Source organism: Kluyvera chengduensis, assembly GCF_044197065.1.
In the GTDB taxonomy this organism is placed as follows: domain Bacteria; phylum Pseudomonadota; class Gammaproteobacteria; order Enterobacterales; family Enterobacteriaceae; genus Kluyvera; species Kluyvera ascorbata_C.
On the sequence record NZ_JBIQOI010000001.1, the window covers coordinates 401,804 to 631,093 of the forward strand.

Genomic DNA, 229,290 nt, shown 5'->3' on the forward strand with positions numbered 1-229,290 from the left:
GCTGGTGGTACGCCAATCATCCCGAGTACCCGAATCGCAGCCTGTAATGGGCGCGGTGAAAAGTTAAGGAGAATAATAATGACCTCGGACGTAAAACACGATCGCCAGCAGTTCTACCAGCACATTTCCGGGCAAAACCTGACGCCGCTGTGGGAATCGTTGCATCACCTGGTGCCAAAAACACCAAACGCCAACTGCGCCCCGGCTTACTGGAACTACCAGGAAATTCGCCCGCTGCTGCTGGAAAGCGGCACGCTGATTGGCGCGAAAGAGGCGGTTCGCCGCGTGCTGGTGCTGGAAAACCCCGGCCTGCGCGGACAGTCATCGATTACCTCGTCGCTGTACGCGGGCCTGCAGCTCATCATGCCGGGCGAAGTGGCGCCAAGTCATCGCCATAATCAGTCGGCGCTGCGCTTTGTGGTGGAAGGCCACGGCGCGTTCACCGCCGTCGACGGCGAGCGCACTCAGATGAGCCCCGGCGACTTTATCCTCACCCCGCAGTGGCGCTGGCACGACCACGGTAACCCGGGCGATGAACCGGTTATCTGGCTCGACGGCCTTGACCTGCCGCTGGTGAACTACCTCGGCTGCGGCTTCGCGGAAGATTACCCGGAAGAACAACAGCCGGTCACCCGTAAAGAGGGCGACTACCTGCCGCGCTACGTCGCCAACATGCTGCCGCTGCGCCATCAGGTGGGTAACTCATCACCAATTTTCAACTACCGCTACGACCGCAGCTGCGAAGCGCTGCATGACCTGATGCGTATGGGCGATGCCGACGAGTGGGATGGCTACAAGATGCGCTACGTCAACCCGGTGACCGGGGGCTACCCGATGCCGTCAATGGGGGCGTTCCTGCAACTGTTGCCGAAAGGCTTCCAGTCGCGTCAGGCGCGCACCACCGACAGCACCATCTACCACGTGGTGGAAGGCTGCGGTGAGGTGACCATCGGCGAGCAGACCTTCAGCTTTAAAGCGAAAGATATTTTTGTCGTGCCAACCTGGCACCGCGTGTCCTTTAACACGCCAGAAGAGACCGTGCTATTCAGTTTCTCGGATAGACCCGTCCAGGAAACCCTGGGTCTGTTCCGCGAAGCGCGCTATTAATCAGGAGAAGAAAGATGAGCAAATACGTATTCGAACCTCAGGCGCCGGTTGCCGTACCGGTTGTTGGCAGCGATGAGCAGTTCCCGGTGCGCCGCGTTTACTGCGTGGGACGTAACTATGCCGCCCACGCCCGTGAAATGGGCTTTGACCCGGATCGCGAGCCGCCATTCTTCTTCTGCAAACCGGCGGATGCCGTGGTACCCGTGGCCGCAGGCGAAACCCTGAACCTGGCCTACCCGGCGCAGACTGACAATTATCACTATGAAATTGAGCTGGTGGTCGCCATCGGTAAAAAAGGCAGCGATATCCCGCTGGAGAAAGCCGAAGAGTATATCTGGGGCTATGCCACCGGGCTGGACATGACCCGTCGCGACCGCCAGATGGAGATGCGTCAGATGGGCCGCCCGTGGGAAATCGGCAAAGCTTTTGACCTGTCTGCGCCGATTGCGCCGCTGCACAAAGTGGCCGATGCACCGTCACTCGACAAAGCGCCAATCTGGCTGCAGGTTGACGGTAAAGACCGCCAGCGCAGTGATATTCAGCACCTGATCTGGGATGTGAAAGAGACCATCAGCTACCTGTCTGGCTTCTTCGAACTGCAGCCGGGCGACCTGATCTTCACCGGCACGCCGGAAGGCGTTGGCGCGGTGGTGAAGGGCGAAACCATCACCGGTAACGTGGAAGGATTAACGCCCATCGCGGTCAAAATTGTTTGAGGTGAATGATGAAGCTGTACAGTTTTTTTAATAGTTCGGCCTCTTACCGCGTACGCATTGCGATGGCGCTGAAGGGCATTGACTACCAGACCGTCGGGGTCAACATCCGTATCGGCCAGCAGAACGCGCTGGAGTACCGACGCCTGAACCCGGTTGGGCTGGTCCCTGCGCTTATCACCGACGAGGGTGAATCGCTGGGGCAGTCGCTGGCGATTATTGACTGGCTGGACAGACATTTCCCGCAGACGCCGCTGCTACCGGCGAACGATCCCCAGCGCATGCGCGTGCTGGAAGTGGTGTACGCCATCAGTTGCGACATCCACCCCATCAACAATATGCGCGTATTGCGCTACCTCAGCGACGAGCTGAAGGTGAGTGAAGAAGAGAAAAAACGCTGGTATGCCCACTGGGTCCAGCAGGGGCTGAGCGCGGTAGAGCAACTGCTGCGCCGTAGCCAATCAGGGGCATTTTGCTTCGGTGATACGCCGACGCTTGCCGACTGCTGCCTGGTGCCGCAGTGGGCCAACGCCGAGCGGATGGGCTGCGATTTAAGCGGCTTCCCGCGTTGCAAAGCCGTGGTTGACGCCTGCACGGCGCTGCCCGCGTTTATCGCCGCGGCCCCTGAAAACCAGCAGGACAAGATCCCGGCGTAGTCGAAAAAGGAGAAGAATCATGGCTAAAGTTACGCGTGCGATTATTGTCGGCGGCGGTATTGGTGGCGCAGCCACCGCGCTGTCGCTGGCGCGTCAGGGCATCCAGGTGATGCTGCTGGAACAGGCGCACGACATTGGCGAAATTGGCGCCGGGATCCAGCTTGGGCCGAACGCCTTTTCCGCGCTCGACAGCCTTGGCGTGGGCGAAGTCGCCCGTCAGCGTGCGGTCTTTACCGATCACATCACCATGATGGATGCGGTTAACGGCGAAGAGGTGATTCACATCGAAACGGGGCAGGCGTTCCGTGACCACTTCGGCGGCCCGTATGCGGTTATCCACCGCGTCGATATTCATGCCACCGTCTGGGAAGCGGCGTTGCAGCACCCGGGCGTGAAGTACCGTACCTCTACCCACGTGGTGGATATTCGTCAGACCGACGACGATGTCACCGTGTTTGACGACAAAGGCAACAGCTGGACGGCGGATATTCTGATTGGCTGTGACGGCGTGAAATCCGTGGTGCGCCAGAGTCTGCTCGGCGATACGCCGCGCGTGACGGGTCACGTGGTGTATCGCGCGGTGGTGGAACGCGACGATATGCCGGAAGACCTGCGCATCAACGCGCCGGTGCTGTGGGCTGGCCCACACTGCCACCTGGTGCACTATCCGCTGCGCGGCGGTAAACAGTACAACCTGGTGGTGACTTTCCACAGCCGGGAAACCGAGCAGTGGGGCGTGCGTGACGGCAGTAAAGAGGAGGTGATGTCGTACTTCAAAGGCATTCACCCGCGTCCGCGCCAGATGCTGGACAAACCGACCTCCTGGCGTCGCTGGTCGACCGCCGACCGCGAGCCGGTAGAGAAGTGGGGCAACGACAGAATGACGCTGGTGGGCGACTCTGCGCACCCGGTGGCACAGTATATGGCCCAGGGCGCGTGCATGGCGCTGGAAGATGCGGTGACGCTTGGCAAAGCGTTGACCCAGTGCGACGGCGATGCCGCCAGCGCATTTGCGCTGTATGAGTCGGTGCGTATTCCGCGTACCGCGCGCATCGTCTGGTCCACCCGCGAAATGGGCCGCCTGTATCATGCGGCGGGGGTCGAGCGTCAGGTGCGTAACCTGCTGTGGAAAGGCAAAACCCAGGAAGAGTTCTATCGCGGTATCGAGTGGCTGTACGGCTGGAAAGAAGATAACTGCCTGCAACCGCGATAATAGCGGTTGGCACGATGTGCCCCCTCGCCCCAGTGGGGAGAGGGGGCCGAATGGAGCAGACTTTGTAGCCCGGCCAAGCGAAGCGCCGCCGGGAATCCCCCAAACTACCCCACCAGCGCCTTATCTTTGGCCAGCATAAACGGCCGCAAATACCCCACGGCGTTCGACAACGGCAACACGTCATCGCTCAACGCAATATTCAACGTCTCGCGAATATACGCCCGTCGCGCCTCAATGCGCGCCCACAGCGCCGGATACTCTCTTGCGATCTGCTGTTGCAGCGCCGCATCCGCCAGCGCCACGCTCTCTTCCGCGCTGGTTCCGGTATATCCCGGCACCGACGGAATAATATCAATCTGCATCACCATGCCGCTTTTCAGCGTTTCGACAGAGCCTGAATAGACCGGCGATGACATCCACTCTTCATCGGCGCTCAAATGCCCCGGATTGAGATGCCAGCCGTACTGCGCTTTTGGCAGTACGCGCTCCACTAAATCGTACAGCTCACCGCCCGGCATCCCGACCTTAATATTCTCAAGCCACGTCGCCACCGCGCCGAAATAGGGCTTCACCACGCGGTCGAGATAATCTCGCTGGTTCTCCGGCAGCTCGCTCTCCTCGGCAATCACAAACCCGGTGCGGCTGGAGAGCCCGCCCTTAAAACCGGTGGTCATCGACAGCGGCTGGCCGCGTTTGACCTTTTTCCACGAAGGGTAGAGGTTGGCCTTCTCAAAACGCTGTCCGCTTGCGGCGATGGTGACCACAGACGGTGCCTGGCCTTCGGCAGCCAGCAGCGCGCCCAGTTCCACCTCACGAATGCCCGGTTCGACGGCATCCAGCGCCGCCAGCATGCAGCGGGAGGCGAGGTTGGCACCGTATTCGTAATGGGCAATTTCGTTGGCGTTATTGACCGTTCTCGCCCCTTTATCACCGCGAATAAACAGGTGCGCGGCGTTGACCAGATCGGCATGGGTGCTCTGCTTTATCGCCTCGACGATAAACCACGGCAGGTCAAACAGCTTCGCGTTATCGCTCCCGGCGGCGGTAAACATCTTCCAGCCCACCAGCCCGACCTTGGACATCGCGCTCAGCCCGGTTTCGCTGAACAGCTGCGCCAGCGGCTTCTCGTTGTCCATCGGCTGATTCGGCAGCGAGAACAGCGGGCAGTGCTTGAGCGTCACCGGAATGCGCGAATGGGCCGCCATCTTCAGGTTTTCGTTGCCGAGAATGGCGGTAGCGTGCCCGGACTTATGCAGCACCAGCAGCCCCTCTTCAAAGCGCGGAATAAACCCGGTGAGGTACTCAAAATTACCACCGTGCTCTTTGTCGGCGTAAATCACCAGCGCATCAAAGCGTTCTTCCTGCATCCGTTCGAGCAGCGTAGTTTTACGCTCGAGCAGGGTGGTGTCGGTCAGCGTGACCGGCGGCACATCGCTGAATCCATGCGGCGGCTGGACGACCTTAAGCTTAATATCCCTTGAATTCATCATTCACCTCCTGATGTGTTGACTGGCAGTGGAAAGCGGCATACTAAGACGTTACCATAGCGCCTCTTTTTTTTCCGGATAACGATATGCGTGTTTTACTGGCACCGATGGAAGGCGTGCTCGACTCGCTCGTGCGCGAGCTGCTGACCGAAGTGAATGATTATGATCTGTGCATCACCGAATTTCTGCGCGTGGTGGATCAACTGCTGCCGGTAAAATCGTTCCAGAAACTTTGTCCGGAGCTGCATAACGACAGCCGCACGCCTTCCGGTACCCGCGTGCGCATTCAGCTTCTGGGGCAATATCCCGAGTGGCTGGCGGAAAACGCTGCCCGTGCGGTGGAGCTCGGATCCTGGGGCGTCGACCTCAACTGCGGCTGCCCGTCGAAAACGGTGAACGGCAGCGGCGGCGGGGCGACGTTGCTGAAAGATCCCGAACTCATCTACCAGGGCGCGAAAGCGATGCGCGAAGCGGTACCTGCGCACCTGCCGGTTACGGTAAAAGTGCGTCTGGGATGGGACAGCGGGGCGCGTCAGTTTGAAATCGCCGATGCGGTGCAGCAGGCGGGGGCGACCGAGCTTGCCGTTCACGGGCGCACCAAAGAAGATGGCTACAAGGCCGAGCGCATCAACTGGCAGGCCATTGCCGAGATTCGCCAGCGGCTCTCCATTCCGGTTATCGCTAACGGCGAAATCTGGGACTATGACAGTGCACAGGCCTGTATGGCCGTCACCGGCTGCGACGCGGTGATGATTGGTCGCGGGGCGCTGAACGTGCCGAACCTCAGCCGGGTTATCAAATATAACGAACCTCGTTTGCCGTGGCCGCAGGTGGTGGATCTGCTGAAGAAATATACCCACCTGGAAAAGCAGGGCGACACCGGACTGTATCATGTGGCGCGTATCAAGCAGTGGTTGGGCTATCTGCGCAAAGAGTACGCTGAAGCCACCGAACTGTTCACCGCCGTGCGCGCGCTGCAGGAATCAAAGCTGATTGCTCGGGCGATTAACGACTGGCAGGCATAAAGTATCCGATCTGCATCACAATTTTTCGTCTGCTCCATTGAGCAGACGGCAGTGAAAATGAAATACTTCGTCTCGATTGTTACTGCTTCGGCAGGCAAAACCTGATGTTCTGGCTCCTGTCAGAAGTCAGGTTTTTTTGTTTCTGGGGTTCATAAATGCAGATCGCCAAAGTACTTAATAATAATGTGGTGGTGGTTCTGGATGAACACCGGCGTGAGCAGGTGGTGATGGGGCGAGGGCTAGCCTTTCAGAAACGCGTCGGCGACTCATTGGATGAGACGAAAATCGAGAAAATTTTTGCCCTGCAAAGCGATGAGCTGGTAGGGCGTTTAAGTGAATTACTCAGTCAGATCCCGCTTGAGGTGATGACCACCTGTGACCGGATTATTGAACGGGCACGCGAGCGGCTCGGCAAGCTGCAGGAGAGCGTTTATATCACGCTAACTGACCACTGCCACTTCGCCATTGAGCGGCAGAAAAACGGTGTGGCGCTGCGCAATGTGCTGCTGTGGGACATTAAACGGCTCTATCCGAAAGAGTTTGCGTTGGGGCAAGAGGCGCGAGCGCTGATTGAAAAGCGCCTCGGCGTGGCGCTGGCGGAAGACGAAGCCGGGTTTATCGCCCTGCATCTGGTGACGGCGCAGCTCAACAGTGAAATGCCGGAGGTGATGCACGTCACCCGGGTAATGCAGGAAATCCTGCAACTGGTGAAGTATCAACTGCGGCTGGAGTATAACGAAGAGTCGTTAAGCTACCAGCGCTTCGTCACCCACCTGAAATTTTTCGCCCAGCGCATGCTGACGCGAACGGTGGTGGAAGATGACGATGCTGAACTGCACAGCGCGGTGAAAGACAACTACGCGAAAGCGTGGAAGTGTGCGGAAACCGTGGCGGCGCATTTGCAAAAAAGTTATCAGCGGTCGCTGACGACGGAAGAGATCATGTTTCTCGCCATTCATATTGAACGGGTGAGAAAAGAGGGGAAATAACCCCTAACCACAATGGGATTGTTACTGCATTATGCAGGCAAAACCCGAGCGCGGTGCCATCTGGCGTCGTTCTCGGGTTTTTTTGTTTTTATACTCAGTCAAGGAATTTGGTATGAAATATCAGGAACTTGCGCAGGATATTCTCCGCCACGTCGGCGGCAAAGAGAATATAGTGAGTCTGGTTCACTGCGCGACACGGCTGCGTTTTAAGCTCAAAGATAGCGGCAAGGCCGACGCCGAAGTGCTGAAGGCGAACCCCGGCGTCATTATGGTGGTCGAAAGCGGCGGCCAGTTTCAGGTGGTTATCGGTAATCACGTTCACGATGTCTGGCTGGCGATACGCGAGGCGGCAGGCATCACCGACGATAGTGAACCGGTTGTGGTAAAAGGCGAAAAAACCTCGGTGCTGGGCCAGGTTATCGACGTGGTATCCGGTATTTTTGCCCCGTTTATCGGCGTGATGGCGGCCACCGGTCTACTGAAAGGGCTGCTGGCGCTGGCGGTGGCATGCGGCTGGCTGAACACCGAACAGGCAACCTACAAAATCTGGTTTGCGGCAAGCGACTCGCTGTTCTTCTTTTTCCCGCTGTTCCTCGGCTATACCGCCGGGAAAAAGTTTGGCGGCAATCCGTTTATTTCCATGGTTATCGGCGGTGCGTTGACCCATCCGTTGATGATTCAGGCCTTTGAGGCGGCGCAGGCGCCAGGGGCAAGTGCAGAATATTTCCTCGGTATACCGGTCACCTTTATCAATTACAGCTCGTCGGTCATTCCCATTATTCTTGCCTCATGGGTCAGTTGCTGGATTGAACGACACAGTAATGCACTGCTGCCGTCGGCGATGAAGAACTTTTTTACCCCGGCTATCTGTCTTGCCATCGTCGTGCCGCTGACGTTTCTGGTTATCGGGCCGGTTGCCACCTGGCTTAGCGTGATGCTGGCGAACGGCTACCAGGCCATTTATGTCGTCGCGCCGTGGCTGGCGGGGGCTGCGCTGGGCGGGTTATGGCAGGTCTGCGTGATCTTCGGCCTGCACTGGGGATTGGTGCCGCTGATGATCAATAACCTGAACGTGTTGGGCCACGATTCGATGCTGCCGATTATCCTGCCAGCGGTGCTGGCGCAAGTAGGGGCAGTGCTGGGGATTTTCCTCGCCACCCGCGATGTGCGCCAGAAGGTGCTGGCGGGCTCTGCGTTTTCAGCCGGGCTTTTTGGTATCACTGAACCGGCCATTTATGGCCTGACGCTGCCGCTGCGGCGTCCGTTTATCTTTGGCTGTGTCTCGGGTGCTCTCGGTGGTGCGATTACCGCCTTCAGCAACAGCGCGACGTACTCTTTTGGCCTGCCAAATATCTTCTTCCCGGCACAAATGATCCCGGCAGGCGGCATTGATGCCAGCGTGTGGGGTGGGCTAATCGGTACGGCGGTGGCCTTTATTCTTTCCGGCACGCTGACCTTCTTCTTCGGCATGCCGCGCCAGGCCGCTGAGCCCGCTGCGGTGGCGAAAGCCTCGGAAAACGACGTTCTGGCACCGATGACCGGCAGCGTGCTGGCGCTGGAAAATGTCCCGGATACTACCTTCGCCAGCGGATTACTCGGCAAAGGCGTGGCGATTATTCCGGCGGAAGGGAAGGTGATTGCGCCCTTTAACGGCGAAGTGGCGTCGATTTTTCAAACGAAGCACGCCATTGGGCTGGAGAGTGACAGCGGCATTGAACTGCTGATCCACGTAGGCATTGATACCGTCAAGCTGGACGGCGTGCCGTTCACCGCTCATGTCAAAGAGGGCGACAAGGTGCAGGCGGGCGATCTGCTGCTTACTTTCGACCGTCAGGCCATTCTGGACGCCGGTTACGACCTGGCGACTCCGATTATTATCAGCAACAGCGACGAGTATCCGGAAGTGGAAATCGTTGCCGCCAGCGCGGTCAGCGCCGGTCAGCCGCTGTTGACTGTCACGCGTTAATCACAGGAGAGAGAGATGAAGACATTCCCGCAGACGTTTTATTGGGGCGGCGCGACCGCCGCAAACCAGATTGAAGGCGCCTATCTTGAAGATGGTAAAGGACTATCCACTTCCGATGTGCAGCCACAGGGCGTTTTTGGCGAGGTGGTTGAACGCGTCCCGGGCGATTCTGGCTTAAAAGATATCGCTATCGATTTTTATCATCGCTATCCAGAAGATATTTCTCTGTTCGCCGAGATGGGCTTTAACTGTCTACGCGTATCCATTGCCTGGACGCGTATTTTCCCGAACGGCGACGACGCTGAGCCAAACGAAGCGGGGCTGGCTTTTTATGACAAGCTGTTTGATGAAATGGCCAAACACAACATCACGCCGCTGGTCACGCTCTCCCACTATGAAATGCCGTGGGCGCTGGTGAAAAACTACGGCGGCTGGGGTAATCGCAAGGTGATTGGCTTCTTCGAGCGCTATGCCCGCACGGTGTTTGAGCGCTACAAAGGCAAGGTCAAGCTGTGGCTGACCTTTAACGAAATCAACATGTCGCTGCACGCGCCGATGACCGGCGTGGGCCTGCCGGGCGACAGCAGCAAAGCTGAGGTTTATCAGGCTATTCACCATCAGCTGGTGGCGAGCGCGTTGGCGGTGAAAGCCTGCCATGAGATTGTGCCAGAAGGGAAAATCGGCAATATGCTGCTGGGCGGCCTGATGTACCCGCTAAGCTGCAAGCCGGACGACGTGTTCAAAACTTTGCAAGAGAACCGCGGCTGGCAGTTCTTCGGTGACGTGCAGGCGCGCGGGGCGTATCCGGGTTATATGCTGCGCTATTTCCGCGACAACGGTTTTGCGCTGGAGATAACCGATGCCGACCGTGAAGCGTTGAAGTCGACCGTCGATTTTATTTCGTTTAGTTACTATATGACCGGCTGTGTGACTGCTGACGAAGCGCTGAACCAGAAAGCGCGTGGCAACATTCTTAATATGGTGCCGAACCCGCATCTGGAAAGCTCGGAGTGGGGCTGGCAGATTGACCCGCTGGGGCTGCGTACGCTGCTGAACGTGCTGTGGGATCGCTATCAGAAGCCGCTGTTTATTGTGGAAAATGGCCTGGGCGCGAAAGACAAAGTCGAAGCGGACGGCAGCATCAACGATGATTACCGTATCAGCTATCTGAACGACCATCTGGTGCAGGCGCGAGAAGCAATTGAGGACGGCGTTGAACTAATGGGCTTCACCAGTTGGGGGCCAATTGATCTGGTCAGCGCTTCGAAGGCGGAGCTCTCCAAGCGCTACGGGTTTATCTACGTTGACCGCCACGACGACGGCACCGGTACGCTGGCGCGCAGCAAGAAGAAGAGCTTTGACTGGTATAAAGAGGTGATTGCGACTCGCGGCGCCAGCCTGAAAGCGTAAGCCTCGGTGAATTGCCGGATGGCGCTTTGCTTATCCGGCCTACAAACATCGTCGCTCACTTGAATGCCGGATGGCGCTTTGCTTATCCGGCCTACAGACACCACCGTTCACCTGTAGGCCGGATAAGGCGCAGCCGCCATCCGGCAATTCCCCACTCACGTCGGTTTACGCGCGCGCAGAATAAAAATCATCGGCCGTTCTTTCTCTTCATCCAGCGCCGGATTGGCGGCAATCTGCTCCGCCGTTGGCCCCCATTCGTTCAGGCACTCAATGACAAACCCGGCGGCCACCAGCGCGTTAATCCAACTGCCCAGCGTCCGGTGCTGCTTCTTAACACCGTTGGCAAACCAATTGCTGATACGCTCGCCTTCCTGCTGATAATGGCTAACCGGCCAGCTTTTCTGCCCCTGTTCATCCTCTTGCCAACCCTGCCTGATCGGGGCGGTATAAATCGGATGCTCGACGGAAAATAACAGCGTACCGCCTGGCGTCAGGGCCTGATAAACGCAGGCGAGCAGCGGGGCGATATCGGGTAGATAGTGCAGCGCCAGCGAGCTGTACGCGACGTCGTAGCTATCGGCGGCAAGCGTGAGGGTTTGCAAATCCTCGCAGCGGTATTCAATCTCCGCGCTGTCGGTCATTTCCTGTGCGCGTTCCAGCATCCGACTGGAGAGATCCAGACCCGTAATCTGTGCCGCACCCTGGTCGCGCGCCCACCGGCAAAACCAGCCGTAGCCGCAGCCAAGATCCACCACCCGCTGGCCTGCCAGCGCGGGCATCATTTGCACAATGGTGGCCCATTCAGGCGCACCGTCGAGCCCTTTAACCGAACGGTCGAGCGTGGCATAACCGGCGAAGAAATCAGGGTTGTCATAGATGTTCTGACTCATTTCTACTCCATGAAATTTAATGATTTTTAACTGTCACTAAGTATGTCAAATTATGTTCCCACACGCTTTACTAAAAGGATTTAATTCATTTAAATTAATATGACCCTCCTACTTTTGTAACCTGACCTCTCAAATGAACTTAACTCTGAAAAAAAGCGTGCTGTCTGGTTTACCCCTGCTCATCGCGCTGGCTGGCTGTGCACCTTCGCATGATATTGGTAGTCCTGTTAAACAGCAGGTTCCGGCCTCAAATGTTTCAACGGAACTCCCTGCGGCGTTGCAAAACGGCTGGCCGCAGAGTAACTGGTGGCAGGATTACCACGACGCGCAGCTCAATAGCTTAATTAGCCGTGCGCTGGCGAACGCGCCGGATATGCAGATTGCTGACCAGCGCATCAAACTTGCCGAAGCGCAGGCGCGGATGTCGCAGTCTTCGCTGGGCCCGGAAGTCGATTTCGGCGGCAATCTTGAGCGTCAGAAAATGTCCTCAGAAGGCCTGATGGGGCCCTTTGCGACCGATACGGACGGCAACACCGGCCCTTGGTATACCAACGGAACCTTTGGCCTGACAGCCGGATGGGATCTCGACCTGTGGGGTAAAAACCGGGCGCAGGTGAAGGCGCGTATTGGTGAAGTGAAGGCGCAGGTCGCCGAGCGGGCGCAAACTCAGGAACTGCTCTCCAGCAGCGTGGCGCGCCTGTACTGGCAGTGGCAAACCGAAGCGGCGATTCACAGCGTGTTAGAGCAGGTGAAAAGCGAACAGAATAATATCGTGACCGTGGATACCGAGCTTTATCAGCACGGGCTGACTGACTCCGCCGAAGGGGCAGAAAACGATATTAACGTCAGCAAAACCGACCAGCAGCTGGCCGACGTTGCGGGCAACATGAAAGAGATTGAAGCGCGTCTGATGGCGCTGACCAACAGCCAGAGTCAGTCGTTGAATTTACGTAAAGTGGATTTGCCTGCCGTCGCCACTCAAATGCCGGCTCGCTTAGGCTATGACCTGCTGGCGCGTCGCCCGGATCTACAGGAAGCGCACTGGTACATTGAAGCGTCGCTGAGTGAAATCGACGCCGCGAAAGCGGCGTTTTATCCGGACATTAACCTGATGGCTTTCCTGCAACAGGATGCGCTGCACTTAAGCGACTTGTTCCGTAGTTCCGCCAACCAGATGGGCGTGACCGCGGGGCTGACGCTGCCTATCTTCGACAGTGGCCGTCTGAACGCCAACCTGGATATCGCCAACGCGCAGAACAATCTTTCCATCGCAAAATATAACAAAGCGGTGGTGGATGCGGTAAACCAGGTGGCTAAAACCGCAAGCCAGGTTGAAACGTTGATGGAGAAAAACCAGCAGCAACAGCAGGTTGAGAAGGACGCGCAGCGTGTGGTCACGCTGGCGCAGGCGCGGATGAATGCCGGAATCATTCCAGGCTTTAAAGTTAGCCTCGCGAAGCTGCCTGCTCTGCAGGAGCGCGCGAACGCGTTACGCCTGCACGGCCAGTGGCTGGATGCCAGCATTCAGCTGACCTCGGCGCTGGGCGGCGGTTATCACATCAGCGAAGAGAAATAACTGGCCTCGATACACCTTTCTCCCTGTATTATTCATACAGGGAGAATTGAAAAATAAATCCTCAGATAAAATAATATCACCTGCTAATATATATTCTCGATATTTGATTTTTGTTTTTATTAAAAACCTCTGTGATTATTTCAATAAAATATGTTTGTGATCACGTATTGCTAATTAAATGAATGACGACGAATTTCTCCGCCGCTAACATCGCCCTCCGAAGAAAGAATATTTTTTATTGATAATAAATACCCTACACCTTTTTATATTCATATTTTAAATATTAAAGCCAGTTCCTCACCGCTTTGGAGTCAACGATAACAACAGAGGACGATTGCGTGAAAAAATTAATAACCTTTGGGATGCTGGCTTTCGCCAGCGCGTCCGCACATGCGGTAACCGTCGACCTGCGCCATGAGTATACGGACGACAGTAAGGCGCAAAAGGACAGGGTGCTGGTATCACACCGCTTTGCTAACGGCTTTGGCTTCTCGGTTGAGGCAAAAAGCAAATCGGGCGGTGAACACTCGCGGAAAGCCTTTAATGACGTTGTTGATAATGGTAGCGAATATGTGGTGAGCTATCAGTTTAATGCGACGCCAGAAATAGCGATTCAACCCGGCCTGGCATTAGAAACTTCGTCATCGAAGTCAATTTATAAACCGTATATTCGTGGGCAATATAATTTTAGCAATGGTATTTATTTTGCGGCGCGATATCGCTACGAATATGTTCGCGATACTTCGGTGGATAAGGACGATGAACATATTAACCGTGGTGACGTATGGCTGGGCTATAAAACCGGGCCTTGGGCATTTGAAGGTAACTACCTTTATAAAAAGAGCGAAGATGTTAATCGCTATGATAACGGTAAAGATGACTACGAGCTGAACTTCAAAACGGCCTACAGTATCGATAAAAACTGGAAGCCGTACGTGGAAATCGGCAATGTCTCGGTGCGAAATACTACCGATGAGCGTCAGACACGTTATCGTGTGGGCGTGCAGTATTCGTTTTAAGTCTTGCGTAATGCCCGGCGTCGCGTTGCTTGGCTGGGCTACCTATAACCCGGCCTACGCCGGGTTTATTCCTGCGGTTTTTTGGCTTCCCGATGTTTCATCCACCAGCGAACGGCAACTACGAGCACCACGACCAGCGCCAGCCAGATGAGATGCTTCAGATGCTTATCCAGATGGTGCAGCCATGGGCCAATGGCTTCTCCGCCCAGGTACCCGAGCGTGGTGAACAGCAGCGCCCAGATTAACGCTCCCAGAATATTCAGCGGCAGGAAGATCTTCGGCGGCAGCCCGCTGGCGCCAATCAACAACGGCCCAATGACCCTGAAGCCATACATAAAACGGGTGCCAATCACGAACAGATAGGGACGGCTTTTAATCAGCCGCTGCGCCTTACGAATGCGCGCCTGATGGCGTGAAAAGCGCTTAAGCAGCCGCCCACCAAACCGCCGACCAAGCAGGTAAAGCAACTGGTCGCCAATCATGCCGCCCAGCGCCACAGAAATAACCACCAGCGGAAATTTTAACAGACCCTGATGTGCCACCACCCCGCCGAGCAGGGTAATGGTCTCGCCCTCCGCCATACTGCCGATGATCAATGCGGCGTAACCATAGTGGGAAATCAGGTTATTGATATCCATGCAAACACTCACTCCTTACTGCATCAATCCTTTAATCATACACCCTCACGCAAGAAGTGCGGCTGCGTCTATTTTTTGCGTTGTACATAAAACAATCTATTCATGTGAATTATACTTAGTACAACGTGGTACGAAGCCGTGCTGAGGAGGCGTTATGAACCATGTATGGGGACTCTTCTCCCACCCTGATAAAGAGATGCATGTTATTCGCAGTGAGAATGAAACTGTCTCTCACCACTATATGCATCATGTGCTGGTGATGGCGGCCATTCCGGTGGTGTGCGCGTTTATCGGTACCACCCAGCTTGGCTGGAATTTTGGTGAAGGCACCGTGGTCCGGCTATCGCTGATGACCGGTCTTGGGCTTGCCGTGCTCTTTTATGCGCTGATGCTGGCGGGCGTCGCGGTGATGGGGCGGGTTATCTGGTGGATGGCGCGCCACTATCCACAGCGTCCTTCACTCAAGCGCTGTATGGTGTTTGCCGGTTACGTGGCGACGCCTATCTTCCTGAGCGGTATTGTGGCGCTCTATCCGCTGGTGTGGCTGTGCGCGCTGGTAGGGACGGTGGCGTTGTTCTACACCGGGTACCTGCTCTACGTCGGCATTCCTACCTTCCTCAATATTAACCGGGAAGAGGGGCTGAGTTTCGCCAGTTCCACTCTGGCGATTGGGGTGCTGGTGCTGGAAGTGCTGCTGGCGTTAACCGTGGTGCTATGGGGCTACGGGTACAGGCTGTTTTAACCCGCTGAATGCATTGCTGATGTGAATGTGGATTGCGTCAGCAATGCAGCATTTATTCACTATTCTTTTCTGGTAGATGCCGCGTACTCCGCGCTATGATGGGCTATTCCGCTTCGTACCCCTTAGGTACGAGGCGGTTGTCTATCATAATGTGCATAAATAACCGCCAGAATACTCACCATGCAGAAATTTCGCGTTTCCCTGCTCAGCCTTGCCCTTGTGCTGGCTGTGCCTTTTGCGCCTCAGGCGAGTGCAAAAACGGCCGTGACCGCCGTAGCCTCGCAGCCGGAAATTGCTTCCGGTAGCGCGATGATTGTCGATCTTGAAACGAACAAAGTTATTTACGCCAACCAGCCGGATCTGGTGCGCCCGATGGCCTCTATCACCAAGCTGATGACGGCGATGGTGGTGCTGGACGCGCATTTACCGCTGGATGAGATCCTGACTGTGGATATCAGCCACACGCCAGAGATGAAAGGGATTTACTCCCGCGTACGCCTGAACAGCCAGATTAGCCGTAAAAATATGTTGCTACTGGCGCTGATGTCTTCAGAAAACCGCGCGGCGGCGAGCCTGGCTCACCACTATCCGGGCGGCTATGACGCGTTTATCCGTGCGATGAACGCCAAGGCAAAATCGCTGGGGATGACCAACACCCGCTACGTTGAGCCAACCGGGCTGTCGATTCATAACGTCTCGACCGCGCGCGACCTGACGAAGCTGCTGATTGCTACCAAACAGTACCCGCTGATTGGCCAGCTCAGCACCACCAAAGAAGATACCGCGACTTTCGCCCATCCGGCCTATACGCTGCCGTTCCGCAATACTAACCATCTGGTGTATCGCGATAACTGGAGCATTCAGTTGACCAAAACCGGCTTTACCAACGCCGCGGGTCACTGCCTGGTGATGCGCACCGTGATGAACAAACGTCCGGTGTCGATGGTGGTGATGGATGCATTCGGCAAATATACCCACTTTGCCGACGCCAGCCGTCTGCGTACGTGGGTTGAAACCGGGAAGGTGATGCCGGTGCCTGCGGCAGCGCTGAGCTATAAAAAGCAGAAGGAAGCCCAGGTGGAAGGCGATATCGCCAGAGCCCAGAGAAGCGGGCAAACCACCCAGGACGATTAATTATTCCGGCAGCGTCCAGTCACCGTCGTTGAGTGGACGCTGCATGATTACCGTATCCCGCCAGTCACCCATCTTGTAGCCCACGCTACGCAGTTGACCCACCACCTCGAAACCGTGCTTTTTATGCAGGCGCAGCGACCCGGTATTGTTATTGCCGTCGCCAATCACCGCCAGCAGTTGCCGCCACGGCCCTTGCTCGCAAATGGCAATCAACGCCGATAACAGTTTGCTGCCGATACCGTGCGCCGTCATGGTGGTGTCGACGTAGATAGACTCTTCGAGGGTATAACGATAGGCCGGGCGAGGGCGATAGTGATTCGCATAGCAGTAGCCAACGACTTCACCGCGATAGAGCGCCACTAGCCACGGCAGGCCTTTCTCCTGAATATTGCGCATCCGCTGCTGCATTTCATCAATAGATGGCGGCACCTCTTCAAACGAGGCGCGGCCATTAAGAACGTGCCAGGCATACAGCGCGGCAATGGCTTGTACATCGTCAGCCTGCGCGTTACGGATTTCAACATCGCCGTCGCGGGTGACATCAAGCGTAGACATCATTGTATTCCTTATGGTTTCCATCGTGAATCTGGCTCTTTGTAGGCCTGATAAGCGCAGCGCCATCAGGCATGGTGCGGCACGTTGCGGGATGGCGGCGTATCCGCCTTATCCGGCCTACAATGAGCCTGCCGACGTTGTATTACACGTCGGTTTTTTCGCCCCAATACTTGAGCTTGCTGGTTTTTCCGATCCCCGGGTTCATGCTGTTGGTCGGATCGTTTTCGCGATAATGGCGCTTCAGGTTCTCATCCGCTTCATACAGGTGCCCGACGTTATGCTCTGCCGGGTACTGTGCGCCGCGTTCACGCAGCAGGGCCAGCATCTGCTCTTTGACGTCGTGCGGATCGACCCCTTTCTTCACGATATAATCCTGGTGGAAAACGTAACACATAAAGTGCCCGTAATAGAGCTTATGCACCAGCTTGCTGTCGATCTCCGCCGGCAGATGCTCGAACCACTCGGTATCGTTACGACGCAGCGCGATATCCAACGCCAGAATATCCTCCACCTCATCGGCGTGAACCGCCTGATAGCGGATAGCCGCACCCGCCGCCGCGAAGCGGTGCAGGAACGCTTTGCTGCCTTCTTCCGGCGTACAGACGAAGAAGTCACCTTCCGCGTCTTTAAAGTATTCACTTAGCCACGCCTGCGCTTCATCGATGCCGTCGCCGGCCATTTTCAACAGCAGGTGATGCTCGTATTTATCGCGCCAGGTTTTCATGCGTTCCGGCAGATGCGCCGGGAAAGCGTGCCCCAGCTTTTGCATAAAGCGGTCGGTGAAGTGCGGCTTGAACAGCGACACTTTTTCCAGCATGGCGTCGGCACGGCCCTTCAGGGTGAAGAAGAACGGCATTTTGTCGGTGCCGAGCTTGTCGATCATCAGAAAGGTGTCTTTGCCGTACTGCTCGGCAATATCGTAGATATCGCGGTGCATATACTCGCCCGCTACCGGCAGGTTTTTGAACTCGGCCAGGATATGGCGGCGAATTTCGGTCAGCACGTCAGGCTGGTTGGTGCCAATGTAGAACACCTGCTGGCGTTTTTCCGCCGGGAAGGTGTCGAGGCGTACCGCAAACACCGCCAGTTTTCCCGCGCAGCCGGAAGATTCAAACAGACGTTCCGGGTCGGCGTTGTAGCGCGCTGGCGTATCGGCATTCACGTCGCGCACGCGATTCACGTAGTCATAGTCATGGGCGTGGCGACCATCGTGTCGCACGTCGCTGTCTTTGACGCGCTCGTCGTCGAGCTTGCTGAGGATCTGCTCCGGGCTCTCGCCAAGGTCAATGCCCAGATGGTTAACCAGCGTCAGCTTGCCCTGTTCATCAATGCGCGCAAACAGCGACATTTCGGTATAGGCCGGGCCGCGCTGCACCAGCGAGCCGCCGGAGTTGTTGCAGATACCGCCAATCACCGAGGCACCGATACAGGAAGAACCAATCACCGAGTGCGGCTCGCGGCCAAAGGGCTTCAGCGCTTTTTCCAATGAATAAAGCGTGGTGCCCGGCCATGCCAGTACCTGCTCGCCGTTATCCAGCAGGTGCAGCTTATCGAGACGCAGGGTGCTGATAATGACGATATCGCGGTCGTAGTCGTTACCGCTTGGGGTTGAACCTTCGGTCAGACCGGTGTTAGCGGCCTGCATCAGAATAATTTTATCGGCGTTGACGCAGGCGTTCAGCACGCGCCACAGCTCAAGCAGGGAGCCGGGGAAGACCACGGCCAGCGCGTCGCCGTGGCCAGAACGGAAGCCTTTGCGATAGCGAGCGGTTTTAGCGGGGTCGGTCAGCAGGTGGGCGTGACCAACCAGGCGGGAGAGTTCGTTAATCAGCGCATTATTATCAGTTGTGGTTTGAGAAGACATTCTCCACTCCTTGTGGCGAGACAATTTTGTCGTTTCTAAGAATAGCGCTTTGTATGATCATTTGGTGAGTGAATGTTTCTAAAAATCAGAGAATAACCTTGGCTTTCTTTACCGCCGTCCTTTAAGTTTATGGCAAACTGCGTTTTTTCATCGACTCTCGCCGCGCTACCCGGCATGGAATAAAGAGATTACAAGAATATGAAATGGCTACTTTCTGTTGGCGTCGCCGTGAGCCTGGCGCTGCAACCCGCTCTGGCGGAGGATCTGTTCGGCAATCACCCCCTCACACCTCAGGCGCGTGACGCTTTTGTGACCGGTCTGCTCAAGAAGATGACGGTCGATGAAAAAATCGGTCAGCTCCGTCTGATTAGCGTCGGGCCGGATAACCCGAAAGAAGCCATCCGCGACATGATCAAAGAAGGGCAGGTGGGGGCGATTTTTAACACCGTTACCCGCCAGGATATCCGCGCCATGCAGGATCAGGTGATGTCGCTGAGCCGCCTGAAAATTCCACTGTTCTTCGCCTACGATGTGGTGCACGGTCAGCGTACCGTCTTCCCGATTAGCTTAGGGCTGGCCTCCACCTTCAACCTCGACGCGGTGAAAACCGTGGGCCGCGTTTCGGCCTATGAAGCGGCGGACGACGGTCTGAACATGACCTGGGCGCCGATGGTCGACGTATCCCGCGACCCGCGCTGGGGCCGTGCCTCCGAAGGCTTTGGCGAAGATACCTGGTTAACTTCTATTATGGGTGAAACCATGGTTGAAGCGATGCAGGGCAAAAGCCCGGCGGATCGCTACTCGGTGATGACCAGCGTTAAGCACTTTGCCGCCTACGGCGCGGTTGAAGGCGGAAAAGAGTACAACACTGTCGACATGAGCCCGCAGCGCCTGTTCAACGATTATATGCCGCCGTACAAAGCGGGGCTGGATGCCGGTAGCGGCGCGGTGATGATCGGCCTGAACTCGCTGAACGGCACCCCGGCTACCGCCGATGCCTGGCTGATGAAAGACGTGCTGCGTAAGCAGTGGGGCTTTAAAGGTATCACCGTTTCCGACCACGGGGCCATCAAAGAGCTGATTAAACACGGCGTGGCTTCTGACCCGGAAGATGCGGTGCGCGTGGCGCTGAAAGCCGGCATCGACATGAGTATGAGCGACGAGTTCTACAGCAAATACCTGCCGGGGCTGATCAAGTCTGGCAAGGTGACGATGGCGGAACTCGACGATGCCACCCGTCACGTGCTGAATGTCAAATATGACATGGGGCTGTTTAACGACCCGTATAGCCACTTAGGGCCGAAAGATTCTGATCCGCAGGACACCAACGCTGAAAGCCGTCTGCACCGCGCCGAAGCGCGTGACGTCGCTCGTCAGAGCCTGGTACTGCTGAAAAACCGTCTGGAAACCCTGCCGCTGAAGAAAAATGCCACCGTTGCCGTCGTCGGCCCGCTGGCGGACAGCCAACGCGATGTGATGGGCAGTTGGTCTGCCGCAGGCGTTGCCGCGCAGTCAGTCACCGTACTGACCGGCATTAAGAACGTGATGGGCAACGAAGGCAAAGTGGTTTATGCCAAAGGCGCTAACGTCACGAATGACAAAGGCATCGTCGACTTCCTGAACCTGTACGAAGAGGCGGTGAAGGTTGATCCGCGCTCGCCGCAGGCGATGATTGATGAAGCGGTCACCGCGGCGAAACAGTCCGATGTGGTCGTTGCCGTGGTCGGCGAAGCGCAGGGCATGGCGCACGAAGCCTCCAGCCGTACCGAGCTTTCCATTCCAAAAAGCCAGCAGGATCTGATTGCCGCGCTGAAAGCCACCGGTAAGCCGCTGGTCTTAGTGCTGATGAACGGCCGTCCGCTGACGCTGGTGAAAGAAGATCAGCAGGCTGACGCCATTCTGGAAACCTGGTTTGCCGGTACCGAAGGCGGTAACGCCATCGCCGACGTGCTGTTTGGCGACTACAACCCGTCCGGTAAGCTGCCGATGTCCTTCCCGCGCTCCGTGGGGCAGATTCCGCAGTACTACAGCCACCTGAATACCGGTCGCCCGTACAATGCCGACAAGCCGAACAAATACACCTCGCGCTACTTCGATGAAGCGAATGGCCCGCTGTATCCGTTTGGCTATGGCCTGAGTTACACCACCTTCTCGGTTTCGGACGTGAAGCTGTCTGCGCCAACCATGAAAGCGGACGGCAGCGTGACCGCCAGCGTGCAGGTGACCAACACCGGCAAGCGTGAAGGCGCAACGGTTATCCAGATGTATTTGCAGGATGTGACCGCTTCGACGAGCCGTCCGGTTAAGCAGCTGAAAGGATTTGAGAAAGTGACCCTCAAGCCGGGTGAAACCCAAACCGTCAGCTTCCCGATTGACGTTAACGCGCTGAAGTTCTGGAACCAGCAGATGAAATACGCGGCGGAGCCGGGCAAGTTTAACGTCTTTATCGGCGTGGATTCGGCGCGCGTGAAGCAGGGCGAATTCGAGCTGCTGTAACAATTAGCCTCACCCCGACCCTCTCCCTAAAAGGGAGAGGGAGTGTGCAAACTTCCCGACCGCACTCCACGGTTCCCTCTCCCCCCGGGGAGAGGGTTAGGGTGAGGGGGCAATCCCCGCCACCGAACTCCCGCACCGCTTTGTGACCCTCATCCCAATTTATCCACCACCCGCCCGCTATCTGCGCCAAACCACCGCTTTTCTCCCGCCAAACGCCACCAATATGTGACCCTCATCACCCATCAAACCCCACCGCCTCGCCATTTTGTGCGCTTGCTCAAAAGCGATGACCGGGGGCCATAACAGGCGTGATGCCATTCACTAATACGTAAAAAAGCCCGTATCTGCCCGGCGAGAGAATCGGCGCAAGCGCGTTAAATGCAGCTATCTCAACATTCGCAGGTAGCCACATGAAGATTTCATTGCATAACACCGCTCTCGACCGCAGCGGCAACGTCCCGCTTACCGTGCAGCTTCAGCAGTTGATTGATGAAATCGACCGCGCCGGTGGCGGCACGCTGGTGGTCTCTCCAGGCGACTGGATGACCGGCACGCTGGTCCTGCCGTCAAACTTTACCCTGCACCTTGAAGCGGGTGCGCGCCTGCTGGCAAGCCCAAACGCCGAAGACTATCCGGCTGAACTGACGCAAACCGTCGCCGAACTGTCCCGCATGGCGCTGATTTATGCGCGCAACGCTCACCACATCACGCTCAGCGGCGAAGGCTGCCTGGTGGGCGGGGCCAGCGCCTGGTTCTCACAGCGCGCCGATGCCCAAGGCTACCGCCAGCCGAAAACCATGCGCCCGCGTATGCTGGTGCTGGAAGGTTGTCAGCAGGTGCGCGTTCGCGATATCACCATTAGCGACTCGCCAATGTGGACGGCACATCTGGTGAGCTGCAACCAGGTGTTTATCCAGAACTTAACCATTGATAACGATCTGGCGCTCTCCAACACCGATGCGCTGGATATTGATAGCTGCCAGTACGTGCACATCAGCGACAGCTACTTTAGCGCCGCCGATGACGGTATCTGCGTGAAAACCACCCGCAAGCCGGAAGGGCTCCAGCAGCCAACGCGCCACGTGGTGGTGAGCAACTGCCTGATCCGCTCAAAAAGCTGCGCCATCAAAATTGGCACCGAAACCTTCGCCGACATCAGCCATATCGCGGTGCATAACTGCTCAATCTTCGAGTCCAACCGCGGCATTGGCCTGGTCTCTCGCGACGGCGGCCAGTTCAGCCAGATGATCTTCAGCAACATCCTGTTCGACTGCCGTCACGGGCACCCATGCCACTGGGGTAAAGCTGACCCAGTGTTTATCTCCGTGCGCCACCGCGACCCGCAGGTGCAGCCGGGAAGGGTTGAGGACATTATCTTCAGCCAGCTTTCTGGGGTGAGCGAAGGGGCCATCAACCTGCACGCGGAAACGCCGGGTGATATCCGCCATATCACCTTCAATGGGCTCTCATTGCAGCAGCTTTCCGGCCCGTCCGATGAGCAGGGCTGCTACGACATTCGCCCGCCGTGTAACCCGGCAAGCCCAACCGGGATGGGGCTCGACAACGCCTACCGTGTGAACCCACAAACCGGCCGCGCCTGGGGCGTAGATGCCTATCCGGGCGGCCTGCCTGGGCTGTACGCCAACGGGGTGCGAGATCTGACCCTCAACGACCTGCGTATTCGCCGCCCACAGCCGCTGCCGCAGGGCTGGAGTGAGCACGCCATCGTGCAGGAAAACGCCGACGCCTGATGCTTTTTGACGACGGCGCGGCTTGCGGCCTCGCCGTCCCGTTATGTTCAAGGGGATGGAAAATGATAAAAAAAGTGCGGGAGATAAAACTCCACAACTATATCTGTTACGGCCTGGCCGATGTTATCGGTTCCGGTGCTTTTACTCTGGTAAGCGCCTGGCTGCTGTTCTTCCTGACCACCTTCTGCGGCCTGACGCCGATTGAAGCGGGGTCGCTGTTCGCCGTGGCGCGTATTGTCGATGTGATCATGTGTCCGTGCATGGGCTACATCTCCGATAACTTCCACAAAACGCGCCTCGGTCGCCGCTTTGGCCGTCGCCGTTTCTTCCTGCTGCTGAGTATTCCACTGGTGGCGGTCTACAGCCTGCTGTGGGTACAGGGCTTCAACTATTGGATGTACCTGCTGGTCTATATCCTGTTTGAAATCGTCTACTCGATGATCTTGATCCCGTACGACACGCTGTCGGCCGAGATGACCAATGACTTTACCAAACGCTCTAAGCTGACCAGCGCCCGTATGTACATCGCCCAGTTCGCGGGCTTCACCGCCGCGTTCCTGCCGGGTCGCCTGCTGGCCTACTTTGGATCCGATTCCGCTATTTCCTTCTTCTACGCCGGGGCGATTTTCACCGTTGCCTTTATGGTGGTGCTGTTCTTCGTGTACTTCGGTACCTGGGAACGTTCGCTGGAAGAGATTGAGCAGAGCGAGCGCAGCGTTGAGACCGAAGAGAAGCTGCCGCTGAGCAAGCGCCTGTTTGATATCTATTATGATTTTATCTCCACCCTGAAAATCAAAACCTTCCGTTCGCACCTGGGGATGTACCTGGGCGGTTCAGTGGCACAGGATATCTTCAACTCCGTCTTTACCTATTTCGTGGTCTTTGCGCTGGCGACCTCTTCCGTCGTAGCCAGTAACCTGCTGAGCGTCATCAATGGGTTGCAGTTCTTCGGCGTCGGTGTCGCCACCTGGCTGACCCTGCGTTACTCGCCGTCTCGCGCGTTTGCGACTCAGGCGCTGATGGCGCTGGTGGCGTTTGCCCTGTTCGCGGTGACCTATCTCTACGGCTCGACCAGTATGGCGATGCTCTATCTGGCGGCGGGCGTTGCTGGTCTGGCGCGTGGCGGCATCTATTCCATTCCATGGAATAACTACACCTTCGTGGCGGATGTGGATGAGATTCTGACCTGTAACCGTCGTGAGGGGATCTTCGCGGGCTTTATGAGCCTGCTGCGTAAAGCCTCACAGGCGTTCTCTATCTTCCTCGTTGGCGTGGCGCTGCAAATGTCCGGCTTTATCACCGGCCACTCCAGCCAACCGCAGTCGGCTATCAACATGATCCTCGCCATCATGATTATTCTGCCGGTTCTGCTGACCCTGTGGGGCATCTGGTCTGCCTTCCAATTCAAAGTGAACAGCCGCACCCATGCGGTACTGAACGACGAAGTGGCGCGCCTGAAACAAGGTGGCAGCAAAGCGACCGTCACGGCAGAAACCAAAGAGGTTATCGAAAGCCTGACCGGGATGCCGTACGACCACTGCTGGGGGGATAACACCGTCGGCCACGTTAACCGCAGCCTGCTGAAAGCCAAACAGCATCAGTTAGCGCAGTTGAAAAACGCATAGGTGCCAATCCCGGCGGCGCTTCGCTTGGCCGGGCTACAAACCAACACCTGTAGCCCGGGCGAGCGCAGCGACCCCGGGATTTTTTTGGATAACAGAAATGACCGAACAAAGTTTATATATTCAACAGGGTATCTGGGCGCGCCTCGGCCTGCCGCGCGAGCTGGCGTGGGGATTCGTCGGCGTCTTCCTGTTTATTACCGGGGCAACTATCGAACAGAGCTGGCTGGCCTCGCTGCTGCAACAGCGCGGGCTTGATGCGGTACATATCAGCCTGCTGTCATCGGTCTTTGGCCTGTGCGTGGCGGCCATCTCGTGGTTCTCCGGGATTGGCGCGGGCGTACTCGGCATTCGTCGCCTGATGTGGCTGGCGACGCTGCTCTATTTTATCGGCTCGGTACCGTTTATTTTCGTCGCGCTGCCGGAGGGCAACTATCCGCTGATGATGGTGAGCTACGCGGTGCGCGGCATGGCCTACCCGCTGTTTGCCTACTCGTTTCTGGTGTGGATCAACCAGCGCTGCGAAAGCCGAATTCTTGGCCGCGCCGTCTCCTGGTTCTGGATTGCCTTCGGCGTCGGCATGACCATCGTCGGGCCGTGGTTCTCCGGCTTTATGATCCCACGTCTGGGTGAAACCACCACCTTGCTCTCAGGCTTTATTTTCGTGCTGGCGGGCTGCGGCTGCGCGCTCATTCTCAATCGCGACAAACCGCAGTGGCAGCAGGACGGCGCGGTAGCGCAGGCGCTGGCGGAAGGGATAATCGTGCTGGTACGCGAACCGAAAATGCGCCTGGCGGTAGTGGTCAAAACCATCAACGACATCGGCAAATTTTCGCTGGTTATCCTGATGCCGGTTTACCTGCCGCGCTTTGGCTTCAGCATTGAAGAGTGGCTGACCATCTGGGGCCTGGTGAACGTGGTGAATATCTTCGCCAACTACTTCTTCGGCTGGCTGGGCGATACCATCGGCTGGCGTAATACCGTGGTCTGGTTTGCCGGTACGCTGTGCGGCGCGTCGGCGCTGGCGGTGTGCTATGCACCAGTACTGTTTGGTCATAGCAGCGTGGCGATGGTAATCGCGCTGGCGATTTATGCCATTGGCCTGGGCGCGTTCGGGCCGCTGAGCGCGTTGATCCCTTCGCTGCTGCCGGAAAATAAAGGCGCGGCGATCTCTTGTCTGAATCTCGGCTCGGGTCTGAGTAACTTTGTCGGGCCGTTTATCGTGACGCTGTGCGTAAATCCGCTGGGCGTCGAGGGAACGCTGTGGGTGATTGCGCTGCTGTACTTCGCCGCCAGTTTGCTGACAATTCCGTTAACTCTCCCCAAAAAGGGGTGATTGCTGAAATTTCGTCTACGCTTTTTGCTTAAGCGCCTGTTTTATCTCGCGCAAAAATAAGAGGAAAGCGTATGACGATTTCAAGTGGATGGACGGCATCACTGGTACTGGCGGCGGCGGTTGCGCTGCCGTTGCAGGCGGCTGAACCGGTTAAAGTCGGGTCAAAAATTGATACGGAAGGGGCGCTGCTCGGCAACATTATCCTGCAGGTGCTGGAAAGCCACGGCGTCAAAACGGTGAATAAGGTTCAGCTCGGTACGACGCCCGTCGTGCGCGGGGCGATAACCTCCGGCGCGCTGGATATCTACCCGGAGTACACCGGCAACGGCGCGTTCTTCTTCAAAGATGAAACCGACTCGGCATGGAAAAATGCGGCGGCGGGCTACGAGAAGGTGAAAAAGCTCGATGCTGAGAAAAATCATCTGATCTGGCTGACCCCCGCACCGGCGAATAACACCTGGACCCTTGCGGTGCGCAAAGATCTGGCGGAACAAAACAAACTCACTTCGCTTACCGACCTGAGCGGCTATCTGAAAAAAGGCGGCACGTTTAAGCTGGCGGCCTCTGCTGAATTTATCGAACGCCCGGATGCGCTGCCGGCATTTGAAAAAGCCTATGACTTTAAGCTCAATCAGGACCAACTGCTGTCGCTGGCGGGCGGTGATACCGCCGTCACCATTAAAGCGGCGGCGCAGCAAACCTCCGGCGTGAACGCGGCGATGGCCTATGGCACTGACGGCCCGGTAGCGGCGCTGGGGCTACAGACGCTGAGCGACCCGAAAGGCGTGCAGCCGATTTACGCGCCGACCCCGGTCGTGCGTGAAGCGGTGCTGAAAGCCTATCCGCAGTTGGACGACTGGTTGAAGCCGGTGTTCGCGAGCCTTGATGAAAAGACCCTGCAAACGCTGAACGCGAAGATTGCGGTCGAAGGGCTGGACGCCAAAACCGTGGCGGCGGAATACCTGAAGCAAAAAGGGTGGGCGAAGTAATCGGTTAATCGCATGCCTCGTTGTACTCATCGCGTGGTGGCGCTGCTGGCGGTGCTTATGCTGGCCGCCGCCGCGCTGCCGTTCGTCAATTTCGCCCCGAACCGTCTGGTCTCGGGCGAAGGCCTTTGGTTATGGCAAATCTGGGCCTTTCCTCCGCTTATTCTGCTGCTCATTCCCGCGCTGTTTTTACTGCTTTGCTGGCTGCCTGGTCGGCTGCCGAGCCTGTTGATTCTGCTGCTTGCCGAAGCCAGCTTTGCGCTTGTGCTGTGGACGAGCGGCGAGGCCGCGCAGCAGTTGGCGCAGAACAGTAGCCCACTGGCGCGCACCTCGCCGGGAAGCGGGCTATGGCTAGGCTTACTGCTGATGCTGCTGATATGCAGCGAGGCCATCCGTCGTCTGACTTCGCGGGCATTATGGCGCTGGCTGCTGAACGTTCAACTTTGGTTGCTCCCCTGCTGGCTGCTGTGGAGCGGGGCGCTGGATGGTCTGTCGTTGATGAAGGAGTACGCCAATCGGCAAGAGACCTTTAACGACGCGCTCAGCCAGCATTTGCTGCTGCTGTGGGGCACGCTGGTACCGTCGCTGCTGATCGGGGTGCCTATTGGCATGTGGTGCTGGCGGCGGCCCGGGCGGCAGTCGAGCGTGTTTACCGTCCTCAATATTATTCAGACCATCCCCTCGGTGGCGCTGTTTGGCCTGCTGATTGCGCCACTTGCCGGGCTGGTGCAGCGTTTCCCGTGGCTGGCGAATTTCGGCGTGGCGGGAACCGGGCTGGCTCCGGCGCTGATTGCGCTGGTGCTCTACGCGCTGCTGCCTATCGTTCGTGGCGTGGTGGCGGGGATGCAGCAGGTTTCCACCCAGGTGCTGGAAAGCGCGGCGGCGATGGGGATGAGCCGCGCTCAAACGTTTTTGCGCGTGCAGCTACCGCTGGCGCTGCCGGTGCTGCTGCGCAGCCTGCGGGTGGTGACGGTACAAACGGTCGGCATGGCGGTAGTCGCGGCGCTGATAGGCGCGGGCGGCTTTGGCGCGCTGGTATTCCAGGGGCTGCTCAGCAGCGCGCTGGATCTGGTGCTGCTTGGCGTGATCCCGGTGATCGCACTGGCGGTCATTGCGGATGCGCTGTTTAGCCTGGTGGGCACCTTACTGAAAGGAGAGACCGATGATTGAGTTTTCCGCGGTCAATAAATCGTTCGGCCAGCATCCGGCGGTGAAAAATCTCACGCTGCGGCTGGAAGAAGGGGCGTTTTCGGTGCTGATTGGCACCTCCGGTTCGGGGAAATCAACCACGCTCAAAATGATTAACCGGCTGGTGGAGCCCGATAGCGGGAGCATCCGTTTTGCCGGGCAGGATATTCGCGAGCAGCCGCTGCTCGCCCTGCGTCGACGCATGGGCTATGCCATTCAGTCCATTGGCCTGTTCCCACACTGGACGGTGGCACAAAACATCGCCACCGTGCCGCAGCTGTTGAAATGGCCGCAGGCGAAGGTGGATGCGCGAATTGACGAGCTGATGGCGTTACTGGGTCTGGAACCGGCGCTGCGGGCGCGTTTCCCGCATCAGCTCTCCGGCGGCCAGCAGCAGCGCGTTGGCGTGGCGCGGGCGCTGGCGGGCGACCCGGAAGTGTTGCTGATGGATGAACCCTTCGGCGCGCTGGACCCGGTTACCCGCGGGGCGCTGCAACAAGAGATGCGCCGTATTCATCAGCTGCTGGGGCGAACCATCGTGCTGGTGACTCATGATATCGACGAAGCACTGCGCCTGGCGGATAACCTGATTCTGATGGACGGCGGCGAGGTGGTACAGCAGGGCACGCCGCTGCAAATGCTCAGCCAGCCGGGCAGCGAATTTGTCCGTACCTTTTTCGGCCGTAGTGAACTCGGCGTGCGGCTGCTGTCGCTGCGTCAGGTGGCGGACTATATGCGCCATGGTGAGCGCGCCGAAGGGGAGGCGATTACCGCCGCCGCGTCGTTGCGCGATGCGCTTTCCGGTTTTATGGCGCAGCGGCGCACCGTGTTACCGGTGGCGGATGCCGCAGGGCGGGTCTGCGGTACGCTGCATTTTGCCGACCTGCTGCGCGAGGAGTTGAGCGATGCGCCTGCTTCGTGATCCGCTGCTGTGGCTGCTGGCGCTGTTTGTCGGTCTGCTCGTCGGCATGCCTTACAGCGAGCCGCTGTTTCATGTTCTGTTTCCCGAACAGCCTCGTCCGCTCTATCAGCAGGCCGGGTTTCTCTCGCTGACGCTGGCGCATGGCTGGCTGGTGGGCGTTTCGAGCCTGACGGCGATAGTGATTGGCGTCAGCGCCGGTGTACTGGTGACGCGCCCGGCGGGCAGCGAGTTTCGGCCATTGGTCGAGACGTTAGCCGCGATGGGGCAAACTTTTCCCCCGGTCGCTGTGCTGGCGATGGCCGTTCCGGTGATGGGGTTTGGCGAAAAACCGGCAATTATTGCGCTGATACTGTACGGCATTCTGCCGGTATTACAGGGGACGTTAGCCGGGCTGGCGGCGGTTTCTGAGAGCGCATTAAGCGTGGCGCAAGGGATGGGGATGTCAGGCTGGCAGCGGTTGCGTCAGGTTGAGCTACCGTTAGCGGCACCGGTTATCGTCGCGGGGATTCGGACGTCGGTTATCGTTAATATCGGCACAGCGACGATTGCCTCAACGGTCGGGGCAAATACGCTTGGCACGCCAATTATCATTGGCCTGAGCGGATTTAATACGGCTTATGTGGTGCAGGGGGCCATTCTGGTGGCGCTGGCGGCGATTATCGTCGACCGCGCCTTTGAGCGGCTGAGTTTACGGCTCAGCCGACACCGCCGCGCACAATAAACGAATATCCCGCGAGCATGACACCGCCAATACCGCTGATAGCCATCAGCCCAAAAATGATGATTGCGGCGAGTTTGCTTGACTTCATGGTGTACTCCTTTTGTTAACCAAAAGATTATACCGCGAAGCTTGTCTGTTAACGAACGATTAATTTACGGGGAGCGGGAAGGCGATCCCTTCTTCCTGCCAGTAGGTGAGCTGGTGTCGCTGCTCGGCACTTGGTGACACACCGCACCAGACAAGCAGCGTTTGACCGGGGAACAGCTCCGGCTGAACGTGGGTGAGTGAATGGGCCATCACGTCGACGCGCCAGCCCTGCTCGCAGGCAACCCATCCCTCAAGCCACAGGCGCGTCATGTCGGTGACGTTCCAGCCGATGACCAGTGCGTGCGGCCCTGACTTGCGGCGGCCGGAGGCTAAATTGAGCGCGATGTCGTTAATCAATACCCCGTCAAGCAGGCCCAACAGCGTTTGTAACGCAAACTGCGCGCTTTGCAAACGCTGGCGCAGCGGATTAAACAGGCAGTCGACCAGCGTGCGGGCGCTGTAGCTGCGGCGCAGCTCTTTCACCCACAGGCGCAGCGGGTGCAGGTGACCGCTACGCAGATAGTTCAGCACTTTTTCTTGCTGTTCGTGCCAGCCGTCCCGCTGCTCACTGAGCAGGCCTTTGACTTTGCTTACCTGCACGCCGTTTTCTATCCAGCGCTGAATTTCGCGGATGCGATCGATATCGTCATCATTAAACAGGCGGTGGCCGCCGTCGGTACGCTGCGGCTTCAGGAGGGCATATCGCCGCTGCCAGGCGCGAAGCGTTACCGGGTTAATATCACAGAGCTGTGCGACTTCGCCAATCGTGTAAAGCGCCATCTTTTCCTCCGGCATGCGATATCCCCTTTAACTTTAGACGGGGATTGCTGCCTCGGCCTGTTCTGGTTGTTTTTTATCCACTCACGCGCCGAATGAGAGGGATAAAATGTGATCGGTAGCATTTTTTGCACTTTTATTGCCAGGTTTCAAAGAAAGTTATGCCGACTATGTGTATGTTACGCAGTTTTATTTCTGTTGTGGTGACGTGGTATGTACGAGTTTAATCTGGTGTTGCTGCTGCTTCAGCAGATGTGTGTTTTCCTGGTTATTGCCTGGTTAATGAGCAAGACGCGTCTCTTCATTCCGCTGATGCAGGTCACCGTGCGTCTGCCGCACAAGCTGCTATGCTACGTCACGTTTTCTATTTTCTGTATTCTCGGCACCTATTTTGGTCTGCATATTGAAGACTCCATTGCCAACACGCGCGCGATTGGCGCGGTGATGGGCGGGCTGCTGGGCGGCCCGGTGGTGGGAGGACTGGTCGGGCTGACCGGCGGTCTGCACCGTTATTCGATGGGCGGCATGACCGCGTTGAGCTGCATGATTTCAACCATCGTTGAGGGGCTGCTCGGCGGGCTGGTGCACAGCCTGCTGATTCGTCGCGGTCGCCCGGATAAAGTCTTCAGCCCGTGGACGGCAGGGGTCATCACCCTGGTGGCGGAACTGGTGCAGATGCTGATTATTCTGCTGATCGCCCGCCCGTTTGAAGACGCGCTGCATCTGGTGCAGAGCATCGCAGCGCCGATGATGGTGACCAATACCGTGGGTGCGGCGCTGTTTATGCGTATTCTGCTCGATAAGCGGGCGATGTTTGAAAAGTACACCTCGGCATTCTCCGCCACCGCCCTGAAGCTGGCGGCGTCGACGGAAGGTATTCTGCGTCAGGGCTTTAACGAAGAGAACAGCATGAAGGTGGCGCAGGTCCTGATTCAGGAGCTGGATATCGGCGCGGTCGCCATCACCGACCGCGAGAAGCTGCTGGCATTTACCGGCATCGGTGAAGACCACCATCTGCCCGGCAAGCCCATCTCCTCTCGCTACACGCAAAAAACCATTGAGAGCGGCGAAGTGGTCTACGCTGACGGCAACGAAGTGCCGTACCGCTGCTCAATTCACCCCAACTGCAAGCTTGGCTCGACGCTGGTTATCCCGCTGCGCGGTGAAAACCAGCGGGTGATTGGCACCATCAAGCTGTACGAAGCTAAAAACCGCCTGTTCAGTTCGATCAACCGTACGTTAGGCGAGGGGATTGCCCAACTGCTGTCGGCGCAGATCCTTGCCGGGCAGTACGAGCGGCAGAAGGCGCTGCTGACCCAGTCGGAGATTAAACTGCTGCACGCCCAGGTAAACCCACACTTCCTGTTTAATGCGCTTAATACCCTGAAAGCGGTGATTCGCCGCGACAGCGAACAGGCGAGCCAACTGGTGCAGTATCTGTCGACCTTTTTCCGTAAAAACCTCAAACGCCCGTCGGAGATTGTGACCCTGGCAGACGAGATTGAGCACGTGAACGCCTATCTGCAAATTGAGAAGGCGCGCTTTCAGTCGCGGCTACAGGTGCATCTGGATATTCCGGACGCGCTGGCGCACCAGCAGCTTCCGGCGTTTACCCTCCAGCCGATTGTCGAAAACGCCATTAAGCACGGTACTTCGCAGTTGATGGAGGTTGGCGAGATCACGCTGCGCGCTAGCCAGCAGGACCGGCATCTGGTGCTGGATATTGAAGATAACGCCGGGCTGTATCAGCCTGGCGCCCAGTCCAGCGGCCTGGGCATGAGCCTGGTGGATAAGCGTCTGCGGATGCGTTTTGGCGACGAATGCGGGATTGCCGTCGCCTGTGAACCGGACCGTTTTACCCGCGTCACTCTGCGGTTACCTCTGGAGGAAAGTGCATGATTAACGTGTTGATTGTCGATGATGAGCCGCTGGCGCGGGAGAACCTGCGCGTTCTGCTGCAAACGCACGAGGATGTGAACATCGTCGGCGAGTGCGCTAACGCGGTGGAAGCCATTGGCGCGGTGCATAAGCTGCGCCCGGATGTGCTGTTTCTGGATATCCAGATGCCGCGCATCAGCGGGCTTGAGATGGTGGGCATGCTTGACCCGGAGCATCGCCCCTACATCGTCTTTCTGACCGCTTTCGACGAGTACGCGGTCAAAGCGTTTGAGGAGCACGCGTTTGACTATCTGCTCAAGCCGATCGAAGAAAAAAGGCTGGAAAAGACGCTGATGCGCCTGCGTCAGGAGCGGGCGGCGCAGGATATGTCGGTGCTGAGCGAAAACCAGCAGGCGCTGAAATTTATTCCCTGTACCGGGCACAGCCGAATCTATCTGTTGCAGATGGACGACGTGGCCTTTGTCAGCAGCCGGATGAGCGGTGTTTACGTTACCAGCGGAGAGGGCAAAGAGGGCTTTACCGAGCTGACGCTGCGTACGTTGGAAAGCCGCACGCCGCTGATTCGCTGTCATCGCCAGTATCTGGTGAACATGGCGCACCTGAAGGAAATTCGTCTGGAGGATAATGGCCAGGCGGAGTTGCTGCTGCGTAACGGGCTGACCGTGCCGGTCAGCCGACGCTATTTGAAGACGCTGAAAGAGGCGTTGGGGCTTTAATTCGTGTAGAATCAGCCATCATTTTTTCATTACCACCGTCGAAGGCACTATGGTCAGTAACGATATTTTACGCAGCGTCCGCTACATCCTGAAAATGAACAATAACGATCTGGTGCGTGTTTTCGCGCTGGGCGAAGCCGAAGTCAGCGTTGAACAGCTGGCGCCGTGGCTGCGCAAAGAGGATGAGGAAGGCTTCGTGCGTTGCCCGGACATTATGCTGTCGTGCTTCCTGAACGGCCTGATTTACGAAAAGCGCGGTCGCGACGAGTCTGCTCCGGCGCTGGCGGTTGAACGTCGTATCAACAACAACATCATGCTGAAAAAGCTGCGTATCGCGTTTGCGCTGAAAACCGACGATATTCTGGCTATCCTGACTCAGCAGCAGTTCCGCGTCTCTATGCCGGAAATCACCGCCATGATGCGTGCGCCTGACCATAAAAACTTCCGCGAATGTGGCGACCAGTTCCTGCGTTATTTCCTGCGCGGCCTGGCGATTCGCGAGCACGCGGCGAAGTAATTATCTGCTGTTCCCCGGCGGCGCTGCGCTTGGCCGGGCTACCCATATGCGCGAAATGTTGTCGCCGGGAATGCACGAACTACCAATAAAAAAACGCTGCCGAAGCAGCGTTTTTTTATGCAGATTATTTCACCTGCTGGCCTGGTTTCGCACCGTCATCCGGGCTTAACAGGAAGATATCTTTCCCGCCAGGGCCTGCCGCCATCACCATCCCTTCCGAGATGCCGAAGCGCATTTTACGCGGAGCCAGGTTCGCCACCATCACGGTCAGGCGGCCAATCAGCGGCTGCGGGTCCGGGTAGGCGGAACGGATGCCGGAGAAGACGTTACGTTTCTCGCCACCCAGATCCAGCGTCAGGCGCAGCAGCTTGTCAGAGCCTTCCACGAACTCGGCGTTTTCAATCAGCGCCACGCGCAGGTCAATTTTGGCGAAATCGTCAAAGGTGATGGTTTCCTGGATTGGGTCATCCGCCAGCGGGCCGGTAACCGGAGCAGCGGCTGCTTTCACTTCTTCTTTAGAGGCTTCCACCAGCGCTTCCACCTGTTTCATTTCAATACGGTTATACAGCGCCTTGAAGGTGTTGATCTTATGACCCACCAGCGGCGCGTTGATAGCATCCCAGCTCAGCTCGGTGTTGAGGAACGCTTCGGTACGTGCAGCCAGCTCCGGCAGAACCGGCTTCAGCCAGGTCATCAGCACGCGGAACATGTTCAGACCCATGGTGCAGATAGCCTGCAGGTCGGCGTCGCGGCCTTCCTGTTTCGCCACAACCCACGGTGCCTGCTCGTCAACGTAGCGGTTAGCGACGTCGGCCAGCGCCATGATTTCACGAATAGCTTTGCCGAACTCACGGCTTTCCCACGCTTCGCCAATACTGGCGGCAGCGTCGGTGAAGGTTTTATACAGCTCAGGGTCAGCCAGTTCAGCGGACAGCACGCCGTCGAAACGCTTAGCGATAAAGCCGGCGTTACGGGAAGCCAGGTTCACCACTTTGTTCACGATGTCGGCGTTGACGCGCTGGATGAAATCTTCCAGGTTCAGGTCGATATCGTCGATACGGGAAGAGAGCTTCGCGGTGTAGTAGTAACGCAGGCTGTCGGCATCGAAGTGCTTGAGCCAGGTGCTGGCTTTAATAAAGGTGCCGCGAGATTTGGACATCTTCGCGCCGTTCACCGTCACGTAGCCGTGTACGAACAGGTTGGTCGGCTTGCGGAAGTTGCTACCTTCCAGCATCGCAGGCCAGAACAGGCTGTGGAAGTAGACGATATCTTTACCGATAAAGTGATACAGCTCGGCGGTAGAGTCTTTCTTCCAGTATTCATCGAAACTGGTGGTGTCGCCGCGTTTGTCGCACAGGTTCTTGAAGGAGCCCATGTAGCCGATTGGCGCATCCAGCCAGACGTAGAAGTATTTGCCCGGCGCGTTCGGGATTTCAAAGCCGAAGTACGGCGCATCGCGGGAGATATCCCACTGCTGCAGGCCGGATTCAAACCATTCCTGCATTTTGTTCGCGACCTGCTCCTGCAGCGCGCCGCTGCGGGTCCACGCCTGCAGCATTTCGCTGAAGGACGGGAGGTCAAAGAAGAAGTGCTCAGACTCGCGCATCACCGGGGTCGCGCCAGATACCACGGATTTCGGCTCGATAAGCTCGGTTGGGCTGTAGGTCGCGCCGCACACTTCGCAGTTATCGCCGTACTGATCCGGTGATTTACATTTCGGGCAGGTGCCTTTCACGAAACGGTCCGGCAGGAACATGCCTTTTTCCGGATCGTACAGCTGAGAGATGGTGCGGTTTTTAATAAAACCGTTCTCTTTCAGGCGACCATAAATCAGCTCGGACAGCTCGCGGTTCTCGTCGCTGTGTGTCGAGTGATAGTTGTCGTAGCTGATGTTAAAGCCCGCAAAGTCAGTCTGATGCTCCTGACTCATTTCGGCAATCATCTGCTCTGGGGTAATGCCCAACTGCTGCGCTTTCAGCATGATTGGCGTGCCGTGGGCATCGTCCGCGCAGATGAAGTTAACCTCGTGGCCGCGCATTCGCTGGTAACGGACCCAGACATCAGCCTGGATGTGCTCCAGCATATGGCCGAGGTGGATGGAGCCGTTGGCGTACGGCAGTGCGCACGTTACCAGAATTTTCTTCGCGACTTGAGTCATAGTGGGTATTACTTCTTCTGTTTGAAAAAAGGGGTTTTGATATTACCAAAAGGGTAGAGGGTGTGCCATACATGCTTGAGCGTACCTGTGGTAGACTTAGGCGTACTGAAAGCATGTTAAAACAACAAAGGAGTCGGGATGAACTCAGAATCCCAGGCCAAATCACCTGAACGTCTACGTGCGATGGTGGCCGGCACGCTGGCAAACTTCCAGCACCCCACCCTGAAGCACAACTTAACGACGCTAAAAGCGCTGCACCACGTCGCCTGGCTTGACGACACCGTGCACATCGAACTGCAGATGCCGTTTGTCTGGCATAGCGCCTTTGAAGAATTAAAAGAGCAAACCAGCGCTGAACTGCTGCGGGTGACCGGTGCGAAAGCTATCGACTGGAAGCTGTCGCACAGCATCGCCACGCTGAAACGCGTGAAAAACCAGCCGGGCGTGACCGGCGTGAAGAATATTATTGCCGTCAGCTCCGGCAAAGGCGGGGTGGGTAAATCGTCCACCGCCGTGAACCTGGCGCTGGCGCTGGCCGCGGAAGGGGCGAAAGTGGGCATCCTCGATGCCGACATCTACGGCCCGTCCATCCCGAATATGCTGGGCGCGGAAAACCAGCGTCCAACCTCGCCAGACGGCACCCACATGGCGCCGATCATGGCGCACGGCCTGGCAACCAACTCCATCGGCTATCTGGTCACTGACGACAACGCCATGGTGTGGCGTGGTCCGATGGCCAGCAAGGCATTGATGCAGATGCTGCAGGAAACCATGTGGCCGGATCTCGACTACCTCGTGCTGGACATGCCGCCGGGTACCGGTGATATCCAGCTGACGCTGGCGCAAAACATTCCGGTGACCGGGGCCGTTGTGGTTACCACGCCGCAGGACATCGCGCTGATCGATGCCAAAAAAGGCATCGTGATGTTCGAAAAAGTGGAAGTGCCGGTGCTGGGTATCGTGGAGAACATGAGCATGCACATCTGCAGCAACTGCGGTCATCACGAGCCAATTTTTGGCACCGGTGGCGCAGAGAAGCTGGCAGAGAAGTACCATACTCAGCTGCTGGGCCAGATGCCGCTGCACATCAATCTGCGTGAAGACCTGGATAACGGCACGCCGACGGTGGTGGCTCGTCCGGAGAGTGAATTCACCGAGATTTATCGTCGACTGGCGGGGCGCGTTGCGGCACAGCTCTACTGGCAGGGTGAAGTGATTCCAGGCGACATCGCGTTCCGCGCGGTGTAACACAGGTAAAAAGAGGCCGGGCGCATCAGTGATGCGCCCGGCCTTTATTCATTAACGGTGATAGAAAATTTCGCCGTCGTAGATTTTGCTGATGGTGCCGTCGGTCTCGCTAATCTGTACATAGTTACCGCCCATGTACGTCCAGCGCGTTCCCGCGTCCGGCGCTGGCAGGTTACGTAGCTGCCACTGCTTGATGTTGTACTCTGGCGTCAGGTACATGGCTGGCGCTTTATCGCCAGGCTTGAATTGCGTGAAGTCAGCAGTGAACTCTTTCAGCTCATACTGCTTAATACCGGTAGCCGGAGCAGCCCACGCCGCGCCCGCCGTTGCCAACAGTACGCCCAGAAGCATCATTTTTGTTTTACGCATACTATCCCCATATTATCCTGGATATAAAATTGCAGCTCCGTATGATTCCTGATGCGCGCCCTCAATGGCAAGCGCTGCTTTCTTAAAAAGTGTAAGCAAACCCCGACAACCTCGCATTTGAGGATAATTCTGGCGCTCGCCCCTAAGGACCCCTTATGTTCAGGCTGGAAGACTTATCACTGTTTGTGCGCGCCGCCGCGTTGAACAGCTTTAGCGATGCGGCGCGCGAAGCGGGCATTCCCCCGGCGCAGGTCAGTTCGGCGATTAAACGGCTGGAGACGGCGTTAAACGTGCGTCTGTTTGCGCGCTCCACGCGCAGCCTGCGTCTGACGGCAGAAGGCGAGGCCTGGCTGCCGTATGCCTTACAGATGCTGGACGCACTGCAAAATGGGCTACAAAAAATCCAGACGCCGGATGATGAGGTGCGCGGTACGCTGCAAATCGCCGTGCCGTCAGACCTTGGGCGTAACCTGCTGCTGAACGTGTTTCGTCGCTTCCGCGAGCGTCACCCGGCGCTGCGGCTGCGCATTCTGTTTTCCGATCATCTCACCGATGTCTTCAAAGACCCGGTAGACGTGGCGTTTCGCTACGGCGAAAACCACGATGCCTCGTTTGTGTCGCTCCCCGTCGCGCCGGATAACCGCCGCGTGGTGGTGGCCTCCCCCGACTGGATTGCGCGCCACGGTGAACCGCAGACGCTCGCCGACCTCGAAAAATGCAATGCGTTGACTTACGTGCTGCGCGGCAGAGCGTTTGACCGCTGGCCGCTCAGCCAGGATGGCGTAGAGTACAGTGTCCAGGTCAGCGGCAGTATTACCAGCGATGATGCCGAAGTGATCCGTCGGCTGGCGGTGGCGGGAGAGGGCGTCGCGTTTAAATCGATGCTGGATGCCTGCGACGACCTGCGCGAAGGGCGGCTCAAGGTGCTGCTGCCGCAGTATCAAGGCGATCTGGTGCCGCTCAATATGATCTGCCCACACCGCAAGCAGCTCTCTGCCGCGGTGCGGTTGCTGTATGAAGCGGTGAAAGCGGAATGTGCGACAAAGCAGCGTTAACCGCCTTGACGCCAGGCTGGACCGACGCAGGGCGCTATTGCGCCGTCGGTTTCAGTAACCCGCCCGTTGACTTGTTATGTTCTAAATACTGGTGCTGGAAAATACACATCCGTATCGTGTTGCGGTATTCACCGTTAACGAAGAACTCATGGATTAATTCGCCCTCCTGGATAAAGCCAAGCTTACGATAAATATGAATCGCTTTGGCGTTCTCTTTATCCACGATGAGATAGAGCTTATAGAGATTCAGTACCGTAAAGCCGTAATCCATTGCCAGCTTAGCGGCGCGTGTCGCCAGGCCTTTGCCCTGATATTCCGGCGAGATGATAATCTGAAATTCGGCTCGGCGGTGAATATGGTTTATTTCAACCAGCTCCACCAGGCCTGCGTTATTGCCATTAAACGAAATGACAAAACGGCGTTCGCTCTGATCGTGGATATGTTTATCGTAAAGATCGCTCAGCTCAACGAAGGCTTCATAGGGTTCTTCAAACCAATAGCGCATCACGCTCGCGTTATTATCGAGTTGATGAACAAAGCGCAAATCTTCGCGTTCAAGGGGTCTAAGTTTAATGTCTGATGATTCTGGCATAATATTTTCAGCCTCTTTGGAAACCGGAAATATATTATCTGCTGGCGGTGGGCGTCATCAAGATTTGAAAACAATTACAATTAATTCAACATGCTCAGAGTGTCCATCAGGTGGAGGCGTCCACCTGATGGGCAGAGGTCTTAGTGCTTCACCAGCGTCGCGAAGTAGTACACCAACGGAATCGCCAGCACCCACAGACCAATCGGGATTTCACGCCATTTTCCGGCGATGGTCTTAATCACGATAAAGAACAGCAGACCACCGGCAATCCCGGTACCGAAGCTGTTGGCAATCAGGGTTATCATCACCATCATCAGCACCGGTAGGCCGTCGGTGAAGTTACCGAGGTCAACCTTGCGCAGGCCGCTGAACATATTCAGCCCAATCAGCATCAGCGCGGGCGCGGTGGCTTCTTTCGGGATCATCAGCGCGACCGGAGTGAACAGCAACATCAGCAGGAACATCACCGCCGCTGCCAGCGCTGTCAGGCCGGTTTTACCCCCGGCTTCCGCCGCCGCCGAGGATTCAATCAGTGCGGTGGCCGCCGGAATGCCGAGCCACGGGCCGATAGCGGCGGCAATAGAATCGACCATAAACGGACGATTGATGTGCGGCATATTGCCTTCTTTATCCAGCAGCCCGGCTTCGCCGCCTACGGCAAGCGTGGTGCCCATCGTAGAGAAAAACTCAGAGGCAAAAAAGACGAACAGGAACGGCAGGAAGGCGATATTGAGCGCGCCCAGCATATCGACGTGACCGAGCACCGGCGTCAGCGAGTGCGGCATATCGATAAAGCGGGTGGGCAGATGCGTCACACCGGCGGGAATGCCGACCAGGGTAGCGAATAAAATCGCCCATAAAATAGCGCCGGGAATGCGGCGAGCCTGTAGCGCTATCGCCAGGAACAGACCGCACAGTGCGACCAGCGCGCCGGGCGCCATAAAGTCGCCCAGCATCAGCGAGTTGGTTTTGGCGTTGGCCAGCACCAGCCCGGCGTTACGAAAACCTAATATCGCCACGAACAGACCGATAGATGCGGTTAACCCGAGCTTGATGGACTGCGGCACCGAGCGGGTCACCACTTCGCGCAGGCCGAATTTGGTCAGCAGAAAGAAGAGAATGCCCGACCAGCAGGCGATGCCGAGACCAATCTGCCAGCCTATACCTTCGCTGCCCGCAAGCGTAACGCCCACCAGCACTGAACCACCGATGCCAGGGCCGACGATAAATGGCAGGTTAGCGTAGAACGCCATCAGCAGCGTACCGCCCACGAACACCAAAATAGTGCCGGTTGTCGCCGCGCCTTTATCCATACCGCCGACGGCCAGCAGCCCTGGGATAACGACCAGTAGATAGGCGGCGGCGAGAAAACCGGTGACCCCTGCAAGGCATTCGGTGCGCAGCGAACTGCCGCGGGAAGACAACGAAAAACGTCGCTCAAGCCAACTTCCAGCGGTTGGCGTTTGAAGGGTATTATCGGCCATTGTGTGGCGCTCCCATGATTATTGTTGTGTTGTGTGTTCCGGGGTTTCCCGGCAGTCCAGTATTGGGTCGACTATCTGGCGCGTGGTGCCGTCGGTCAGCCCTAAATCGGTTAAATGTGGCCCGGCGTTACAGGCAAGACAGGTGCCTTCAATCGCTTTAAAGACGCGATACGGCGGCTCCCAGTCGGCTACCTTAGCGCTCAGGTCGCGCAGGTTACGAAACTCAGCGGCCAGCGTCTCGGCCGGTTTGTCGGAGAGCATCCCGGCAATTGGCATGGCAACGTGTGCCAGAATGCCGCCATTTTGCGCCAGCGCCATGCCGCCACCGGAGGCGATAAGCTGATTTGCCGCCAGCGCCATATCTTCAGCGTTGCGGCCCAGCACCACCAGGTTGTGAGAGTCGTGCGAGTAGCTGGTGGCAATCGCGCCGCGCAGCTCACCCCAGCCTTCCAGCAGGGCAATTTGCGGTGTGGCTTCGTGACGGCCGTGGCGGTGCTTCACCCAGATAAGGCTGAAGCCTGCGGGGATCTCAACCTGCCCATGGAGAATCGTGACGTCGACTTCGCCCCATTGGGTAAAGCGCGCGCCGCGGATATGGCGCAGGCGGGCGGTACCGTGCTGAATATTGTTGACGCGGAGCGCAAAATTACTGGCCTGAAGCGGGGCGAGTTGCAGGGTATTGCGCGGCGGTGTTACCCCAACGGCGGCGGTGAGCGCGTTCAGCAGTTTACCGTCGCGCGCAATCTGCCGTCCGGCAACATACACCGCGCGTGCTTCTAATTTTTCCAGCGAGTCGAATACCACCAGGTCAGCGCGACGCCCGGCGGCAATCAGCCCAAGGTCTTGACGCTGCAGGCGAATAGCGGCGTTCAGGGTGGCGAAACGCAGGGCATCGGTCGCGGGGAGGCCATGTTCAATCAGCAGGTTCAGCAGGGCAATAATGCCGCCTTTTTCCAGCAGCATGTCCGGCGGCACATCGTCGGTGCAGACGGTAATTTGCGAAGAGAGATGCGGCAGGGATTTCAGCGCCTTGACGATGTCCGGCAGCAGGTAAGGGTGCGAGCCGCGAATCTCCAGCGTTAGCCCGGCGCGCAGCTTTTCCAGCGCATCGTCGGCCGAGGTCAGTTCATGGTCGGAGGTAACGCCAGCGGCCAGATACGCTTGCAGAGCGCTACCGCTCAGCCCGCGAGCGTGGCCTTCAATCAGCTTGCCGCTGTTGAGCCCCGCCTGCACGATTTCCTGCATCCGGCAACTGCCGTGCAGCACGCCGTGCATATCCATCACTTCCGCCACGCCGCGCACTTCCGGCCAGCCAAGCATGGTTTCCATTTCGGCACCGGCAAAATCGGCCCCGGACATCTCCAGTCCTGGCGTAGACGGCACGCTTGATGGAGCGGCAACCATCACCTGCAGGGGCAGATGGCGGCTGGCTTCTACGGCGTAGCGCACGCCCGCCACGCCCAGCACGTTTGCCAGCTCATGCGGGTCCCAGAATACGGCGGTGGTGCCCTGCGCCAGCACGATTTCAGCGTAGCGTTCCGGCGGCAGATGCGAACTTTCGAGGTGAACGTGGGTGTCCATCAGGCCGGGTGAGAGGTAAACGCCGGGCAGAGAGTGACGTTCCAGCGCGTCGCTGCGGCTGCCACGTGGGTGCACGCTGGCAATCATATCGCCAACGATACCGACATCAGCTTCGCGCACTTCGCCGGTAGCCATATCAACAATAGCGGCATCGGTGAGTAAAAGATCAAACGGGGACTCGCCTCGTGCGGCCTGAACGGCGCGGCGACGGATTTCAGCATTGCTGGACATAACAACTCCGGCACAGGGATAATGCGTGCTACTTTAGGGGCAGAGCAAACGGTTGCCCAGATGATTAAATTTATCACCTGATAACTTCAGCTTATCCTGCGTGATAGCCACGAGTGAAGCACATCATGACCGATCCCTGGCAGCGATTGCCTGCGCTCTCGCTTAAACAGTTGCAGTATTTTGTCACGCTGGCGCAGCTGCGTCACTTTACCGATACCGCGAACCGGCTGGCGATTAGCCAACCGGCGCTGAGCAGCGCCCTGCGCCAGATTGAAACGGTGCTGGGCGGTAAGCTGGTTAACCGTACCGCCTCGTCGGTCACGCTCACCGATCTTGGGGCGGCCATATTGCCTCACGCCCAGCGCGTGCTGAGCGTCGCGCAGATGGCGTTTCACGATATGCAGCAAATTGTTGAAGCGGGCGGTGACGGCACGGTGCGTATCGGGCTGGTGCCGTCGGTGAGTTCGCTGCTGTTTCCACTGCTGCCTGAGGCACTGTCTCAGGCGTTTCCGCGTCTGCGAGTGGAGTTTCTTGATAGCACCAACGATGCGCTGGCGCGTGACTTGCAAAGCGGGCAGATTGATTTTGGCGTTGGCGCTATCGACAGTTCGTTGCCAGCGGAGCTCCAGATCTTTCCGCTGCGCGAAGACCCGCTGGTGGCCGTGCTGCATGCAGACGACCCGCTGGCAGGCCAGACACATCTGCCGTGGAAGCAGCTGGCTGGGCGCGATATCGCGGTGTTTTCTAAAGGTAACATTCAGCGTCTGGTGGGCGCATTAGTTGAGAGCCAGCGTCTGACGCTCAATACCCGCTATCAGGTCGACTATATTGAAACCCTGTACGGGCTGGTGCGCTCACGGTTGGCGGTGGGGCTCCTCCCGCAGCTGTACACCACGCATTTACAGGATGCGGCGCTGCGGGTTGCGCAGCTTCAGCAACCGGCGTTAACCCGCACCGTTGCGCTGATGCGTGGCCCACAGACGCTACCGCCCCTTATCGAAGCCTGTTTCACATTGTTGCTAAAAGAACTCCGCGAAAATCAGACGCTGTGATGGTAGGCCGGATAAGCGAAGCGCCATCCGGCAATATACGCGGGTTCTGCCGGATGGCGCTTCGCTTATCCGGCCTACGATATTATTTCTGCGAGACGGTCAACATACCGTTATCGCGACCATGGGTTTTATTCCAGGATGCGCTTTCAATACCGTTGGCATTCATGCTGACGGAAATAACGTATCCTGCACCATGAATTTCAAAGAAATTGGCGTTAATACGTTTAACCACCGCTTTCTTACCGTTTACCGTCGCCGAGAAGAAGCCGTTTGACAGGGTGGCTTTCAGCACGTTGGAGGAGAGGGTGGCTTCACGCATAGGGTCCGCGACGTGCGCGGCCTGCGCATGTTGCTCAACGTCCTTACTGCGAGTCGCGTTCGCCGCGTTGGCGTAGGCCGCCGTCATCGCTGCATTATTAATACTTTGCTGGCGATTCTGTTCGGATAAATAGCAGGTATCTTTAGATACGCCCTGTGCTTCACATGCCGCCATCCGCTGCGCCGGTGAACTGCAACCAGCCAGAGCAGCGGAACCAACGAGAACGGCCAATACCATCATTTTTGCTTTCATCATTAACCTTTTTCTTTTTTATAAACACACAAGACAAACCGGAAGGATTATTTAATCACCTCCGTTATTACCAGTGAAACGTTAGGAATATAAGTGAAGTCTGAATTACTCGTGGTTACAGTCAACGCTTATTGTTGATAGAGTATTATTAATAACCGTACCAAGAAGCACGCCCGTTGCCACCAATGCCATAGAGGCAATGGCGTAAGCAAGAATGAGTTTTATCATCGATTATTTATTTTTATATAACGGCTATCATCATTATTGTTTACGTTGTACCAAAAAAGAAAACTGATGCTGCAATGACACGGACATACGATTCTCTTCTTTCGTAACGCAAATCAACTATCAACCAAGATGACAATATAAATATTGATTTAGATCATGCATAGAATGGGAAGTCGAGTGGTCTATTTTAGTAATGATTTTTATTGTTATTTTTCTTTTAAAACAATTAGATGCAATGGTTGTTGCTTTGCTGTTGTGAATGATAATTAATCTTGCTAATAAACCATTCTGATAGTTAGTGTATGGAATCTGATGATTTTAATAGTTTTTATTTTGGATGCGCATTATTTCGTCATAAGACAGTGAGCGAAAATGGCTTTCAAACGAAACCATTACGCTAACGTACAGATTATTCTCAAATCATCATTGTTAATTAGTTTTTAAATATTGGTTTGATAATATCATTTACAGCAAGGCGTGCGAAATGTTGAGGAATTAAAATAATAACGATACAAAAAAGAAGCGCAGTCGCTTCACGTTGCTATTATCGCTACTCCCATAAAACAAATAATTACATGCAGTTATTGTGTGGTTTTTGGGGGCGGTAGCCAGTAAGTTGTCGTGTTTTCTTGCCAATGAGCAATTCAATTTTAGGGCGTATCTTATCTCCCCACTATATCCCTTGTCGTGATGGTTGCGAACTGCCTTTTTTAGCACGGTGACGGGGCGCTTTTTGATTGTATAGTGAACTGTGGCTGTACTATATTTAAGCTTTGGTGCAGCGCTAATGGGCGACGATCCTCGAGAGAAGTCGCACTCACTCCTATATTCAGGCCCGACTTTCTCTATGGAATCGAATTCTCACGCACCGTTGAGCAGTTTTATCGATCTCATGATGGACGCGGTTTTTGCCGTCGATGCCCATGCTAATATCATTTTTGCCAGCGCATCCTGCGAACGTATTTTTGGCTATACGCCGAAAGAGCTGGTCGGCAAAAACATGTTTGACCTGATGCTGCCAGAGGACCGGGAATTGACCCGAGACTCCATCGTCGACGTCATGGCGGGCCGTCCTCAATTTCATTTTGAAAACCGCTACGTTCACAAAAATGGGCAGACCGTGAATATCATGTGGTCTGCGCGCTGGTCGCCTGCCGATCAGCTGCGTATTGGTGTTGCCCGCGATATCACCGAGCGTAAACGCTCAGAACGGCTGCAATCTGTGTTGTATGCTATTTCTGAAGCTGCACATACCGCTGAGGATCTGCTCAAGCTATTCCAGCGCATTCATGAGATTGTCGGTACGCTGCTTCCCGCCGATAACTTTTCGGTCACGCTCTACGATGATGAAACGGGACAACTGAGTTTTCCATATCACGTCGATGAGCATCAGGACACCCCTGCGCCGTTTACCCTGATCCCGGCGACGTTTTATGCGGAGGTGATTCACACCGGCCAACCGCTGCTGCTCACGCCTGAGACAATGGCGGGCCGTATGGAAGAGCTGCGTTTTTCTTTTGGTATCAATCCATTTTGTTGGCTGGGAGTGCCGCTAAAATCGCATAAAGGCACTATTGGCGCATTGGTACTCAAGAGCTACCCGGGCGGCGTGTGCTACAACGAACGGGATCAGGAGCTGCTGCAATTTGTGTCGACGCAAATTGCGACGGTGATTGAACGCCAGCAGATGCAGGCCCGATTGCAGCATATGGCACAGTACGATCAGCTTACCGACCTGCCGAACCGCGGCCTATTGTACGATCGCCTGAAAGCGGCGCTGGCGTCTGCACGACGTGAACAGAGACAACTGGCGCTGCTGTTTATCGATCTCGATAAATTTAAACAGGTTAACGACACCCTGGGTCATGGGATGGGCGATCTCCTTCTACAAGAGACCGCGTCGCGTCTGACGCGCTGTATACGTGAATCAGATACCGTCGCCCGTATTGGCGGCGATGAGTTTGTGATTTTGCTTCAGGAGCCGTTATTGCCTGAACTGGCGGAGTTAGTCGCCAAAAAGATTGATAATGCGTTCCGTCTGCCTTTTAGCCTGGATGGCTATGCGGTGACGGTTGTCCCTAGTATCGGAATTGCTTGTTATCCTGAACATGGTAGTACTGAGCAACAGCTTCTCGATTACGCCGACAAGGCGATGTATGTCGCCAAACAGGGTAAAGCGCGGCGGCAGAATTACGGATAAGCCATTGTCCGATCGATGGGGGCGAATTATTGCGGGCAGCGATTTTCCATTCGTCATAGTGTTTACTCTTCAGCAATGGCTGGTTGGGTAAAAACCTTCTGCACTTACAGCAGACCGTGGGCTGCGAGAAAAGCGAAGGGATCATAAAATGCTATTTGCATACGTTTCCCTTATCTTCAGTAGCATATGTCTTTGGTGGGAATGATTGGCCTTGAATAAGATAACCAAGCATAAAACTTGGTTATCTTATTGCCGTTAAATGAATGATGGTAAATAGAAAACTGCTAACATCATGAATAGGAAAATAAGGCCAGCGATGGAAAATCGCACTTTTACACGTAACCAATCGGTGTACTGATTAGGAAGTTCTTTAATGAAACGTATTTGTTCATTATCCATTCCTCGCGTATGGAAAGAGTTTTCCTTAAAGTACAATGCTTTAATAAAGAATGCGTCACGCATTAATGAGAAAAATACCCCCGCATCCTGATAAATTAAAATCTCTACTGGTCTTACTCCAAACTTTTCAACAAACAGCGAGCATAGAGTTATGAATTTTCTCTTGGCTAATTTGTCAAAAATCACATAAAAAATATAATTAATGATTCCGAGAATCAAAAAAAATCCAGCGATTTCAAATCGATGGATCGTCAGAAAATTAATTGCCGAAAACGTCATACAACTTTTCTCCACCTAATTCCCCAATAGCACTTCCCACTGTGCTACCTGCGTACCCTAAACCAATACCTGCAATAACGGTACAAACAAGCCCGCCAACACCAGCAGTACCAACGCCGATTGCGACGCATAATGTTATAGCCCCGCCGCTAGCGAGAACACCGCCACCTGTACCCAAAGCAAAGCTACCAATCTCAGTATACTTTTTCTTAGTACATTCAGCTTCGCGGCCAACAGAACACGCCTCATGAATTTCGTTAAGAGAATGGAGCCCGCTAAAACCAATGCCTAAATAACCAGTATAACGCATTGCTTTTACGTATTTAGCTGCCCGTTCAATGTGAGTAGCATAGCCTTCAATGTCACCGATCCCCGTTTCATTCCATTTGTGGGTAATAGAACTGCTGGAAAGTCCGAGTGCATTTCTTATTTTGGTATACTCTCCGAATTTCATAGCCTTATTAAGGAAACTGACTTTGAGTATGGATTCAAGTTCTTTAAATAAATGGCTACGTTTGACATAGAATTGTTCGCCAATCAACGAGCCTCTTGTTATATAGGTATTCTTATACGTTTCTTGAATCTCGCGGAGTATTTTTTCGATACTCTCAAAGTATTTTCCAACAGGATCAGCAGAAAGGCCAATTCCAGTATCAGCGTAGCTGGTGAAATTTGCTATGGTAGCGTAGTGTTTGTGGAGTAAATTAGCTTCCTCATGCGTCAATGGGGCCAATGCTGCATCGATTCGCGCTTTAGCTTGCTGCATGTGTGCAATCTGTTCGTCCTCCTGCTTATCAGGATCGACCAAAAGCAGAATAGAACCGGCCTTGTATTCTTTACCTGCATCATTCAATGAGCGGTAAAGTTCGCGTGTCCCTTCTGGCTGACCGCCAGCAAACAGGATGTTTTCGAATAGTTCGGTTGTCGATTGTTCAGGAACTATGCAGAAACCAGCATCAACACCAGTGCGTTTCTTTTTAGCTGCTTGTGCGTGTTGTTCGGGTTCTTGTTCTCCCGTGCTGAACAGCGTATTTCCCCCTTCACGGAGAAAGTCGGAGACTTCTTCATGGGAAACCGTGACCCCCACAGCGCTATCATCATAACCAATAAACTCAAAAGCATCAGGAGAAGCAATGAGGCGGTTAGTGCCAATTGGGCAACCGCATTCAACAACATCATTTTCAAGGCAAACTTGTTTATTTTCAGCGAAAACGTTGAAGCGGTTGGTTTTCCGTATTACGCCGAGAGTTTTACATTGAGGGCAAAAGGATTCAGAGCCAATAAGGGCAACGAGTCGGCTTTGGCAAAATACGGTCAATGCGCCATTTTCTACGGTTCCACCTGTGGTTGTTTTATCACCGACGGTAATAACTTTTAGTTTTACAAGCATAAGTCCATTTACTTGTTGTGGAAATAATTTGAGTGGCTATTTTACAACCAATAATCGGATGCACAATAAGTATTAGGCCTAAGTAACACTCTGTTTCGTAACAACCAGTAAAGGCGATTACTCCTCCTCGACGTTACCTTTATCAAAGGTGCTTCTCTCTTACTGATGCACTTCAGTGCAGAGATAAATCTCTCTATTTTTGTTTCTGGGGGGGAGCAAAAAGGAGTCAGGCGTGTTTTAAGATGAAGAAGCTATACCCGGGAGGCCGGGCTTGCAACCGCGAGCAACTTCCCCTAATCTGGCAAAAAGTATAGAGATTCTATCTTCATGACTCGGGGTGCCCCATCGCTGATGGGCTGAGAAAAACCCGTACCACCTGATCTGGATAATGCCAGCGTAGGGAAGTCAGAGGCCGCCAGGTCATTGCTTCTTCGCGTTTTGGCAGGAGCAAACCATGCAAGCCGACCTGCTAAGTCCCGCGCATTGCGCGCACACCGCACACCTTCTGCATCAACATTCCCCCCTGGTTCACTGTATGACCAATGACGTCGTGCAGACCTTTACCGCAAACGTCCTGCTTGCGCTTGGCGCATCACCAGCGATGGTGATTGACGCGGATGAAGCCGCTCAATTTTCATCCATTGCCAGCGCGCTGTTGATTAACGTCGGTACCTTAACGCAACCACGTGCTCAGGCCATGCGGGCGGCGGTGGAAAGTGCGAACCGTGCCGGAACACCGTGGGCGCTCGATCCGGTGGCGGTGGGGGCGTTGACGCTGCGCAGTGATTTCTGTCGTGAACTGGCGCAGATGGCTCCGGCAGCGATTCGTGGTAATGCCTCAGAAATCAGGGCGCTGGCGGGCGAGAGCCAGGGCGGGCGCGGCGTTGATACCACCGATACCGCCGCGAAGGCGCTACCGGCGGCACAGAAACTGGCTCAAGAAAGCGGCGCGATTGTTGCGGTAACCGGTGAGGTGGATTACATCACCGACGGCAAACGTACGCTGGCGGTAAACGGCGGTTCTCCGTTGATGACCCGCGTGGTGGGAACCGGCTGTGCGCTGTCGGCGGTGGTGGCGGCAAGCTGCGCCTTACCGGGTGACCGATTGCTGAACGTGGCCGGCGCGTGCGCCGTGATGAAACTGGCGGGGCAGCGCGCGGCGCAGGGGCGAGGGCCGGGCAGTTTTGTTCCCGCATTTCTCGATGCGTTGTATGCAATGCACGGGGAGGTGTTGGCATGAAACGCATCAACGCACTGACCATTGCTGGCACCGACCCAAGCGGCGGCGCGGGCATTCAGGCCGACCTGAAAACCTTCTCGGCGCTCGGCGCTTATGGCTGCTCGGTGATTACCGCACTGGTGGCGCAAAATACCCGCGGCGTGCAGTCGGTTTACCGTATTGAGCCCGATTTCGTGGCCGCACAGCTTGATTCTGTGTTCAGCGACGTACGCATCGACACCACCAAAATCGGCATGCTAGCGGAGACGGACATTGTGGAAGCGGTCGCGGAACGTCTGCAACGCTACCGCATTCAGAACGTGGTGCTGGATACCGTGATGCTGGCGAAAAGTGGCGATCCGCTACTGTCGGTGTCGGCGGTCGAGACGCTGCGTCAGCGCCTGTTGCCGCAGGTTTCCCTGATTACGCCAAACCTGCCGGAAGCGGCAGCGCTGCTTGACGCGCCGCATGCCCGCAACGAGCGCGAAATGCTGGAGCAGGGCCGAGCGCTGCGGGCGCTCGGCTGTGAAGCGGTGCTGATGAAGGGCGGTCATCTGGACGACGCTGAAAGCCCGGACTGGCTGTTTAGCGCCGAAGGGGAAATGCGCTTCACCGCGCCGCGCGTCGTGACCAAAAACACCCACGGCACGGGGTGTACGCTGTCGGCTGCGTTAGCCGCATTACGGCCACGCCATGCCAGCTGGCAGGAGACGGTGCCGGTGGCAAAAGCCTGGCTGTCGCAGGCGCTGGCCCAGGCCGATACCTTACAGGTAGGTGAAGGTATTGGGCCGGTGCACCATTTCCACGAATGGTGGTAACTGTCCGGCTGACGTGCCAGCAGGTTGTGCTTAAAATCTGCCAAAAGTTGGACATTCCACGCTCCCGGTACCAGGCTTACCCTGCTCAAAAGTGTTGAGCAGGATATCCAGCCGACATGATGTCGGCGCTTACGGGAGCATAGCTATGACTGATATTGCGCAGTTGCTTGGCAAAGACGCCGACAGCCTTTTACAGCATCGTTGTATGACCATTCCAGCCGACCAGCTCTATCTGCCTGGCCACGACTACGTTGACCGGGTGATGACGGATAACAACCGTCCGCCTGCGGTGCTGCGAAACATGCAGACCCTCTACAATACCGGACGCTTAGCCGGGACAGGCTACCTGTCGATTCTGCCAGTGGACCAGGGCGTTGAGCACTCTGCCGGGGCCTCGTTTGCCGCTAACCCGCTCTATTTTGATCCGAAAAATATCGTTGAATTGGCGATTGAAGCAGGCTGTAACTGCGTGGCCTCCACCTATGGCGTACTGGCTTCGGTATCTCGCCGCTACGCGCACCGTATTCCGTTCCTCGTCAAGCTTAACCACAACGAAACCCTGAGCTACCCGAACACCTTTGACCAGACGCTGTACGCCAGCGTCGAGCAGGCGTTCAATCTGGGGGCGGTGGCGGTTGGGGCGACCATCTATTTTGGCTCGGAAGAGTCGCGCCGCCAGATTGAAGAAATCTCTGCCGCTTTTGAGCGCGCGCACGAACTGGGGCTGGTCACCGTACTGTGGGCCTATTTGCGTAACCCGGCGTTTAAAAAAGACGGCGTGGATTACCACGTATCTGCTGACCTGACCGGGCAGGCCAACCATCTGGCCGCCACGATCGGCGCGGATATCGTGAAGCAGAAAATGGCCGAGAATAACGGCGGCTATAAAGCGGTGAACTTCGGCTACACCGACGAGCGCGTGTACACCAAACTGACCACCGATAATCCTATCGATCTGGTGCGCTACCAACTGGCGAACTGCTATATGGGCCGTGCCGGGCTGATTAACTCCGGCGGTGCCGCGGGCGGTGATACTGACCTTTCCGATGCGGTACGTACGGCGGTTATCAACAAACGCGCGGGCGGTATGGGGCTGATTCTTGGCCGTAAAGCCTTCAAAAAATCGATGGCTGACGGGGTGGAATTAATCAACGCCGTTCAGGATGTCTATCTCGACAACAAAATCACCTTCGCCTGATTTTTGTTCATCCTCTCCTGTCCGGGAGAGGATGACGATCCCCCTCACATTTCCCCATCCTTTTGTGAAAAACGTCACGCACTCTCGTGCGCATGCCCAAAAAACAGCCCGGTGTTAGCGGAGATTGTCCGTGGAAGAGACGTTATTTTGTGCTTAGATTAGTGATGAAACGCCTTTTCAATTCCCTAAAACCGTATTACCGGAACCGTGTTTTACACAGACCCGTGGTGAATTAGTCGCCATGTAGCATGTTGTATAAAGGACACTTAATGAAAATTGAATCTGTAAATGTCACCGTTTTCCAGCACCCTACGCGCCGCGTCTCCGACAGCGCCGGACACTCTCACCCGGGGCCAGAAAGCATGGCCAAGATGGCGATGCTGACCATTACCGCCGACGACGGTAGCAAGGGTTACTCCTTTGCGCCGCCGGAAATCGTGCGTCCGTTTGTGGTGAATACCTTCTTTCGCAAGGTGCTGGTAGGGCAGGACCCGTTCGACCGCGAGCGTATCTGGCAGGATCTGGTGCATTGGCAGCGTGGCAGTGCGCATCAACTGACCGAGCGTGCGCTCTCCTTCGTTGAGCAGGCATTGTGGGATCTCATTGGGCGTAAGCTCAATATGCCGGTTTACAAGCTGCTGGGCGGCTACCGCGACAAAGTACCGGCCTACGGCAGCACCATGTGCGGCGACGATCTCGAAGGCGGCCTGTCCACGCCGGAAGAGTACGCGGCCTTTGCTGAAACGCTGGTGGCGCGCGGCTACAAAGCTATCAAGCTGCACACCTGGATGCCGCCGGTGTCGTTCGCGCCAAACCCAAAAATGGATATCAAAGCCTGCGCCGCGGTGCGCGAGGCGGTCGGCCCGGATATCGACCTGATGATCGACGGCTACCACTGGTACAGCCGCACCGAAGCGCTGTGGATTGGTAAAGAGCTGGAAAAACTCAACTTCGCCTGGTTTGAAGAGCCAATGGAAGAAGACAGCATGTCCTCCTACGCCTGGCTTGCTGAAAACCTCTCGATTCCGATTATCGGGCCGGAAAGCTTCGGTGGTAAGCACCACAGCCGTGCTGACTGGGTGAAAGCGGGCGCGTGCGACATCCTGCGCGCAGGGGCCAACGGTGTGGGCGGCATTACGCCAACCATGAAGGTGGCCGCGCTGGCAGAGTCGTTCGGCATGGACTGCGAAGTGCACGGTAACGGCGCGGCGAGCCTGGCGGTGATTGGCGCTATTCGCAACTGTCGCTGGTACGAGCGTGGCCTGCTGCATCCGTTCCTCGACTACGACCAGCCAGCGGCTTACCTGAACAGCATCGTCGACCCAATGGACGCCGATGGTTATGTTCACCTGTCTCAACGTCCTGGATTGGGCGAAGACATCAATTTTGCCTTTATCGAAGCCAACACCGTCAGCCACGACTGACACATAACAAATAAAAGACAGGCACGGACGGATTCGTCGCCTGTCGTACCCTACAGGCGATAGATAGATGAAAAAATCCTCCTTGCTGGGAGCGTGCTTGCTCGCGCTTACCATGACGATGGGGAGCGGGGCGGCGTTGGCAAAAACGCCGCCGGATCAGCTCATTATCGGCATGAATATGAATAACCTTCTCACCCTCGACCCGGCAGCAATGACCGGTAACGAAGTGGTGGGGATTGTGGTAAATCTCTACGACTCGCTGGTAGAGCTTGACCCTGAACAGCTCACCAACGTTAAACCGGCGCTCGCCAAATCCTGGGATATCAGCCCGGACGGCAAAACGCTGACCTTCCATCTGCAAAATAACGTCAAGTTTCACTCCGGTAATCCGCTAACCGCCGCTGATGTGGTGTGGTCGATGCGCCGCATTCTGCACCTTAACCTGGCGCAGGCGTCGGTGTGGAAGTCCTATGGTTTCAGCAAAAAGAACGTCGACAAGCAGGTCACGGCGCTGGACGACTATACGGTGCAGATTGTCCTGCCCAAAGATAACGACCCGCAGCTGGTCATTTACTCGCTGGGCGCGCTGGGTAACCTCGGCGTACTCGACAGTAAAACCGTACAAAGCCATGAACAGAATAGCGACTGGGGCAATAAGTGGCTGACTACCCATGAAGCCGGTTCCGGGCCGTTTATGCTGGAAACCTGGCAGGCGAAAGACGTGCTGCGCATGAAGCGCAACCCGGACTACTGGCGCGGCGAAGCGAAGATGAACCGCGTGGTGCTGCGTCACTTCCAGGAGTCGCAGACCCTGCGCCTGATGATTGAAAAAGGCGACCTCGATATTGCCAGCAACATGGCGGTGTCGGATATAAACGCCCTGCGTAAAGACCCGCAGCTCACCGTCGATGCAGTTCAGCGCGGCACCATGTACTACGTATCGATGAGCATGAAAGAGCCGCATTTCGCTAACCCGAAAGTCCGTGAAGCGGTGCGCTACCTGATTGATTATCAGGGCATCAATAAAGCGCTGATGCCGGGCTACGGCGTGCTTCACCAGCGTCCGATCAAAGCCGGAATGCCGTCAACGCTGCCGGACCCTGGCTACACCTTTGACCTCGCGCGGGCGAAAAAGCTGCTGGCGGAGGCCGGGTATCCTGACGGCTTTGACACCACGCTGCGCGTGCTCGCCGACCAGCCGTTCCTCAATATTGCCATTGCCGTGCAGTCCACGCTGATGCAGGCGGGCATTAACGCCAAAATTATCACCGGCACCGGCAACCAGATTTACGGTGCCATGCGTGAACGTAAGTTCGACATGTTGGTCGGGCGCGGTGGTAGCGGCATGGAACCACACCCGCACTCCAGCCTGCGCGCGCTGGTCTATAACCCGGACAACAGTGACGAAGCGCGTCTGACCAACTTCCAGGGCTGGCGCACCGGGTTCTATGACAAGCAGCTTAACGAGATGATTGACGGCGCGCTGCTCGAGCGTAATCCGCAAAAACAGATTGCCGATTACCAGGCCATTCAGACCCGCTTTGATGCGCTGATCCCGGCGATGATCCCGGTGTCGCAGATGGTCGACTCGGTGGTGGTGCGTAACGAAGTCAAAGAGTACAAGCCGCACCCGTCGGCCACCACGTTCCTGCGTGAAGTCTACAAAGTCAGCGAAGGAGATAAAGGATGAGTACGGCAATTCTTGCGCCCGGCTCCCGGACCCGGCGCTTCTCAAAACGGTTGATGCAGGTGGCGATCACGCTGTTTGGTCTGCTGCTGTTGACCTTCTTTATTGGTCGCGTGATGCCAATCGACCCGGTGCTGGCGATTGTCGGCCCGGATGCCGACCAGAGTACCTACCAGCAGGTTTACCATCAGTTGGGCTTTGACCAGTCGCTGATGACCCAATTTGGCATCTATTTCGTTAACCTGCTGCACGGCGATCTCGGTAACGCGCTGCTGACCGGTAAGCCGGTGACCGACGATATTATCCGCGTCTTCCCGGCCACCATGGAGCTGGCGACGATGGCGATTATCGTCGGCGCGGGCCTCGGCATTCCGCTGGGCGTACTGGCGGCGGCGCGTCGCAACAGTCTTTCCGATTACGTGGTGCGCATTATCAGTCTGGCAGGCTACTCCACGCCGATTTTCTGGGTGGGGATGATGGGGCTGCTGGTGTTCTACGCCTGGCTCGGCTGGGTAGGTGGCGCGGGGCGTGTTGACCTCGGGCTGGACGGCATTGTGCCGCGTCGCACCGGGCTGATGACCGTTGATGCGCTGCTGGCCGGAAACAGCGAAGTGTTCTGGAACGCTATTAACCACCTGATCCTGCCAGCGGCGCTGCTGGGCTTCCACTCGCTTGCCTACATCAGCCGTATGACCCGCAGCTTTATGCTGGCGCAGCTGTCGCAGGAGTTCATCATCACCGCGCGCGTTAAAGGGTTGACCGAGCGTCAGGTTATCTGGAACCACGCGTTCCGCAACATCCTCGTCCAACTGCTGACGGTGGTGGCGCTGGCCTACGGCTCATTGCTGGAAGGGGCGGTGTTAATTGAAACCGTCTTCTCCTGGCCGGGCTTTGGCTCTTATCTCACCGGTAGCCTGCTGCTGGGTGACATGAACGCGGTGATGGGCTGTGTGCTGCTGGTTGGGGTGATCTTCGTGATGCTCAACCTGCTCTCCGACATGCTGTATCAATTCTTCGACCCGAGGACAAAATCATGACGGTTTCTCTCGATAGTCGACTCTCCAGCGCCTCTGGCGAAGGCCGCCAGCGCCTGCTGCGCGGGCTGGCCAGAGCCGGGGGGTTTATCGGCAAGATGGCGCGTAACCCGCTGACCGCCATCGGCGGCGGGATTATCTTCCTGCTGCTGGTGGTGGCGATATTCGCGCCGCTGATTGCCCCTTATAACCCGCTGGTGCAGGACCTCAGCAACGCGCTGAGCGCGCCGAGCGCCCAGCACTGGTTTGGCACCGACGAATTTGGCCGCGATATCTTCAGCCGCCTGGTGTACGGCGCGCGCATTACGCTCTACATCGTACTGCTGGTGTCGGTGACCGTGGGGCCATTGGGGCTGCTGCTTGGCGTCTGCGCGGGCTATTTCGGCGGCAAGGTCGATATGGTGCTGATGCGTGTAACCGACATCTTTATCTCCTTCCCAAGCCTGGTGCTGGCGCTGGCGTTCGTCGCCGCCTTAGGCCCAGGGCTTGAGCACGTAGTGATTGCGATTACGCTGACCGCCTGGCCGCCGATTGCGCGTCTGGCGCGAGCGGAAACCCTGTCGCTGCGTCAGGCGGACTTTATCTCTGCTGTTCGTTTACAGGGTGCAACGCCTGCCCGCGTGCTGTGGCGCCACATTGTGCCGCTGTGCCTGCCGTCGGTGATTATTCGTATCACTATGAACATGGCCGGGATCATCCTGACCGCCGCCGGTCTGGGGTTCCTTGGCCTCGGCGCGCAGCCGCCCGATCCAGAGTGGGGGGCGATGATCTCCAGCGGCCGTACCTACATGATGGAGTGCTGGTGGGTAGTAACGATCCCGGGGCTGGCGATTTTGATCAACAGCTTAGCGTTCAACTTCTTAGGAGATGGCCTACGTGACATCCTCGATCCTCGCAGCGAATAGTGCTGCACCGCTGCTCGACGTACGCGATTTAAGCGTGGATTTCGTCAACGGCAGCGCGGTAACCCACGCGGTGCGCGGCGTCTCCTTCCAGCTTGGGCAGGAGAAACTGGCGATAGTCGGTGAATCCGGTTCCGGGAAATCCACCGTAGGCCGCGCGCTGCTGCACCTGCATCCGAAAAAAGCGCGCATTGACGCTAGTCGGATGCAGTTCGGCGATATCGACCTATTAAACGCCAGCGAGGCGCAGATGCGCGCCATTCGCGGCAAGCGTATATCGATGATTATGCAGGACCCGAAATACTCTCTGAACCCGGTGGTCCGCGTCGGTGACCAGATTGCCGAAGCCTGGCTGACTCACCATCCGGGCTACAAAGCCGAGGCAAAAGCCAAGGCGATGGAGATGCTCGACGTGGTGCGCATTCGCCAGCCGGAGCGCGTCTACAACCTTTATCCGCACGAGATTTCCGGCGGGCAGGGGCAGCGCATCATGATTGCGATGATGCTGATAACTGACCCGGAACTGGTGATTGCCGATGAACCGACCTCGGCGCTCGACGTGTCGGTCCGTTTGCAGGTGCTGGGGCTGCTGGATGATCTGGTGAAATCCCGCGGGCTGGGGCTGATTTTTATCAGCCACGACATCAACCTGGTGCGCAGCTTCTGCGACCGCGTGCTGGTGATGTACGCCGGGCGCGTGGTGGAGTCAATTGCCGCCTGTGACCTCGATAACGCCGCCCATCCGTACACGCAGGGGTTAATAAGTGCCCTGCCGGATATGCACCATCGCCGCCCGGTTCTCCCGGTGCTACAGCGTCAGACCAGTTGGCTGACCGACTAAGGAGCGCACGATGATTGAAGTGAACAACTTAAGCCTGGTGTTTGGCGAGGGCGAAAAGCGCAACCAGGTGCTGTTTGATGTCAATTTCCACGTCAAGCCGGGCGAGATTTATGGCCTGGTGGGGGAGTCTGGCTCCGGGAAAACCACGGTGCTGAAGTGCCTCGCCGGGCTGTTTAACCACTGGCAGGGCGAGCTGGCGATTAGCGGCCAGCGGCTCTCGCATAAGATTAGCCGCGAGCGCTGTCGCCAGGTGCAGATGGTGTTTCAGGACCCGTACGGGTCGCTGCACCCGCGCCACACCATTGGCGACATTCTCGAAGAGCCGCTGCAAATTCACGGTATCGGCGAGCGCGACCGGCGCATCAACATGCTGCTCGACCGCGTAGGGCTGAACCGCGCCTTCCGTGACCGCTATCCGCACCAGCTTTCCGGCGGCCAGCGCCAGCGCGTGGCGATTGCCCGAGCGTTAATCCTTGAACCACAGGTGCTGCTGCTCGATGAACCGACCTCGGCGCTGGACGTGTCGGTACAGGCGGAAATCCTGAATTTGTTGGCGGAGCTGCAAAAAGAGTCGAATCTCACCTACCTGATGGTGACGCACGATCTGGGCGTGATTGCCCATCTCTGCCAGAAGGTAGCGGTGATGCAGTACGGCAAGATCCTCGAAACGCTCACCGTTGATGCACTGGTCAACGGCGAAGCGCAAACGCCGTACACGCAGATGCTGGTCAACGCCAGCCGTCAATACACGCGAGAAATGGCCCGCGAGGTGGCGGCATATTAACCGTAGGCCCGATAAGCGTAGCGCTATCGGGCAGTTCGGTGCTGGTGCCGGATGGCGGCGTAAACGCCTTATCCGGCCTACCCCATCAATTTGCCTCTGGGAATAATAAAAAATGCATAAAAAATCTTTCCGTCTTGCCCTACCGATTGTCCTCTGTGCCTGTACCGCTTCCGCGCTGGCGGCGGAGCCCGTCGACCTGCGCATGTCCTGGTGGGGCGGCAACGGCCGTCATCAGGTGACGCTGAAGGCGCTGGAAGCCTTCCATCAGCAGTATCCGGATATCAACGTCAAAGCCGAATACACCGGCTGGGACGGACACACTTCGCGCCTGACCACGCAGCTGGCGGGCGGCACCGAGCCGGACGTGATGCAAACCAACTGGAACTGGCTGGCGCTGTTCTCCAAAGACGGCAACGGATTTTACGATCTCAACAAGGTCAAAGCGGAGATTGGCCTCGACCAGTTTACTGCCAAAGATCTCCAGCCGGTCACGGTTAAAGGCAAGCTGAACGGCATCCCGGTCGCCATGACCGCCCGTATCTTCTACTACAACGATCAAACGTGGGAAAAGGCCGGTATCAGCTACCCAAAAAACTGGGACGAGCTGATAAGCGCCGGAAAAACCTTTGAGAGCAAGCTCGGCAAGCAGTATTACCCGGTGGCCCCGGAAAGCCTTGGCGTGCTGGCGCTCCTCAACTCCTATATGGTGCAGAAGTACAATATTCCGGCCATTGACCAGCAGAGTAAAAAATTCACCTACAGCGACGCACAGTGGGTGGAGTTTTTCCAGCTGTATAAAACCCTTATCGATAATCACGTCATCCCGGATATGAAGTACTACGCTTCGTTCGGCAAGGGCAACATGTATGAGATGAAACCGTGGATTGAAGGGGAGTGGGGCGGCGTTTATATGTGGAACACCGCCGTCACCAAATATTCGGACAACCTCAAGCCACCGGCGAAGCTCGAGCTGGGCGACTATCCAATGCTGCCGGGGGCAACCGACGCGGGGCTATTTATGAAGCCGTCGATGATGCTGTCGATCGGTAAAACGACCAAAAATCCGCAGGCGGCGGCGAAGCTAATCAACTTCCTGCTGAACAGCAAAGAGGGCGTCACGCTGCTGGGGCTGGAGCGCGGCGTGCCGCTGAGCAAAAGTGCGGTGGCGACGTTGACGCAGGCCGGGGTGGTTAACGATAAAGATCCATCGGTTGCCGGCATAAAACAGGCGCTGGCGCTGCCGACGACGCTTTCCGTTTCGCCATATCTGGAAGACCCGCAGCTGGTGCAGGAGTTTGATAGCGCGCTGCAGTCGATCGATTACGGCAAGAAAACCGTCGCCGAAGCGGCAACGGATTTCAAACGCCAGTCGGAGCGCATTCTGAAACGCGCAATGCGTTAACGTAACAGCGGACAGTCCGGCGGCAGGCGACAGCGCAGCGCCGCCGGTAAAATCTCCATGCGGAACGTTTTACCGCTGAGCGGCTCGCCGTCGAGGTTAAAGGTCATCTCGTGCGACGCGGTGACTTCAAACCACGGCGAGACGCTGTCCACCAGATTCTCAGCGCTATCGCTGCTGGCAAGCGTATTAAACAGCGCCGGAATGAGTTCCTCTCCGGTGAAAATACGCAGGTGCAGCAGACCGTCGTTAATCAACGCCTCCGGGCACAGCTGCTGCCCGCCGCCTGCCTGACGACCGTTACCAATACCGATAACCAGCGCATCGCCTTGCCAGCTAAAGTTCTCGCCGCGGATCTCGCAGCGGTCCGGCTTCAGCGTATCCATCCGCATCAACCCATGTATCAGGTACGACACGCCGCCCAGCGCGGCTTTGAGTTTTTCAGGCGTTTCGGTAGTAATGCGCGTGCCGAAACCGCCGGTGGCCATATTGATAAAACAGGTTTTGTGGTTCACCTGGGCGATATCGACCGGCACGTCGCGACCCGCAATGGCGAGTTTCAGCGCATTAGCCAGATCCGCCGGAATATTGACGCTGGTGGCAAAGTCGTTGGCGGTACCGAGCGGCAAAATGCCGAGCGCTGGTACCTCGCGACTTTCGCTGTGGATCAACGCCGTCGCCACTTCGTTAATCGTCCCGTCGCCACCGCCTGCGATAACCGTCTCGACCTTCAGGCGAATGGCCTCTTCTACATAGCGCACCGCATCGCCTTTCTCCCAGGTGACGCGAACATGAATGGTCACGCCTTCATCGCGCAGCAGTTCAACCGCCTCGCGCAGTTGAGGGGTATTGGCACCCTTGCCGTTTAAAATCAATAAGCTTGCAGGAAAATCGGACATCCGTGGCACCTCTTTGTGGGGTATGCAAAGAGTGTAACAAAGGAAGTGAGGACGTGCTTTAGGAGGATGGGGCAAAAAAATAAGCCCGTGTAAGGGAGATTACACAGGCTAAGGAGGTGGTTCCTGGGTACAGCTAGCATTTATGGATTATGTTTTTCAGCGAAGCGAATGATATCGACAATCGATTATTCCGTCTGTGATCCATTTCTAAGAATCTTTGCTATTGAAAAACAATATAAATGTACTAGCTGTTATGCGGATTTCGAGTGGATTCTCCTGCGAAGTTACGCATCAGCAGGCCATACTCCAGCGCCACGTCTTCCGGCACGGGTAACCATACGGTGTGACCATCGCCCGGCGCGACGGAAGTGGCTTCGCCTTTGGTGTTTTCCATGTGCTCGAGGGTGAAGTTGACGTTACCCTGCGGGGTCATCATCTCCAGGCTGTCGCCGACGGTGAATTTGTTTTTGACCGCGACGGCGGCCAGGTTGCCTTTACGCTCGCCGGTAAATTCGCCGACAAACTGCTGGCGTTCGGAGACGGAATAGCCGTGCTCGTAGTTCTGGTAGTCGTCGTGGGTGTGACGACGCAGGAAGCCTTCGGTGTAGCCGCGGTGCGCGAGATTTTCCAGCGTTTCCAGCAGGGAGGCATCGAACGGTTTGCCAGCGGCGGCGTCATCAATGGCCTTGCGGTACACCTGCGCGGTACGGGCGCAGTAGTAGTGTGATTTGGTACGGCCTTCGATTTTCAGTGAGTGCACGCCCATCTGGGTCAGGCGTTCAACGTGAGCGATGGCGCGCAGGTCTTTGGAGTTCATGATGTAGGTGCCATGTTCGTCTTCGAAGGCGGTCATGTATTCGCCCGGACGTTTGGCTTCTTCAATCATAAAGACTTTATCGGTTGGCGCGCCGATGCCGAGGGTAGGCTCAACGTTCTGCACCGGAATCGGTTCGAATTTGTGGACGATATTGCCCACGTCGTCTTCTTTGCCTTCCTGAACGTTGTATTCCCAGCGGCAGGCGTTGGTGCAGGTGCCCTGGTTCGGGTCGCGCTTGTTGATATAGCCGGACAGCAGGCAGCGGCCAGAGTAGGCCATGCACAGCGCGCCGTGAACGAAGATCTCAATCTCCATATCCGGCACCTGAGTGCGGACTTCTTCAATCTCTTCCAGCGACAGTTCGCGGGAGAGGATCACGCGGGTCAGTCCCATCTGTTTCCAGAACTTAACCGTTGCCCAGTTCACGGCGTTGGCCTGTACGGACAGGTGAATGTCCATATCCGGGAAATTTTCGCGCACCAGCATAATCAGGCCTGGGTCAGACATAATCAGCGCATCCGGCCCCATATCCACTACCGGCTTCAGATCACGAATAAAGGTTTTCAGCTTGGCGTTATGCGGAGCGATGTTCACCACCACATAGAATTTTTTACCGAGCGCATGGGCTTCGTTGATGCCGAGCTGTAGATTTTCGTGATTGAATTCGTTGTTACGGACACGCAGGGAGTAGCGTGGCTGGCCAGCGTAAACTGCATCGGCACCGTAAGCGAAAGCGTAACGCATATTTTTCAGCGTTCCCGCCGGGGAAAGGAGTTCCGGTTTAAACATGATTATCTCGTTCTGATGACAGGTCAGATTCGTCGCACCTGATGCGGCGAGTTGGGGAGTGCCCCCACATTAAGGGCGGGCATTGTAGCGCTGTGAGGGGAGTGAGTAAACCTTTGTGGGCATTGTGCCGGATGACGCTGCGCTTATCCGGCCTACGGAAGCGCTCAATGTAGGCCGGATAAGGCAACGCCGCCATCCGGCAATCTATCAGATCACGCCATGCGGCAGGCGTCGGCTTCCCAGCGGTAGCCCACGCCATAGACGGCGCGAATAAACGACTGCTCGGCGTCCAGCGACTCCAGCTTGCGGCGCAGGTTTTTAATGTGGCTGTCGATGGTGCGGTCGGTCACCACGCGGTAATCATCATAAAGATGGTTCAACAGCTGCTCGCGGGAGAAGACTTTTCCTGGCTCCTGCGACAGGGTTTTCAGCAAGCGGAACTCGGCGGGCGTCAGGTCGAGCAGGCGATCGCGCCACGAGGCCTGAAAACGGTTCTCGTCGACGATAAGCGGGCTCTGTTCATCCATGGCCTGCAGTTCGGTGCGCGGTTTGCAGCGACGTAAAATCGTTTTTACGCGCGCCACCACTTCACGCGGGCTGTAAGGCTTACAGATATAGTCATCGGCACCAATTTCTAAGCCCAGCAGGCGGTCGATCTCTTCGATTTTGGCGGTGACCATCACGATAGGCACATCGGAAAAGCGGCGGATTTCACGGCATAACGTCAGACCATCGGTACCCGGCAGCATCAGATCCAGCAGGATAAGATCCTGCGGGGTCTGATGAACGTACGGCAGCACCTTGTCGCCGTGGTTAATCAGCGTTGGGGCGTAGTGGGCTGCCAGTAAATAGTCGATGAGCAACTGTCCCAGTTTGGGTTCATCTTCAACAATCAAGATGCGTGGGGCGCTTTCATCAATTGGTAACTCGGTCATATTTCTCTCGATATTGCACGTTCCAGCGGTAATTCTACTTTAATGCTAACCCCACCAAAAGGCGAATGTCCGACGTTAAGCTTCCCGCCGTGGGCGGTGACGATGTTGGCGCAGATGGCGAGGCCTAATCCAGAGCCGCCGCTGGCGCGGTTGCGCGAGCCTTCGGTACGGTAGAAACGTTCGCACAGTCTTTCGAGTTGCTCATCGGTGACGCCAGGGCCGCTGTCAGCAACCTCGAGCACGATATGCTGCGCCTCAAGCGCGGTGCGAATCAGCACCTGGCCGCCGCTGTCGGTATAGCGCAGACTGTTTTCCAGCAGATTGTTGAACAGCTGCATTAAGCGGTCCGGGTCGCCAAAGACGGTCGCGCTGCCCGTCGACAGGGCCAGATTAAGCGTTAAGCCACGGCTGGCAAGACGTTCGCGGAAGGCGTCGGCCGCAATCTCCACCAGAGCGATGATATCGACGGCGGATTTCTGGTAGGCCAGCGCGCCTTCGTCGGACATCGATAGCTGATGCAGGTCATCCACCAGCTTGGTCAGCGTGGCGACTTCGGCCTGTAGCGACGTCACCGACTCGGGAGTAAATTTGCGTACGCCGTCCTGTATCGCTTCCAGCTCGCCGCGCAGCACCGCCAGCGGGGTGCGCAGCTCGTGGGAGATATCGGCCATTAAATCGCGGCGCATCTGCTGGTTTTTCTCAAGCGTACTGGCGAGCTGGTTAAAGTCTTTTGCCAGACGGCCAAGTTCATCGCTGCTGGTGGCCGGAACGCGGGTAGAGAAGTCGCCCGCCGCCAGTTTATGGGTGCCGTCAACTAACCGCCTGACCGGTGCCAGCAGACCGCGCGCCAGCGGGAAAGTGGCTAATGCGGCGAGAAGGGTGGCCAGCCCGACGATAAGCCAGCTGGTGCGGCGCTGCTGCTGGTCAAAGTTGATATCGGTGTTGCGCGTCAGGCGCTCTACCGGCGAGGCGATAACCGCGCCAACTTCCATGCCGTTCACGATAATCCCACGGCGCGAACCGTCGTGCGGCACCGCTTCACGCGGGCCAACCAGCACGCGGGCGTTCTGATCGACCACCCAGAACTGGGTGCGCCAGCCGTGAGGCGGCATACCGCCGCGATCCGGCCCGCGGTCAGGTTCTCGGCCGGGTTCGCCGTCTGGCCCTGGTGGGCCTGGCGGCTGGCGGTCTTCGTTATTGTCATGCTCAAAAGAGCGCAGGATCTGGAAAATAAAACGGTCGTTGTTGCGTAAAAAGCGCCAGTTCCCGTGCTGGGCATACTGTTCTGCCAGCGCGTCGCTGAGTAACTGTAATCGCTGCTCGTTACCGCGCTTGATGTAGTCAATAAAGCCGCGCTCAAAGCTGATACGTACGGCCCAGTGCATGCTAATAAGCAGCACAATACAGGTGGCTAAAATGACCAGAAACAGTTTGCCGGAGATGCCCGGACGCCATAATTTCACGGTTTATTCCTTGAGTTTGTGTCGGGCGATCACCGCGTTTTTGGTGGTGTCGTCCGGTACGCGGGCAAAGACCAGAGCCGGGAGCGCAATAATCACGGCCATGCAGAGATAGGTGTACATAAAGACGTGGTGGGTCGCTTCACTACCGACGGTAATGTGCTGCTGGCTGAAGGTGCCGAGCAGGATACCGGCGATGGTGACGCCGATACTCATCGACAGCTGCATGATCATCGACAGCAGGCTGTTGCCGCTGCTGGCTTCTTCATCGGGCAGGTCTTTGAGGGTCAGGGTGTTCATCGACGAGAAGCGGCTGGAGTTCACCATCCCCTGTACGAACAGCACCACCGGCAGGGCGTAGTACCAGCCTGCCAGGGCGGTGAACATAAACAGCAGGCTGATAAGCGCCAGGCTGACGGTGCTGAACACCAGCACACGGCGATAGCCAAAACGGTTCACCACCTGGACCACGAAACGCTTCATCCCCATGCTGCCGAGCACCATTGGGATCATCATCAGGCCCGCATGGAACGGCGTGAAGCCTAAACCAATTTGTAAAAAGACAGGGGTCATAAACGGCAGCATGCCGCTGCCGATTCGTCCGCTAAAGCTACCGGCCAGGCCAAGCGAAAAGGTTGGGGTGCGGAATAGCTTCAGGCTGAAGAGCGCGCTGTCGTTGCCGCGCGCATGCCACAGATAGATAACGATAGCGGCGATACCAATCGCCACCAGCGCGCCGACCATCAGCGGTGAGATACCCAGGCCTTTTTGCCCATCCAGCGCCAGGGTAAGCGTGGCCATTCCCAGTGCCAGCACAATAAAACCGGAAATATCAAAGCGTCGGGTTTGTACGGTGTAGTTGGGCATCAGGGCGAGGGTGGCGATACAGCCGATAATGCCCACCGGGATGTTAATCAGGAAAATCCAGTGCCAGGAGGCGTACTCAACCAGAATCCCGCCGAGTGCCGGGCCGAGCAGGGGGCCAATCTGGCCGGGAATGGTGACGAAGGTCATTGCCGCCATGTACTGATCGCGCGGGACGATTTTCATCACCGTAAGCCTGCCCACCGGCACCATCATCGCGCCGCCAATCCCTTGCAGTACGCGCGCCATTACCAGTTCATTGAGCGTGCTGGACAGCGAACAAAACAGCGAACCTGCGGTGAACAGTACGATGGCGGTGAAAAAGATATTGCGCACGCCAACCCGGTCAGCCAGCCAGCCGCTGGCGGGCAGCATGACGGCGACGGTCAGCACATAGGAAACCACCACCATGTGCATGTGCAGCGGGCTCTCCCCCAGGCTGAGCGCCATAGAGGGGAGGGCGGTGTTGACGATCGTGGTGTCCAGCGATTGCATAAAAAAGCCAAACGCCACGATCCAGAGTTGCCAGCGAACGTTGGCAGGTAGCTCAGTCATAGTTATTCAGTTACCGATTGTCGGGGTTGACGCGAAAAACGCAGACGCAGACGATCGAAGAACAGATAGACCACCGGGGTGGTATAGAGTGTCAGCAACTGGCTCATCACCAGACCCCCTACAATCGTAATCCCCAGCGGTTGACGCAGTTCCGAGCCATCGCCCCCGGAGAGAACCAGCGGCAGCGCGCCAAAAAGCGCCGCCAGCGTGGTCATCATAATCGGGCGGAAACGCAGCAGACAGGCCTGGAATATGGCCTCTTCCGGGGCCAGATTACCGTTACGCTGCGCTTCCAGGGCGAAGTCGACCATCATGATGGCGTTTTTCTTCACAATGCCAATTAATAGCATGATCCCGATAAGGGCGATTAGGCTGAACGGGGCATTGAATAGCTCCAGCGCCAGCAGCGCCCCGACGCCCGCAGACGGCAGCGTAGAAAGAATGGTCAGCGGGTGTACGTAGCTCTCGTACAAGATCCCCAGCACAATATAGACCGTCGCAATCGCGGCGATTATCAGGATCACCTGCGAGTTCATTGTCTGCTGGAATACCTGCGCGGTACCGGCGAACGAGCCGCGCACGGTGTTTGGCACGCCGAGCTGCGTCATGGCCCGGGTGATCGCATCGTCGGCCTCCGACAGTGACTTACCGGTTGGCAGGTTAAAGGAGATGGTCGATGCCGCCGACAGCCCCTGGTGGTTCACCGACAGCGGCGCGTTGGCCGGCTGCCATTTGGCGAAATAGGAGAGGGGGATCGCCTTGCCTTCGCTGTTAATCACAAACATTTTGTCCAGCGCGCTGACGTCCTGGGTATAAACCGGGTCCACCTCCATCACCACTTTGTACTGGTTCAGCGGCTGGTAGATGGTTGAAATCTGGCGCTGACCAAAGGCGTTGTTCAGCAGGCTGTTCGCCGCTTCAACGCTGATCCCCAGCCGCGACATGGTATCGCGGTCGTAGATAAGATCCATTTCCGCACCGTTGTCTTGCTGATCCGAGTTGACGTCGGCAAGCTCCGGCAGTGCCGCCAGCGCTTTACGAATTTTGGGCTCCCATTCGCGCAGCGCGCTGAGGTCGTCGGAGAGCAGCGTGTACTGGTAGCTGGCGTTGGACTGACGGCCGCCGACGCGGATATCCTGCACCGCCATTAAGAACAGATTCGCCCCCGGCTCTTTGGCGAGCTTTTTACGCAGCCGGTCGATAATCTGCTGCGCCGTTTCATGGCGCTCGCCGCGCGATTTCAGGGTGATAAACATCATCCCGCTGTTGACCCGCGAGCCGCCGGTAAAGCCGGTGACGTTATCCACCGCCGGGTCTTCACGGATGATCTTCATAAAGTCCTGCAGCTTGCCGCGCATCGCCTGGAACGAGATGCTCTGGTCAGCCTGAATCCCGCCCATCAGCACGCCGGTATCCTGTTCCGGGAAGAAGGTTTTAGGAATACTGATATAGAGCCAGATATTCAGCGCGATGGTGGCAAGGAAGACGACGCCGACTAATCTGGCATGCCCCAGCACCCATTTCAGCGACTTACCGTAGCCCTGCTGCATGGCGACCAGTACACGACCGAATCCCTTGTTGCGGGTTGGCGAATGTCGACGGCTGGATTTGAGCATCCAGCCGCACATCATCGGCGTGAGGGTCAGTGAGACGGCGAGAGAAATAGCGATAGCCACCGATAGCGTGACGGCAAATTCCCGCAGCAGCCTGCCCGGCAGGCCGCCCATCAGCAGCAGCGGCAGGAATACCGCCACCAGTGAGACGCTCATTGACAGAACGGTGAAGCCCACCTCGCGGCTACCCTGAAGCGCGGCCTGCATTGGTTTCATCCCGGCCTCAATATGGCGTGAGATATTTTCCAGCACCACGATGGCATCATCGACCACAAATCCGGTGGCGATGGTCAACGCCATCAGCGACAGGTTATTAAGGCTAAAGCCGCACAGGTACATCGCCGCAAAGGTGCCAATCAGCGATACCGGCACCGCGACGGCGGGAATAAGCGTCGCGCGACCAGAACGCAGGAACAGGAACACCACCAGAATCACCAGCGCGACCGAAATCACCAGCGTCTGCTCAACTTCTTCCAGCGAAGCGCGGATGGTTGGCGACCGGTCCTGAGCAATTTGCAGGTCGATTGCCGCCGGAATGGTTTGCTGCAAGCCCGGAAGTTCTGCGCGGATGCGGTCAACGGTATCGATAATGTTGGCTTCCGGCAGCTTGCGGATCATCAACAAAATCGCCGGTTTGGCGTTGGTCATCCCGGCGTTGCGGACGTCCTGTACCGAGTCGCTGACGGTGGCGACATCGCCAAGGCGTACCGCGCCGCCGTTGTTGTAGTGGACAATCAGCGGCTGGTACTCCGCCGCCGTTTTCAGCTCGTCGTTGGTCTGTAGCTGCCAGCGGTGGGTGGTGTCGTCAATCGCCCCCTGCGGTTTACGCACGTTGGCGTTGCTGATGGCGGTGCGCACCGCGTCCAGCGACACGCCCTGGTTAAACAGCGCCTGTGGGTTCAGGTCGACGCGCACCGCGGGCAGGGAACTGCCGCCGACGTCGACGTCGCCCACGCCGTCAATTTGCGCGATGCTTTGTGCCAACTGGGTAGAGGCAAAATCATACAGCTCACCTTGCGAATAGGTATCCGAGGTGAGCGTCAGGATCATGATCGGCGCATCCGACGGGTTAGCCTTGCGATAGGTTGGACGGCTCGGCATACCGCTTGGCAGCAGGTTTTGCGCGGCGTTGATGGCTGCCTGTACATCACGCGCCGCGCCGTTGATATCGCGGTCGAAGTTAAATTCGAGAATGATGCGCGTACTGCCAAGCGAGCTGCTTGAGGTCATCTCGTTGACCCCCGCAATGCGCCCGAGCGAGCGCTCCAGCGGCGTTGCTACGGACGACGCCATGGTCTCCGGAGACGCCCCCGGCAGCGAGGCGCTGATCATAATTACCGGGAAATCGACCTGCGGCAGCGGCGCGACCGGCAGCAGGCGGAATCCGAGGACCCCGCACAGCGTAATGGCGAGCGAGATTAAAATCGTCGCCACTGGACGGGAGATAAAGAGCGCAAAAAATTTCACTTACGCTTCCTCTTCACGACGCGGGAACCGGCTTTTCAGGTACAGCGACAGTCGGTCAAACAGCAGGTAGATAACCGGGGTGGTGAACAGCGTCAGCACCTGGCTTACCAGCAGGCCGCCGACCATGCCGATCCCCAGCGGGCGGCGCAGTTCGGCGCCAACGCCGGTACTGAGCATCAGCGGCAGCGCGCCCAGCAGGGCCGCCAGCGTGGTCATCAGAATCGGGCGGAAGCGCAGCAGGCAGGCCTGATAAATCGCCTCGCGCGGCGGCATGCCCTGTTCGCGCTCTGCGGCGAGCGCAAAGTCGATCATCATGATCGCGTTCTTCTTCACGATACCAATCAGCAGGATGATGCCGATAATGGCGATCACATCCAGCTCGTTACCGGCAATCATCAGCGCCATGAGCGCGCCGACGCCCGCGGTTGGCAGCGTCGACAGAATCGTTATCGGGTGAATAAAGCTTTCGTACAGCACGCCAAGCACGATATACATCGCCACCACCGCCGCGACCACCAGCCAGATGGTGCTGCTCAGCGCCGACTGGAAGGCGAGGGTGCTGCCCTGGAACTCGGTGCGAATATCGGTCGGTAAGTTCAGGTTTTTTTCGGTATCGAGGATCGACTGCACCGCATCGCCGAGCGAGTATTTATCCGGCACGTTGAACGAAATCGTGGTCACCGGGAACTGGTCGAGATGGTTAATCGACAGCGGCGCAAAGCGCTGCTCCACTTTGGCAATGGCGGTTAACGGCACGATGCCGCCGTCGCTGCTGGTCAGGCGAATGTTATCAAGCGCTGCCAGCCCCGGCGTTTGGCGGGTGTCGTGTTCCAGCACCACGCGATACTGGTTGGCCTGGGTGTAAATGGTGGAGATCAGGCGCTGACCAAAGGCGTTGTACAGCGCGTTATCGACGTCGGCCATCGAAATACCCAGGCGGTTGGCGCTATCGCGGTCGACGTTAACATAGGCCACCAGCCCTTGATCCTGCCAGTCGCTGCTGACATCCGAGAGCTGCGGCAGTGCCTGAAGTTTCTCCATCAGTTGTGGTACCCACTGGCTTAACGCGTCCAGTGAGTTGGCCTGTAGGGTGAACTGATACAGCGTGCGGCTCACGGTGGTATCGATGGTCAGATCCTGTGTGGGTTGCAGATAGAGCTGGATACCGGGAATGCGGTCAACCGACTGCTGAAGGCGGCTGATAACCGCCTGTACGCGGTCGTCACGCTCGCTCAGCGGCTTGAGGTTAATCTGCAAACGAGCGCTGTTGAGCGCCGGGTTGGTGCCGTCGACGCCGACAAAAGAGGTCAGACTTTCAACCGCCGGGTCTTTCAGAATGGCATCGGCTACCGCCTGCTGGCGCTGGGCCATGCTGGCAAACGACACCGACTGCGGCGCCTGTAAGGTGCCCTGAATAATGCCGTTATCCTGCGTCGGGAAGAAGCCTTTCGGAATGGTTACCCACAGGATCACCGACAGCGCCAGCGTGCCGACCGCCACGCTCAGGGTTAACCACGGATGGTTCAGTACGCGAGCCAGCAGGTGTCCGTAACCGGCAATCACCCGGTCAAAGAAACGTTCGCTGGCGCGGGAAAAGCGGTTCTGTTTGCGCAGCGATTCGTGGCTGAGCATGCGTGCGCACATCATTGGCGTCAGCGTTAATGACACTACCGCGGATATCAGTATGGCGACGGCCAGGGTGACGGCGAATTCGCGGAACAGGCGGCCGACGATATCGCCCATAAACAGCAGCGGGATCAGCACCGCAATCAGCGAGAAGGTCAGGGAAATAATGGTAAAGCCAATCTCGCCCGCGCCCTTCAGCGCCGCGGTCATCGGCTTCTCGCCTTTTTCGATATAGCGCGAGATGTTCTCAATCACCACGATGGCGTCATCGACCACAAAACCGGTGGCGATGGTGAGCGCCATCAGCGTCAGGTTGTTGATGGAGAAATCAAGAAACACCATCACCGCGAAGGTACCCACCAGCGACAGCGGGACGGCGACGCCGGGAATAATCGTTGCCGGGACGTTACGCAGGAACAGATAGATGATCATCACCACCAGCGCAATCGCCAGCATCAGCTCGAACTGGGTGTCGGAGACCGATGCGCGGATGTTGGTGGTACGGTCAGAAAGCACCTCAACCTTGACCGATTTCGGCAGGCTTTCGGTAAGCTGCGGCAGCATCTGGCGGATGCTGTCGGCCGTGGAGATGATGTTGGCGCCGGGCTGGCGCTGAACGTTCATCACGATGGCCTGTTTTTTATTGGCCCATGCGCCAAGCCAGGTGTTTTCCGCGCCTTGTTCCACGGTTGCCACGTCGCCTAAACGAATCGGCGCGCCGTTTTTGTAGGCGATAATCAGCGCCCGGTACTCCTGCGCCGACTGCATCTGGTCGTTGGCGGAGAGCGTGACCGCGCGCGCCGGGCCATCGAGGCTACCTTTCGCCGAGTTGACGTTGGCATTGGTGATGGCGGTGCGGATATCTTCGCTGGTCAGTCCGAGCGCGGCAATGGCCTGCGCATTCAGCTTCACGCGCACGGCTGGGCGCTGGCCGCCCGCCAGCGTCACCAGACCGACGCCGGAAACCTGGGAAATTTTTTGTGCCACGCGGGTCTCAACCATATCTTCCACTTCGGTCATCGGCGTGGCGGTTGAGGTGACGGCGAGGGTCATGATTGGCGGGTCCGCCGGGTTAACCTTGCTGTAAACCGGTGGGTTAGGCAGGTCGCTTGGCAGCAGGTTGGTGGCGGCGTTAATCGCGGCCTGCACTTCCTGTTCGGCGACGTCCAGCGGCAGCGTGAGCTGGAACTGGAGGGTGACCACCGACGCGCCGCCGGAGCTTTGCGACGACATCTGCTTAAGCCCGGACATCTGCCCGAACTGACGTTCAAGCGGCGCGGTAATCGCCGAGGTCACCACGTCCGGGCTGGCACCCGGATAGAGTGTGACCACCTGAATGGTCGGGTAGTCGACCTCTGGCAGTGCGGAAACGGGCAGAAAACGGTAGCCGATGATCCCTGCCAGCAGAATGGCCACCATCAGCAGCGTGGTGGCGACAGGGCGCATGATAAACAGGCGGGACGGGCCGCCCGTGTTGCTCGGCGGTAAAACTTGCATTAGCCGCGCGCTCCTTTATGGCCGGCAGCATGGCCTTCAGCCGCCGCCGGTTTTGCTGCATCCGTTGCGGTGGCGTCGTGAGCGGTAACCACTTCCACTTTAGCCCCTTCGGTTAAGCGATCGATGCCGTCGGTCACCACGCGGTCGCCTGCGGAGAGCCCGGCGTCAATCACCACTTTCTGGCTGTCCTGAATGCCCGGCACCACGGTGTGCTTGCTGACTTTATTGTCGCTGTTCAGCACCCAGACAAAGTGGCCGTCGTTGCCCATTTGCAGCGCCGCGGTTGGGATAACCACCGCATTTTGTTGAGTGTCTACCAGCATGCGCGCGTTAACGAACTGGTTCGGGAACAGCGCATCGTCCTGGTTATTAAAACGGGCTTTGAGCTTGATGGTGCCGGTGGTGGCATCAATCTGGTTGTCGAGGCTCAGCAGCGTACCGTTGCTCAGCTTCTGCTTGTTGGTGCGATCCCAGGCTTCCACCACCAGGCTTTTACCCGCTTTCTGCGCGGCAACCACGGTCGCGATATCGTTTTCCGGCAGGGTGAAGACCAGATCGATCGGGTGAGTTTGCGTCAGCACCACGATACCGGTGGTATCACCACTTGAGATCTGGTTGCCGATATCGACCTGTTTCAAGCCTACGCGGCCGTCAATAGGCGCGGTGATGCGGCTCCAGTCGAGCTGAAGCTGAGCGCTGGCAACGGCGGCCTCATCGGCTTTAATAGTGCCCTGAGTCTCGCTGACCAACGACTGCTGGGTATCCAGTTCCTGGCGAGAGATAAGATTCGTTTTTACCAACTGCTGGTAGCGAGATAAGTCACGACGCGCGTTGGCGAGCGTGGCTTTGTCTTTTGCCAGTTGGCCCTGAGCCTGGGCAAGGGCCACTTTAAATTGGCTTGGGTCGATTTCCGCCAACAGGTCGCCGGCTTTCACCTGCTGCCCTTCCTGGAAGTGAATCGCCATCAGCTGACCGTCAACGCGGCTGCGAACGGTCACCGTGTTAGCGGCGGTAATGGTACCGAGCCCGCTCAGGTAGCGAGGTACCGCCTCGCTGGTGGCGGTTGCCGCCTGAACCGGGGCCAGCGTGCCGCCAAAGCGACCGCCGTGACGCCCGCCAGCGGCAGGCGAGCCTGCTGGTTTCGCTGCGCTGGAACCGGAGGTATCAGAATTGCTGCTGAAGTGCCAGATACCAATCGCCCCTGCGATGACGACCAGCGCCGCCAGCGCAATGCGCCAGCGATGGTTAAGAATGCCTTTCATTGTTATCCGTTTCTCGCCCTGAATCATTTCACGAAATGATACTAGTTTAGTTACGGAACGCTCAGAAAAAATGGAGGAAATATGAAAGACGGAAGGAATCGTCCGAATCCCGTGCGGCTTTACGAGTAGGCTCGCAAACTCTGGGGACGAAACTGCGGGCCGGGCTAACGCGTGCTACCGTCAGCGGCGTTTAGCAGGGCGCTAAAACAGGAAAGCCCCTCCTGAAGAAGGGGCCTTATATAGGGAAAGGGTTATGATGAAGTTAGTCATGATAAAAAGCGTTATACGCTAAGTATTTAAAGATGCTAACTAATTGAAAAAATTGTCTTTTTGTTGTGTCAGGGTCAGCGCGTGTCTACAAGTTAAAGAAGGCGACGGGATGAATCTCCAACAAGCGACGTTACTAGATTACGTCAAAACGTATGAAGCAAAAGATCGCGGTAGGGGTTATGAACTGGGAGAAATAGTTTGGTTGAAAGCACCTGGTGTACGGTCACATCAGTGTGTAGAGTTCATTTTAACATGATGAGCATAACGGAAAACGTATGAATAATTAAATCACCTATGAAAGTTATAACGTCCCATCCATTTATTAAGTCATTAGTGATATTGAAGTAATGATTATTGCTCGTGTTAATGGTGCTGAGTATTTAATTGTCCAGTATGAAAAAAATGGTGATCCGAATGTAAAGGCTGAATTAATCCGTTCTCTGAATAAAAAAGACTCTGTGATTATTACCTTGAAATATCAATACTTAAAAGATCATGTAGATAATATTAAAAATCTCTTAAGTTGATTTTATTCATAATGAAAGTACCACACTGTTTGTCAAAGTGTGGTACTCATCCTTCCCATCAATACTACCCGCTTAACCATACCCCAAATCGCATGTATCCGAAATAGAATCATGCACAATATCCCATTTATTTAAAATCCGCATGATACGTTCATATTATAAGTGATTACTGTGCTATTTCGTATACTTCCTCATAATGAATAGGAGTTTAGATATGGCAATCCCCGCTTACTTATGGCTGAAAGATGATGGCGGCGCAGATATTAAAGGTTCCGTTGATGTGAAAGTTCGTGAAGGTAGTATTGAGATAGTTGCATTCGGTCACGGTCTACATCTCCCTACCGATAATAATACAGGAAAGATTACAGGAACTAGGGTACATGCCCCATTGACGTTTCAAAAAGAATTTGATACATCAAGTCCGTATTTCTATAAAGCAGTAGCAAAAGGTCAAACACTCAAATCAGCCGAATTTAAATGGTATCGGATAAACGATGCAGGGCAAGAAGCTGAATACTTCAACATGCTACTTGAGAATGTCAAAGTAGTTTCAGTATGTCCCGTAATGCTAGATATTAAAAATCCAGCTACTGAGAAGCACAACCACCTTGAAAATATATCCTTGAGATACGAAAAGATCACATGGAAACATTGTGACGGTAATATCATGTTCTCTGATGCATGGTCAGACAGATGATCCCATGTAGATTTCACCTCAATGGACACTCAATGAGTACCCTAGTATGTCCTGGTGTTGGTCTATTCTCTGCGTACTCTGGAACTGGTCGTTCACGCAACCAACCTAGTGCAGTTAACGTTCCTGAAGTAGGGCCGTTACCACCAGGTCAGTACTTCATTGTTACTCGTGGTACTGGAGGTATGCTAACTGGTATACGTGATACGTTCGCCTCTATCGTAGCTGGTTCTGATCGTTCTATATGGTTTGCCCTATACCGTAACGACTCACAGATAGATGATCTGACCTTCATTGATAAAGTGGAACGTGGACATTTTCGCCTACATCCAGCCGGATACCGTGGGATAAGCGAAGGGTGTATAACATTACCGTTCTTATCTGATTTCAATATACTACGTGAAGCTTTGTTAAACTCACCTACCATGCAAGTGACTTCATCATTGGTAGCATTTGGAACTATACAGGTGTACTGATGACTCCTATCAAGCATGTGATTACGTGGTTAGTTGAATCAGTAGTATATGTGTTAGTACTAATGGCGTTATTTTCATTCTTTCCAGAAGATAAGGCATACTGGTTTATCAGACACTATACAGGGGTTATCACTGGTGATGGTTGGGATAAGTATTATTTCTTATCGCTCTGTATTGCCTCTTTGATTATCACTGCAATTATTGTTTATATTGCTGCTGTATGGTCGAATCGAACCGATAAATGATGTGAATATAATGCTATAATCCCCCTTGTTCAGTGCTACAACCATCCCATGGGTGAGTGGTTTCATAGTTGTAGTACTGAACCATTCCCCTAAATACTCCAGTTAACAACAATGGAGTATCCTCATGTCAGATCTACCTCTACCAAAAATATATGGCTATAATCGTACTAAGATTTCCTCCCTCACGTTTGATGAACTTAAACGCCTAGCAATGTATGTGAGAGAAAACCACATATTACAGTCGATAAACGAGAACAATAAAACGCTAGTGCGAATTTTGACAATACTGGATAATGAAAAAGCAGCTAATTAGCTGTTTTTTCATTCAATGCTTTTACTAAAAACCTTTTAATACTTGGTTAGAAAAAATATCTTAGATGTCAAAAACTGAAGTAAAAGATCGTATTGCTAATGGTGAGAAGTACACAAAAAAATCCTCGCCGTATTCCCTACGTATGCAGAAGCTATCCATTGTGGAACGTGTTTGATCTCTCTTCTATATAGCTCAGTACAAAAATCGGAATAAGGCGTTGATTGTCAAGGTTCGCCTATCTAATACAGTTTGTTCAACTCAACATATGAATAAGGTGTGGGTATTGCTGGAGGATCTCCGGTAATGGCTAAATTAACCAAAAAAGAAACTAAACTACATCAATACACACACTAAACGTTTAGTGTGTGTTGAACTCAGCCCGGAGTACACAAAAATTGGCATGCGGCTTGTCCCTGAAGCTGAATGGTATTGTATGGACGTTTTTCATACCCAACGGATGAACATTTTGATGTTACCTTTGGTAATCCACCGTTCGGAAAGATAAAAACTTCTGATTCATACAAGGGTGAGTACACAGGTTCCGAATTCGAATATAAGGTTATTGAATTTGGATCTCTGTTAGCAGATTACGGTGTGTCCATTATGCCTCAAGGTTCAGCAGGTTTCCGCTATTCAGGTGCAGCGTATTACGAGCGTGTAACTAACCAGAAGTACTACAAATTCGAGAAGGATACTGGCCTGTACCTGGAAGCAGGTTGCGGTGTCGATACGTCAATCTACCGTGATCAGTGGCACAGTACCAACGTCCTAACAGAGGTGGTTGCACCGTGTTTAGAGAAGGTAGGGATCATGGTGCCGGATGTAGATGCAGTCGTTAGATCGATGTTGATGATGTTGATGATGTTGAACTAAAATATTCATATTTTTCATGTTATTACATGAATTTAATACTTAGTGTTTTTTACAGTTAATGATGGTCATCATACTGGTGATACTCTTAGTGATGAGCTTACCGACTTACTAAGACACCAGGGGAGGAGAAATCCTCCCTTACCCTCATTCCTTTACGATAGGTCGAAAAAACAGCGAAGTCAACGACGATATATCAGGCGAAAACCACCTGTGCCCAGCGGGCCAGACCGGCGGTTACCGAGCCAAAATCATCGCCACCGGCAATTGGAATGCCGGGAAGCTGTTGGGCTAACGCTTTCTTAATCAGCGGCGAGCGTGCGCTGCCGCCGGTTAAGTAGATGACGTCCGGCTTTTCGCTGCTGTTTTCCAGCGCCAGCTGCACCTGTTCGAGGATGCGCGTCAGCGGCTGGTTCAGCGCCGCTTCAAGACCGTCCTGGCTGATGGCGGTCGCCAGTTCGTCGCTGATAAACGGCAGCGAGGTGTTAATCTGTGCGGTTTCGGACAGCGCGATTTTGCTCTCTTCGGCGCTGCGCACCAGGCGGTAGCTCAAGCGCTGCTGCCAGACTTTATACAGCAGGGAAACTTTCTCGGCATCGCGTGCATCGCGCGCCAGATCGCGCAGCAGTCGGCCGTTGGCCGCGCTGTAGAAGTCGGTCTGCGCCGGAACGTCGTTGATAGCCACCGCGTTCCACCATGGCAGAATTGGCAGGGCGATGCCTTTTTCGGTGTCGCCGCCCATGCCGAGCAGCGGCATCAGGCTTTTGAAGGCCAGCGCGATATCGAGATCGTTACCGCCTACGCGGCAACCGCTGTGGCCCAGCAGGCTTTGTTCACGGTCGTGACGGGTGCGCCATTGTGGCCCCATCAGCAGCACCGAGCAGTCGGTGGTACCGCCGCCGATATCGACGACCAGCACGCGTTTTTCTTCGCTGAGCGTGGCTTCAAAATCCAGCCCCGCCGCGACCGGCTCATACTGGAACACCACGTCACGGAAGCCCGCGCGCTTTGCCGCACGTTCAAGGATGCCGACCGCCTGGGCGTTGGCTTCATCGCCGCCAAGCCCCTGGAAGTTTATCGGGCGGCCAATCACCGCTTGATCCAGGTTTTCCGTCAGCTGTGACTGCGCCTGCTGGCGAATGTGCAGCATCATCGAGCAGACCAGGTCTTCAAACACCGCAACCTGCTGCGGCTTCAGACCGCTCGCGCCGAGGAACGATTTTGGTGATTTAACAAAATAGACCTCTTCCGGGTCCGTGATGTACTGCTTGAGTGAGGCGAGGCCAAACTGCACGCTGTTGCTCAGTACATCGATATCTTCTTCGCGGTTGAAGTTCATCGCCCGACGCAGCAGCGCCTGCGCTTCATCGCCGGTGGCGGGAACCTGATGGTGGCGATAGAGCCACTCGCTCACCGCTTCACGCGTGGGAGCAGAAAGCATAGAAGGCAGCAGCGTACTGCCGTTTTCCATCGTCAGCATGCGCGGTGCGCCATCCTGCATTACGGCGATAGAACAGTTCGCCGTCCCGTAGTCAAAACCAATAAACACGACAGTTATCCCCATGCCAGTGAAGAAAGGGGGGCGACTTTAGCGGAATGTCGCGAAGGCGGCAACTGGAATATGAAAGCAAGGTCACCGGGGCGATTACTCGCTATGCTATTGAAGTTATCGCCGGGGCGCGGTTCGCGCTGCCTTTGATGGCCAGGTTAGCATTCTGGATAGCAGGAATAGCGGCAAGTAACGAGCCGGTAGATGTCAGGATATTGGCTATATCGTGGATATGATTATGCATGGTGGTACTCCTTTCGATGAGACTGAACCCCCACTTTTGAGATGGGGCGGGCTGGAGCTCAAAACCGTCGAAAGTCGGCGGATGTATTACACGAGTAAACCCGTGCTATTAGTCTCACTCCAACCCATAAATCAGCACTCAAGCGGCAGGATGCCGCCATAGCATAAAATCTGGACGTAAAAAAATCACGCTGACGGGGTGAATGACCGCTTTCGACTATGTAGGCGTTTTGAGCACCTGCGGCAGAATCAACCCCTAACCGCCATTTTGATCAATACCCTGAAAGCAAACGGGTAAATAATTACCCGCATTAGTTCAAAAGGCGATCAATCAGGGTGGTTTCATGAATAAAAATATGGTTTTGGTATTACCGATTCAAGATTTCAATTAATGGCTTTTACCAGAAAATATCTATCTTCCTACAGAGGGATGACCGAAGTTGCAAAAGGTACGGCGGGGTTGCTTATCGGTAACATCATTCGCCGTGCTTCATATATAGAAGCAGACAGGGCTGGAATCCAGAAATTTGCAAACCAGTACGATTATTCATATCAGGATGCCAGCGCTATTATCGAAGGTGCATTATCTTCATGGATAAAGCAAGTTAATGAATTTAAAAGGAATTAACAACGGTGGTGTTATGGCTATACTTCCATTAATGCCGGGCGGAAACTCAGTAACCGCCCAAAAAAATATGCGTGAGGCCAGGAGTCATGGAACCTCGCGCAACATGGCGTTGCCGTCAACGTATTACTGGTTTTATCAGAAGGTGAGGAATCACGGGCCGTGGGACTATAAACAGCAATCCTACTCCCTGGCGAATTTCGGCAACTTCAATTACGGAGCGGCAGGGTTCGCCGCTGGAATACCGGCAGAAACGCTGCTGATGGGGGCGGGGTTTGCACAATCCAGAGCAGGGACATCAAAACCGAACTGGGGCGCATGGTATGGTAAGTCGCCTTATGGGGACGATCCACACGACCAGTTCTGGATAAAACAGGGAATCGACTATGCCCGCGAACACGGCTATTAAGTATCTCCACCGTCTGACAACGGTCATTCTCGCGCTGCTGGTGGCAGGATTCCTGCTGTATCAGCATTTCATCAACGGGCCACCGGATGACAGCCTGGCCTATAAGAAACAGCTCTCAGAAAGCGTGTGGCTCTACGTCACGAAGTACAACGGCGGTGGGGCGACTGTCTCAGAAGTTTACCGTTACTACCTGGACGGCAGTTTATCGGGCGATGTTTTGCCGCGCCTGGCCGATAGACAGCCGTTTATGGTCACTGACGTGGGTAACGCGGCGGTCACTGGCTACGGCAGCACGGTAAACGTCAGGGTAACAGGTCGTGTTTACTCGTTTACAAATTCTGACCTGTTTTACAGCGGTGATGCCGCCATAATGCCCGTCATAAATCTGGCCGCCACCAGCACCAGATAGCCACATCAACCCGGCCCCGCGCCGGTTTTTTTATTGTCATCCCTAAACCACCTCCTGGGGAGGTGGTGATTGATTTCTCCCGCCACACATCGCCACTACGCCACCGTTTCAAATCCGGATTCTGTTTGCGTAGTCTGCCCGCAAGAGGGCTGGATGTATGACGACTGGAATAAAGCTAAACAAAAGGGATGACCGCTTCGCGAGGTTGAGGGCCGACGCGAACGAAGCGCCGGGGTTTTGCTATGATACCGTGCCTACCGTTATGTGCTTAAGGAGCAACGATGTTTGAACTGCCGTGGTTACCGCCGTACGACTGGCAATGGATGTTTGGCTTTCTGCAGGCGCGTGCCGTCAGCGGCATTGAGCGCTTTCAGGACGGTAGCTACACTCGCAGCTGGCGCTGTGGCGAACATCACGGACTTATCACCATGTCTCCGGACGCGGCGCATAACCGACTTTGCGTAACGCTCTCCGCCGGGCTTTTACCGGTTGCCGACCAGGCGCTGGACGGCGTGACCAGATTGCTGGATTTGCACTGCGACCCACAGCAGATCCAACGCGCGCTGGGCACGCTTGCTGCCGCCAGACCGGGGCTGCGTCTGCCTGGAGCACTGGAAGCATTTGAACAGGGGATACGGGCGATTCTCGGCCAGCTAGTGAGTGTGAAGATGGCCGCGACGTTGACCGGGAAAGTGGTGGCGCTCTATGGTGAGCCGCTGGCGGAAAAGGAAGGATTTTTCCTGTTTCCGACTGCCGAGCGGCTGGCGGCGGGCGATCCTCTGGCTTTAAAAACGTTGGGGATGCCGCTTAAGCGCGCTGAGGCGCTTATCTATTTTGCGCAGGCAACGGTCAACGGCGAGCTGCCGCAGGCGCTCCCATCGGATGTCCCGCAGGCGCTAAAAGCGCTACAGCAGTTCCCCGGCATTGGCCGCTGGACGGCAAACTACTTTGCGCTGCGCGCCTGGCAGGCACCGGATATTTTCCTGCCGGACGATTACCTGATTAAACAGCGGTTTCCAGGCATGACGCCCGCACAGATCCGCGATTATGCCGCGCGCTGGCAGCCCTGGCGCTCCTACGCGTTATTGCATATCTGGCATACGGACGACTGGTCGCCGGTATGATTCACCGGCGCGTAGACCGTGACCCTGCCGCGCCCGTTGTGCTTCGAGTCGTAGCAGGCGGAATCAGCCTGTACCAGCAGCTCCGCCAGTTTGGCGTTATGCTCATGCACCAGCGTTAGTCCGGCGCTGGCGCCTATCCGATGCAGGTGGCCCGCCCACATAAATTCGTAGTGATTGATAGCATCGACGACGCGCTCAGTGGCGTTCACCGCCTGCTCGGTGGAACAGTGGCGCAGAATAAAACCGAACTCATCGCCGCCGAGACGTGCCAGAATATCGCTGGGGCGCAGCATTGAGCGCATCAGCGAGGCGATTTCGTGCAGGAGCGCATCGCCTGCCGCATGGCCCGCGCTGTCGTTGACCGCCTTAAAGAAATCCAGGTCGAGCATAATCAGCGCGTGCGACTGGTGGGTGCCCGGCAGCGCTTTCAGCAGCCCTTTAAGCTGGCTTTCAAAGCTTGAGCGATTGGGCAACCCGGTCAATGCATCATGGGTTGCGCTGTAGCTGAGCTGGCGCAGCAGTTTGCGTGATTCGGTCACGTCCTGAATGACCAGCACGAAGCCGATATGTTCACCCTCAAGGGTGTTCAGCGGCGTCATGCTGTAGTGAATATCGTAGCTGTCGCCATAGCGGTTTTTCAGCGAATTGTCGTATGCGGCATCGCTTTCCGGGCCAGCCTGTGCGCTGAGTGCCTCCAGCTTCTCTCCGTCAGGCCCCTCGGTAATACGCAACACGGTGAGCAACGGCTTGCCCTGCGCTTCCGATTGCGTCCAGCCGCTCATTTTTTCAGCGACCGGATTCATGAACATAATATTTTGCTTATTGTCGGTGCTGATCACCGCATCATGAATGGAGTCGAGGGTGATATGCAGGCGCTCTTTTTCCTGGAACAGCGCTTCGTTGGCCTGGGTTATTCCGGCCATCAACGCTTTATTCGCTTCACGGCTTTTTTTCAGCGAGTTGATATCTTCAACCTGCTTAATGAAATACAGCGGCGTGCCGTCGTCATTGCGCACGACCGAGACGGCAAGCAGGCCCCAGACGATATCACCCTGCCGGGTCTGGTAGCGTTTTTCCATTGAGTAACTATCAATTTCGCCACGAGTCAGGCGGTCGAGTTGAACGAGTTCTTCGGTTAAATCCTCAGGCCAGGTCACCTGCTGGAACGTCATTAGGTGAAGCTCGTCCCGGCTATAGCCAAGAAACACGCTCAGCGCTTTGTTAACCTGCAGCCATTGTCCGTACGTGTCGACAAGGGCCATCCCGATGGCGGAATACTCCATCGCATGACGAAAACGCGTCTCGCTTTCCGCGATATGCCGACGCTCGTTATACACTGCGTACATCGCGATGCTCATCACTCCCGTGGGGAGCAGCACCATCAGGAACGGCAGCCCCGGCATATTGTTAAGCCGATAGCTGCTTAGCGTGTTCTCAATCATATGCTGCACCAGCGGGTGCTGCGCGGTCAGGCTGAGCACCGTCATGATGGTTAGCAAGGACACCAGGAATGCCTCAACGCGCGGCAGGCGTACGGCGCTCCACATCAGCAGGACCATGATGAAGGTGAAGGGCCACGGCATGTAGAGTATCGAGACAACGCTCAAAATGAGCGTGATTGCCGCGGTCAGGAGCGTAGAGATCAGGAGCGAGGTGTTACGATAGCGCTGGAAAAACTGCGGTTTAATCAGCAGGCCCAGCGGCACCAGCGCCAGGGCGCCGGTAGCTTCCGAAAGCACCCAGACAACGAGCGTCTGAAACGCGTTTTCACCGGGCACGATGCTGGAAATCAGTATGCCCCCTGCCAGCGGCGGCACCAGCGCGCAGGCGATAGCCATGCGGGACCAGTCGCCGAGGTTCTGTAGCGGATTGTCGAGCCTCAGCCACCGGCGGAGCAGGAGCGCGCTGAGCAGTGCTTCCAGGATGTTAATCGCCGGATAGGTGAGCGTCACCGCCGCGGAGGAAAACAGCCAGGTTGCCGCGATAATCCCCAATGCGCCAGCCAGCGCAATGCCAGGCCACAATGAATGTTTAAAGCGATAGAAGCCCGACATCATGATGGCCGTCGGGAACCAGACCGGCGAGAGCACGCTCGGGTGGTGCGCCAGGGTCAATGAAAAAAGCGTAAACAGGAACGTCAGTAGCCCGAGGAGAAACAGGAGCTGCGCCGAGCGAAACGGTGAAGCTGGAACGAGGGGGATATAGTGCTTTTCTTTCTTCATTACCACGATTATACGGAGCGGTGTGCTCCGGCCTTGCCGACATTACCGTCGATTATGCACCATCATTTGCGTTTTTTATCCGATCTGTGACACTTATTAACAATAACAAGCAATTGATCGCATACGTAATATTCCCTTGGTGAATAATTAGTGGCGACTGAAAGTACTTTAGACCGGTTTCGCGTATTGTCGCGGCAGAATGACGTATACGACTGGTATCGCCGCTATGAAATCCCTATAATTGCCGCGTTTGGCGCTGATACACGTGATTATTCAGAACTTCACCTCTTGAATAATGTTGTCTGTTCGTGCCGTCCTTCCTATCATCCAGGTTAATCGGGTCGCAAAATTTATGACTGATAAGTCTCATCAGTGCGTCATTGTAGGCATCGCCGGCGCATCGGCTTCAGGTAAAAGTCTTATTGCTAGTACGCTGTATCGCGAGTTACGCGAGCAGGTGGGTGATGAGCATATCGGTGTTATCCCTGAAGATAGCTATTATAAAGACCAAAGTCACCTGTCCATGGAAGATCGGGTTAAAACCAATTATGACCATCCTAACGCGATGGATCACAGTCTGCTGTTCCAGCATTTGCAGACCTTAAAACGCGGCACTGCAATTGAACTGCCGGTTTATAGCTACGTCGAGCACACCCGTACTCAGGAAACGATCCACATCGAACCGAAAAAAGTGATCATTCTTGAAGGGATCCTGCTGCTGACGGATGCGCGTCTGCGCGAAGAGATGAACTTCTCTATTTTTGTTGATACCCCGCTGGACATCTGCCTGATGCGCCGTATCAAGCGTGACGTTAACGAGCGCGGGCGTTCAATGGACTCGGTAATGGCGCAGTATCAGAAAACCGTGCGTCCAATGTTCCTGCAGTTTATTGAACCTTCCAAGCAGTATGCTGACATCATCGTGCCGCGCGGAGGCAAAAACCGCATCGCCATCGATATTCTGAAAGCGAAAATTAGTCAGTTTTTTGAATAACTCACGCGAATTGTGTAACGTGCATTAATAGCCCTCAACCATGCCGGAAGAGGGCAGTAGTACATTAAGGAGAGTGATATGCGTCTGTGTGACCGAGATATAGAAGCCTGGCTGGATGACGGCCGACTGTCGATTAACCCGCGTCCGCCGATTGAGCGTATCAATGGCGCGACGGTTGACGTACGTTTGGGCAATAAGTTTCGTACCTTCAGCGGTCATACGGCGGCCTATATTGATTTAAGCGGCCCGAAGGCGGAAGTCAGCGCGGCGCTGGATCGCGTGATGAGCGAAGAGATTGTGCTGCCTGAAGGCGATGCCTTCTATCTGCACCCGGGCGAATTGGCCCTGGCGGTCACGCTGGAGTCGGTCACGCTGCCGGCGGATCTGGTCGGTTGGCTTGATGGTCGTTCTTCGCTGGCGCGTCTGGGGCTGATGGTTCACGTGACCGCGCACCGTATCGATCCAGGCTGGTCTGGCTGCATCGTGCTGGAGTTCTACAACTCAGGCAAACTGCCGCTGGCGCTGCGTCCGGGCATGCTGATTGGCGCGCTGAGCTTTGAGCCGTTGTCCGGCCCGGCCGCTCGTCCGTATAACCGTCGCGAAGATGCCAAGTACCGCGACCAGCAGGGTGCGGTCGCCAGTCGTATCGATAAAGACTGATCCATCGCGAACCTGATGAGGGTGCCATGAGACGAATATTGACGACGCTGATGATCCTGCTGGTGGTGCTGGTTGCCGGCTTGTCATCGCTGGTGCTGCTGGTGAATCCTAACGATTTCCGCAGCTATATGGTGAAGCAGGTAGAAGCGCGTAGCGGCTATCAGCTTCAGCTCGATGGTTCTCTGCGCTGGCACGTCTGGCCGCGCTTAAGCATCCTCGCGGGGCGAATGACCCTCACCGCACCGGGCGCTACCGCGCCGTTGGTGCGGGCAGACAATATGCGCCTTGACGTGGCGCTTTGGCCGCTGCTTTCTCATCAGCTTCAGGTGAAGCAGGTGATGCTGAAAGGGGCGGTTATCCAACTTACGCCGCAAACGGAAGCCGAACGCGCGCAGAATGCTCCGGTCGCCCCGAAAGGCACCTCGCTGCCGCAGGAACCCGGTGAACGCGGCTGGTCGTTTGATATTGGCGCATTACAGGTTGTCGACAGCGTGCTGGTTTTCCAGCATGAAGATGATGAACAGGTTACGGTCCGCGATATTCGCCTGCAGATGGAGCAGGACGCCAATCATCAGGCTGAAGTCGATTTTTCCGGCCGCCTTAACCGCGATCAGCGCGATTTAACCCTCAGCTTCTCCGCGCAGGTACAGGCGGGCGACTATCCACAGCGCCTTGATGCGCAGCTCTCGCAGGTTAACTGGCAGCTTCAGGGCGCAGACCTTCCGGCGCAGGGAATAAGCGGTAACGGAAGTCTCAACGCCAGCTGGCAGGATGCGTCGAAAAAACTGAGCTTCAGCAATCTTAGCCTGACGGCGAATGACAGTTCGCTGGCGGGGTCTGGCAGCGTCATTCTGGGGGAATCCCCGGTCTGGGTGCTGAATCTGCAATCCGATAAGCTCAACCTGGATAACCTGCTGCTGCATTCGGATATCCTGCCAAACGGCGGCAGTGACGTTCAGAAGGCGCAGGCAACACCGAAGCAGCCGCGTCCGGTTATTGCCAACGGCGTCAAGGTCCTCCCTTACAGTGGGCTGAGTGGTTTTGACGGTACGCTGGCAATGGCGGCGAAACAGATTAGCTGGCGCGGGATGCCGTTTACCAACGTCAGCATTGCGGCCAGCAATCAGCGCGGCCTTTTGCAAATCACTCAACTGGAAGGCTCGCTTGATGGCGGGACGCTATCCCTGCCTGGCACGCTCGATGCGCGAGACGGCACGCCGCAGGCGGAATTTCAGCCGAAGCTCGATAACATCGAAATTGGCAGCCTGCTCAAAGCCTTTAATTATCCTATCAATATGACCGGCAAAATGTCGTTGGCAGGGGATTTCTCCGGTACCGTCATTGATGCAAACCATTTCCGCCGTGACTGGCAGGGACAAGCATCAATTGAGATGCAAAATACCCGCACCGAAGGGCTTAACTTCCAACAGTTGGTCCAGCAGGCCGTTGAGCGCAGTACCGATGTACGTGCGCAGGAAAACTACGATAGCGCTACGCAGCTGGATAAAATGACGACGGATATTGACCTTGATAGCGGTATTCTCACGCTCAGTAATATCCGCGGCGCCTCGTCGCTGATGACAGTCAACGGTAAAGGGACGCTGAACCTGCTGAAGGAAGAGGGCGATTTACAGTTCGCCGTTCAGGTGATTGGCGGCTGGCAAGGGCAGGGGAAACTGGTTGATATGCTGAAGCAAACGGCCATTCCTCTGCGCGTCTACGGTAAATGGTCCGCGCTGAATTACAGTTTACAGGTGGATCAGGTTCTGCGTCGTCAGCTACAAAATGAAGCCAAGCGCCGGTTGAATGACTGGGCTGAGCGGAATAAAGGGACACAGTCCGGCAAGGACGTGCAGAAGCTGTTAGATAAACAGTAGGCCGGATAAGGCGGTAGCCGCCATCCGGCCTACTGTGCATCGTTCTGCCCGATGGCGGCTGTCGCCTTATCGGGCCTACAATATTGAGAAGGTAGCCCGGCCAGGCGAAGCGCCGCCGGGACAGAATCCTCACTACACCTCGTAATCCCACTCATCATTCTGCGGCGGCGGAATAATCTGCACTTTCTGCACGCGGTGGCTCTCAACCTGTAGGGTTTTAAGCGTCCACGGGCCAATCTGCACTTCCTCACCGGCTTTAGGAATGCGCTGCAGATGTTCCATCAGCAGCCCGGCGATAGTGTGGTATTCGCGCTTCTCGTCCAGCGGCAGCGGGATGTACTGCACCAAATCTTCAAGCGGCATATGCCCATTCGCGGTCCACGTGCCGTCGGCATTCTTCTGAATGTCGTGGCGCGCATCAATCTCTTCTGCTTCATTAGGCAGGTTCCCGGCGATGGTCTCGGTCACGTCACTTAGCGTCACAATCCCCTCAACCGAACCAAACTCATCCACCACGAAGGCGAAGTGGGTACGCGCGTTGCGGAACTGCTCTAGCGCCGACAGCAGCGGCAGCGCTTCCGGGAAGACCAATGGCTGGCGAATTAACACGCGCAGATCCAGCGGTTCACCGCGCAGCGACTGTTGCAGAAGATCGATAACGTGTACGACGCCGAGTAAATCCTCTTCATCATTACCGCCGGTAACCACCAGGCGGGTGTGCTGGTTTTTCTCCAGCAGCGCGCGCACTTCGCTTTCCGGCGCGCTGAGATCGATGTGCTCAATATCATGACGTGAGGTCATGATGCTGCTTACCGTACGCTGGTTAAGGTTCAGCACGCGCTCGATCATCCGACGCTCCTGCGGGTCGAAGATTTGCTGGTCGTTTTGGTCTACCAGCAGTGAAGCGGTACCTGCATCGAGTTCGGCATCCTCTTTTTTACCACTCAGCAGGCGCATCACCGCCTCGGTGGTACGGCTTCGCAGCGACTGATTAGCGCTGAGGAAGCGGCGGCGGTTGAAGATAGCCAGCTGGTTCAGGAACTCGATCATCACCGAGAAGCCAATAGCGGCGTACAGATAACCTTTCGGAATGACGAGACCAAAGCCTTCCGCCACCAGGCTGAAGCCAATCATCAGCAGGAAGCTCAGACACAGAATGACAATCGTTGGGTGACTGTTCACAAAACGGGTGAGCGCCCGGCTGGCCATCAGCATCAGACTGATAGCAATAATGACCGCCGCCATCATGACAGCCAGATGGTCGACCATACCGACCGCGGTGATGACCGAGTCGAGCGAGAAGACCGCATCCAGCACCACGATTTGCGCCACAACGCCCCAGAAACGCGCGCCGCGCCGTTGCGTCGGGTTATCGTTATCTTTTCCTTCTAACCGCTCGTTGAGCTCTACCGTCGCTTTAAACAGCAGGAAGAAGCCGCCGACCAGCATAATCAGGTCGCGCGCGCTGAAGGTAAAATCGCGAATGCTGAACAGCGGTTTCGTCAGAGTGACCAGCCACGAGATAGAGGCCAGCAGAAGCAGACGCATCAGCATCGCCAGAATCAGGCCGGTGACGCGCGCGCGGTCACGTTGGGCTGGCGGCAGCTTTTCTGCGAGGATGGCGATAAACACCAGATTATCAATTCCGAGAACCAGCTCGATGACGACCAGCGTCACGAGTCCCGCCCAAATAGACGGATCGGCAATCCATTCCATACGTTGGTTAAAACCTTATGTTACAAGACGAATTGATCATGGATAAAGCGACGGCAAATTGCAACGTCTGGCTGCGATTTCTCGCGGCAAAAAACCAATGCACGACAGGAAATAATAGTGAAAAATAGTCCTGGATTTATTATTGAAAATATATTTCCAGTAGCCCATGGTTTAAGTTGTCAATATAAAGAAAATCCTAAAAAGTCATACGGCATTGATCTTAATCTTATTCTTAAAATTATTTTTTAAGCGGAGCTAACCTTGCCTGCTATTCGCTTAGCTGCAACAATTCTCTCGGTACTGAATGGAATAGCCATTGATGTACATCATGAAATAGTCATGCGGAAATGAAAAAACTCTGCATTATATATCCAGGAATAATCTCTATTCTTATTTTTTTTGAATAGTTGATGTCCACATAACAACATGATTTTTAGGTGAATTGGTAGCTGAAAGCCAAGGGCGGTAGCGTGCCTGAAAGCGTAAAGCGAAGCCTCGATTATTCTGTCAATAGCCTGCGGACGAATCCAAACTTTTTTCAGATATATGCCAGTTATATTCACCGATAAATAAATGCATGGTGAGTGTTAGGGTAATCAAATGGTACGGATTAATTTAATTCGCACAGGATAATTTTCTGCCAAAGTGATAAATAATCAATGATGAAATCCAAACTAAAATTGATGCCATTATTGGTGTCGGTAACCTTGATGAGTGGTTGCACCATACTTCCAGGCAGCAATATGTCTAGCTACGGAAAAGATGTGATTAAGCAGCAGGATGCTGATTATGACATTGGCCGAATGGTGAATGTTTATCCGCTGACCCCGCGACTGATTGAACAATTACGCCCGCGTCCTAACGTCGCGCAGCCCAACATGTCGCTGGATCAGGAGTTAAGCAATTACCAGTACCGCGTGGGCTCGGGCGACGTACTGAACGTCACCGTCTGGGACCACCCGGAGCTGACAACCCCGGCGGGGCAGTATCGTAGCTCCAGCGATACCGGCAACTGGGTTCAGCCTGACGGCACCATTTTCTATCCCTACATCGGCAAAGTGCAGGTCAAAGGCCGCACGCTCGCGGAAATTCGCCAGACCATCACCCAGCGCCTGGCGGCCTATATCACCGACCCGCAGGTTGACGTCAACGTCGCCGCCTTCCGCTCGCAGAAAGTCTATGTCTCCGGCCAGGTGAATAAATCCGGCCAGCAGGCGATCACCAACGTACCGCTGACCGTACTGGATGCGATTAACGCCGCCGGTGGGCTGGGCGAACTGGCCGACTGGCGCAACGTGGTGCTGACGCACGATGGCCGCGAACAGCGTATTTCCGTTCAGGCACTGATGCAGAACGGCGATCTGAGCCAGAACCGCCTGCTTTATCCGGGCGACATTCTGTTCGTGCCGCGCAACGACGACCTGAAAGTCTTCGTGATGGGCGAAGTGAAGAAACAGAGCACGCTCAAAATGGACTTCAGTGGCATGACGCTAACCGAAGCGCTTGGCCAGGCGGAGGGTATCGATCTGACCACCTCGGACGCGAGCGGTATCTTCGTTATTCGTCCGACCAAAGAGGGCAACAACGGCAAGATGGCCAACGTTTACCAGCTGGATATGTCCGATGCGACGTCGCTGGTGATGGCGACCAACTTTGTTCTGCAGCCTTACGACGTGGTTTACGTCACTACCGCACCGGTTGCCCGCTGGAACCGTCTGATCAACCAACTGTTGCCGACCATCAGTGGCGTTCGCTACATGACCGACTCGGCAAAAGACATTCACACCTGGTAACCGTCATGTTTAACAAAATTCTCGTGGTATGCGTGGGGAACATCTGCCGTTCCCCCACGGCGGAACGTCTGTTGCGCCGTCATCTCCCGGCGGTCACCGTTGAGTCGGCGGGACTGGGGGCGCTGGTAGGGAAAGCGGCGGATGAGCGCGCCGTAAGCGTCGCAGCGGTGCATGACGTTTCCCTTGACGGTCACTGTGCGCGGCAAATCTCCGGGCATATGTGCCGGGAGTACGATCTGATTCTGGCGATGGAGAGGCGACACGTTGCCACCCTGCATGAAATGGCGCCGGAGATGCGCGGCAAGGTGATGCTTTTTGGGCATTGGGATAATGAACGTGAGATCCCCGATCCGTATCGCAAAAGCCGCGAAGCATTTGAAGCGGTGTACCAGTTACTCGACAGGTCTGCCAGCCAGTGGGCGCAGGCATTGAAAGCTCAGCAGGGATAACCATGACTGATAAAGTAAAACAAATAAGCCCGGCGGCCTCTGGCGGTGATGAGATTGATATTGGCCGTCTGGTGGGGACCGTTATTGAAGCGAAGTGGTGGGTGGCTGGCATCACCGCGGTGTTCGCCGCCGCCGCGATTGTCTACGCCATTTTTGCCACACCTATTTATAGCGCCGATGCGTTGGTGCGTATTGAGCAGAATCAGGGCAGCGCGCTGGTGCAGGATATCAGCAACGCCTTAACCAGCAAGCCACCGGCCTCCGAGGCCGAGATCCAGATGATCACCTCGCGCCTGGTGCTGGGTAAAACCGTTGACGATCTGGACCTCGATATAGCGGTCAGCAAAAACACCTTCCCGATCCTCGGTGCCGGGTGGGATCGCCTGATGGGGCGTCAGAACCAGACCGTCAAAGTCACCACCTTTGAGCGTCCGGCCTCGATGGCCGATAGCACCTTTACGCTTGATGTCCTGAGCCCGACAACGTTCCGCTTAAGCAACGATGATGGTTTCAGCGTTGATGGCAAAGTGGGTGAGCCGGTGAATAAAGGCGGCGTGTCGATGATGGTTGCTGGCATTGCCGCCGATGAGGGCGCCAGCTTTACGGTCACGAAATACTCGACCCTGGGGATGATCAATACCCTGCAAAACAGCCTGAGCGTTACCGAAGATGGTAAAGACTCCGGCGTGCTGACGCTGACCATGGTGGGGGAAGACAAAGACCAGATCCGCGAAATCCTCAACAGCATCGCCCGCAACTATGTGGCGCAGAACGTGGCGCGTAAATCCGAAGAGGCGGCAAAGAGCCTGGAGTTTCTTGAAGTCCAGCTCCCGCAGGTACGCAGCCAGCTTGATATCGCTGAAAACAAACTGAACGCCTACCGTCAGCAGAAGGACTCCGTTGACCTTCCGCTGGAAGCGAAGTCGGTGCTCGACTCGATGGTGAACATCGATGCCCAGTTGAATGAACTGACCTTCCGTGAAGCCGAAATCTCCAAGCTCTACACCAAAATTCACCCGGCGTACCGCACGCTGCTGGAGAAACGTCGGGCGCTGGAAGAAGAGAAGGCGAAGCTGAGCCAGCGCGTCACCGCGATGCCAAAAACCCAGCAGGAAATTGTGCGTCTGACCCGTGATGTGGAGTCCGGTCAGCAGGTGTATATGCAGCTGTTGAACAAACAGCAGGAGTTGAAAATCACCAAGGCTAGCACCGTGGGCGACGTGCGTATCGTCGACCCGGCGATTACCCAGCCGGGCGTGGTAAAGCCGAAGAAAGCGCTGATTGTGCTTGGCAGCATTATTCTTGGCCTGATGTTGTCGATTGTCGGCGTGCTGCTGCGCTCGCTGTTTAATCGCGGTATCGAAAGCCCGCAGGTGCTGGAAGAGCATGGCATCAACGTGTACGCCAGTATTCCGCTTTCTGAATGGCAGAAATCCCGCGATAGCGTGAAGAGCGTCAACGGCGTGAAACGCTACAAGCAAAGCCAGCTGCTGGCGGTGGGTAATCCTACTGACCTCGCGATTGAGGCGATTCGTAGCCTGCGCACCAGTCTGCACTTCGCCATGATGCAGGCGCAAAACAACGTGCTGATGATGACCGGCGTGAGTCCCTCCATCGGTAAAACCTTCGTCTGCGCCAACCTCGCGGCGGTGATTAGCCAGACCAACAAGCGCGTGCTGATGATTGACTGCGATATGCGTAAGGGCTACTCCCACGAACTGCTCGGTACCGCCAACGATAACGGCCTGTCGGATGTGCTGGTGGGTAAAACGGCTGTCGAGCACTGTGCGAAGAAAACGTCGGTGGCCAACTTTGACCTTGTTCCTCGCGGACAGGTCCCGCCGAACCCCTCGGAACTGTTGATGGGGGAGCGCTTTAGCGAACTGCTGAAGTGGGGGAGTGCGAACTACGACCTGGTGTTAATTGATACGCCGCCAATCCTTGCGGTGACCGATGCCGCGATTGTGGGGCGCCATGCGGGTACCACGCTGATGGTCACACGCTATGCGGTGAATACGCTCAAGGAAGTTGAGACCAGCCTGAGCCGCTTCGAACAGAACGGCATTGAGGTGAAAGGGGTGATCCTTAACTCTATCTACCGTCGCGCCACCGGTTATCAGGATTACGGCTATTACGAGTACGAGTATCAGTCGGATTCTAAATAGTATTTTCCCCTCTCCCTAACCCTCTCCCCATAGGGTAGAGGGGACCGTCCGGTTTTCTCCCTCGCCCCTTTGGGGAGAGGGCTGGGGTGAGGGGAATAACCGCCCAATTGCTTATTCAGGGATATGCCATGACAACAGACTACCCGCTGATCTCCATCTATATGCCGACCTGGAACCGACAGCAGTTGGCGATTCGCGCCATCAAGTCGGTTCTGCGCCAGGACTATCCCCATTGGGAAATGATTATCGTCGATGATTGTTCCAGCAGCTTCGAGCAGCTCCAGCAGTTCATCGCCGAACTGAACGATAACCGTGTGCAGTACACCCACAACGATTTTAATTCCGGGGCCTGCGCGGTGCGCAATCAGGCGATTTTACAGGCCAGAGGCGAGTTTATTACCGGCATCGACGACGACGACGAGTGGACGCCAACCCGGCTATCGACCTTTCTGGCGGACAAACAGCAGCTCACCAGCCACGCGTTTCTCTACGCCAACGACTACGTCTGCGAAGGGGAGGTGTATTCACAGCCAGCGAGCTTGCCGCTGTACCCGAAATCACCGTTCTCTCGTGAGCTGTTCTACAAGCGCAACATCATTGGCAACCAGGTCTTTAGCTGGGCGTGGCGTTTTAAAGAGTGTCTGTTTGATACCGAACTGAAGGCGGCGCAGGACTACGACATCTTCCTGCGCATGGTGATGGCCTACGGTGAGCCGTGGAAAATTGAGGCGGCGACGCAAATCCTGCACATCAACCATGGTGAGATGCAGATAACCTCCTCGCCGAAAAAGTTCTCTGGCTATTTCAGCTTCTATCGTAAGCATAAAGAGAAGTTTGACCGCGCCAGCAAGAAGTATCAGCTGTTTACCTTGTACCAGATCCGCAATAAGCGGATGACCTGGAAGACGCTTCTGACCCTGCTATCAGTGCGCAACGGCAAACGTTGGGTTGATGGATTACGGAGCAAATAATGCTACTGGAAGATTTACGCGCCAATAGCTGGAGCCTGCGTCCGTGCTGCATGGTGACAGCCTATCGTATTGCCCATTTCTGCTCGGTGTGGCGCAAAAAAAACGTCCTCAACAATCTGTGGGCCGCGCCGGTGCTGGTGCTCTATCGCCTTATCACCGAATGCTTCTTTGGCTATGAAATTCAGGCGGCGGCGACCATTGGCCGACGCTTCACCATTCACCACGGTTACGCGGTGGTCATCAATAAAAACGTCGTCGCGGGGGATGATTTAACCATTCGCCACGGCATTACTCTCGGCAACCGTGGCCCAAATAGTCTGGCATGCCCCACGCTTGGCAACGGCGTGGAGCTGGGCGCGAACGTGGTCATTATTGGCGGCATCACCATTGGCAATCATGTGACTATCGGCGCGGGCAGCGTGGTGCTGGACGATATTCCCGACCACGCGCTTGTCGTGGGGGAGAAGGCGAGAGTGAAGGTCATTAAATGAATATTATGCAATTTAACGTGCGCCTGGCCGAAGGCGGCGCGGCGGGCGTCGCACTGGACCTGCATCAGCGTGCGCTGCGTCAGGGATTGTCATCGCAGTTTGTCTATGGCTACGGAAAAGGCGGCAAAAAAAGCGTCAGTCACGACAGCTACCCACAGGTGATGAAGCAGACGACGCGCCTGACTTCAATGGCGAATCTGGCGCTGTTCCGTCTGTTTAACCGCGACCTGTTTGGCAATCTGAATAACCTTTATCGTCAGGTGACCCGTACCGAGGGCCCGGTGGTACTGCATTTTCATGTGATGCACAGCTACTGGCTGAATCTCAACGAGGTGATTGATTTTTGCGAGCGCGTCAAGGCACACAAAGCGGACGTCACGCTGGTGTGGACGCTGCACGACCATTGGAGCGTGACCGGACGCTGTGCGTTTCTCGACGGCTGCGACGGCTGGAAAAGTGGCTGCCAGAAGTGCCCGACGCTGGGCAACTATCCGCCGGTGAAGGTAGACCGCGCGCATCAGCAGGTGGAAGAAAAACGTCATCTCTTCCGCCGCATGCTGGCACTGGGCTGCCAGTTTATCTCCCCAAGCCAGCACGTGGCAGACGCCTTTAATAGCCTGTATGGCCCAGGGCGCTGCCTGATTATCAACAACGGTATTGATGTGGCGACTGAAGCGATTCTGGCTGAACTGACGCCGATAACGGCGACCGCTCATCGGCCAAAAATTGCCGTGGTTGCGCATGACCTGCGCTATGACGGCAAAACCAACCAGCGTCTGGTGCGCGAGATGATGGCGCTGGGCGATAACGTGGAAATTCATACCTTCGGTAAGTTCTCACCGTTTGAAGGCGCCAACGTGGTAAACCACGGGTTTCTGACCGATAAGCGCCAGTTGATGAGCGAACTGAACCAGCTTGACGCGCTGCTGTTTAGCTCCCGCGTTGACAACTACCCGCTCATTCTCTGCGAAGCGCTGTCTATCGGTGTTCCGGTTATTGCTACCCACAGCGATGCGGCGAAAGAGGTGCTGGAAAAATCCGGCGGCCATACGGTGGATGAAAGCGAGGTCATCTCGCTGGTGCAGCAAACGAAAGCGGAGATAGCCCAGGCGGTGTTTGGCACTACGCTTGCTGAATTTAGCGCTCGCAGCCGCAAGGCCTATAGCGGACAACAGATGCTGGAGGAATATGTCTCGTTCTATCAGAGTCTGTAGCTATTTGCTGCTGCCATTAATCTACCTGCTGGTTAACGTCAAACTGGCGCAGCTCGGCGAGAGCTTCCCCATCACCATCGTGACTTTTCTCCCGCTCCTGCTGCTGCTGTTCGTTGAGCGCATTAACCTGAAAAAACTGATGATTGCCCTTGGGGTTGGCGTCGGGCTGACGCTGTTTAACTATGTGTTCGGCCAGTCGCTAGACCCGAGTAAATACGTCACCTCGACGATGCTGTTCGTCTACATCGTCATCATCATTGGCATGGTGTGGAGCATTCGTTTTAAAACGATTTCTCCGCACAACCATCGCAAGATCCTGCGCTTCTTTTACGTGGTCATTGGCATCGTGGTGATGATTGCCGCGCTGGAAATGATGCAAATTATTCTCTCGGGCAGCAGTAGCCTGATTGAGATGATTTCGAAATATCTTATTTACAGCAATAGCTATGTTCTGAACTTTATCAAGTTCGGCGGTAAACGTACCACCGCCCTCTATTTTGAACCGGCATTCTTCGCTCTGGCATTAATCTCAATTTGGCTCTGCATCAAACAGTTTGGTATCAAAACCCCAAAATCTGATGCTATGATTCTCGCAGGGATAATTCTTTCAGGGGCGTTCTCCGGGGTAATGACATTTATCCTGTTCTACCTGCTGGAGTGGGCATTTCAGTATCTGAATAAAGAGGCGATCCAGAAGAAATTGCCGTTGGCGATTATTTCCTTAGGCGTATTCTTTGTCGGGTTGATATTTGCCGGTCCGTATATTGCGGAACGTGTTGGCGACCTGGGAACGGAAGGGTCATCTTCATATTATCGTATTATTGGTCCTCTGGTGATGGTTGGTTATTCATTAACCAGTATTGATGGAGTGGTGCGATTCGGTTCTCTTTACGAATATGTTGCATCATTCGGAATATTTAACGGTGCGGATGTCGGAAAAACAATAGACAATGGTCTGTACCTGTTAATGATTTATTTTTCATGGTTTGCCGTAATATTAACGGCTGGCTATCTGTATCACGTTTTCAAAATGTTCATCAACGCTTTTGGGAATAATCGTAATTTCGCCGTGCAGCTGTATCTTTTTACGCCGGTGTCATTATTTTTTACCGGTTCGATATTTAGCCCGGAATATGCATTTTTAATTGTGTGTCCTTTTATTCTGCGTAAAGCGCTGAATATTGCCGACAGCAGATGAGGTGAAACATGTTGTTAAGTGTGATTACCGTGGCGTTTCGCAACTACGATGGTGTGATGAAAACCTGGCGCTCGCTGGCCCATCTGGCCAACGATCCTAGCCTCGATTTTGAGTGGATTGTGGTGGACGGCGGCTCTGAAGATGGCACGGCGGAATTTCTCGAAAAACGTAATGGGCAGTACAAGTTACGCTATGTCAGCGAGCCGGATAAAGGGCTGTATGACGCGATGAACAAAGGCATTCGCATGGCGCAGGGCAAGTTTGTTCTGTTCCTCAACTCCGGTGACAGCTTTCACCCGGATGTCTCGCAGTTTGTTCGTCAACTGCGCGCTAAGTCCGACGATGCCATGTACCTCGGCGACGCCATGCTCGATTTTGGCGATGGCACTCAGGTTCGCCGCAGCGCAAAGCAGGGGTGGTATATTTACCACAGTCTGCCGGCCAGCCATCAGGCTATTTTCTTCCCGCTGCGTGGGCTGAAAAATTATCCTTACGATGTGCAGTATCGCGTTTCATCAGATTATGCGCTTGCCGCCAGAATGTATAAATCAGGCTATGCCTTTAAGCGAATTAAAGGTCTGGTGTCGGAATTTTCGATGGGCGGCGTGTCAACCACCAATAATCTGCAACTGTGTCAGGATGCTAAAAAAGTCCAGCGTGAAATATTACGTATGCCAGCCGTACTGACGGAATTATCTTATTTGTTACGCCTGCGGACGACCGGAAAAACGAAAGCCTTATATCACAAGGCATAAGGAACCAGGATGCAGGAATTATCTGGCTTTACGGTACCCAAAGGTTTTCGCGGTGCCGGGGGCATTAAAGTTCAAATCTGGTGGGCGGTGCAGGCGACATTATTTGCCTGGTCTCCGCAGATACTCTACCGCTGGCGCGCATTTTTATTACGCCTGTTTGGCGCAAAAATAGGAAAAAACGTAGTCATTCGCCCTTCGGTGAAAATCACCTATCCGTGGAAATTAACCATTGGTGATTATGCATGGGTTGGCGATGACGCAGTGTTATACACCCTTGGTGATATTACCCTTGGGGCAAATTCAGTCGTTTCACAGAAGTGTTATTTATGCACCGGCAGCCATGATTATCAAAGCGCGCATTTTGATATTAACGCCGCGCCCATTGTGGTCGGTGAAAAATGCTGGCTGGCAACGGATGTCTTCGTTGCCCCCGGCGTCACGATAGGCGACGGCACCATCGTTGGTGCGCGGAGCAGCGTTTTTAAATCGCTACCGGCAAAGGTGATTTGCCGTGGCAATCCCGCAGTGGTCACGCGTCAACGCGTTGAGAAAGTTACTCCCTAAACGGGACTATTTGAGGAAAATATAATGTCGAAAGTCGCACTTATTACCGGCGTAACCGGGCAGGATGGTTCTTATCTGGCGGAACTGCTGCTGGAAAAAGGGTATGAAGTTCACGGGATCAAACGTCGTGCTTCCTCTTTTAATACCGAACGTGTCGATCACATCTACCAGGATCCGCACAGCAGCAACCCGAAATTTCACCTGCACTACGGCGATTTAACCGACAGCTCCAACCTGACGCGCATTCTGCAAGAAGTGCAGCCGGATGAAGTGTATAACCTGGGCGCGATGAGCCACGTGGCCGTCTCGTTTGAATCCCCGGAATATACCGCCGACGTGGATGCGATGGGCACGCTGCGCCTGCTGGAAGCCATTCGCTTCCTGGGCCTGGAGAAGAAAACGCGTTTCTATCAGGCGTCTACCTCTGAACTGTACGGCCTGGTACAAGAGATCCCGCAGAAAGAGACCACCCCGTTCTATCCGCGCTCGCCGTATGCCGTCGCCAAACTGTATGCCTACTGGATCACCGTCAACTACCGTGAGTCCTACGGCATGTACGCCTGTAACGGCATCCTGTTCAACCACGAATCCCCGCGCCGCGGCGAAACCTTCGTGACCCGTAAAATCACCCGCGCGATTGCCAACATCGCTCAGGGTCTGGAGACGTGCCTGTACCTTGGCAACATGGATTCCCTGCGCGACTGGGGACATGCCAAAGACTACGTCAAGATGCAGTGGATGATGCTGCAACAGGAACAACCGGAAGATTTCGTCATCGCCACCGGCGTGCAGTATTCCGTACGTCAGTTCGTCGAAATGGCGGCAGCACAGCTCGGCATCAAACTGCGCTTTGAAGGTAAAGGTGTGGAAGAGAAGGGGATTGTGGTCTCCGTTACCGGTCACGATGCGCCAGGCGTGAAGCCGGGCGATGTGATGGTCGCCGTTGACCCACGCTACTTCCGTCCTGCTGAAGTGGAAACCCTGCTCGGCGACCCAACCAAAGCGCACGAAAAACTGGGCTGGAAACCGGAAATCACCCTGCAGGAGATGGTCTCTGAAATGGTCGCCAAAGACCTTGAAGCGGCGAAAAAACACTCCCTGCTGAAATCCCACGGTTACGAAGTGGCGATCGCGCTGGAGTCTTAAGTATGACCAGACAACGTATTTTTGTGGCGGGCCACCGGGGAATGGTGGGCTCTGCCATCGTCCGACAGCTTGAGCAGCGCGGCGACGTGGATCTGGTTCTGCGCAGCCGCGACGAACTCAACCTGCTGGATAGCCGCGAGGTGAACGACTTCTTCGCCCGCGAAAATATCACTCAGGTGTATCTGGCGGCGGCGAAGGTAGGCGGTATTGTCGCCAACAACACCTTCCCGGCGGATTTCATCTACGAAAACATGATGATCGAAAGCAACATCATTCACGCGGCGCATACGCATAACGTGAACAAGCTGTTGTTCCTCGGTTCATCCTGTATTTACCCGAAGATGGCCAACCAGCCAATGCACGAAAGCGAGCTGCTGCAGGGGACGCTGGAAGCCACTAACGAGCCGTACGCGATTGCCAAAATTGCCGGTATCAAGCTGTGCGAGTCCTACAACCGTCAGCATAACCGTGACTATCGCTCGGTGATGCCGACCAACCTGTACGGGCCGAACGATAACTTCCACCCGAGCAACTCCCACGTGATCCCGGCGCTGCTGCGCCGCTTCCATGAGGCGGTACAGAAAAACGACGCCGATGTAGTGGTGTGGGGCAGCGGTACGCCGATGCGCGAGTTCCTTCACGTTGATGATATGGCAGCTGCCAGCATCCACGTGATGGAGCTGGACCGCAGCGTGTGGCTTGAAAACACCCAGCCGATGCTGTCGCACATCAACGTCGGCACCGGCGTTGACTGCACCATCCGCGAGCTGGCGCAGACGCTGGCAAAAGTGGTGGGCTTTAAAGGCCGCGTGGTGTTTGACGCCACCAAGCCTGATGGGACGCCGCGCAAGCTGCTCGACGTATCGCGCCTGCATCAACTGGGCTGGTATCACGAGATTTCGCTGGAGGCTGGCCTTGCCAGCACCTACCAGTGGTTCCTTGAAAACCAGCACCGCTTCCGGGGGTAACCATGTTTCTGAACGAGGAGGCGTTTGCCACCGTGGTGCAGTCTACGCCGCTCATCTCTATCGATTTGATCGTCGAGAACGCACAGGGCGAATTTCTGCTGGGTAAGCGCACCAACCGTCCAGCGCAGGGATTCTGGTTTGTCCCCGGCGGGCGGGTACAGAAAGATGAACCGCTGGCCGAGGCATTTGCCCGCCTCACCGAAGCCGAACTGGGGCTAAGCCTGCCGATGACGGCAGGCCGCTTCTACGGCGTCTGGCAGCATTTCTACGATGACAACTTTTCGGGGACGGATTTTTCCACCCATTACATCGTGCTGGGGTTCCGCCTGCAGGTGGATGCCGATGCGCTAGCCCTTCCGGACGCTCAGCATAATGATTACCGCTGGATGAGCCCTAAAGCGCTACTGGCGGCGGATAACGTCCACGAAAACAGCCGTGCCTACTTCCGGGTCGACAAAATGGCCGAGGTACCGGGCTTATGAAGATTCTGGTGTATGGCATTAACTACTCGCCTGAACTGACCGGCATCGGCAAGTACACCGGCGAGATGGTGGAGTGGATGGCGCGACAGGGCCACGAGGTGCGGGTGATTACCGCGCCGCCGTACTACCCGGAATGGCAGGTCGGGGTGAACTACTCCAGCTGGCGCTATCGCCGCGAAGAGGGCGATGCCACCGTGTGGCGCTGCCCGCTGTATGTGCCAAAACAGCCCTCGACGCTCAAGCGTCTGCTGCATCTTGGCAGCTTTGCGCTCAGCAGCTTCTTCCCGCTGATGGCTCAGCGCCGCTGGAAGCCGGATCGCATTATCGGGGTGGTGCCGACCCTGTTTTGCACGCCGGGCATGCGCCTGCTGGCAAAACTCTCCGGGGCGCGCACGCTGCTGCATATTCAGGATTATGAAGTGGACGCGATGTTAGGGCTGGGCATGGCCGGTAACGGCAAATCCGGCAAGGTGGCGAAACTGGCCAGCGCCTTTGAGCGTAGCGGACTGCACAACGTCGATAACGTCTCGACTATCTCGCGTTCGATGATGAACAAAGCCTGTGAGAAGGGCGTCCCGGCGGAGAAGGTGATCTTCTTCCCTAACTGGTCTGAAGTATCGCGTTTTCGCGAGGTGCCTGAGACGCTGGTTATCGCGCTGCGTCAGCGGCTGGGGCTGCCCGATGACCGCAAGATAGTGCTTTATTCCGGCAACATCGGCGAAAAGCAGGGGCTGGAAAGCGTGATTAGCGCGGCGGAACAGTTCCGTGAACAGCCGCTGTTGTTTGTGATTGTCGGCCAGGGCGGTGGCAAAGCGCGGCTGGAAAAAATGGCCGCTGAACGCGGGCTGGATAACGTGAAATTCCTGCCGCTGCAATCCTATGAAGATTTACCCGCCTTGCTGGCGCTGGGCGACTGCCATCTGGTTATCCAGAAGCGCGGCGCGGCGGATGCGGTACTGCCGTCCAAACTGACCAATATTCTGGCGGTGGGCGGCAACGCGGTGATTACCGCCGAAGCGGACACCGAGCTCGGACAGCTGTGTCTCGACAACCCAGGCATCGCGGTGTGCGTCACGCCTGAATCGGTTCCGTCACTGGTGGAAGGGATTGAACAGGCGCTGAGCATGCCAAAACGCAATGCGATTGCCCGCGCCTGGGCAGAACGCTCACTCGAAAAAGAGCACGTTCTTAACCAATTTATTGCTGATATTCGGGGTTAAACGATGAGTCAATCTACGCTTTTCCCGGTCGTCATGGCCGGTGGCTCGGGCAGCCGCCTGTGGCCGTTGTCCCGAGTGCTGTACCCCAAGCAGTTCCTGTGCCTGAAAGGGGACATGACCATGCTGCAGGCCACGGTGAATCGTCTGGAGGGGGTCAAGTGCGCAAGTCCGGTGGTTATCTGCAACGAGCAGCACCGTTTTATCGTCGCTGAGCAATTGCGCCAACTGAACAAACTGACTGAGAACATCATTCTTGAACCGGCCGGGCGTAATACCGCACCGGCCATCGCCCTCGCGGCGCTGGCGGCCAAGCGCCGTGAGCCGGAGAACGATCCGTTGATGCTGGTACTGGCGGCGGACCACGTTATCCAGAATGAAGATGCTTTTCGTGCCGCAGTACGTGAAGCCACGCCTTACGCTGAAAGCGGCAAGCTGGTGACCTTCGGCATCGTTCCTAACGTGCCGGAAACCGGCTACGGCTATATTCGCCGCGGCGACGTCACGCCAGGCGCGGGTGACGCGCTGGCGTTTGAAGTGGCGCAGTTTGTTGAAAAACCGAATCTTGATACCGCTCAGGCCTACGTTGCCTGCGGCGAATACTACTGGAACAGCGGTATGTTTCTGTTCCGCGCCGGGCGTTACCTGGAAGAGCTCGGCAAATACCGCCCGGATATTCTCAGCGCCTGTGAAAAAGCGATGGATGTGACCGACCCGGACCTCGATTTTATTCGCGTTGATGAAGAGGCGTTCCTGAGCTGCCCTGACGAATCGATTGACTATGCCGTCATGGAGCGGACCAACGATGCGGTGGTGGTACCGATGGATGCGGGCTGGAGCGACGTAGGCTCCTGGTCATCGCTGTGGGAAATCAGCAACCATACACCGGAAGGCAACGTGCACCATGGCGATGTGATTAGCCATAAAACCGAAAACAGCTACGTGTACGCGGAATCCGGCCTGGTGACGACCGTCGGGGTAAAGGATTTGGTGGTGGTGCAGACCAAAGACGCGGTGCTTATCGCCGATCGCAACGCGGTGCAGGACGTGAAAAAGGTGGTCGAGAAAATTAAGGCCGATGGCCGTCACGAACACCATATCCATCGCGAAGTCTATCGCCCATGGGGCAAATACGACTCTATCGACTCTGGCGATCGCTACCAGGTGAAGCGCATCACCGTGAAGCCGGGCGAGGGACTCTCTCTGCAGATGCATCACCACCGGGCTGAACACTGGATTGTGGTCGCAGGCACCGCCAAAGTGACCCTCAATGATGAAATCACCTTGCTGGGTGAAAACGAGTCTATTTACATCCCGCTGGGCGTCACCCACTGCCTGGAAAACCCGGGGAAAATTCCGCTCGACCTGATTGAAGTGCGCTCCGGCGCCTATCTCGAAGAGGACGACGTGGTGCGATTCGCCGACCGCTACGGGCGCGCGTAGCGCCGCTATTGTGCCCGGTGGCGCTGCGCTTACCGGGCCTACGGTCCTATAGGCCGGATAAGCGCAGCGCCATCCGGCAATTCACGATACGAAAATGATGACCCTCACCGGTCATGGCTAACTGCTGCCTGAAGAAAGGTAAAAACATGAAAAAATTAACCTGTTTTAAAGCCTACGACATCCGCGGCAAGCTGGGTGAAGAACTCAACGAAGAGATTGCCTGCCGCATTGGTCGCGCCTACGGCGAGTACCTGAAACCCAAAACCGTGGTGCTGGGCGGGGACGTACGCCTAACCAGCGAAGCGCTGAAATTAGCGCTGGCACGCGGCCTGCGTGATGCGGGCGTGGACGTGCTGGATATCGGCCTTGCCGGTACCGAAGAGATCTATTTCGCCACCTTCCATTTAGGGGTGGACGGCGGCATTGAAGTGACCGCCAGCCATAATCCGATGGACTACAACGGCATGAAGCTGGTGCGCGAAGGCGCGCGTCCTATCAGCGGCGACACCGGGCTTCGTGATATTCAGCGCCTGGCGGAAGAGAACTTCTTCCCGCCGGTTGATGAGGCCAAACGCGGTAGCTATCAGCAGATTAACCTGCGCGATGCCTACGTTGATCATCTGCTTGGCTATATCGACGTCAAAAATCTCACCCCACTCAAGCTGGTTATCAACTCCGGTAACGGTGCGGCTGGCCCGGTGGTGGATGCGCTGGAAGCCCGCTTTAAGGCGCTGAACGTGCCGGTCAGCCTGATTAAGGTCCACAACGACCCGGACGGTAACTTCCCGCATGGTATTCCTAACCCGTTGCTGCCGGAGTGTCGCGATGACACGCGTGATGCGGTGCTGAAATACGGCGCCGATATGGGCATCGCCTTCGACGGCGACTTCGACCGCTGCTTCCTGTTCGACGAACAAGGGCAGTTTATCGAAGGCTATTACATCGTCGGCCTGCTGGCGGAAGCCTTCCTCGAGAAAAACCCGGGCGCGCGCATTATTCACGACCCGCGTCTTTCCTGGAACACCGTTGACGTGGTGACTGCCGCAGGCGGCACGCCGGTAATGTCGAAAACCGGCCACGCGTTTATCAAAGAACGCATGCGCAAGGACGACGCGGTGTACGGCGGTGAGATGAGCGCTCACCACTACTTCCGTGATTTTGCCTACTGCGACAGCGGGATGATCCCGTGGCTGTTGGTGAGCGAGCTGCTGTGCCTGAAGGGTAAAACGCTGGGACAACTGGTACACGACCGCATGGCGGCGTTCCCGGCAAGCGGTGAAATCAACAGCAAGTTGAACGCGCCGTCGGAAGCGATTGCCCGCGTGGAAGCGCATTTCGCCAGCAGCGCGCTGGAAATTGACCGCACGGATGGTATCAGCCTGGCGTTTGCCGACTGGCGCTTCAACCTGCGTTCGTCAAATACCGAACCGGTGGTGCGCCTGAACGTGGAATCCCGCGGCAATACGCCGCTGATGCAGGCGCGAACGCAGGACATTCTGGCACTGCTTAATCAGTAACAACTGCCCCTCGTCCTCTCGAAGAGAGGACGTACCCGGTTTCCTCCCTCGCCCCTTTGGGGAGAGGGTCGGGGTGAGGGGAAAACGACGAAATAGGACCGACGATGACGACTCTAAAAAAGCGCGAACGAGCCAAAACGAATGCATCGTTAATCTCCATGGTGCAACGTTTTTCAGATATCACCATCATGATAGGTGGGCTGTGGCTGGTGTGTCAGGCGGTCGCGTTGCCGTTTTTGTACCTGCATCTGCTGATGGCGCTGGTCACGCTGGTGGTGTTCCAGATGATTGGCGGGATCACCGATTTTTATCGTTCATGGCGCGGCGTGCGCATTACCACTGAGCTGCTACTGCTGCTGCAAAACTGGACGCTGAGCTTAGTCTTTACCGCTGGGCTGCTGGCGTTTAACGACGACTTTAATACCAACTTCTCCATGTGGCTGGCCTGGTACCTGCTGAGCACCATCGGCATGCTGGCGAGCCGGGCGTTCATCCGTTACGGCGCGGGCGTGTTGCGTCATCGCGGTTATAACACCCGCTATGTGGCGGTGGCCGGTGATATGCCGGAAGGGCAGGCGCTGCTGGAAAGCTTCCGCAATCAGCCGTGGCTCGGCTACGCGGTAGTTGGCTGCTACCACGATGCAAAACCAGGCGGCGTTAACACCGACTGGATGGGCAACTTTGAACAACTGCTCGACGATGCGCGTAACGGCAAAATCCACAACGTCTATATCTCCATGGCGATGCAGGAAGAAATCCAGATTAAAAACCTGGTCCGCGACTTAGCGGATACCACCTGCACCGTACTGCTGATCCCTGATGTTTTCACCTTCAACATCCTGCATTCCCGCGTCGAAGTGGTGAACGGTATTCCCGTCGTTCCGCTGTACGACACGCCGCTCTCCGGCGTGAACCGCATCCTGAAACGACTGGAAGATATCGTGCTGGCCAGCGGCATTCTGCTGCTTATCTCACCCGCGCTGTGCTGCATCGCGCTGGCGGTGAAGCTGAGTTCGCCGGGGCCAATTATCTTCCGCCAGACCCGTTATGGCATGGACGGTAAGCCTATCAAGGTGTGGAAATTCCGTTCCATGAAGGTGATGGAGAACGACAAGGTGGTGACGCAGGCCACGCAGAACGACCCGCGCGTGACCCGTGTGGGCAACTTCCTGCGCCGTACTTCTCTCGATGAGCTGCCGCAGTTTATCAATGTGCTTACCGGCGGAATGTCGATTGTTGGCCCACGTCCGCACGCGGTGGCGCACAACGAGCAGTACCGTCAGCTGATTGAGGGCTACATGCTGCGCCACAAAGTGAAACCCGGTATTACCGGCTGGGCGCAGATCAACGGCTGGCGCGGCGAGACTGACACCCTGGAGAAAATGGAAAAACGCGTGGAGTTCGACCTCGAATATATCCGCGAGTGGAGCCTGTGGCTCGATATCAAAATTGTTTTCCTGACGGTGTTTAAAGGCTTCGTCAATAAAGCAGCCTATTGAGGACGTAACATGGGCTTACGAGAAAAAACCATCAACGGCGCGAAATGGTCGGCGATGGCAACGGTGGTGATTATTGGCCTCGGGCTGGCGCAGATGACCGTGCTGGCAAGGCTGTTTGACGGCCACCAGTTTGGTTTGCTCACCGTGTCGCTGGTGATTATCGCGCTGGCGGACACGCTATCGGATTTCGGCATTGCCAACTCGATTATTCAGCGTAAAGCCATCAGCCATCTGGAGCTGACCACGCTCTACTGGCTGAACGTGGGGCTCGGGGTCGTGGTGTTTGCGGCGGTCTATCTGCTGAGCGACACCATTGCCAATTTGCTGCACAACCCGGACTTAGCACCGCTGATTAAAACCTTGTCGCTGGCGTTCGTGGTGATCCCCCACGGGCAGCAGTTCCGCGCCTTGATGCAAAAGGAGCTGGAGTTCAACAAGATTGGTTCGATTGAGACCGCCGCCGTGCTGTCGGGCTTCACCTTCACGGTGGTGAGCGCCTGTTACTGGCCGCTGGCGATGACGGCTATTCTCGGCTATCTGGTCAACAGCGCCGTGCGTACGCTGCTGTTTGGCTATTTTGGCCGCAAAATCTATCGTCCTGGGCTGCATTTCTCGCTGGCTACCGTGATGCCCAACCTGCGCTTTGGCGCGTGGCTGACGGCGGACAGCATCGTTAACTATATCAACACCAACCTTTCAACCCTGACGCTGGCGCGCATTCTCGGGGCGAGCGTGGCGGGGGGCTACAACCTGGCCTACAACGTGGCGGTGGTACCGCCAATGAAGCTCAACCCGATTATCACCCGCGTGCTGTTCCCGGCGTTTGCCAAAATCCAGGACGACAACGACAAGCTGCGGGTGAACTTCTACAAGCTGCTGTCGGTGGTGGGGATTATCAACTTCCCGGCGCTGCTGGGGCTGATGGTGGTGAGCAATAACTTTGTACCGCTGGTGTTTGGCGAGAAGTGGATGCACATCGTGCCTATCCTGCAATTGCTGTGCGTCGTGGGCTTGCTGCGTTCGGTGGGTAACCCGATTGGCTCGTTGCTGATGGCCAAGGCGCGCGTGGATATCAGCTTTAAATTCAACGTGTTTAAAACCTTTCTGTTTATTCCTGCGGTGATTGTCGGTGGGGAGATGGGCGGCGCGATTGGCGTCACGCTCGGCTTCCTGCTGGTGCAAATCATCAACACCATCCTCAGCTACTTCGTGATGATTAAACCGGTGCTGGGGCCGGGCTACCGTGACTATCTGCTGAGCCTGTGGTTGCCGTTCCGGCTCTCGCTGCCAACGCTTATCACCAGCTATGCGGTCGGGCGACTGCTGGCGGGCAGCGTGTCGTTACCGATGCTGCTGGCGTTACAGGTGCTGGTTGGCGTGCTTAGCTTTGCGCTGGTGATTGTGCTGTCGCGCAATAGCCTGCTGATTGAACTTAAAAAACCGCTCTGTCGGAGCCAGAAACTGAAGATGCTACTGCGCGTTTCTGATTAACCGTTGATGTAGGCCTGATTAGCGTAGCGCCATCAGGCAACCCGGCGCAGATTGCCGGATGGCGGCGTTGCCTTATCCGGCCTACGTTCGACAATGACGCATTTTTGAATGATTTGCTTGAAACCCCTTTGATGAGGCCATGATGAAATTATTAATTTTGGGAAACCACACCTGCGGCAACCGCGGCGATAGCGCCATTATGCGCGGCCTGCTCGATGCCATCGTCCGTCAACAGCCGGACGTTGAAATGGACGTGATGAGCCGTTTCCCTGTCAGTTCTTCCTGGTTGCAGGGGCGTGAGATTATTGCCGATCCGCTGTATCAACTGAGCCAGAAGCAGGCAGCGGCTGCGGGCATGAGCGGACGCGTGAAGAAAGTGCTGCGCCGTCGCTTCCAGCACAAGATCCTGCTGGCGAAGGTGACCGGCGAGGGCAAACTGCGTAACTTTGAGATTGCACCGGAGTTCCATGAGTTTGTGCGCTTCCTCGGTAATTACGATGCAATTATTCAGGTTGGCGGCTCAAACTACGTCGATCTCTACGGCTTGACCCACTTTGAATACCCGCTGTGCGCCTTTATGGCCAATAAGCCGATTTACATGATTGGCCACAGCGTGGGGCCGTTCCAGAATCCAGACTTTAATCAGTTAGCGAATTACACCTTTGGACGCACCAATGCGCTGATCCTCCGTGAGACGGTGAGCCGCGAGCTGATGGCGAAAGCGGAGATTGATACCTCGAAAGTGGAGCAGGGGGTGGATACCGCCTGGTTGGTTGAGCATCGTAATGACAGCTTTGAACCGAGCTACGCGGTGCAGCACTGGCTGAACCTGACCGCGCAGCGCAAAACCGTCGCCATTACATTGCGCGAGCTGGAGCCGTTCGATAAACGTCTTGGCACTACCCAGCAGGCCTACGAAAAAGCCTTTGCCGAGGTGGTGAACCGCATGATTGCCGACGGTTATCAGGTGCTGGCGCTCTCAACCTGTACCAGTATCGACCGTTACAACCGCGATGACCGCATGGTCGCGTTGCGTATGGCGCAGTTCGTGGAAAACCGCGAGCATTTCCATATCGCCATGGATGAACTGAACGACGTGGAGATTGGCAAGATTCTTGCCTCCTGCGAGCTGACCATTGGCACGCGTCTGCACTCGGCTATCATTTCCATGAATTTCGGCACCCCGGCGATTGCCATTAACTACGAGCACAAGTCCGCAGGCATCATGCAGCAATTGGGGATGCCGGAGATGGCTATCGATATTCGCCACCTGCTGGATGGTTCGATGCAGGGCGTCGTGGGCGATATCCTCAATCAGCTTCCGGCGCTGGGCGAGCGCGTTGCTGCCGCAGTGGAAGGGGAACGCCAGAAAGGCTTCACCATGATCGAATCGGTGCTTAGCCGTATCCGGGAGGGCCGATGAAAGTCAGCTTCTTTCTGCTGAAATTCCCGTTATCGTCAGAGACCTTTGTCCTGAACCAGATTGTGGCGTTTATTGAGATGGGCCATGAGGTGGAGATTGTCGCGCTGCAAAAGGGCGACCTCACTAACACCCATGCCGCCTACACCCAGTATCGGCTGGCGGAGAAGGTCCGCTGGTTACAGGATGAACCCGCCAGCACGCTGGAAAAGCTGCGCTATCGTGCCTTCAGCACGCTGCGCGGCCTGCATCGTCCCGCCGTCTGGCGGGCGTTGAATACCCGGCGATATGGGCAGGAAGCGCGTAATCTGATCCTCTCCTCGATTTGTAGCCGCACGCCGCTGCCCATCACCGCCGATATCTTTATCGCGCACTTTGGCCCTGCCGGCGTGACGGCGGCGAAGCTGCGCGAGCTGGGCGTTATTTCTGGCAAGATTGCTACCGTATTCCATGGCATTGATATCTCCAGCCGGGAAGTGCTGAACCACTATACCGATGAGTATCAGCAGCTGTTCCGTCGCGGCGACATGATGCTGCCCATTAGCCAGTTGTGGGCGGAACGCCTTCAGGCGATGGGTTGCCCGGCGGATAAAATTACCGTTTCCCGCATGGGCGTGAATATGGACCGATTCTCGCTGCGGCCGTTGAAAGCGCCGGACGACTGTCTACAGATTATCTCCGTCGCCCGGCTGACTGAGAAAAAGGGGCTGCACGTGGCGATTGAAGCCTGCCGCCAGCTCAAAGCGCAGGGCGTTAATTTTCGCTATCGCATTCTCGGTATTGGCCCATGGGAGCGCCGTTTACGTACCCTTATCGAGCAGTATCAACTGGAAGACCGCGTGGAGATGCCGGGGTTTAAACCCAGCCATGAGGTGAAAGCGATGCTCGATGAGGCTGACGTGTTCTTGCTGCCGTCCATCACCGGTGCCGATGGTGACATGGAGGGGATTCCGGTGGCGTTGATGGAGGCGATGGCGGTAGGCATTCCGGTACTCTCTACCGTACACAGCGGGATCCCTGAGCTGATTGCATCTGGTGATTCTGGCTGGCTGGTGGCCGAAAATGATGCGCAGGCGCTTGCCGAGAAACTCAAACTCGTCGGGCGGATGGATGAGCGGAGCCTTCAGCCCGTGCTCCAGCGCGCTCGCGCTAAAGTAGAAACTGATTTTAACCAGCAGGTGATCAATCGACAGCTTGCCCAGTTGCTGCACACGCTTTGCTGAGGAGGTGCCATGCGTACTTTGACTCGACGACACTTTCTAACGGCAGGCGCGACGCTTGCCGCTCTTCCATTACTGCCTGCCGTTTACGCTCGCGCTGCGGGGCAGTCCGCAACCGTGGATATTCGCGACTACTACCGTGATGGCGATTGGATCCGCGCCTTCAACGAGGCTTTCAGTCATGGTGATACGGTCTCCGTTCCTGCTGGTGTGGTTTGTGACAACATCAACGCAGCCATCACGCTGCCGCCCGGTAAAACGCTGGCGGTTGCTGGCGCCTTGAAGGGTAACGGGCGCGGGCGATTTATTTTGCAAGAAGGGTGTAAGGTTAGCGGCAGCGGTGAGGCCAGTCTCTATAACATCACGCTCGATGTTCGCGGGGGCGACAGTACGATCGAGGGGCTGACCCTGAGCGGCTATGGCCCAGTGGCGCAGATCTTTATCGGTGGCAAAGACAAACGCCAGATGAAGAACCTGACCATCACCCGCCTCACCATCACCAAAGCCAACTACGGCATCCTGCGACAGGGCTACCATAATCAGTGGCAGGATGTCAGCATCACCCACTGTCATTTCAGCTATTTACAAGGCGACGCCATTGAGTGGAACGTGGCGATTAACGACAACAATATCCTCATTTCCGACCACGTCATCGACCACATCGATTGTACCAACGGCAAAGTGAACTGGGGGATTGGTATTGGGCTGGCGGGTAGCACCTATAATAACGGCTACCCGGAAGACCAGGCGGTGAAGAACTTCGTCGTGGCGAATATTACGGGAAGCAACTGCCGTCAATTGGTCCATGTTGAGAATGGGAAGCATTTCATTATTCGAAATGTTAAGGCGAGGAATATTACACCGGAGTTTAGTAAGAAGGCGGGAATAGACAACGCCACCGTGGCGATCTACGGATGTGATAATTTCGTGATAGATGGTGTTGATATGGTTAATAGCGCGGGAATGCTGATTGGCTATGGTGTTATCAAAGGTAACTATTTGTCTATACCGCAAAATTTCCGGTTGAATAATATACGGTTAGATAATACTCAACTGCCATATAGCGTTCGGGGAGTGCAAATTTCAGCGGGGAATAAGCCGTCGTTTGTGTCCATCACCAACCTGACGATGAAGCGTGCTTCACTGGAGATTCACAACAAACCACAACACTTTTTCTTACGTAATATCAATGTGATGCAGGATTCATCTCGTGGCGCAGCGCTGCAGATCAATTTCGATCTGCGCAAGGATGTTCGTGGTAAGTTTATGGCGCGAGATGACACGCTATTCTCTATCGCTAACGTTAACGCGATTAATGAGAAGGGACTACCCTCTGTCGATATTGATGACATCGACCAACAGGTTGTAAATGTTGAAAAAGTCAACTTTCATGTTCCGCGTCGGCAATAATAGGTAGGCCTCAGGTTTGTCTGACACTTCTATACTGGATCTCATTTATCAAAAGATTATAATTGCCCGATTGATAAATAATGATGCTAGGTCGGCGAGCCTGAATGCTTTGGGAATGACCTGTCTTCTAATGATCGCGGCACGATACTTGTAAATGATGATGAATGATAAAGTTTGCTTTGTAGGGGCGTCTGGTTTTGTAGGCACCCGCCTGATTGAACTGGTGAAAGGTGATTTTCACCTCAAAAACGTGGACAAGCAGCAGAGTCATTTCTTCCCTGAACTCACTGTCCTGGGCGACGTTCGCGATCTGAATAGCATGGAAGCTGAACTGGCTGGTTTCGATACCGTAGTCCTGCTCGCCGCCGAACATCGTGATGACGTGAGCCCTACGTCACTGTACTACGACGTTAACGTTCAGGGAACACGTAACGTGCTGGCGGCAATGACCAAAAATGGCGTAAAAAACATTATCTTTGCCAGTTCAGTTGCGGTATATGGCCTGAACAAGGTTAATCCTGATGAAAGCCATCCCGAAGATCCGTTCAACCACTACGGCAAAAGCAAGTGGCAGGCTGAAGAAGTTCTGCGCGAGTGGTACAACGAGGAACCGGATGCGCGTTCTTTGACCATTGTTCGTCCTACCGTTATTTTCGGCGAGCGCAACCGTGGTAACGTCTACAATTTGCTCAAGCAGATCGCTGGCGGGAAATTCGCCATGGTCGGTTCTGGCACCAACTACAAATCCATGGCTTACGTTGGCAATATTGTCGAGTTCATCAAGTACAAACTGTTGAACGTTGAAAAAGGCTACGAAGTGTACAACTACGTCGACAAACCAGATTTGAATATGAATCAGCTGGTGGCTGAAGTTGAAAAAAGCCTGGATAAGAAAATCCCTTCCGTACATCTTCCCTACGCAGCTGGCATGTTGGGCGGTTTCTGCTTCGATTTGCTGAGTAAAGTCACCGGCAAAAAGTATGCGATAAGCTCCGTTCGTGTGAAGAAATTCTGTGCAACAACGCAGTTTGACGCGACGAAAGTACATAGCTCAGGCTTTACTGCGCCGTACAGCTTGTCCGAAGGGTTAGATCGTACGCTGAAGTATGAATTCGTCCATGATAAAAAGGACGATATTACCTTTATTACGGAGTGATTCTTCACTGCGAAAATTCGGAAATGCTGCCTCGCGTTGCACAGCCTGACAGGCTTTCCGATTCATCTGAGTCAAAATTGTTGGTTGATAGGTTGTAGTAGAGCGATACGTTTTCAGTATCTTTTTGAGTTCAAACGGATTCAGGAACTCGCTCTGACGATAACGGTCTTAGGGACTATACTTTTTCAACTGATTAAAAGTGGACAATACCATGGTTAATTTGAAAGCAGTCATTCCGGTAGCAGGCTTAGGCATGCATATGTTGCCAGCAACAAAAGCGATTCCTAAAGAAATGCTGCCGATTGTCGATAAACCGATGATTCAGTACATCGTCGATGAAATCGTTGCTGCAGGGATCAAAGAAATCGTCCTGGTCACTCACGCATCGAAAAATGCCGTGGAAAACCACTTCGACACGTCCTACGAACTTGAAGCACTGCTGGAACAACGCGTTAAACGCCAACTGCTTGCCGAGGTTCAGTCAATCTGCCCACCGGGCGTGACGATCATGAACGTGCGTCAGGCACAACCATTGGGTCTTGGCCACTCTATTCTGTGTGCGCACCCGATTGTAGGCAACAGCCCGTTTGTTGTTGTGCTGCCTGATATCATTCTCGATACCGCATCTGCTGATCCATTGCGCTACAACCTTGCCGCGATGGTGGCGCGTTTTAACGAAACGGGTCGCAGCCAGGTACTGGCTAAACGTATGCCGGGCGACTTGTCCGAGTATTCGGTTATCAAAACTAAAGATCCCCTGGATAGTGAAGGTAAGGTCAGCCGCATCGTTGATTTTATTGAGAAACCGGATCAGCCGCAGACGCTGGAATCCGATCTGATGGCAGTAGGGCGCTACGTGCTGTCCGCGGATATCTGGCCAGAGCTGGAAAAAACCGTGCCTGGTGCTTGGGGTCGAATTCAGCTTACTGATGCGATTGCTGAACTGGCGAAAAAACAGTCTGTTGATGCGATGCTGATGACTGGTGATAGCTATGACTGTGGGAAGAAGCTTGGGTATATGCAGGCGTTTGTGCAGTATGGGCTTAGGAACTTGAAGGAAGGGGCTAAGTTCCGGAAAGGGATTGAGAAACTATTTACTAATTAATGTCACACCTCGAAAATCATGTGGAGTACTAAAACGGCAGCAAACGCTATTTTTTACGTTTCTGTCGTTTCCTTGTGATGTTCTGATATTAGAGGATATATCCCTTAGCAACTATAAAGTAGATTCTTGTTGTTCAATCTGTGTATATGTTAGTAATTCAGTTTTCTAGTAACTGTTGAGCTAGGGGCGGTAGCGTGCAAAAAATAGTGAAAATGAAAAAAATACTGTTAGTCGATATTTGCGGAACTATAACCGATAAGAACACAACTCTCGATTATATATCTTTTCTCGGGAAATCCTTGGGGCGCTCTAAAATGATAATGGGTCGACTCCTATGGAAGTTATTTAGGAGCGATAAACTTCGGAAATGGAGTTTGGCACGGTTATCAGGAATGACTCGGTCAGAAATAGAAATGCAATGTGAGTTATATGTTAAAACGTTACCTTTAGATTTACATATTCTTGACTATATCAATAAATATAGGAATGAAGGTTATTGTCTTTATTTTGTTTCTGCAACGTTAGATGTAATTGCGTCATGTTTAATGGAACGATGCAAATTTAATGGTTGGTATGCATCTGTGTTGGCATTTGAAAATGATATTTGTCTTGGATTTTTAGAAAAAGACTTGCTAGATAAAAAAGAAATATTACTTGATGAATTTGATTCTCCCACTGCTGAATTGATAATGATTAGTGATAATCTCGGTGATTATGGTCTAATGCAAAAGTGTAAAAAAGCATATGCGGTTGTAAGACATGACAAAGATATAAAATATTGGGAGGAACGTTCAATTAATATAATCAAAAGGATTGAATGATGTTTTTATTTTTTTTACCGTTTTTATATACATATAAAACCCGATTAAATAGTGGTGTTTCTTTACTATCGTGGATAGCGATCTATCCCATGCTACTATTTATTTTTTGTTTCTTATTTGCGCCTAATTTATCTGCATCTGAGATTATGGTTTTTTTTATTTCATTGGCTATAATTTATAATCTATATGAGATAGGATACATATATAATGATACTGAAACTATCAAAATAGAGGAAAAACCAACATTAAGACTTTCCTCCATTCATTTGAAATATTACTATTTAAATAAAAGACGCATATATGCGTCTCGTCTGTTTTTGTCATTGTTTTTTTGCTATTTATTGACGCATTACTTCTCCGTAAGTTTATTAAATGTAGCTATTGCATGGTTGATCATCCCTGTTTTCTTTGCATACAATAAAATAAGAAGTCGTTTAAATTTAATATTGCATTTCTTTTTAGTGATGTTAAGGTATTTTGGGCCGGTGTTTATTACAATGGGTAATGATGGTTGGCTATGGAGATTATTTTATATAGCGTTACTATTCCCTGTCGCAAATTTATTTGAGCGATGTAGAGAAAAACGATTTGAATTGAGTTTTTTTATTAGACTATCATTTTCAAATATGCAGTGGCGACAGGGTTATTACTTTTTAGTATTATTAATTGCATTCATAGGTTACTTAAGAGGTTTTCCTTTCAGTGATGCTTTTCTATCTTGCGCTATCTGGATGTGTATATACAGAACATTATCACCAATATTTGTAAAGAGATAAATGAATGGGAATTAAAGTATTTTTTCTAATAAATAGTTTAACTCAAGGCGGAGCTGAAAGAATAGCTCTTAAATTAAATAATGAAATAAATAATCATTGCTTTGATGTTTCGCTCGTTACTATTTCAAATGACGACTTCTATAACGAAAAATTAAATAACAAAATAGTATTAAATGATTCTATTCATATTGGGAAAATCAAGAAACTAACAAGCCTCTATACCTTCTTCAAAGGGAGTACAGCGCCAGTACTATGCTTTTCGTTAGACTTAGCGTGTTACATGGTCATGTTAAAAATGCTGGGAATATTAAAATCACCAATTATATGTAGGTTTATTAATAATCCAGATAGCGAATTAAGGAGTGGTATTTTATCTGAACTCAAAAAAATAACCATGTTTTATTTATTGAAGAAATGTGATCAAATAATATGCCAGTCAGAGCAAATGAAAAAGATCCTTAAAGAGAAATATAAAATTAATGAGTCGAGCCTTACTCGGATATATAATCCGATAAGCAGTCCGGCGGACAATGATGTATTTGAGAAAGAATCTTCTGATGAGAAAATAAAATTATTGTTTGTTGGTAGATTAGAACACCAAAAAAATCTAGAGGACATAATAGCTATAGCCTTAATATTAAAACAACAAGGCATTGATTTTACATGGAAAATTGTCGGTCAAGGTGCTGAATTTCAAAAAATTAAGACTTTGATAGACATTAATAACCTAGAGAATGAAATTGTTTTTTGTGGGTTGCAGAATGACATTAACCGATTTTATAAATGGGCCGATGTTACGACTTTAACTTCTCATTTTGAGGGGTTGCCAAACGTATTATTAGAGTCAATTGCAAACAAAACACCATGTATTAGTTATGATTGTCCAACCGGTCCATCTGAAATTATAATCGATGGTGTTAACGGTATTTTGGTACCTTTGTATAATACCAAAGTATTTGCGGAAGCTATAATTAAGTTAAAAAAAATGGATATAAAAGATTGTCCAATTAATAATTCAATTATTGATTTTAAAGATAGTATAATAAAAGAGCAGTATGTGAACTTGATATCGAGATACACAAATAATGCTTAAGGTTTGGAAAAATTTTATTAATCTAACTGCGTTGCAATTATCAACAACTTTTGTACAAATAATTGCATATCCCTACTTGAATACTACAATTGGTAGCTATTCTTATGGTGAGATTATTCTTCAGCAGTTAGTTATATTTCATATTCAAATGATTGTTATGTTTGGTACTGATCTGTCAGCTGTAAGGTTGGCAGCTAAATACCATAATGCCAATGCAAAAATTAAGGTTATTGTTAGTACGGTCATTCTTGGAAGATGTTATTTAGCCATACCATTATGCTTGATATATTTATGTTATGTTCTCTTGTCAGGGCTAAATTACTGGTATATTTTGTTTGTTGTGTCGATATTTGAACCTGTAATTACGCTTCGTTGGTTATATCATGGTAAACAGCAATTAATTTATTTCACAATTCCTTACTGTATTATAAGGATTCTTGGTGTAAGCTTGTTTTTTATTTTCGTTAAGAATCCAATTGATTGGTACTTGGTCATTCCTATAATTGTTTTCTCATCTTTTTTAAGTGTCCTTATTTCTGCATTGAGATGCGTAATCGTTGATGGAATACAATATATAAAATTCAAATATGTATATAAACTTTTTCGTGATGCATATAGTTTATTTATTACTGGTATTGTATCCACGATAAAAGATCGCTCTGGTGGGATTTTAATTGGTTATTTTTTAGGTCCTGCGTCTGTAGTATATTATGATTTTTGTATGAGAATCGTTGGTGTTGTTTCAAGTGTTACTTCAAGTATCTCTGCGGCTTTATTTCCTTCTTTTTTGGTTAATTTTGATGACGTGAAATTTAAAAAGATAAATATGATATTATTTTTAACTTCATTAGTTCCATTGCTATTCTCATTTTTCTTTTCTGGTTATATTGTTGAGGTCGTGGATTTCATATTTAGAATGAATCTTTCGCAAATAAAAATATTATTCCCAATATTTGCATTAATGATTTTTGTGAGATCACACGGATATTTTATTGGTCTGTGCTATTTAATGGCTAGAAATGAAAAAGGAAAGTATGCAGCATCATTAATTATATCCGGGATAGTGTATGTGATAATGATGATTATTTTATTATTTTTTAATACTACAAACTTATTATCTCTTGGGGCTTTACTAGGGATTAGTTTAACTGTGGAATATGTTCATAGAGTAGTGATGTGTTTCGAAGTTAAGAAGAAACAGACAATAAATTAGAACTCTATTATTGGCTCTCGTTAATTCATTTATCTAAACATATGATACTAGGTTAGAAATGAAAATATTAATATTTAGTCATGAATATCCTCCATCAGGAGGTGGTGCAGGTGTTGTCATCGAGCAGCTAATAAAGGAGTTGCTAAGGAAAACAACATGGGTTATTGATTTTGTTACAATGAAAAGTGAATGTAATAAATATGCTCATGGTTTAAATAAGATTTTTGAGGTGCCAATCCACAAAAAAATATGGCCATTGGAGTATTTTTATTACTTCAAGAAAAATATAAATATCCAAAATTATGATTGCATTATTTGTAACGATTCATTAGCTATTTACATAGCTGGAATGGTATTTGATAAAGAATCCCTATCAAAAACATTGTGTTTTTTACATGGTTCTGAACCCGAGTATGTTTATACTCAGAAAAGCTTGGGAAAGAAAGTTCTTAACCTGAAGTATTATTTCCATCGGACAGTCAGCCATTGCAACGTAATCATAGCTCATGGTTTATTTATGAAGAGTAAATTTGAAAATACTCTTGCTAGTAATAAAGTAATGTTCGATAATTCAAAGGTTAAATCGGCATATTTTGGTTTTGATTCCGAACTTTTTAACTTAGAAAACAAGAATGAAAACAGAATATTTATTAGAGAATTATATTCTGTACAAGCAGATGATATTTTGTTGGTCACCGTTTCCAGAATTGAAAAGAAAAAAGGATTCAAGAAAATGCTGGATGCTTTTCAAACTATTGCAAATGGTAATGATAAAGTAAAGTGGATGATTGTGGGGGAGGGGGGATATAGTAGGGAATTAATATCGCTCATTGCTGAAAGAAAATTGGAAGGTAAGATTATTTTAACCGGAAAGATAAAAAGAAATGAACTGAAGAAATATTATCATGCGGGTGATTTATTTCTATTGCTATCAGAATATAAAGAGGCATTTGGACTCGTTTATATGGAAGCTCAAGCATGTGGGGTACCTGCAGTTGGTTATAATGATTCTGGGGTTAAGGAAGCCATTATAAATAATATTACAGGGTTCTTGGTTTATGATGCTGACGAAGTTGTGGATATTATTCTAAAAAATAAAATTAAAGAAATAGATATTGATCATTTAGAAGAGAACTCATTACTATTTTCAGCTTCTGAATGTGCGGGTAATATAATTAATGTTATTGAGCAGAGGCTTTTGTGATATCACATGAAGAGGGTGAAGGGTTTACTGTTTTACTTTCTTTATATAATAAAGAAAGTACATCTGCATTGAATTCTTGCCTTGAAAGTATTTACTATCAAACAATTCAAGCTAATGAAGTAGTAATTGTATATGATGGCGTTATTTCTGAGGGTCTTGATAATGTTGTCCATGTTTGGATGGACATAATGCCTATTAAAGTGTTTAAACTTTGTGAAAACAAAGGTCTCGGTTATGCCCTCAATTTCGGTCTGCAATACTGTACTAATGAATTGATTGCTCGGATGGATACCGATGATGTTTGTTTACCTAAGCGTTTTGAAAAGCAACTTGATATAATGAAAAAAGATCCTGATTTATCTGTTGTTGGTGCAGCTATTGAGGAATTTGATGAAACGATGACATCGTCATTGGGAATTAGATTTTCAAGAGAAACACACGAGAATATAGTTGCGTATTCCAAACATAGAAATCCACTGAACCATATGAGTGTTATGTTCAGAAAAAGTCATGTGCAAAAGGTAGGTGGTTATCAAGAACATTTTTTTATGGAAGATTATAACTTGTGGCTGAGGCTAATGTCTAATGGGTACCGTTTCTATAATATTAAAGATGTATTGCTCAAGGTCAGAGCCGGCGATAGCATGATTACTAGGCGCAGAGGTACTGAGTATTTGAAAAGTGAAGCTTATCTATTAAAAATGAAAATTAAATTAAAAATTGATACTCCACTACATGCTTTTTGTGTTTTTCTTTTACGATTTATACCGCGTTTGCTCCCTTTTTTTTTGCTGAGAGTTTTATATAAACTTATGCGTAAATGATTAATTCTAATATAAAGTGTCGGTATGTGCTCACAAGTTTTAGAATGCTTTATTTAAACTTGCATTCTAGGTTAGTATCACTAAACACAAAGTAATACCGTGCACCACTCGCGCGGTGACCATCCCCTGACAGGAGTATGTAATGTCCAAGCAACAGATCGGCGTAGTCGGTATGGCAGTGATGGGGCGCAACCTAGCGCTCAACATCGAAAGCCGTGGTTATACCGTCTCCATCTTCAACCGCTCCCGTGAAAAAACCGAAGAAGTTGTCGCTGAGAACCCAGGCAAGAAGCTGGTTCCTCACTATACAGTCAAGGAGTTCGTCGAGTCTCTTGAAACCCCACGTCGTATCCTGTTAATGGTGAAGGCGGGCGCAGGCACCGATGCTGCTATCGATTCCCTGAAGCCATACCTTGATAAAGGCGACATCATCATTGATGGCGGTAATACCTTCTTCCAGGACACCATTCGTCGTAACCGTGAACTGTCTGCTGAAGGCTTCAACTTCATCGGTACCGGTGTTTCCGGTGGCGAAGAGGGCGCGCTGAAGGGCCCATCCATCATGCCTGGCGGTCAGAAAGAAGCTTACGAGCTGGTCGCGCCAATCCTGACTAAGATTGCTGCAGTTGCTGAAGACGGCGAACCTTGCGTAACTTACATCGGCGCTGACGGTGCGGGCCACTACGTGAAAATGGTTCACAACGGTATTGAGTATGGCGACATGCAGCTGATTGCTGAAGCTTACTCCCTGCTGAAAGGCGGCCTGAACCTGTCCAACGAAGAACTGGCAACGACCTTCACCGAGTGGAACGAAGGCGAGCTGAGCAGCTACCTGATCGACATCACCAAAGATATCTTCACCAAGAAAGATGAAGAAGGCAAATACCTGGTTGATGTTATTCTGGACGAAGCGGCGAACAAAGGTACCGGTAAATGGACCAGCCAGAGCTCTCTGGATCTGGGCGAACCGCTGTCCCTGATCACCGAATCCGTGTTCGCACGTTACATCTCCTCCCTGAAAGACCAGCGCGTTGCGGCATCTAAAGTGCTGTCTGGCCCGCAGGCGAAACTGGCTGGCGATAAAGCAGAGTTCGTTGAGAAAGTGCGTCGTGCACTGTACCTGGGCAAAATCGTCTCCTATGCACAGGGCTTCTCTCAGCTGCGTGCCGCGTCTGACGAATACAACTGGGATCTGAACTACGGCGAAATCGCGAAGATCTTCCGCGCGGGCTGCATCATTCGTGCGCAGTTCCTGCAGAAAATTACCGACGCGTATGCTGAAAACAAAGGCATCGCCAACCTGCTGCTGGCACCGTACTTCAAAAATATCGCTGACGAATACCAGCAGGCACTGCGTGATGTTGTTGCCTACGCGGTTCAGAACGGTATCCCGGTTCCAACCTTCTCTGCAGCCGTCGCGTACTACGACAGCTACCGTTCTGCGGTACTGCCAGCGAACCTGATTCAGGCTCAGCGTGACTACTTCGGTGCGCATACTTATAAACGTACTGACAAAGAAGGTGTGTTCCACACCGAATGGCTGGATTAATCTGAATTAACCCACCGCTAAATGCAGGCCCGGAGCGCTCCTCCGGGCTTTTTTATTGCTAAAAAATGGGATTCAGTCAGGTCTGATAGGCAGCGTTGCAGTAAATCACGATATACTGACTCCATGCTGACCCGATACGCCAACCTAACGGCGACGTGTTCACCCTTACATGTTTAACCAGAAGAAGTTACACAACGAATGAAGATAACTATTTCAGGAACAGGTTACGTCGGTTTATCTAATGGCATTCTGATTGCTCAGCACCATGAAGTGGTGGCGCTCGATATCGTGCAAGCCAAAGTGGATATGCTGAATCAGAAGAAATCGCCGATTGTCGATAAAGAGATTGAAGAGTATCTGGCGACGAAATCGCTGAATTTCCGCGCGACGACTGATAAGCACGACGCTTACCGCGACGCGGATTTCGTGATTATTGCCACGCCGACCGACTACGATCCGAAAACTAACTACTTCAATACCTCAAGCGTCGAATCCGTTATCCGTGACGTCACGGAAATCAACCCAAAAGCGGTGATGATTATCAAGTCGACTATTCCGGTTGGCTTCACGAACTCTATCAAAGAGCAGCTTGGCATTGATAACATCTTCTTCTCGCCGGAGTTCCTGCGTGAAGGCCGTGCGCTGTATGACAACCTGCACCCGTCCCGCATCGTTATCGGTGAGCGTTCAGAGCGTGCCGAGCGTTTTGCGGCACTGCTGCAGGAAGGGGCGATTAAGAAAGACATCCCTACGCTTTTTACTGATTCGACCGAAGCCGAAGCCATCAAGCTGTTTGCCAATACCTATCTGGCGCTGCGTGTCGCCTACTTTAATGAACTGGATAGCTATGCGGAGAGCCTGGGCCTGAACTCTCGTCAGATTATCGAAGGCGTTTGTCTGGACCCGCGTATCGGCAATCACTATAACAACCCGTCGTTTGGCTATGGTGGCTACTGTCTGCCGAAGGATACCAAGCAGTTGCTGGCGAACTATGAATCGGTACCGAACAACATCATCGGTGCTATCGTTGATGCCAACCGTACGCGTAAAGACTTTATCGCAGACTCTATTCTGGCTCGCAAGCCGAAGGTTGTGGGCGTCTATCGCCTGATTATGAAGTCCGGATCTGACAACTTCCGTGCTTCCTCGATCCAGGGGATCATGAAGCGTATCAAGGCGAAGGGCATTCCGGTCATTATTTATGAACCGGTGATGCAAGAGGATGAATTCTTCAACTCTCGCGTCGTACGTGACCTGGATGCTTTTAAGCAGGAAGCGGATGTGATTATCTCTAACCGTATGGCGGAAGAGTTAGCTGACGTGGAAGAGAAGGTTTATACGCGCGATCTGTTTGGTAATGATTAAACGTTAGTCTCGGTGCAGTGACCGGCGGCGCTTGCCTGTCCGGGCTACGAAAGATAGAGCCCTCTGATGAGGGCTTTTTTTTATGCTTTATAAAACTCGCGGTACCAATCCACGAAGTTTTTTACGCCTTCCTTCACGGTGGTTTGCGGGCGAAAGCCCACCAGATCGTACAACGGCTGCGTTTCCGCACTGGTTTCCAGCACATCGCCGGCCTGCATCGGCATCATGTTTTTCTTCGCTTCAATACCCAAGGCTTCTTCCAGCGCCGTAATGTAGTCCATTAATTCAACCGGTGCGCTGTTGCCGATGTTGTAAACCCGATAGGGTGCCGAGCTGGTTGCCGGAGAGCCGGTCTCGACGGTCCAATCGCTATTGGCTTCAGGAATAACATCCTGTAGGCGGATAATGGCTTCTACGATGTCGTCAATGTAGGTGAAGTCGCGCTTCATTTTCCCGTAGTTGTAGACATCGATACTTTTCCCTTCCAGCATCGCCTTGGTGAACTTGAACAGCGCCATATCCGGGCGGCCCCACGGGCCATAGACGGTAAAGAAGCGAAGCCCGGTCGTTGGCATGCCGTATAGGTGAGAGTAGGTATGCGCCATCAGTTCGTTAGCTTTCTTCGTCGCGGCATACAATGACACCGGGTGATCCACGCTGTCGTCCGTGGAGAACGGCATTTTACTGTTCAGGCCGTAGACCGAGCTTGAGGAGGCATACACCAGGTGTTGTACTTTGTTGTGGCGGCAGCCTTCCAGAATGTTCAAATGACCAATCAGATTGGCTTGCGCGTAGGCATGTGGATTTTCCAGAGAATAGCGAACGCCAGCCTGAGCGGCCAGATGAATGACGCGATCAAACTGTGCCTCGGTAAACAGCGCTGCCATGGCAGTATTATCGGCGAGATCGATTTTCGCAAAATGGAAATTCGGCGATTGCAGCAAATCAAGACGCGCCTGCTTCAGACTAACGTCATAATAATCATTGAGGTTATCGAGCCCGACAACGTGATGACCAGCAGCAAGCAGACGCTGGCTGACGTGAAAACCGATAAACCCTGCGGCGCCGGTGACCAAATATTTCATAGTAATCCTTCAATCAATTCAGATGCGAGCATCCCTAATGGGCGCGATCATACCGTCTGTTAGCGAAAAAATATAATCGTTATATGCCATCAGGGTTATCGGAATACGAACTAAATGAAAAACCCGGCGCGGGGCCGGGTTAGGGGAGGGGTTACTGATGCCGTTCCCGTAAATTATCGATAACGGTGGTCAAATCCAACTCCTGATCCTGCAGCAGCACCAACAGGTGATACATCAAATCAGAAGCCTCATTTTTCAGCTCAAACTTATCGTGCACTGTCGCCGCCAGCGCAGTTTCCACGCCTTCTTCACCGACTTTCTGCGCAATACGTTTCGTGCCGCTCGCGTACAGCTTCGCGGTATAGGAACTTTCAGGGTCGGCGGTTTTACGCTCGGCCAGCAGCTGTTCAAGCTGATACAGGAACAGCCATTTGTGGCTGGTCTCACCAAAGCAGCTCGACGTGCCTTTGTGGCAGGTTGGGCCAATAGGGTTCACCAGAATCAGCAGCGTGTCGTTATCGCAATCAGGTGCGATGCTGACCACGTTCAGGAAGTGGCCGGAGGTTTCACCTTTGGTCCACAGGCGCTGTTTGGTGCGAGAGAAAAAGGTCACTTTGCCCGTTTCCTGCGTTTTCGCCAGCGCTTCCTGGTTCATGTAGCCCAGCATTAACACTTCGCCGGATACCGCGTGTTGGATAACGGCAGGCATCAGTCCGTCGGTTTTTTCCCAGTCCAGTTGTTCAGTTAACATACCCGTATCTCCACGCCCTGTGCTGCCAGGTACGCTTTTAGTTCACCAATATTAATAATCTGCTTGTGGAATACCGATGCAGCCAGCGCACCGTCGACGTTGGCGTCGCGGAACGCTTCCAGGAAGTGCTCCATGGTGCCTGCGCCGCCGGAGGCGATCAGCGGCACGTGGCAGACTTCGCGCACTTTTTTCAGCTGTTCCAGGTCGTAGCCGTTACGCACGCCGTCCTGGTTCATCATGTTGAGGACGATTTCGCCTGCGCCACGCTTTTGGACTTCCTGTACCCAGTCCAGCGTTTCCCACTGGGTGACGCGGGTGCGGCTTTCGTCGCCGGTGTACTGATTAACATGATACTTGCCGGTGTCGGCATCAAACCAGGTATCAATCCCCACGACGATGCACTGCACGCCAAAACGGTCCGCCAGGCGGGTGATCAGCTCCGGGTCGGCCAGTGCCGGGGAGTTGATGGAAATTTTGTCCGCACCGAAGGAGAGAATGCGTGCGGCATCATCGATGGACTTGATGCCACCGGCAACACAGAACGGGATATCAATGACCTCGGCAACGCGTGAGACCCAGCTTTTATCGACCACTCGGCCATCGCTGGAGGCGGTGATATCGTAGAACACCAGTTCGTCCGCGCCTTCGTCAGCGTAGCGTTTCGCCAGCGGAACGATATCGCCGATAATTTCGTGGTTGCGGAACTGCACGCCTTTAACGACCTGACCATCGCGCACATCGAGACAAGGAATTATCCGTTTTGCCAGCATTGGATGGCCTCCGTTACGTTGAATTTACCTTCCAGCAGCGCGCGCCCGACAATCACGCCGCGCACGCCGGTACCGCGCAGTGCGGCGATATCGTTAAGGTCGCCAATACCGCCGGAAGACTGGAATGCCACCTGCGGATAGCGAGCACAGACTTCTTCATACAGTGAGACGTTAGAGCCCGCCAGCGTCCCATCGCGAGAGATATCGGTACACAAAACGTGTTGCAGGCCAACCGGCAGATAGGTTTCGACCAGCTCCTCCAGCGTAACGCCGGAGTTTTCCTGCCAGCCGCTGACCGCCACCTGCTTGGTGCCGTTTTCATCAATACGCACGTCCAGCGCCAGCACCAGATGTTCGGCGCCAAAGCGTTTAAACCAACCTTTGACCACTTCCGGTGATTTTACCGCCGTTGAGCCTACGACCACGCGAGCAACGCCCGCGTCGAGCAGGGCGGCAACGTCTTCTTCAGTACGCACGCCGCCGCCAACCTGAACCGGCACCTTCACGCCGGCAACCAGCGTTTTCAGCAGTGGGATCTGCCGCTGTGCCGGGTCTTTCGCGCCGGTTAAATCGACCAGGTGCAGCACTTCTGCGCCCTGTGCTGCGTAATCTTGCAAACGTGGCAGAGGGTCATTGCCGTAGTCGCGCTGCTGGCCGTAATCTCCCTGATGGAGGCGCACCACGGTGCCGTTAATCAAATCTAAAGCAGGAATGATCATCACATCTCCAGGAAGTTTTTCAGCAGCTGTGCGCCTGCGGCACCCGAGCGTTCTGGGTGGAACTGCACGCCGTAAAAGTTATCTTTCTGCACGGCGGCGGTGAACGGCTCACCGTAGTTGCACTGGGCGATGGTGTACTCGTTGACCGGCATAGCGTAGCTGTGGACGAAGTAGAAGTAGGCACCGTCTTCAATGCCGCGGAACAGACGGTCGCCTGCTTTCGGGTAGACTCGGTTCCAGCCCATGTGCGGCAGCGGCAGGCCAAAATCAGTCATCTTCGGCACGTCTTGCTCGATGATGCCGAGCAGGTCTACACCATTTGTCTCTTCGCTACGGCGGCCGAGCAGCTGCATACCGAGGCAGATCCCCAGCACCGGCTGGGTACAGGCTTTGATTAAGTCGACCAGCTCGCGCTCACGAATCTGGTCCATGGCGGCTTGCGCCGTGCCTACGCCAGGTAGAAAGAGCTTATCCGCGCGCAGTACTACCTCCGGGTCGCGGCTCACCACTGGCTCGTAGCCATGGCGAGCTATTGCTGACTTTACCGAGTTAAGGTTTGCGCAGCCGGTATCAAGGACTACCACGTTCATCACAGCACTCCTTTCGAAGAAGGAAGGGTGTTGCCGTCTACGCGAATCGCCTGGCGCAGAGTACGGCCGAAGACTTTGAACAGACTTTCTACGCGGTGGTGATCGTTTTTGCCCTTGGTTTTCAGGTGCAGCGTGATACCCATGGCGTAGGAGAGCGAGCGGAAGAAGTGCTCGATCATCTCGGTGCTGAGATCGCCTACGCGCTGGTAGGTGAATTCGGCTTTGTATTCCAGGTGCGGACGGCCGGAGATATCCAGCGCGCAGCGCGCCAGGCATTCGTCCATGGGCAGCACAAAACCAAAGCGGTTGATACCGCGTTTGTCGCCGAGCGCCACCTTCAGCGCCTCGCCGAGCGCCAGACCGGTATCTTCCACCGTGTGGTGATCGTCGATATACAGGTCGCCCTTCACGGTGATATTCATGCGGAAGCCGCCGTGGGTGGCAATTTGATCCAGCATGTGGTCAAAGAAGCCGACGCCGGTATTAATTTTGCTGCCGCCTTCGCGGTCGAGCCACACCTCCACGTCAATCTGCGTTTCGCGGGTGTTGCGCTCAATGTGTGCGTAGCGGTCGCGGCGGGTCAGCTGTTCGCCAATCATCGCCCAGTTCAGCGTGTCGCGGTTATAGCGCAGGCCGGTAATGCCCATGTTGGCCGCCAGCTCAATATCAGTGGCGCGGTCGCCAATCACGTAGCTGTTGGCGGTGTCCATCACTTCGTTCGCCAGCCATGCGGTCACCAGCTGCGTTTTCGGCTTGCGGCATTCGCAGTTATCGGCTGGCAGATGCGGGCAGATCAGCACATCGTCAAACACCACGCCCTGAGAGGTGAAAATCTGCATCATCAGGTTGTGCGGGCCGTCGAAGTCTGCCTGCGGGAAGCTGTTGGTGCCCAGTCCGTCCTGGTTGGTGATCATCACCAGCTTGTAACCTGCATTTTGCAGCTTTAGCAGTACCGGAATAGCGTCGGGTTCGAAGGCCAGCTTGTCAAAACGGTCTACCTGATAGTCGCTTGGTGGTTCGGAAATCAGGGTGCCATCGCGATCGATAAAGAGAAACTTCTGGGTCATACGGTCTCCGCTTTCAAAGCGTCAATCACGCGCTGGCTTTCGGCACGCGTGCCGATAGTGATGCGCAAACAGCCGCTTAAAGAAGGTTGTTTATTCTGGTCTCGTAAGATAATGCCCTGATCCCACAAAGATTTAAATACGATACTTGAGGCTTTGATCCGGGCCAGTACGTAGTTGGTCTCGGAATCAAAAACCTGTTCAACGCAGTCGATGGTGCGTAGCGCCTCCACCAGGTACTCGCGCTCGCTTAAAATCTGCGCCACGCGCTCGCGCATTGCGGCAATTCCCTGCGCGCTAAGCGCCTGGGCGGCAATATCGGCAACCGGGGTGGACAGAGGATAAGGGGCGATTACTTTCATTAATAAGGCAATCACTTCCTCATTGGCGAGCGTGAAGCCGCAGCGCAGCCCCGCCAGGGCAAAAGCTTTAGAGAGGGTACGCAGAATGACCAGGTGCGGGTATTCCGCCAGCCAGCCTGCCAGCGTCGCCTGTGGGCAGAACTCAATATAAGCTTCGTCGGCAACCACCAGCGCTTTGTCGCGGGTCATCTCCAGCAGGGTACGGAAATCCTGCGGGTTGATAATCTGCCCGGTCGGGTTGTTCGGGCTGCAGACGTAGACCACTTTCACATTGCCGAGGCTGTCGGCGATGGCAGGCAGGTCGAGCTGCCAGTCGGCTTTGGCTGGCACGGTGCGGCACTCTACGCCGATGGTTTCAGCGCTAACGCTATACATACCGTAGGTTGGCGGGCAGAACAGTACCGCATCGCGACCCGGTTCGCAGAAGGCGCGTACCAGCAGTTCGATACCTTCGTCCGCGCCGCGGCTGACCAGAACCTGCGTAGGCTTCACGCCCGCGTAGGCGGCGTAGTTTTCAATCACCGCTTTCGGCTGACACTCCGGATAGCGGTTCAGCGTTTGCTGGCTCAGTTCGAATGGTACCGCCGTCGGGTATTCATTGGCATTCAGCCAGACGTCACCTTTGCCGCCAAGACGGCGGGCAGACTGATACGGGGTTAATGCGCGAACGTTGTCGCGGGCTAACTGTTCAATGCTCATGCTTGCTCCTTCAGGGCGTTTACGCGTAGGGTGACGGCATTTTTGTGGGCGGTCAGCAGTTCGGCGGCGGCCAGCGTTTCGATGGTGGCGGCGATAGCACTAAAGCCATCGCGAGACAGTTCCTGAACGGTCATCCGTTTCTGGAAGTCTGCCAGCCCCAGGCTTGAACAGGTTGAGGTATAGCCGTAGGTCGGCAGCACGTGGTTAGTCCCGGAAGCGTAATCGCCCGCAGACTCCGGCGACCAGTCGCCAAGGAAGACGGAACCGGCGCTGGTGATATCGTCAACCAGTTCACGGGCGTTGCGGGTCTGAATGATTAAGTGTTCCGGGCCATAGGCGTTGGAAATCGCCACGCATTGCGCCAGATCTTTCGCCACGATAAGGCGGCTGGCAGAGAGCGCCTGACGTGCGGTTTCAGCGCGGGAGAGCGCGGCAAGCTGGCGTTCAACGGCCTCGGCGACGCCTTCGGCAATCTTCGCATCTGGGGTGAGTAGGATAACCTGAGAATCAGGGCCGTGCTCCGCCTGAGAAAGCAGGTCAGAGGCGATAAAATCTGGCGTGGCGCCGCTATCGGCGATCACCAGCACTTCAGACGGGCCAGCGGGCATATCAATCGCCGCACCGTCGAGGCGCTGGCTGACCTGACGCTTCGCTTCAGTGACATAGGCATTGCCTGGTCCGAAGATTTTATCGACCTTCGGAATGGATTCCGTACCCAGCGCCAGCGCGGCAATCGCCTGAGCACCACCCACTTTGTAGACGTTCTCTACGCCGCAAAGCTGCGCGGCATAGAGGATCTCATCGGCAATCGGCGGCGGTGAGCAGAGCACCACTTTTTTGCAGCCGGCAATGCGCGCCGGGGTTGCGAGCATTAATACGGTAGAGAACAGCGGGGCGGAACCGCCTGGAATATAAAGGCCAACCGAGGCGATGGGGCGAGTCACCTGCTGGCAGCGCACGCCTGGCTGAGTTTCAATATCCACCGGTGGTAGGATTTGCGCGGTGTGGAAGGTATCGATATTGCGTACTGCCGCCTGCATCGCCTGCTTGAGTTCATCGCTCAGACGGCCGCTGGCCTGCTGAATTTCTTCTGCGGTGACCTTCAGCGCGCTGACTTCGGTTTTATCAAACTTTGCGCTGTATTCACGCAGTGCGCTGTCGCCGTTGGCTTTGACGTTATCCAGAATCTCCGCCACCGTACGGGTGATGCTATCGGAGGCCGAGATGGCCGGGCGCATCAGCAGCGCTTGCTGTTGTTCGGGGCTACAGCTATTCCAGTCAATCAGGGTATTGAAGCTCATGGTCGTTACTCCATCATGGGGCCGTGCCGGATGGCGGCGTTGCCTTATCCGGCCTACAAGGGCCGTAATATCAATGCGTGTGACAATTCTTGTAGGCCTGATAAGCGTAGCGCCATCAGGCATCATATCACTCCATCATCTTCTCAATCGGCAGCACCAGAATAGAGCTGGCACCCAGGGCCTTCAGTTTTTCCATGGTTTCCCAGAACAGGGTTTCGCTGCTCACCATGTGCATCGCTACGCGCTGCTTGTCGCCCGCCAGTGGCAGAATGGTTGGGCGCTCAGCGCCAGGCAGCAGGGCGATAACTTCATCCAGACGCTCGGTTGGCGCGTGCATCATGATGTATTTCGATTCGCGAGCCTGAATCACGCCCTGAATACGGGTTAACAGACGGTCAATCAGCTGCTGTTTGGCTTCGCTCATCTCGCCGTCGCGCTGAATCAGGCAGGCTTTAGAGCGGAACATGACTTCCACTTCACGCAGGCCGTTGGCTTCAAGCGTTGCACCGGTCGATACCAGGTCGCAAATGGCGTCAGCAAGGCCAGCGCGCGGGGCAACTTCGACGGAACCGTTCAGCAGGCAGGATTTAAAGCTGATGCCTTTCTGATCGAGGTAACGCTTCAGCAGGTGCGGGTAAGAGGTAGCGATACGTTTACCGTCGAGCGCGGCCGGGCCGTTCCACGCTTCATCCGCGGGGGTGGCAAGAGAGAGACGGCAACCGCCGAAGTCCAGACGACGCAGAGTAAAGTAGCGTGGGTCTTCGCCCTGGGCGCGACGGCTCAGCAGCTCTTCTTCCAGCACGTTTTCGCCAATGATGCCGAGATCTACGACGCCATCCATAATCAGGCCTGGGATATCGTCATCACGAACGCGCAGGATGTCGATAGGCATGTTCTCCGCCATCGCAATCAGGCGCTGGGTGTGGAGATTAATTTTGATGCCACAACGGGCCAGTAATTCGCGTGAATCATCGCTCAGACGACCTGATTTCTGCATAGCTATGCGTAAACGGCTGTTATCTAACATTCTCTATTCCTCATTACCCTGCTGAATTTTGTTCAAAAAAAAGCCCCCGGAAGATCTCTTCCGGGGGCTCTCTTGCGTTCATGCACCACTGGAAGATCTGAATGTCTCCCAGCACACATCGCCTGAAAGACTAGTCAGGGTGATGGTGATGATGGTGGTGTTTAAATTGAACGCGGCTCATAAATTTCTCGTTGAATGACTATTCACTTGATGTCTTTTAACCTAAACCACTTTTGTCATTGAACGCAAGCGCTTTTTACATTCATTAAATCAATTCATGTAGCGACTATAAATTGTCAGTTTTATCGTGGTGGCGTAGCCTTATTAAGGTAGTTCGGCAAGAACCAGGAGATAGCGCAATGAAGAAAGTGGCAATCGTCGGTTTAGGGTGGCTGGGTATGCCGCTGGCGCTGTCGTTGATGGCGCGTGGCTGGCAGGTGACCGGCAGCAAAACGACTGAGGACGGCGTGGAAGCAGCACGGATGTGCGGGATTGATGGCTATCCGTTGCGGCTCGAACCACAACTGGTGTGCGAGGCCGATGACCTCGATGCTTTAATGAACGTCGACGCATTAGTGATAACATTACCGGCGCGTCGTAGCGGTCCGGGTGAGGATTTTTACCATCAGGCGGTGCAGGAGATTGTGGACTCGGCGCTGGCGCATCATATTCCGCGCATCATCTTTACCAGTTCGACGTCGGTGTACGGTAGTGATGAGGGGACGGTAAAAGAAACCTCTCCGCGCAATCCCGGCACGGCGAGCGGGCGGGTACTGAAAGAGCTTGAAGATTGGCTACATCAGTTACCGGGAACGTCGGTCGATATTTTGCGCCTCGCTGGGCTGGTGGGGCCGGAACGTCATCCTGGTCGTTTCTTTGCCGGGAAATCGGCTTCTGACGGCCAGCAGGGCGTAAACCTGGTGCATCTGGACGATGTGATAGCGGCCATTACGCTGCTGCTCCAGGCACCGAAAGGCGGTCACATTTACAATATTTGTGCGCCAGGGCATCCCGCACGCGGTGTGTTTTATCCGCAAATGGCCCGTGAGCTTGGGCTGTCGGTGCCCGTTTTTAGCAACAGTGGTAAAGGGCAGGGGAAAATCATCGACGGCAATCGCATCTGCCGTGAATTAGGCTTTGAATATCAATTCCCTGACCCCCTGCGGATGCCTCTGGAGTAGCCGCCTGGGATAGTCATTCATTTATGTAACATATAAATAGATACACAATTCTTATGGTTATTGATTATTGTTGAGTCGGCTGTTTTAGCAAATCGTGCTATAAATCTGGGGCGTACTTTACAGATTGCTTGTTAATCAGCCAGTTGGATGAGAACTCGCATTATTCCTGCTCTCACCGGCTTGTGTTTTTGCATTCGTTTGGTGCAAAATATGTCGAATGTAAAAAATGAGACTAACCGACGTGATTGCCACGTCGGTTATTTTTTTACATCAAAACAACCATCCAATAAAAGAGGCCGGGCTTCGTACCGGATAGATATTTACTTAAAAAACGACAGTTGTTGTCGCTGAGGAAACAGAAAAAAAATGGGGCAATTTTTCTTTTTTGCACCGGCAGTCGCCGAACAGGGGGCTCACCGTGTCAAATAACGTTACTCCAAACACCTCTCGCGTGGAATTGCGTAAAACGCTTACGCTGATTCCGGTTGTCATGATGGGCTTGGCCTATATGCAGCCAATGACGCTGTTCGATACGTTCGGTATCGTATCTGGCCTTACCGACGGTCACGTTGCAACGGCGTATGCCTTTGCGCTGATCGCGATTCTCTTTACAGCGCTAAGCTACGGTAAACTGGTTCGCCGGTTCCCGTCAGCTGGCTCTGCATACACCTATGCTCAGAAATCCATTAGCCCGGTCGTTGGCTTTATGGTTGGCTGGTCATCGCTGCTGGACTACCTGTTCATGCCGATGATCAACATTCTGCTGGCTAAAATTTACTTTGAAGCGCTGATGCCTTCTGTACCATCGTGGATCTTTGTTGTCGCGCTGGTGGCCTTTATGACCATCTCTAACCTGCGCAGCATCAAGGCCGTGGCGAACTTCAACACGCTGATTGTGGTTCTGCAGATGGGTATCGTGGCGGTCATCGTCGGCCTTATCATTTACGGCGTGATGCACGGTGAAGGCGCGGGTACGCTGACCAGCACTCGTCCGTTCTGGTCTGAAGGCGCGCACGTTGTGCCGATGATTACTGGTGCGACCATTCTGTGCTTCTCGTTCCTGGGCTTCGACGGTATCTCTTCTCTGTCTGAAGAGACTAAAGATGCAGAACGTGTGATCCCGAAAGCGATTTTCCTGACCGCACTGATTGGCGGGATGATCTTTATCGGTGCATCTTACTTCCTGCAGCTGTACTTCCCGGACATCTCTCGCTTTAAAGATCCGGACGCGTCTCAGCCAGAAATCATGCTGTACGTTGCGGGCAAAACCTTCCAGTGGGGCGTGCTGATCTTCTCCAGCGTCACCGTACTGGCATCCGGTATGGCGGCGCATGCGGGCGTATCTCGCCTGATGTACGTCATGGGCCGTGATGGCGTGTTCCCGAACAGCTTCTTCGGTTACGTGCATCCGAAATGGCGTACCCCGGCGTTCAACGTACTGTTGGTTGGTGCGATTGCGCTGTTGGCGATTAAATTCGACCTGGTTACCGCAACGGCGCTGATCAACTTTGGTGCGCTGGTGGCATTCACCTTCGTTAACCTCTCCGTGATCTCCCAGTTCTGGATCCGTGAGAAGCGTAACAAGACGCTGAAAGACCATTTCCAGTACCTGGTACTGCCGGTGTGTGGCGCGCTGACCGTTGGCGCACTGTGGATTAACCTGGAGCAGAGCTCAATGATTCTGGGCCTCATCTGGGGTTCTATCGGCCTGCTGTACCTGGCATGCGTGACCAAGCGTTTCCGCAACCCGGTTCCACAGTACGAAGACGTCGCATAATTCGCGCGTGCTGAAAAGCGAAACCGGAGGCCATGTGCCTCCGGTTTTTTTTCGTCTGAACAACACTGAATTAATAACCATCAGGAATAATATAGAGCTTTTGGTTATTGGAGACCAAAGGCACGGTCGGGAATAATTTCACGACTGATAATATTGGGTTAATTAATTTTTATGTTGCACATGATTATAAGCGGAATTCTCTGCGGCGCCTTACTGGGATTCGTTATGCAACGCGGTCGTTTCTGCCTGACGGGCGGTTTCCGCGATATGTATATCACTAAAAATAACCGCATGTTTTACGCGTTATTAATCGCTATCTGTATTCAAAGCGTGGGCGTTTTTGCACTGATCCAGACCGGTCTGGTGCAGTACGACGCGGGCGCGTTCCCATGGTTGGGAACCGTTGTCGGTGGCTTCGTCTTTGGTATCGGTATTGTCTATGCCGGCGGCTGTGCCACCGGGACCTGGTATCGCGCCGGGGAAGGACTTATCGGTAGCTGGATTGCGCTGGTGACCTACATGGTGATGAGTGCGGTGATGCGTTCGCCCCACGCTGCTGGTCTGAATAAGTTCCTTGGTGAACATACCACGGCGCACAACGGTATCGCGGAAACTCTGAATATCTCCGTCTGGCCGATTATTGCGCTGCTGGTAGTAGTCACGCTGTGGTTTGTACGTAAAGAGCTGCGTAAGCCAAAGCTGAAAGTGGCTTCGTTGCCACCGCGCCGTACTGGTCTGGCGCACCTGTTGTTTGAAAAGCGCTGGCACCCGTTTTTCACCGCGGTGCTGATTGGTCTGATCGCGCTGCTGGCGTGGCCGATGAGTGAAGCGACGGGCCGTATGTTCGGTCTGGGGATTACCTCGCCTACCGCAAATATTCTGCAGTTCCTGGTGGGCGGTGACAGCAAATTCCTTAACTGGGGCGTATTCCTGGTACTGGGTATTTTCATCGGTTCCTTTATTGCTGCGAAAGCCAGCCGTGAATTCCGCGTACGTGCCGCCGATGCGAGCACGACGCTGCGCAGTGCCGGTGGCGGTGTGCTGATGGGCTTTGGCGCCAGCATTGCCGGTGGGTGTTCTATTGGTAATGGCCTGGTCATGACGGCAATGATGACCTGGCAGGGCTGGATTGGCCTGGTATTTATGATCCTTGGCGTGTGGTGTGCGTCTTGGGTGTTATATGTTCGCCCGCAGCGGAAAGCCAAACTGAAATCCGCGACGGCATAAGGAGTTTGATATGGTTGTGAAGAAACTGGATGTGGTCACCCAGGTGTGCCCGTTCCCACTCATTGAAGCGAAAGCGGCAATGGCTGAACTTGCCAACGGCGACCAGCTGGTGATTGAATTTGACTGTACCCAGGCGACGGAAGCGATCCCTCAGTGGGCGGCAGAAGAGGGCTATACGGTGACGGATTACCAGCAGTCTGGCGATGCGGCCTGGACTATCACTGTACAGAAGTAAATAAGTCGCCCGGTTGGGCGACTATTGCTGAATGAACAGTAGGCCTGATTAGCGTAGCGCCATCAGGCAATTCGGTGCAGATTGCCGGATGGCGGCGTTGCCTTATCCGGCCTACAAATTACACAATCTCCTGTGCGTACTGATACAGTGCCTTCAGCAGCGATAGCTTTTCCGCATTCCCTTCATATTGCCCATAGAGCATTTCCAGCTCCTGCGCGTAAGCCTGCAAAAACTCCGGGGTAAAGATTTGCCGACGGTGCTCTAACCAGCGCTGTTGCTCGCTTTCATCCAGCGTGCCGGGAAAGTTGCGCGCCCGATAGTTAAACAACAGCTTTTCAATGCGTTTATCAGCGAAGGTGATATCCAGCGCGGGAAGATTGCGCGGCTCGGTCTCCAGCACGATTTTCATCGCCGCTCTGTCGGCGTCGCTAAAGAAACCGTTATAAAGCTGGGCATCGACGTTCTCCGACGGCACAAACGGCTCGGCTTCGGCAAAAATCGCCACCGCTTTCTCGCGTACCTGGGGATTCTCACGCAGCGTTTTCAGATTATCCAGACAGTGCTGGCGGTTAATCCCCAGACGGTCGGCATCTTCCGGGCGCAGGGTGTTGGCCTGGGCCAGCACCGGGCACTTATTCAGGTGAACCAACTTAATAGGAACCGGAGCGCTATCGCCAAGGTCGGCTTTCGGCGTATACAGACGCTCGCGCAAGGCATCCACATCAAGATCCAGCAGCGGGCTGATATCGCCAGCAAGATCCACCATGATCACCGCGTTGCGGTTGTCCGGATGCCACGCCAGCGGTGCGACCCAACTGGTGTTACCGCGCCATGCGCCGAACATCCCGGAGACGTGCACCAGCGGCTTCATCTGTGGCACGTCTATCAGCGTCATTAGCTTGTTTTTACTGCGATAGGCATAGAGATAATCAAACAGCTTCGGCTGCTGCGCTTTCACCAGTTTCGCCATGGCGATGGTGGCGTAAACGTCGGCCATCGCATCGTGGGCGTTACTGTGTTCTATGCCGTTGGCTTTGGTTAAATGCTCAAGGCGGAAGCTTGGCAGGCCGTCATCGTTTTCTGGCCAGTTGATACCTTCCGGGCGCAGGGCGTAACAGGCGCGCATCACATCGAGCAGATCCCAGCGAGAGTTGCGGTTTTGCCAGCTCCAGGCGTACGGGTCGTAGAAGTTGCGGTAGAAGATATTGCGGGTGACTTCATCGTCGAAGCGAACGTTGTTATAACCCACCACGCAGGTATCCGGGACGGTGAAAATATCGTGGATACGCTTCGCAAATGCGGCTTCGTTATCGCCTTTTGCCCGCGCTTCCTGCGGCGTAATGCCGGTAATTAATACCGCTTCAGGTTGCGGCAGATAATCCTCGGCAGGCTTGCAGTAAAAAACCTCAGGCTCACCGATTATCGTGAAATCTTTATCGGTACGAATGGCGGCGAATTGCGCAGGGCGGTCGAGGGAAGGGCTGGTTCCGAAGGTCTCGTAGTCGTGAAACAGGAATCCCGGCGCGCTTGAAGTTTCTTGCATGGCGTTAACAGTGTCCGTCTATGGCTTTGATACTCATGGTAAACGATTTAGCGGTGCATCAGAAGGGCGTTAACCGAATCTGGAAGCGGTCGCGCAGGGTATTTTTTCATGTCCGAAGAGAGGTATGTCATATTTTCTTGCAATTTAAGCCTGTCACAAAGCACGAACTTCCGTAAAAAGGACAACGAATTTGTGAATGTTGAGGATTTACCGTTGAAAGCCCGTTTTCTTATTGCCGTTTCTTTGCTCGCTTCGAGCGTTTCCTGTGCCTTTGCTGGCGAATCCGCGATACCTTCCGTTACCCCTCCGCCGATTAAAGCCGGCGCCTGGGTCCTGATGGATTACACCACTGGGCAAGTCCTGACGGCGGGTAATGAACACCAGCAGCGCAATCCCGCGAGCCTGACCAAGCTGATGACCGGCTATGTAGTGGACCGTGCCATCGACAGCCATCGTATTACGGCAGATGACATGGTGACCGTGGGCCGCGATGCCTGGGCGGCGGGTAACCCGGTGTTTAACGGCTCTTCACTGATGTTTCTTAAGCAGGGCGACCGTCTGAGCGTTCGCGATCTTAGCCGCGGGCTGATCGTCGACTCCGGTAACGATGCCTGTGTGGCGCTTGCCGATTACGTTGCGGGCGGACAACCGCAGTTCGTCAAAATGATGAACGACTACGTGCAGAAGCTGAACCTGCGCGATACCCATTTTGAAACCGTCCACGGCCTGGATGCGCCGGGTCAGCACAGCTCAGCCTACGATCTAGCGGTGCTCTCCCGTGCGATTATTCACGGCGAGCCGGATTTCTATCATATGTACAGCGAAAAGAGTCTGACGTGGAACGGCATTACCCAGCAAAACCGTAACGGCCTGCTGTGGGAGAAATCGATGAATATCGATGGCCTGAAAACCGGTCATACTTCCGGCGCGGGCTTTAACCTGATTGCCTCCGCGGTAGACGGCCAGCGTCGTCTGATTGCCGTGGTGATGGGGGCCGACAGCGCAAAAGGACGCGAAGACCAGGCGCGCACGCTGCTGCACTGGGGCCAGCAGAATTTTGATACCGTACAGATATTGCAAAACGGCAAGAAAGTGGGGACCGAGCGTATCTGGTACGGCGATAAAGAGAACATCAACCTCGGCACGGATCAGGATTTCTGGCTGGCGCTGCCTAAAGCCGAAGTGCCGAATATCAAGGCCAAATACGTGCTGGATACTAAAGAGCTGGATGCACCGATCGCCGCGCACCAGCGTGTCGGCGAAATACAGCTGCTCGATCGCGATAAAGTCATCGCGCATTGGCCGCTGGTGACGCTGGAAAGCGTTGGCAAAGGCGGGTTGTTCTCGCGCATGAGCGATTATTTACATCACAAAGCCTAACCAGGCCTCGCGTTGTTAATTATCTGTAGCCCGGACGAGGTGCTTTATCGCCGACTCCGGGGCAGCTCGGCGTAAATCCCGGCACCGCCTTGATCGGCCGGGCTACTTTCTTCATGCAGGAGCAGGTACAATTCGCGCTTTAGCCTTGTCGGAGAGTGGGTGTGCGTCCGGATAAGTCACTCAGTCCTTTTGAAATTCGTTTATATCGTAATTACCGTACCGTGCACGGGGCGCGTATCGCGCTAGCCTTTGTACTGACCTTTTTACTGGTCCGCCTGCTGGATATCCCTGACGGCTCCTGGCCGCTGATCACGCTGGTGGTGGTGATGGGGCCAATCTCTTTTTGGGGTAACGTGGTGCCGCGTGCGTTTCAACGTATCGGTGGCACGGTGCTTGGCTCGGCGCTCGGGCTGATAGCCCTGAAGCTTGAACTCTTCTCTTTGCCGCTGATGCTTATCTGGTGCGCCGCGGCGATGTTCCTGTGCGGCTGGCTGGCTCTGGGCAAGAAACCCTACCAGGCACTGCTTATCGGTATTACCCTCGGTGTGGTGGTTGGCGCACCGGCGGGCGATATGACCACCGCGCTGTGGCGAAGCGGCGATGTCATCTTTGGTTGCCTGCTGGCCATGCTGTTTACCGGTATCTGGCCTCAGCGCGCGTTTATCCACTGGCGAATCCAGATGGCGTCGTTCGTGACCCAGTTTAACCGTATCTATCAGGCGGGACTGTCACCGAATCTTATTGAGCGCCCGCGTCTGGAAAAACATCTGCAAAAAGTCCTGAACGACGTGGTGAAAATGCGCGGTCTTATCACGCCTGCGAGCAAAGAAACGCACATTCACAAGGGGATTTTTGAGGCCATTCAGACCGTGAGCCGCAACCTGGTGTGTATGCTGGAGCTGCAAATTAACGCCCACTGGGCATCGCGCCATGGTCACCTGCTAATGCTCAACGCCCATACGCTGCGGGAAACGCAGCTCATGACGCAAGACACGCTGCTGGCGATTGCCCACGCGTTGTATGAAGGCAATCCACGTCCTATCAAGGCAAACAGCGAAAAGCTCAATGAAATTGTCGCAGAACTGCGTCAACTGGTGAACGAATACAAAGACGACAATCTGGCTGAGACCTCCATTCATGGCTACGTTTGGCTAAGCATGGAGCTGGCGCGTCAGCTGGAATTATTATCCAGCCTGATGTGCCGCGCGTTGCGTAAATAAAAGACAGATGCACGCGCTTTTGCGCCAGGTTGTTTCGATTCAGCTAGATTTAGGGTTATGATGAACCCAAAGTAAAAATGATTGTTTGCTACAACGGCAGTACGAAAAATCATACAGGTTGAAGGGTATATGACTAATGTGTACCTTATCGTGTAGCCGTTGTTTAACGAATCCGACTCTCAACATATCAGGGGTATAAAAATGGAAACCACGAAACCTTCGTTTCAGGACGTACTGGAGTTCGTACGTTTGTTCCGTCGTAAGAACAAGCTGCAGCGTGAAATTCAGGACGTTGAGAAAAAGATCCGTGACAACCAAAAACGCGTGCTGCTGCTGGACAACCTCAGCGACTACATCAAACCAGGCATGAGCGTTGAAGCTATTCAGGGCATCATCGCCAGCATGAAAGGCGACTACGAAGATCGCGTTGATGATTACATCATCAAAAATGCCGAGCTGTCCAAAGAACGCCGTGACATCTCCAAGAAACTGAAAGTGATGGGCGAGCAGAAAGGCGAGTAACCGTCATTAACGGGTGGTGACCACGTCGCCACCCGGTCTTTGTTTTATCCCTTCCAGTACCTCTCCTCTTCGACAATCCAGTGACATCGCGAGCAATGCGGAGTATAAAGCTTTCTGTTTGATATATTAGCCACGGTTATGTGGGAACGTATTGATATCAAAGGATCTCGCCTACAATGCAGCAACATCTGGAAGCGCAATCATGATTCTGGTAACCGGCGGCGCGCGCAGCGGAAAAAGCCGTCACGCTGAAACGTTACTCAGCGGCTCACCTCGAGTTTGCTATATCGCCACGTCGCAGATTTTCGATGCCGAAATGGCCGAGCGCATTCAGCACCATCGGGACGACCGTCCTGCACACTGGCGCACCGAAGAGCGCTGGCAGCACCTTGCCGACATCATCACTCCACATAACGATCCCGCAGAAGCCATTCTGCTGGAGTGCATCACTACGCTTGTGACCAACATTCTGTTTGCCTCGGGAGGCGAGCAGGAGATCGATAATTGGGACTTCACGGCGCTTGAAGCGAAGGTCAACGAGGAAATCGATGCGTTGATAGCTGCCTGCGAGCGCTGCCCATCGCCAGTGGTGTTGGTGACCAACGAAGTGGGAATGGGCATCGTGCCCGAAAATCGTCTGGCCCGGCATTTTCGTGATATCGCCGGGCGTGTGAATCAAAAGCTGGCGCAGGCGGCAGATGACGTCTGGCTAGTGGTTTCAGGGATTGGAGTCAAAATAAAATGAGTCGACTGTTTTTCGCCACACTCTCTTTTATGAGCCGTTTGCCGGTACCACAACGCTGGTCGCAGGGGTTGGATCTGGACCGCTACGTGAGCGGTGTTATCACCTTTCCGGTGATTGGCCTGCTGCTAGGTGCGATCAGCGGCCTGGTGTTTATGATTGTTCAGGCCTGGTGCGGCATTCCTCTGGCCGCGTTCTTTACCGTGCTGGCGCTGGCACTGCTGACAGGCGGTTTCCACCTCGATGGCCTGGCGGATACCTGTGACGGTATTTTCTCCGCGCGCCGCCGCGAGAAGATGCTGGAGATTATGCGCGACAGCCGCCTGGGCACCCATGGTGGGCTGGCGCTGATTTTCGTTCTGCTGGCGAAAGTGCTCACCTTAAGCGAACTGGCGCTGCGTGATGTCCCTATGCTGGCGGCTATCGCCAGCGCCTGTGTTGCTGGCCGCGCGGCGTCGGTGCTCATGATGTACCGTCACCGCTACGCGCGCGAAGAGGGGCTGGGGAACCTGTTCATCGGCAAGATTAGCTTCCGCCAGACCTGGGTCACTCTGGTGATTGCCGGCGCGTTGGTCGCTGCCATGCTCGGTATGCACGGCCTGCGGGCGCTGCTGGTGACCTTTATCGCTATCTTTATCCTGGGCCAACTGCTCAAACGTACGCTGGGCGGTCAAACCGGCGATACGCTGGGGGCAAGCATTGAGCTGGGCGAAGTGATTTTCTTGCTGGCGCTTTTGTAAGCCAGCGAATGACAACGTGGGAATAACAATGCAAACACTGGCTACACTGCTGGCTGCCATCCCTGAAATGGATAGCGCCGCGATGGCGCATGCACAGCAGCATATTGATGGGCTTTTAAAACCAACGGGCAGCCTTGGACGTCTGGAAGCGCTGGCGGTACAGCTCGCGGGAATGCCCGGGCTTCAGGGGACGCCGCGCGTCGATAAAAAAGCGATTCTGGTGATGTGCGCCGATCATGGCGTATGGCATGAAGGGGTGGCAATTTCACCGCAGGTAGTGACCGCCATTCAGGCTGCCAATATGACACGCCACAATACCGGTGTCTGTGTACTCGCTGCGCAAGCGGGTGCGGACGTACATGTGATTGACGTCGGCATCGACGCCGATCCAATCCCCGGCCTTATCGATATGAAAGTCACCCGCAGCAGCGGCAATATTGCCCAGACCGCAGCCATGACGGCCGAACAGGCGCAAACTGTGCTGCTGTCGGCGATCAACTATACCCGCAGTCTGGCAGAGCAGGGCGTTACCCTGTTTGGTGTGGGTGAACTCGGCATGGCCAACACTACGCCAGCGGCGGCGGTGGTCAGCGTGCTGACCGGCAGCGAGCCGGACGCGGTCGTGGGCATTGGCGCTAATTTGCCGCATGAGCAGTTGACGCATAAAGTTGAGGTTGTCCGCCGTGCGATTGCGGTAAACCAGCCAGATGCGGCAGACGGGCTTGATGTGTTGACTAAAGTGGGCGGTTACGATCTGCTTGGAATGACCGGCGTGATGCTCGGCGCGGCCTCCTGTGGCCTGCCGGTGGTGTTGGATGGCTTCCTGTCATACGCTTCCGCGCTGGCGGCTTGCCGAATTACGCCTGCGGTAAAACCTTACCTGATTCCTTCCCACTTCTCGGCGGAGAAAGGCGCGCGTATTGCACTGGAACATCTGGAGCTCCAACCGTATCTGCATATGGAGATGCGTCTGGGGGAAGGAAGCGGTGCGGCTATCGCGATGCATATTGTTGAGTCTGCATGCACCATGTACAACCGTATGGGCACCCTTGCTGGCAGCAATATTGTGCTGCCAGCGTAAAGGTTACTCTCCTGCCATCTGTCGCAAAAGCCATTCGCGTAGCGCCGTAATATCCTGGCGCTGCGCGTTCTCTTCGGTGGTCATCAGATAATAATTTGCGCCAGATAATGACATGTCGAACGGCATCGTCAGTACCCCACGTTGCAGTAAATCCCTTGCTAGTAGTTCGCTGGCAATCACCGCGCCTTGCCCTGCCACTGCCGCCTGTAGTGCATGCGTTTCATCGCTGAAGGTTAACCCTGCTTGCAGGTTTAAGGCCTGGGGCCCATAGCGCTTTTTCCAGTTAGCCCAACTCGGTTCATCCGCAGGGACATGACGATTTTCGACGTGGAAAAGGGTTACGCCGCACAAGTCCTCGGGCCGTTTCAGCGCCAGGGCAGGACTTGCCACCACGATAAACCTGTCGGCATGCAGAAGCGTGCAGTGCAGCGAGGACTCTGGCATTTCACGATAGCGGATCGCCACGTCCACGGTACGCTGGCTGAGATCGACACGCTCAACGCTGGTATGCAGCCGCAGGTCGATGGCCGGACATTCAGCTTTAAACTCCGCCAGTCTCGGCACCAGCCAGTGGGTGAGGAAATTGGAGGTGGTGGTCACCGTCAACGCGGGTGGCTGCTGGGCCTGAAGCACCTGCGCGGTGGCTTCTTCAAGCGCGCTGAAGGCGCGTTGAGTTCCGGCATAGAGTATTTTTCCGCTCTCGGTCAGGCTAACACCCTGCGCGCTGCGCTCGCAGACCCGACACTCAAGCACCGACTCTAGTAGCTTTATCTGGTGGCTGACCGCTGTCGCACTTACGCCGAGGACGTCTGCGGCGCGTTTGAAGCTCAGTTGTTCAGCTAGCGCATGAAAGGCGCGCAGCGCGCCGAGTGGTGGCAATCTGATTTTTCTCATGGCTGAATTTATCTCATCTATTGATGAAAACTATGTGTTTGTTTTACCCGTTAACAGGGCAGTAGTCTACACGGTATGTGAAAGGTGATGAATTAATCTCATGGTCGCGTAAGGAGCGAGAAATGAACGTATGGGTAAACGGCAGCGGGCCGAGAACCGAAAAACGCGCAGAACGGGCGATAGCGCTAAGCACCGCCATTGCCGCTGCGGGACTGCTGATAAAGCTGTCGATACTGGCGAGTGTCACAATGTGCCTGACACAGCTTGCTGCGCTGGGCGTGAGTTTTGCAGCCGGCGTAATGCTGGTCAATAAAGGCGGCATAACGCGCTATGGTTTTATGCTCTCAGCAGCGGGCTGGCTGCTGGTGCTGTTGACTTTACTGGGTGGGCAAATAGGGGCAACCCTATTGCCGGGCATCGTCGCAGGCGGCCTGGGGTTAGGGATGGCTCATGGCCGATTTCATTCCAGAGAGCGAAATATCAGCGCGTTGAGCAGCGTAGCGGCGCTGGGAGTGGCATGGTTTATACAGGTCAATTCGGCACCGGGGGTTAATGGCTACGGGTTTGCCTTTGCGCTGTTGATTGATTTGGCGTTACTGGGGGCGGTACTGGTTAGCATTGCTGAACGTGAGAAAGCTTAAAAGCAAAAAGCCTGCTTAGCTTCCTAAGCAGGCTTCTTAAATGTGGCTCCTCTGACTGGACTCGAACCAGTGACATACGGATTAACAGTCCGCCGTTCTACCGACTGAACTACAGAGGAATCGTTGTGGAGTCGTATCTTAGCGGCGAAAAAACTTTTGTCAAACACCAATTCTCGTCTTGTGATGCAATTGCCTATTCCATCAACAATTTGTCGTCATTCCCAACAAAAATTAAGGAAAAATGCTTTGCAGGATCGGCATTTCTCAATCATCATTTGAAATGGAGTTTCAACTTTCTGATCTAAGGCCCATTTTGAACGTCACCGCCGTACTTCGCCAGGCAGTCACACGTACGCCCTGGTACAAAAAACGTAAAAGTTATCGAGTGCTCTTCTGGCGTGAAATCACCCCCCTTGCCGTACCTATTTTTCTGGAAAACACCTGCGTTTTATTGATGGGGGTGCTAAGTACCTTCCTCGTGAGCTGGCTGGGAAAAGAAGCGATGGCGGGCGTGGGCCTGGCCGACAGTTTCAACATGGTCATTATGGCCTTTTTTGCCGCTATTGACCTTGGTACCACGGTGGTCGTGGCGTTTAGCCTCGGTAAGCGTGATCGCCGCAAGGCGAGGGCGGCAGCGCGGCAATCTCTGGTTATCATGACCATTTTTGCCACCATTCTGGCGGCGGTGATTCACTATTTTGGCGCCGGGATCATCAATATTGTGGCCGGTGATGCCACGGAAGAAGTGAAAGGGCTGGCGCTGACCTACCTTGAACTGACCGTATTGAGCTATCCGGCAGCGGCGATTGCGCTGATTGGCAGCGGTGCGCTGCGCGGGGCTGGGAATACCAAAATCCCGCTGATGATCAACGGCGGGATGAACATCCTGAATATTATTATCAGTAGCTTCCTGATTTACGGCGCATTCTCTTGGCAGGGAATGGGGTTTGCCGGGGCAGGGCTCGGCCTGACGATTTCCCGTTATATTGGCGCGGTGGTGACCATTATTGTCTTAATGGTCGGTTTCAACCCGGCGCTGCGTATTCCGCTCAAAAGCTATTTCAAGCCGCTCAACTTCGCCATTATCTGGGAAGTTATGGGGATCGGTATTCCGGCAAGCGTAGAGTCGGTGCTGTTTAACGGCGGTAAATTGCTAACGCAGATGTTTGTGGCCGGAATGGGAACCGACGTGATCGCCGGTAACTTTATCGCCTTCTCCGTGGCGGCGCTGATTAACCTGCCGGGGAACGCCCTGGGGTCGGCATCGACCATTATCACCGGTAAACGTCTAGGCACCGGGCAGCTTGCTCAGGCGGAGCGTCAGCTACGCCATGTGTTCTGGATGTCGACCATCGTGCTGACGTTGATTGCCTGGGGCACCGCACCGTTTGCCGGGCTGTTTGCCTCGTTCTATACCCATGAGCAGGACGTTAAAGACGTGGTGAAGATTCTGCTGTGGATGAATGCGGCGTTTATGCCTATCTGGGCCGCTTCCTGGGTACTGCCAGCAGGCTTTAAAGGGGCTCGAGACGTGCGCTTTGCCATGTGGGTCTCCATGCTGAGCATGTGGGGCTGTCGCGTGGTGGTGGGCTACGTACTGGGTATTCTGTTGGGCTGGGGCGTGGTCGGCGTCTGGATGGGGATGTTCCTCGACTGGGGCGCGCGTGCGGTGCTGTTCTACCGTCGCCTTATCACCGGACGTTGGGCATGGAAATATGCGCCCGCGAAGAAAACAGACACGGCGTAACGACCTGATTGTGGGGAAAATCGGCAAGAAAAGTCAGTTTTCAACCGAATCGAAGAATTAATCGGCAAACGATTTATTTTGTGCAAATCAGGCTTTGACAACCATGGGGCACATCGATAATATGCGCCTCGTTCAAACGATTCCTCTGTAGTTCAGTCGGTAGAACGGCGGACTGTTAATCCGTATGTCACTGGTTCGAGTCCAGTCAGAGGAGCCATATTTAAGAAGCCTGCTTAGGAAACTAAGCAGGCTTTTTGCTTTTCTACGTCTGGTAAAAAAAGCCGGACGAGCGTCCGGCTGGCGTTGGCTTAACGGAACGGCGGTTCGTTGAAGGTTCGCAGCTTGCGCGAATGCAGGCGGTCGCCCTCGGCGCGCAGCAGGTCGATGGCCCGAATGCCAATCTGCAGGTGCTCGGAAATCGCCCCTTCATAGAAACGGTTTGCCTGACCGGGTAGCTTAATCTCCCCGTGCAGCGGTTTGTCGGATACGCACAGCAGCGTGCCGTACGGCACGCGGAAGCGGTATCCCTGCGCGGCAATGGTCGCACTCTCCATATCAATCGCCACGGCACGGCTCAGGTTGAAGCGTAACGCCGACGCGGAATAGCGCAGCTCCCAGTTACGATCGTCCGTGGTGACCACTGTCCCGGTACGCAGCCGCTGTTTGACCTCTTCCCCCGGCATACCGCTAACCTGCTTGGTTGCGTCATAGAGCGCGCGCTGTACCTCGGCAATACTCGGGATTGGAATATCCGGCGGCAGCACGGCGTTAAGCACGTGGTCGTCACGCAGATACGCGTGTGCCAACACATAATCACCAATCGACTGGCTTTCGCGCAGACCGCCGCAGTGGCCGATCATCAGCCAGACGTCCGGACGCAGCACCGCCAGATGGTCGCAGATGTTTTTGGCGTTAGACGGACCCACGCCGATGTTGATCAAGGTGATCCCTTGTCCGTCTTTGGTGAGCAGGTGCCAGGCCGGCATCTGATGCTTCTTCCACGCGAGGTCGGAAATGGCCTCTTCCGGCGCTTCGGTGTCGGCGGTAATCCAGATTCCTCCCGCGCAGGAGAGTGAAACATACGGGCTGTCCGGGTCGAGGATCTGGCTGCAGCCCCAGCGCACAAACTCATCGACGTAGCGGGTGTAGTTGGTGAACAGGACAAACGGCTGGAAATGTTCGACTGGTGTGCCGGTGTAGTGGCGCAGGCGCGCCAGCGAGAAATCCACGCGGCGGGCGTCAAAGTGTGACAGCGGATAAAAATCAGTGGAATGCGTCAGACCATCCGCGGTCTCATCGCCAATCTGCGATAGTTCGGTAGTGGGGAAGAAGCGCGTCAGATCGGCGCTCATCGAACGATCGAGATTGAGGCCGTCAATCACGTAGGGATAGGGAATTTCATGCTGCGACAGGCCGACTTCAATATGCGCGTCGTAATCTTCGTGCAGCAGACTGAGCTGTTCGAGCAAATAGCTGCGAAACAGCGTTGGGTGCGTAATGGTTGTGGTGTAACAGCCAGAGTGGGTAAAGCGACCGAAGGCGCGCGTTTTTTGCGCCTTGTGCGCGTTGCCGCTCCAGGAAACGGAAAGCTGCGGGTAGACAAATAATCCATTCGCGCGCGCTTCGGCGCTGGGTAATGAGCGGTCGTCAATAAACAGACGAATAGCATCACGTAATGCACTTACCGATTGATCGTACAGCGCCTGGAGTTTCTCCAGCGCTTGTTCTGGGGTCAGACTCACGCCCGTATTACTCATCGTTCGCTCCTTGTGTGCGGCTTTTACCGATAGTATGTCAGCCGATGATGAAACAAAAGCGTAAGCCCGCTTCCATATAACAACTGATTAACCTTTAACCGGGTGATTTCTGATACAGCTAAACGCAACGCCGTGGGGCAAAAAAGCTATAATCAACCCATATCTGCCGTGAATAGAGGAAAGGGAAATGAAACCTCGTGTAAAACTCTTGTGTGCGTTAGCGCTGGCCTTTAGCAGCCAGAGCGCGCTGGCCGTGACTTATCCGCTCCCGCCGGAGGGCAGCCGTCTCGTGGGCAGCACGCTAAATATCACGGTGCCACAGGACAATCACCTGCCGCTGGAGGCCTTTGCTGCCCAGTATGGGCAGGGGCTCAGCAATATGCTGGAGGCGAATCCGAATGTGGATGTTTTCCTGCCAAAATCGGGCTCCGCGCTGGTGATTCCACAGCAATTGATTTTGCCAGACACGGTGCGGCGGGGGATTGTGGTGAACGTCGCTGAGATGCGGCTGTACTATTATCCGCCTGAAGGGAATACCGTTGAGGTACTGCCGATTGGTATCGGCCAGGCAGGGCGAGAAACGCCACGCAATTGGGTTACTTCTGTTGAACGTAAGCAGGAAGCACCGACCTGGACACCAACGGCAAACACCCGCCGCGAATATGCCAAACGCGGTGAAAGTCTGCCGGCTTTTGTTCCCGCAGGGCCAGATAACCCGATGGGGCTCTACGCCATTTATATCGGCCGGCTTTATGCGATTCATGGCACTAATGCGAACTTCGGTATTGGTCTTCGCGTCAGCCAGGGCTGTATCCGCCTGCGCAACGACGATATTAAATATCTGTTCGACAACGTGCCGGTAGGAACGCGGGTGCAAATTATTGATCAGGCGGTGAAGTACACTACCGAGCCCGACGGCAGTCGCTGGGTGGAAGTCCATGAGCCATTGTCGCGCAACCGCGCAGAATATGAATCCGATAACAAAGTTCCGTTGCCTATTACGCCTGCACTGCGTAGTTTTACTCAGGGTGAAGGCGTGGATGGCAATCGGGCAAGAGGTGCGTTGGATAGACGTTCCGGTATGCCTGTGAACATCAGCGCCTCGCATAACGCGTTATAAGTCTGCTTGTCTTCAGCGCCAGAAGCCCGCCATTGCGGGCTTTTGACTTTTTAACCAGGGTTGGCGAAAGGAGCATTGAATGAGTGATGTAGTGAACTGGGGCGTGCTTGGCTATGCCCGAATCGCGAAGAATTCCATTATTCCTGCTATTGCGCGCGCCGATAACGCCCGCGTCTACGGGGTGGCTTCCCGCCATCAGGATGCGCTGCCGGTCGGTGAATGGCAACAAAGCTACGGCGACTATGCCGCGCTGCTGGCTGATGATGCGATCCAGGCGGTCTATATTCCTCTGCCGAACTCGCTGCACAAAGAGTGGGTTATCCGGGCGCTGGAAGCGGGTAAGCACGTGCTGTGCGAAAAACCGATTGGTCTGACCGCCGATGAAGCGCGTGAAATGCATCAAGTGGCAACGCAGCACAACCGCCTGCTGATGGAAGCTTTTATGTATCAGTACACTGACCGGGTGCGGGTTATCAAGCAGGTGCTTGAGAGCGGCGAACTGGGCGAGCTACGCCATATCAACGTTTCGTTCCGCTTCCTGCTCGACCGACCTGGCACGATCAAAATGCAGCCTGCGCTCGGCGGCGGCGCGCTGTATGACGTTGGCTGCTATCCAGTGAACTTTATCGGTCTGGTGACGGGACGTCTGCCGGTGAGCTGCAAAGCGGTGAGCGAAACGGAGCAGGGCGTGGATACTAACCTGTCTGCACTGCTGCAATATGACGATGGTTTGATTGCCAATATCCACTGTGGCTTTAACGCTTTTGGCCGCAACTACGCGGAAATCATCGGCACGAAAGGGATGCTGGTGGTGGATAAGCCGTTCCTCGATGACGCGGGAGCACTGTATTTGCATACCAACGAAGGCGTGCGTGAACTGCCGGTAAGTGAATCAGACCGCTATCAGGCCGAAATCCGCCACTTCTCCAGCGCGATCCTCAACGAGCCATCGCGGCTAATCCCGCTGGATGAGACCATCCGTAATATGCAGGTGCTGGATATGATCCGCGCCGCGCTATAGCGTATTTGGCCCGGCGGGCGTTGTTCTGCCGGGCTGCTTTAGCGGGAAACCGTCTGTAAACCACCGCGCATAGGCTTACGCCATGTGTTCACCCGCATTAGCGAATTCATCGCTTCGTGTTACATCCGCATCTGGAACCTACGCCGCATTTCACCTAATTGGTTCTACATAATCCTTTGAACCGCAAAAATCGCTTCCTATTATCAGGCTTCGTTACGTGAAGGAAATCACCCACAATGGAATTGACTAAAAACCGTGCATCTTCGGCCAGGAATGTTATATTAAAATATAATATTTGGAGGTGCTCTATGTATACAACTCGCCTGAAAAAGGTCGGCGGCTCCATCATGCTGGCTGTTCCTCCCGCCGTGCTGAAAACGCTGGAGCTGTCGACGGACAGCGAAGTGGGCATGACCATTGATAATGGCCGCTTGATTATTGAACCTCAAAAACGGCCTCGTTATTCGCTGGAAGAACTACTGGCTCAGTGCGATCCACTCGCTGAAATGAGCGAAGAGGATCGGGAATGGATTGATGCGCCAGCAGTGGGCAAGGAGATCTTGTAAATGGACAGAGGCGAAATCTGGCTCGTTTCACTTGACCCTATTGCCGGGCATGAACAAAGCGGAAGGCGTCCAGTATTGGTTGTTTCTCCGGCGTCCTTTAATCAGCTTACCCGGCTACCTGTGGTTGTTCCCGTGACCAACGGCGGAAATTTTGCCCGCGCAGCGGGGTTTGCTGTTTCACTAGATGGAGCAGGAACGAAAACAACGGGGGTCATTCGTTGTGACCAGCCCCGAACCATTGATATGGAAGCCCGCAACGGCAAACGTCTGGAACAAGTACCTGAAGTTATCGTAAATGAAGTGCTGGCCAGGTTGGAGGCCATTCTGAGTTGAGCCTTTAGATGCGGAAGGCAAACGCAGAAAAGCAAAAAGCCTGCTTAGTTTCCTAAGCAGGCTTCTTAAATATGGCTCCTCTGACTGGACTCGAACCAGTGACATACGGATTAACAGTCCGCCGTTCTACCGACTGAACTACAGAGGAATCGTTTGAACGAGGCGCATATTATCGATGTCACCCCGGCTTGTCAAAGGGTGAAAAGCGCTAATAAGTTCGTTTGCTGACAATTTCAGCAATTAAGCGTCGATTGCTGTTTTTTTGACTGATTTGCACCGCGAAAGTGCAGAATTACCCCTTATGGGGCAGATCGCAATCTTCTGATAGCCGCCTGAAAGCGCCTGAGCCATAGGTTTACACGGATTTACTGGCAATTTTAAAACTGGCAAGCATCTTGCAACTCCTCCGATTACTTAATGCCAGCGTGGCAGTGGATGTTGAACCGGAGGCAAAAATGAACTTAAGACGGCTGAAGTACTTTGTGAAAATCGTCGATATCGGCAGCCTGACTCAGGCCGCTGAAGTGTTGCATATCGCCCAGCCCGCGTTGAGCCAGCAGGTCGCGACGCTGGAGGGGGAGTTGGATCAACAACTGCTGATTCGGACTAAGCGTGGTGTAACGCCAACGGAAGCGGGCAAAGTGTTATATACCCATGCGCGTACCATTCTGCGCCAGTGCGAACAGGCGCAGCTAGCGGTGAATAACGTTGGGCAGACGCTCAGCGGCACGGTATCTATCGGCCTTGCGCCGGGAACGGCGGCGTCATCTATTACCATGCCGTTGCTGCAGGCGGTACGCAACGAGCTGCCGGAAGTGCTGGTTTATCTGCACGAAAACAGCGGCACCGTACTGAACGACAAACTGCTGAACGGCCAGCTGGATATGGCGGTGCTTTACGATCGCGCACCACTTGCCGGGATTGTCAGCCAGCCGCTGCTGAAAGAAGACCTTTACCTGGTTGGAACCCGCGATTGCCCAGGGCAGAGTGTGGATCTCACCGCCGTGGCGGAAATGAACCTGTTCCTACCGCGTGATTACAGCGCCGTGCGTGCCCGGGTGGACGAAGCCTTCTCGCTGCGTCGCTTAACGGCCAAAATTATTGGCGAAATTGAGTCTATCTCAACGCTGACAGCGGCCATCGCCAGCGGTATGGGCGTGACGGTACTGCCGGAGTCGGCGGCGCGTTCACTGTGTAGCGCAGCAAACGGCTGGATGGCGAGGATAACAACGCCGTCGATGAGTCTGCCGTTGTCGTTAAACGTGTCGGCACGCGGTCAACTGACCCCGCAGGCGCAGGCGGTGAAAGAAATCCTGATGTCATTGGTCAGTCGCCCGATGCTGGATAACCGCGAATTACTGTTGGTGAGCTAAGCTTATATTCCATTCAGATATAACTTGCTGGTTTTTATTATTTGTTCACGAGGGCATCAGACTTTAACAATAGCTCAATGTCTGATTGACCCGGAGAGAAGCGTGAACTTCCAGCAGCTCAAAATAATTCGTGAAGCGGCGCGGCAGGATTACAACCTGACCGAAGTCGCCAATATGCTTTATACCTCGCAGTCTGGCGTAAGCCGGCATATCCGTGAGCTTGAAGAAGAGCTGGGGATTGAGATTTTTATCCGTCGCGGTAAACGCCTGTTAGGGATGACGGAACCGGGTAAAGCCCTGTTGGTGATTGCCGAACGCATACTGAATGAGGCCAGTAACGTCCGACGTCTGGCCGATCTCTTTACCAACGATGCGTCCGGCGTGCTGACCATTGCCACGACGCATACTCAGGCCCGCTATAGCCTGCCGCCGGTTATCAAAGCATTCCGGGAGATATTTGCAGACGTGCGTCTGGAGTTAATTCAGGGCACGCCGCAGGAGATAGACGCGCTGCTGCATAACGGTGGCGCGGATATCGGTATTGCCAGTGAACGTTTAAGCAATGACGCGACGCTGGTTGCTTTCCCCTGGTTCCGCTGGCACCACAGTCTGCTGGTCCCAAAGGATCACCCGCTCACAACGACCTCACCGCTGACGCTGGAGGCCATCGCCCGCTGGCCGCTGATTACCTATCGACAGGGGATTACCGGCCGCTCGCGCATTGATGAGGCATTCAACCGTAAGGGCCTTACGCCGGATATCGTGCTGAGCGCACAGGACTCCGACGTGATTAAAACCTACGTTGAGCTGGGGCTGGGGATTGGCCTGGTGGCTGAACAGTCCGGAGATGCGCAAGAGTCCGGCAACCTGGTGCGACTGGATACGCATCATCTGTTTGATGCCAATACGGTCTGGTTGGGGCTTAAGCGCGGTCAGCTTCAGCGCAACTACGTCTGGCGTTTTATCGAGCTCTGTAACGCAGGGCTGTCGCTGGAGGAGATCAAACGCCAGGCCATGGAGCTGGAAGAATCGGTACTGGATTACCAGATTTAACGCCCACCCTTTATCCCTTTCCCCTGTGCCCACCAATATCGGGTAGCCATACGCGCATAAACACTCACCTTTTTCTTAACAGGGTGGGTGCTAAGGGTGTAGGGCTACGTGATTACTAGTAAAATAGAGACATAATTAGAGTATCTATTTTAACGGGATGGCGATGATGCGTTTTACCCGGCTTCTGAATAAGTCTGGCCTGACAATGCTCTCGTGGGCGAAAAAGATTCTTTTTGGTCTGTTAGTGGTCGTGATTGTCTTTTTTATTGGTCGCGTATACGAATCGCAGCGTGGCCCGGCTCTTCACCGCTGGCATACCTGGACGGCGGACGAAATGACCGCCAGTGAGATAGACCATGCGACGTTTGCCGATTATCAGGCGCGAGAAGCGGCCATTTTTCGCGATCTGAAAAGCAAAGTGACGGATACGCTGAACGACGATGAAAAAACGCCGATTAACCGTTTTTACAGCCAAAGTCTGGTGTATCCGGGCAAGTTTCAGCCTGACTGGAATCGCTCTTTTGTTTTGCTGCCGCAAGGCAAGCCGCACGGCGTGGCGGTGTTGCTCCATGGCCTGACCGATTCTCCCTACAGTGTGCATTATCTGGCGCAACGTTATCAGCAACAGGGATTTATTGCCGTCGTCCCGAGACTGCCTGGGCACGGCACGGCGCCGGGGGCGTTAACCCGTGTTGACAGGGAACAATGGATAGCGACAACCCGCATGGCCGTGCGTGAAGCCACGCGCCTGGCGGGAGACAACGTACCGTTACATATTATCGGCTACTCCAATGGCGGGGCGCTGGCCCTGAAATATGCGCTGGATAGCCTGAGCGATAAATCGTTACGCCCGCCGCAACAGGTTATTTTGCTGTCACCGATGATTGGCGTCACCGCCTTTGCCCGTTTCGCCGGGCTGGCTGGATTACCGGCGATATTTCCGGCATTTGCGCGCGCAGCGTGGCTCAACGTGGTTCCGGAGTTTAATCCGTATAAATACAACTCGTTCCCGGTCAAGGCTGCACGCCAGTCGTGGCTGTTATCTCAGGCGTTACAGCAGCAAATTATGCAGGAGGCGCAGAGCAAACGGCTAGCGGCGCTGGCCCCGATATTAACGTTCCAGTCCATTATGGATTCAACGGTGAGTACGCGAGCAGTGGTGGATTCGCTGTATCGCTATCTGCCTGATAACGGCAGTGAACTGGTGATCTTTGATATTAACCAGGCCGCCAATTTACGCGCGTTGTTCCGACCTGGATTATATTCCGCCGTGAACACGTTACTGCCGCCCGTACCGCGCCCTTACCGGACCACGGTTATTACCAATACCGACTCTGGCACCAACGACACGGTGGCCCGCACGACGGCTGCCGGGGAGCAGGATGAGACCGTAACACCATTGCATATCGCCTGGCCGCAGGATATGTATTCGCTGTCTCATGTGGCGGTGCCGTTCCCATTGACCGACTCGCTGTATGGCCGCGAGCCGGCGGAGAAAAATCGCTATGGCATCAGCATTGGCACCATTTCGCTACGCGGAGAGACCGCGACGCTAAGCGTTGGTCTGGACACGCTGATGCGCGTGACCTCCAATCCCTTTTTCCCCTGGATGATGACGCGCATTCAACGGCACATTGATTGTAGCCACCAGACTGACATGGTGGCCTGCCTTCGGTCAGAATAGCGTGATATGCAAAATAGTGCGGATGATAATCCCCGCAAGGGCGCCCGTCGCCGCAAACCGGAACAGGCGAACGAAGCGGGAGCTGACGCCTAAAAAGATACCGATGCCGGGAAGATCAAAGGTCTGAATTAACAGCCCGGCAGAGGCGTTAATCTGGCTAACGGTGACTTTTCCCTGCTGTACCATCTCCGAGATGACGCCGAAGTAGGCGGTGCCGCCAGCAACGCATTTGACCAGCGCAGGTAGCACGAAGTTAACCGGAATATTCAGCCACAGCAGCAGCGGCATCAGCAACTGCTGGAGCATCTCAATCAGGCCCGCTTTCTGCATGACGCCAACGATAGCCAGCGACAGAATGAGCATCGGGACGGCACCAAGCGCCAGGCGAATGGCATCGGAGCCCGCGCTGTTAATCACCGAAATGATCCCCTGGTTATTCTTCTCGGCGTCAGGCAGCGCCTCGGCGCGGGCATTCTCAACCATCGAGAGTCGGCGACCGGTCACGTGCCAGGTGACCGCAGCCGCACACAGCCCACCGACAATCGAAATGACGATTGAGGCCAGCCAATGCAGGCCAAAAGGGGTCAATGGATAGAAGACGTTGCCCTGGCCCATCGCAAAGAGCATTGCCAGCGTAGCGGCCATCTGCCGGTCTGAAACGCCGCGCTTGTCCATAATGGCGAGGGTGGCAAGCGGTGCGGCAAAGCTCACAAAGTTCATCTGAATCAGCGCAAAGGCGCTCATCCCGGTCAGGCCAAACGGCTTGAGCAGCGGGGCAAGCCAGCGCACGATAACGTCCAGTACGCCGCGCACTTCCAGGTATTTCATGACAATGAGCATAACCACCATAATCGGCAGCAGCGTATAAAGCGCTACGTCGACGGAGGTTTTCCCTGCCGACATAATAATGCTGATGAAGTCCATCTAATTCTCAATCACTGCGGGAAGTAAGGATAGTTAGCGCCATCATAATACCAGCCGCAAGGAAGTGAAATCGCCGCTGCGTATTTCTCTGTCCCAAAATAGGGCGCTAACTGTACCGATCATCTCGCGCAGTCAAAGCGTAATGACTTTTTTCATCACCGAATGGGATAACACCAGCATTGAAACGGCGACGGAAAGAATAAACGTCAGCACAATCAGCATTAATTTTGTGCTTAGCGAGTTAATGGGGATAAGCGCCGTCAACAGGTGAAACACCGAATAGTGCAGGATATAGACACCGGTCATTGCTTTGCTGATGGTGGCCAGAATGGTCTCTTTAAGCTCACTATTTTTACGAAATTGCACGCCGTTTGCGGCAATCACCAGCGCTAAGACCAGAATATAGATTTGTGAACCGGTAAGAATGAACGCATTTCTGTCGGCCTTAAACAGAGCGAAAAAGAAATGACGCTCATAAAACCAGGTAAAGAGGTAAATAAACGGGATGGCGATCATCGCGCCCCTGACGACTTTTTTCCTGCTGAGCCACTGGGTGACCATGGGGTCGCTGAACAGCTGACCGGTCAGGTAAAAGAGTAACCAAGTCCACAGACGGTACTGCGGCGCGAGACTCAGTGCGTGAACGTCGGGATAGAGCGCGGCCAGCAGGTCGTAAGCGTAAGAAAACAGCAGCAGCGAAAATACCGTAGCGAAGAACAGTTTACGTCTTTGGCTGAGCCACTCAATCAGCGGATGAAAGGTGTAAATCACAATAAAAGAAAACACAAACCACGGCTGAATGAGATAGCCGCGCTGGTAGGGTTCCCACAGGTAGTAAATCGTCATCCAGAACAGGAAGACGATGACCACGCTTTTAATTTTTCCCATTTGCCACTGTGAATTATGCCGGGATTGAGAATCCAGATACCCGGCGACCACAAAAAACAGCGGTGTGGCAATGGTTGAAATAAACGTCAGAAACCCGAGGATCCAGTGATAGTCATAATCATAGTGATCCCAGGTGTTATAGATAGTAAAGAACGTTACTGCCGTCATGCATCCCAGCGTTTTTATGATGTTTAATCCGGTCGTGTTCATTGTTGTGGCTTTATATCCTTATGATGGAAACAGGCGTAAATCACCGGCAGCACCAGTAACGTCAGGATGGTCGCAAATCCGAGTCCAAACATAATAACCACCGCCATGCTCTGGAAGAAAACATCCAGCAGTAAAGGTGCGAGACCGAGCACAGTGGTAAACGCGGTCAACAGAATAGGGCGCAGGCGCGACGTCGCGGCATAGATAATGGCTTCCTGCTGCGCTTTTTCCTGTTTCTGCTGCTCAATTTCTTCAACTAGCACGATACCATTACGAATCAGCATCCCACTCAGGCTGAGCAGGCCTATTAGCGCCATGAAGCCGAAGGGGATGCCAGTAATTAAAAAGCCCGGCGTGACGCCAATCAGTGCGAGCGGAACGGTAAGCCAAATGGCCACCGCATTTTTCAGCGAACTGAACATCAGTACGGTGATGACAAACATGACCAGGTAGCCCAACGGTAGCGTCGTGAACAGCCCCTGTTGTGCTTCGCTGGAGCTCTCGGCATCACCACCCCACTCAATGCTATAGCCGTGGGGAAGGGCAAGCGCATCAATTTTTGGCTTCACGCGGGCCAGGATATCGCCTGAGGTTTGGTTGCTGAGTGGGTCTGGATCGGTCTGCACCGTCAACACGCGGCTGCGGTCGCGGCGCAGAATAAGCGGATCTTCCCATTCAAGGTTAAAGCCGCTCACCACGTTGCTGAGTGGAATGTACTGCTGACGGCTTTGGCTCCAGACCAGAACATTATTCAGATGGTTGGCATCCTGACGTTCGGCGGCGGGTGGGCGCACAATCACCGGTAGCAGGTCGGCCCCTTCACGATAAAGTCCCGCGCGGCTACCGGAGAAATTCATCTCCAGCGCGTTATCGATATCCTGTTTATCCACGCCCAGTTCGCGGCCTAACGCGGCGGAATATTGTGGGCGTATCACTTTGCTGCGGTTCTGCCAGTCGTTACGCACGCCATCAGTGGCCGGGTCAGCTGACAAAATATCGCTCACCTGACTGGCAAGCAGGCGAAGCCGGTCGGGGTCTGGGCCTTTGATACGGACTTCAATCGCGCTATCCCCGGAAGGGCCGAACATGACCCGCTTGGTACTGGCGTTAACCTGCGGGTAGTTGCGCGCAATGTAGCTATCAACGTGCTGCGTCAGCGCGGAGATTTTGCGCTGATCGTCCATCCGCACCATGATCTGCGCGTAGTTACTGTACTGCCGTTGGCCGCTGTAGGTGAGAATGAAACGCATGCTCCCCTGGCCCACGGTGGCAATCGTAGTGACAACGCCCGGCTGACCGTTAATTGAGGTTTCAATATCGCTGGCCATCCTTTCGGTTGCGGCAATATCGGTGCCGTAAGGCAGCCAGAGATCGACGAAGAATATCGGCGTATTGGAGGAAGGGAAGAAGTTCTGCCGTACTGAACCGAATCCCCATATTGAAGCCGCCAATAGCACAACCATCACCGCCAGGGTAAAGGCTTTGCGCATCAACAACGTGTGCAGGATCTGCTGATAAATGCGGTAAAAACGGCCCGCGTACGGGTCGGTATCGACCTGCTCTGCGGGCTGGGGCTGGCTCCTGGATTGCCACCATTTAATCAGCACCGGCGTAATGGTCAGCGCGGAGAACCAGCTCAGCATGAGCGAAATCAGCAGAACCTGGAACAGGGATTTACAGTACTCCCCGGTCGAGTCCTGCGACAGGCCAATGGGCGCAAACGCAAGAATAGCAATCACCGTGGCCCCAAGCAGCGGCAGCGCCGAGCGGCGAATAACGTAGTTAATGGCCGCAAGCTGCGTCGACCCCTGCTGACGGGCAATCATCACCCCTTCAACGATAACGATAGCGTTATCGACCAGCATACTCAGCGCAATGATGAGCGCACCCAGCGAAATACGCTGTAGCTCAATGCCCCAGAGGTACATGATAAGCAGCGTACCCAGCACGTTGAGCGCCAGCGACAGGGCGATAATGATACCGCTGCGGATGCCCATAAAAATAAGCAGTACGCCGACGACAATCGCCAATGCCATCAGGAAGTTAGTAATAAAACCGTTCACCGAGTGGGCGACTTCCGCCGCCTGGTCGTAGAACAGGTCAATCTTAATGCCCGCCGGTTTTTCCGCCGACATCTGCTCAAGTTTCTGCTCAAGCGCGCGACCAACATCCACCACGTTAACGCCGGGAATAAACGAGACCCCCATGGTGACGGCCTGTCGCCCGTTGGCGTGATAAATGCTCGACGGCGATTCACTGAGCCCGCGCGACAGCGTGGCAATATCGCGTAGCCGTGTTGCGGCACCGGAGCCATGCGGGCTGATGAGTAAATCGCTAAGCTCATCGATATTTTCGAACTCGCCCGTAGGGTGCAGACGAATGGACTCGCTACCGGATTTTATCTCCCCGGCATTCGATACGACGTTCAAACGGCTAAGGGTGGCGGCTAATTGGTTAAGCGTAATACCGCGAGCGGCCATTTTTGCCAGCGAAATATCAATATTGATTTGTTGGGGAATGGCGCCGCCGATAGCGACTTTGCCTACGCCGGGGACCAGTACCAGTTCGCGCCTGAGCTGTTCGGCGTAGCGAACCAATTCAGGATTGCTGTAGCTATCTCCCGAGAGGGCAAAGAAAAAGCCGAAGACATCGCCAAAATCATCGTTCACAAAGGGAGACGCCACGCCGGGTGGGAACAGGCGCGAGGCGTCGCCCACTCGACGGCGCAGTTCATCCCAGATTTGCGGCAGCTCGCTGGAGTGGTAATTCGAGGCGATATTGACGGTGATTTGCGATAACCCATTGGAAGAAATTGAGCTGACGTTATCCAGATAAGGCAACTGTTGCAGCGCATTTTCCAGCGGTAGCGTCACCTCTTCTTCAACCTGTTGTGCCGATGCGCCAGGATAGTGGGTGACCACCACCGCGGTTTTAATGGTGAACGCCGGATCTTCAAGGCGGCCAATGTTCAGCAGGGCGAAAATGCCGCCGATGCCTAGCAGTAAGATAGTCAGCCAGACGCGAACGGGGTTGTTAATAAATTGGCGAGAGATATCCATTACAAACCTCGTTCACGCGTCCAGATTCTCACCGGCTGCTGCGCATGCAATTCGCTGACGCCTGCCGCCACGACACGATCGCCGACGCTGAGCCCATCGGTAATCACCACGCCCTGTGAGGTCACCTGGCCTACGCTAACTCTTCTGTCTTCAAGGTGGAGCGCTTCACCTTCACCTTCACCTTTAACCAGCCAGACGTGCGGCTCATTGCGCTGGCGATTATCGGGATTAAACACGGCTTCAACCGGCACTACCACGGCGTGTTCGCCCGCGCTGGCGGGAAGATTTGCCAGATTCACCGTGACGGTGCCGCTAACGCCGCCGACGGAGGGGAAATCGTCTGGACGCGGCATGGTCAGGATAATTTGCCAGGTCAGGGTGCTGGCATCGCTGCTGCCAGTGTGCTCTTTGTATTCGGCAGTAAACTGCCGATCCGGCATGGTGTTAATTTTGACGACCGGCCGGTACTGCGCGTTACGGATATCAAGGGTGGTAAACAGGTTTTCCGGAACGCTAAAAACAACGTCCAGTAGATCGGTTCGCGTCAGGGTGACGATAGGCTGCCCGGCGGCCACCACCTGGTGGTTTCTCACCGGTACGTTGGCCGCCACACCGCTGAACGGCGCGGTCAGCGTCATTTGGGAGAGTTCTTCCTGGGCGATTTTTAGGGCGGCGTTGGCGGAGTCGCGGCTCGCGCGCTGGATGTCCATCTCTGCTTTCGAAATGGCCTGGCGGCCTGCCAGCGTCTGGAAGCGGTCGAACTGCCGCTGGGCGAGCGTTGCGGCGGTTTGCCGTTCATTCAGCCGCTGCTGCGCCTCTCGGGCATTAAGACGGGCAAGTGCCTGCCCCTGAGTAATGTTGGCTCCCTGGCGCACGTCGAGCGCTTCTATCTGACCGCCCCGTTTGAACGACAGGTCGGTAGCGTCGCCAGATTCAATGCGGGCAGGGAAAATACGCTGCTGCGAAGCGCCTATGGCAACCACTTCCGCGACCTTCACCATCTTCGGTTGTGGCGCAACTTGTGGCGTTTTCTGATCGCAAGCCGTTGTTATTAAAATAACAACGGGGATGAGAGAAAAATAACGGTTCACAGTATTCCCCTCGGAATCAAAGGCTATATTTTACATATTCTTCACAATCGCTGATTTTAATTCGCTAGCGCAGAAACCACGACATAGGTGAATAGGCCTGAAGCGGTGCAGGCAATTATTGCTAGCGCAATAAACAGAGCCAGACGAAATAGACTGTAGCCGAACATTGTCCCTCCTTCAGCACCAATCGTTTGATGATTACATTCTTATCTACATAATTAATGGGTGTTTTTCAGAAGACGCAGTGGCGCCTCTTAATGAGCATAGCCGCAGAAAATCGAAAATGTTAAAAAGAGCAAAATTTGCGGTGATGTCGACGATTTGGCGGGTTTTTTAGTTGAATTGACTGGCGCGTGCTGTTGCTATGATATTTTTCAATATATTAATTGGTGTCTTAATTGTATCGCACTGCGTGTGCTACGTTTAGTAATGCCCTCATACCTCAATTCGAGATGTCTTTATCAGCGCCTTTCCTGGGCCATTTTTTTCTACCTGACATATTGGTTTATAAAAGGATTATCTATGTATAAAAATATTCTCGTGCCGGTTGATGTGTTTGAAACTGGCCTCGCCGATAAAGCGTTATCCCACGCCCATTTTCTCGCAAACAGTTCCTCCGGGAAAATTCATCTGTTAAACGTTATCCCTCCTTTTTCTCCCGCACTGACGCGCGGATTTATCGCCGATGCGAGAAAAATGGAAGAGTATCTGATTAAAAATTCTAAAGAAAAATTGGCCGAACTTATTAGCAAACTCTTGCTGAAAGAAGACGAGGTGCAGATTCATGTCCGCAGCGGCAACGTTCGCGATGAGGTGACAAAACTGGCCGATGAACTGAAGGCCGATGTGGTCATTGTTGGTTCGCGTAATCCCAATATTCAGACCCACCTTCTGGGATCAGAGGCCTCCGGTATCGTGCGTTATGCCCATGTACCGGTATTTGTGGTGCGTTAAGAACAGCCAATCGCTGTCCTGATTTCCGTTACAGGAGTGAGGAGATACGAATGAACACAGACAAACCGGGCAGCCCGTACTACCAGCTCTCCGTTGATGAAACCCTGACCAGCACCAATAGCGCACCGGAGGGGATTAGCAGCGCCGAAGCCGCCGCACGCTTGCAGCAATACGGCGAAAATGCGCTGCCGCAAAAAGCGGGAAAACCGGCGTGGCTGCGCTTTCTGGCCCACTTTAATGATGTGCTGATCTACGTCCTGCTGGCGGCAGCGCTGTTGACCGCCGTGATGGGGCATTGGGTCGATACGCTGGTTATTCTGGGCGTGGCGGTTATCAACGCCTTGATTGGTCATATTCAGGAGAGCAATGCGGAGAAATCGCTTCAGAGCATCCGCAATATGCTTTCCAGCGAGGCGGTGGTTATTCGACAGGGGAATCATGAGACCATTCCCACCACGGCATTAGTGCCTGGCGACATTGTGGTTATCCGCGCCGGTGACCGTATTCCCGCTGACCTGCGAGTGATTGAGGCGCACAACCTGCGGGTGGAGGAGGCTATCCTCACCGGTGAGTCGACGGTGGTAGAGAAAAATACCGATGCGCTCAGCGGAGAGTTGCCGTTGGGTGATCGTACCAACCTGCTGTTTTCGGGCACGACGGTGAGCTCCGGCGGCGGTAAAGGTCTGGTGGTGGCCACCGGGGGGGATACCGAGCTTGGTCATATTAACCAGATGATGGCGGATATTGAGAAGCACCGAACGCCGCTGCTGGTGCAGATGGATAAGCTCGGTAAAGCGATCTTTATCATCATCCTGGTGATGATGGCGGCGCTGTTTGTCTTTAGCCTGCTGTTCCGCGACATGCCGGTTTCCGAGCTAATGCTGTCGCTGATTAGCCTGGCAGTGGCTTCGGTACCGGAAGGGCTGCCGGCTATTATTTCGATTATTCTGTCGCTCGGCGTACAAACGATGGCACGGCAGCAGGCGATTATTCGCAAACTGCCAACGGTGGAAACGCTGGGAGCCATGACGGTGATTTGCTCGGATAAAACCGGGACCCTGACCATGAACGAAATGACCGTTAAAGCCGTTATCACGGCGGATACGGTCTATCGGGTTGAGGGGGACAGCTACGAACCGGTGGGAAATATTCATCCGGTTGATAGTGACGAGCCTATCGCCGTGGCGCCGGATACGCTGCTGGCTCGCTATCTGCGAACCATCGACCTCTGTAATGACAGCCAGCTTATCAAGGATGAAAGCGGGCTATGGAAAATCACCGGCGGCCCAACGGAAGGGGCGCTGAAGGTGCTGGCGGCGAAAGTGACGCTACCGGCCGTGGCGACCGAATTGCGCAGTAAAATTCCTTTCGACTCGCAGTACAAATACATGTCAACGCTCTATCGCATTGGCGATGAGGAGTCGATTCTTATCACCGGCGCGCCGGATGTGTTGTTCCGCCTGTGCCAGCATCAGCAAACCGACCATGGGCTCGAGCCGCTTAACCAACCTTACTGGGAAGCGAAGATTGAGGAGTACGCGCGGGAAGGGCTGCGTATGGTTGCTGCGGCATGGAAACCGGCCGCGGATGGGCAAACGGAGCTCACCCATCAAGATCTGCAGCAGGGCGTTATTCTGCTGGGGATTGCCGGGATGATGGACCCGCCACGGCCTGAAGCCATTACCGCCATCGGCGACTGTCTGCAGGCGGGGATCCGCGTGAAGATGATAACCGGCGACCACCCACAAACGGCGATGAGTATTGGCAAAATGCTGGGGATCGGCAACGCGGGTAACGCCATTACCGGGCGCGAACTGGAGGTGATGGACGATATCCAGTTGAGCGAAGCGGCGCAGAAATTTGATATTTTTGCCCGTACCAGTCCAGAGGATAAATTCCGTCTGGTCCAGGCGCTGCAAAGTAAAAAAGAGGTGGTCGGGATGACCGGTGACGGGGTGAACGATGCCCCGGCGCTGAAGCAGGCCGACGTCGGTATCGCCATGGGGATTAAAGGCACCGAAGTGACCAAAGAGGCCGCAGATATGGTGCTGACCGATGATAACTTCGCCACGATTGCCAGCGCGGTCAGGGAAGGGCGTCGGGTTTACGATAACCTGAAGAAAACCATCCTGTTCATTATGCCGACCAACCTGGCGCAAGGGTTGCTTATCATTATCGCGCTGTTGGCGGGGAATTTAATCCCGCTCACGCCGGTGTTGATTCTGTGGATGAACATGGCCACCTCCGCCACGCTGTCGTTTGGCCTGGCATTTGAAGCCGGTGAAAAGAACATCATGCGACGTCCACCGCGCGATCCGAAGCTGCACGTCATGGACGGATTTGCCATCTGGCGCGTGATTTTTGTTGGCTCGATGATTGCCGTGAGCGCCTTTGTGCTGGAGGCCTGGCTCCAACCGCGTGGCTACTCACCTGAGTTTATCCGTACCGTGTTGCTACAAACACTGGTGACCGCGCAGTGGTTCTATATGCTGAACTGTCGCGTGGCGGATGGCTTCTCGCTGAGTAAAGGTCTGCTGGCAAACCGCGGGATTTGGATAGTGAGTGGCGTACTGCTGGTGCTGCAATTACTGATTATCTACGCACCGTTTATGCAGATGCTCTTTGGTACCACCGCGCTGCCGTTCCGCTATTGGGTTATCACCTTTATTATCGGGTTTGTGATGTTCCTGATAGTGGAAGTGGAGAAACCGCTGACGAAGAAATGGCGTACGGCCTGATGCGTTAATTTCTGAAGTGCAGAAAAGCAAAAGCCTGCTTAGTTTTCTAAGCAGGCTTTTTCAATTAGCTGCTTTTGTTAACTGTTCGAAATTTTATTTATAGATCTCTGCAACCCCGTGCAGCCGGTTATTCCCCGTGGTTGACAGAATTTTGAATGACGTTGCGCCTTGCTCATCAGCCTTACGAGAGAGCGCGTTCGCTAAATCATCAAGCGTATAGGCATTGCTGGCTGAGATGACACCGATCTTTTCTTTGCCGTCGGTATGATTAATTTCCTGGGCAGCAGAAGCGGCATTCACTGAAATAAATCCGATGACCAATGTCGTAATAAGTAGCGCTTTCATATCGAATACCTCTTTTAAAATCTATGTTTGCAACTGGACTCGTATCAGGGGAACTATCCCCGTCGATATACTCAAATATACAGATCTAAGCTGTCATGATGCTGACCGCTATATGACAAAATGGTCAGGGTTGTCGGTCAGTTAATTTTTTTTGAATACAGGTTCAGCTCGTTAATAATGCATTCTGGTTCTTCCTTGAGCGGCATATTGTCGATGTCCAAAACCCCATTATTGTTTTGCGGACTATCAGCCTGCAGGTCTGCAAACAGCGGGGTAAGATCCTGCGGTGCTTCACCGCGTTCAGCTACCAGCTCGAAGGTTTTATTTTTTGCCGCATCGTTGCTCAGAGCATCAACCAGCACGCGAGCGATTTGCTCCCGGGATATCACGCCATCTTCCGGCGTTCCCGCATGGCGCCTGTCTCCTTGAAGCATAACGATTCTGTGTTCATCATCATTGTTGTAATCAAACCAGCCGGGCCTGACGATGATATAGGGATGGCCACTTGCTCTCACCAGACGCTCGGCACGTCTTTTCCAGTCATGAACCTCAGTGCGTTGATTCCAGGTACTGAGTCGTTCAGTTACCCCAATCGTGGTCATCAGGCTAATACGAACAGGCGTATCCTTGAATATGCGTAAAATATTCCGCACGCCGCCGTAATCGACCGCGCGGGCGCCAATACGACCCTGACCATCGGAACCGAGGGTAAAGATGATGGCATCAATATCTTTCGGTAATTCGGTGAGGGTTTCAGCCATTGAAACGTCGGCGTAAAAAACATCCGTTCCGCGAGGAAGCAATTTAACTTTACGTTTATTTCTGACCAGTGCGATGGGCTGATGGCCCATTTCAATAGCGGTACTCACGACGTGAAGACCAATACTTCCCGTCGCGCCTGCAACCAGTATTTTCATGATAAACCTTCCGATAATTCGGACTTATTTCGATACAGTCAGAATATCAATTATCATTATTGTCAGTAATAGGGCTAAAATGATTGTGTCTATGAATACCCTTCATGAGTGTGCGATGAAGGGAATACCTCCATAAGGAAATCGCCGGTGCTTAAAGAAAACTTCAACGAACTGCAAATCTTTCTGGTGGTAGCAAGGGAGCGTAGTTTTACCAAAGCAGCAGGGAAACTGGGGGTTTCGCAGTCTGCACTCAGCCACGCGATGAAGGCCCTGGAGGAGAGGCTGAATATCCGCCTTCTGACCCGCACCACCCGAAGCGTGGCCCCTACGGAGGCCGGTGAGAGAATTATTGCCTGCCTTGAACCGCGTATTGCCGACCTTGAACAGGAGCTGGAATCGCTGGTTCAACTGAATGGCACCGCCTCCGGCAATATCCGTTTATCTGCCGGGGAGCATGCCGCGCGAAGCCTGGTATGGCCGAAGCTAAAACCCTTCCTCAGGGAATATCCGGAAATTAATCTCGAACTGGTGGTGGATAACGGCTTTGTCAATATTGTTGAGGGGCGTTTTGATGCCGGGATCCGTCTGGGTGAAAGCGTGGACAAGGACATGATTGCGGTAAGAATTGGGCCGGACATGAGAATGGCCGTTGTGGGGGCCCCATCGTATTTCGCGGTAAATCCTGCCCCTGAAACGCCGCACGAGCTACAACATCACCGGTGTATCAATATGCGCCTGCCGACTGCTGGTGGGCTTTACCACTGGGAGTTTGAGAAGGATGGGAAGCCGTTACGAGTCAGAGTGGAAGGGCAGGTCACGTTTAACCTACAGGCGGAAAGAATTGATGCGGCGTTATCCGGTTTTGGCATCGCCTGTATACCGGAAGACAGGGTGCAGGATCATATAAAGTCAGGAGCGCTTATTCAGGTTCTGCAGGACTGGTGTCCGACTTTCCCCGGCTATTATCTTTACTACCCGAGCCGTAAGCAGCATCCGCCCGCTTTTGCGCTGATGATCGATGCACTTCGCTACCAGGAATAACGGGTCCCCCATTCGCTGAGGACCCGTTCGGGTATTAACGGCCTACTCGGGCCTGATGCTCGGGAGAGTAACGTTCGCCGACGATCTTAATCGTTTCAAGCGCCTGGGTTATCTGCCGTGAGTCATCCTGCGAAAGAATGATGTCGGCAGCCCCCAGGTTCTCCTCCAGCCGGTGTAGTTTAGTGGTGCCCGGGATAGGAGCAATCCACGGCTTTTGTGCCAGCAGCCATGCCAGTGCGATTTGCGCAGACGTCACGCCTTTCTCTGCCGCCAGTTCGCCCAGCAAGGAAACCAGCTTTTCATTGGCTTCAATCGCCTGCTCGGCGAAGCGCGGTACGGTGCTGCGATAATCATCTTTCCCAAACGTCGTTCCAGGCTTAATCGATCCCGTCAGGAAGCCTTTGCCTAATGGACTGAAGGGCACAAAACCGATGCCCAGTTCCTCCAGCAGCGGCAGGATCTCCTGCTCAGGCTCGCGCCACCACAGGGAGTATTCGCTTTGCAGCGCCGTGACCGGTTGTATGGCATGCGCGCGACGAATAGTTTGTGCGCCCGCTTCAGACAGCCCGAAATGTTTGACTTTGCCTTCAGCAATCAGGTCTTTCACCGTACCCGCAACGTCTTCAATCGGCACATTCGGATCGACACGGTGTTGATACAGCAGATCAATAACATCAGTCTTAAGACGGCGTAATGAGCCTTCCACCGCTTCACGGATATGCTCCGGGCGGCTGTTTAAAATCTGCTGCTTGTTGTCCGTACCGAAGGTAAAACCAAACTTGGTGGCGATGACCATGCGGTCACGAAACGGTTTTAAGGCCTCGCCAACAACCTCTTCATTAAGGAAGGGGCCATACACTTCAGCGGTATCGAAGAAGGTGACGCCACGTTCAACCGCGGCGCGAATAAGCTCGATTGCCTGACGGGTATCGGTTGCCGGGCCATAGCCGTGGCTTAAGCCCATGCAGCCGAGCCCAAGCGCGGAGACTTCGAGTCGGGATTGACCCAGATAACGTTTTTGCATTGAATAAATACCTCTTTTAACGCGACTTAAACATCAAGTTTGCGGCCAGTCAGCCATTCCACCATTGCCGGGTCGCGGTGAGAGAAGAACGCGCTGGTTGCGGTGTCGAGGGCGGCAATGTGCAGCATATCCTCAGCGCTGAGTTCAAAATCCAGAATGTTGATGTTCTCTTCCATGCGCTCTTTACGCACCGATTTCGCCAGTGAAACGATGCCCCGCTGGAAGATCCACCGCAGCACAACCTGACCCACGCTTTTGCCGTATTTCTGGCCAATCGCCGTTAACACAGGATGCTGGAACAGGCCATTTTTCCCCTCAGCAAACGGTGCCCAGGCTTCCGGCTGAATGCCATGGCTCTGGTTCCAGGGAACGGCGTGAAGCTGTTGGTTGAACGGGTTAACTTCAATCTGGTTTACCGCAGGGGCAACGTTGTTGAAGGCGATAAGGTCGGCCAGTCGGTCTGGATGGAAGTTGCTGACGCCAATGGCGCGAATTTTGCCTGCCTGCTGCAGCTCTTCCATCGCACGCCATGCTCCATGGACATCACCGTAAGGCTGGTGAATCAGATACAGGTCAACGTAATCAAGCTGCAGTCGGTTCAGAGAGCGTTCGAACTGGGCTTTCGCGCCTTCATAATTAGTATCCTGCAGCCACAGTTTGGTGGTGACAAACAGTTCATCACGGGCGATGCCGGTCTGTTTCAGCGCGTTCCCGACCTGGGTTTCATTCTGGTAAGACGCGGCGGTATCGATCAGACGGTATCCCGTATCAATGGCATCAATAACGGCTCTTTCGCATTCCGCGGCATCAGACATCTGAAACACACCAAAGCCCAGCAGGGGCATTTCAATGCCGTTGTTCAGTTTTACAGTTTGCATGACGTTATCCTTTGGTCGTTGAGTAGGAAGAGGATAGCGCGAAGTGATTTATTTGATTAGATGGGGTAATTAGCTAGGGTTTATTAGATGTGTTCATTAATTTTGGGGAGACGGTCGGACATGCACCAAGGGGGACATGATGAAAAGAGTAATGAGTCATTTCGAGTAAGAGCATTAGTACTCAAATGAAGCTCCAGTCATAGCTTTTAAGAACTTACAAGGGTTATCTTATTGGTGTAAATATTACAGTGATCCAACGAGGGACAAAGCGTTCTATGCCGGGCGTTGTAAGCCCAAGGCGTGCTGAAATGCGACAACTCCGTGAGGGGCCATAAACTTCAGCGGTATTGAAGAAGGTGACGTCACGTTCAGGAGGCAAAGAAGAAAGATATGCTTACCGTTGAAATCATAGCCAGTGATTAGACGGCCCTACAGGGGGCCGTCGGCAGGCCTATTTGTTCGGCAGATTATCGTACGCATCCAGAGCGCGAGCGGTATACGTTAATGCTGCGCCGGTATTCAGGTTAATGGCAACGGCCAGCGCTTCGGCTATCTCTTCACGCGTGGCGCCGTGCTTAACCGCAGCGTCCACGTGTACGGCCAGGCAACCGTCACAGCGAGTGGTTACGGCCACGGCCAGTGCAATCAGTTCGTGTGTTTTGGGATCAAGGTGCTTGTTTTCTGACGCCCCTTTATCCATCTGCTGAAAGCCCTTCATAAACTCTGGCTGTAGTTTGGCAAATTTTCCGATGGTGGCGAGCAGGCCACTGCGATATTCATTCCAGTTTAAGAACATGCAAAACTCCGGTTATTTTCTGTCTCAGAAAAGTCATTACATGACGTCGTAAATACGTACGTCAGGCGCGCTGTTTAAATAGGGTGTTAATCCGGCAACGACATCCTGCGTGAACAGCGGACTGCTAAGGTATGCCTGCGCCTGTGCCACTGTCGTAAAGCCGTGCAGTACCTGGACGTCCTCGTCACGGACAAGCAGCTCTTTTGAGGTGGCGCCCTCGATGATGGTCAAAAACGGGGTTTTGTACTTCTGGTATACCCCCGCGGCAGCCGCACGATTTTCATTACTGATATCCAGGGTGATTTGCAGATAAGCCATCGTTCTCTCCTTTGCTCAGGGTTGAGGTAACACGTCCGGTTAAAAAACCGGCCTGTATTACCTTTCGTTGAGAGCGATTATCAGAAAGCCAGACAGCGTCAACAAATCAGATAATCTTGCAAAGCAGAGAAGAAATTCTATGTCGCAGTGTGTTCGGCAATAAGCGTCACGCGCCCGGCGTGATTGACGGGGCAACGTAATACCTGAAGGGGCAGTTTATGAACGATCCGAGACGACATCCTGAAGAAGCCAGTCGTGGAAAATTTTTACTTCATCACGCATGACTTTTTGCTGCGGGGTAACCAGATAATAAGACCACTTGAGCGGCCACTGATGGTCGGGATGCAGCTGGACCAATTGCCCGGTTTCGATAAGCTGTTTCACCAGAGCGTACCGGACAATAGCTACGCCCCTGCCGCTCAGGGCCGACAGGATCACGGCCGAGGTGGAGTTGATATGCAGCCCGCTTTCCAGAGCTTCGGGTGCGCCGACCGCCATCAGGACATCATTCCATGACGGAAAATCCGCCCCGGGATGCGGCGTGTCATCGTGAATGAGTTTTTGCGTGGCGAGCCATTCACGGCAGGCTATTTTTTCGGGCGGCACCAGGCGCGGGCTGCAGACCAGCACCGCTTCCTCATCCATCAGCCAGGTTTTATTCACGCCTGGCCAGTCGCCCTGGCCGCAGCGAATACCGATATCCGCCTCGCCATGCGACACGTCCATCAGCTTTTCCGTAACGTTAAGCCGCAAATCGATATTTTCGTGCGTTTCCGAAAACCGGTTCAGGCGATCCATCAGCCAGTTCATCATCAGTACCTGCGATGCCGTCACCACCACTACCGAGCGTGAGCGGCGACCACGAAGCTTGTTTAATCCGGTTTCCAGTTTGTCGAGCCCCTGCGTGATGTCCAGTAGCGCCTCCTGCGCTTCGTCAACCAGCGTCAGTCGCTCTTTTCCTGAGCGGGTGCGGTGAAGAAGTGGGTGTCCGACCCAGTCTTCCAGCGAGCGTACCAGCTGGCCCACAGCAGCGGGCGTAACGCCCAGCTCCTGTGCAGCGCCGGTAAAGCTGCCATGCCTGGCGGTGGCTTCAAAAGCATGCAGCCATTTAAGTCGGTTTAGCGATCGCATTGTGGTCATCCTGATGCATTATTTTCCTCAGTATACGCCAGCGAGAAAGATTTTCTTTCCTGGGTAGCAATTTCTTCTCAGTCGTCAATCAGGGGCGCGGGTGGCATTCTGATTTCACACGATGAGGAGCGCGGCTTTTCATCTATGACAACCATATGAATTTAAAGAGGTTAGCGATGAACGCATCTTTTGCCGGTAAAAAACTGTTAGTGGTCGGCGGTACAAGCGGTATGGGTTTCGAAACGGCGAAGCTGGTTCTGAAAAACGGTGGTAGCGTTGTACTGGTTGGCAACCGCCAGGACAAAGCCGAGCAGGCCCGCCAGGCGCTGGCTGCAGACGGTCAGGTTTCCATCATCGTTGCCGACCTGATGAAAGAAGAAGGTATGCAGCGCGTGGTGGATGCCATTAACGCCGAACACAAAGATATCAGCCTGCTGGTCAATGCGGCTGGCGTATTTTTCCCGAAACCGTTCACCGAACATGAATCGTCAGACTATGACATGTACATGAGCATTAATCGCGCGACGTTCTTTATTACCCGTGATGTGGTGCGCAATATGGTCGAGGCCGGTATCAAAGGCTCCATCGTTAATATCGGCTCCATGTGGGCGCAGCAGGCCATCGGTGCCACACCGTCGTCAGCTTACTCAATGGCAAAAGCGGGTTTGCATGCGCTGACTAAAAATCTGGCCATTGAGCTGGGTGAAAAGGGGATCCGCGTGAATGCTGTTTCACCGGCCGTTGTTCACACGCCTATTTACGAAGGCTTCATTGCGAAAGACGACGTGAAAGACGTAATGAACAGCTTTGACAGTTTCCACCCGATTGGTCGCGTGGGTACCCCGGTCGATATCGCGGAAACCGTTGCTTTCCTGCTTTCTGACAAGACGGGCTGGGTCACCGGCGCTATCTGGGATATCGATGGTGGCGTGATGGCTGGCCGTAACGCCTGATGACCATGCCGCACGCGCTTACCCGCGTGCGGCACTGGCATAATTATGCAAATCCAGACCGCGCATTATGACCTTGTCACCTCATGGCTGGGGGGGCCGGTTACCCGCAGAAACCGTCCGAAATCTAAGCTGATTTATAACGTGCTTCTAGCTTATTAAGGAATTCAAACAGTACCTGATTCATTTCACTGTAATCATGCGCACGGAGTTCATCAGGGGTGTTAACGAAGCGGTATTCTGCTGCGCGGCTGAGGTCGTTGTCTGAATGGTCTATCAATAACTCAACCACTTCCGGCGTGAGTTCCATATGGCACTGGAAACCAAATACGCGATCTGAATAAGACACTATCTGCCGCGGGCAACCTTCGCTATAAGCAATAATTTTTGCATCCGGGGTCAGGCCCGGCATGTCATTGTGCCAGTGTCCCACTTCCAACGTCCTGGTAAAGTGAGAGAATAATTCATCCTTGCTGCCGTCTTCGGTCAGCGTAATCGGGAATTTGCCAATCTCTTTTTCAGGGCTGTGTGCGAACGGGGCCCCCAGCGATTCACCGATAAGCTGCGAACCGAGGCAAATCCCAATAACGACTTTCCCGGCGTTAACCGCAGAGGCAATCAGGTTCTGCTCACCTTTAGAATCGAAGTGTGGACACATTTCCACTGTTGTCGCTGGATCTTGCGGGCCGCCCATAACGATGAGGAAATCGATGTCTTCGGCGTCTACCGGTAACTTATCACCGAGATATACGCGTGAGTAAGTTACGTCATGACCGTGATGTCTGGCCCATGTTTCATAAGCGCCTGGTGCTTCAAAATATTCATGCACGATAAAGTGTACTCGCATTGGAATAGGTTCCTTTAATCTCTAAGTTGCTGCATTTTTGTATCATCTTTGCAGATGAAGCTAAGTCGGTTTATGCGGTAATTTTTTTGCTACAGTAACCCGAAAGCTGATATCCCTGTTCACCGGGCCCTGTCATCAGGGTAATCATAAACGCAGGACTTTAATCTTAAATGCCAAACAATATAGATAAAGCGCCAAGGCATGATGAAGCGATAGGGTGGTCAACGCTGGCAAAAACTTACAGACGAGGAGAGATTGATCCCCCACATTATCATGTCGAGGGGCAGCTTTTGTTTGCGACGCAAGGCGTTATGTTGGTTGAAACAGAAGAAAAACGCTGGGTCATTCCTCCGCAGCGTGCGCTCTGGCTTCCGCCGCTTCAAGAGCATAGCTACAGCCTACTTTCGCATACTGAACTTCGTACGGTTTATTTCAGCCGCAGTCTTATTAAGGCGTGCGGTCGTTTTTCCAAAAGTAATGATGTCCATGTCATCACAGCAACTGCGCTGGTAAAAGAGCTAATCGCTGGGTTATTCAGTGTGGAATATCAGGCCGCCAGCCAGCGGACGATGGCGTTGCTGTTAATGGAGATCCTCAGCGAAGCCGAGCAGCTGGCCTCCGATCTTCCGATGCCTCGCGACGAACGTTTGTCCCGTGCTGCCGCTGAGCTCGTGGTTAATCATCGTTGGGAAGCCTCAATGAGCGATCTCGCGGACATCGCGACCATGTCAGAGCGAACGTTTTCCCGATTGTTTATTCGGGATACCGGCTTCAGTTTCAGAAATTGGAAGCAAAGGGCCAGGATTTACGTATCGCTGGATCTTCTGTCCGCAGGCGTTTCTATCAAACAAGTCGCCTACCAACTCGGTTTTTCGTGTCCGGCTGCTTTTACTGCGACCTTTCGTTCTGTATTGGGCGCAACGCCGCGTGATTTTTTGACCTAGAATGTCCCGGCTTGCCATTGCTGCGCCGGGCCCATGAGTACCCCCGGTGATAACGGCGACGTTGTCGCGGACAATGATATTGTCAGGCATGATGGCTCCTTTTCGATGCGATTACGGATAACACCATGAAAACTACTCCGCCTGATGCCAGAGCCGCGCCAACCCAACCCGTGGCCGCCCAACCGGCTCCGCCAGCAATCGCCATGCCACCTAATGAAGCGCCAATGGCATTAGAGAGATTAAATGCGCTGTGATTAAGCGAAGCAGCCAGTGTTTGCGCATCGCTGGCGACGGTCATCAGACGACTCTGGAGAGCGGGAACCAGGGCAAAGCCGTTTCCCAACAGGAAGAGAGCAAGCAGGACGGCCCATTTCCACTGAGCGACCAGCGCAAATAGCCCCAGACAACCGATGTTCCAGAAAAGCATGACAAAGATAGCGGGGATAAGCGATTTATCGGCCATCCAGCCGCCAAGTATATTCCCACAGACCATGCCCATTCCCCACAACACCAGCACGGCCGGAACTTCTGCTAACGAAAAGTGAGAGACCTGCGTCAGAGTTGGCGTGATATAACTATAAACCGCAAACATTCCACCAAAACCGACGGTGGCTACGGCCAGCGTAAACCAGACCAGAGGCTTTGCCAGGGCACTCAATTCTCTCAAGGGGGAAGCATTATGGTCCGGCGCGGATGAGGGGATAAAGAAATAAAGCATACATGCGGTAATCGTGACGCCGGCTGCGACGAACGAGAACGCCACCCGCCAACCCAGCTGTTGTCCAAGCCATGTCATTGCAGGAACCCCGGCCACATTGGCAGCAGCAAGGCCCAGCATCACATATCCGATGTATTGCGTGCGTTGGGAGGCCGGTACCATCACAGAAGCGGCAAGCCCGGCAACGCCGTACCATGCGCCGTGGGGCAGGCCAGAAATGAAACGCGCGACCATCAGTGATGAGTAGTTCCACGCAAGGGCGCTAAAGATATATCCCAGCAGAGCGATAAAAAGCAGGCAATAAAGCAGCCATTTCCGTGGCCACCGTGCCCCAATAACCGCCATCAAGGGTGCCCCAATCACCACGCCAGCGGCATACGAACTGATATATTGTCCTGCGACGGGGATTGAAACCTGGGTCGCATTTGCCAGAGAGGGAAGCAAACTCATTGTGGCAAACTCACCGGTACCAATAAAAAGGCCGCCCAGCGCTAACGTCAGGATAGCCGCAAACACGCTTATCGGCGGCTTCACCAGATTATCTTTGTCGAAGATATCTTCATTATTCAGCGTTTCGGAATTATGCATAAATCAACCTGAAAGCACGGCGGCACGATGATGACCTGGGACCAGCAAAGGTCCAGGGTTCTGTAGGAAAAGATATTAATCGCAAATGCAGGTTTATCTGATGATTTAACCTGGATGGTTTGTTGAATTTTACTCAACGTTGGCAAGCGACCCACTAAATTGAATGCAATGAGGCCGGCTTCTATGGCACATTATTGAATGCAACGAGATGTATTCATGAGTCATGTTCAACAATTTGAGGTGTCACTATGCCTGTGCGACCGATAGCCCGTTTATCTCGTAGCGATCTTGCAGACCTTAATGCTTTCCGGGCGGTAGAGCGGTTGCGAAGCTTTACTCAGGCCGCTGTTGAATTAGGGATCACCACATCTGCCTTGAGTCATGCCGTCAGAAACCTTGAAGGCAGACTCGGCGTAAGGCTGCTTAACCGAACCAGTCGAACCGTTTCGCCGACAGAGGCTGGTGCGAAGCTGTCGGCCCGTCTGAACGTCGGCTTTGAAGAAATCATTGAAGCCTTAGACGAGATTAATGCATCCAGAGAAAAACCTGTCGGGCGCCTTCGACTCAATGTCCTCCGTGACGGTGCAAAACTGATTATTGGACCTCATCTTCCCGCATTTTTAAAACGTTACCCGGATATGCAGATTGATATCACTGTTGATGACCGCATGGTCGATATCATTTCAGAGGGCTTCGATGCGGGGATTCGCTATGGCGGAACCGTACCTGAAGATTTTATCGCGGTAAAATTAGGTCAGGAATTACGATGGGTTGCCGTGGCGTCACCACGGTATCTTTATCACCATCAGCCTCCATTTATGCCGGAAGACCTTATGGCGCACTCTTGTATTCAAATTCGTACGGGAGCAGGAACTATCTATAAATGGGAATTTAGAAAAGATAACGAATACCGTGAAATCGATGTTCCGGGACAGGTATGCGTTGGTGACACCATCACGGGCATCGACCTTGCTCTTGGCGATGTAGGGATCACCTACTGCCCGGAAAAAAGGGTTGAAAAGTATATTAAAAATGGTGAGTTAAGGGTTGTCTTACCTGACTGGTCGCCCGTAGAGCCTGCTATGTATCTTTATTATCCCCGTAACCGTCATCATTTACCGGGACTACACGAGCTTATCTCTGTGTTGCGAGAAAGAATGCCTGTCTAATTTCTCATACAGGACGGTGTCGCGTCTCTGCAAAACGAACCCTACATTTTTTGATTTATTGCGATATAGGATTCATGTACTCAAAAGTGAACTTCCGTTTTCGCTCAAATTTTCAATGTCTCAATGACCATCCGCAGGGCGGGGGAGACGTTGCGATGCGGATAATAGAGAAACAGCCCGTCCATTCGCAGGCTGTTACGCTGCAACACCCTGATAAGCTTACCGTGTTCTAAATCATCCGCGACCAGTTCAACAGGAACATAGGCTAACCCGAGGCCCAGCCGGGCGGCTTCTGCTTCCATGTAGCTGTCAGATAAGGCCCATTGTCCTTCAGGCCGATGGGTAATTTTTTTATCCTCCTGATTGAGTTCCCACTGGTATACGCTGCCGTCGGCAAACTGATAGGCGATACAGGGATGCGCCTTTAAATCTGCTGGGGTTCGCGGAAAACCGTAGCGACGAAAGTGTTCGGGAGTACCCACAATTGCCATCTCCATATCGGGTGTGATGCGCACTGCGACCATACCCTGGCCGACTTCAGGCCCCAGGCGGACGCCGGCATCGAATCGCTCTTCGATGATATCGACGAACCGGCTCTCATTCATCAGTTCAAGCCGGATATCAGGATAACGCTGTTTAAATACCGCCAGCTTTGGCAGCAGGCATTTATCAATCGCGTGCTGGCTGGCATTGATACGCACCGTGCCGGAGGGCGTCTCCCGATAATGCGCCAGAGTGGCAAGCCCACGATCTAACGTATCAAATCCCGATGCCGTCTTCTGGTAGAGCTGCTCGCCTGCCTGCGTCAGCGACAGTTTACGCGTGGTGCGCACCAGCAGCTGGACGCCCAGCCTTTCTTCAAGCTCGCGAACAGAACGGCTGACTCCTGACTGAGCAAGACCCAGCCGCTGAGCCGCTGCGGTAAAGCTGCCTTCTCGTACCACCTGCATAAACAGATACAGCTCGTTGTAGTTCTCCCTTTTCGCCATTGAAATATCCCCCCTTGATGCCAACAAATTCAGTGTTGATTTATAACAATATGGTATCAATCTTAGCAGCAATCGCCCCCTAATCAGCACTAATCATGCTCACTATAATGACCCCATCCAAGCAAAGCACCGCAGCGTTGTCCGTCGGAAACCTGTATCTCTCTGTTGTTTTTTATGGGGACTTTTATGAAAGCCTTCACCCGAACGCTAAAAACCGCGATGCCGGCCATGCTGTTATTCGCATCATTAAGTGGAGTCACGACAATGAGTTATGCTGATTCAACTCATCCGAATGCCCCTGTGTCCATGACAGATAAATGGGATAAAACGTTCGCTGAAAGTCAGAAAGTCGAACATCGTAAAGTCTCGTTCCCAAACCGCTATGGCATCACCTTAGTGGGCGATCTTTACCTGCCTAAAGACCGTGGCGATCGCAAGCTGGCGGCGATTGCGGTCAGTGGGCCTTTTGGCGCGGTGAAAGAGCAATCCAGCGGTCTGTATGCGCAGACACTGGCGGAACAAGGGTTTGTTACCCTGGCGTTCGATCCCTCTTACACGGGGGAAAGTGGCGGCTATCCGCGAAACGTCGCCTCACCGGATATCAACACGGAAGATTTCAGCGCGGCTGTGGATTTCTTAGGGCTGCAAAAAGAGGTGGATCGAAACCGTATCGGGCTGCTCGGTATTTGTGGCTGGGGCGGCATGGCGCTGAACGATGCCGCGATGGATACCCGCGTTAAAGCGGTGGCTACCAGCGTGATGTACGACATGAGCCGGGCGATGGGCCATGGTGTGGGGGATGGCAAAGACCGTTATTCCACCGCCGACCGTCGTGCTGTTCTGCAATATCTGAATGAACAGCGCTGGAAGGATGCGCAGAGCGGCACGTTCGCACACGGTGCTCATGATATTAACGTCGACAGCAACGGCAAGGTCAGCGCGGGCGAGCGCGTTCTGCCAGAAACGCTGCCGGCAAATCCGCATCCGGTACTGAAAGAGTTCTTTGACTACTACCGCATGCCGCGCGGCTTCCACGAACGTTCCGTTAACTCGACCGGGGCGTGGACGGCAACGATGCCGCTGTCATTTATGAATATGCCGCTGCTGAGCTACGCCAGTGAAATCACCATCCCGACGCTGATTGTGACCGGTGAGAAAGCGCATTCACGTTATTTTGCTGAAGATGCTTACAAGGCAGTCGGCAGTAAAGACAAAGAGCTGGTGGTGGTACCAGGGGCAAATCACGTGGACCTGTACGATAACGTGGCCGGAAAAATACCTTTCGCGAAATTCGAACAATTTTTCCAGACCAAACTGAAATAAACCCTCTCCTGAATTGATGCAAAGCCACCGGCCATAGGCCGGTGGCTTTTATCCTGATCTTCGTGAAATTTCACTATGTCGATGCTAAACCAAACACCATCATCTCATCATCAGCGCGCGTACTGGGGCGGCATTTTTGCCATGACCCTGTGCGTGTTTGTGCTGATTGCTTCTGAATTTATGCCCGTCAGCCTGCTCACACCGATTGCCCGTGACTTGGGCGTGACGGAGGGGCTGGCAGGGCAGGGGATTGCAATCTCCGGTGCGCTGGCGGTCCTGACCAGCCTGACGCTTTCAACGCTGGCCGGAAATGTGAATCGTAAGTTCCTGCTATTGGGAATGACGGTTCTGATGGCCGTATCGGGGCTTATTATTGCGCTGGCTTCCAGTTATCTGATGTATATGGTCGGTCGCGCGATGATCGGTATGGCGATCGGCGGATTCTGGTCGATGTCTGCGGCAACGGCAATTCGTCTGGTGCCACAGCATCAGGTCACACGTGCGCTGGCGATTTTCAACGCCGGTAATGCGTTGGCGACGGTCGTCGCCGCGCCGCTGGGAAGCTATCTGGGTGCCACGGTCGGATGGCGAGGCGCTTTCTTGTGCCTGGTGCCCATCGCGGTGGTCGCCTTTATCTGGCAGTGCATCAGCCTGCCCAGTATGGATGCGAATAAAAGCCACACGTCACCTGGCGATGTATTCCGCATACTTAGCCGCCGCGTGGTTGCGGTTGGCATGCTGGCCTGCGGCCTGTTTTTCATGGGCCAGTTTACGCTCTTTACCTATGTGCGCCCGTTCCTGGAGACCGTGACGCGGGTTGATTCCTCAGGTTTGTCGTTGATTTTGCTGATTATCGGCGTAGCCGGTGTTATAGGCACGCTGGTTGTTTCGACATTCCTCAACAGAAAATTCTACCCTACGCTCGTGGCCATACCCGGACTGATGGCCGTCATTGCCATCGGCTTGATGCTGACCGGGCATCAGGTCTGGACGGTTTCACTGTTGTTAGGGCTCTGGGGCATGCTGGCCACTGCCGCGCCAACCGGATGGTGGACATGGATTGCGCGTACGCTGCCCGACAACGCGGAAGCCGGAGGCGGGCTCATGGTCGCGGTGATTCAGTTCTCCATCGCCCTTGGATCAACGGCAGGAGGCATCGTGTTTGACCACCTCGGTTGGCAGAGCACGTTTGCTATGAGTAGCATGCTGCTCCTTTGCACGGGCGTACTGACCATTTTCACCGCCCGCCAGAAGGCCGGTGCGCGTTAATCTGGCGAAGGTCCGCGCTCCAGAAACGTGGACAGCGCAATATAGCTGCGGACGGAGCGTACGCCTTCAAGACTTTGAATTTCCATCAGGAAATTTTCCAGCGATTCGGTATCGGCGGCGCGGACTTTGATAAAGACGCAGCCGTCGCCAGCAACGGTATGTAATTCTTCCACTTCTTTGCGGCTGGTGAACTGCAAAAGGGCGCGCGTTGCCTGATAGCTACTGGTATCGATAACCAGAAACGTTAACAGCGTCCGTCCCAGCTTGCAGCCATCCAGGACTGCCACGGTACCCTTGATCACCCCATCGCGCTTCAGTCGTTTTACGCGATCGTGAACCGCCGGGGCCGATAAATTTACAATCTCACTCAATTCCGTGTAGCTGCGGCCTGCGTCCTCTGCCAGGGCACTTAATATTTTTCGGTCAATGGCATCCAGTTCCGCCGGTTTATGTCTTGTCTGCCGAATACCATCTTTTTCTTTATCAAATGCGCTCATAGGGCTTCTAAATCTGAATGAAAATATGAATATACTTAATTCTACCTAATATTATTAAGTCACAAAACGAATAATGGAGTTGCAATGCCTATCGCACTTTTCGCCCTCGCCGTGGGCGCTTTTGGTATCGGCCTGACGGAATTTGTCATCGCCGGGATCCTCCCACAAATCGCCGCAGAATTTAGCGTCAGTATCCCGAAGGCGGGAATGATGGCGACGTCATACGCGCTGGGCGTATTTATTGGTGCACCGCTGTTAACGATTCTTGGCGCGAGGATCCCCCGCAAGGCCATGCTGATTACGCTGGCGGGTATTTTTACGGTCGGTAATATCATTACGGCCATCGCGCCGACAATGGAGATAGCGATTGTCGGCCGTATTATCACCTCTTTTAATCACGGGGCCTTTTTTGGTATAGGCTCGATTATTGCCGCATCGCTGGTGGCGCCCGGACGCCAGGCAAGCGCCATTGCCTTTATGTTTTCGGGGCTGACGCTGGCTAATCTGCTTGGCGTTCCGGCGGGGACCTGGCTTGCGCAAACCTTTAGCTGGCGGCTGGTATTCTGGATCATTGCCGGTATCGGGGTGCTGACGATGGCAAGCGTAGCCGTGCTGGTTCCGCATATTGCGAAAGGCAAAGCGATTGCTTTACGTAACGAACTGAGAGCCTTTGTTGACCCGCAGGTGCTGCTGGTCATGGGGATCACGATTTTCGGCCCGGCTGCCTTTTTCACCTCGATTACCTACATTGCGCCAATGATGGTGCAGGAGGCCGGTTTCACCGCAGGCGGCGTGGCGGGATTAATGGTGCTGTTTGGTCTGGGGCTTGCCGTCGGCAACTGGATTGGTGGACGCTTCGCTGACCGTTCTCTGTTTGGCACACTGTTCGTTACCCTCGCGGCTCAGGGGGCGGTGCTGCTGGTCTTCTGGGCGGGTGTTGAAAGCCAGTGGGTTGCCAGCATCTCAGTCTTCCTGATGGCGGCCTTCGGCTTCGCGACGGTCTCACCGATTCAGAAACTGGTGATGGAGCGTGCCAGCCATGCGGGAGCCCCGACAATGGCGGCCTCGGTCAATATCGGCATGTTTAATCTTGGAAATGCGCTGGGGGCATGGGCCGGTGGGGTAACCATTGCTGCGGGGTTTGGGCTGGCTTCTCCGAACTGGGCGGGCGCGATTCTGTCCTTCATTGCGTTGGGCCTCGCGGTTCTTGCGTGGCAAAGTGCGCGTAAAGGTTATATTTTGCCGGTACTTGAATAAGTGGCATAAGGCGATGAGCGCCCATGATGGGTTGGGCGCTCTTTTAAACGATTTAGGTGATTTTCTAAAACGGCTACTGCAGATTTTTCTCTTTCAAAAACTGGCTCACCAAATCAGCAATCTGCACATTATTGAGATCAGAGAACGGGAAGTGGGTATTCCCTTTGATTCCCACTTCTGGCAGATGCGTCACCGTCACATCTCCGCCATGCTTGTTCACCACGTCACGCCATTCACGAGCCATCGCCAGACGTACGCGCCAGCTGTCCTGCGCGGGCATGGCGACAGGTTTATCCGGAATGTTATCGCCGTAAATAATCAGAATTGGGATTTTGGTTAGGGCCATAAACTGCGCCATTGGCACAGGTTCACCTTTCAGCGTGTCGAACGCGCTTGGCATCGGGGCAGGGAGTTCTTTTTCAGGGAAGACAAAGCTGCTGCCGGGCTCAAAGGCGACAATGGCTTTGACCTTGTCGTTTTTCATCGCCGTGTACCAGCCTGGTCCACCGCCCTGAGAGTGGGTGAAGAGGATTGCCGGGCCGGACTTATCCACGACGGCGGACATCGCATCAGAGATGACATTGATATCAAATGGCCCGGTATTCGGGGTCATCTGACGGAAATACTGATTCAGTGCTTCTTTGTCGTGAGAAAACTGAACGCCTTTAAAATACTCAGGCCACACGCCAACGCGAAACTGGTTGAACCACATCTGTTCATCCGGTTTAGGTGTAACCGTACCTTCTACCGTCGTGCGCCCGGCGCTGCCCCGGCGGGGTTGATCGACAAGATAGGTTGAGAATCCACGCCGCAGGAAGATGTTCTGGAACCCTTCGCGACCATCCGGCGTGCTTTCCCAGGTTCGAGAGAACTGACCCGCGCCGTGCAGCATGACAATAGGGTATTTATGCGGATTTTCCGGAATTTGGTAGAACACTGAGGCATGATCGCCATGGTAGGTTTGGCCAGCTGAATCCAGCGGCTTTTTCGCATTAAATGTTCCAGGCGCGGTGATGATAGTGCCACCAGCAGAAAAGCTTCCCTGTTCCTGAATGACCAGCGGCTCGGCGTATACAGACTAAGCCACCAGGCCACCCGCCATGACGCAGATGGCCAGCGTTTTTAAGATTGTCGTCAAGATTACATCCTCCGTTATGTTTGCCGTTCAATCATATCTGAGTTGTCAGCATTCATTATTTAGCACCCCTGATTGCCCTTATTTGGCAAACTCATGAATGCGGAGGATTAACTGCGTACCTCCTATCACCAACTGACCTTATTTGCTACTGAGCGCCTGCTGCAGCGCCTTTTCAGCTTGCGTTGCTGCATCACTTTCGCCATGTTCGCGCAGAACCTGTGCCAGCTGGCGTAGCTGCGACGCCGTCAGGCCGACCCGCATGCTTGCTCGCGTATGCGATAGAAGCTGTGATTCGACGCCCGGCGTGGCCGCTAATGCGCCAACCGTTGCCAGCTCGCGGCTTTGCCAGTCGAGGTTATCGCGGGCGAAAATGTCGCCGAAAAGATGCGTTTGCAGGAACTGGTTAATCACCGGGGCAAAATCAAACAGCGGGCCCTGGACGGGAGCGCCTGAGATTATTGTCTGGTTTGCGGTACCGACACGGCGAAGCTCATCCCCGACAGGGATAGGGGCAACCGGCTTTTTACCCTCAACGTCTTTGATACCGCGTTGTTGACGTGCTTCGACGACCTTCATCAGTTCGCTAAGCGCGTTCAGGCTACGGGGGAAGCCCGTGTAGGCATAGAGCTGGACGAGAATCTCTTTGGCTTCGTTTATCGTAAGTCCGGCGTCAAGACCCTGATTCAGGGCGGCATTCAGCTTATCCATCTGGCTGCTGGCCATTGTTGTGGCAATCAGCGGAATGGCCTGCTGGCGGGCTGACAGCGTATCTGAAACCGTGTGTTGGTGGTTCATTTCTGAGGCTCCTTGATTGACGGGCGCAGCATGTGCCGCGAGACCAAAACCAAAGGTCAGCAGTACCGCTGCCGCTAATGCCTTAATGGGCGTGGTATTGTTCATCTGTCACTAACTCCTTCCAGTTAACGCTTTTGCCATCCACAACCCCGGTTATCGCCAGATGCGTCATCGCGCTGCCGGGTGCCGCTCCGTGCCAGTGTTTGACCCCTGCCGGGCAAGAGACAACGTCACCCGCGCGGATGACCTGCACCGGCTGGCCTTCTTGTTGGGTGAGCCCAACGCCCGAAGTCACAATCAGCCGCTGACCTGCCGGATGCGTATGCCAGGCGGAACGGGCACCTGGCTCAAAGGTGACATAAGCCCCGGAAACACGGATGTCGTTATCCGGTTTGAAGAGAGGATCAACCCTGACGCGACCAGTAAAGTTCTCGGCTGGCCCGAACACCGCGTTCTGACTTCCCGCTTGGGCGATATGGACAGCGGAATTTTGCTCCGCTGCCCAGGATGAAAATGTAATAGGTAGTAACAGCCCGAGGTAACGTAAATGTCCGGTCATGCAAAGCGTCCTTATCAATGAAGAGGGGATTGCCTGCCATGATTTTATCGAGAGGGTGATGACGTCAGGCTGACGCCCCCCTGACAATTCTGTCAGCTAAGCCGAGTCCCGGCTCAGTGCCGGAGTGAGCATTGCCAGACGTTTTATCCGCTTGTATCGCAAAGGTGAGGCCAAAAGTATTGATGCCAGCATCACTACGGGCAAAGACATCTCCCCGGTGCATAATGGCGACGGCGCGGACGATCGACAGGCCCAGCCCATGGTGGGTATCACTCCTGGCCCGGGAGGTGTCAACGCGATAAAAACGCTCGAAAAGCCGGTGTAAGTGCTCTGGCGCTATCGGCTCGCCCGGATTTGACACTTCAACACAGGCTTGATGACCTTTTTCGCTTAAGCGCACCGTAACCGTGCTATTGGACGGTGAATGTCTTGCGCTGTTTTCCAGTAAATTAGCCAGGGAGCGGTGGAAAAGCCGCCGGTCGATATGTGCGGTGACGTTGCCCTCTATATCCAGAGAAAGCTGTTTTTCAGCAAAAGAAGGTTCAACGTACTCCGCTGTTTTCAGGGTTTCTTCCCGCAGAGACACCTGCGTAAGCTGGGAAGCATGCTCACCCGCGTGAGCATGGGACAGGAACAGCATGTCGTTTACTATCGAGGTCATGCGTTCAAGTTCTTCCAGGTTGGAGCCCAGTAACTCTTCCAGTTCATCCTGCGAGCGTCGGCGTGAGAGACCTAACTGCGTCTGGCCAATCAGGTTAGTTAGTGGGGTTCGAAGTTCATGCGCAACATCGGCATTAAAGCTTTCGAGTTGTCGCCAGGCGACCTCTTGCCGTTCCAGCACGCCATTAAAAGAGGATGCTAACTGCTGTAATTCGTCAGGTAATGCTTCGGTATTCAGGCGCTGACCATGGTCCCCGGGAGCGAGTTGCCGGGCCTGTTTACTGAGCGCCCCAACGGGACGAAGACCGATCCTTGAAACGGCGTATCCCAGTAAGGCGACAATCACGACGCCCAGTGCGGTAATGATCAGCAGCGTACGCGTGAAGGCATCGAGTGTGCCCATGTACGGCGTGGAGTCGATGGCAACCACATAGCGCAGCTCAGGCCTGTCACCGTTGGTGGGTATAGTTTTCACTAACAGGAACAGCGAGCATGCACCTTCTGATGCACCTGGCACTTTATTAAAGCCTTCCTGTAACGAAGACCACTGAACACCCACTGGTGGTGTTCCCCCCATGCTAAAGCGTGGGTTATCGCTCACTATCCAGTAGCGAACGCGTTCGCCTTCAGAATTGGTTAATACGGTGAATTTATTGGCCAATGTCGACCAGCCGTCAGCCGAGGTTCGTGCGGTGATCCACGGGCTCATTAATGATTCGCGGAACAACAATTCGTTGTGCATCTGCTTTTGCAAAGAGTCATGCAAGGAGCTTCTGAGCAGGATGCCGATAACGGACACAATCAGCAGCGCGGATAAGGCAAACATCAGCGCCAGGTGAACGGAGATGGAACGCTTAGGCATGCTTATCCCCTTTATTATTCTGACCGGACTTCGAGGACATACCCCATGCCTCGAACGGTATGCAGTAGTTTGATATCGAACGGCGCATCCACTTTGGCTCGAAGCCGTTTAATGGCCACTTCAACCACGTTGGCATCACTGTCGAAATTCATGTCCCATATCTGCTCAGCTATCATCATTTTTGACAGAATCTCTCCCTGATGCCGGGCCAAAAGGCTCAGCAGAGAAAACTCTTTCGCAGTCAGTTCCAGTCGCGTTCCGGCGCGAAATACGCGACGAGCCAGCAGGTCGAGATGCAGATCGTGAATTTGCAGCTGGGTGATGTCCGCGCCATCTGTAGCGCGGCGGCGCACCAGGGCCTGAATACGCGCCACCAGCTCAATCAGCGAAAAGGGCTTGGGGAGATAATCATCCGCGCCAAGACGCAGCCCTTTGACGCGTTCATCGACCGAGCCACGAGCCGAGAGCATCAGCACCGGCGTCTGTTTGGCTGCTCGCACCCCCTCAAGTACTCGGTAGCCATCCATCCCCGGCAACATCACATCCAGGATTATCGCGTCGTAGTCGAATTCCAGCGCGTAATGAAGACCTTCAGCACCGTCTGCAGAGACATCTACCGTAAATCCGGACTCACTCAACGCGCGGTTGAGATAGGTTGACGTTTTTTCTTCATCTTCAACTAACAACAGGCGCATGACGGGACTTCCTCTTAACTTTTCAACGGTGCATCAATACCTGAACAACCCTGTGACTGAGACTATTTTGCCTCCTGGTTGCCAACATAAAGCTGACAGTTACCTGACAGCATTGTCAGAATCGCTGAGACATCTCGGCCCATTTCCTGACAAAAATGTTATTCCTCTGTCACCTGGCTGACAGTCCTCTCGCCCTAATCTGAGCCTGCACATTTAAATCCGCGAGCCTGCATAACCAGGCCGACACTCATCGGGAGAGACCATGAAATTCACGCTTATCAGTGCAATGCTGCTCACGGCAATGGCCGGAGCGACTTCAGTCAATGCGGCTGATTACAAAAAAAATCCATTCACACTCGTTTATGACGGTGCCATTACTGAGAACGTCAAAGGCAAGGTCAACATTCACCCCGTGAAATACGATCTGCATGGCATCCAGATTGCTGCGAATGTCTATACCCCTGCTCACTACGATCCCGCCAAAAAATACCCTGCCGTGGTGGTGGCCCATCCTAATGGCGGCGTAAAAGAACAGGTCGCCGGGTTGTATGCCCAGCGTCTCGCCGAACAGGGCTACATCACGATTACCGCCGATGCGGCGTATCAGGGCGCCAGCGGTGGGTTGCCGCGCAGCGTGGATAAACCCGCTAATCGCATTGAGGATATCCACGGTATGGCTGACTACATCAGCCAATATCCTGGTGTCGATACCGCCCGCCTGGGTCTGCTGGGTATTTGCGGCGGCGGGGGGTATTCACTCGTTGCCGCTGAGACGGACAAACGGTTCAAATCGATTGCCACCATCAGCATGTTTAATTCAGGCCTGGTGCGCCGCAACGGTATGCAGGATTCGCAATTGGATACTATCCAGCAGCGTCTTCAGCAGGCTTCTGACGCACGTGCTCAGGAAGCTGCCGGAGGCGAAGTGCTTTACTCCGGCGATGCCAACCTGACGGATGAACAGATTGCTAAATTACCTTTTGCCTTGTATCGCCAGGGCTACGAGTACTACTGGAAAACTCACGCCCATCCGAACTCTACGTTTAAATACACCACCAGCAGTCTGCTGGATTTGATGAGCTTTGACGTAACGGACCATATCAATCTCATCAATAAACCGCTGCTGATGATTGCCGGTACAAAAGCGGATACGCGCTATATGACGGAAGATGCATTCGCAAAAGCTACCGGTACTAAGGACAAAGAACTCTTCCTGATCGATGGCGCTACCCATATCGAGACATATTGGGTGCCAAAATACGTTGATGAGGCAATGCAAAAGTTAGACGTTTTCTTTGACAAAAATATCTAGTTAGCCACAGATGAAACCCCAGCCTGCGCAGGCTGGGGGATGGCGAACAGCCGTATCTCATGTTGCGTATTCAAGCGATATACCCAGAATAACGAAATTGCGGCTAAAGATAATTACGCGGATTAAATAGATGCTATGAGTTAAATTCATAACTGTGGTGGATATGTGATAGTCATTTTTTAACTGCCGAAAATGCGCTCTATGAGGCACCACCGTCGAAGGTTGATTTTATTTTATATATTATCCCATGTCCATTATTGGACACGTAAAGATATACAGTAAATTCCTGGTGCTAATGTATTATCGATTAATAATGTCTTATTTGACCGTGTCGTTAATACTGGGCTCCAATCATTATGAATAGTAACAGACTAAAGAATATAGCTAATTTGTCTCGAATTAGCCTGGCAATTTTATGCCCGCTCTGTAGTTATAACGCGATAGCTGACAGTAATCACAATAACGAATCTGGAGATCAAACGGTTGTTATGAATGGTGTTGATATTCAGAACGACTATTACAGCCTTTATACTGATGGCAACATTGATATGACGTTCACTGATGCTGTTATTGATGCAGGAACTTACACGCAGGCGTTGATTGCTGACACGGACCAGGGCAGTGTGAATTTTAATGCTGATAATCTGACTACCCAAGGTGGCGGTGAAGTTGAACTCATTGGCGGTGGTGATGTAACAGCAACGATTTCTAACAGTCATTTTGGCTCTATGGATTATAATGACGCGGACTCTCTCTGGCTTGATTCGTATTATGGTGATGTCTCTGCGAGCGTTGAAAATTCGGTGTTTACAGGACGCCTGGACATTACTGCCGCGGGTGATATTAACGCGATAGTCAGTGATTCTGAAGTGGATCAAACCATCAATGCTAAAAGTAACGGCGCAAATTCTAAGGCGACGGTATCCATTGAAAACAGTACCGTGACGACAGATAACGCGAGCAATACGCATAGTGCGGCGGTTCATGTGGAGGGGGGCAGTGCTGGCGCAACGGCCTACATTGACGACAGCACCATTGGCTTAGCGACGAATTCGTCTCCTGCGATTTCACAGGATGTTGAAGTGTTTACCCATGATGGTGGGCAGGCCAGTGCAATTGTTAGCGGTTCTAGCATTGAGGATGGCATTTATACCTATGCTGAGGACGGTGGCGATTCACTGATTCAGGTGAATGACAGTCAGGTTGGTACCGAACAAACCGCCGATGATGTGAGTTACATGTTGGTCGCACAATCTGCGAGAAATACCGTCGGTGAAGGGAGCGCGGCGTTATACCTTAATGATAGCCAGATTGACGGTAATATTTCTGCTCAGTCACAAGGTGATAGCGATGCGCAGATTACTCTCACTAATGGCTCCACGGTAAATGGTAACGTCCGCCTTGTCGGCAGCGATATGATGATGAATATTAATGGCTCGACGCTAAACGGTAATATTGAAGCCAGTAGTTATTCTGAATCTGATATTGGTAGTGAGGGGACAAATATGACCCTGAATCTCTCAAATACGGCCTACCGCGGTAATATTGACTCCAATGATGATGACATCAATGAAGCGCTTACAGTCAACATTAATAATGGGGCGGTAATTGGCGGTGAATCTATTGATAGCGCGATGCAAATTACCGGCTATGATACGGTTAATTTCAACGTTAATTATCTTGATTCTTCCTTAATCAATACGGGCAAAGTCTCCTATTTCTATCTGGACGATGGCGAGCAGGTCAGCGTAGATAGCAGCGTGGCAAACGGTACGTTATCGCCTATACGTAGCGGTTCTTACATTATGGATAATGTTGTTTATCAAGCGACAGATGTGAGCGACCAGACGGGAAAGGCTGACGATGGCAACACATGGGGCGTATCTTTTTATAGTAATGGCCCAACGCCTTCCGATGAAGATGTTGCCGCGGATATCCAATCGGCTCAGGCGGGTTTGATGGCCAGTGATGACATGATCCATCGCATTGCTGATGGTATTACCCATCAGATGGATAGCGCTAAAACGGATGAGCGCAGTCATTTGTGGATGCAGGGGATCTACGCCAGTGGCGATAGAACAGCGGGGGTAACCCAGTACAGTAATGATATTACCGGGATGCAGATTGGTGGCGATGTATCTCATCGGATTACGGATGATAACGTTGTTGGTGCTGGCCTTGCGCTTGGTTACCTGAATAACGATTTGTCGTTAAATGGCCCATTGGATGGCCATAATAATATTGATGGCGCCTACTACAGCGTCTATGCCAACTGGAAGCAACTGCTTTCGCATAATAAAAACTGGGGCTGGTTTGCCGATACCGTATTTACCTATGGTGATATGTCATACAGTACCGATGGCCATGATGGTGGTATTGCCGCCGGTAGTGATTATGATGGGCGCAGTTGGTTAGTTCAGGGAAGAGTGGGGGCGCAGATAAACGCGACTCGTCAGTTCTGGTTAAGACCTTATGTGACGTTAGGCTATGACAACATTCATACGGATGGTTTCAACGATGGCTACAGCGATATCAGTAGCGGCAAACAGGACGGTGGTTTTACGGGAGCGGGTATTCAGGCTGGGACGAACTATCAATTGCATAATGTTGAATTGAAACCCTACGTTGAACTGGCCTATCTCGCTCAGTTTTCTACGGATACCCAATTCCACACTGATGACTATGATTTTTCTGGTCAGAACCTCAATGGGGGCGATACTGGTGTAGGCCTGGAAGCGAAGTTCTCCAATAAATGGAGTGCGGATACTCGAGTGAATACCGAATTCGGCCATGATGTTGATAATGAAGTGAATGCTTATATTAATGTGAAATACCAGTTCTGATATGTTCTGGTTGTTTTCAACGCATAAAACGCCTGGTGATTGTCATCAGGCGTTTTATTATTCCAGAAGTGGACGGGTATGCGGCCAGGATTAAAATTCTTGATAACCAATCGGTTAAAGCCGGTGATTTACTCGTGCAGCTTGTGACCGGGATTACTGGATTTGGCACAGGCTGAGGATGAAGTTTCCGCATAGCGATGTTAGTGAGTGCCATAGCAGAGGACTCCATTCGTTCAACGAACCGCCATTCCGTTAAGCTAACGCCAGCCGGACGCACCAGATGCAGAAAAGCAAAAAGCCCGCTTAGTTTCCTAAGCAGGCTTCTTAAATATGGCTCCTCTGACTGGACTCGAACCAGTGACATACGGATTAACAGTCCGCCGTTCTACCGACTGAACTACAGAGGAATCGTTTGAACGAGGCGCATAGTACTGGCACCCGATATTTGTGTCAACACTAAATTTAACTTGCTGATTCAAATGAATGAATTTAGCGCAAGATGCCGTTTTAGTGAACTACTGGCGAGTTTTCACCCTGTTCGCTGTTATCACGCAGCCGCTGTAGTGGGTCCTGACGGTAGAAGCTGCAGAAACGTTGCCACAGGGCAGGGAAGCGTGGGGCGAAAAGTTCTGGTGCGCTGAAAAAATACTCAGACAAGACGGCAAAACATTCTGCGGGGTCGGTCGCCGCGTAGGCATCGATGCTGGCAGCATTTTCGCCAACTAAATCAATCTCATCCTGAATGTTGTTCATGGCTGCATGAAGGTCGTGTTCCCATCCTGCGACCTCGCGAAGCGGGATAAACGGCACGCCGCTGGCGCGGTCACCATTGCGAGTATCGAGCTTATGCGCCACTTCATGAATAATCAGGTTAAAACCGGAGGCATCGAAAGAATCCTGAATATCGAGCCAGTTCAGCACAATCGGCCCCTGTTGCCAGCTCTGACCGGACTGCACCACGCGCTGGCTGTGGACCAGGCCAATATCGTCTTCCCACTCATCGTCCACGATAAAAGGAGCCGGGTAGATGAGGATTTCATGGAATCCATCCAGCCATTCAAGCCCAAGTTCGAGTACGGGCAGACAGAAGAGCAGGGCAATACGCGCCTCGATAATCGGCTCAGCCGTCAGCCCTTGCAGAAACACCAGCCGTTTTTGTTGCAAAAAACGGTCGGCGAGCTGCACCAGCTTGAGCTGCTCGTCGTCGGAGAGATTGGCTAATAGCGGAATAGCCAGAGCTTGCGCCCATGGCATATTGCTTATTTCGACGGTATCACTTGCTTTCCAGGGCCATTTAATCATCGTTTTGCTCGCAAACTCGTCACTTGAACGCAATTGAGGAGACTGGGTCTGTTAAAATGCCAAATAACCTGGCATGATGGCAACCATCAAAACGGAGAGATGCCAGAGCGGCTGAATGGACCGGTCTCGAAAACCGGAGTAGGGGTAACTCTACCGGGGGTTCAAATCCCCCTCTCTCCGCCAATTTTCAACAAGTTATACTCCTCTCGTGCCCGTCAGACTTCCCTTTTTTAAAACGTCCACAGGATATTTTCGTAACCGTCGATCGTCACTTCATTATGTCTGCAATTGTGACATTGAACACAGGAATATCGGATTTGCGACCTATTTACCGTGCCTGATTACCGGCGCTGTCCTGCGTGGCGTCTGCCTAGCGCAAAGCACATCATCGGCAGCGGTAGCGTGACAATCAGCAGCATCCACAGCAGCGTATAGACGGCATCCACGCCATCATTTTGCAGATTGGTGTAGAGCTTGACGGGAATTCCCTGGGGGAAATAAGCGAAGATCATGACGATGCCAAACTCACCGACGGCACGAACCCAGGCGAGCGTGACGGCGGAAGCCAGGCCGGGAAGGGCGATAGGCAGGGTCAGATAGCGAAAGCGATTCCATCCTGATGCGCCAAGCGTCTGGCCGGCTTCAAGAATGTCTTTCGGCACGGTAGAAAACGCCGAACGCGCCACCACAATGAAATAGGGCAGCGAACCGTAAATCTGCGCCAGCACAAAGGCCGCCGGGTTGTTGACCAGGGTGAACCCTATTTTTGAGACCCAGGAGCCAACCAGACCATAGGGCCCCAGTGCGGAAACCAGCAAGATCCCCATCGCCAGCGGTGGGGTTAGCAGTGGGATCATCACCAGCATCTCGGCAATTAACCGCCGTCGACCCGTCGCCTGTGAAAGCCACCAGGCAACAGGCAAACCAATGGTGACCGTGATACACAGCGCGAGCCCGCCCAGACCCATTGATACGGCAATTGCGTTATCGTCACGCCACGCCAGCTGTAAATGCTGCCAGGGCGTGACGCTGAGCAGCGTCACAAACGGAATGCAGAGTAGAAGAATAGCGGGCAGCGAAAGCCAGCCCGCTATTTTGCCAGGACGGCTTAGCGAGCGTATAGCACATCTCCTTTCGGTTGTGCATAGCCATACTGTTTAAACAGCGCCTGACCTTGTGGGCTTTGCATAAATTTGACGAACTTCTCGCCTTGTTCAACACCGTTAGGCGCATTTTTCAGCACCGCAGCGTAAAACACCATCGGCTGAGTATGCAGAACCTGATCATGGCCCTTGCTGTCTTTAATGGTGAAGCTGACGGTGTCATACCACTGCTTTTCCATCGCCGGGTTACTCAGGTTAATTTCGTCCGGCAGCGCAACATACGGCAGGTGCGCGGAGCGAATTTCGCTCTCATATGCCGCGGCGGCATCGACCTGACCACTTTCGAGGCGGGTTAACAGACCGCCTTCCTGGTTGGTTTGCTGTGGGTTCTGCAGGCTGCCCAGGATCTTCATCGCGATACCTGGTTGCTGATAATATTTTTCAGCCAGCATCAGGGTGAAGACAATATTCTGGCCTTTCGGATCGACATACGGGTCGGTACGACCAAAGCTGATATCTTTTTTCGCCAGCAGGTTTAGCCATGAGCCATCGTTCTTCTTGCTGGCTTCGGCAAACTGCTCGCCATATTTACCTTTTGGGTTGTACGCCAGCACCATGCTGGTGCTGGCCACAGGCACAGCATCGTCAATCAGCCCTGCGTCCTTCAGAATTTGCATCGGACCTGGGTTGATAGAGACAAAAACATCGGCCTCAATCTTGTGGCTGGCGAGCAGACGAGCCATCCCGTAGGCCCCTTGGCCTTGCCCCTGATATTCACCGTTATCTGCCTTGCTGAACGCCGGGCCCAGGCCCTGATCCATCACTTTGCCCATCGAACCGGCATAGGTGACGCGGATGTCTTTGGCGAACACCGCCGGGGTACACACCATCAGCGCTAAAACCCCGTACTTCATTTTTCCTGAAACCATTGCCCTGCCTCGTTATGTATTTTTTTACATATCGATTTTTCACGAAAAGAAGAGGAGTGACAATGCTGATGAAACGGTCGTTGAGCTTAAATTGAAAAAATACTCACTCTGGGGTAAATCCTGTATGTATCTGTTTCTGAATATTAAGGATTGATGTTCTGACCCGGCTAACGATAAATTTTTTCTGCTGGGTTTATGTTGTAAACGATGATTCCTGGTTATGGTTGTATAGGGTGATGGCGCAAAACGCTAACGCTGCACTCCTGAAGCCACAAAGCGGTCTACGGGCCACTTTTGTTTGTTTGAATTTAAACAACATTGTGCTTTATGACGCGCCGTCGGCGTGCGTAAATGCAACGTTGTACAATTTTTACAGGTAAGACTATGCAGAATTTACCGCCAATCCGTCCGGAGCAGAGCATCCGGCGACTGACGGCGTTGCTTGAGCCCATCGCTGAAAAAATGAAAGTGGTCCCGCGTAAACGTATGCCGTGGACGTACAAAAACCAGCCGCAGCTATTTCTCTTCCTTGAAGGTGAACTCTCCATTCTGCGGGCCTCAGACGGCCTGCTTATTGTGACCGTTTATGACCCCCATCTGTTTGGCATTGCTGAGATGATTCAGCCGGTGCGTGGTCATCTGCTGCGTGCGGAAGTCGAGTCAACGATTTTACGGGTGGATGCGCAAACCGCCATGCAGGTGTTCCGTGATGAAGGGGTATGGGAAGATGTAGCCTCCGTGCTGTCGTACCACACGGCCTATCTTTTCTATCGCGATGCGCTGGTGGTACAACAGCGGACCTACTCGGTGATTCGCAACCATCTTCAGGAGATGATTTTGCTGCCTGAAGAGACGCGAATGAAAATATCGATTCTTGAATATATCCAGGAACGCACGCACTTATCGCGCAGCAGCGTATTGAACGTATTATCGGCATTGAAAAATGGTCAATATATTGAATTCAAGCGCGGTGGATATCTGCTGTCGATATCGAATTTACCTGAGCGTTTTTAACACGGAATGAAAAGCATAACGTTTATTAGCAATAATGATATTTTTGCCGGTCCGAAAAAAAGAAAGCCCACTCATTAATGATGCGTGGGCTTTTTTTTTACCCTGGTGCCAATGTTTGCAACGAGCCGTTGACGCGACGCAGACCGTCGACGTTCCGTTCTTTCAGGTAATAGCCATTGATAAGCCGCATCTGATCGAGTTTTGCCAGGGCGTTATAAACCTGATGCGCCTCGCTATGAACGTTGAAAATCTCCCTGGTTTTCACATTTTGCAGGTAGTTTGTCTTCAACTCAGCGGTAACGTTGTCAATGATACGTTCATTCTGTTGATACAGCGAAGTGAGTTCAGCGGGCTGGCCTGGGGCATGGCTTTGCGGGACGACGGGGATCTGAAGCCTGTCGATGTGGTTTAGGGTTTCCGGTTTCTCAGAACTGCAGGCAGTCAACGTGGCGACAAGAAGAATAACAACGACTTTATACATGGGATGACCTGATTCAGTATTTAGGCCGCCTATTATCTTTTTTAGCAGATACCTGGCGAGAAACGATTCATTTATTTTTAAATATAATTGGATCTTGCAGTGCAAATTTAAATTTAAATGGTTATTGTTTTTTCAGACCACTCGCTCGATGTTAATCTTATCCCATCGTTATTCAATATCCGTATCTCAGCCGCCGCTTATATCAATAAGCAAACTTCTTCGCGGCGCAATGTAAGAAATAGAGGCTTTATGAAACTCAATAAATTAGTGGGCTATATGGCTGTCGCTGGCGTGTGCTCTGGCGCATTGCTGTCCCCTTTGGCAATGGCACAGGAAGCGGGAAAACCGGCAACTGCACAAACCAAAGAGGCGAATGACGCGCTGTATTCGCAACTTCCTTTTGCCGATAAAACCGATTTCGCCAATGCGCACAAAGGATTTATTGCGCCACTGCCGCAAGAGCTCATTAAGGGCGAGCAGGGCAATGTGGTCTGGAACCCACAGCAATATGCATTTATTAAAGAAGGCGAGAAAGCGCCGGATACGGTGAATCCAAGCCTGTGGCGTCAGTCTCAGCTCATCAATATCGGCGGCTTGTTTGAAGTCACCGACGGTGTTTATCAGATTCGTAACCTGGATCTTTCCAACATGACCATCATGGAAGGTAAAGAGGGGATTACGGTTATCGACCCGCTGGTCTCTGCGGAAACGGCGAAGGTCGGGATGGACCTTTACTATAAAAATCGCGGCAAAAAGCCGGTGGTGGCGGTGATTTATACCCATAGCCACGTTGACCACTACGGCGGCGTGCGCGGCGTGGTGGATGAAGCCGACGTGAAATCGGGCAAAGTGAAAGTCTATGCGCCTGCGGGCTTTATGAAGGAAGCGGTATCGGAAAATATCATGGCCGGTAACGCCATGAGCCGCCGCGCCAGCTATATGTACGGCAACCTGCTTAAACCGGACGCCAAGGGCCAGGTGGGTGCCGGTTTGGGTACCACGACTTCAGCCGGTACGGTCACCTTGATCGAGCCAACCAATTACATCACCCATACCGGGCAGAAAGAGGTGATCGACGGGCTGACCTACGATTTCATGATGGCGCCGGGCTCAGAAGCGCCGTCTGAAATGCTGTGGTACGTTGAAGAGAAGGGCATGATTGAAGCCGCAGAAGATGTCACTCATACGCTGCACAATACCTACTCGCTGCGCGGCGCGAAGATTCGTGACCCGCTGGCGTGGTCTAAATACGTCAACGACGTGATTGACCGCTGGGGCGGAAAAGCGAAGATCATTATCGCTCAGCACCACTGGCCGACCTGGGGCAATGAAAATGTGGTTAAGCTGATGAAAGGTCAGCGTGATATGTACCGCTATATTAATGACCAGACGCTGCGTATGGCTAACCAGGGTCTGACCCGTGATGAAATCGCCGCAAACTTCGCGCTGCCGCCAGGGCTTGCCAGCGCGTGGGCCAGCCGTGGCTATTACGGTTCGGTCAGCCACGACGTGAAAGCCACCTATGTCTTCTATCTCGGCTGGTTTAACGGCAACCCGGCGACGCTGGATGAACTGCCGCCGTCTGCGGCAGCGAAGAAATACGTTGAATACATGGGCGGCGCCGATGCCATTATGCAAAAAGCGGAAGCCGATTTTACTAAGGGTAACTATCGTTGGGTTGCTCAGGTGACCAACCAGGTGGTGTTTGCCGATCCGAGTAATAAAGCGGCCCGTAGTCTGGAAGCCGATGCGCTGGAGCAGATGGGTTATCAGGCAGAATCTGGACCATGGCGTAACTTCTACCTGACCGGGGCGCAGGAGCTGCGTAACGGCGTGGTGAAAGGACCAACGCCGAATACGGCAAGCCCGGATACCGTGAAGGCGATGTCACCGGAAATGTTCTTTGATTATCTGGCTGTGCATATTGACGGCGAAAAAGCGGCGAATGCGAAAGCGGTCTTTAACGTGGATTTAGGCAGCGATGGTGGGAAGTATAAGCTGGAGCTGGAAAACGGCGTGCTGAACCACAGCGCCAACGTGCAGGCTGATGATGCCGATGCGTCTATCACGCTTAACCGCGCGACGTTGAACAAGATTATCCTGAAGCAAGAGACGTTGAAGCAGGCTGAAACACAGGGCGATGTTCGTATCACCGGGGATCATCGCAAAGTTGATGAGCTGCTGAGCTATATGGACAAATTCGAGTTCTGGTTCAATATTGTGACGCCATAACCGTTGCCCTCCCGGCGGCGCTGCGCTTGGCCGGGCTACAGGGAAAGTAGCCCGGGCGAGGCGTTCGCGCCGACCCCGGGTATCAGGCGCCAGAGCTACGCCGCACCACCAATTCCACCGGCAGCATCACGTTAGCCTCCATTCGCTCATTGAGCAAAATATCCAGCGCTTCTCTCCCCAGCCGTTCTTTATCCACCGCCAGCGTGGTCAACGGTGGCTGCGACCATGCCGCCGGTTCTATATCATCAAACCCAACCAAAGCGACATCCTCTGGCACCCGCAGTTGCCGCTCGGCGCAAACCTGCAAAACCAGCAGCGCGGTGGCATCGTTGTAAGCAAAAATGGCATCTGGAGGTTCGGCGAGACTGAACAGTTCGTTAATCGCCCGCAACAGTGACTGCTCGGTATCAAGCTCGGGCAATGCGATGGCTTCATACTCAGGTGGCATCAATAGCTGCGCGTCGTACAGCGCCTGACGATAGCCTTTTTCACGCTGGCGAATGCTGTAGTGGCCAAGCGTACTGGCCAGAAAGGCAATGCGCCTACGACCTTGCTCCAGAAGATGGCGGGTCGCCAGATACCCGCCCTGCAGGTTATCCGGGTTCACGCAGGGAAGTCCGGAAGACCAGAGGTCGATGAGCACCATCGGCAGCTGTAATTGCTCCAGTACCGCAAGCAGCTCAGGCTCGAAGAAGCCCGCGCACATCAGCGCGTCGGGCTGGTGGAGCATGACCTGCTCAGCGATGGCGTCACCGGGGCCAACGGACAAAAAACTCAGCGCGATACGCTGTTCGCGACAGGCTGACTCCAGCCCTAAAAAGAGCGGAGAATAGAACGGCAGCGCTCGACTGATATTGTGCTGACGGTGCAGGAGGAACAGCACCCGCTTTATTTTGTCGCTGCGCAGTCGGGTAAAATCGTAACCCTGCCGCTCAGCTTCGGCGATGATCCTCTGCCGCGTCTCGTCACGCAGACCTGGCTGACCCTTCAGGGCGCGAGATACCGCCCCCGGCGATACGCCGCAGGCGGTCGCAATATCCCTGACTCTTGCCGCTTTAACCATTTTTCATCCTGTGTTGTTATCTATTTACGCTGTGCGCCGAGCCAGGCTGCACCGCGTACGCCGCTGCTGTCACCGTGATGTGCTTGTAAAACGGGCGTGTTACATTGTCTACCGAAAACGTACTGTGCGATACGCGCCTGCAATCCGTCGTAGAGCTGCGGAATATTCGATACGCCGCCACCGATGACGATAGCGTCTGGGTCCAGGGTATTTACCACGCCCGCCAGCGCCCGAGCAACCTGATCCTGATAGCGTTCCCACAGTGAGATGACACGGATATCACCAGCATTCAGTTGCGCAATAATATGCGGCACTTTTTCGTGTTTACTAAACTCTTCGGCGTACTGTCGTTCGAGGCCGCTTCCTGAAATGAAGCTTTCAATGCAGTTGGTCTGGCCGCAGTAGCATTGCGCTGACTCACCGTCTTTCTTCGGATGATAATGGGGAAGCACATTATGACCCCACTCGCCGGCGCAGGCATTTGGCCCGGTTATCAGCCGGTTATCCACGCACAGCCCGCCGCCGCAGCCGGTTCCGAGGATCACGCCAAAGACGACGCCATAGCCTTTACCTGCACCGTCGATGGCTTCTGAGAGCGTAAAACAGTTGCCATCGTTGGTTACCGCAACGGGCATATGAAAATGCTGTTCAAGGTGCTGGGCAAAAGGCTGCTGGTTTAGCACCAGAATATTGGAGTTTTTGATGAGGCCGTCTGCTGCGCTGGCCCCTGGAATACCGAGCCCTATAGAGAGTGAGTCCGTGGTGGCGTTTCTTGCATCGTTTATTGCGGTGACTACGGAGTCAAAAAATGCGTTGTAGCTCTGCTTTTGTGTGCCATAGCGCTGGCGGTAAAGGGTGGCGCCCTGGTCATCTAATACCACCGCCTCAATTTTTGTTCCACCAATGTCCAGCCCTAATCTCATTGCCGTCTTCCCGTTTGTCTGTAAGTTGATGGGAAAGCAGTCTAGATATTTTGTTTACTATACAAAATTGAGATGACGTGAATTTGTGATGCAGGTAGAAGAAATAAGCGGGTTTGAATGCGCGGGCGGCTTTTTAATCCGTAACGATAAGAAGCCGCGCCTCGGGGAGTATCAGAAACGATAGCCTACGCCGATGTTAAAACCGTTGATGCTGTATTTGTCTTCGATATCGGCGGTGGTCCCTTCGTAACCGACGTTCACGGTCAGGTTTTCGATTGGGTTAATGATGATACCCGCGCCGTACGCGAAAGAGGTTGAATCACGGGATTCGCTTTCACGATAGACTTCGTTGTTGCTTGATTCCAGCCATTTGACATCGATATCGGCTTTGGTGCGCGCCGCGCCGCCCAGTGCATACAGGGAGACATATTCGTTGATACGGTAGGCGGGGCCAACTAACAGCGAGTAATATTTGACGTCGATATTGGTGTTGACGGAATCAGAGTCGACATAATAGTTTTGGTCCTGGCTGCCGCTCATATAAGTAAATGAACCTACGACGCTGAATGGAGAATCGAATTCATAGCGGTATTGCAGGTTAACGCCGCGGATATTTTTGAAGTCCTGTACGTCAGCTTGAGCATAACCAATGGATACGCTCTGGCTATCCGCGATTGCCATTCCACTTGCCAGACTCCCCAGGATCAATACTGCCAGAGATAGTTTTTTCAATTTATAAAATCCTTTAAAATTATTGTGTTGTGTTAATCAATGAGTATGAAAAGCGCGGGGATTATATCGGGAATGTTTTTTCTGATGAACTACCTGAATTTATGGGATAAAACGAGAATTATGCTCTGACGGTATTTTGGGAAGGGCTGATGGGATTATTTGTTGAGTTAGGACATTTCTTAAAATAGAAATCCCCCGCCGTAGCGGGGGAATAAACTTATCGCTGAGGACAGCCAGCACACTGCTTGTTCTGAATTTGCTGGAAGAAATCATTCCCCTTATCATCCACCAGAATAAACGCCGGGAAGTTCTCCACTTCAATTTTCCAGATAGCTTCCATACCCAGCTCAGGATAGGCCACACACTCCAGGCTCTTAATGCTGGTTTGCGCCAGCACCGCCGCCGGGCCGCCGATGCTGCCGAGATAGAAACCGCCGTGCTTATGACAGACATCGGTCACTTGCTGGCTGCGGTTGCCTTTTGCCAGCATCACCATACTGGCGCCGTGAGACTGCAATAGATCAACGTAAGAGTCCATACGCCCCGCGGTGGTTGGGCCTAAAGAACCCGACGCGTAACCTTCCGGCGTTTTGGCCGGGCCTGCGTAGTAGATGGGGTGATCTTTCACGTACTGTGGCAGCTCCTCACCGTTATCCAACAGCTCTTTCAGCTTAGCGTGCGCAATATCGCGGGCCACGATAATGGTACCGTTCAACGACAGACGCGTGGACACCGGGTGTGCCGAAAGCTGCGCTAAGATCTCGCTCATCGGTTGGTTGAGGTTGATGCTGACCGCAGCGCCTTCACCCTGCTGACGCAGCGCTTCAGGGATGTACTGCGCCGGGTTGTGCTCCAGTTTCTCAATCCAGATACCGTCGCGGTTGATTTTGGCTTTGATGTTACGGTCAGCCGAACAGGAAACGCCCATGCCGATCGGACAGGATGCGCCATGACGCGGTAGACGGATAACGCGGATATCGTGGGCGAAGTATTTACCGCCAAACTGCGCGCCGAGGCCAAGATTCTGCGCCTCGATCATCAGCTCTTTCTCCAGATTCACGTCACGGAACGCCTGACCGTGTTCGTTGCCTTCGGTTGGCAGACCGTCGTAATAACGGGTTGAAGCCAGTTTGACCGTTTTCAGCGTCACTTCAGCAGAGGTACCGCCAATCACGAACGCGATATGGTACGGCGGACAGGCAGCAGTACCCAGGGTACGCATTTTTTCCACCAGGTAGTTTTTCAGCTTCGCCGGAGTAATCAGCGCTTTGGTTTCCTGATAGAGATAGGTTTTGTTGGCTGAGCCGCCGCCTTTGGCGATGCACAGGAACTTGTACTCGTCGCCGTCGACGCTGTAGAGGTCAATCTGAGCGGGCAGGTTAGTTCCGGTATTCACCTCTTTGTACATATCCAGCGCGGCGTTCTGCGAGTAGCGCAGGTTGTCGGAGATATAGGTGTTATAGACGCCCTGCGACAGCGCGGCTTCATCGCCGCCGCCGGTCCAGACGCGCTGGCCTTTTTTACCCATGATGATGGCGGTGCCGGTGTCCTGGCAGGTAGGCAGCACGCCTTTGGCGGCGATTTCGGAGTTACGCAGGAACTGCAGGGCGACGTATTTGTCGTTTTCGCTGGCTTGCGGGTCATTCAGAATGGCGGCCACCTGTTTCTGATGAGAAGGGCGCAGCATAAAAGCGGCATCGTGGAAGGCCTGCTGGGCAAGCAGCGTTAGCGCTTCAGGCTCAACTTTTAACACGTCCTGACCGTCAAACTGCGCCACGGAAACGTGCTCGCGGCTAAGTAGGTAGTATTCGGTATCGTCGTGAGACAGTGGGAAAGGGTTCTGGTAGAAAAACGGTTTGTTCGACATAGCTCTTCACTCCATAAAAATAAAACCGCCGGAGGTTGCCCGCCGACGGTTATGAATCAGAACATCATAGACATCCATGGGTAGCCGATGACCAGCAGCGCCACCAGGAAGATGCCCCCAAAGATGGTGCCGAGGCGCCAGTAGTCTTTGGTCGGCAGATAGCCACTGCCGTAGTAAATTGGGCTTGGGCCAGTACCGTACGGGGTGATGATCCCCATGATACCCAGCGAGGTCACCATCAGCAGTACGAAGACGTTCATGTTCATACCCGGAATGGTTGATGCGATGGTCAGCATCGCTGGCAGCAACGCGGTGGTGTGCGCGGTGGTGCTGGCAAACAGGTAGTGCAGCAGGTAGAACGCCAGCAGCAGGACGATGGTCGCCACGCCCGGAGAAATACCGCTCATCAGCATGCCGCCTTCTTTACCCAACCAGCCGATAAAGCCGGTAGAAGAAAGGCCGTCGGCGAGGGCCACCAGGGTGGCAAACCACACGAAGGTGTTCCATGCGGCTTTATTACCGGTGATGTCGCTCCACTCCAGCACGCCGGTCCACAGCATCAGGCCGATAATCAGCAGAGCGGCCATGGCTGGTTCAATCCAGGCGGCGGCGAAGATCCACATCATCAGTGCACAGCACACGAAGACCAGCAGCAGAATTTCGTTGCGGGACAGTTTGCCGAGTTTTTCCAGCTCACGCGCAGCCCACAGCGGCACTTCGTCATTCACCTTAACTTCTGGTGGGTAGAACCAGTAGGCCAGCAGCGGCATGGTCAGAATCAACAGCAGGCCCAGCGGCAGGAAGGCGATAAACCAGGTGCCCCAGGAGATGTTGATACCGACGATGCTTTTTACCAATGCCAGCGCCAGCAGGTTAGGCGCCAGAGCAGAAAGGAACATAGAACTGGTGATACAGGCGGCGGTGATCGCCACCCACATCAGGTAAGAGCCAATTTTACGTGCGCTTGGGTCGTTAGGTTTTGAACCGTACAGCGGCGGCAGGTTGGCGATAATTGGGTAGATGGTCCCGCCGCTACGCGCGGTGTTGGACGGCGTAAACGGTGCCAGCAGCAGGTCGGCCAGGGTGATAGCGTAGCCGAGCGTCAAGCTGCGGCGGCCCAGATATTTCACCAGAATCAGCGCCAGACGGCGACCAAAGCGGGTTTTATCGTAGCCAGCGGCAAACATAAACGCGCCGAAAATAAGCCAGACGGTCGAGTTGCCAAAGCCGCTGACCGCCCATTTAAAGGAGGCGCCCGCCAGTTGGAATTTCGGTGCTGCCATCTGTTCAGGGCTGAACAGCACCCACTGGCTGCACAACGCGATGGCGACCACCCCGGTCAGGCCGATAACGGCACCTGGCAGCGGTTCAAAGATAAGGCCAACAATCACGCCGACAAAGATAGCGAAGTAGTGCCAGGCATACGGTGGAAGCCCGTCAGGAACTGGGACGAAGAGGAGAAGCACGGCCACGATAATAGGCAGTGCCATCATCAGAAGACGGTTTTTCTTACCATCCTTTGGTTTACTCACCGGGGTCGGTGAGTGCGATGTCGCAGATTTCTCGTTCATATTACGCTTCTATAAGTAGTTAATAATTCGATTGACTAAAATTGCCGCTTTGCTTTTTTTAGTTTTTTTACTTTATTTATATTTCAAAAGTACGGCTGGCAATTTCAAAAATTAGGTGCGTGACGCTATTTTATTTAGCGCTAAGTTTAAAAAATCTTATATTCATATAATGCGCTTTTGGATGCCATTGCAATTGATCGGGATCAAAAAAGCACAATCGCGGTATTATTTTAACGCAATGTGTAATAACCCTATTGGCTTATTGGGTATTAATGGTGTTAAGTTAAATTAATTTTTATATTTAATGATATTTCACCTCTGATTTGTTTAATTAACTAACTGTTTTATAAGTAGTTAATCATAGTGAAGCACTGGTTTGACCACTGTTAATAAAGTTGCATTTGTATCGGTATTTATTAAATTATTGTGAATAAAACGAAATTAAATTAGTAACACCATGGGGGTATGTGTGTTATTTAAGGGATTAAATAGTTTTATAACTAACGTAATGACTTTAGTAACTAAAATTATCGTTATATTAATACCATGATATCGGCATAACAAATAACTCAAATACAGCCCGATCCCGAATTCTTAAATTTTAATTTTTAAAAGTTTGGAGTTAACCCATATGAACAATCAACATCGCGTACTGAGTTCTTGTACATTACCGAATGGTACCGAGCTTAAAAACCGCCTCTTTATGGCACCGATGACAACCTGTTCAGGTTATTACGATGGTTCCGTCAGCAGCGAGCTGGTGGAGTACTATCGCGCCCGCGCCGGTCTTATCGGTACTATCATCGTAGAATGCTGTTTTGTTGACGATTTAGGTCTGGCTTTCCCGGGCGCGCTCGGCATCGACAGCGATGACAAAATCGCCGGGCTGGCGAAAATCGCTGAGGCCATTAAATCGAAAGGCTCTAAAGCGCTGCTGCAAATCTACCACGGCGGCCGTATGGTCGACCCGAAACTGATTGGCGGGCGCACGCCGGTTGGCCCAAGCGCCGTCGCGGCACCGCGTGATGGTGCAGCAACGCCGGTCGCCCTGACCGCTGACGAAGTGGAGGGGATGATCGGTAAGTTTGGCGACGCCGTACGTCGTGCTATTCAGGCCGGTTTTGATGGCGTCGAGATCCACGGTGCAAACACCTATCTTATCCAACAGTTCTATTCACCAAACTCCAACCAGCGTGACGATGAGTGGGGTGGCAGCCGCGATAATCGCGCGAAGTTCCCGCTGGCGGTGTTAGATATCACCCATAAAATGGTGCGCCAGTATGCGGACGACGCCTTCATCATCGGCTATCGTTTCTCGCCTGAAGAGATGGAAGTGCCGGGGATCCGCTTTGACGACACGATGTATCTGCTGGAAAAACTGGCTGCTCGTGGGCTGGACTATCTGCACTTCTCCGTAGGCGCTTCGCTGCGTTCCTCCATCGTGGACACCACCGACCCGACACCGCTGATTGAAAAATACGTTGCCATGCGTTCCGAAACGTTGGCGCAGGTGCCGGTGATGGGGGTGGGCGGCGTGGTGAACGACAGCGATATCGATAGTGCGATGGAGCACGGCTACGACCTGATTGCGGTGGGTCGCGCCTGTATCGCGTATCCGGACTGGGCGGAACGTATTGCCGACGGCCAGACGCTGGATCTGTTTATCGACAGCACTCAGCGCGAAGCGCTGAACATCCCTGAACCGCTGTGGCGTTTCTCGCTGGTTGAAGCGATGATCCGCGATATGAGCATGTCGGTGTCTAAATTCAAACCGGGTGTGTTCGTTGAAACCGTGCAGGATGAAGCCGGTGAGCTGGTTATCAACGTCAGCCTCGAAACCGACAGAATCGCCGACATTGAACTGACCGGCGGCGTGGATCAGGACGTAGAGTTCGTCACCAGCTTTGAAGAGATTCGCTCACGGATTCTGGATGCGAACACGCCACACGTGGATGCCATTTCCGGGGCAACCAGCCAGAGCGAAGCGGTGAAAAAAGCGGTCTCTAAAGCGATGATAAAATCCAGCAAAGCGCTGGTCGCGGAAGAGGGCGGCGATACCGCTGCACCGAAATCTTATGATGTGGTGGTGGTCGGGAGCGGCGGTGCCGGTCTGGCGGCGGCTATTCAGGCGCACGATGACGGTGCTCGCGTGCTGATCGTTGAGAAAATGCCGACCATTGGCGGCAACACCATTAAAGCGTCCGCCGGGATGAACGCCGCGGAAACGCGCTTCCAGCGGGTAAAAGGCATTCAGGACAGCAAAGAGCTGTTCTATGAAGAGACGCTGAAAGGCGGTAAAAACAAGAATAATCCGGCGCTACTGCGTCGCTTTGTCGAAACGGCCCCGCAGGCTATCGAATGGCTGGCGGATCGCGGCATCATGCTGAACGACATCACCACCACCGGCGGTATGAGTATTGACCGTACGCACCGTCCAAAAGATGGTTCAGCGGTGGGTGGATACCTGATAAGCGGCCTCGTGCGTAACGTCACAAAACGCCAGATTGATGTCATGCTCGACACCTCCGTGGTCGATATTGTCATGGAAGGGGGCGAAGTCGCCGCCGTACGTCTGCTGACCGACGAGCAGGAAACGGTCACCATTCAGACCCGCAGCATTATTGTGGCGACCGGCGGCTTCAGCGCCAACAGCGAAATGGTGGTGAAATACCGCCCTGACCTGGCGGGCTTTGTCACCACTAACCACAAAGGGGCGACCGGTGGCGGTATCGCGCTGCTGGAACGTATTGGCGCAGGCACGGTAGATATGGGCGAAATCCAGATTCACCCAACCGTTGAGCAGAAAACCTCTTATCTGGTTTCTGAATCTATTCGCGGCGGCGGGGCTATTCTGGTGAACCAGAAGGGTAACCGCTTCTTCAACGAGATGGAGACCCGCGATAAAGTATCTGCCGCAATTATTGCGCTGCCTGAGCACTATGCTTACATCGTGTTTGATGAACATGTACGTGTAAAAAACAAAGCGGCGGATGAGTATATTGCGAAAGGGCTGGTCACCAGCGCCAGCACCCCTGCGGAACTGGCGGCGAAACTGGGGCTGGACGCTGAAGCCTTCCAGGCAACGCTGACGCGCTATAACGGTTTTGTGGAAAAACAGGACGACGAAGAGTTTGGTCGTAAAACCGCACTGCGCGCACCATTGAATGAAGGGCCGTACCACGCGATTCAGATTGCGCCGGGCGTACACCACACGATGGGTGGCGTGACCATCAACACTGAAACCTGTGTGCTGAACGTCAACAAACAGGCTATTCCTGGCGCCTATGCTGCCGGTGAAGTGGTTGGTGGTATCCACGGCGGTAACCGTATTGGCGGGAACGCAGTGGTGGATATTATTATCTTTGGTACGCTTGCCGGTCGTCAGGCCGCACAGCGTGCGCAGCAGGTACCCTGGGCGATGCTTGAATCCGCATAATTAACCCATGGCACCCTCCCGTAGCCCGGCCGAGCGTAGCGACGCCGGGTTGTTACCATCAGCAGAGGGGATATCGATGTCAGACAGTACAAGGGTTTATAGCTATTCTGCCATTCTGATGGGGTCACCCATCCTGCTTAAGCTTTTCGCGCATAACGAACCGCTCGCCTCACGCGTTTTCCGCCTTATCAAACAATATGAAGACCTGCTCACCGTCAACCGCGCCCAGTCGCAGGTGATGGATATCAACCATGCGGCGGGTCAGCACCCGGTCGTGGTCAGCGCTCCTGTTTACACCCTCATCAAATGCGCGAAAGCGGCAAGCCTGCTGCCGCAAAGCGCCTTTAACTTCGCCATTGGCCCGCTGGTTAAGCGCTGGCGCATTGGTTTTAAAGGTGACAGCGTGCCACCGGCTGATGAAATTACCCAATTGTTAACGCTGACCAATCCTGAGCAGGTATTGCTGAACGACGACGACATGAGCGTGTTTCTGGCACAACCCGGCATGGAAATCGATCTCGGTGCGATTGCCAAAGGCTTTATTGCCGACCGTGTACGTGACTATCTGCGTCAGGAAGGGGTGGAGCAGGGGTTAATTAATCTTGGCGGTAACGTTCAAACGCTGGGGACGCCGGAAGGGGGCTGGTCAATTGGTTTGAAAAAACCGTTCTCAACCTCTGGCGCGATGATTGGCACCCTGGAAATTGAGAATAAATCGGTGGTGACTTCTGGCGTGTACGAACGCTTTTTCGAACAAAATGGCCAGCTTTATCACCATATTCTTGACCCACGCACGGGGTATCCGCTGGATAATGAGCTCGATAGCGTCACTATCATCAGCGCGGATTCAATCGACGGCGATATCTGGACCACGTTGATGTACGGCATGGGTGTGGAGAAAGGATGCGCGGCGCTGCGGTCGCGCCCGGATATTGAAGCTATTTTTGTCACCAAAAACAAAGAGGTGGTGCTTTCATCGTCCCACCTCTATCGTTTCACGCTGCTGGACCACGATTACCGGCTTACTGACAGTACTGTTTGAGCAGGCCGTATTGCTCGGCCTGAAGGCGATAGCGATAAACCGGGCGGCCGGTAGCGCCATAGTGAATGCTGGTAAACAGAATATTAATTTGTGCCAGCCAGATAAGATATTTACGGCAAGACACGCGTGAGATATTCACCGCCTGGGCCAAATCATCGGTGGAAAATTCGGTCTCCGGGTGAGCATCAATCCACTGGCACAGCGTACGTAGCGTTTGCGGCGTTAATCCCTTCGGCAAGCGCTTGGTATCCGCCAGTTCAGGCGTACCACCGTGCAGCAGACGGTCTACGTCAGCCTGCTCGTAGTAGGCGTGGCTTCCCATCAGCTGCTTTTTCTCGCGCCAGCTCAGCAATGCCTCTTCAAAACGCGGGAACTGGAACGGTTTAATGAGGTAATCCACCACGCCGTAGCGCAGCGATGTTTGTACGGTGGCGGCATCAGAAGCGGATGAAATCATAATGACATCGATAGCGCGGCCCGAATCGCGCACGATGGGCAGCAGATCCAGACCGTTATCCTGCTGCATATAAACATCCAGCAAAATCAGGTCGATAGAGAGCGTGGCATCCTGCACTTTCTCTTTTGCCTGCTGGAGCGTAGAGGCAATGCCGCAGCAGACGAACCCATCGACTCGCTCGATATAGCAGCGGTTAAGGTCGGCCACCATGGCATCATCATCGACTATCAATACATTCATCACGCGCTGTTCCTCTCGCTATCCCAGGGAATTTGTACAAAAAATTGCGTAAACACGCCAGGCTCAGACTCGACGGAAAGGGTGCCGCCAAGATTTTCCGTTTGCTGGCGGGCCAAAAATAGCCCAACGCCTCGATTCTCGCCTTTGGTTGAAAATCCTTTATTAAAGATGGCATCGATGCGATCGGGGGCGATGCCGGGGCCATCATCGCTGACCTCGCCGCTGAGCCATCCATTCTGGTAGTGCAGCAGCAGGCCAATCTCGCCTTCGCCCTGATCCGCCATCGCATCCAGCGCGTTCTCTATCAGGTTACCGAGCACCGTCACCAACACCGCGACCTGCTCTTCATTAGGGTTATCCGGGATCAGACTTTCTTCGGCCAGCGTCAGGGTAACGCCTGCGTCGCTCGCACGGTTAATTTTACCCAACAGAAACCCGGCAATGATCGGTGATTTGATTTTATGCTGCAACATGCCGATATCTGTTTGATAGTTCTGCGCGGTCTGTAGGATATAGCCTTCCAGCTTGTCGTAGCGCTTCATGTGCAGCAGCCCCAGAATCACGTGCAGTTTGTTCATAAACTCGTGGGAGTGGCTGCGAAGGGCGTCAACGTAGTTCACCAGCCCGTCCATACGCTGCATCAGTTGACTGATTTCCGTTTTGTCGCGGAACGTACTAATGGCGCCGATGACCCGCTTATTGTTGAGCACCGGGACGGTGCTGCACAACAGTAGACGCCCGTTACAGCCAATCTCACGATCCTCAATAGGCGTTCCGCTGACTAATACCTCTTTCAGGCTATCCAGCAAAGGGGCGTGCTGCACGGCGCCAAGGGCTGGCGCATCGACGGAAAACAGTATCTGGCGAGCCGTCTGGTTAATGAGCGTCACCCGGCCTTTGCCATCCACCGCAATCACCCCTTCGCGAATCGATTGCAGCATGGCCTGGCGTTGCTCAAATAAGCTGGAGATTTCGTGGGGCTCGAGACCAAAGAGGATATTCTTGAGCACTCGGACCAATCCCCAGACCCCGAGTAGGCCAACAATCGCGCTAAACAGCACAAACCAGACGGCGTTCCAGCGCGCGGCGCTGATTTGCTCATCGACCTTTTGCAGTGAAATGCCCACGATCACGACGCCAATCTGTTGATGCTGGCTGTTATAAATTGGCGTGAAAACGCGCATCGCTTCAGCCAGTACGCCGTGGTTGATGAAGAGGTTCTCTTTACCCTGCAGCGCGGGCTTAAGATCCGCACCGATAAAGTGCTGGCCTATCAAATGTGCATTGGGGTGTGAAAAGCGGACCGCGTCCATATTGGTGATGACGGCATAAAGCAGATCGTTTTGCTGCTGTACCGCGCTGGCGATAGGTTGAATGATGTTGCTGTCAGGCGATTGCGTCAGCCCGCGTTTTATCTCGGGCGAGTTGGCAAGCGTGCGGGCGATGGCAAACGCCGTATCTTCCACGCCTGCGCGTGTGGCTTTGGTTATCTGCACAAAGTAGAAGGCGTAGACCACCAGTAACACGGAGGCAATGACGCTGCAAACCATCAGCGTCACCAGCGTACTGAGCTTCATGGGGCGCTTTGGTTGGGGCTGATTGTGCGGCATGCGGGCGTTAATACCTTTTGTTATCGGAGGTCAAAACACCATTATCGCCGATGTGCCTGATTTCATAAAGCTATCCTCCCTTACAAAACCAAACCTCTCTTTGTGACCATCCTCGCAGAGCAACCCATACAAAACACTTTAGTATTGCTTAAGAACCCATAATAAGGAGTCCGTTTATGAGCATTAAGCTTACCGGTTCAGTCATGGAACGACGCAATTCAACGACGGCTGAGATTGATAGACTGCCTACTCGCGATATGTTGAGCGTTATTAATCAAGAAGATAAACGCATTGCTGATGCGATAACCCCTTGTCTCGACAACATCACCCAATTGATTGATAACGCGGTGGCGACGTTAAGCCACGGCGGGCGCGTGGTGATCGTTGGGGCCGGAGCCTCTGGGCGTAACGCGGTGATCGCGGCGAATGAGTTTTCTCCGGACGACAAGCACCCGGTAATAGGACTGATTGCCGGTGGGGCGTTGGCCATGCTGCATGATATGACCAGCGCAGGGCAGGATTACGATCGCGGGGTACTTGATCTTCAGGCTATCGGGTTCACCGCAAAAGATATGCTGGTGGCGTTAACGGTGAGTGGGAAAACGCCATGGCTGTGGGGCGCTTTACGCCACGCGTGGTCTTTGGGGGCGATGCGGGCAGTGATTACCCGCAATCCGCACAGCGAAGCGACCGACCTTGCCGATATCGTGATTTCGCCACAAACGGGGGCTGAGGTCGTGGCTGGCTACGGCGATCCTAAGGCGATTGCCGCGCAGAAAATGGTGCTCTCTATGCTGACAACCGGGCTGGCTATTCGCAGTGGCCGGGTTTATAGCAATATGCGCGTGGATATCCGTGACACGGATACGCGTATGGCTGAGCGGCAAATTGCGATAGTGATGGAAGCAGGCGGGTGCAGCCGCGCGGTGGCGAAAGCGGCGCTGGAAAGCTGCGATCACCAGTGTAAGACGGCGGTGCTGATGGTGCTTACCGGCCTGGATGCCTGGAAGGCACACGAGCTTCTGGCGCAAAATAATGGCTTTGTGCGGGTGGCGCTACAGGAAGCGCCGTAATTCTGCTCAGAAAGAACAAAGCCCGCATCGCGGGCTTTGTTCCAGATACAGATTAGAACTGATAGGTTAAACCAATGCCGACGATATCATCGGTAGAGATGTTGTTAGCACGGTAGAAGTTGTCGTCGTCCAGCATGTTGATTTTGTAATCAACATAGGTGGAGAAATTCTTGTTGAAGTAGTAATAAGCACCAACGTCAATGTAGTTCACCAGATCTTGATCGGTCAGGTAAGAACCGTGGTTGTTGTGATGAACACCGACGTCAACGCCTTTAGAATAGACCCATGCCAGTGATGGGCGCAGACCGAAATCGAATTGATATTGTGCTGTAATTTCAAAGTCTTGTGTTTTGTTGGCAATACCGTCGTCGCCGAATGGAGTCATGTTGCGAGTTTCCGCATACATCATCGCCAGATAGATATCGTTGGCATCATATTTCGCACCGATGGTCCAGACGTCTGCTTTATCGCCGCCAGCAGCTACGCTGCCGTTTTTACCGTTGCCATAGCGATTTTTAACCTCTGCATAAGCCACCTGATCGTTGGCACGGTCAGAGCTCGCGTAGGCTGCACCCACGCTTAAACCTTGTAATTCCGGAACTGCGTCGCTGAAATCAAAGGTGGTTGACATGCTGTAGCCGTCACCGTTCTGGAAACGAACGTCATTGTGCCCGTTTTTCGTTCCTTCCTGGTTGTTGGAACCACTTTCATTGGCCCCCTGATACTGCAGCGCAAAGTTCCAGCCATCGACCAGACCAAAGAAGTCTGAGTTACGATAAGTGGCGACGCCGTTGGTACGGCCAACCATAAAGTTATCGGTCCAGGTATAGGAGTCGCCACCCTGCACCGGCAGCATATCTGTCCAGCCCTCAATGTCGTATACCGTACCGTAGTTACGGCCGTAATCGAAAGAGCCGAGGTTGGCGAACTTCAGACCGGCGAACGCCAGGCGGTTGAAGGATTTATCACCAGCGCCTTCGGTATCGTTCGCGTAGCTTTTGTATTCCCATTGACCGTAGCCAGTCAGTTCACTGGTAATCTGAGTTTCGCCTTTGAAACCAATTTGTACGTAGGTTTCATCGCCATCATCGCCAGAGTTATCAGAGAAGGTATGACGAGCATCGACCTTCCCGTACAGATCCACTTTATTACCGTCTTTATTATACATTTCTGCCGCATTGACTGCGCCAGCCATAAGTAAAGCAGGAACTAACAGTGCCAGAGCTTTTATTTTCATTATATTTTCCTTTGCATTATTACGCATGTGAATATAAGTAACGCCATCCGGTGTTACTGCGCTGGATAATATAGTGAGAGTTCAATTTATTTTAAAATATAAATGTAATTAAATTATATTAAATATTTCATAATGTTTCTGTTATATTCAATTTTATATGTTTTGATATGTTGTATTTATAATGTACATTGTTTTTATTGGTTTTATTTTCTTTGCTTATAATTTTATGAATTACCATCCGTTAAATAAATGGCTATGCATAAGGCAAAAAAATCCCGACCGTACTGGCATACGATCGGGAAGGTCAAAAACAGCAAATATATTGATGCATAACAAAAGGCTAATAACGAGAAAGATAATGGCATGATTGCCATGAAAAATAAAGATACAGAAAAATACTTTATGTATATTTATTTTGTGAATTTAAAATGGCAGTTATTATAATATTCTTATTATTCAAATATCGTGGTTGACCCCTTCCCTGTAGGGAAGGGGCAAAGGAATCTGCCGCGAATCAACGGTCTCTCTGTGGACGTAGATGTCATCTGACAAAATTGCCGGAGATCAAGCTAACGGTGATTTGTTACCGGTAACGTCGCGCAAAGCTACCTCACATCATTTTAATCGTTATAATGTGACCGATATCACATCAATTGCCAGCGTGATGTCGTGGCAGTGAACATGAATAGCGTAATGAGAGTGTTTTTATGGAAGAGCAAATGGAGCGCGGCCCAGGCGGTAAACTGGCACTGTGGGTGTTTTACGCGTTTTGCGGATACTTTGTCTGGGCGATGGTGCGTTACCTGTGGGTCATCAGCGATGTGCAGAGTATCCCCGGCGCGACGATCGATGGCGAAATAGGGTCAGCCATGGGGAAATGGATTGGCGCGCTGCTAGGCTTTCTGGTGCTTAGCATTGTCGGTGCATTGCTTGGCGGGATAGCCTGGTATACCCGTCCTCGTCGGTTAGAACAGGAAGAGCAGCGTTAATATTGCTATGCTGGGGGTCAATGTACTCTCATCCGCGGTGAAGGAATGGATCTAACAGCATGGCAGCAGGACGTTGAACGTTGGTTTGAAATTCATTATGTCGGTAGCGATGCAGCGCATGATATCGCCCATTTTCGCCGTGTCTGGCGCACTGCCAGGCGCATTGCTGCCGACGATCCCGTCGACCTCACGGTGATATTGCTGGCGAGCTATTTTCACGACCTCGTTAGCCTACCGAAAAACCATCCCGATCGCGCCCGTTCCTCGCAGCTATCGGCGCAGCAAACGCTGCTGATTTTACAACGCGATTTCCCGCATTTTCCCGCTGAACGCTATGGTGCCGTCGCCCACGCCATTGAAGCGCACAGCTTTAGCGCGCGCATCACGCCGACGACCCCAGAGGCCAGAATCGTTCAGGACGCCGACCGACTGGAAGCGCTGGGCGCAATCGGCCTCGCGCGGGTGTTTGCCGTTTCCGGGGCGCTGAACGCGGCGCTGTTTGACGCTGACGATCCCTTCGCTGATAACCGTGAGCTGGACGATAAAACCTACGCCCTCGACCATTTCCAGACCAAGCTGTTGCGACTACCTGAGACCATGCAAACCGAAAAAGGGCGCGAGCTGGCGCAGCATAACGCCGATTTTCTGGCGCACTTTATGGCGAAGCTGAGCGCCGAACTGGCGGGCGATCCGCTCTCTGTTGACGCTCAGGTTCTGCGGAGATTCGCAACGCCAGACTCGAGTAACTTATGGTAACCTCGGGTTTATTTTTCTTTTTCTGTATCTGGTCAAATTTATGCAACAACGAGTCTTATCACATGAGGGCGCATCGTTAGATGCACCGGATGCTCAGACGCTGCTTGAGCATATTCTGGAGATTTACGATCTAAAGACCGTTGTCGCTGAGCTTAGCGCTGTGGGGGAACAGCACTGGAGCCCGGCTATCGTCAAGCGCGTCGTGGCCCTGTCGCGCGCCAATACGCGTCTGAGTGAAAATGAGTGTGCCCATCTGGCCGCTTTGCTACCGCGACCGTCTAAGCATCATCCGAAATATGCGTTTCGCTTTGTCGATCTTTTTGCCGGTATCGGCGGCATTCGTCACGGCTTTGAGGCGATTGGCGGTCAATGCGTGTTCACCAGCGAGTGGAACAAACACGCGGTGCGTACCTACAAAGCGAACTGGTACTGCGACCCGGTAGAGCATCGGTTTAATGCCGATATCCGCGATGTGACGCTGAGCAATCAGCCTGAAGTCAGCGACCGTGAAGCCCAGGAGCATATTCGGGCGTCGATTCCTCAGCACGACGTGCTGCTGGCGGGCTTCCCGTGCCAACCTTTCTCGTTAGCCGGCGTATCAAAAAAGAATGCGATGGGTCGCGCGCACGGCTTTGCCTGTGATACCCAAGGGACGCTATTTTTTGACGTGGTGCGGATTATTGATGCCCGCCGACCGCCTATCTTCGTGCTGGAAAACGTCAAAAACCTGAAGAGCCACGATAACGGCAAAACGTTCCGCATTATTATGCAGACACTGGATGAACTGGGCTATGAAGTCTCCGATGCCGCGGATATGGGCGCAAATGACCCGAAAATAATAGATGGTCAGCACTTCCTGCCGCAGCACCGCGAGCGCATTGTGCTGGTCGGTTTCCGTCGTGATTTAGGGCTGCACGAAGGTTTTACCCTGCGTGATATTCCGTCGCTCTATCCGGCTCAGCGCCCGACCTTTGGCGAACTGCTGGAGCCAAGTGTTAACCCCAAATTTATCCTCACCCCGGTACTGTGGAAATATCTCTATCGCTATGCGCGCAAGCATCAGGAGAAAGGCAACGGTTTTGGCTACGGGCTGGTTGATCCGACAAAGGCCAGCAGCGTGGCGCGAACGCTGTCGGCGCGCTATTACAAAGATGGCGCCGAAATCCTTATCGACCGAGGCTGGGATCTCGCACTGGGGGAGAAGCACTTTGACGACCCGCAAAATCAGCTGCATCGCCCGCGTCGCCTGACGCCGCGAGAGTGCGCTCGCCTGATGGGCTTTGAATCACCGCAGGGCTATCGTTTTCGTATTCCGGTGTCGGATACCCAGGCGTACCGGCAGTTTGGCAACTCGGTGATTGTGCCGGTGTTTGCCGCCGTTGCGCGCCTATTACAGTCGCGTATTTTGCAGGCGGTTGCGCTGCGCGATTCGGAAACCGGCGATGGCGGACGTTCACGATAAGGCCACCCGCAGTAAAAATATGCGCGCCATCGGCGCGCAGAATACCGCGATTGAAAAACGAATGGCGGTACTGCTGGACGGCCTGGGTCTTCACTGGCTCGCGCAGGACACGCGCCTGCCGGGCCGCCCGGACTTTACCCTCGACGACTACCGCTGCGTCATCTTCACGCATGGCTGCTTCTGGCATCACCACGATTGCTATCTGTTCAAGGTGCCCGCGACGCGCACCGATTTCTGGCTGAGTAAAATTGGCGCGAACGTCGCACGCGATGAGCGGGATATCCGCCAGCTGATGGCATCAGGCTGGCGCGTGCTGGTGGTGTGGGAGTGTGCACTACGAGGGCGGGAGAAGCTCACGGATCTTGCGCTAAGCGAGCGGCTGGAAGAGTGGATCTGCGGCGGCGAGGGCAGCGCGCAGATCGGTATTCACGGAATTTCCTGCCTGAGATTTATTTCTCCGTCGGACAAGGAATAGCGGTGGCTTTTGCCGGGAAGAGGTATTTTCCCAACGTTACCAGCACGACCGCAGCGATGATAATCGCCAGCGCGACCCATTCGGTGCCGGAGAGGTGCTCACCGTTAAAGCCGGTACCTAACAGCACCGCAACGACCGGGTTCACGTAGGCATAGCTGGTGGCGACAGCGGGCGTGACGTTGCGAATCAGGTACATATAGGCGTTAATGGCGATAATTGAGCCGAAGATGGCGAGATAACCTACCGCCAGGAAACCGTGCAGGCTGGGGAGGGTTGTCAAACGCTCGCCGCTAAACAGCGACGCCGCCATCAGGACAATCCCGGCGGCCAGCATTTCGATGGCACCGGCCATCATGCCGGTGGGCAGTTCAATGCGTGAACCGTACACCGAGCCAAATGCCCAGCTCAGTGAACCAATCAGGATCATCAGCGCGCCCCATGGGTTGCCGCTCAGGTTGCCGCCGCTGTTGAGCAGCACAATGCCCGCGAGGCCAATCGCAATCCCCAACCACTCCAGTTTACGCGTGGCGATACCAAAGAAGCGGCTGAAACAGAGCGTAAACAGGGGAACGGTCGCCACCATGACGGCGGCGATACCGGAAGGCACGTTCTGGTGTTCGGCAACGGTCACCATGCCGTTACCGACGGCTAGCAGTAGTACGCCAATAATAGCCGCATTGATCAGGGGTTTTCGCGCTGGCAAACGGTGGCCGGTTGCCAGCAAAAATATCATCAACACCACGCCCGCCGAGAGGAAGCGAATGCCTGCCATCATTAAAGGGGGCCAGCTGGCGACGCCGATGCTAATGGCAAAATAGGTTGAACCCCAGATGATGTACAGCGCGAACAGCGCGCCAATCAGGGGTAACAGTTGTTTAATACGCATACTTCCTCACGGCAAAATAGCAAGCAGGCAGATAGTAAACGCCAAAACTACCGTGCTGGCGAGTGCTTTAATTCAGGGGTTGATGTTGTTTTTATGTTATAAATATGTATCTCTTACGCCCCGCGCGATTTTGCTTCATACTTTGTTATCAATACAAAAAATAAAGGATGTGGTTCGTGGCAGGAAGTAGCTTATTAACCTTGTTAGATGATATCGCCACTTTACTCGATGATATCTCGATGATGGGCAAACTGGCGGCGAAAAAAACGGCTGGCGTGCTGGGGGATGATTTATCGCTGAACGCCCAGCAGGTTTCAGGCGTGCGCGCGAATCGCGAGCTGCCGGTGGTGTGGAGCGTGGCGAAAGGCTCGTTGCTTAATAAAGTCATTCTGGTCCCGCTGGCGCTGTTAATCAGCGCTTTTATCTCCTGGGCGGTGACGCCGCTTTTGATGATTGGTGGGGCATACCTCTGTTTTGAGGGCGTGGAAAAAGTGCTGCATACGCTGCATGAGCGTAAGCATAAAGGCGATGACGATGCACGTCAGCAGCGCCTGGAGGCTATCGCGCAGCAGGACCCTGGCAGCTATGAGCGAGATAAAGTGAAAGGCGCTATCCGCACCGATTTTATTCTCTCTGCGGAAATTGTTGCCATTACCTTAGGCATCGTCGCTGAAGCGCCGTTGCTGAACCAGGTGCTGATTTTATCCGGCATCGCCGTGCTGGTGACCGTTGGCGTCTACGGCCTCGTGGGCGTGATTGTGAAGCTCGATGATATGGGCTATTGGCTGGTCGAGAAGCGCAACGCGCTGGCACAAGGCGTCGGTAAAGGGCTGCTGGTGGTCGCACCCTGGCTGATGAAAACGCTGTCTGTCGTGGGGACGCTGGCCATGTTCCTGGTGGGGGGCGGTATTGTGGTTCACGGCGTTGCACCGGTGCATCATGCCATCGAGGCCTTCGCCGCGCAGCAGGCATCCTGGCTTGCCACGCTGGTGCCGGTGTTCGCCAATCTGGTGCTCGGTTTTGTGATTGGTGCCGTTGTGCTGGCCGCGGTGAATGTGATCTCACGCTGGCGTCAGTCTCGCGCATAAAAAATGCGGTTCCGGTACGCAAACCGTTCGTGGATCGGCTAAGGTGAAACTGTTTCACCCTGATACCGGAGGCAACAATGGTCTTTTTGGTCAGTGATGAAGTCCGGCCCAAAAATGGTGGGCCGCGAATGGTCGTAACGGGATACGCCAGCGGGATGGTGGAGTGCCGCTGGTACGATGGTTTTGGCGTTAAGCGGGAGGCATTCCGTGAAGAAGAGCTGATTCCAGGCGAACTATCCCCACAAGAGCAAACGTAATCTTTGCCTTTGCGCCCGGCAAACGCCGGGCGGTTTAGGGCCGTTATTCCGGCCCTTTGTCGTAGCGCGTTGTCGTGGAGCAGCATGAATTATCAGCAGCAATTACATCTGGAACGATTCTGGGTTGTCGAACCAAACAGCCGTTTGGGAGGGCAACCGTGCATCCCCTGAAGGCGACGACAACGACTTCCACTGGATGGTGGCCTAAGCTGACGCGCCGGGTGAAGCCTGAGCGGGTCGTCAATATCTGTTTTCTGGTGGTTCTCTTCTTTTCAACGCTGCTGACATGGCGTGAAACCATCGTACTGGAAGATGCCTATATCTCAAGCCAGCGTAATAACCTGAAGAACGTGGCCAATGATATGGACGCGCAGCTTCAGTTTAACACTGACCGTTTGCTGTTTTTCCGCAATGGGATGCAGTCGGCTCTCCAGGAACCACTGGCATTTGAAGCGTTGCGCATCGCCGAGCAGCAGTTCGAGCGCCAGCGTGCGCTGCCTGACTGGCAGATCTCTCTCAACAATAACCGAACGCTGCCGCTGAACGGCGTATCCGACGCGTTCGTTGAGCATACTAACCTGCTGTCCCGCGACAACCCGCTGCTGGGCAACGAGTTCATGGCTACCATTGAACTGGGCTACCTGCTGCGTTTATCCGCGGTGACCCGTCAACACCTCGCGCGTTTTGAAACCCATATGCTGTACGTCTCGCGTGCCGGTTTTTACCTCAGCACAGAGGCTACCCAGCAGGACAGCATCACCGAATATTACTATCGTCTGGCAACCAGCTCCTGGTTTACCCAGCAGTCGCAGCGTGACAACCCCGAGCGCGGCGTCAGGTGGCAGACTATCTTTAGCCGGGATAAAACGCCTATCGCCCAAACCGTCACTGCCGCCGTCCCGCTGGACTATGAACAGTATTGGTTCGGCGTGCTGGCTATCCAGCTGTCAGTCAACGAAATGACACAGTTTCTGACGCAATCGGTAGAAGGAGAGGAAGAGGGCGAATACCAGCTTTACGACCGTCGAATGAACCTGATTGCCTCTTCTGAGCCGGAAGCATCTAAGCGCACTGTGCTCTCGCAAGAGATTCAGGCCCAGCTGGCTCATGCCTACGAAAGCGAAAACGAAGGCAGCGTGCGCCAGCTTTCGCGCTATATCAGCTGGGAGAAGCTGCGAAATTTTGATGGCGTACTGCTGCGCATTCATAGCCTGGAAGAGGGGGTGCGCGGAGACTTCGGCAGTATCAGTATTGCGCTGACGCTACTCTGGGTTCTCTTTACCACAATGCTGATTATCTCCTGGCTCGTGATCCGCCGCATGGTGCGCAATATGTCCACGCTGCAGGATTCGCTAGCATGGCGCGCGTGGCACGATATGCTGACCCGCCTTTATAACCGCGGCGCACTGTTTGAAAGAGCGGGTAAGTCCCTCGCTGACTGCCAGAAGGCAGGTCAGTCGCTGGCGGTCATTCAGCTCGACCTCGACCATTTTAAAAGCATTAATGACCGCTTTGGTCACCAGGCGGGTGACCGGGTGCTTATTCATATTGGTCGGGTGATCCTCAATAAGATTCGCAAGGAAGACATCGCTGGCCGGGTAGGCGGTGAAGAATTTTGTCTGGTGCTGCCGGGCACTTCGCTCGCTCAGGCCAGGGTCATTGCAGAACGCATCCGCGAAAGCATTAACAGCAGGGAAATCCTTGTGTCCCGTAATCAGACCATTCGGGTGAGCGCCTCGCTCGGCGTCTGTAGCAGCGATGAACTGGAACAGTATGATTTCCAGCATTTGCAATCTATCGCCGATAAGCGACTCTATCTGGCGAAAACGGGTGGGCGAAATCGTGTGTGCGCAGAGGACGGCGAGGGCGGGGAAAAATAGCGTCTTAAAACATAAATTTAACTTATGTTAAGCATGTTTGTTGAGAAAAATCTTAAAGGCGTGATGGCGATAGTCTGAAAATAAAAATGTCATCTTCCTGATTTATCATCAGGTTAGCGAAGCGTCTGCGTAAGCATGACTACGCTGTCATGTTTATTTCTTAGGTGAATAATTCTTGTCATTTTAAATAAACGACGATAATGTTTCACCCACGTCAGGTTTCCTGATGTAACGAATATTTCAATGCTTCTTGCTTCGGCAAGGTTGATCCCGACGCTTACGTGTCGGGATTTTTTTACCCCTCTAGCGCGTCACTTCCGTTACGCTGAAATCATGAATATCCAACTCGAAGGCTTCAGCTAACTCGTGCCAGGTATGGTATTCGCGGCCATCTACGCTCACGTGATGTGGGTCCTCCGTCGCGCGGTGGATTTCGCTTTCGCTGATTTCGTTAATCGCTGCGAGCAGCGCATCAATGTTAACCCCTCGGGGGTCGCTTGCTATCTTCATCACAGACACCCTTTGTTTCGGTCCCTGTATAAGTATACATCTAATGAATGTTTTTGCTCAAAAAATGAGCAATACAACGATAGTGATGGATAATTAAGCACTTATGCAACGGAGCGCTGTCAGCGCGGCAATTTTGTTCTAAACTGGGCTAAACCACTCAGGAGATGACGTTTATGCAAGTTAACGATCGTGTGACGGTCAAGACAGATGGGGGGCCGCGTCGCTCCGGCGTCGTGCTGGCAATTGAGCAATTCAATGAAGGGACGATGTATCTGGTGTCGCTGGAGGATTATCCTATGGGGATCTGGTTCTTCAACGAGTTGGGCCACGCAGACGGTATTTTCGTTGAAAAAAGCGAATCGTGATTTAGTCATCTGGCGGTAGCGATACCGCCAGTTTCCCTGCTGTCGTTGTCCTAACGCATATTGACGAAAATGCCTGATGTGACATTCTCAGCCAGACGAACAACATGATAGATAACCTGTTTGTTATGCGTTTTTATTTTCTTTTTAATATTACCCTTATGTGACGATACGGTTTTAGCTTTAATATTCATCTGATCGGATATTTGTATCGTTCCCTGGCCCGACATCCACATTTTCAGCATGCTGGATTCCGTACGGCTTAATGACAGGGTGGAGATATTAGTTTGCTTTACTTCTGCTGTTTCTTTTTTCAGATAATTACCCAAAATGATATCGAGCGTTTCAGGTTTTATCGATTTAGAACTAATTAGCAGATTACTCCTAACCATCAGATATTCGTCAAAATGAATATTGGCAATCGCCATAAAAACAATGAACAACGTCCTGGGGTGTTGATTAATGATCTGCTTAATATGCAGACTACTCTGCACATCATGAATGAAGCAGTCCTCATTAATAAACACGACAGCTGGATGGCGAACAGCGCATATCTCAGCGAGCCCGTCAACGTTGTCTACATTGTCAATATCACGTTTTTTTACCCCACGACTGGCCAGGTATCCGGTTAACCCTAGCCGCGTATAACTGCATAGATCCATAATAATCGTTGACATGGCATACCCTCACTCAATGCGTAACGATAATTAACCCACTGCCTTCGAACTTCATCGCCGCAACGAACCTGGTGAAAATAAAAAACAAGAGGATGAAGACGAACAGGCGGCATCAACTATCCCGTAAAGTTACGTATAATTTGCCAGGAATCATCTCAAAGTAAAGTAAATGTTATGTTGTGTGAATCACCTAAAAACAAATAACCCGCGCCAGCGATATGCTGGTAGATGTTTTTACAATTTTACTTTAGGAATTTCCTTATAATAACCAGGGGGAGGTTATGGAGAATTTATACGTGGTAACTCACTGATAATATCTGCTAATAGATCAAATATCTCACTAAATAAGTGCTCGCAGAACGGGGCGATCAGCGGCATTAATGCCGCCATTAATAGAATGCCGACGGTGAGAGTAATCGGAAAACCGATAACGAATACGGAGAGCTGCGGCGTCATACGGTTGAGCATACCCAGCGCCAGGTTGACCGTCAGCAGCAGCGTGATGATCGGCAGGGCCAGCATCACGCCGTTGAGGAAAATCATCCCTCCGGCGCGCGTTAGCGCTAAAAACGCGTTGCTGTTAATGGGTTCACCGCCGATGGGAAGGGTGTGAAAAGTATCGACCAGCAGCGAAATAAGCCATAAATGACCGTTAAAAACCAGGAACAGCAGCATGGCGAGCATGTCCATGATTCGGGCCAGCACCGGCATGTTGAGGTTGCTTCCTGGGTCGACAAAGGTGGCAAAGGAGAGGCCCATCTGCAGGCCGATAACCTCGCCGGAGTAGCGAACGGCCGCAAAGGCGAACTGCATGGTGTACCCCAGCGCGATGCCGATAAGAATCTGCTGTAGCGCCAGCCAGAGCGCATTTGCCGAGAAGATAGGCACTTCAACGACCGGCAGAGAAGGGGCGATAACCACGGTGATAATGATCCCCAGCCCCACCTTCACGCGTTTCGGGATGGTGCGCTCATTCAGAATGGGAGCGGTCGTTATCAGCGCCAGTACTCGCAGCATGGGCCAGAAATAGAGGCTGAGCCAGGAGAGCCACTGGTCGCTGGTGAAATGGATCATCGTGCTTAGCCGATGATATAGGGCAAGTTGTTGAACAGCGTTCGCACGTAATCCAGCAGGAGATTGAGCATCCACGGCCCGGCAACGATAATGGCGATAAACACCGCGATGATTTTTGGAATGAACGACAGCGTCATTTCGTTAATCTGCGTCGCGGCCTGCAGGATGCTGATAATCAGACCGGTCACCAAAGAAACCAGCAGCAGCGGGGCGGCCAGCGCCAGCGCGACTTTCATCGCTTCGGTGCCCATCATCATGACGGATTCAGGGGTCATCGGTACTCCTTAACTGTAAAAACTCTGCGCCAGCGAGCCGACCAGCAGCTGCCAGCCATCCACCAGTACAAACAACATTAGCTTAAACGGCAGCGCGATGGTGGCCGGGGGCACCATCATCATCCCTAGCGCCATCAGGACGCTGGCGATCACCAGGTCGATAATCAGGAACGGAATAAAAATGGTGAAACCAATCTGGAAGGCGGTTTTCAGTTCGCTGGTGACATAGGCCGGAAGCAGAATACGCATGGGAACGGCTTCTGGACCTTGCATCGGCTGGCTGTTGGCGAGTCTGGCAAACAGCGCAAGATCGGCTTCGCGGGTCTGGCGCAGCATAAATTCACGCAGCGGCTGCGCGCCTTTTTCCAGCGCATCCTGCATGGTGATTTTATCTTCGCTAAATGGCTGATAGGCGTCGGTGTAAACTTTGTCGATAACCGGCGACATAATGAAAAAAGTCAGGAATAGCGCCAGCCCCAGCAGCACCTGGTTAGGTGGCGCCGACGGTGTACCCATAGCGCTTCGCAGCAGGCCGAATACGATGATGATGCGGGTGAAGCTGGTCATCATCAGCAAAATAGCCGGGATAAAGGTCAGCGAAGTAATAAAAACCAGGGTCTGAATCGGCAGCGACCAGCTCTGGCCGCCGTTGGCCAGCGGCTGGCTGATTAGCCCTGGAAGTTCGGCAAAAGCGGAGGGCGACAGCAACAGCAACCCGCTCAGCGCAAGGGAATAAATACGACGCATCAGGATCTCCCGGGACGCTTAAGCATGTTTTTCATCAGTGATGCAAATTCAGGCGCGGCAGCCTGCGGCGGCAGATTCTCCGCTGAGGCTGGCGGCAGCTTATGCAGCAACGTCACCTGCTGTGCGGTGACGCCTAGCACCAGACGCGCATCTTCCACATTAACAATCACCACGCGTTCACGGGCGCCCAGCGAGGCGCTAGCGCTCACCTTTAACCCGCTTGCCGGCTGATTTCTCATGGCGCCCGGCATGACGCGCTTCACCACCCATGCCGCCGCCAGGATGAGCACGATAATGCCCAGCAGGGCGCCGCTAACCTGAATGAGCGGCGACGTCACCGGCTCATTAACGTGCGCAACGGTCACCGGCGTGGTGGCTGTTGTGGCACTATGACTTGTCGCCGCCACGCCGTGGACAGACGGCGTAGCGCTATGAGAGACCGGTGCGGGTGGCACAGCGTGGTTGGCGCTCATCTTAACGGCTCAGGCGACGCATACGCTCTGATGGCGTGATGATGTCGGTGATGCGTACGCCGTACTTGTCGGCGACGACCACGACTTCCCCCTGGGCAATCAGATAGCCGTTGATCAGGATATCCAATGGTTCACCCGCCAGACCGTCCAGCGCCACCACGGAACCCTGCGTCAGGCGCAGCAGCTCTTTAATGGTCATCCGGGTACGACCCAGTTCAACGGTCAGCTTGACCGGAATATCCATGATCAGGTCGATATCCTGCAGCGTGCCGCTGACGTCACCGCCGCCCAACTGCTGGAAGACCGCATCGGCAGCGCTTTTGCTGCTGGTGGTTTTCTGTTCGTTCAGCGCTTCAGCCCACAGATCGTCCACGGATCCGCTGTTGTCATCGGGTGGAGTATTCATATCACTCATTTGGGCTGTTCCTCGTTCAGCGAATTCAATATCGGGTTGATCAAATGTTCTACGCGCAGCGCATATTGTCCGTTAACCGTGCCGTACTGGCTGGTTAACACCGGCACGCCGTCGACGTGCGCAATAATGCGATCGGGCTTCTCTATCGGCAGCACATCACCGGGTTGAAGTTTGAGTATTTGTGACAGTCGAAGCGAGATATCGGCGAAGTTCGCTATCAGTTCGAGCTCGGAGTGCTGTACCTGACGCACCAGATTTTCACGCCAGTTCTGATCTTCATTGCGTGAGTTTTCCAGCGGCGGGTTAACCAGCAGCTCGCGCAGCGGCTCAATCATGCTGAACGGCAGGCAGATGTTAAACTCGCCGGTCAGGTTGCCTATTTCTACATGGAACGGGGTGTTGACCACGATGTCGTTCGGCGAGGTGGTGATGTTGGTGAACTTCACCTGCATCTCCGAACGGACATATTCCACTTCCAGCGGGTTGATCGCTTTCCATGCGTCGCTATAGCCTTCCAGCGCCAGCTTCAGCATGCGGTTGATGACCCGCTGCTCGGTATGGGTGAACTCACGACCTTCTACTTTGGTCGGAAAACGCCCATCGCCGCCAAATAGGTTATCTACGGCGATAAACACCAGGCTTGGGGAAAAGACCACCAGGCCCGTACCGCGCAGCGGCTTCAGATGGATCAGGTTAAGGTTGGTCGGCACCGGTAGGTTACGAGCAAACTCGTGGTAAGGCTGAATACGAATCGCCCCCACGGTGATGTCCGGACTCCGGCGCAAGAGGTTGAACAACCCCATACGGAAGTGGCGGGCAAAACGCTCGTTGATGATCTCCAGCGCCTGCAGACGTTCGCGAACCACACGTCGTTGGGTATTGGGGTCATAGGGGCGAATGTCATCTTCGCCCGTTGCGCGTGCCTGCGGTTCGTTAGGGTTGTCGCTGTCGCCGTTCAACAGCGCGTCAATTTCGGCCTGAGAAAGAATGCTATCGCCCATAGTCCTACCGCAAAATAAAGGCTGTATACAGCACGTCGGTAATGTTCTGTTTTGGCTGGCCAGCAATCAGCGGCGCGCTCAGCGTCTCTTTAATCTCGGTAGCGAGCTGCTTTTTACCGTCATCAGTTGCAAGCTTAGTCGCATCCTGGCGTGACAGCAGCAGGAGCATACGGCTGCGGACTTCCGGCAAATAGTCATTCAGACGCGCGCGGTCGGCCTCAGATTTCATTCGCAGCGTTACGCCAACGTACAGCACGCGGTCGGCATCGCCGAGATTGACGGTAAAGGTATCCAGCGGGAAGAAGACCGGCGCAGCTGGCGGCGGCGCTTCTTTTGGCGCGGCGGTCTCTGCTTTGTTGGTTAAACGCCAGTAGCTGTAGCCTGCGGTGGCGCAGGCGGCGAGCGTTACCAGCACCAACAAAGGGATCCAGAGGGAGCGTTTGCTCTTTTTATTGATAGCGGTGTCAGTCATTTGATGCGGTCTTCCTTTTAGAGCCTATCCAATGATTATCCCGCCTCCCGCGCGGGTCAAAGCGTGGAAAAGACGGGAATAATCGTGTTACCTCGGGCGTTTAAGCGAAGATATCTACCGCATTATCCCCGCGAGCCGAAGATTGCAGGGCGGCAGGGATGGCGAGAAGTTCGGTATCGTCCTGGTTTTCACCGCCGTCAGCGTTATGACGTGCGGCAAACGACTGCTGAGATGACGGTTGCTGCTGTTGGCCTGCAAAGCCGTCGCTGCTGATATTGCTTTGTCCCAACTGAATGCCATTTTCTTCAAGCTGTGTGCGCAGAACCGGAAGCGCAGCCTCCAGCGCAGCACGCACGTGGCTGTGCGGTGAGGCCATCTGGATTTGCGCCAGGTTATCTTCCACCTTCAGCGTAATGTGTACCTGGCCCAGCGATTCCGGGTGCAGGCGCAGTTCGGCGGTTTGCTGGCCCGAGCGGGTAAACAGCGTGATGTGCTGGCTCACGTTCTGCTGCCAGTCCGCGGTGCCCAGTTGGGCGCGCACGTTGGCCGTCGCGGCGGCTGGAAGCACCGGCGCGGCGTTATTCTGGTTGGCGACCGGTGCCAGTGCGGCGGTGGCGGCGGTGGGGCTCGAGACGCTTTCTGATTCCGCTTTCTGGGTTGGGATCACAAAGGCGGAGTCGGCAGGCAGCGCGCGGGTATCAACGCCGGTTTGCGTGGTCGGCGTGCCTTTCACATCCACAAAGCCCTGAGATTTCGTGTTACCGCGACCGAGTGCAGTGGTCAGCGAGCTGAGGGTGTCACTATTTTGCGCAGGTGCAGTGGCGGTTGCCGTCTGCTGAATCTGCGGGGTGACCGGCAGCATCGCCATCAGCGCGCTAAGACTTTTCAAATCGTCGTCGCTCAGTTTGCTTTCAGCGGAATCGTCATCGCTTTTCGCGTCCGCTTTACCGGTGGTCAGTTCACTTTTCAGATGGGCAGCCAGCGAGCTTAACAAGGTCTGGGCATCACTCGAGGTCGCTAAGTCAACGTCGCTCCCGACGCTGGCATTGGCCTGAGAGGCCTCCTGCTGCACCAGCCACTTGGTCAGCGACTGACCCTGAACTTTGATATCTTTAAGACCTTTCACATCGGCAAGACCTTTGACATCACCGTCGGCGAGCAGCGCGTTTTTTGCGCCCGCAGGGTCGGCGGTCTGGGTCAGTGCGCCAGCCAACAGCGCCAGGAAATCCTCGGGTGACCCCGGGGTTTTTGCCGTCGCGTCTGCGCCTGCAATATTGGCCTCGCTGACGGCAAGGTTAGGCAGAGTAATCATTCGGGTTTCCTCAAGGTTGCGCGTTGGGCAAACTCATCCATTTTTTTCTGATCAAGCCGGTTCTCCGCCAGCAGCGCGGCGGATTCTTGCCGATCCTGTAGCGTTTGCCATGCCTGCAAACGCTGCTTTTTCTCGCGCCAGAAATTCAGCGCCTGTTCCACTTTGTTGTTCCACTGAATCAACTGCTGACGGTGCTGGTCGATGGCTTTCTCCAGCGTTTGAATAAACTGCTGGTAGTTCTGCCATCGCAGACTGGCAATGC

The 229,290-nt window shown here is 54.0% G+C and carries 207 protein-coding genes, 5 tRNA genes, 2 pseudogenes, 1 riboswitch and 1 other annotated feature (2 of these 216 only partly in view); of the genes and pseudogenes, 127 read left to right on the forward strand and 87 right to left on the reverse strand.

The genetic code is table 11. The features are described 5' to 3' along the window. The 5 genes in view from mhbT to ACH1XZ_RS01825 are tightly spaced (at most 19 nt apart) and all read left to right on the forward strand, a layout consistent with a single transcriptional unit that may run on beyond the window. On the forward strand, positions 1–67 hold the 3' portion of the coding sequence (gene mhbT / locus ACH1XZ_RS01805) for a 3-hydroxybenzoate transporter MhbT (protein ID WP_395594094.1). It extends 1,292 nt beyond the left edge of the window; 67 of the gene's 1,359 nt are visible here — the last part of the coding sequence; its start codon lies beyond the left edge, outside the window; it ends in the stop codon at positions 65–67. An 11-nt stretch (positions 68–78) separates the two neighbouring features. Further along, on the forward strand, positions 79–1,107 hold the full coding sequence (gene gtdA / locus ACH1XZ_RS01810; RefSeq protein ID WP_395594095.1) for a gentisate 1,2-dioxygenase: 1,029 nt from the start codon (positions 79–81) through the stop codon (positions 1,105–1,107). Positions 1,108–1,121: 14 nt separating this feature from the next. Further along, positions 1,122–1,823, forward strand: a complete 702-nt coding sequence (locus tag ACH1XZ_RS01815) for a fumarylacetoacetate hydrolase family protein (RefSeq protein ID WP_395594096.1) — start codon at positions 1,122–1,124, stop codon at positions 1,821–1,823. Between the two features lie 8 nt (positions 1,824–1,831). Next, positions 1,832–2,476 (forward strand): maleylacetoacetate isomerase, encoded by a 645-nt coding sequence (gene maiA, locus ACH1XZ_RS01820; RefSeq protein WP_395594097.1) that lies wholly within the window; start codon positions 1,832–1,834, stop codon positions 2,474–2,476. 19 nt (positions 2,477–2,495) lie between these two features. Further along, complete coding sequence (locus ACH1XZ_RS01825) at positions 2,496–3,689, forward strand: 3-hydroxybenzoate 6-monooxygenase (RefSeq protein ID WP_395594098.1); 1,194 nt, start codon at positions 2,496–2,498, stop codon at positions 3,687–3,689. 104 nt (positions 3,690–3,793) lie between these two features. Here the strand turns inward: ACH1XZ_RS01825 and ACH1XZ_RS01830 are convergent, their stop codons facing one another. Beyond that, entirely contained in the window at positions 3,794–5,176 is a 1,383-nt protein-coding gene (locus ACH1XZ_RS01830) for a M24 family metallopeptidase (RefSeq protein WP_395594676.1), read from the reverse strand. A gap of 86 nt (positions 5,177–5,262) precedes the next feature. On the opposite strand from ACH1XZ_RS01830, the gene dusC reads away from it, so the two are divergent. The 4 genes from dusC (at position 5,263) to ACH1XZ_RS01850 (ending at position 10,566) form a co-directional block, all read left to right on the forward strand. Next, complete coding sequence (gene dusC / locus ACH1XZ_RS01835; RefSeq protein ID WP_395594099.1) at positions 5,263–6,201, forward strand: tRNA dihydrouridine(16) synthase DusC; 939 nt, start codon at positions 5,263–5,265, stop codon at positions 6,199–6,201. 155 nt (positions 6,202–6,356) lie between these two features. Beyond that, a complete protein-coding gene (gene bglG / locus ACH1XZ_RS01840) occupies positions 6,357–7,190 on the forward strand; it encodes a transcriptional antiterminator BglG (RefSeq protein WP_395594100.1) in 834 nt (277 codons plus the stop codon). Positions 7,191–7,218: 28 nt separating this feature from the next. Continuing rightward, positions 7,219–9,156 carry a PTS beta-glucoside transporter subunit IIABC gene (gene bglF, locus ACH1XZ_RS01845; RefSeq protein WP_395594677.1) on the forward strand — a complete coding sequence of 646 codons (1,938 nt, stop codon included), beginning with the start codon at positions 7,219–7,221 and terminating at the stop codon, positions 9,154–9,156. A 15-nt stretch (positions 9,157–9,171) separates the two neighbouring features. Continuing rightward, complete coding sequence (locus ACH1XZ_RS01850) at positions 9,172–10,566, forward strand: glycoside hydrolase family 1 protein (protein ID WP_395594101.1); 1,395 nt, start codon at positions 9,172–9,174, stop codon at positions 10,564–10,566. A gap of 155 nt (positions 10,567–10,721) precedes the next feature. Here ACH1XZ_RS01850 and ACH1XZ_RS01855 read toward each other — a convergent pair whose 3' ends face one another. After that, a complete protein-coding gene (locus ACH1XZ_RS01855) occupies positions 10,722–11,456 on the reverse strand; it encodes a class I SAM-dependent methyltransferase (RefSeq protein WP_395594102.1) in 735 nt (244 codons plus the stop codon). 133 nt (positions 11,457–11,589) lie between these two features. On the opposite strand from ACH1XZ_RS01855, the gene mdtQ reads away from it, so the two are divergent. Both mdtQ and ACH1XZ_RS01865 read left to right on the forward strand, forming a co-directional pair. After that, on the forward strand, positions 11,590–13,032 hold the full coding sequence (gene mdtQ / locus ACH1XZ_RS01860; RefSeq protein WP_395594103.1) for a multidrug resistance outer membrane protein MdtQ: 1,443 nt from the start codon (positions 11,590–11,592) through the stop codon (positions 13,030–13,032). Positions 13,033–13,394: 362 nt separating this feature from the next. Beyond that, a complete protein-coding gene (locus ACH1XZ_RS01865; RefSeq protein WP_395594678.1) occupies positions 13,395–14,051 on the forward strand; it encodes an oligogalacturonate-specific porin KdgM family protein in 657 nt (218 codons plus the stop codon). 65 nt (positions 14,052–14,116) lie between these two features. On the opposite strand, the gene ACH1XZ_RS01870 is transcribed toward ACH1XZ_RS01865, so the two are convergent. After that, positions 14,117–14,689, reverse strand: coding sequence for a DedA family protein (locus ACH1XZ_RS01870; protein ID WP_395594104.1), 573 nt, complete (start codon positions 14,687–14,689; stop codon positions 14,117–14,119). 154 nt (positions 14,690–14,843) lie between these two features. On the opposite strand from ACH1XZ_RS01870, the gene ACH1XZ_RS01875 reads away from it, so the two are divergent. Beyond that, the gene (locus ACH1XZ_RS01875) at positions 14,844–15,431 is read left to right on the forward strand and encodes a Yip1 family protein (protein WP_395594105.1); all 588 of its coding nucleotides are present in this window, start codon (positions 14,844–14,846) and stop codon (positions 15,429–15,431) included. Positions 15,432–15,611: 180 nt separating this feature from the next. Further along, a complete protein-coding gene (gene pbpG / locus ACH1XZ_RS01880; RefSeq protein WP_395594106.1) occupies positions 15,612–16,565 on the forward strand; it encodes a D-alanyl-D-alanine endopeptidase in 954 nt (317 codons plus the stop codon). Here pbpG and ACH1XZ_RS01885 read toward each other — a convergent pair whose 3' ends face one another. Continuing rightward, positions 16,566–17,120, reverse strand: a complete 555-nt coding sequence (locus ACH1XZ_RS01885) for a GNAT family N-acetyltransferase (RefSeq protein ID WP_395594679.1) — start codon at positions 17,118–17,120, stop codon at positions 16,566–16,568. Positions 17,121–17,262: 142 nt separating this feature from the next. Next, positions 17,263–18,984, reverse strand: coding sequence for a D-lactate dehydrogenase (dld, locus tag ACH1XZ_RS01890; protein ID WP_395594107.1), 1,722 nt, complete (start codon positions 18,982–18,984; stop codon positions 17,263–17,265). A 198-nt stretch (positions 18,985–19,182) separates the two neighbouring features. Here dld and bglX point away from each other — a divergent pair, with 198 nt between their 5' ends. From bglX to ACH1XZ_RS01930, 8 genes are all read left to right on the forward strand, one after another. Beyond that, a complete protein-coding gene (gene bglX / locus ACH1XZ_RS01895) occupies positions 19,183–21,480 on the forward strand; it encodes a beta-glucosidase BglX (RefSeq protein ID WP_395594108.1) in 2,298 nt (765 codons plus the stop codon). 410 nt (positions 21,481–21,890) lie between these two features. After that, on the forward strand, positions 21,891–23,231 hold the full coding sequence (locus ACH1XZ_RS01900; RefSeq protein WP_395594109.1) for a glycoside hydrolase family 28 protein: 1,341 nt from the start codon (positions 21,891–21,893) through the stop codon (positions 23,229–23,231). Between the two features lie 62 nt (positions 23,232–23,293). Next, complete coding sequence (locus ACH1XZ_RS01905; protein WP_395594110.1) at positions 23,294–24,856, forward strand: MFS transporter; 1,563 nt, start codon at positions 23,294–23,296, stop codon at positions 24,854–24,856. A gap of 97 nt (positions 24,857–24,953) precedes the next feature. Beyond that, the gene (locus ACH1XZ_RS01910) at positions 24,954–26,189 is read left to right on the forward strand and encodes an MFS transporter (protein WP_395594111.1); all 1,236 of its coding nucleotides are present in this window, start codon (positions 24,954–24,956) and stop codon (positions 26,187–26,189) included. A 71-nt stretch (positions 26,190–26,260) separates the two neighbouring features. Continuing rightward, positions 26,261–27,178 (forward strand): glycine betaine ABC transporter substrate-binding protein OsmF, encoded by a 918-nt coding sequence (osmF, locus tag ACH1XZ_RS01915; protein WP_395594112.1) that lies wholly within the window; start codon positions 26,261–26,263, stop codon positions 27,176–27,178. Between the two features lie 12 nt (positions 27,179–27,190). Next, the gene (locus ACH1XZ_RS01920; RefSeq protein WP_395594113.1) at positions 27,191–28,345 is read left to right on the forward strand and encodes an ABC transporter permease; all 1,155 of its coding nucleotides are present in this window, start codon (positions 27,191–27,193) and stop codon (positions 28,343–28,345) included. After that, complete coding sequence (locus ACH1XZ_RS01925; RefSeq protein ID WP_395594114.1) at positions 28,338–29,285, forward strand: ABC transporter ATP-binding protein; 948 nt, start codon at positions 28,338–28,340, stop codon at positions 29,283–29,285. The genes ACH1XZ_RS01920 and ACH1XZ_RS01925 overlap by 8 nt, the downstream gene beginning before the upstream one ends. After that, positions 29,269–30,006, forward strand: coding sequence for an ABC transporter permease (locus tag ACH1XZ_RS01930; protein WP_395594115.1), 738 nt, complete (start codon positions 29,269–29,271; stop codon positions 30,004–30,006). Before ACH1XZ_RS01925 ends, ACH1XZ_RS01930 begins: the two co-directional genes overlap by 17 nt. Here ACH1XZ_RS01930 and ACH1XZ_RS01935 read toward each other — a convergent pair. Together ACH1XZ_RS01935 and ACH1XZ_RS01940 are read right to left on the reverse strand one after the other, a co-directional pair. Beyond that, the gene (locus tag ACH1XZ_RS01935) at positions 29,981–30,094 is read right to left on the reverse strand and encodes a protein YohO (protein ID WP_115073879.1); all 114 of its coding nucleotides are present in this window, start codon (positions 30,092–30,094) and stop codon (positions 29,981–29,983) included. The genes ACH1XZ_RS01930 and ACH1XZ_RS01935 overlap by 26 nt on opposite strands. A 59-nt stretch (positions 30,095–30,153) precedes the next feature. Next, entirely contained in the window at positions 30,154–30,873 is a 720-nt protein-coding gene (locus tag ACH1XZ_RS01940) for a MerR family transcriptional regulator (RefSeq protein ID WP_395594116.1), read from the reverse strand. A 210-nt stretch (positions 30,874–31,083) separates the two neighbouring features. Between ACH1XZ_RS01940 and ACH1XZ_RS01945 the strand changes: the two genes are divergently transcribed. From ACH1XZ_RS01945 to ACH1XZ_RS01955, 3 genes are read left to right on the forward strand one after another with little or no spacing between them, the layout of a single operon-like run. Then, positions 31,084–32,769 carry a LytS/YhcK type 5TM receptor domain-containing protein gene (locus ACH1XZ_RS01945; protein ID WP_395594117.1) on the forward strand — a complete coding sequence of 562 codons (1,686 nt, stop codon included), beginning with the start codon at positions 31,084–31,086 and terminating at the stop codon, positions 32,767–32,769. Further along, positions 32,766–33,485 carry a two-component system response regulator BtsR gene (gene btsR, locus ACH1XZ_RS01950; RefSeq protein WP_395594118.1) on the forward strand — a complete coding sequence of 240 codons (720 nt, stop codon included), beginning with the start codon at positions 32,766–32,768 and terminating at the stop codon, positions 33,483–33,485. Before ACH1XZ_RS01945 ends, btsR begins: the two co-directional genes overlap by 4 nt. A gap of 49 nt (positions 33,486–33,534) precedes the next feature. After that, the gene (locus ACH1XZ_RS01955; RefSeq protein WP_035894898.1) at positions 33,535–34,002 is read left to right on the forward strand and encodes a YehS family protein; all 468 of its coding nucleotides are present in this window, start codon (positions 33,535–33,537) and stop codon (positions 34,000–34,002) included. A 124-nt stretch (positions 34,003–34,126) separates the two neighbouring features. Here ACH1XZ_RS01955 and metG read toward each other — a convergent pair whose 3' ends face one another. Beyond that, positions 34,127–36,160 (reverse strand): methionine--tRNA ligase, encoded by a 2,034-nt coding sequence (metG, locus tag ACH1XZ_RS01960; protein ID WP_395594119.1) that lies wholly within the window; start codon positions 36,158–36,160, stop codon positions 34,127–34,129. 138 nt (positions 36,161–36,298) lie between these two features. Between metG and apbC the strand changes: the two genes are divergently transcribed. Next, positions 36,299–37,408, forward strand: coding sequence for an iron-sulfur cluster carrier protein ApbC (gene apbC / locus ACH1XZ_RS01965; RefSeq protein WP_035894896.1), 1,110 nt, complete (start codon positions 36,299–36,301; stop codon positions 37,406–37,408). A gap of 51 nt (positions 37,409–37,459) precedes the next feature. Here the strand turns inward: apbC and ACH1XZ_RS01970 are convergent, their stop codons facing one another. After that, a complete protein-coding gene (locus ACH1XZ_RS01970; protein ID WP_395594120.1) occupies positions 37,460–37,777 on the reverse strand; it encodes an RcnB family protein in 318 nt (105 codons plus the stop codon). A gap of 155 nt (positions 37,778–37,932) precedes the next feature. Between ACH1XZ_RS01970 and ACH1XZ_RS01975 the strand changes: the two genes are divergently transcribed. Further along, on the forward strand, positions 37,933–38,832 hold the full coding sequence (locus tag ACH1XZ_RS01975) for a LysR family transcriptional regulator (RefSeq protein WP_395594121.1): 900 nt from the start codon (positions 37,933–37,935) through the stop codon (positions 38,830–38,832). A gap of 34 nt (positions 38,833–38,866) precedes the next feature. Here ACH1XZ_RS01975 and speG read toward each other — a convergent pair whose 3' ends face one another. The 3 genes and pseudogenes from speG to ACH1XZ_RS01990 form a co-directional block, all read right to left on the reverse strand. Next, entirely contained in the window at positions 38,867–39,424 is a 558-nt protein-coding gene (gene speG, locus ACH1XZ_RS01980; protein ID WP_395594122.1) for a spermidine N1-acetyltransferase, read from the reverse strand. 140 nt (positions 39,425–39,564) lie between these two features. Next, positions 39,565–40,908, reverse strand: coding sequence for an NCS2 family permease (locus ACH1XZ_RS01985; RefSeq protein ID WP_395594123.1), 1,344 nt, complete (start codon positions 40,906–40,908; stop codon positions 39,565–39,567). Positions 40,909–40,925: 17 nt separating this feature from the next. Then, positions 40,926–42,720, reverse strand: a pseudogene (locus ACH1XZ_RS01990) (adenine deaminase); the annotation flags it as partial. Between the two features lie 125 nt (positions 42,721–42,845). Here ACH1XZ_RS01990 and ACH1XZ_RS01995 point away from each other — a divergent pair. Then, positions 42,846–43,772, forward strand: coding sequence for a LysR family transcriptional regulator (locus ACH1XZ_RS01995; RefSeq protein WP_395594124.1), 927 nt, complete (start codon positions 42,846–42,848; stop codon positions 43,770–43,772). A gap of 82 nt (positions 43,773–43,854) precedes the next feature. Here ACH1XZ_RS01995 and ACH1XZ_RS02000 read toward each other — a convergent pair whose 3' ends face one another. Beyond that, positions 43,855–44,343: a hypothetical protein gene (locus ACH1XZ_RS02000; protein WP_395594680.1), complete on the reverse strand. Its 489-nt coding sequence runs from the start codon at positions 44,341–44,343 to the stop codon at positions 43,855–43,857. A gap of 1,075 nt (positions 44,344–45,418) precedes the next feature. On the opposite strand from ACH1XZ_RS02000, the gene ACH1XZ_RS02005 reads away from it, so the two are divergent. Together ACH1XZ_RS02005 and ACH1XZ_RS02010 are read left to right on the forward strand one after the other, a co-directional pair. Beyond that, the gene (locus ACH1XZ_RS02005; protein WP_395594125.1) at positions 45,419–46,771 is read left to right on the forward strand and encodes a sensor domain-containing protein; all 1,353 of its coding nucleotides are present in this window, start codon (positions 45,419–45,421) and stop codon (positions 46,769–46,771) included. A gap of 33 nt (positions 46,772–46,804) precedes the next feature. Beyond that, positions 46,805–46,986: pseudogene (locus ACH1XZ_RS02010) on the forward strand (integrase); the annotation flags it as partial. Between the two features lie 40 nt (positions 46,987–47,026). Here ACH1XZ_RS02010 and ACH1XZ_RS02015 read toward each other — a convergent pair. Together ACH1XZ_RS02015 and ACH1XZ_RS02020 are read right to left on the reverse strand one after the other, a co-directional pair. Beyond that, positions 47,027–47,449 carry a hypothetical protein gene (locus tag ACH1XZ_RS02015; RefSeq protein ID WP_395594126.1) on the reverse strand — a complete coding sequence of 141 codons (423 nt, stop codon included), beginning with the start codon at positions 47,447–47,449 and terminating at the stop codon, positions 47,027–47,029. After that, positions 47,430–48,839 (reverse strand): PAAR domain-containing protein, encoded by a 1,410-nt coding sequence (locus ACH1XZ_RS02020; protein WP_395594127.1) that lies wholly within the window; start codon positions 48,837–48,839, stop codon positions 47,430–47,432. The genes ACH1XZ_RS02015 and ACH1XZ_RS02020 overlap by 20 nt, the downstream gene beginning before the upstream one ends. A gap of 323 nt (positions 48,840–49,162) precedes the next feature. After that, positions 49,163–49,259, forward strand: a riboswitch (TPP riboswitch). Between the two features lie 34 nt (positions 49,260–49,293). Between ACH1XZ_RS02020 and thiM the strand changes: the two genes are divergently transcribed. The 10 genes from thiM to ACH1XZ_RS02070 all read left to right on the forward strand — a co-directional run bounded on the left by thiM (position 49,294) and on the right by ACH1XZ_RS02070 (position 60,148). Next, positions 49,294–50,079, forward strand: a complete 786-nt coding sequence (gene thiM / locus ACH1XZ_RS02025; protein ID WP_395594128.1) for a hydroxyethylthiazole kinase — start codon at positions 49,294–49,296, stop codon at positions 50,077–50,079. Beyond that, positions 50,076–50,876 (forward strand): bifunctional hydroxymethylpyrimidine kinase/phosphomethylpyrimidine kinase, encoded by an 801-nt coding sequence (gene thiD / locus ACH1XZ_RS02030; RefSeq protein WP_395594129.1) that lies wholly within the window; start codon positions 50,076–50,078, stop codon positions 50,874–50,876. The genes thiM and thiD overlap by 4 nt, the downstream gene beginning before the upstream one ends. A gap of 145 nt (positions 50,877–51,021) precedes the next feature. Further along, positions 51,022–52,074, forward strand: coding sequence for a class I fructose-bisphosphate aldolase (fbaB, locus tag ACH1XZ_RS02035; RefSeq protein ID WP_395594130.1), 1,053 nt, complete (start codon positions 51,022–51,024; stop codon positions 52,072–52,074). 269 nt (positions 52,075–52,343) lie between these two features. Further along, a complete protein-coding gene (locus ACH1XZ_RS02040; protein ID WP_035894884.1) occupies positions 52,344–53,498 on the forward strand; it encodes a mandelate racemase family protein in 1,155 nt (384 codons plus the stop codon). Between the two features lie 67 nt (positions 53,499–53,565). After that, the gene (locus ACH1XZ_RS02045) at positions 53,566–55,188 is read left to right on the forward strand and encodes an ABC transporter substrate-binding protein (protein WP_395594131.1); all 1,623 of its coding nucleotides are present in this window, start codon (positions 53,566–53,568) and stop codon (positions 55,186–55,188) included. Next, positions 55,185–56,222, forward strand: coding sequence for an ABC transporter permease (locus ACH1XZ_RS02050; RefSeq protein ID WP_395594132.1), 1,038 nt, complete (start codon positions 55,185–55,187; stop codon positions 56,220–56,222). Before ACH1XZ_RS02045 ends, ACH1XZ_RS02050 begins: the two co-directional genes overlap by 4 nt. Continuing rightward, entirely contained in the window at positions 56,219–57,124 is a 906-nt protein-coding gene (locus ACH1XZ_RS02055; RefSeq protein ID WP_395594133.1) for an ABC transporter permease, read from the forward strand. The genes ACH1XZ_RS02050 and ACH1XZ_RS02055 overlap by 4 nt, the downstream gene beginning before the upstream one ends. Further along, positions 57,096–57,962 (forward strand): ABC transporter ATP-binding protein, encoded by an 867-nt coding sequence (locus ACH1XZ_RS02060; RefSeq protein ID WP_395594134.1) that lies wholly within the window; start codon positions 57,096–57,098, stop codon positions 57,960–57,962. Before ACH1XZ_RS02055 ends, ACH1XZ_RS02060 begins: the two co-directional genes overlap by 29 nt. Positions 57,963–57,972: 10 nt before the next feature. Beyond that, entirely contained in the window at positions 57,973–58,746 is a 774-nt protein-coding gene (locus tag ACH1XZ_RS02065) for an ABC transporter ATP-binding protein (RefSeq protein WP_395594135.1), read from the forward strand. A 112-nt stretch (positions 58,747–58,858) separates the two neighbouring features. Then, positions 58,859–60,148, forward strand: a complete 1,290-nt coding sequence (locus tag ACH1XZ_RS02070) for an ABC transporter substrate-binding protein (RefSeq protein ID WP_395594136.1) — start codon at positions 58,859–58,861, stop codon at positions 60,146–60,148. Here ACH1XZ_RS02070 and yegS read toward each other — a convergent pair. From yegS to ACH1XZ_RS02110, 8 genes are all read right to left on the reverse strand, one after another. Beyond that, positions 60,145–61,044 (reverse strand): lipid kinase YegS, encoded by a 900-nt coding sequence (gene yegS, locus ACH1XZ_RS02075; RefSeq protein ID WP_395594137.1) that lies wholly within the window; start codon positions 61,042–61,044, stop codon positions 60,145–60,147. The two genes, ACH1XZ_RS02070 and yegS, sit on opposite strands and share 4 nt — an antisense overlap. A gap of 244 nt (positions 61,045–61,288) precedes the next feature. Beyond that, a complete protein-coding gene (gene trhP, locus ACH1XZ_RS02080; protein ID WP_395594138.1) occupies positions 61,289–62,650 on the reverse strand; it encodes a prephenate-dependent tRNA uridine(34) hydroxylase TrhP in 1,362 nt (453 codons plus the stop codon). 212 nt (positions 62,651–62,862) lie between these two features. Further along, positions 62,863–63,585, reverse strand: a complete 723-nt coding sequence (gene baeR / locus ACH1XZ_RS02085; RefSeq protein WP_395594139.1) for an envelope stress response regulator BaeR — start codon at positions 63,583–63,585, stop codon at positions 62,863–62,865. Continuing rightward, the gene (gene baeS, locus ACH1XZ_RS02090) at positions 63,582–65,048 is read right to left on the reverse strand and encodes an envelope stress sensor histidine kinase BaeS (protein WP_395594140.1); all 1,467 of its coding nucleotides are present in this window, start codon (positions 65,046–65,048) and stop codon (positions 63,582–63,584) included. Before baeS ends, baeR begins: the two co-directional genes overlap by 4 nt. Before the next feature lie 3 nt (positions 65,049–65,051). Then, positions 65,052–66,464 carry an MFS transporter gene (gene mdtD / locus ACH1XZ_RS02095; RefSeq protein ID WP_395594141.1) on the reverse strand — a complete coding sequence of 471 codons (1,413 nt, stop codon included), beginning with the start codon at positions 66,462–66,464 and terminating at the stop codon, positions 65,052–65,054. 2 nt (positions 66,465–66,466) lie between these two features. Continuing rightward, complete coding sequence (gene mdtC, locus ACH1XZ_RS02100; RefSeq protein ID WP_395594142.1) at positions 66,467–69,544, reverse strand: multidrug efflux RND transporter permease subunit MdtC; 3,078 nt, start codon at positions 69,542–69,544, stop codon at positions 66,467–66,469. Then, a complete protein-coding gene (locus ACH1XZ_RS02105) occupies positions 69,545–72,667 on the reverse strand; it encodes an MdtB/MuxB family multidrug efflux RND transporter permease subunit (RefSeq protein WP_395594143.1) in 3,123 nt (1,040 codons plus the stop codon). After that, positions 72,667–73,929, reverse strand: coding sequence for an MdtA/MuxA family multidrug efflux RND transporter periplasmic adaptor subunit (locus ACH1XZ_RS02110; RefSeq protein WP_395594144.1), 1,263 nt, complete (start codon positions 73,927–73,929; stop codon positions 72,667–72,669). The genes ACH1XZ_RS02105 and ACH1XZ_RS02110 overlap by 1 nt, the downstream gene beginning before the upstream one ends. A gap of 617 nt (positions 73,930–74,546) precedes the next feature. Here ACH1XZ_RS02110 and ACH1XZ_RS02115 point away from each other — a divergent pair. The 5 genes from ACH1XZ_RS02115 to ACH1XZ_RS02135 all read left to right on the forward strand — a co-directional run bounded on the left by ACH1XZ_RS02115 (position 74,547) and on the right by ACH1XZ_RS02135 (position 77,327). Then, on the forward strand, positions 74,547–74,726 hold the full coding sequence (locus tag ACH1XZ_RS02115) for a hypothetical protein (protein WP_395594145.1): 180 nt from the start codon (positions 74,547–74,549) through the stop codon (positions 74,724–74,726). A 214-nt stretch (positions 74,727–74,940) separates the two neighbouring features. Further along, positions 74,941–75,423, forward strand: coding sequence for an Hcp family type VI secretion system effector (locus tag ACH1XZ_RS02120; protein ID WP_395594146.1), 483 nt, complete (start codon positions 74,941–74,943; stop codon positions 75,421–75,423). A 32-nt stretch (positions 75,424–75,455) separates the two neighbouring features. Continuing rightward, positions 75,456–75,896: a DUF2778 domain-containing protein gene (locus ACH1XZ_RS02125; protein ID WP_395594147.1), complete on the forward strand. Its 441-nt coding sequence runs from the start codon at positions 75,456–75,458 to the stop codon at positions 75,894–75,896. Next, positions 75,896–76,141 (forward strand): hypothetical protein, encoded by a 246-nt coding sequence (locus ACH1XZ_RS02130; RefSeq protein WP_395594148.1) that lies wholly within the window; start codon positions 75,896–75,898, stop codon positions 76,139–76,141. The genes ACH1XZ_RS02125 and ACH1XZ_RS02130 overlap by 1 nt, the downstream gene beginning before the upstream one ends. A 736-nt stretch (positions 76,142–76,877) precedes the next feature. Then, a complete protein-coding gene (locus ACH1XZ_RS02135; protein WP_395594149.1) occupies positions 76,878–77,327 on the forward strand; it encodes a class I SAM-dependent methyltransferase in 450 nt (149 codons plus the stop codon). Between the two features lie 193 nt (positions 77,328–77,520). Here the strand turns inward: ACH1XZ_RS02135 and yegD are convergent, their stop codons facing one another. Further along, a complete protein-coding gene (gene yegD / locus ACH1XZ_RS02140; RefSeq protein ID WP_395594150.1) occupies positions 77,521–78,873 on the reverse strand; it encodes a molecular chaperone in 1,353 nt (450 codons plus the stop codon). A gap of 103 nt (positions 78,874–78,976) precedes the next feature. Further along, on the reverse strand, positions 78,977–79,117 hold the full coding sequence (locus ACH1XZ_RS02145; RefSeq protein WP_395594151.1) for a hypothetical protein: 141 nt from the start codon (positions 79,115–79,117) through the stop codon (positions 78,977–78,979). A gap of 390 nt (positions 79,118–79,507) precedes the next feature. Here ACH1XZ_RS02145 and ACH1XZ_RS02150 point away from each other — a divergent pair, with 390 nt between their 5' ends. The 4 genes from ACH1XZ_RS02150 (at position 79,508) to alkA (ending at position 81,683) form a co-directional block, all read left to right on the forward strand. Continuing rightward, on the forward strand, positions 79,508–79,744 hold the full coding sequence (locus ACH1XZ_RS02150; protein WP_395594152.1) for a hypothetical protein: 237 nt from the start codon (positions 79,508–79,510) through the stop codon (positions 79,742–79,744). Then, on the forward strand, positions 79,725–80,150 hold the full coding sequence (locus tag ACH1XZ_RS02155) for a polymorphic toxin type 44 domain-containing protein (RefSeq protein ID WP_395594153.1): 426 nt from the start codon (positions 79,725–79,727) through the stop codon (positions 80,148–80,150). Before ACH1XZ_RS02150 ends, ACH1XZ_RS02155 begins: the two co-directional genes overlap by 20 nt. Further along, positions 80,128–80,559 carry a hypothetical protein gene (locus tag ACH1XZ_RS02160; RefSeq protein ID WP_395594154.1) on the forward strand — a complete coding sequence of 144 codons (432 nt, stop codon included), beginning with the start codon at positions 80,128–80,130 and terminating at the stop codon, positions 80,557–80,559. Before ACH1XZ_RS02155 ends, ACH1XZ_RS02160 begins: the two co-directional genes overlap by 23 nt. A gap of 281 nt (positions 80,560–80,840) precedes the next feature. Then, the gene (gene alkA / locus ACH1XZ_RS02165; protein ID WP_395594155.1) at positions 80,841–81,683 is read left to right on the forward strand and encodes a DNA-3-methyladenine glycosylase 2; all 843 of its coding nucleotides are present in this window, start codon (positions 80,841–80,843) and stop codon (positions 81,681–81,683) included. On the opposite strand, the gene ACH1XZ_RS02170 is transcribed toward alkA, so the two are convergent. Beyond that, complete coding sequence (locus tag ACH1XZ_RS02170; RefSeq protein WP_395594156.1) at positions 81,635–83,905, reverse strand: PAS domain S-box protein; 2,271 nt, start codon at positions 83,903–83,905, stop codon at positions 81,635–81,637. The two genes, alkA and ACH1XZ_RS02170, sit on opposite strands and share 49 nt — an antisense overlap. A gap of 352 nt (positions 83,906–84,257) precedes the next feature. On the opposite strand from ACH1XZ_RS02170, the gene udk reads away from it, so the two are divergent. The 3 genes from udk (at position 84,258) to asmA (ending at position 87,436) form a co-directional block, all read left to right on the forward strand. After that, entirely contained in the window at positions 84,258–84,899 is a 642-nt protein-coding gene (udk, locus tag ACH1XZ_RS02175) for a uridine kinase (protein ID WP_185666974.1), read from the forward strand. Between the two features lie 78 nt (positions 84,900–84,977). Further along, positions 84,978–85,559 carry a dCTP deaminase gene (gene dcd, locus ACH1XZ_RS02180; protein ID WP_035893765.1) on the forward strand — a complete coding sequence of 194 codons (582 nt, stop codon included), beginning with the start codon at positions 84,978–84,980 and terminating at the stop codon, positions 85,557–85,559. 26 nt (positions 85,560–85,585) lie between these two features. Further along, a complete protein-coding gene (asmA, locus tag ACH1XZ_RS02185) occupies positions 85,586–87,436 on the forward strand; it encodes an outer membrane assembly protein AsmA (RefSeq protein WP_395594157.1) in 1,851 nt (616 codons plus the stop codon). Positions 87,437–87,568: 132 nt separating this feature from the next. On the opposite strand, the gene ACH1XZ_RS02190 is transcribed toward asmA, so the two are convergent. Then, a complete protein-coding gene (locus ACH1XZ_RS02190) occupies positions 87,569–89,152 on the reverse strand; it encodes a TerC family protein (protein ID WP_395594158.1) in 1,584 nt (527 codons plus the stop codon). A 117-nt stretch (positions 89,153–89,269) separates the two neighbouring features. Here ACH1XZ_RS02190 and ACH1XZ_RS02195 point away from each other — a divergent pair, with 117 nt between their 5' ends. From ACH1XZ_RS02195 to ugd, 30 genes are all read left to right on the forward strand, one after another. Beyond that, positions 89,270–89,401, forward strand: a complete 132-nt coding sequence (locus ACH1XZ_RS02195; protein WP_395594159.1) for a hypothetical protein — start codon at positions 89,270–89,272, stop codon at positions 89,399–89,401. 410 nt (positions 89,402–89,811) lie between these two features. Then, entirely contained in the window at positions 89,812–90,945 is a 1,134-nt protein-coding gene (locus ACH1XZ_RS02200) for a polysaccharide export protein (protein ID WP_395594160.1), read from the forward strand. A gap of 5 nt (positions 90,946–90,950) precedes the next feature. Next, positions 90,951–91,394 carry a low molecular weight protein-tyrosine-phosphatase Wzb gene (wzb, locus tag ACH1XZ_RS02205; RefSeq protein ID WP_395594161.1) on the forward strand — a complete coding sequence of 148 codons (444 nt, stop codon included), beginning with the start codon at positions 90,951–90,953 and terminating at the stop codon, positions 91,392–91,394. 2 nt (positions 91,395–91,396) lie between these two features. Continuing rightward, positions 91,397–93,559 (forward strand): tyrosine-protein kinase Wzc, encoded by a 2,163-nt coding sequence (wzc, locus tag ACH1XZ_RS02210; RefSeq protein ID WP_395594162.1) that lies wholly within the window; start codon positions 91,397–91,399, stop codon positions 93,557–93,559. Between the two features lie 128 nt (positions 93,560–93,687). Next, positions 93,688–94,530, forward strand: a complete 843-nt coding sequence (gene wcaA / locus ACH1XZ_RS02215) for a colanic acid biosynthesis glycosyltransferase WcaA (protein WP_395594163.1) — start codon at positions 93,688–93,690, stop codon at positions 94,528–94,530. Then, positions 94,530–95,021, forward strand: coding sequence for a colanic acid biosynthesis acetyltransferase WcaB (gene wcaB / locus ACH1XZ_RS02220; protein ID WP_395594164.1), 492 nt, complete (start codon positions 94,530–94,532; stop codon positions 95,019–95,021). Before wcaA ends, wcaB begins: the two co-directional genes overlap by 1 nt. Beyond that, a complete protein-coding gene (gene wcaC / locus ACH1XZ_RS02225) occupies positions 95,018–96,235 on the forward strand; it encodes a colanic acid biosynthesis glycosyltransferase WcaC (RefSeq protein ID WP_395594165.1) in 1,218 nt (405 codons plus the stop codon). Before wcaB ends, wcaC begins: the two co-directional genes overlap by 4 nt. Further along, positions 96,210–97,433 carry a colanic acid polymerase WcaD gene (wcaD, locus tag ACH1XZ_RS02230; protein ID WP_395594166.1) on the forward strand — a complete coding sequence of 408 codons (1,224 nt, stop codon included), beginning with the start codon at positions 96,210–96,212 and terminating at the stop codon, positions 97,431–97,433. The genes wcaC and wcaD overlap by 26 nt, the downstream gene beginning before the upstream one ends. 8 nt (positions 97,434–97,441) lie before the next feature. Further along, the gene (gene wcaE / locus ACH1XZ_RS02235; protein WP_395594167.1) at positions 97,442–98,188 is read left to right on the forward strand and encodes a colanic acid biosynthesis glycosyltransferase WcaE; all 747 of its coding nucleotides are present in this window, start codon (positions 97,442–97,444) and stop codon (positions 98,186–98,188) included. 9 nt (positions 98,189–98,197) lie between these two features. Beyond that, positions 98,198–98,752, forward strand: a complete 555-nt coding sequence (gene wcaF / locus ACH1XZ_RS02240) for a colanic acid biosynthesis acetyltransferase WcaF (RefSeq protein WP_395594168.1) — start codon at positions 98,198–98,200, stop codon at positions 98,750–98,752. A gap of 24 nt (positions 98,753–98,776) precedes the next feature. Further along, complete coding sequence (gene gmd / locus ACH1XZ_RS02245) at positions 98,777–99,898, forward strand: GDP-mannose 4,6-dehydratase (protein ID WP_395594169.1); 1,122 nt, start codon at positions 98,777–98,779, stop codon at positions 99,896–99,898. A gap of 2 nt (positions 99,899–99,900) precedes the next feature. Then, entirely contained in the window at positions 99,901–100,866 is a 966-nt protein-coding gene (gene fcl / locus ACH1XZ_RS02250) for a GDP-L-fucose synthase (RefSeq protein WP_035893736.1), read from the forward strand. Positions 100,867–100,868: 2 nt separating this feature from the next. Further along, positions 100,869–101,348, forward strand: coding sequence for a GDP-mannose mannosyl hydrolase (locus ACH1XZ_RS02255; protein WP_395594170.1), 480 nt, complete (start codon positions 100,869–100,871; stop codon positions 101,346–101,348). Beyond that, positions 101,345–102,568 (forward strand): colanic acid biosynthesis fucosyltransferase WcaI, encoded by a 1,224-nt coding sequence (wcaI, locus tag ACH1XZ_RS02260; protein WP_395594171.1) that lies wholly within the window; start codon positions 101,345–101,347, stop codon positions 102,566–102,568. Before ACH1XZ_RS02255 ends, wcaI begins: the two co-directional genes overlap by 4 nt. 3 nt (positions 102,569–102,571) lie before the next feature. Beyond that, positions 102,572–104,008: a mannose-1-phosphate guanyltransferase gene (gene cpsB / locus ACH1XZ_RS02265; RefSeq protein ID WP_395594172.1), complete on the forward strand. Its 1,437-nt coding sequence runs from the start codon at positions 102,572–102,574 to the stop codon at positions 104,006–104,008. A gap of 146 nt (positions 104,009–104,154) precedes the next feature. Then, a complete protein-coding gene (gene cpsG / locus ACH1XZ_RS02270) occupies positions 104,155–105,525 on the forward strand; it encodes a colanic acid biosynthesis phosphomannomutase CpsG (RefSeq protein WP_395594173.1) in 1,371 nt (456 codons plus the stop codon). A gap of 104 nt (positions 105,526–105,629) precedes the next feature. Continuing rightward, the gene (gene wcaJ / locus ACH1XZ_RS02275) at positions 105,630–107,024 is read left to right on the forward strand and encodes an undecaprenyl-phosphate glucose phosphotransferase (protein WP_395594174.1); all 1,395 of its coding nucleotides are present in this window, start codon (positions 105,630–105,632) and stop codon (positions 107,022–107,024) included. Positions 107,025–107,033: 9 nt separating this feature from the next. Further along, a complete protein-coding gene (locus ACH1XZ_RS02280) occupies positions 107,034–108,515 on the forward strand; it encodes an MOP flippase family protein (protein ID WP_395594175.1) in 1,482 nt (493 codons plus the stop codon). A gap of 142 nt (positions 108,516–108,657) precedes the next feature. Beyond that, a complete protein-coding gene (gene wcaK / locus ACH1XZ_RS02285) occupies positions 108,658–109,938 on the forward strand; it encodes a colanic acid biosynthesis pyruvyl transferase WcaK (RefSeq protein ID WP_395594176.1) in 1,281 nt (426 codons plus the stop codon). After that, on the forward strand, positions 109,935–111,158 hold the full coding sequence (gene wcaL, locus ACH1XZ_RS02290; protein ID WP_395594177.1) for a colanic acid biosynthesis glycosyltransferase WcaL: 1,224 nt from the start codon (positions 109,935–109,937) through the stop codon (positions 111,156–111,158). The genes wcaK and wcaL overlap by 4 nt, the downstream gene beginning before the upstream one ends. Positions 111,159–111,167: 9 nt before the next feature. Continuing rightward, positions 111,168–112,565, forward strand: a complete 1,398-nt coding sequence (gene wcaM / locus ACH1XZ_RS02295; protein ID WP_395594178.1) for a colanic acid biosynthesis protein WcaM — start codon at positions 111,168–111,170, stop codon at positions 112,563–112,565. A gap of 160 nt (positions 112,566–112,725) precedes the next feature. Beyond that, positions 112,726–113,721, forward strand: a complete 996-nt coding sequence (locus ACH1XZ_RS02300) for an NAD-dependent epimerase/dehydratase family protein (protein WP_395594681.1) — start codon at positions 112,726–112,728, stop codon at positions 113,719–113,721. Positions 113,722–113,932: 211 nt separating this feature from the next. Then, a complete protein-coding gene (galF, locus tag ACH1XZ_RS02305; protein ID WP_395594179.1) occupies positions 113,933–114,826 on the forward strand; it encodes a UTP--glucose-1-phosphate uridylyltransferase GalF in 894 nt (297 codons plus the stop codon). Between the two features lie 194 nt (positions 114,827–115,020). Further along, complete coding sequence (locus tag ACH1XZ_RS02310; protein WP_395594180.1) at positions 115,021–115,647, forward strand: HAD family hydrolase; 627 nt, start codon at positions 115,021–115,023, stop codon at positions 115,645–115,647. Positions 115,648–116,427: 780 nt separating this feature from the next. Beyond that, the gene (locus ACH1XZ_RS02315) at positions 116,428–117,516 is read left to right on the forward strand and encodes a glycosyltransferase (RefSeq protein ID WP_395594181.1); all 1,089 of its coding nucleotides are present in this window, start codon (positions 116,428–116,430) and stop codon (positions 117,514–117,516) included. Next, entirely contained in the window at positions 117,509–118,729 is a 1,221-nt protein-coding gene (locus tag ACH1XZ_RS02320) for an oligosaccharide flippase family protein (RefSeq protein ID WP_395594182.1), read from the forward strand. Before ACH1XZ_RS02315 ends, ACH1XZ_RS02320 begins: the two co-directional genes overlap by 8 nt. Before the next feature lie 58 nt (positions 118,730–118,787). Beyond that, positions 118,788–119,933 (forward strand): glycosyltransferase family 4 protein, encoded by a 1,146-nt coding sequence (locus tag ACH1XZ_RS02325; RefSeq protein WP_395594183.1) that lies wholly within the window; start codon positions 118,788–118,790, stop codon positions 119,931–119,933. Next, positions 119,930–120,757, forward strand: coding sequence for a glycosyltransferase (locus ACH1XZ_RS02330; RefSeq protein WP_395594184.1), 828 nt, complete (start codon positions 119,930–119,932; stop codon positions 120,755–120,757). The genes ACH1XZ_RS02325 and ACH1XZ_RS02330 overlap by 4 nt, the downstream gene beginning before the upstream one ends. A gap of 142 nt (positions 120,758–120,899) precedes the next feature. Beyond that, positions 120,900–122,306: an NADP-dependent phosphogluconate dehydrogenase gene (gene gndA, locus ACH1XZ_RS02335; protein ID WP_035897610.1), complete on the forward strand. Its 1,407-nt coding sequence runs from the start codon at positions 120,900–120,902 to the stop codon at positions 122,304–122,306. 198 nt (positions 122,307–122,504) lie between these two features. Then, positions 122,505–123,671, forward strand: a complete 1,167-nt coding sequence (gene ugd / locus ACH1XZ_RS02340; protein ID WP_395594185.1) for a UDP-glucose 6-dehydrogenase — start codon at positions 122,505–122,507, stop codon at positions 123,669–123,671. A gap of 80 nt (positions 123,672–123,751) precedes the next feature. Here the strand turns inward: ugd and ACH1XZ_RS02345 are convergent, their stop codons facing one another. From ACH1XZ_RS02345 to hisL, 10 genes are all read right to left on the reverse strand, one after another. Next, entirely contained in the window at positions 123,752–124,756 is a 1,005-nt protein-coding gene (locus tag ACH1XZ_RS02345) for an NAD-dependent epimerase (protein ID WP_395594186.1), read from the reverse strand. 151 nt (positions 124,757–124,907) lie between these two features. Continuing rightward, a complete protein-coding gene (gene hisIE / locus ACH1XZ_RS02350) occupies positions 124,908–125,507 on the reverse strand; it encodes a bifunctional phosphoribosyl-AMP cyclohydrolase/phosphoribosyl-ATP diphosphatase HisIE (RefSeq protein WP_395594187.1) in 600 nt (199 codons plus the stop codon). Further along, positions 125,501–126,277 (reverse strand): imidazole glycerol phosphate synthase subunit HisF, encoded by a 777-nt coding sequence (hisF, locus tag ACH1XZ_RS02355; protein ID WP_123652586.1) that lies wholly within the window; start codon positions 126,275–126,277, stop codon positions 125,501–125,503. The genes hisIE and hisF overlap by 7 nt, the downstream gene beginning before the upstream one ends. Then, complete coding sequence (gene hisA, locus ACH1XZ_RS02360) at positions 126,259–126,996, reverse strand: 1-(5-phosphoribosyl)-5-[(5-phosphoribosylamino)methylideneamino]imidazole-4-carboxamide isomerase (RefSeq protein ID WP_315406168.1); 738 nt, start codon at positions 126,994–126,996, stop codon at positions 126,259–126,261. Before hisA ends, hisF begins: the two co-directional genes overlap by 19 nt. Next, positions 126,996–127,586, reverse strand: a complete 591-nt coding sequence (hisH, locus tag ACH1XZ_RS02365; RefSeq protein WP_035894867.1) for an imidazole glycerol phosphate synthase subunit HisH — start codon at positions 127,584–127,586, stop codon at positions 126,996–126,998. Before hisH ends, hisA begins: the two co-directional genes overlap by 1 nt. Beyond that, complete coding sequence (gene hisB, locus ACH1XZ_RS02370) at positions 127,586–128,653, reverse strand: bifunctional histidinol-phosphatase/imidazoleglycerol-phosphate dehydratase HisB (protein WP_395594188.1); 1,068 nt, start codon at positions 128,651–128,653, stop codon at positions 127,586–127,588. The genes hisH and hisB overlap by 1 nt, the downstream gene beginning before the upstream one ends. Next, positions 128,650–129,711 (reverse strand): histidinol-phosphate transaminase, encoded by a 1,062-nt coding sequence (hisC, locus tag ACH1XZ_RS02375; protein ID WP_123652582.1) that lies wholly within the window; start codon positions 129,709–129,711, stop codon positions 128,650–128,652. Before hisC ends, hisB begins: the two co-directional genes overlap by 4 nt. Next, positions 129,708–131,012 carry a histidinol dehydrogenase gene (gene hisD, locus ACH1XZ_RS02380; protein WP_395594189.1) on the reverse strand — a complete coding sequence of 435 codons (1,305 nt, stop codon included), beginning with the start codon at positions 131,010–131,012 and terminating at the stop codon, positions 129,708–129,710. The genes hisC and hisD overlap by 4 nt, the downstream gene beginning before the upstream one ends. A 127-nt stretch (positions 131,013–131,139) precedes the next feature. Then, the gene (gene hisG / locus ACH1XZ_RS02385) at positions 131,140–132,039 is read right to left on the reverse strand and encodes an ATP phosphoribosyltransferase (protein WP_035894861.1); all 900 of its coding nucleotides are present in this window, start codon (positions 132,037–132,039) and stop codon (positions 131,140–131,142) included. Between the two features lie 34 nt (positions 132,040–132,073). Further along, positions 132,074–132,194, reverse strand: a sequence feature (His leader region). Continuing rightward, on the reverse strand, positions 132,170–132,220 hold the full coding sequence (gene hisL, locus ACH1XZ_RS02390; RefSeq protein ID WP_071594744.1) for a his operon leader peptide: 51 nt from the start codon (positions 132,218–132,220) through the stop codon (positions 132,170–132,172). (Overlaps the previous feature by 25 nt.) A gap of 178 nt (positions 132,221–132,398) precedes the next feature. Here hisL and ACH1XZ_RS02395 point away from each other — a divergent pair, with 178 nt between their 5' ends. From ACH1XZ_RS02395 to tsuB, 4 genes are all read left to right on the forward strand, one after another. Continuing rightward, entirely contained in the window at positions 132,399–133,220 is an 822-nt protein-coding gene (locus tag ACH1XZ_RS02395) for an SDR family oxidoreductase (protein ID WP_395594190.1), read from the forward strand. Between the two features lie 418 nt (positions 133,221–133,638). Then, positions 133,639–134,997 (forward strand): APC family permease, encoded by a 1,359-nt coding sequence (locus tag ACH1XZ_RS02400; protein WP_035894859.1) that lies wholly within the window; start codon positions 133,639–133,641, stop codon positions 134,995–134,997. Between the two features lie 171 nt (positions 134,998–135,168). Further along, positions 135,169–136,224, forward strand: a complete 1,056-nt coding sequence (gene tsuA / locus ACH1XZ_RS02405) for a thiosulfate utilization transporter TsuA/YeeE (protein WP_395594191.1) — start codon at positions 135,169–135,171, stop codon at positions 136,222–136,224. 10 nt (positions 136,225–136,234) lie between these two features. Beyond that, complete coding sequence (tsuB, locus tag ACH1XZ_RS02410) at positions 136,235–136,459, forward strand: thiosulfate utilization sulfurtransferase TsuB/YeeD (protein WP_035894857.1); 225 nt, start codon at positions 136,235–136,237, stop codon at positions 136,457–136,459. A gap of 118 nt (positions 136,460–136,577) precedes the next feature. On the opposite strand, the gene sbcB is transcribed toward tsuB, so the two are convergent. Beyond that, positions 136,578–138,002, reverse strand: a complete 1,425-nt coding sequence (gene sbcB, locus ACH1XZ_RS02415; protein ID WP_395594192.1) for an exodeoxyribonuclease I — start codon at positions 138,000–138,002, stop codon at positions 136,578–136,580. Between the two features lie 213 nt (positions 138,003–138,215). Here sbcB and dacD point away from each other — a divergent pair, with 213 nt between their 5' ends. The 6 genes from dacD to cobT all read left to right on the forward strand — a co-directional run bounded on the left by dacD (position 138,216) and on the right by cobT (position 143,687). Then, a complete protein-coding gene (dacD, locus tag ACH1XZ_RS02420) occupies positions 138,216–139,382 on the forward strand; it encodes a serine-type D-Ala-D-Ala carboxypeptidase DacD (RefSeq protein WP_395594193.1) in 1,167 nt (388 codons plus the stop codon). Positions 139,383–139,543: 161 nt separating this feature from the next. Then, positions 139,544–140,602: an FUSC family protein gene (locus ACH1XZ_RS02425; protein ID WP_395594194.1), complete on the forward strand. Its 1,059-nt coding sequence runs from the start codon at positions 139,544–139,546 to the stop codon at positions 140,600–140,602. Positions 140,603–140,803: 201 nt separating this feature from the next. Further along, the gene (locus ACH1XZ_RS02430; protein ID WP_035894853.1) at positions 140,804–141,124 is read left to right on the forward strand and encodes a DUF496 family protein; all 321 of its coding nucleotides are present in this window, start codon (positions 140,804–140,806) and stop codon (positions 141,122–141,124) included. A 199-nt stretch (positions 141,125–141,323) separates the two neighbouring features. Further along, complete coding sequence (gene cobU, locus ACH1XZ_RS02435) at positions 141,324–141,869, forward strand: bifunctional adenosylcobinamide kinase/adenosylcobinamide-phosphate guanylyltransferase (RefSeq protein ID WP_395594682.1); 546 nt, start codon at positions 141,324–141,326, stop codon at positions 141,867–141,869. Then, positions 141,866–142,606: an adenosylcobinamide-GDP ribazoletransferase gene (gene cobS, locus ACH1XZ_RS02440; RefSeq protein ID WP_395594195.1), complete on the forward strand. Its 741-nt coding sequence runs from the start codon at positions 141,866–141,868 to the stop codon at positions 142,604–142,606. Before cobU ends, cobS begins: the two co-directional genes overlap by 4 nt. A gap of 28 nt (positions 142,607–142,634) precedes the next feature. Beyond that, positions 142,635–143,687: a nicotinate-nucleotide--dimethylbenzimidazole phosphoribosyltransferase gene (gene cobT / locus ACH1XZ_RS02445; RefSeq protein WP_395594196.1), complete on the forward strand. Its 1,053-nt coding sequence runs from the start codon at positions 142,635–142,637 to the stop codon at positions 143,685–143,687. 3 nt (positions 143,688–143,690) lie between these two features. Here cobT and ACH1XZ_RS02450 read toward each other — a convergent pair whose 3' ends face one another. Further along, complete coding sequence (locus ACH1XZ_RS02450; RefSeq protein WP_395594197.1) at positions 143,691–144,581, reverse strand: LysR substrate-binding domain-containing protein; 891 nt, start codon at positions 144,579–144,581, stop codon at positions 143,691–143,693. Positions 144,582–144,703: 122 nt separating this feature from the next. On the opposite strand from ACH1XZ_RS02450, the gene ACH1XZ_RS02455 reads away from it, so the two are divergent. Then, positions 144,704–145,222: a hypothetical protein gene (locus ACH1XZ_RS02455; protein ID WP_395594198.1), complete on the forward strand. Its 519-nt coding sequence runs from the start codon at positions 144,704–144,706 to the stop codon at positions 145,220–145,222. Between the two features lie 43 nt (positions 145,223–145,265). On the opposite strand, the gene ACH1XZ_RS02460 is transcribed toward ACH1XZ_RS02455, so the two are convergent. Then, positions 145,266–145,341: transfer RNA gene (locus ACH1XZ_RS02460), tRNA-Asn, on the reverse strand. A gap of 6 nt (positions 145,342–145,347) precedes the next feature. On the opposite strand from ACH1XZ_RS02460, the gene ACH1XZ_RS02465 reads away from it, so the two are divergent. From ACH1XZ_RS02465 to ACH1XZ_RS02475, 3 genes are all read left to right on the forward strand, one after another. Continuing rightward, complete coding sequence (locus ACH1XZ_RS02465) at positions 145,348–145,527, forward strand: DUF5951 family protein (protein WP_395594199.1); 180 nt, start codon at positions 145,348–145,350, stop codon at positions 145,525–145,527. Then, positions 145,503–146,969, forward strand: a complete 1,467-nt coding sequence (locus ACH1XZ_RS02470) for an EmmdR/YeeO family multidrug/toxin efflux MATE transporter (RefSeq protein WP_395594200.1) — start codon at positions 145,503–145,505, stop codon at positions 146,967–146,969. The genes ACH1XZ_RS02465 and ACH1XZ_RS02470 overlap by 25 nt, the downstream gene beginning before the upstream one ends. Before the next feature lie 141 nt (positions 146,970–147,110). Beyond that, positions 147,111–147,186: transfer RNA gene (locus ACH1XZ_RS02475), tRNA-Asn, on the forward strand. A 91-nt stretch (positions 147,187–147,277) separates the two neighbouring features. Here the strand turns inward: ACH1XZ_RS02475 and ACH1XZ_RS02480 are convergent. Continuing rightward, complete coding sequence (locus ACH1XZ_RS02480) at positions 147,278–148,726, reverse strand: AMP nucleosidase (RefSeq protein ID WP_395594201.1); 1,449 nt, start codon at positions 148,724–148,726, stop codon at positions 147,278–147,280. 187 nt (positions 148,727–148,913) lie between these two features. Here ACH1XZ_RS02480 and ldtA point away from each other — a divergent pair, with 187 nt between their 5' ends. From ldtA to ACH1XZ_RS02500, 4 genes are all read left to right on the forward strand, one after another. After that, on the forward strand, positions 148,914–149,846 hold the full coding sequence (gene ldtA / locus ACH1XZ_RS02485; RefSeq protein ID WP_395594202.1) for a L,D-transpeptidase: 933 nt from the start codon (positions 148,914–148,916) through the stop codon (positions 149,844–149,846). Positions 149,847–149,925: 79 nt separating this feature from the next. Further along, a complete protein-coding gene (locus tag ACH1XZ_RS02490; protein WP_395594203.1) occupies positions 149,926–150,867 on the forward strand; it encodes a Gfo/Idh/MocA family protein in 942 nt (313 codons plus the stop codon). A 308-nt stretch (positions 150,868–151,175) separates the two neighbouring features. Further along, positions 151,176–151,433 carry an AbrB/MazE/SpoVT family DNA-binding domain-containing protein gene (locus tag ACH1XZ_RS02495; protein WP_395594204.1) on the forward strand — a complete coding sequence of 86 codons (258 nt, stop codon included), beginning with the start codon at positions 151,176–151,178 and terminating at the stop codon, positions 151,431–151,433. Next, positions 151,434–151,766 (forward strand): type II toxin-antitoxin system PemK/MazF family toxin, encoded by a 333-nt coding sequence (locus tag ACH1XZ_RS02500; RefSeq protein WP_395594205.1) that lies wholly within the window; start codon positions 151,434–151,436, stop codon positions 151,764–151,766. Positions 151,767–151,838: 72 nt separating this feature from the next. Here the strand turns inward: ACH1XZ_RS02500 and ACH1XZ_RS02505 are convergent. Beyond that, positions 151,839–151,914, reverse strand: a tRNA-Asn gene (locus tag ACH1XZ_RS02505). A 307-nt stretch (positions 151,915–152,221) separates the two neighbouring features. Between ACH1XZ_RS02505 and nac the strand changes: the two genes are divergently transcribed. The 3 genes from nac to ACH1XZ_RS02520 all read left to right on the forward strand — a co-directional run bounded on the left by nac (position 152,222) and on the right by ACH1XZ_RS02520 (position 155,876). Further along, a complete protein-coding gene (gene nac / locus ACH1XZ_RS02510; RefSeq protein WP_035897643.1) occupies positions 152,222–153,139 on the forward strand; it encodes a nitrogen assimilation transcriptional regulator NAC in 918 nt (305 codons plus the stop codon). Positions 153,140–153,241: 102 nt separating this feature from the next. Continuing rightward, complete coding sequence (gene cbl, locus ACH1XZ_RS02515; RefSeq protein ID WP_395594206.1) at positions 153,242–154,192, forward strand: HTH-type transcriptional regulator Cbl; 951 nt, start codon at positions 153,242–153,244, stop codon at positions 154,190–154,192. Between the two features lie 205 nt (positions 154,193–154,397). Further along, positions 154,398–155,876, forward strand: coding sequence for an alpha/beta hydrolase (locus ACH1XZ_RS02520; RefSeq protein WP_395594683.1), 1,479 nt, complete (start codon positions 154,398–154,400; stop codon positions 155,874–155,876). On the opposite strand, the gene ACH1XZ_RS02525 is transcribed toward ACH1XZ_RS02520, so the two are convergent. The 4 genes from ACH1XZ_RS02525 to ACH1XZ_RS02540 all read right to left on the reverse strand — a co-directional run bounded on the left by ACH1XZ_RS02525 (position 155,868) and on the right by ACH1XZ_RS02540 (position 162,048). Continuing rightward, complete coding sequence (locus tag ACH1XZ_RS02525; RefSeq protein ID WP_395594207.1) at positions 155,868–156,800, reverse strand: nucleoside recognition domain-containing protein; 933 nt, start codon at positions 156,798–156,800, stop codon at positions 155,868–155,870. The genes ACH1XZ_RS02520 and ACH1XZ_RS02525 overlap by 9 nt on opposite strands. Before the next feature lie 132 nt (positions 156,801–156,932). After that, positions 156,933–157,856 carry an acyltransferase gene (locus tag ACH1XZ_RS02530; protein WP_395594208.1) on the reverse strand — a complete coding sequence of 308 codons (924 nt, stop codon included), beginning with the start codon at positions 157,854–157,856 and terminating at the stop codon, positions 156,933–156,935. 38 nt (positions 157,857–157,894) lie between these two features. Then, positions 157,895–160,957, reverse strand: a complete 3,063-nt coding sequence (locus ACH1XZ_RS02535; protein WP_395594209.1) for an efflux RND transporter permease subunit — start codon at positions 160,955–160,957, stop codon at positions 157,895–157,897. Next, a complete protein-coding gene (locus ACH1XZ_RS02540) occupies positions 160,957–162,048 on the reverse strand; it encodes an efflux RND transporter periplasmic adaptor subunit (RefSeq protein ID WP_395594210.1) in 1,092 nt (363 codons plus the stop codon). The genes ACH1XZ_RS02535 and ACH1XZ_RS02540 overlap by 1 nt, the downstream gene beginning before the upstream one ends. A 522-nt stretch (positions 162,049–162,570) precedes the next feature. Between ACH1XZ_RS02540 and ACH1XZ_RS02545 the strand changes: the two genes are divergently transcribed. Both ACH1XZ_RS02545 and ACH1XZ_RS02550 read left to right on the forward strand, forming a co-directional pair. Continuing rightward, positions 162,571–163,002: a universal stress protein gene (locus ACH1XZ_RS02545; protein WP_395594211.1), complete on the forward strand. Its 432-nt coding sequence runs from the start codon at positions 162,571–162,573 to the stop codon at positions 163,000–163,002. 50 nt (positions 163,003–163,052) lie between these two features. Further along, positions 163,053–165,740 (forward strand): cation-transporting P-type ATPase, encoded by a 2,688-nt coding sequence (locus ACH1XZ_RS02550; protein ID WP_395594212.1) that lies wholly within the window; start codon positions 163,053–163,055, stop codon positions 165,738–165,740. A gap of 93 nt (positions 165,741–165,833) precedes the next feature. On the opposite strand, the gene ACH1XZ_RS02555 is transcribed toward ACH1XZ_RS02550, so the two are convergent. Both ACH1XZ_RS02555 and ACH1XZ_RS02560 read right to left on the reverse strand, forming a co-directional pair. Further along, the gene (locus ACH1XZ_RS02555) at positions 165,834–166,085 is read right to left on the reverse strand and encodes a YdgH/BhsA/McbA family protein (protein WP_395594213.1); all 252 of its coding nucleotides are present in this window, start codon (positions 166,083–166,085) and stop codon (positions 165,834–165,836) included. Positions 166,086–166,222: 137 nt separating this feature from the next. Further along, a complete protein-coding gene (locus ACH1XZ_RS02560) occupies positions 166,223–167,002 on the reverse strand; it encodes an SDR family oxidoreductase (protein WP_395594214.1) in 780 nt (259 codons plus the stop codon). Between the two features lie 147 nt (positions 167,003–167,149). On the opposite strand from ACH1XZ_RS02560, the gene ACH1XZ_RS02565 reads away from it, so the two are divergent. After that, the gene (locus tag ACH1XZ_RS02565) at positions 167,150–168,043 is read left to right on the forward strand and encodes a LysR family transcriptional regulator (protein ID WP_395594215.1); all 894 of its coding nucleotides are present in this window, start codon (positions 167,150–167,152) and stop codon (positions 168,041–168,043) included. A 34-nt stretch (positions 168,044–168,077) separates the two neighbouring features. On the opposite strand, the gene ACH1XZ_RS02570 is transcribed toward ACH1XZ_RS02565, so the two are convergent. The 5 genes from ACH1XZ_RS02570 to ACH1XZ_RS02590 all read right to left on the reverse strand — a co-directional run bounded on the left by ACH1XZ_RS02570 (position 168,078) and on the right by ACH1XZ_RS02590 (position 172,190). Beyond that, entirely contained in the window at positions 168,078–169,067 is a 990-nt protein-coding gene (locus ACH1XZ_RS02570; RefSeq protein ID WP_395594216.1) for an aldo/keto reductase, read from the reverse strand. Positions 169,068–169,093: 26 nt separating this feature from the next. After that, positions 169,094–169,945 carry an aldo/keto reductase gene (locus ACH1XZ_RS02575; protein WP_395594217.1) on the reverse strand — a complete coding sequence of 284 codons (852 nt, stop codon included), beginning with the start codon at positions 169,943–169,945 and terminating at the stop codon, positions 169,094–169,096. Between the two features lie 451 nt (positions 169,946–170,396). Further along, positions 170,397–170,741: a carboxymuconolactone decarboxylase family protein gene (locus ACH1XZ_RS02580; protein WP_333110173.1), complete on the reverse strand. Its 345-nt coding sequence runs from the start codon at positions 170,739–170,741 to the stop codon at positions 170,397–170,399. 36 nt (positions 170,742–170,777) lie between these two features. Further along, the gene (locus ACH1XZ_RS02585) at positions 170,778–171,059 is read right to left on the reverse strand and encodes a hypothetical protein (protein WP_395594218.1); all 282 of its coding nucleotides are present in this window, start codon (positions 171,057–171,059) and stop codon (positions 170,778–170,780) included. Positions 171,060–171,275: 216 nt separating this feature from the next. Continuing rightward, positions 171,276–172,190 (reverse strand): LysR substrate-binding domain-containing protein, encoded by a 915-nt coding sequence (locus ACH1XZ_RS02590; protein WP_395594219.1) that lies wholly within the window; start codon positions 172,188–172,190, stop codon positions 171,276–171,278. Between the two features lie 176 nt (positions 172,191–172,366). On the opposite strand from ACH1XZ_RS02590, the gene ACH1XZ_RS02595 reads away from it, so the two are divergent. Beyond that, positions 172,367–173,143, forward strand: coding sequence for an SDR family NAD(P)-dependent oxidoreductase (locus ACH1XZ_RS02595; RefSeq protein ID WP_395594220.1), 777 nt, complete (start codon positions 172,367–172,369; stop codon positions 173,141–173,143). 124 nt (positions 173,144–173,267) lie between these two features. Here the strand turns inward: ACH1XZ_RS02595 and ACH1XZ_RS02600 are convergent, their stop codons facing one another. Further along, the gene (locus tag ACH1XZ_RS02600; RefSeq protein WP_395594221.1) at positions 173,268–173,987 is read right to left on the reverse strand and encodes a type 1 glutamine amidotransferase; all 720 of its coding nucleotides are present in this window, start codon (positions 173,985–173,987) and stop codon (positions 173,268–173,270) included. Between the two features lie 170 nt (positions 173,988–174,157). Between ACH1XZ_RS02600 and ACH1XZ_RS02605 the strand changes: the two genes are divergently transcribed. Further along, positions 174,158–174,931, forward strand: coding sequence for an AraC family transcriptional regulator (locus tag ACH1XZ_RS02605; protein WP_395594222.1), 774 nt, complete (start codon positions 174,158–174,160; stop codon positions 174,929–174,931). A gap of 82 nt (positions 174,932–175,013) precedes the next feature. Here the strand turns inward: ACH1XZ_RS02605 and ACH1XZ_RS02610 are convergent, their stop codons facing one another. Next, positions 175,014–176,237 carry an MFS transporter gene (locus ACH1XZ_RS02610; RefSeq protein WP_395594223.1) on the reverse strand — a complete coding sequence of 408 codons (1,224 nt, stop codon included), beginning with the start codon at positions 176,235–176,237 and terminating at the stop codon, positions 175,014–175,016. 248 nt (positions 176,238–176,485) lie between these two features. On the opposite strand from ACH1XZ_RS02610, the gene ACH1XZ_RS02615 reads away from it, so the two are divergent. Further along, entirely contained in the window at positions 176,486–177,406 is a 921-nt protein-coding gene (locus tag ACH1XZ_RS02615) for a LysR family transcriptional regulator (RefSeq protein ID WP_395594224.1), read from the forward strand. A gap of 104 nt (positions 177,407–177,510) precedes the next feature. Here ACH1XZ_RS02615 and ACH1XZ_RS02620 read toward each other — a convergent pair whose 3' ends face one another. Further along, positions 177,511–178,395: a LysR family transcriptional regulator gene (locus tag ACH1XZ_RS02620; RefSeq protein ID WP_395594225.1), complete on the reverse strand. Its 885-nt coding sequence runs from the start codon at positions 178,393–178,395 to the stop codon at positions 177,511–177,513. 264 nt (positions 178,396–178,659) lie between these two features. Between ACH1XZ_RS02620 and ACH1XZ_RS02625 the strand changes: the two genes are divergently transcribed. Together ACH1XZ_RS02625 and ACH1XZ_RS02630 are read left to right on the forward strand one after the other, a co-directional pair. Next, positions 178,660–179,718 (forward strand): alpha/beta hydrolase, encoded by a 1,059-nt coding sequence (locus ACH1XZ_RS02625; RefSeq protein ID WP_395594226.1) that lies wholly within the window; start codon positions 178,660–178,662, stop codon positions 179,716–179,718. A 141-nt stretch (positions 179,719–179,859) separates the two neighbouring features. Continuing rightward, positions 179,860–180,987 carry an MFS transporter gene (locus ACH1XZ_RS02630; protein ID WP_395594684.1) on the forward strand — a complete coding sequence of 376 codons (1,128 nt, stop codon included), beginning with the start codon at positions 179,860–179,862 and terminating at the stop codon, positions 180,985–180,987. Here ACH1XZ_RS02630 and ACH1XZ_RS02635 read toward each other — a convergent pair. After that, positions 180,984–181,484 carry an Lrp/AsnC family transcriptional regulator gene (locus tag ACH1XZ_RS02635; protein ID WP_087050470.1) on the reverse strand — a complete coding sequence of 167 codons (501 nt, stop codon included), beginning with the start codon at positions 181,482–181,484 and terminating at the stop codon, positions 180,984–180,986. The two genes, ACH1XZ_RS02630 and ACH1XZ_RS02635, sit on opposite strands and share 4 nt — an antisense overlap. 84 nt (positions 181,485–181,568) lie before the next feature. Between ACH1XZ_RS02635 and ACH1XZ_RS02640 the strand changes: the two genes are divergently transcribed. Continuing rightward, positions 181,569–182,741, forward strand: coding sequence for an MFS transporter (locus ACH1XZ_RS02640; RefSeq protein ID WP_395594227.1), 1,173 nt, complete (start codon positions 181,569–181,571; stop codon positions 182,739–182,741). A 73-nt stretch (positions 182,742–182,814) separates the two neighbouring features. On the opposite strand, the gene ACH1XZ_RS02645 is transcribed toward ACH1XZ_RS02640, so the two are convergent. From ACH1XZ_RS02645 to ACH1XZ_RS02665, 5 genes are all read right to left on the reverse strand, one after another. Further along, complete coding sequence (locus ACH1XZ_RS02645; RefSeq protein WP_395594685.1) at positions 182,815–183,801, reverse strand: alpha/beta hydrolase; 987 nt, start codon at positions 183,799–183,801, stop codon at positions 182,815–182,817. A gap of 216 nt (positions 183,802–184,017) precedes the next feature. After that, positions 184,018–184,779, reverse strand: a complete 762-nt coding sequence (locus ACH1XZ_RS02650; RefSeq protein WP_395594228.1) for a carboxymuconolactone decarboxylase family protein — start codon at positions 184,777–184,779, stop codon at positions 184,018–184,020. Further along, entirely contained in the window at positions 184,757–185,233 is a 477-nt protein-coding gene (locus ACH1XZ_RS02655) for a (R)-mandelonitrile lyase (protein WP_395594229.1), read from the reverse strand. The genes ACH1XZ_RS02650 and ACH1XZ_RS02655 overlap by 23 nt, the downstream gene beginning before the upstream one ends. 64 nt (positions 185,234–185,297) lie before the next feature. Further along, on the reverse strand, positions 185,298–186,755 hold the full coding sequence (locus ACH1XZ_RS02660; RefSeq protein WP_395594230.1) for a heavy metal sensor histidine kinase: 1,458 nt from the start codon (positions 186,753–186,755) through the stop codon (positions 185,298–185,300). Between the two features lie 14 nt (positions 186,756–186,769). Then, positions 186,770–187,450, reverse strand: a complete 681-nt coding sequence (locus ACH1XZ_RS02665; protein ID WP_012606387.1) for a heavy metal response regulator transcription factor — start codon at positions 187,448–187,450, stop codon at positions 186,770–186,772. Positions 187,451–187,712: 262 nt separating this feature from the next. Here ACH1XZ_RS02665 and ACH1XZ_RS02670 point away from each other — a divergent pair, with 262 nt between their 5' ends. Beyond that, a complete protein-coding gene (locus tag ACH1XZ_RS02670) occupies positions 187,713–188,762 on the forward strand; it encodes an alpha/beta hydrolase (RefSeq protein WP_395594231.1) in 1,050 nt (349 codons plus the stop codon). A gap of 488 nt (positions 188,763–189,250) precedes the next feature. Continuing rightward, positions 189,251–191,605, forward strand: a complete 2,355-nt coding sequence (locus ACH1XZ_RS02675) for an autotransporter domain-containing protein (protein WP_395594232.1) — start codon at positions 189,251–189,253, stop codon at positions 191,603–191,605. Between the two features lie 331 nt (positions 191,606–191,936). Here the strand turns inward: ACH1XZ_RS02675 and ACH1XZ_RS02680 are convergent. Further along, positions 191,937–192,012 (reverse strand) — tRNA-Asn (locus ACH1XZ_RS02680). A 100-nt stretch (positions 192,013–192,112) separates the two neighbouring features. Next, positions 192,113–192,907, reverse strand: a complete 795-nt coding sequence (mtfA, locus tag ACH1XZ_RS02685; RefSeq protein ID WP_395594233.1) for a DgsA anti-repressor MtfA — start codon at positions 192,905–192,907, stop codon at positions 192,113–192,115. Between the two features lie 93 nt (positions 192,908–193,000). On the opposite strand from mtfA, the gene ACH1XZ_RS02690 reads away from it, so the two are divergent. Beyond that, positions 193,001–193,090: transfer RNA gene (locus ACH1XZ_RS02690), tRNA-Ser, on the forward strand. Positions 193,091–193,248: 158 nt separating this feature from the next. On the opposite strand, the gene ACH1XZ_RS02695 is transcribed toward ACH1XZ_RS02690, so the two are convergent. After that, the gene (locus ACH1XZ_RS02695) at positions 193,249–194,001 is read right to left on the reverse strand and encodes a molybdate ABC transporter permease subunit (protein WP_395594686.1); all 753 of its coding nucleotides are present in this window, start codon (positions 193,999–194,001) and stop codon (positions 193,249–193,251) included. Positions 194,002–194,015: 14 nt separating this feature from the next. Beyond that, positions 194,016–194,924, reverse strand: a complete 909-nt coding sequence (locus ACH1XZ_RS02700; RefSeq protein ID WP_395594234.1) for an extracellular solute-binding protein — start codon at positions 194,922–194,924, stop codon at positions 194,016–194,018. Between the two features lie 399 nt (positions 194,925–195,323). Here ACH1XZ_RS02700 and ACH1XZ_RS02705 point away from each other — a divergent pair, with 399 nt between their 5' ends. After that, on the forward strand, positions 195,324–195,953 hold the full coding sequence (locus ACH1XZ_RS02705) for a winged helix-turn-helix transcriptional regulator (protein WP_395594235.1): 630 nt from the start codon (positions 195,324–195,326) through the stop codon (positions 195,951–195,953). A 97-nt stretch (positions 195,954–196,050) separates the two neighbouring features. Here the strand turns inward: ACH1XZ_RS02705 and ACH1XZ_RS02710 are convergent, their stop codons facing one another. Continuing rightward, positions 196,051–196,434 carry a hypothetical protein gene (locus ACH1XZ_RS02710; protein WP_395594236.1) on the reverse strand — a complete coding sequence of 128 codons (384 nt, stop codon included), beginning with the start codon at positions 196,432–196,434 and terminating at the stop codon, positions 196,051–196,053. A 249-nt stretch (positions 196,435–196,683) separates the two neighbouring features. Here ACH1XZ_RS02710 and ACH1XZ_RS02715 point away from each other — a divergent pair, with 249 nt between their 5' ends. Next, entirely contained in the window at positions 196,684–198,666 is a 1,983-nt protein-coding gene (locus tag ACH1XZ_RS02715) for an alkyl/aryl-sulfatase (RefSeq protein ID WP_395594237.1), read from the forward strand. A gap of 82 nt (positions 198,667–198,748) precedes the next feature. Here the strand turns inward: ACH1XZ_RS02715 and ACH1XZ_RS02720 are convergent, their stop codons facing one another. The 5 genes from ACH1XZ_RS02720 to ACH1XZ_RS02740 form a co-directional block, all read right to left on the reverse strand. Next, a complete protein-coding gene (locus tag ACH1XZ_RS02720) occupies positions 198,749–199,729 on the reverse strand; it encodes a LacI family DNA-binding transcriptional regulator (RefSeq protein WP_395594238.1) in 981 nt (326 codons plus the stop codon). 20 nt (positions 199,730–199,749) lie between these two features. Then, positions 199,750–200,652: an ROK family protein gene (locus ACH1XZ_RS02725; RefSeq protein WP_395594239.1), complete on the reverse strand. Its 903-nt coding sequence runs from the start codon at positions 200,650–200,652 to the stop codon at positions 199,750–199,752. Between the two features lie 171 nt (positions 200,653–200,823). Beyond that, entirely contained in the window at positions 200,824–201,384 is a 561-nt protein-coding gene (locus ACH1XZ_RS02730) for an Ail/Lom family outer membrane beta-barrel protein (protein WP_395594240.1), read from the reverse strand. Positions 201,385–201,601: 217 nt separating this feature from the next. Continuing rightward, a complete protein-coding gene (gene fumA, locus ACH1XZ_RS02735; RefSeq protein WP_395594241.1) occupies positions 201,602–203,251 on the reverse strand; it encodes a class I fumarate hydratase FumA in 1,650 nt (549 codons plus the stop codon). Positions 203,252–203,307: 56 nt separating this feature from the next. Beyond that, the gene (locus tag ACH1XZ_RS02740) at positions 203,308–204,822 is read right to left on the reverse strand and encodes a DASS family sodium-coupled anion symporter (RefSeq protein ID WP_395594242.1); all 1,515 of its coding nucleotides are present in this window, start codon (positions 204,820–204,822) and stop codon (positions 203,308–203,310) included. A gap of 631 nt (positions 204,823–205,453) precedes the next feature. Here ACH1XZ_RS02740 and ACH1XZ_RS02745 point away from each other — a divergent pair. Further along, positions 205,454–208,258: a flavocytochrome c gene (locus ACH1XZ_RS02745; RefSeq protein WP_395594243.1), complete on the forward strand. Its 2,805-nt coding sequence runs from the start codon at positions 205,454–205,456 to the stop codon at positions 208,256–208,258. A gap of 76 nt (positions 208,259–208,334) precedes the next feature. Beyond that, positions 208,335–209,300: an FAD:protein FMN transferase gene (locus tag ACH1XZ_RS02750; RefSeq protein ID WP_395594244.1), complete on the forward strand. Its 966-nt coding sequence runs from the start codon at positions 208,335–208,337 to the stop codon at positions 209,298–209,300. Here the strand turns inward: ACH1XZ_RS02750 and dcuR are convergent. Both dcuR and ACH1XZ_RS02760 read right to left on the reverse strand, forming a co-directional pair. Then, on the reverse strand, positions 209,281–210,000 hold the full coding sequence (gene dcuR, locus ACH1XZ_RS02755) for a two-component system response regulator DcuR (protein WP_035895057.1): 720 nt from the start codon (positions 209,998–210,000) through the stop codon (positions 209,281–209,283). The two genes, ACH1XZ_RS02750 and dcuR, sit on opposite strands and share 20 nt — an antisense overlap. Then, on the reverse strand, positions 209,997–211,607 hold the full coding sequence (locus ACH1XZ_RS02760; protein ID WP_395594245.1) for a sensor histidine kinase: 1,611 nt from the start codon (positions 211,605–211,607) through the stop codon (positions 209,997–209,999). The genes dcuR and ACH1XZ_RS02760 overlap by 4 nt, the downstream gene beginning before the upstream one ends. A gap of 176 nt (positions 211,608–211,783) precedes the next feature. Between ACH1XZ_RS02760 and ACH1XZ_RS02765 the strand changes: the two genes are divergently transcribed. Then, positions 211,784–212,680 (forward strand): N-acetylmuramic acid 6-phosphate etherase, encoded by an 897-nt coding sequence (locus ACH1XZ_RS02765; RefSeq protein ID WP_395594246.1) that lies wholly within the window; start codon positions 211,784–211,786, stop codon positions 212,678–212,680. A gap of 52 nt (positions 212,681–212,732) precedes the next feature. Here the strand turns inward: ACH1XZ_RS02765 and ompC are convergent, their stop codons facing one another. After that, positions 212,733–213,917 carry a porin OmpC gene (gene ompC / locus ACH1XZ_RS02770; RefSeq protein ID WP_395594247.1) on the reverse strand — a complete coding sequence of 395 codons (1,185 nt, stop codon included), beginning with the start codon at positions 213,915–213,917 and terminating at the stop codon, positions 212,733–212,735. A gap of 707 nt (positions 213,918–214,624) precedes the next feature. Between ompC and drpB the strand changes: the two genes are divergently transcribed. Genes drpB through ACH1XZ_RS02790 form a run of 4 tightly spaced genes read left to right on the forward strand, consistent with a single transcriptional unit; the run spans position 214,625 to position 217,599 of the window. After that, positions 214,625–214,906: a cell division protein DrpB gene (drpB, locus tag ACH1XZ_RS02775; protein WP_395594248.1), complete on the forward strand. Its 282-nt coding sequence runs from the start codon at positions 214,625–214,627 to the stop codon at positions 214,904–214,906. A 45-nt stretch (positions 214,907–214,951) separates the two neighbouring features. Then, positions 214,952–215,662: a phosphohydrolase gene (locus ACH1XZ_RS02780; protein ID WP_395594249.1), complete on the forward strand. Its 711-nt coding sequence runs from the start codon at positions 214,952–214,954 to the stop codon at positions 215,660–215,662. Positions 215,663–215,702: 40 nt separating this feature from the next. Beyond that, positions 215,703–217,124: a DNA cytosine methyltransferase gene (locus ACH1XZ_RS02785; protein WP_395594250.1), complete on the forward strand. Its 1,422-nt coding sequence runs from the start codon at positions 215,703–215,705 to the stop codon at positions 217,122–217,124. Beyond that, positions 217,105–217,599, forward strand: coding sequence for a very short patch repair endonuclease (locus tag ACH1XZ_RS02790; RefSeq protein WP_395594251.1), 495 nt, complete (start codon positions 217,105–217,107; stop codon positions 217,597–217,599). Before ACH1XZ_RS02785 ends, ACH1XZ_RS02790 begins: the two co-directional genes overlap by 20 nt. On the opposite strand, the gene yedA is transcribed toward ACH1XZ_RS02790, so the two are convergent. Continuing rightward, a complete protein-coding gene (gene yedA, locus ACH1XZ_RS02795) occupies positions 217,574–218,485 on the reverse strand; it encodes a drug/metabolite exporter YedA (protein ID WP_395594252.1) in 912 nt (303 codons plus the stop codon). The two genes, ACH1XZ_RS02790 and yedA, sit on opposite strands and share 26 nt — an antisense overlap. Before the next feature lie 176 nt (positions 218,486–218,661). Here yedA and ACH1XZ_RS02800 point away from each other — a divergent pair, with 176 nt between their 5' ends. The 3 genes from ACH1XZ_RS02800 (at position 218,662) to dgcQ (ending at position 221,710) form a co-directional block, all read left to right on the forward strand. Next, complete coding sequence (locus ACH1XZ_RS02800) at positions 218,662–219,573, forward strand: DUF808 family protein (protein WP_395594253.1); 912 nt, start codon at positions 218,662–218,664, stop codon at positions 219,571–219,573. Positions 219,574–219,650: 77 nt separating this feature from the next. Continuing rightward, complete coding sequence (locus ACH1XZ_RS02805) at positions 219,651–219,830, forward strand: YodC family protein (RefSeq protein WP_395594254.1); 180 nt, start codon at positions 219,651–219,653, stop codon at positions 219,828–219,830. A gap of 158 nt (positions 219,831–219,988) precedes the next feature. Continuing rightward, a complete protein-coding gene (gene dgcQ, locus ACH1XZ_RS02810) occupies positions 219,989–221,710 on the forward strand; it encodes a cellulose biosynthesis regulator diguanylate cyclase DgcQ (RefSeq protein WP_395594255.1) in 1,722 nt (573 codons plus the stop codon). Between the two features lie 303 nt (positions 221,711–222,013). Here the strand turns inward: dgcQ and ACH1XZ_RS02815 are convergent, their stop codons facing one another. Beyond that, positions 222,014–222,220, reverse strand: a complete 207-nt coding sequence (locus tag ACH1XZ_RS02815) for a DUF2525 domain-containing protein (protein WP_395594256.1) — start codon at positions 222,218–222,220, stop codon at positions 222,014–222,016. Between the two features lie 173 nt (positions 222,221–222,393). Between ACH1XZ_RS02815 and dsrB the strand changes: the two genes are divergently transcribed. Then, positions 222,394–222,585 (forward strand): protein DsrB, encoded by a 192-nt coding sequence (gene dsrB, locus ACH1XZ_RS02820; RefSeq protein ID WP_035896994.1) that lies wholly within the window; start codon positions 222,394–222,396, stop codon positions 222,583–222,585. Positions 222,586–222,635: 50 nt separating this feature from the next. On the opposite strand, the gene rcsA is transcribed toward dsrB, so the two are convergent. The 10 genes from rcsA to fliJ all read right to left on the reverse strand — a co-directional run. Then, entirely contained in the window at positions 222,636–223,259 is a 624-nt protein-coding gene (gene rcsA, locus ACH1XZ_RS02825; protein ID WP_395594257.1) for a transcriptional regulator RcsA, read from the reverse strand. A gap of 279 nt (positions 223,260–223,538) precedes the next feature. Then, the gene (gene fliR, locus ACH1XZ_RS02830; RefSeq protein WP_035896990.1) at positions 223,539–224,333 is read right to left on the reverse strand and encodes a flagellar biosynthetic protein FliR; all 795 of its coding nucleotides are present in this window, start codon (positions 224,331–224,333) and stop codon (positions 223,539–223,541) included. A gap of 5 nt (positions 224,334–224,338) precedes the next feature. Then, positions 224,339–224,608, reverse strand: a complete 270-nt coding sequence (gene fliQ, locus ACH1XZ_RS02835; protein ID WP_035896987.1) for a flagellar biosynthesis protein FliQ — start codon at positions 224,606–224,608, stop codon at positions 224,339–224,341. Between the two features lie 9 nt (positions 224,609–224,617). Continuing rightward, a complete protein-coding gene (fliP, locus tag ACH1XZ_RS02840; RefSeq protein WP_395594258.1) occupies positions 224,618–225,355 on the reverse strand; it encodes a flagellar type III secretion system pore protein FliP in 738 nt (245 codons plus the stop codon). Beyond that, positions 225,355–225,762: a flagellar biosynthetic protein FliO gene (gene fliO, locus ACH1XZ_RS02845; RefSeq protein ID WP_395594687.1), complete on the reverse strand. Its 408-nt coding sequence runs from the start codon at positions 225,760–225,762 to the stop codon at positions 225,355–225,357. Before fliO ends, fliP begins: the two co-directional genes overlap by 1 nt. A 67-nt stretch (positions 225,763–225,829) precedes the next feature. Then, the gene (gene fliN, locus ACH1XZ_RS02850) at positions 225,830–226,243 is read right to left on the reverse strand and encodes a flagellar motor switch protein FliN (RefSeq protein WP_035894148.1); all 414 of its coding nucleotides are present in this window, start codon (positions 226,241–226,243) and stop codon (positions 225,830–225,832) included. Beyond that, positions 226,240–227,244, reverse strand: coding sequence for a flagellar motor switch protein FliM (gene fliM, locus ACH1XZ_RS02855; protein ID WP_395594259.1), 1,005 nt, complete (start codon positions 227,242–227,244; stop codon positions 226,240–226,242). Before fliM ends, fliN begins: the two co-directional genes overlap by 4 nt. Positions 227,245–227,248: 4 nt before the next feature. Further along, the gene (fliL, locus tag ACH1XZ_RS02860; protein WP_395594260.1) at positions 227,249–227,716 is read right to left on the reverse strand and encodes a flagellar basal body-associated protein FliL; all 468 of its coding nucleotides are present in this window, start codon (positions 227,714–227,716) and stop codon (positions 227,249–227,251) included. Positions 227,717–227,816: 100 nt separating this feature from the next. After that, positions 227,817–229,028 (reverse strand): flagellar hook-length control protein FliK, encoded by a 1,212-nt coding sequence (locus tag ACH1XZ_RS02865; protein ID WP_395594261.1) that lies wholly within the window; start codon positions 229,026–229,028, stop codon positions 227,817–227,819. Next, positions 229,025–229,290 carry the 3' portion of a flagellar export protein FliJ gene (gene fliJ / locus ACH1XZ_RS02870; RefSeq protein ID WP_035894139.1) on the reverse strand. It continues 178 nt past the right edge of the window, so only the last 266 of its 444 coding nucleotides appear in the window; its start codon lies beyond the right edge, outside the window; its stop codon occupies positions 229,025–229,027. Before fliJ ends, ACH1XZ_RS02865 begins: the two co-directional genes overlap by 4 nt.

Excerpts from the sequence above, each read along its gene's own strand:
- fliM (WP_395594259.1), bottom strand. The coding sequence starts at position 227,244 with ATGGGCGATAGCATTCTTTCTCAGGCCGAAATTGACGCGCTGTTGAAC.
- hisIE (WP_395594187.1), bottom strand. The coding sequence starts at position 125,507 with ATGTTAACTGAACAACTGGACTGGGAAAAAACCGACGGACTGATGCCT.
- mtfA (WP_395594233.1), bottom strand. The coding sequence starts at position 192,907 with ATGATTAAATGGCCCTGGAAAGCAAGTGATACCGTCGAAATAAGCAAT.
- ACH1XZ_RS02715 (WP_395594237.1), top strand. The coding sequence starts at position 196,684 with ATGAAACTCAATAAATTAGTGGGCTATATGGCTGTCGCTGGCGTGTGC.
- tsuA (WP_395594191.1), top strand. The coding sequence starts at position 135,169 with ATGTTGCACATGATTATAAGCGGAATTCTCTGCGGCGCCTTACTGGGA.
- ACH1XZ_RS02605 (WP_395594222.1), top strand. The coding sequence starts at position 174,158 with ATGCCAAACAATATAGATAAAGCGCCAAGGCATGATGAAGCGATAGGG.
- ACH1XZ_RS02610 (WP_395594223.1), bottom strand. The coding sequence starts at position 176,237 with ATGCATAATTCCGAAACGCTGAATAATGAAGATATCTTCGACAAAGAT.
- mdtQ (WP_395594103.1), top strand. The coding sequence starts at position 11,590 with ATGAACTTAACTCTGAAAAAAAGCGTGCTGTCTGGTTTACCCCTGCTC.
- ACH1XZ_RS01815 (WP_395594096.1), top strand. The coding sequence starts at position 1,122 with ATGAGCAAATACGTATTCGAACCTCAGGCGCCGGTTGCCGTACCGGTT.
- ACH1XZ_RS02580 (WP_333110173.1), bottom strand. The coding sequence starts at position 170,741 with ATGTTCTTAAACTGGAATGAATATCGCAGTGGCCTGCTCGCCACCATC.
- fliR (WP_035896990.1), bottom strand. The coding sequence starts at position 224,333 with ATGATCCATTTCACCAGCGACCAGTGGCTCTCCTGGCTCAGCCTCTAT.
- hisC (WP_123652582.1), bottom strand. The coding sequence starts at position 129,711 with ATGAGCATTGAACAGTTAGCCCGCGACAACGTTCGCGCATTAACCCCG.
- ACH1XZ_RS02125 (WP_395594147.1), top strand. The coding sequence starts at position 75,456 with ATGAGTACCCTAGTATGTCCTGGTGTTGGTCTATTCTCTGCGTACTCT.
- ACH1XZ_RS01850 (WP_395594101.1), top strand. The coding sequence starts at position 9,172 with ATGAAGACATTCCCGCAGACGTTTTATTGGGGCGGCGCGACCGCCGCA.
- ACH1XZ_RS02750 (WP_395594244.1), top strand. The coding sequence starts at position 208,335 with ATGTCAGACAGTACAAGGGTTTATAGCTATTCTGCCATTCTGATGGGG.
- ACH1XZ_RS02615 (WP_395594224.1), top strand. The coding sequence starts at position 176,486 with ATGCCTGTGCGACCGATAGCCCGTTTATCTCGTAGCGATCTTGCAGAC.
- ACH1XZ_RS02575 (WP_395594217.1), bottom strand. The coding sequence starts at position 169,945 with ATGCAAACTGTAAAACTGAACAACGGCATTGAAATGCCCCTGCTGGGC.
- dcd (WP_035893765.1), top strand. The coding sequence starts at position 84,978 with ATGCGTCTGTGTGACCGAGATATAGAAGCCTGGCTGGATGACGGCCGA.
- bglG (WP_395594100.1), top strand. The coding sequence starts at position 6,357 with ATGCAGATCGCCAAAGTACTTAATAATAATGTGGTGGTGGTTCTGGAT.
- ACH1XZ_RS02320 (WP_395594182.1), top strand. The coding sequence starts at position 117,509 with ATGCTTAAGGTTTGGAAAAATTTTATTAATCTAACTGCGTTGCAATTA.
- ACH1XZ_RS01970 (WP_395594120.1), bottom strand. The coding sequence starts at position 37,777 with ATGCGTAAAACAAAAATGATGCTTCTGGGCGTACTGTTGGCAACGGCG.
- ACH1XZ_RS01865 (WP_395594678.1), top strand. The coding sequence starts at position 13,395 with ATGCTGGCTTTCGCCAGCGCGTCCGCACATGCGGTAACCGTCGACCTG.
- ACH1XZ_RS02555 (WP_395594213.1), bottom strand. The coding sequence starts at position 166,085 with ATGAAAGCGCTACTTATTACGACATTGGTCATCGGATTTATTTCAGTG.
- wcaM (WP_395594178.1), top strand. The coding sequence starts at position 111,168 with ATGCGTACTTTGACTCGACGACACTTTCTAACGGCAGGCGCGACGCTT.
- ACH1XZ_RS02255 (WP_395594170.1), top strand. The coding sequence starts at position 100,869 with ATGTTTCTGAACGAGGAGGCGTTTGCCACCGTGGTGCAGTCTACGCCG.
- ACH1XZ_RS02665 (WP_012606387.1), bottom strand. The coding sequence starts at position 187,450 with ATGCGCCTGTTGTTAGTTGAAGATGAAGAAAAAACGTCAACCTATCTC.
- ACH1XZ_RS02675 (WP_395594232.1), top strand. The coding sequence starts at position 189,251 with ATGAATGGTGTTGATATTCAGAACGACTATTACAGCCTTTATACTGAT.
- ACH1XZ_RS02670 (WP_395594231.1), top strand. The coding sequence starts at position 187,713 with ATGAAATTCACGCTTATCAGTGCAATGCTGCTCACGGCAATGGCCGGA.
- ACH1XZ_RS02480 (WP_395594201.1), bottom strand. The coding sequence starts at position 148,726 with ATGAGTAATACGGGCGTGAGTCTGACCCCAGAACAAGCGCTGGAGAAA.
- thiM (WP_395594128.1), top strand. The coding sequence starts at position 49,294 with ATGCAAGCCGACCTGCTAAGTCCCGCGCATTGCGCGCACACCGCACAC.
- ACH1XZ_RS02065 (WP_395594135.1), top strand. The coding sequence starts at position 57,973 with ATGATTGAAGTGAACAACTTAAGCCTGGTGTTTGGCGAGGGCGAAAAG.
- drpB (WP_395594248.1), top strand. The coding sequence starts at position 214,625 with ATGGAAGAGCAAATGGAGCGCGGCCCAGGCGGTAAACTGGCACTGTGG.
- ACH1XZ_RS02315 (WP_395594181.1), top strand. The coding sequence starts at position 116,428 with ATGGGAATTAAAGTATTTTTTCTAATAAATAGTTTAACTCAAGGCGGA.
- ACH1XZ_RS02545 (WP_395594211.1), top strand. The coding sequence starts at position 162,571 with ATGTATAAAAATATTCTCGTGCCGGTTGATGTGTTTGAAACTGGCCTC.
- ACH1XZ_RS02170 (WP_395594156.1), bottom strand. The coding sequence starts at position 83,905 with ATGAAGAAAGAAAAGCACTATATCCCCCTCGTTCCAGCTTCACCGTTT.
- ACH1XZ_RS02070 (WP_395594136.1), top strand. The coding sequence starts at position 58,859 with ATGCATAAAAAATCTTTCCGTCTTGCCCTACCGATTGTCCTCTGTGCC.
- ACH1XZ_RS02500 (WP_395594205.1), top strand. The coding sequence starts at position 151,434 with ATGGACAGAGGCGAAATCTGGCTCGTTTCACTTGACCCTATTGCCGGG.
- ACH1XZ_RS02450 (WP_395594197.1), bottom strand. The coding sequence starts at position 144,581 with ATGAGAAAAATCAGATTGCCACCACTCGGCGCGCTGCGCGCCTTTCAT.
- wcaL (WP_395594177.1), top strand. The coding sequence starts at position 109,935 with ATGAAAGTCAGCTTCTTTCTGCTGAAATTCCCGTTATCGTCAGAGACC.
- ACH1XZ_RS02560 (WP_395594214.1), bottom strand. The coding sequence starts at position 167,002 with ATGAAAATACTGGTTGCAGGCGCGACGGGAAGTATTGGTCTTCACGTC.
- yedA (WP_395594252.1), bottom strand. The coding sequence starts at position 218,485 with ATGCGTATTAAACAACTGTTACCCCTGATTGGCGCGCTGTTCGCGCTG.
- hisA (WP_315406168.1), bottom strand. The coding sequence starts at position 126,996 with ATGATCATTCCTGCTTTAGATTTGATTAACGGCACCGTGGTGCGCCTC.
- rcsA (WP_395594257.1), bottom strand. The coding sequence starts at position 223,259 with ATGTCAACGATTATTATGGATCTATGCAGTTATACGCGGCTAGGGTTA.
- ACH1XZ_RS02780 (WP_395594249.1), top strand. The coding sequence starts at position 214,952 with ATGGATCTAACAGCATGGCAGCAGGACGTTGAACGTTGGTTTGAAATT.
- ACH1XZ_RS02740 (WP_395594242.1), bottom strand. The coding sequence starts at position 204,822 with ATGAACGAGAAATCTGCGACATCGCACTCACCGACCCCGGTGAGTAAA.
- ACH1XZ_RS01870 (WP_395594104.1), bottom strand. The coding sequence starts at position 14,689 with ATGGATATCAATAACCTGATTTCCCACTATGGTTACGCCGCATTGATC.
- tsuB (WP_035894857.1), top strand. The coding sequence starts at position 136,235 with ATGGTTGTGAAGAAACTGGATGTGGTCACCCAGGTGTGCCCGTTCCCA.
- thiD (WP_395594129.1), top strand. The coding sequence starts at position 50,076 with ATGAAACGCATCAACGCACTGACCATTGCTGGCACCGACCCAAGCGGC.
- ACH1XZ_RS02115 (WP_395594145.1), top strand. The coding sequence starts at position 74,547 with ATGATTATTGCTCGTGTTAATGGTGCTGAGTATTTAATTGTCCAGTAT.
- ACH1XZ_RS02620 (WP_395594225.1), bottom strand. The coding sequence starts at position 178,395 with ATGGCGAAAAGGGAGAACTACAACGAGCTGTATCTGTTTATGCAGGTG.
- hisD (WP_395594189.1), bottom strand. The coding sequence starts at position 131,012 with ATGAGCTTCAATACCCTGATTGACTGGAATAGCTGTAGCCCCGAACAA.
- ACH1XZ_RS01830 (WP_395594676.1), bottom strand. The coding sequence starts at position 5,176 with ATGAATTCAAGGGATATTAAGCTTAAGGTCGTCCAGCCGCCGCATGGA.
- ACH1XZ_RS02280 (WP_395594175.1), top strand. The coding sequence starts at position 107,034 with ATGGGCTTACGAGAAAAAACCATCAACGGCGCGAAATGGTCGGCGATG.
- ACH1XZ_RS01855 (WP_395594102.1), bottom strand. The coding sequence starts at position 11,456 with ATGAGTCAGAACATCTATGACAACCCTGATTTCTTCGCCGGTTATGCC.
- ACH1XZ_RS02150 (WP_395594152.1), top strand. The coding sequence starts at position 79,508 with ATGGCTTTTACCAGAAAATATCTATCTTCCTACAGAGGGATGACCGAA.
- ACH1XZ_RS02130 (WP_395594148.1), top strand. The coding sequence starts at position 75,896 with ATGACTCCTATCAAGCATGTGATTACGTGGTTAGTTGAATCAGTAGTA.
- ACH1XZ_RS01900 (WP_395594109.1), top strand. The coding sequence starts at position 21,891 with ATGAAGATTTCATTGCATAACACCGCTCTCGACCGCAGCGGCAACGTC.
- ACH1XZ_RS02595 (WP_395594220.1), top strand. The coding sequence starts at position 172,367 with ATGAACGCATCTTTTGCCGGTAAAAAACTGTTAGTGGTCGGCGGTACA.
- ACH1XZ_RS02430 (WP_035894853.1), top strand. The coding sequence starts at position 140,804 with ATGGAAACCACGAAACCTTCGTTTCAGGACGTACTGGAGTTCGTACGT.
- gmd (WP_395594169.1), top strand. The coding sequence starts at position 98,777 with ATGTCGAAAGTCGCACTTATTACCGGCGTAACCGGGCAGGATGGTTCT.
- ACH1XZ_RS02660 (WP_395594230.1), bottom strand. The coding sequence starts at position 186,755 with ATGCCTAAGCGTTCCATCTCCGTTCACCTGGCGCTGATGTTTGCCTTA.
- ACH1XZ_RS02470 (WP_395594200.1), top strand. The coding sequence starts at position 145,503 with ATGGAGTTTCAACTTTCTGATCTAAGGCCCATTTTGAACGTCACCGCC.
- galF (WP_395594179.1), top strand. The coding sequence starts at position 113,933 with ATGGTTAATTTGAAAGCAGTCATTCCGGTAGCAGGCTTAGGCATGCAT.
- bglX (WP_395594108.1), top strand. The coding sequence starts at position 19,183 with ATGAAATGGCTACTTTCTGTTGGCGTCGCCGTGAGCCTGGCGCTGCAA.
- ACH1XZ_RS02640 (WP_395594227.1), top strand. The coding sequence starts at position 181,569 with ATGCCTATCGCACTTTTCGCCCTCGCCGTGGGCGCTTTTGGTATCGGC.
- cobS (WP_395594195.1), top strand. The coding sequence starts at position 141,866 with ATGAGTCGACTGTTTTTCGCCACACTCTCTTTTATGAGCCGTTTGCCG.
- ACH1XZ_RS01995 (WP_395594124.1), top strand. The coding sequence starts at position 42,846 with ATGACCGATCCCTGGCAGCGATTGCCTGCGCTCTCGCTTAAACAGTTG.
- ACH1XZ_RS02590 (WP_395594219.1), bottom strand. The coding sequence starts at position 172,190 with ATGCGATCGCTAAACCGACTTAAATGGCTGCATGCTTTTGAAGCCACC.
- ACH1XZ_RS01925 (WP_395594114.1), top strand. The coding sequence starts at position 28,338 with ATGATTGAGTTTTCCGCGGTCAATAAATCGTTCGGCCAGCATCCGGCG.
- hisH (WP_035894867.1), bottom strand. The coding sequence starts at position 127,586 with ATGAACGTGGTAGTCCTTGATACCGGCTGCGCAAACCTTAACTCGGTA.
- ACH1XZ_RS02020 (WP_395594127.1), bottom strand. The coding sequence starts at position 48,839 with ATGCTTGTAAAACTAAAAGTTATTACCGTCGGTGATAAAACAACCACA.
- ACH1XZ_RS02785 (WP_395594250.1), top strand. The coding sequence starts at position 215,703 with ATGCAACAACGAGTCTTATCACATGAGGGCGCATCGTTAGATGCACCG.
- ACH1XZ_RS01825 (WP_395594098.1), top strand. The coding sequence starts at position 2,496 with ATGGCTAAAGTTACGCGTGCGATTATTGTCGGCGGCGGTATTGGTGGC.
- mdtD (WP_395594141.1), bottom strand. The coding sequence starts at position 66,464 with ATGACTGAGCTACCTGCCAACGTTCGCTGGCAACTCTGGATCGTGGCG.
- trhP (WP_395594138.1), bottom strand. The coding sequence starts at position 62,650 with ATGTTTAAACCGGAACTCCTTTCCCCGGCGGGAACGCTGAAAAATATG.
- wcaE (WP_395594167.1), top strand. The coding sequence starts at position 97,442 with ATGTTGTTAAGTGTGATTACCGTGGCGTTTCGCAACTACGATGGTGTG.
- hisG (WP_035894861.1), bottom strand. The coding sequence starts at position 132,039 with ATGTTAGATAACAGCCGTTTACGCATAGCTATGCAGAAATCAGGTCGT.
- ompC (WP_395594247.1), bottom strand. The coding sequence starts at position 213,917 with ATGAAAATAAAAGCTCTGGCACTGTTAGTTCCTGCTTTACTTATGGCT.
- ACH1XZ_RS02345 (WP_395594186.1), bottom strand. The coding sequence starts at position 124,756 with ATGAAATATTTGGTCACCGGCGCCGCAGGGTTTATCGGTTTTCACGTC.
- wzb (WP_395594161.1), top strand. The coding sequence starts at position 90,951 with ATGTTTAACAAAATTCTCGTGGTATGCGTGGGGAACATCTGCCGTTCC.
- fumA (WP_395594241.1), bottom strand. The coding sequence starts at position 203,251 with ATGTCGAACAAACCGTTTTTCTACCAGAACCCTTTCCCACTGTCTCAC.
- wcaD (WP_395594166.1), top strand. The coding sequence starts at position 96,210 with ATGTCTCGTTCTATCAGAGTCTGTAGCTATTTGCTGCTGCCATTAATC.
- ACH1XZ_RS02110 (WP_395594144.1), bottom strand. The coding sequence starts at position 73,929 with ATGAAAGGCATTCTTAACCATCGCTGGCGCATTGCGCTGGCGGCGCTG.
- ACH1XZ_RS02570 (WP_395594216.1), bottom strand. The coding sequence starts at position 169,067 with ATGCAAAAACGTTATCTGGGTCAATCCCGACTCGAAGTCTCCGCGCTT.
- cpsB (WP_395594172.1), top strand. The coding sequence starts at position 102,572 with ATGAGTCAATCTACGCTTTTCCCGGTCGTCATGGCCGGTGGCTCGGGC.
- dusC (WP_395594099.1), top strand. The coding sequence starts at position 5,263 with ATGCGTGTTTTACTGGCACCGATGGAAGGCGTGCTCGACTCGCTCGTG.
- wcaF (WP_395594168.1), top strand. The coding sequence starts at position 98,198 with ATGCAGGAATTATCTGGCTTTACGGTACCCAAAGGTTTTCGCGGTGCC.
- ACH1XZ_RS02720 (WP_395594238.1), bottom strand. The coding sequence starts at position 199,729 with ATGGTTAAAGCGGCAAGAGTCAGGGATATTGCGACCGCCTGCGGCGTA.
- ACH1XZ_RS02815 (WP_395594256.1), bottom strand. The coding sequence starts at position 222,220 with ATGAAGATAGCAAGCGACCCCCGAGGGGTTAACATTGATGCGCTGCTC.
- wzc (WP_395594162.1), top strand. The coding sequence starts at position 91,397 with ATGACTGATAAAGTAAAACAAATAAGCCCGGCGGCCTCTGGCGGTGAT.
- ACH1XZ_RS01910 (WP_395594111.1), top strand. The coding sequence starts at position 24,954 with ATGACCGAACAAAGTTTATATATTCAACAGGGTATCTGGGCGCGCCTC.
- dld (WP_395594107.1), bottom strand. The coding sequence starts at position 18,984 with ATGTCTTCTCAAACCACAACTGATAATAATGCGCTGATTAACGAACTC.
- ACH1XZ_RS02535 (WP_395594209.1), bottom strand. The coding sequence starts at position 160,957 with ATGGATATCTCTCGCCAATTTATTAACAACCCCGTTCGCGTCTGGCTG.
- ACH1XZ_RS02160 (WP_395594154.1), top strand. The coding sequence starts at position 80,128 with ATGCCCGCGAACACGGCTATTAAGTATCTCCACCGTCTGACAACGGTC.
- ACH1XZ_RS02705 (WP_395594235.1), top strand. The coding sequence starts at position 195,324 with ATGCAGAATTTACCGCCAATCCGTCCGGAGCAGAGCATCCGGCGACTG.
- ACH1XZ_RS02495 (WP_395594204.1), top strand. The coding sequence starts at position 151,176 with ATGTATACAACTCGCCTGAAAAAGGTCGGCGGCTCCATCATGCTGGCT.
- ACH1XZ_RS02865 (WP_395594261.1), bottom strand. The coding sequence starts at position 229,028 with ATGATTACTCTGCCTAACCTTGCCGTCAGCGAGGCCAATATTGCAGGC.
- ACH1XZ_RS01875 (WP_395594105.1), top strand. The coding sequence starts at position 14,844 with ATGAACCATGTATGGGGACTCTTCTCCCACCCTGATAAAGAGATGCAT.
- ldtA (WP_395594202.1), top strand. The coding sequence starts at position 148,914 with ATGAAACCTCGTGTAAAACTCTTGTGTGCGTTAGCGCTGGCCTTTAGC.
- ACH1XZ_RS01920 (WP_395594113.1), top strand. The coding sequence starts at position 27,191 with ATGCCTCGTTGTACTCATCGCGTGGTGGCGCTGCTGGCGGTGCTTATG.
- dsrB (WP_035896994.1), top strand. The coding sequence starts at position 222,394 with ATGCAAGTTAACGATCGTGTGACGGTCAAGACAGATGGGGGGCCGCGT.
- cobT (WP_395594196.1), top strand. The coding sequence starts at position 142,635 with ATGCAAACACTGGCTACACTGCTGGCTGCCATCCCTGAAATGGATAGC.
- ACH1XZ_RS02700 (WP_395594234.1), bottom strand. The coding sequence starts at position 194,924 with ATGAAGTACGGGGTTTTAGCGCTGATGGTGTGTACCCCGGCGGTGTTC.
- speG (WP_395594122.1), bottom strand. The coding sequence starts at position 39,424 with ATGCCAGAATCATCAGACATTAAACTTAGACCCCTTGAACGCGAAGAT.
- ACH1XZ_RS02600 (WP_395594221.1), bottom strand. The coding sequence starts at position 173,987 with ATGCGAGTACACTTTATCGTGCATGAATATTTTGAAGCACCAGGCGCT.
- fliQ (WP_035896987.1), bottom strand. The coding sequence starts at position 224,608 with ATGACCCCTGAATCCGTCATGATGATGGGCACCGAAGCGATGAAAGTC.
- alkA (WP_395594155.1), top strand. The coding sequence starts at position 80,841 with ATGTTTGAACTGCCGTGGTTACCGCCGTACGACTGGCAATGGATGTTT.
- ACH1XZ_RS02725 (WP_395594239.1), bottom strand. The coding sequence starts at position 200,652 with ATGAGATTAGGGCTGGACATTGGTGGAACAAAAATTGAGGCGGTGGTA.
- osmF (WP_395594112.1), top strand. The coding sequence starts at position 26,261 with ATGACGATTTCAAGTGGATGGACGGCATCACTGGTACTGGCGGCGGCG.
- btsR (WP_395594118.1), top strand. The coding sequence starts at position 32,766 with ATGATTAACGTGTTGATTGTCGATGATGAGCCGCTGGCGCGGGAGAAC.
- udk (WP_185666974.1), top strand. The coding sequence starts at position 84,258 with ATGACTGATAAGTCTCATCAGTGCGTCATTGTAGGCATCGCCGGCGCA.
- fliL (WP_395594260.1), bottom strand. The coding sequence starts at position 227,716 with ATGACTGACACCGCTATCAATAAAAAGAGCAAACGCTCCCTCTGGATC.
- ugd (WP_395594185.1), top strand. The coding sequence starts at position 122,505 with ATGAAGATAACTATTTCAGGAACAGGTTACGTCGGTTTATCTAATGGC.
- ACH1XZ_RS01885 (WP_395594679.1), bottom strand. The coding sequence starts at position 17,120 with ATGTCTACGCTTGATGTCACCCGCGACGGCGATGTTGAAATCCGTAAC.
- ACH1XZ_RS02530 (WP_395594208.1), bottom strand. The coding sequence starts at position 157,856 with ATGACGGCAGTAACGTTCTTTACTATCTATAACACCTGGGATCACTAT.
- ACH1XZ_RS02300 (WP_395594681.1), top strand. The coding sequence starts at position 112,726 with ATGAATGATAAAGTTTGCTTTGTAGGGGCGTCTGGTTTTGTAGGCACC.
- wcaJ (WP_395594174.1), top strand. The coding sequence starts at position 105,630 with ATGACGACTCTAAAAAAGCGCGAACGAGCCAAAACGAATGCATCGTTA.
- hisF (WP_123652586.1), bottom strand. The coding sequence starts at position 126,277 with ATGCTGGCAAAACGGATAATTCCTTGTCTCGATGTGCGCGATGGTCAG.
- ACH1XZ_RS02765 (WP_395594246.1), top strand. The coding sequence starts at position 211,784 with ATGAGCATTAAGCTTACCGGTTCAGTCATGGAACGACGCAATTCAACG.
- ACH1XZ_RS02105 (WP_395594143.1), bottom strand. The coding sequence starts at position 72,667 with ATGCAAGTTTTACCGCCGAGCAACACGGGCGGCCCGTCCCGCCTGTTT.
- ACH1XZ_RS02055 (WP_395594133.1), top strand. The coding sequence starts at position 56,219 with ATGACGGTTTCTCTCGATAGTCGACTCTCCAGCGCCTCTGGCGAAGGC.
- maiA (WP_395594097.1), top strand. The coding sequence starts at position 1,832 with ATGAAGCTGTACAGTTTTTTTAATAGTTCGGCCTCTTACCGCGTACGC.
- sbcB (WP_395594192.1), bottom strand. The coding sequence starts at position 138,002 with ATGCAAGAAACTTCAAGCGCGCCGGGATTCCTGTTTCACGACTACGAG.
- ACH1XZ_RS02000 (WP_395594680.1), bottom strand. The coding sequence starts at position 44,343 with ATGAAAGCAAAAATGATGGTATTGGCCGTTCTCGTTGGTTCCGCTGCT.
- ACH1XZ_RS01945 (WP_395594117.1), top strand. The coding sequence starts at position 31,084 with ATGTACGAGTTTAATCTGGTGTTGCTGCTGCTTCAGCAGATGTGTGTT.
- ACH1XZ_RS02760 (WP_395594245.1), bottom strand. The coding sequence starts at position 211,607 with ATGCCGCACAATCAGCCCCAACCAAAGCGCCCCATGAAGCTCAGTACG.
- ACH1XZ_RS02630 (WP_395594684.1), top strand. The coding sequence starts at position 179,860 with ATGACCCTGTGCGTGTTTGTGCTGATTGCTTCTGAATTTATGCCCGTC.
- ACH1XZ_RS02005 (WP_395594125.1), top strand. The coding sequence starts at position 45,419 with ATGGAATCGAATTCTCACGCACCGTTGAGCAGTTTTATCGATCTCATG.
- ACH1XZ_RS02120 (WP_395594146.1), top strand. The coding sequence starts at position 74,941 with ATGGCAATCCCCGCTTACTTATGGCTGAAAGATGATGGCGGCGCAGAT.
- ACH1XZ_RS02455 (WP_395594198.1), top strand. The coding sequence starts at position 144,704 with ATGAACGTATGGGTAAACGGCAGCGGGCCGAGAACCGAAAAACGCGCA.
- hisB (WP_395594188.1), bottom strand. The coding sequence starts at position 128,653 with ATGACCCAGAAGTTTCTCTTTATCGATCGCGATGGCACCCTGATTTCC.
- ACH1XZ_RS01975 (WP_395594121.1), top strand. The coding sequence starts at position 37,933 with ATGTTCAGGCTGGAAGACTTATCACTGTTTGTGCGCGCCGCCGCGTTG.
- ACH1XZ_RS02520 (WP_395594683.1), top strand. The coding sequence starts at position 154,398 with ATGCTCTCGTGGGCGAAAAAGATTCTTTTTGGTCTGTTAGTGGTCGTG.
- pbpG (WP_395594106.1), top strand. The coding sequence starts at position 15,612 with ATGCAGAAATTTCGCGTTTCCCTGCTCAGCCTTGCCCTTGTGCTGGCT.
- ACH1XZ_RS02655 (WP_395594229.1), bottom strand. The coding sequence starts at position 185,233 with ATGACCGGACATTTACGTTACCTCGGGCTGTTACTACCTATTACATTT.
- ACH1XZ_RS02190 (WP_395594158.1), bottom strand. The coding sequence starts at position 89,152 with ATGGAATGGATTGCCGATCCGTCTATTTGGGCGGGACTCGTGACGCTG.
- ACH1XZ_RS02325 (WP_395594183.1), top strand. The coding sequence starts at position 118,788 with ATGAAAATATTAATATTTAGTCATGAATATCCTCCATCAGGAGGTGGT.
- yegS (WP_395594137.1), bottom strand. The coding sequence starts at position 61,044 with ATGTCCGATTTTCCTGCAAGCTTATTGATTTTAAACGGCAAGGGTGCC.
- ACH1XZ_RS02145 (WP_395594151.1), bottom strand. The coding sequence starts at position 79,117 with ATGCATAATCATATCCACGATATAGCCAATATCCTGACATCTACCGGC.
- ACH1XZ_RS01955 (WP_035894898.1), top strand. The coding sequence starts at position 33,535 with ATGGTCAGTAACGATATTTTACGCAGCGTCCGCTACATCCTGAAAATG.
- ACH1XZ_RS02790 (WP_395594251.1), top strand. The coding sequence starts at position 217,105 with ATGGCGGACGTTCACGATAAGGCCACCCGCAGTAAAAATATGCGCGCC.
- ACH1XZ_RS02585 (WP_395594218.1), bottom strand. The coding sequence starts at position 171,059 with ATGGCTTATCTGCAAATCACCCTGGATATCAGTAATGAAAATCGTGCG.
- ACH1XZ_RS02200 (WP_395594160.1), top strand. The coding sequence starts at position 89,812 with ATGATGAAATCCAAACTAAAATTGATGCCATTATTGGTGTCGGTAACC.
- wcaA (WP_395594163.1), top strand. The coding sequence starts at position 93,688 with ATGACAACAGACTACCCGCTGATCTCCATCTATATGCCGACCTGGAAC.
- ACH1XZ_RS01985 (WP_395594123.1), bottom strand. The coding sequence starts at position 40,908 with ATGGCCGATAATACCCTTCAAACGCCAACCGCTGGAAGTTGGCTTGAG.
- ACH1XZ_RS02155 (WP_395594153.1), top strand. The coding sequence starts at position 79,725 with ATGAATTTAAAAGGAATTAACAACGGTGGTGTTATGGCTATACTTCCA.
- ACH1XZ_RS02040 (WP_035894884.1), top strand. The coding sequence starts at position 52,344 with ATGAAAATTGAATCTGTAAATGTCACCGTTTTCCAGCACCCTACGCGC.
- metG (WP_395594119.1), bottom strand. The coding sequence starts at position 36,160 with ATGACTCAAGTCGCGAAGAAAATTCTGGTAACGTGCGCACTGCCGTAC.
- ACH1XZ_RS02550 (WP_395594212.1), top strand. The coding sequence starts at position 163,053 with ATGAACACAGACAAACCGGGCAGCCCGTACTACCAGCTCTCCGTTGAT.
- baeR (WP_395594139.1), bottom strand. The coding sequence starts at position 63,585 with ATGACCGAGTTACCAATTGATGAAAGCGCCCCACGCATCTTGATTGTT.
- ACH1XZ_RS02525 (WP_395594207.1), bottom strand. The coding sequence starts at position 156,800 with ATGGACTTCATCAGCATTATTATGTCGGCAGGGAAAACCTCCGTCGAC.
- ACH1XZ_RS02050 (WP_395594132.1), top strand. The coding sequence starts at position 55,185 with ATGAGTACGGCAATTCTTGCGCCCGGCTCCCGGACCCGGCGCTTCTCA.
- ACH1XZ_RS02395 (WP_395594190.1), top strand. The coding sequence starts at position 132,399 with ATGAAGAAAGTGGCAATCGTCGGTTTAGGGTGGCTGGGTATGCCGCTG.
- fliN (WP_035894148.1), bottom strand. The coding sequence starts at position 226,243 with ATGAGTGATATGAATACTCCACCCGATGACAACAGCGGATCCGTGGAC.
- apbC (WP_035894896.1), top strand. The coding sequence starts at position 36,299 with ATGAACTCAGAATCCCAGGCCAAATCACCTGAACGTCTACGTGCGATG.
- fcl (WP_035893736.1), top strand. The coding sequence starts at position 99,901 with ATGACCAGACAACGTATTTTTGTGGCGGGCCACCGGGGAATGGTGGGC.
- ACH1XZ_RS02625 (WP_395594226.1), top strand. The coding sequence starts at position 178,660 with ATGAGTTATGCTGATTCAACTCATCCGAATGCCCCTGTGTCCATGACA.
- wcaB (WP_395594164.1), top strand. The coding sequence starts at position 94,530 with ATGCTACTGGAAGATTTACGCGCCAATAGCTGGAGCCTGCGTCCGTGC.
- ACH1XZ_RS02650 (WP_395594228.1), bottom strand. The coding sequence starts at position 184,779 with ATGAACAATACCACGCCCATTAAGGCATTAGCGGCAGCGGTACTGCTG.
- wcaC (WP_395594165.1), top strand. The coding sequence starts at position 95,018 with ATGAATATTATGCAATTTAACGTGCGCCTGGCCGAAGGCGGCGCGGCG.
- cpsG (WP_395594173.1), top strand. The coding sequence starts at position 104,155 with ATGAAAAAATTAACCTGTTTTAAAGCCTACGACATCCGCGGCAAGCTG.
- ACH1XZ_RS01935 (WP_115073879.1), bottom strand. The coding sequence starts at position 30,094 with ATGAAGTCAAGCAAACTCGCCGCAATCATCATTTTTGGGCTGATGGCT.
- ACH1XZ_RS02490 (WP_395594203.1), top strand. The coding sequence starts at position 149,926 with ATGAGTGATGTAGTGAACTGGGGCGTGCTTGGCTATGCCCGAATCGCG.
- ACH1XZ_RS02635 (WP_087050470.1), bottom strand. The coding sequence starts at position 181,484 with ATGAGCGCATTTGATAAAGAAAAAGATGGTATTCGGCAGACAAGACAT.
- ACH1XZ_RS02805 (WP_395594254.1), top strand. The coding sequence starts at position 219,651 with ATGGTCTTTTTGGTCAGTGATGAAGTCCGGCCCAAAAATGGTGGGCCG.
- wcaI (WP_395594171.1), top strand. The coding sequence starts at position 101,345 with ATGAAGATTCTGGTGTATGGCATTAACTACTCGCCTGAACTGACCGGC.
- ACH1XZ_RS02745 (WP_395594243.1), top strand. The coding sequence starts at position 205,454 with ATGAACAATCAACATCGCGTACTGAGTTCTTGTACATTACCGAATGGT.
- asmA (WP_395594157.1), top strand. The coding sequence starts at position 85,586 with ATGAGACGAATATTGACGACGCTGATGATCCTGCTGGTGGTGCTGGTT.
- ACH1XZ_RS02015 (WP_395594126.1), bottom strand. The coding sequence starts at position 47,449 with ATGACGTTTTCGGCAATTAATTTTCTGACGATCCATCGATTTGAAATC.
- ACH1XZ_RS02045 (WP_395594131.1), top strand. The coding sequence starts at position 53,566 with ATGAAAAAATCCTCCTTGCTGGGAGCGTGCTTGCTCGCGCTTACCATG.
- ACH1XZ_RS01905 (WP_395594110.1), top strand. The coding sequence starts at position 23,294 with ATGATAAAAAAAGTGCGGGAGATAAAACTCCACAACTATATCTGTTAC.
- ACH1XZ_RS01930 (WP_395594115.1), top strand. The coding sequence starts at position 29,269 with ATGCGCCTGCTTCGTGATCCGCTGCTGTGGCTGCTGGCGCTGTTTGTC.
- fliP (WP_395594258.1), bottom strand. The coding sequence starts at position 225,355 with ATGCGTCGTATTTATTCCCTTGCGCTGAGCGGGTTGCTGTTGCTGTCG.
- ACH1XZ_RS01940 (WP_395594116.1), bottom strand. The coding sequence starts at position 30,873 with ATGGCGCTTTACACGATTGGCGAAGTCGCACAGCTCTGTGATATTAAC.
- nac (WP_035897643.1), top strand. The coding sequence starts at position 152,222 with ATGAACTTAAGACGGCTGAAGTACTTTGTGAAAATCGTCGATATCGGC.
- gtdA (WP_395594095.1), top strand. The coding sequence starts at position 79 with ATGACCTCGGACGTAAAACACGATCGCCAGCAGTTCTACCAGCACATT.
- wcaK (WP_395594176.1), top strand. The coding sequence starts at position 108,658 with ATGAAATTATTAATTTTGGGAAACCACACCTGCGGCAACCGCGGCGAT.
- gndA (WP_035897610.1), top strand. The coding sequence starts at position 120,900 with ATGTCCAAGCAACAGATCGGCGTAGTCGGTATGGCAGTGATGGGGCGC.
- ACH1XZ_RS02135 (WP_395594149.1), top strand. The coding sequence starts at position 76,878 with ATGGTATTGTATGGACGTTTTTCATACCCAACGGATGAACATTTTGAT.
- fbaB (WP_395594130.1), top strand. The coding sequence starts at position 51,022 with ATGACTGATATTGCGCAGTTGCTTGGCAAAGACGCCGACAGCCTTTTA.
- ACH1XZ_RS02710 (WP_395594236.1), bottom strand. The coding sequence starts at position 196,434 with ATGTATAAAGTCGTTGTTATTCTTCTTGTCGCCACGTTGACTGCCTGC.